Origin of the sequence: Chryseobacterium sp. 2987, from assembly GCF_031456375.1 — a bacterium.
In the GTDB taxonomy this organism is placed as follows: domain Bacteria; phylum Bacteroidota; class Bacteroidia; order Flavobacteriales; family Weeksellaceae; genus Chryseobacterium; species Chryseobacterium vaccae.
On the sequence record NZ_JAVDUN010000002.1, the window covers coordinates 1 to 230686 of the forward strand.

At 37.2% G+C, this 230686-nt stretch carries 201 protein-coding genes, 1 tRNA gene, 2 pseudogenes and 1 riboswitch (1 of these 205 cut by a window edge); of the genes and pseudogenes, 81 read left to right on the top strand and 123 right to left on the bottom strand.

Annotation, left to right across the window (positions count from 1 at the left end):
- A pseudogene (locus J2Y40_RS05065) lies at positions 1-914 on the bottom strand (T9SS C-terminal target domain-containing protein); the annotation flags it as partial.
- Positions 915-1254: 340 nt separating this feature from the next.
- Between J2Y40_RS05065 and J2Y40_RS05070 the strand changes: the two are divergent.
- Positions 1255-1635: a helix-turn-helix transcriptional regulator gene (locus J2Y40_RS05070; RefSeq protein ID WP_309997556.1), complete on the top strand. Its 381-nt coding sequence runs from the start codon at positions 1255-1257 to the stop codon at positions 1633-1635.
- A gap of 310 nt (positions 1636-1945) precedes the next feature.
- Positions 1946-6031 (top strand): hypothetical protein, encoded by a 4086-nt coding sequence (locus J2Y40_RS05075; RefSeq protein WP_309997558.1) that lies wholly within the window; start codon positions 1946-1948, stop codon positions 6029-6031.
- Positions 6032-6412: 381 nt separating this feature from the next.
- On the opposite strand, the gene J2Y40_RS05080 is transcribed toward J2Y40_RS05075, so the two are convergent.
- Positions 6413-7582, bottom strand: coding sequence for a hypothetical protein (locus J2Y40_RS05080; protein ID WP_309997560.1), 1170 nt, complete (start codon positions 7580-7582; stop codon positions 6413-6415).
- Between the two features lie 208 nt (positions 7583-7790).
- Positions 7791-8768, bottom strand: a complete 978-nt coding sequence (locus J2Y40_RS05085) for a toprim domain-containing protein (protein WP_309997562.1) — start codon at positions 8766-8768, stop codon at positions 7791-7793.
- Positions 8769-9369: 601 nt separating this feature from the next.
- Here J2Y40_RS05085 and J2Y40_RS05090 point away from each other — a divergent pair.
- The 6 genes from J2Y40_RS05090 to J2Y40_RS05115 all read left to right on the top strand — a co-directional run bounded on the left by J2Y40_RS05090 (position 9370) and on the right by J2Y40_RS05115 (position 14836).
- Positions 9370-10008, top strand: a complete 639-nt coding sequence (locus tag J2Y40_RS05090; RefSeq protein WP_309997563.1) for a hypothetical protein — start codon at positions 9370-9372, stop codon at positions 10006-10008.
- Between the two features lie 1344 nt (positions 10009-11352).
- Complete coding sequence (locus J2Y40_RS05095) at positions 11353-12183, top strand: AraC family transcriptional regulator (RefSeq protein ID WP_309997565.1); 831 nt, start codon at positions 11353-11355, stop codon at positions 12181-12183.
- An 83-nt stretch (positions 12184-12266) separates the two neighbouring features.
- On the top strand, positions 12267-12827 hold the full coding sequence (locus J2Y40_RS05100) for a DapH/DapD/GlmU-related protein (protein WP_309997567.1): 561 nt from the start codon (positions 12267-12269) through the stop codon (positions 12825-12827).
- Positions 12828-12839: 12 nt separating this feature from the next.
- Positions 12840-13904: an alpha/beta hydrolase gene (locus J2Y40_RS05105; protein WP_309997569.1), complete on the top strand. Its 1065-nt coding sequence runs from the start codon at positions 12840-12842 to the stop codon at positions 13902-13904.
- Between the two features lie 10 nt (positions 13905-13914).
- Positions 13915-14382 carry a cyclophilin-like fold protein gene (locus tag J2Y40_RS05110; RefSeq protein WP_309997571.1) on the top strand — a complete coding sequence of 156 codons (468 nt, stop codon included), beginning with the start codon at positions 13915-13917 and terminating at the stop codon, positions 14380-14382.
- Positions 14383-14563: 181 nt separating this feature from the next.
- On the top strand, positions 14564-14836 hold the full coding sequence (locus J2Y40_RS05115; protein ID WP_309997574.1) for a helix-turn-helix domain-containing protein: 273 nt from the start codon (positions 14564-14566) through the stop codon (positions 14834-14836).
- Positions 14837-15176: 340 nt separating this feature from the next.
- Here the strand turns inward: J2Y40_RS05115 and J2Y40_RS05120 are convergent, their stop codons facing one another.
- The 6 genes from J2Y40_RS05120 to holA form a co-directional block, all read right to left on the bottom strand.
- Complete coding sequence (locus J2Y40_RS05120; protein WP_309997575.1) at positions 15177-16556, bottom strand: site-specific integrase; 1380 nt, start codon at positions 16554-16556, stop codon at positions 15177-15179.
- 271 nt (positions 16557-16827) lie between these two features.
- Positions 16828-16912: transfer RNA gene (locus J2Y40_RS05125), tRNA-Ser, on the bottom strand.
- A 140-nt stretch (positions 16913-17052) separates the two neighbouring features.
- On the bottom strand, positions 17053-17265 hold the full coding sequence (locus J2Y40_RS05130; RefSeq protein ID WP_153391438.1) for a glyceraldehyde-3-phosphate dehydrogenase: 213 nt from the start codon (positions 17263-17265) through the stop codon (positions 17053-17055).
- Positions 17266-17658: 393 nt separating this feature from the next.
- Positions 17659-18600, bottom strand: a complete 942-nt coding sequence (gene trxB / locus J2Y40_RS05135; protein WP_153391436.1) for a thioredoxin-disulfide reductase — start codon at positions 18598-18600, stop codon at positions 17659-17661.
- A gap of 270 nt (positions 18601-18870) precedes the next feature.
- On the bottom strand, positions 18871-19764 hold the full coding sequence (locus J2Y40_RS05140; protein WP_309997578.1) for a hypothetical protein: 894 nt from the start codon (positions 19762-19764) through the stop codon (positions 18871-18873).
- 49 nt (positions 19765-19813) lie between these two features.
- Positions 19814-20851, bottom strand: coding sequence for a DNA polymerase III subunit delta (gene holA, locus J2Y40_RS05145; RefSeq protein WP_309997580.1), 1038 nt, complete (start codon positions 20849-20851; stop codon positions 19814-19816).
- A 7-nt stretch (positions 20852-20858) separates the two neighbouring features.
- Here holA and J2Y40_RS05150 point away from each other — a divergent pair, with 7 nt between their 5' ends.
- The 6 genes from J2Y40_RS05150 to J2Y40_RS05175 all read left to right on the top strand — a co-directional run bounded on the left by J2Y40_RS05150 (position 20859) and on the right by J2Y40_RS05175 (position 26041).
- Complete coding sequence (locus J2Y40_RS05150) at positions 20859-21290, top strand: type I restriction enzyme HsdR N-terminal domain-containing protein (protein WP_153391430.1); 432 nt, start codon at positions 20859-20861, stop codon at positions 21288-21290.
- 568 nt (positions 21291-21858) lie between these two features.
- Entirely contained in the window at positions 21859-22728 is an 870-nt protein-coding gene (locus J2Y40_RS05155) for a nucleoside hydrolase (protein WP_153391428.1), read from the top strand.
- A 198-nt stretch (positions 22729-22926) separates the two neighbouring features.
- Positions 22927-23538: an HAD family phosphatase gene (locus tag J2Y40_RS05160; protein ID WP_153391426.1), complete on the top strand. Its 612-nt coding sequence runs from the start codon at positions 22927-22929 to the stop codon at positions 23536-23538.
- Positions 23539-23618: 80 nt separating this feature from the next.
- On the top strand, positions 23619-24293 hold the full coding sequence (locus tag J2Y40_RS05165) for a hypothetical protein (protein ID WP_309997583.1): 675 nt from the start codon (positions 23619-23621) through the stop codon (positions 24291-24293).
- Positions 24294-24333: 40 nt separating this feature from the next.
- Positions 24334-25293, top strand: a complete 960-nt coding sequence (locus tag J2Y40_RS23970) for a thrombospondin type 3 repeat-containing protein (protein WP_153391423.1) — start codon at positions 24334-24336, stop codon at positions 25291-25293.
- Entirely contained in the window at positions 25253-26041 is a 789-nt protein-coding gene (locus J2Y40_RS05175; protein WP_309997585.1) for a dienelactone hydrolase family protein, read from the top strand. Before J2Y40_RS23970 ends, J2Y40_RS05175 begins: the two co-directional genes overlap by 41 nt.
- Before the next feature lie 61 nt (positions 26042-26102).
- On the opposite strand, the gene J2Y40_RS05180 is transcribed toward J2Y40_RS05175, so the two are convergent.
- The 7 genes from J2Y40_RS05180 to J2Y40_RS05210 all read right to left on the bottom strand — a co-directional run bounded on the left by J2Y40_RS05180 (position 26103) and on the right by J2Y40_RS05210 (position 29844).
- Positions 26103-26486, bottom strand: a complete 384-nt coding sequence (locus tag J2Y40_RS05180; protein ID WP_309997587.1) for a PEGA domain-containing protein — start codon at positions 26484-26486, stop codon at positions 26103-26105.
- A 155-nt stretch (positions 26487-26641) separates the two neighbouring features.
- Positions 26642-27004, bottom strand: coding sequence for a cupin domain-containing protein (locus J2Y40_RS05185; protein WP_153391419.1), 363 nt, complete (start codon positions 27002-27004; stop codon positions 26642-26644).
- Positions 27001-27528, bottom strand: a complete 528-nt coding sequence (locus tag J2Y40_RS05190) for a GNAT family N-acetyltransferase (protein WP_153391417.1) — start codon at positions 27526-27528, stop codon at positions 27001-27003. The genes J2Y40_RS05185 and J2Y40_RS05190 overlap by 4 nt, the downstream gene beginning before the upstream one ends.
- 3 nt (positions 27529-27531) lie before the next feature.
- The gene (locus J2Y40_RS05195; protein WP_153391415.1) at positions 27532-28137 is read right to left on the bottom strand and encodes a DUF2911 domain-containing protein; all 606 of its coding nucleotides are present in this window, start codon (positions 28135-28137) and stop codon (positions 27532-27534) included.
- A 29-nt stretch (positions 28138-28166) separates the two neighbouring features.
- The gene (locus tag J2Y40_RS05200) at positions 28167-28679 is read right to left on the bottom strand and encodes a methylated-DNA--[protein]-cysteine S-methyltransferase (RefSeq protein ID WP_309997590.1); all 513 of its coding nucleotides are present in this window, start codon (positions 28677-28679) and stop codon (positions 28167-28169) included.
- Positions 28680-28722: 43 nt separating this feature from the next.
- Positions 28723-29271: a DinB family protein gene (locus tag J2Y40_RS05205; RefSeq protein ID WP_153391411.1), complete on the bottom strand. Its 549-nt coding sequence runs from the start codon at positions 29269-29271 to the stop codon at positions 28723-28725.
- A gap of 54 nt (positions 29272-29325) precedes the next feature.
- Positions 29326-29844, bottom strand: a complete 519-nt coding sequence (locus J2Y40_RS05210) for a Crp/Fnr family transcriptional regulator (protein ID WP_153391410.1) — start codon at positions 29842-29844, stop codon at positions 29326-29328.
- A gap of 70 nt (positions 29845-29914) precedes the next feature.
- Between J2Y40_RS05210 and J2Y40_RS05215 the strand changes: the two genes are divergently transcribed.
- Genes J2Y40_RS05215 through J2Y40_RS05225 form a run of 3 tightly spaced genes read left to right on the top strand, consistent with a single transcriptional unit; the run spans position 29915 to position 32705 of the window.
- Positions 29915-30766 (top strand): hypothetical protein, encoded by an 852-nt coding sequence (locus J2Y40_RS05215; protein ID WP_153391408.1) that lies wholly within the window; start codon positions 29915-29917, stop codon positions 30764-30766.
- 3 nt (positions 30767-30769) lie between these two features.
- Entirely contained in the window at positions 30770-31816 is a 1047-nt protein-coding gene (locus J2Y40_RS05220; protein WP_309997595.1) for a hypothetical protein, read from the top strand.
- Positions 31817-31862: 46 nt separating this feature from the next.
- Positions 31863-32705 (top strand): GLPGLI family protein, encoded by an 843-nt coding sequence (locus J2Y40_RS05225; RefSeq protein ID WP_309997597.1) that lies wholly within the window; start codon positions 31863-31865, stop codon positions 32703-32705.
- Positions 32706-32942: 237 nt separating this feature from the next.
- On the opposite strand, the gene J2Y40_RS05230 is transcribed toward J2Y40_RS05225, so the two are convergent.
- The 3 genes from J2Y40_RS05230 to J2Y40_RS05240 form a co-directional block, all read right to left on the bottom strand.
- Positions 32943-33767: an acyl-CoA thioester hydrolase/BAAT C-terminal domain-containing protein gene (locus J2Y40_RS05230; RefSeq protein ID WP_309997599.1), complete on the bottom strand. Its 825-nt coding sequence runs from the start codon at positions 33765-33767 to the stop codon at positions 32943-32945.
- A gap of 61 nt (positions 33768-33828) precedes the next feature.
- Positions 33829-34404, bottom strand: a complete 576-nt coding sequence (locus tag J2Y40_RS05235) for a Crp/Fnr family transcriptional regulator (protein WP_153391400.1) — start codon at positions 34402-34404, stop codon at positions 33829-33831.
- Between the two features lie 13 nt (positions 34405-34417).
- Positions 34418-34915 carry a hypothetical protein gene (locus J2Y40_RS05240; RefSeq protein ID WP_153391398.1) on the bottom strand — a complete coding sequence of 166 codons (498 nt, stop codon included), beginning with the start codon at positions 34913-34915 and terminating at the stop codon, positions 34418-34420.
- A gap of 478 nt (positions 34916-35393) precedes the next feature.
- On the opposite strand from J2Y40_RS05240, the gene J2Y40_RS05245 reads away from it, so the two are divergent.
- From J2Y40_RS05245 to J2Y40_RS05255, 3 genes are all read left to right on the top strand, one after another.
- Complete coding sequence (locus tag J2Y40_RS05245; RefSeq protein ID WP_153391396.1) at positions 35394-36188, top strand: alpha/beta hydrolase; 795 nt, start codon at positions 35394-35396, stop codon at positions 36186-36188.
- 77 nt (positions 36189-36265) lie between these two features.
- Positions 36266-36781 (top strand): hypothetical protein, encoded by a 516-nt coding sequence (locus tag J2Y40_RS05250; RefSeq protein WP_309997601.1) that lies wholly within the window; start codon positions 36266-36268, stop codon positions 36779-36781.
- Between the two features lie 96 nt (positions 36782-36877).
- Positions 36878-38041: a helix-turn-helix domain-containing protein gene (locus J2Y40_RS05255; RefSeq protein ID WP_153391392.1), complete on the top strand. Its 1164-nt coding sequence runs from the start codon at positions 36878-36880 to the stop codon at positions 38039-38041.
- A gap of 313 nt (positions 38042-38354) precedes the next feature.
- On the opposite strand, the gene J2Y40_RS05260 is transcribed toward J2Y40_RS05255, so the two are convergent.
- The 6 genes from J2Y40_RS05260 to J2Y40_RS05285 all read right to left on the bottom strand — a co-directional run bounded on the left by J2Y40_RS05260 (position 38355) and on the right by J2Y40_RS05285 (position 45526).
- Positions 38355-38996 (bottom strand): hypothetical protein, encoded by a 642-nt coding sequence (locus J2Y40_RS05260; RefSeq protein ID WP_309997602.1) that lies wholly within the window; start codon positions 38994-38996, stop codon positions 38355-38357.
- A gap of 234 nt (positions 38997-39230) precedes the next feature.
- Positions 39231-39677 carry a hypothetical protein gene (locus J2Y40_RS05265; protein ID WP_153391388.1) on the bottom strand — a complete coding sequence of 149 codons (447 nt, stop codon included), beginning with the start codon at positions 39675-39677 and terminating at the stop codon, positions 39231-39233.
- A gap of 131 nt (positions 39678-39808) precedes the next feature.
- A complete protein-coding gene (carB, locus tag J2Y40_RS05270) occupies positions 39809-42991 on the bottom strand; it encodes a carbamoyl-phosphate synthase large subunit (RefSeq protein WP_153391386.1) in 3183 nt (1060 codons plus the stop codon).
- A 57-nt stretch (positions 42992-43048) separates the two neighbouring features.
- Positions 43049-43402 (bottom strand): four helix bundle protein, encoded by a 354-nt coding sequence (locus tag J2Y40_RS05275; protein ID WP_153391384.1) that lies wholly within the window; start codon positions 43400-43402, stop codon positions 43049-43051.
- Between the two features lie 41 nt (positions 43403-43443).
- A complete protein-coding gene (locus J2Y40_RS05280) occupies positions 43444-44517 on the bottom strand; it encodes a carbamoyl phosphate synthase small subunit (RefSeq protein WP_153391382.1) in 1074 nt (357 codons plus the stop codon).
- 118 nt (positions 44518-44635) lie between these two features.
- On the bottom strand, positions 44636-45526 hold the full coding sequence (locus tag J2Y40_RS05285; RefSeq protein WP_153391380.1) for an aspartate carbamoyltransferase catalytic subunit: 891 nt from the start codon (positions 45524-45526) through the stop codon (positions 44636-44638).
- A gap of 240 nt (positions 45527-45766) precedes the next feature.
- Here J2Y40_RS05285 and J2Y40_RS05290 point away from each other — a divergent pair, with 240 nt between their 5' ends.
- The gene (locus J2Y40_RS05290) at positions 45767-46228 is read left to right on the top strand and encodes an Lrp/AsnC family transcriptional regulator (RefSeq protein ID WP_153391378.1); all 462 of its coding nucleotides are present in this window, start codon (positions 45767-45769) and stop codon (positions 46226-46228) included.
- A gap of 267 nt (positions 46229-46495) precedes the next feature.
- Here the strand turns inward: J2Y40_RS05290 and J2Y40_RS05295 are convergent, their stop codons facing one another.
- Positions 46496-46684 carry a hypothetical protein gene (locus J2Y40_RS05295; RefSeq protein WP_309997603.1) on the bottom strand — a complete coding sequence of 63 codons (189 nt, stop codon included), beginning with the start codon at positions 46682-46684 and terminating at the stop codon, positions 46496-46498.
- Between the two features lie 300 nt (positions 46685-46984).
- Here J2Y40_RS05295 and J2Y40_RS05300 point away from each other — a divergent pair, with 300 nt between their 5' ends.
- From J2Y40_RS05300 to J2Y40_RS05310, 3 genes are read left to right on the top strand one after another with little or no spacing between them, the layout of a single operon-like run.
- On the top strand, positions 46985-47398 hold the full coding sequence (locus J2Y40_RS05300) for a hypothetical protein (RefSeq protein WP_309997604.1): 414 nt from the start codon (positions 46985-46987) through the stop codon (positions 47396-47398).
- A 28-nt stretch (positions 47399-47426) separates the two neighbouring features.
- A complete protein-coding gene (locus tag J2Y40_RS05305) occupies positions 47427-48353 on the top strand; it encodes an IS1595 family transposase (protein WP_309997605.1) in 927 nt (308 codons plus the stop codon).
- The gene (locus J2Y40_RS05310) at positions 48350-48595 is read left to right on the top strand and encodes a hypothetical protein (RefSeq protein WP_309997606.1); all 246 of its coding nucleotides are present in this window, start codon (positions 48350-48352) and stop codon (positions 48593-48595) included. The genes J2Y40_RS05305 and J2Y40_RS05310 overlap by 4 nt, the downstream gene beginning before the upstream one ends.
- A 23-nt stretch (positions 48596-48618) precedes the next feature.
- Here the strand turns inward: J2Y40_RS05310 and J2Y40_RS05315 are convergent, their stop codons facing one another.
- Positions 48619-48849 (bottom strand): hypothetical protein, encoded by a 231-nt coding sequence (locus tag J2Y40_RS05315; RefSeq protein WP_309997607.1) that lies wholly within the window; start codon positions 48847-48849, stop codon positions 48619-48621.
- On the opposite strand from J2Y40_RS05315, the gene J2Y40_RS05320 reads away from it, so the two are divergent.
- Complete coding sequence (locus J2Y40_RS05320; protein ID WP_108411476.1) at positions 48840-49064, top strand: hypothetical protein; 225 nt, start codon at positions 48840-48842, stop codon at positions 49062-49064. The genes J2Y40_RS05315 and J2Y40_RS05320 overlap by 10 nt on opposite strands.
- 336 nt (positions 49065-49400) lie before the next feature.
- Here J2Y40_RS05320 and argH read toward each other — a convergent pair whose 3' ends face one another.
- The 8 genes from argH to J2Y40_RS05360 all read right to left on the bottom strand — a co-directional run bounded on the left by argH (position 49401) and on the right by J2Y40_RS05360 (position 58236).
- Positions 49401-50705 (bottom strand): argininosuccinate lyase, encoded by a 1305-nt coding sequence (argH, locus tag J2Y40_RS05325; protein WP_153391376.1) that lies wholly within the window; start codon positions 50703-50705, stop codon positions 49401-49403.
- Positions 50706-50932: 227 nt separating this feature from the next.
- Positions 50933-52015, bottom strand: a complete 1083-nt coding sequence (locus tag J2Y40_RS05330; RefSeq protein ID WP_309997610.1) for a M20 family metallo-hydrolase — start codon at positions 52013-52015, stop codon at positions 50933-50935.
- Positions 51990-52781, bottom strand: a complete 792-nt coding sequence (argB, locus tag J2Y40_RS05335) for an acetylglutamate kinase (RefSeq protein WP_153391373.1) — start codon at positions 52779-52781, stop codon at positions 51990-51992. The genes J2Y40_RS05330 and argB overlap by 26 nt, the downstream gene beginning before the upstream one ends.
- 217 nt (positions 52782-52998) lie before the next feature.
- Positions 52999-53955 carry an acetylornithine carbamoyltransferase gene (locus J2Y40_RS05340; RefSeq protein WP_309997612.1) on the bottom strand — a complete coding sequence of 319 codons (957 nt, stop codon included), beginning with the start codon at positions 53953-53955 and terminating at the stop codon, positions 52999-53001.
- A 109-nt stretch (positions 53956-54064) separates the two neighbouring features.
- Positions 54065-55204, bottom strand: a complete 1140-nt coding sequence (locus J2Y40_RS05345) for an aminotransferase class III-fold pyridoxal phosphate-dependent enzyme (RefSeq protein WP_309997614.1) — start codon at positions 55202-55204, stop codon at positions 54065-54067.
- A 55-nt stretch (positions 55205-55259) separates the two neighbouring features.
- Positions 55260-56225 carry an N-acetyl-gamma-glutamyl-phosphate reductase gene (gene argC, locus J2Y40_RS05350; RefSeq protein ID WP_309997615.1) on the bottom strand — a complete coding sequence of 322 codons (966 nt, stop codon included), beginning with the start codon at positions 56223-56225 and terminating at the stop codon, positions 55260-55262.
- Between the two features lie 171 nt (positions 56226-56396).
- Positions 56397-57590, bottom strand: coding sequence for an argininosuccinate synthase (locus J2Y40_RS05355; RefSeq protein ID WP_153391365.1), 1194 nt, complete (start codon positions 57588-57590; stop codon positions 56397-56399).
- Positions 57562-58236 (bottom strand): GNAT family N-acetyltransferase, encoded by a 675-nt coding sequence (locus J2Y40_RS05360; protein ID WP_153391363.1) that lies wholly within the window; start codon positions 58234-58236, stop codon positions 57562-57564. Before J2Y40_RS05360 ends, J2Y40_RS05355 begins: the two co-directional genes overlap by 29 nt.
- Positions 58237-58396: 160 nt before the next feature.
- On the opposite strand from J2Y40_RS05360, the gene J2Y40_RS05365 reads away from it, so the two are divergent.
- The 13 genes and pseudogenes from J2Y40_RS05365 (at position 58397) to nhaA (ending at position 75094) form a co-directional block, all read left to right on the top strand.
- Positions 58397-58813, top strand: coding sequence for a helix-turn-helix domain-containing protein (locus J2Y40_RS05365; RefSeq protein ID WP_153391361.1), 417 nt, complete (start codon positions 58397-58399; stop codon positions 58811-58813).
- A gap of 170 nt (positions 58814-58983) precedes the next feature.
- Complete coding sequence (locus tag J2Y40_RS05370) at positions 58984-60363, top strand: porin (protein WP_309997620.1); 1380 nt, start codon at positions 58984-58986, stop codon at positions 60361-60363.
- A gap of 53 nt (positions 60364-60416) precedes the next feature.
- Positions 60417-61997, top strand: coding sequence for an MFS transporter (locus J2Y40_RS05375; RefSeq protein ID WP_309997622.1), 1581 nt, complete (start codon positions 60417-60419; stop codon positions 61995-61997).
- A 43-nt stretch (positions 61998-62040) separates the two neighbouring features.
- The gene (locus J2Y40_RS05380) at positions 62041-62268 is read left to right on the top strand and encodes a DUF6814 family protein (RefSeq protein ID WP_062697234.1); all 228 of its coding nucleotides are present in this window, start codon (positions 62041-62043) and stop codon (positions 62266-62268) included.
- A gap of 76 nt (positions 62269-62344) precedes the next feature.
- Positions 62345-62539, top strand: a complete 195-nt coding sequence (locus J2Y40_RS05385; RefSeq protein ID WP_153391356.1) for a hypothetical protein — start codon at positions 62345-62347, stop codon at positions 62537-62539.
- The gene (locus tag J2Y40_RS05390) at positions 62532-65216 is read left to right on the top strand and encodes an ATP-binding protein (protein WP_309998587.1); all 2685 of its coding nucleotides are present in this window, start codon (positions 62532-62534) and stop codon (positions 65214-65216) included. The genes J2Y40_RS05385 and J2Y40_RS05390 overlap by 8 nt, the downstream gene beginning before the upstream one ends.
- Positions 65217-65246: 30 nt before the next feature.
- Positions 65247-65609 (top strand): response regulator transcription factor, encoded by a 363-nt coding sequence (locus J2Y40_RS05395; protein ID WP_153391352.1) that lies wholly within the window; start codon positions 65247-65249, stop codon positions 65607-65609.
- Between the two features lie 60 nt (positions 65610-65669).
- Positions 65670-67556: an AMP-binding protein gene (locus tag J2Y40_RS05400; RefSeq protein ID WP_153391350.1), complete on the top strand. Its 1887-nt coding sequence runs from the start codon at positions 65670-65672 to the stop codon at positions 67554-67556.
- A gap of 54 nt (positions 67557-67610) precedes the next feature.
- A pseudogene (acs, locus tag J2Y40_RS05405) lies at positions 67611-69524 on the top strand (acetate--CoA ligase); the annotation flags it as partial.
- Between the two features lie 563 nt (positions 69525-70087).
- Positions 70088-71053 carry a hypothetical protein gene (locus tag J2Y40_RS05410; protein WP_309997628.1) on the top strand — a complete coding sequence of 322 codons (966 nt, stop codon included), beginning with the start codon at positions 70088-70090 and terminating at the stop codon, positions 71051-71053.
- 173 nt (positions 71054-71226) lie between these two features.
- Positions 71227-71592 carry a hypothetical protein gene (locus J2Y40_RS05415; RefSeq protein WP_153391344.1) on the top strand — a complete coding sequence of 122 codons (366 nt, stop codon included), beginning with the start codon at positions 71227-71229 and terminating at the stop codon, positions 71590-71592.
- 110 nt (positions 71593-71702) lie between these two features.
- Positions 71703-73913, top strand: a complete 2211-nt coding sequence (locus J2Y40_RS05420; RefSeq protein WP_309997631.1) for a RelA/SpoT family protein — start codon at positions 71703-71705, stop codon at positions 73911-73913.
- Between the two features lie 2 nt (positions 73914-73915).
- Positions 73916-75094 carry a Na+/H+ antiporter NhaA gene (gene nhaA, locus J2Y40_RS05425; RefSeq protein ID WP_153391340.1) on the top strand — a complete coding sequence of 393 codons (1179 nt, stop codon included), beginning with the start codon at positions 73916-73918 and terminating at the stop codon, positions 75092-75094.
- Here the strand turns inward: nhaA and J2Y40_RS05430 are convergent.
- On the bottom strand, positions 75091-76104 hold the full coding sequence (locus J2Y40_RS05430) for a YihY/virulence factor BrkB family protein (RefSeq protein ID WP_153391338.1): 1014 nt from the start codon (positions 76102-76104) through the stop codon (positions 75091-75093). The genes nhaA and J2Y40_RS05430 overlap by 4 nt on opposite strands.
- Before the next feature lie 748 nt (positions 76105-76852).
- Between J2Y40_RS05430 and J2Y40_RS05435 the strand changes: the two genes are divergently transcribed.
- A complete protein-coding gene (locus J2Y40_RS05435; RefSeq protein ID WP_153391336.1) occupies positions 76853-77326 on the top strand; it encodes a 23S rRNA (pseudouridine(1915)-N(3))-methyltransferase RlmH in 474 nt (157 codons plus the stop codon).
- A gap of 37 nt (positions 77327-77363) precedes the next feature.
- On the opposite strand, the gene J2Y40_RS05440 is transcribed toward J2Y40_RS05435, so the two are convergent.
- The 4 genes from J2Y40_RS05440 to J2Y40_RS05455 all read right to left on the bottom strand — a co-directional run bounded on the left by J2Y40_RS05440 (position 77364) and on the right by J2Y40_RS05455 (position 79629).
- Positions 77364-77816, bottom strand: a complete 453-nt coding sequence (locus tag J2Y40_RS05440) for a tRNA (cytidine(34)-2'-O)-methyltransferase (protein ID WP_153391334.1) — start codon at positions 77814-77816, stop codon at positions 77364-77366.
- Between the two features lie 92 nt (positions 77817-77908).
- Positions 77909-78721: a tetratricopeptide repeat protein gene (locus J2Y40_RS05445; RefSeq protein WP_309997635.1), complete on the bottom strand. Its 813-nt coding sequence runs from the start codon at positions 78719-78721 to the stop codon at positions 77909-77911.
- On the bottom strand, positions 78718-79284 hold the full coding sequence (locus J2Y40_RS05450) for a phosphatase PAP2 family protein (RefSeq protein ID WP_309997637.1): 567 nt from the start codon (positions 79282-79284) through the stop codon (positions 78718-78720). Before J2Y40_RS05450 ends, J2Y40_RS05445 begins: the two co-directional genes overlap by 4 nt.
- A 3-nt stretch (positions 79285-79287) precedes the next feature.
- A complete protein-coding gene (locus J2Y40_RS05455; RefSeq protein ID WP_153391328.1) occupies positions 79288-79629 on the bottom strand; it encodes a twin-arginine translocase TatA/TatE family subunit in 342 nt (113 codons plus the stop codon).
- A gap of 345 nt (positions 79630-79974) precedes the next feature.
- On the opposite strand from J2Y40_RS05455, the gene J2Y40_RS05460 reads away from it, so the two are divergent.
- Positions 79975-80919, top strand: coding sequence for a hypothetical protein (locus J2Y40_RS05460; RefSeq protein WP_153391326.1), 945 nt, complete (start codon positions 79975-79977; stop codon positions 80917-80919).
- A gap of 132 nt (positions 80920-81051) precedes the next feature.
- Here J2Y40_RS05460 and J2Y40_RS05465 read toward each other — a convergent pair whose 3' ends face one another.
- Both J2Y40_RS05465 and secD read right to left on the bottom strand, forming a co-directional pair.
- The gene (locus tag J2Y40_RS05465; protein WP_153391324.1) at positions 81052-82278 is read right to left on the bottom strand and encodes a TCR/Tet family MFS transporter; all 1227 of its coding nucleotides are present in this window, start codon (positions 82276-82278) and stop codon (positions 81052-81054) included.
- A gap of 281 nt (positions 82279-82559) precedes the next feature.
- Positions 82560-85454, bottom strand: coding sequence for a protein translocase subunit SecD (secD, locus tag J2Y40_RS05470; RefSeq protein WP_153391323.1), 2895 nt, complete (start codon positions 85452-85454; stop codon positions 82560-82562).
- Positions 85455-85672: 218 nt separating this feature from the next.
- Between secD and J2Y40_RS05475 the strand changes: the two genes are divergently transcribed.
- Positions 85673-87043, top strand: coding sequence for a PQQ-dependent sugar dehydrogenase (locus tag J2Y40_RS05475; protein ID WP_309997641.1), 1371 nt, complete (start codon positions 85673-85675; stop codon positions 87041-87043).
- A 139-nt stretch (positions 87044-87182) separates the two neighbouring features.
- Here J2Y40_RS05475 and J2Y40_RS05480 read toward each other — a convergent pair whose 3' ends face one another.
- From J2Y40_RS05480 to J2Y40_RS05495, 4 genes are all read right to left on the bottom strand, one after another.
- Entirely contained in the window at positions 87183-88391 is a 1209-nt protein-coding gene (locus J2Y40_RS05480; RefSeq protein ID WP_153391319.1) for a hypothetical protein, read from the bottom strand.
- A 5-nt stretch (positions 88392-88396) separates the two neighbouring features.
- A complete protein-coding gene (gene hemN, locus J2Y40_RS05485) occupies positions 88397-89755 on the bottom strand; it encodes an oxygen-independent coproporphyrinogen III oxidase (RefSeq protein ID WP_153391317.1) in 1359 nt (452 codons plus the stop codon).
- 272 nt (positions 89756-90027) lie between these two features.
- Complete coding sequence (locus J2Y40_RS05490) at positions 90028-91041, bottom strand: glycosyl hydrolase (protein ID WP_309997643.1); 1014 nt, start codon at positions 91039-91041, stop codon at positions 90028-90030.
- A 42-nt stretch (positions 91042-91083) separates the two neighbouring features.
- Positions 91084-92601: an amino acid permease gene (locus tag J2Y40_RS05495; protein ID WP_153391314.1), complete on the bottom strand. Its 1518-nt coding sequence runs from the start codon at positions 92599-92601 to the stop codon at positions 91084-91086.
- A gap of 164 nt (positions 92602-92765) precedes the next feature.
- Between J2Y40_RS05495 and pnuC the strand changes: the two genes are divergently transcribed.
- The 5 genes from pnuC to J2Y40_RS05520 all read left to right on the top strand — a co-directional run bounded on the left by pnuC (position 92766) and on the right by J2Y40_RS05520 (position 98816).
- Positions 92766-93443 carry a nicotinamide riboside transporter PnuC gene (pnuC, locus tag J2Y40_RS05500; RefSeq protein WP_153391312.1) on the top strand — a complete coding sequence of 226 codons (678 nt, stop codon included), beginning with the start codon at positions 92766-92768 and terminating at the stop codon, positions 93441-93443.
- Positions 93440-94129: a hypothetical protein gene (locus J2Y40_RS05505; protein WP_309997646.1), complete on the top strand. Its 690-nt coding sequence runs from the start codon at positions 93440-93442 to the stop codon at positions 94127-94129. Before pnuC ends, J2Y40_RS05505 begins: the two co-directional genes overlap by 4 nt.
- A gap of 93 nt (positions 94130-94222) precedes the next feature.
- Positions 94223-94990, top strand: coding sequence for a diaminopimelate epimerase (gene dapF, locus J2Y40_RS05510; RefSeq protein WP_309997648.1), 768 nt, complete (start codon positions 94223-94225; stop codon positions 94988-94990).
- A 33-nt stretch (positions 94991-95023) separates the two neighbouring features.
- The gene (gene mltG / locus J2Y40_RS05515; protein WP_153391306.1) at positions 95024-96049 is read left to right on the top strand and encodes an endolytic transglycosylase MltG; all 1026 of its coding nucleotides are present in this window, start codon (positions 95024-95026) and stop codon (positions 96047-96049) included.
- 169 nt (positions 96050-96218) lie between these two features.
- Positions 96219-98816, top strand: coding sequence for a TonB-dependent receptor domain-containing protein (locus J2Y40_RS05520; protein WP_153391304.1), 2598 nt, complete (start codon positions 96219-96221; stop codon positions 98814-98816).
- Positions 98817-98854: 38 nt separating this feature from the next.
- Here J2Y40_RS05520 and J2Y40_RS05525 read toward each other — a convergent pair whose 3' ends face one another.
- The 4 genes from J2Y40_RS05525 to J2Y40_RS05540 form a co-directional block, all read right to left on the bottom strand.
- A complete protein-coding gene (locus J2Y40_RS05525) occupies positions 98855-99307 on the bottom strand; it encodes an adenylyltransferase/cytidyltransferase family protein (protein ID WP_153391302.1) in 453 nt (150 codons plus the stop codon).
- A gap of 11 nt (positions 99308-99318) precedes the next feature.
- A complete protein-coding gene (locus J2Y40_RS05530) occupies positions 99319-100083 on the bottom strand; it encodes a methyltransferase domain-containing protein (protein ID WP_309997652.1) in 765 nt (254 codons plus the stop codon).
- A gap of 14 nt (positions 100084-100097) precedes the next feature.
- The gene (gene galE, locus J2Y40_RS05535) at positions 100098-101120 is read right to left on the bottom strand and encodes a UDP-glucose 4-epimerase GalE (RefSeq protein ID WP_153391298.1); all 1023 of its coding nucleotides are present in this window, start codon (positions 101118-101120) and stop codon (positions 100098-100100) included.
- 482 nt (positions 101121-101602) lie between these two features.
- A complete protein-coding gene (locus J2Y40_RS05540) occupies positions 101603-102727 on the bottom strand; it encodes a DegT/DnrJ/EryC1/StrS aminotransferase family protein (RefSeq protein WP_153391296.1) in 1125 nt (374 codons plus the stop codon).
- A gap of 86 nt (positions 102728-102813) precedes the next feature.
- Between J2Y40_RS05540 and J2Y40_RS05545 the strand changes: the two genes are divergently transcribed.
- Entirely contained in the window at positions 102814-104418 is a 1605-nt protein-coding gene (locus tag J2Y40_RS05545) for a S8 family peptidase (RefSeq protein ID WP_309997655.1), read from the top strand.
- Positions 104419-104505: 87 nt separating this feature from the next.
- On the opposite strand, the gene J2Y40_RS05550 is transcribed toward J2Y40_RS05545, so the two are convergent.
- Both J2Y40_RS05550 and J2Y40_RS05555 read right to left on the bottom strand, forming a co-directional pair.
- On the bottom strand, positions 104506-105012 hold the full coding sequence (locus tag J2Y40_RS05550; protein ID WP_309997657.1) for a hypothetical protein: 507 nt from the start codon (positions 105010-105012) through the stop codon (positions 104506-104508).
- Between the two features lie 27 nt (positions 105013-105039).
- Positions 105040-105513 (bottom strand): hypothetical protein, encoded by a 474-nt coding sequence (locus tag J2Y40_RS05555; RefSeq protein WP_309997659.1) that lies wholly within the window; start codon positions 105511-105513, stop codon positions 105040-105042.
- Between the two features lie 166 nt (positions 105514-105679).
- Here J2Y40_RS05555 and J2Y40_RS05560 point away from each other — a divergent pair, with 166 nt between their 5' ends.
- Positions 105680-105988 carry a hypothetical protein gene (locus tag J2Y40_RS05560; protein ID WP_309997661.1) on the top strand — a complete coding sequence of 103 codons (309 nt, stop codon included), beginning with the start codon at positions 105680-105682 and terminating at the stop codon, positions 105986-105988.
- Between the two features lie 88 nt (positions 105989-106076).
- On the opposite strand, the gene J2Y40_RS05565 is transcribed toward J2Y40_RS05560, so the two are convergent.
- Complete coding sequence (locus J2Y40_RS05565) at positions 106077-108611, bottom strand: phosphoenolpyruvate carboxylase (RefSeq protein WP_309997663.1); 2535 nt, start codon at positions 108609-108611, stop codon at positions 106077-106079.
- Positions 108612-108743: 132 nt separating this feature from the next.
- On the opposite strand from J2Y40_RS05565, the gene J2Y40_RS05570 reads away from it, so the two are divergent.
- The 7 genes from J2Y40_RS05570 (at position 108744) to J2Y40_RS05600 (ending at position 114261) form a co-directional block, all read left to right on the top strand.
- A complete protein-coding gene (locus tag J2Y40_RS05570; protein ID WP_309997665.1) occupies positions 108744-109514 on the top strand; it encodes a hypothetical protein in 771 nt (256 codons plus the stop codon).
- A gap of 178 nt (positions 109515-109692) precedes the next feature.
- Positions 109693-109971 (top strand): hypothetical protein, encoded by a 279-nt coding sequence (locus tag J2Y40_RS05575; protein ID WP_153391282.1) that lies wholly within the window; start codon positions 109693-109695, stop codon positions 109969-109971.
- Positions 109972-110267: 296 nt separating this feature from the next.
- The gene (locus J2Y40_RS05580) at positions 110268-110879 is read left to right on the top strand and encodes a hypothetical protein (RefSeq protein ID WP_153391280.1); all 612 of its coding nucleotides are present in this window, start codon (positions 110268-110270) and stop codon (positions 110877-110879) included.
- Between the two features lie 73 nt (positions 110880-110952).
- On the top strand, positions 110953-111369 hold the full coding sequence (locus tag J2Y40_RS05585) for a hypothetical protein (protein WP_309997667.1): 417 nt from the start codon (positions 110953-110955) through the stop codon (positions 111367-111369).
- A gap of 124 nt (positions 111370-111493) precedes the next feature.
- Positions 111494-112657, top strand: coding sequence for an iron-containing alcohol dehydrogenase (locus tag J2Y40_RS05590; RefSeq protein WP_153391277.1), 1164 nt, complete (start codon positions 111494-111496; stop codon positions 112655-112657).
- Positions 112658-113076: 419 nt separating this feature from the next.
- Positions 113077-113538, top strand: a complete 462-nt coding sequence (locus J2Y40_RS05595; RefSeq protein WP_153391275.1) for a lipocalin family protein — start codon at positions 113077-113079, stop codon at positions 113536-113538.
- A 66-nt stretch (positions 113539-113604) separates the two neighbouring features.
- Entirely contained in the window at positions 113605-114261 is a 657-nt protein-coding gene (locus J2Y40_RS05600) for a GDSL-type esterase/lipase family protein (RefSeq protein ID WP_153391273.1), read from the top strand.
- A 77-nt stretch (positions 114262-114338) separates the two neighbouring features.
- Here the strand turns inward: J2Y40_RS05600 and J2Y40_RS05605 are convergent, their stop codons facing one another.
- The 3 genes from J2Y40_RS05605 to J2Y40_RS05615 form a co-directional block, all read right to left on the bottom strand.
- Positions 114339-115691: a DEAD/DEAH box helicase gene (locus J2Y40_RS05605; protein WP_153391271.1), complete on the bottom strand. Its 1353-nt coding sequence runs from the start codon at positions 115689-115691 to the stop codon at positions 114339-114341.
- A 96-nt stretch (positions 115692-115787) separates the two neighbouring features.
- Entirely contained in the window at positions 115788-116291 is a 504-nt protein-coding gene (locus J2Y40_RS05610) for a hypothetical protein (RefSeq protein ID WP_231128601.1), read from the bottom strand.
- Between the two features lie 18 nt (positions 116292-116309).
- Positions 116310-118004: an AarF/UbiB family protein gene (locus J2Y40_RS05615; protein WP_309997670.1), complete on the bottom strand. Its 1695-nt coding sequence runs from the start codon at positions 118002-118004 to the stop codon at positions 116310-116312.
- 42 nt (positions 118005-118046) lie between these two features.
- On the opposite strand from J2Y40_RS05615, the gene J2Y40_RS05620 reads away from it, so the two are divergent.
- The 4 genes from J2Y40_RS05620 (at position 118047) to J2Y40_RS05635 (ending at position 121809) form a co-directional block, all read left to right on the top strand.
- Complete coding sequence (locus J2Y40_RS05620) at positions 118047-118859, top strand: tetratricopeptide repeat protein (protein ID WP_153391267.1); 813 nt, start codon at positions 118047-118049, stop codon at positions 118857-118859.
- Between the two features lie 127 nt (positions 118860-118986).
- A complete protein-coding gene (locus J2Y40_RS05625) occupies positions 118987-119151 on the top strand; it encodes a hypothetical protein (RefSeq protein WP_185113845.1) in 165 nt (54 codons plus the stop codon).
- 102 nt (positions 119152-119253) lie between these two features.
- Positions 119254-120066, top strand: a complete 813-nt coding sequence (locus J2Y40_RS05630; RefSeq protein ID WP_153391265.1) for an AraC family transcriptional regulator — start codon at positions 119254-119256, stop codon at positions 120064-120066.
- Between the two features lie 162 nt (positions 120067-120228).
- A complete protein-coding gene (locus J2Y40_RS05635; protein ID WP_309997674.1) occupies positions 120229-121809 on the top strand; it encodes an alpha/beta hydrolase-fold protein in 1581 nt (526 codons plus the stop codon).
- A gap of 315 nt (positions 121810-122124) precedes the next feature.
- On the opposite strand, the gene J2Y40_RS05640 is transcribed toward J2Y40_RS05635, so the two are convergent.
- From J2Y40_RS05640 to J2Y40_RS05715, 16 genes are all read right to left on the bottom strand, one after another.
- A complete protein-coding gene (locus J2Y40_RS05640; protein WP_309997675.1) occupies positions 122125-123627 on the bottom strand; it encodes a carbon-nitrogen hydrolase family protein in 1503 nt (500 codons plus the stop codon).
- 490 nt (positions 123628-124117) lie between these two features.
- Positions 124118-125665 carry a glutamine-hydrolyzing GMP synthase gene (gene guaA / locus J2Y40_RS05645; protein ID WP_409017684.1) on the bottom strand — a complete coding sequence of 516 codons (1548 nt, stop codon included), beginning with the start codon at positions 125663-125665 and terminating at the stop codon, positions 124118-124120.
- A 155-nt stretch (positions 125666-125820) separates the two neighbouring features.
- Positions 125821-127059, bottom strand: coding sequence for a phosphoribosylamine--glycine ligase (gene purD / locus J2Y40_RS05650; protein ID WP_153391257.1), 1239 nt, complete (start codon positions 127057-127059; stop codon positions 125821-125823).
- 89 nt (positions 127060-127148) lie between these two features.
- Complete coding sequence (purH, locus tag J2Y40_RS05655) at positions 127149-128666, bottom strand: bifunctional phosphoribosylaminoimidazolecarboxamide formyltransferase/IMP cyclohydrolase (protein WP_309997680.1); 1518 nt, start codon at positions 128664-128666, stop codon at positions 127149-127151.
- 224 nt (positions 128667-128890) lie between these two features.
- Entirely contained in the window at positions 128891-129457 is a 567-nt protein-coding gene (gene purN, locus J2Y40_RS05660; protein ID WP_309997682.1) for a phosphoribosylglycinamide formyltransferase, read from the bottom strand.
- Between the two features lie 75 nt (positions 129458-129532).
- The gene (gene purM / locus J2Y40_RS05665) at positions 129533-130525 is read right to left on the bottom strand and encodes a phosphoribosylformylglycinamidine cyclo-ligase (RefSeq protein WP_153391251.1); all 993 of its coding nucleotides are present in this window, start codon (positions 130523-130525) and stop codon (positions 129533-129535) included.
- 283 nt (positions 130526-130808) lie between these two features.
- The gene (locus J2Y40_RS05670; protein WP_153391249.1) at positions 130809-131360 is read right to left on the bottom strand and encodes an NADPH-dependent FMN reductase; all 552 of its coding nucleotides are present in this window, start codon (positions 131358-131360) and stop codon (positions 130809-130811) included.
- Between the two features lie 117 nt (positions 131361-131477).
- A complete protein-coding gene (locus tag J2Y40_RS05675; protein ID WP_153391247.1) occupies positions 131478-132206 on the bottom strand; it encodes a pirin family protein in 729 nt (242 codons plus the stop codon).
- A 345-nt stretch (positions 132207-132551) separates the two neighbouring features.
- Positions 132552-133955, bottom strand: coding sequence for an MFS transporter (locus J2Y40_RS05680; protein ID WP_153391245.1), 1404 nt, complete (start codon positions 133953-133955; stop codon positions 132552-132554).
- A 2-nt stretch (positions 133956-133957) separates the two neighbouring features.
- Positions 133958-134476, bottom strand: coding sequence for a nuclear transport factor 2 family protein (locus tag J2Y40_RS05685; protein ID WP_153391244.1), 519 nt, complete (start codon positions 134474-134476; stop codon positions 133958-133960).
- Between the two features lie 9 nt (positions 134477-134485).
- On the bottom strand, positions 134486-136345 hold the full coding sequence (locus tag J2Y40_RS05690) for a glycoside hydrolase family 13 protein (protein WP_153391242.1): 1860 nt from the start codon (positions 136343-136345) through the stop codon (positions 134486-134488).
- Between the two features lie 193 nt (positions 136346-136538).
- Positions 136539-137051 carry a hypothetical protein gene (locus J2Y40_RS05695; RefSeq protein ID WP_153391240.1) on the bottom strand — a complete coding sequence of 171 codons (513 nt, stop codon included), beginning with the start codon at positions 137049-137051 and terminating at the stop codon, positions 136539-136541.
- 86 nt (positions 137052-137137) lie between these two features.
- Positions 137138-139294 (bottom strand): glycoside hydrolase family 97 protein, encoded by a 2157-nt coding sequence (locus tag J2Y40_RS05700; RefSeq protein ID WP_153391238.1) that lies wholly within the window; start codon positions 139292-139294, stop codon positions 137138-137140.
- Positions 139295-139373: 79 nt separating this feature from the next.
- On the bottom strand, positions 139374-140480 hold the full coding sequence (locus J2Y40_RS05705; protein ID WP_153391236.1) for a SusE domain-containing protein: 1107 nt from the start codon (positions 140478-140480) through the stop codon (positions 139374-139376).
- Positions 140481-140495: 15 nt separating this feature from the next.
- Complete coding sequence (locus J2Y40_RS05710) at positions 140496-142109, bottom strand: RagB/SusD family nutrient uptake outer membrane protein (protein ID WP_309997688.1); 1614 nt, start codon at positions 142107-142109, stop codon at positions 140496-140498.
- Positions 142110-142121: 12 nt separating this feature from the next.
- Entirely contained in the window at positions 142122-144851 is a 2730-nt protein-coding gene (locus tag J2Y40_RS05715; protein WP_153391232.1) for a SusC/RagA family TonB-linked outer membrane protein, read from the bottom strand.
- 331 nt (positions 144852-145182) lie between these two features.
- Between J2Y40_RS05715 and metG the strand changes: the two genes are divergently transcribed.
- Entirely contained in the window at positions 145183-147219 is a 2037-nt protein-coding gene (gene metG / locus J2Y40_RS05720; protein WP_309997691.1) for a methionine--tRNA ligase, read from the top strand.
- Positions 147220-147302: 83 nt separating this feature from the next.
- On the opposite strand, the gene J2Y40_RS05725 is transcribed toward metG, so the two are convergent.
- From J2Y40_RS05725 to J2Y40_RS05755, 7 genes are all read right to left on the bottom strand, one after another.
- A complete protein-coding gene (locus tag J2Y40_RS05725; protein ID WP_153391229.1) occupies positions 147303-148007 on the bottom strand; it encodes a bifunctional 2-polyprenyl-6-hydroxyphenol methylase/3-demethylubiquinol 3-O-methyltransferase UbiG in 705 nt (234 codons plus the stop codon).
- 143 nt (positions 148008-148150) lie between these two features.
- On the bottom strand, positions 148151-149026 hold the full coding sequence (locus J2Y40_RS05730) for a siderophore-interacting protein (protein WP_394349955.1): 876 nt from the start codon (positions 149024-149026) through the stop codon (positions 148151-148153).
- A gap of 44 nt (positions 149027-149070) precedes the next feature.
- The gene (locus J2Y40_RS05735; protein ID WP_153391227.1) at positions 149071-151281 is read right to left on the bottom strand and encodes a TonB-dependent receptor; all 2211 of its coding nucleotides are present in this window, start codon (positions 151279-151281) and stop codon (positions 149071-149073) included.
- 326 nt (positions 151282-151607) lie between these two features.
- A complete protein-coding gene (locus tag J2Y40_RS05740) occupies positions 151608-153200 on the bottom strand; it encodes an MFS transporter (RefSeq protein WP_309997693.1) in 1593 nt (530 codons plus the stop codon).
- A gap of 102 nt (positions 153201-153302) precedes the next feature.
- Positions 153303-154421 (bottom strand): HlyD family secretion protein, encoded by a 1119-nt coding sequence (locus tag J2Y40_RS05745; RefSeq protein WP_153391223.1) that lies wholly within the window; start codon positions 154419-154421, stop codon positions 153303-153305.
- Between the two features lie 25 nt (positions 154422-154446).
- Positions 154447-155757 (bottom strand): TolC family protein, encoded by a 1311-nt coding sequence (locus J2Y40_RS05750; RefSeq protein ID WP_309997695.1) that lies wholly within the window; start codon positions 155755-155757, stop codon positions 154447-154449.
- Positions 155758-155846: 89 nt separating this feature from the next.
- The gene (locus tag J2Y40_RS05755; RefSeq protein ID WP_153391219.1) at positions 155847-156692 is read right to left on the bottom strand and encodes an AraC family transcriptional regulator; all 846 of its coding nucleotides are present in this window, start codon (positions 156690-156692) and stop codon (positions 155847-155849) included.
- Positions 156693-157020: 328 nt separating this feature from the next.
- Here J2Y40_RS05755 and J2Y40_RS05760 point away from each other — a divergent pair, with 328 nt between their 5' ends.
- On the top strand, positions 157021-157872 hold the full coding sequence (locus J2Y40_RS05760; RefSeq protein ID WP_153391217.1) for a DUF4349 domain-containing protein: 852 nt from the start codon (positions 157021-157023) through the stop codon (positions 157870-157872).
- 57 nt (positions 157873-157929) lie between these two features.
- Here J2Y40_RS05760 and J2Y40_RS05765 read toward each other — a convergent pair whose 3' ends face one another.
- From J2Y40_RS05765 to dnaA, 5 genes are all read right to left on the bottom strand, one after another.
- Positions 157930-158349, bottom strand: a complete 420-nt coding sequence (locus J2Y40_RS05765; RefSeq protein ID WP_153391215.1) for a hypothetical protein — start codon at positions 158347-158349, stop codon at positions 157930-157932.
- 21 nt (positions 158350-158370) lie between these two features.
- Positions 158371-158715: a hypothetical protein gene (locus tag J2Y40_RS05770; RefSeq protein WP_153391213.1), complete on the bottom strand. Its 345-nt coding sequence runs from the start codon at positions 158713-158715 to the stop codon at positions 158371-158373.
- 161 nt (positions 158716-158876) lie between these two features.
- The gene (locus J2Y40_RS05775; RefSeq protein ID WP_153391211.1) at positions 158877-159575 is read right to left on the bottom strand and encodes an SAM-dependent methyltransferase; all 699 of its coding nucleotides are present in this window, start codon (positions 159573-159575) and stop codon (positions 158877-158879) included.
- 84 nt (positions 159576-159659) lie between these two features.
- Complete coding sequence (locus tag J2Y40_RS05780) at positions 159660-160103, bottom strand: low molecular weight protein-tyrosine-phosphatase (protein WP_153391210.1); 444 nt, start codon at positions 160101-160103, stop codon at positions 159660-159662.
- Between the two features lie 116 nt (positions 160104-160219).
- Positions 160220-161674 carry a chromosomal replication initiator protein DnaA gene (gene dnaA / locus J2Y40_RS05785; RefSeq protein ID WP_062697090.1) on the bottom strand — a complete coding sequence of 485 codons (1455 nt, stop codon included), beginning with the start codon at positions 161672-161674 and terminating at the stop codon, positions 160220-160222.
- Between the two features lie 136 nt (positions 161675-161810).
- On the opposite strand from dnaA, the gene J2Y40_RS05790 reads away from it, so the two are divergent.
- The 4 genes from J2Y40_RS05790 to J2Y40_RS05805 all read left to right on the top strand — a co-directional run bounded on the left by J2Y40_RS05790 (position 161811) and on the right by J2Y40_RS05805 (position 166681).
- Complete coding sequence (locus J2Y40_RS05790; protein WP_153399714.1) at positions 161811-162218, top strand: thioesterase family protein; 408 nt, start codon at positions 161811-161813, stop codon at positions 162216-162218.
- A 155-nt stretch (positions 162219-162373) separates the two neighbouring features.
- Entirely contained in the window at positions 162374-163222 is an 849-nt protein-coding gene (gene pheA, locus J2Y40_RS05795) for a prephenate dehydratase (protein WP_153399712.1), read from the top strand.
- 418 nt (positions 163223-163640) lie between these two features.
- Complete coding sequence (locus J2Y40_RS05800) at positions 163641-164351, top strand: hypothetical protein (RefSeq protein WP_153399710.1); 711 nt, start codon at positions 163641-163643, stop codon at positions 164349-164351.
- Between the two features lie 113 nt (positions 164352-164464).
- Entirely contained in the window at positions 164465-166681 is a 2217-nt protein-coding gene (locus J2Y40_RS05805; RefSeq protein ID WP_309997710.1) for a DUF2339 domain-containing protein, read from the top strand.
- A gap of 19 nt (positions 166682-166700) precedes the next feature.
- On the opposite strand, the gene J2Y40_RS05810 is transcribed toward J2Y40_RS05805, so the two are convergent.
- Genes J2Y40_RS05810 through J2Y40_RS05885 form a run of 16 tightly spaced genes read right to left on the bottom strand, consistent with a single transcriptional unit; the run spans position 166701 to position 189712 of the window.
- On the bottom strand, positions 166701-167987 hold the full coding sequence (locus J2Y40_RS05810; RefSeq protein WP_153399706.1) for an ATP-binding protein: 1287 nt from the start codon (positions 167985-167987) through the stop codon (positions 166701-166703).
- Between the two features lie 53 nt (positions 167988-168040).
- Positions 168041-171196: a DUF4157 domain-containing protein gene (locus J2Y40_RS05815; protein WP_309997712.1), complete on the bottom strand. Its 3156-nt coding sequence runs from the start codon at positions 171194-171196 to the stop codon at positions 168041-168043.
- Between the two features lie 52 nt (positions 171197-171248).
- Positions 171249-172694 carry a contractile injection system tape measure protein gene (locus J2Y40_RS05820; protein WP_153399702.1) on the bottom strand — a complete coding sequence of 482 codons (1446 nt, stop codon included), beginning with the start codon at positions 172692-172694 and terminating at the stop codon, positions 171249-171251.
- 11 nt (positions 172695-172705) lie between these two features.
- Positions 172706-173332 carry a hypothetical protein gene (locus J2Y40_RS05825; RefSeq protein ID WP_153399700.1) on the bottom strand — a complete coding sequence of 209 codons (627 nt, stop codon included), beginning with the start codon at positions 173330-173332 and terminating at the stop codon, positions 172706-172708.
- Between the two features lie 24 nt (positions 173333-173356).
- The gene (locus tag J2Y40_RS05830; protein WP_309997715.1) at positions 173357-176335 is read right to left on the bottom strand and encodes a hypothetical protein; all 2979 of its coding nucleotides are present in this window, start codon (positions 176333-176335) and stop codon (positions 173357-173359) included.
- 11 nt (positions 176336-176346) lie between these two features.
- Positions 176347-179415 (bottom strand): hypothetical protein, encoded by a 3069-nt coding sequence (locus J2Y40_RS05835; RefSeq protein WP_309997717.1) that lies wholly within the window; start codon positions 179413-179415, stop codon positions 176347-176349.
- A gap of 2 nt (positions 179416-179417) precedes the next feature.
- Complete coding sequence (locus tag J2Y40_RS05840) at positions 179418-182744, bottom strand: hypothetical protein (protein ID WP_309997719.1); 3327 nt, start codon at positions 182742-182744, stop codon at positions 179418-179420.
- 4 nt (positions 182745-182748) lie between these two features.
- Positions 182749-183165 (bottom strand): GPW/gp25 family protein, encoded by a 417-nt coding sequence (locus J2Y40_RS05845; protein WP_153399693.1) that lies wholly within the window; start codon positions 183163-183165, stop codon positions 182749-182751.
- Positions 183166-183176: 11 nt separating this feature from the next.
- Positions 183177-183467 carry a PAAR domain-containing protein gene (locus tag J2Y40_RS05850; RefSeq protein ID WP_309997722.1) on the bottom strand — a complete coding sequence of 97 codons (291 nt, stop codon included), beginning with the start codon at positions 183465-183467 and terminating at the stop codon, positions 183177-183179.
- 1 nt (position 183468) lies between these two features.
- On the bottom strand, positions 183469-185139 hold the full coding sequence (locus J2Y40_RS05855) for a phage baseplate assembly protein V (RefSeq protein WP_309997724.1): 1671 nt from the start codon (positions 185137-185139) through the stop codon (positions 183469-183471).
- A 6-nt stretch (positions 185140-185145) separates the two neighbouring features.
- Positions 185146-185913, bottom strand: coding sequence for a hypothetical protein (locus tag J2Y40_RS05860; protein ID WP_309997726.1), 768 nt, complete (start codon positions 185911-185913; stop codon positions 185146-185148).
- Positions 185910-186083 (bottom strand): DUF5908 family protein, encoded by a 174-nt coding sequence (locus tag J2Y40_RS05865; protein WP_153399686.1) that lies wholly within the window; start codon positions 186081-186083, stop codon positions 185910-185912. The genes J2Y40_RS05860 and J2Y40_RS05865 overlap by 4 nt, the downstream gene beginning before the upstream one ends.
- Before the next feature lie 10 nt (positions 186084-186093).
- Positions 186094-186552 carry a phage tail protein gene (locus tag J2Y40_RS05870; RefSeq protein ID WP_153399684.1) on the bottom strand — a complete coding sequence of 153 codons (459 nt, stop codon included), beginning with the start codon at positions 186550-186552 and terminating at the stop codon, positions 186094-186096.
- 11 nt (positions 186553-186563) lie between these two features.
- A complete protein-coding gene (locus J2Y40_RS05875; RefSeq protein ID WP_309997729.1) occupies positions 186564-187001 on the bottom strand; it encodes a phage tail protein in 438 nt (145 codons plus the stop codon).
- Between the two features lie 24 nt (positions 187002-187025).
- Positions 187026-189029: a phage tail sheath C-terminal domain-containing protein gene (locus J2Y40_RS05880; RefSeq protein ID WP_309997731.1), complete on the bottom strand. Its 2004-nt coding sequence runs from the start codon at positions 189027-189029 to the stop codon at positions 187026-187028.
- 11 nt (positions 189030-189040) lie between these two features.
- On the bottom strand, positions 189041-189712 hold the full coding sequence (locus J2Y40_RS05885; protein ID WP_185152036.1) for a Pvc16 family protein: 672 nt from the start codon (positions 189710-189712) through the stop codon (positions 189041-189043).
- A 316-nt stretch (positions 189713-190028) separates the two neighbouring features.
- Here J2Y40_RS05885 and J2Y40_RS05890 point away from each other — a divergent pair, with 316 nt between their 5' ends.
- Positions 190029-190463 (top strand): hypothetical protein, encoded by a 435-nt coding sequence (locus J2Y40_RS05890; protein ID WP_153399678.1) that lies wholly within the window; start codon positions 190029-190031, stop codon positions 190461-190463.
- A gap of 50 nt (positions 190464-190513) precedes the next feature.
- Here the strand turns inward: J2Y40_RS05890 and J2Y40_RS05895 are convergent, their stop codons facing one another.
- A complete protein-coding gene (locus tag J2Y40_RS05895; RefSeq protein WP_153399676.1) occupies positions 190514-191791 on the bottom strand; it encodes a replication-associated recombination protein A in 1278 nt (425 codons plus the stop codon).
- A 103-nt stretch (positions 191792-191894) separates the two neighbouring features.
- Between J2Y40_RS05895 and yidD the strand changes: the two genes are divergently transcribed.
- Both yidD and lgt read left to right on the top strand, forming a co-directional pair.
- Positions 191895-192137 carry a membrane protein insertion efficiency factor YidD gene (yidD, locus tag J2Y40_RS05900; protein ID WP_062697076.1) on the top strand — a complete coding sequence of 81 codons (243 nt, stop codon included), beginning with the start codon at positions 191895-191897 and terminating at the stop codon, positions 192135-192137.
- A 427-nt stretch (positions 192138-192564) separates the two neighbouring features.
- The gene (lgt, locus tag J2Y40_RS05905) at positions 192565-193437 is read left to right on the top strand and encodes a prolipoprotein diacylglyceryl transferase (protein ID WP_394349984.1); all 873 of its coding nucleotides are present in this window, start codon (positions 192565-192567) and stop codon (positions 193435-193437) included.
- 99 nt (positions 193438-193536) lie between these two features.
- Here lgt and J2Y40_RS05910 read toward each other — a convergent pair whose 3' ends face one another.
- Entirely contained in the window at positions 193537-195051 is a 1515-nt protein-coding gene (locus J2Y40_RS05910; RefSeq protein WP_309997738.1) for an NAD(P)H-hydrate dehydratase, read from the bottom strand.
- Positions 195052-195287: 236 nt separating this feature from the next.
- On the opposite strand from J2Y40_RS05910, the gene mscL reads away from it, so the two are divergent.
- Complete coding sequence (gene mscL, locus J2Y40_RS05915; RefSeq protein ID WP_153399672.1) at positions 195288-195659, top strand: large conductance mechanosensitive channel protein MscL; 372 nt, start codon at positions 195288-195290, stop codon at positions 195657-195659.
- A gap of 112 nt (positions 195660-195771) precedes the next feature.
- On the opposite strand, the gene J2Y40_RS05920 is transcribed toward mscL, so the two are convergent.
- Positions 195772-196731: a D-2-hydroxyacid dehydrogenase gene (locus tag J2Y40_RS05920; protein ID WP_153399670.1), complete on the bottom strand. Its 960-nt coding sequence runs from the start codon at positions 196729-196731 to the stop codon at positions 195772-195774.
- A 99-nt stretch (positions 196732-196830) separates the two neighbouring features.
- A complete protein-coding gene (locus J2Y40_RS05925; protein WP_153399669.1) occupies positions 196831-197232 on the bottom strand; it encodes a phosphoheptose isomerase in 402 nt (133 codons plus the stop codon).
- Between the two features lie 520 nt (positions 197233-197752).
- Between J2Y40_RS05925 and idi the strand changes: the two genes are divergently transcribed.
- Genes idi through gcvT form a run of 3 tightly spaced genes read left to right on the top strand, consistent with a single transcriptional unit; the run spans position 197753 to position 199823 of the window.
- Positions 197753-198262, top strand: a complete 510-nt coding sequence (idi, locus tag J2Y40_RS05930) for an isopentenyl-diphosphate Delta-isomerase (protein ID WP_309997742.1) — start codon at positions 197753-197755, stop codon at positions 198260-198262.
- Positions 198263-198736 (top strand): hypothetical protein, encoded by a 474-nt coding sequence (locus J2Y40_RS05935; protein ID WP_153399667.1) that lies wholly within the window; start codon positions 198263-198265, stop codon positions 198734-198736.
- A gap of 10 nt (positions 198737-198746) precedes the next feature.
- A complete protein-coding gene (gene gcvT / locus J2Y40_RS05940) occupies positions 198747-199823 on the top strand; it encodes a glycine cleavage system aminomethyltransferase GcvT (RefSeq protein ID WP_309997744.1) in 1077 nt (358 codons plus the stop codon).
- Between the two features lie 359 nt (positions 199824-200182).
- Here the strand turns inward: gcvT and J2Y40_RS05945 are convergent, their stop codons facing one another.
- Entirely contained in the window at positions 200183-200371 is a 189-nt protein-coding gene (locus J2Y40_RS05945) for a hypothetical protein (protein WP_153399665.1), read from the bottom strand.
- Between the two features lie 124 nt (positions 200372-200495).
- Positions 200496-200852 carry an arsenate reductase family protein gene (locus J2Y40_RS05950; protein ID WP_153399664.1) on the bottom strand — a complete coding sequence of 119 codons (357 nt, stop codon included), beginning with the start codon at positions 200850-200852 and terminating at the stop codon, positions 200496-200498.
- A 119-nt stretch (positions 200853-200971) separates the two neighbouring features.
- Between J2Y40_RS05950 and J2Y40_RS05955 the strand changes: the two genes are divergently transcribed.
- The 5 genes from J2Y40_RS05955 to J2Y40_RS05975 all read left to right on the top strand — a co-directional run bounded on the left by J2Y40_RS05955 (position 200972) and on the right by J2Y40_RS05975 (position 205921).
- Positions 200972-201439, top strand: coding sequence for an acyl-CoA thioesterase (locus J2Y40_RS05955; RefSeq protein ID WP_153399660.1), 468 nt, complete (start codon positions 200972-200974; stop codon positions 201437-201439).
- Positions 201440-201510: 71 nt separating this feature from the next.
- Positions 201511-202350, top strand: a complete 840-nt coding sequence (locus J2Y40_RS05960; protein WP_153399656.1) for a GLPGLI family protein — start codon at positions 201511-201513, stop codon at positions 202348-202350.
- A 51-nt stretch (positions 202351-202401) separates the two neighbouring features.
- Positions 202402-202469, top strand: a riboswitch (Fluoride riboswitch).
- Between the two features lie 30 nt (positions 202470-202499).
- Positions 202500-203807, top strand: a complete 1308-nt coding sequence (locus tag J2Y40_RS05965) for a voltage-gated chloride channel family protein (protein WP_309997749.1) — start codon at positions 202500-202502, stop codon at positions 203805-203807.
- Between the two features lie 153 nt (positions 203808-203960).
- On the top strand, positions 203961-204836 hold the full coding sequence (locus tag J2Y40_RS05970; protein ID WP_309997751.1) for a LysR family transcriptional regulator: 876 nt from the start codon (positions 203961-203963) through the stop codon (positions 204834-204836).
- Between the two features lie 149 nt (positions 204837-204985).
- Positions 204986-205921, top strand: a complete 936-nt coding sequence (locus J2Y40_RS05975) for a putative sulfate exporter family transporter (protein ID WP_309997753.1) — start codon at positions 204986-204988, stop codon at positions 205919-205921.
- A 251-nt stretch (positions 205922-206172) separates the two neighbouring features.
- Here the strand turns inward: J2Y40_RS05975 and J2Y40_RS05980 are convergent, their stop codons facing one another.
- The 9 genes from J2Y40_RS05980 to J2Y40_RS06020 all read right to left on the bottom strand — a co-directional run bounded on the left by J2Y40_RS05980 (position 206173) and on the right by J2Y40_RS06020 (position 213493).
- Positions 206173-206352 (bottom strand): hypothetical protein, encoded by a 180-nt coding sequence (locus tag J2Y40_RS05980; RefSeq protein WP_153399650.1) that lies wholly within the window; start codon positions 206350-206352, stop codon positions 206173-206175.
- A 408-nt stretch (positions 206353-206760) separates the two neighbouring features.
- Positions 206761-206931: a bacteriocin gene (locus J2Y40_RS05985; RefSeq protein ID WP_153399649.1), complete on the bottom strand. Its 171-nt coding sequence runs from the start codon at positions 206929-206931 to the stop codon at positions 206761-206763.
- 629 nt (positions 206932-207560) lie between these two features.
- Positions 207561-208802, bottom strand: a complete 1242-nt coding sequence (locus J2Y40_RS05990) for an MFS transporter (protein ID WP_153399648.1) — start codon at positions 208800-208802, stop codon at positions 207561-207563.
- Between the two features lie 72 nt (positions 208803-208874).
- Positions 208875-210443 carry a ribonuclease Y gene (rny, locus tag J2Y40_RS05995; protein ID WP_153399646.1) on the bottom strand — a complete coding sequence of 523 codons (1569 nt, stop codon included), beginning with the start codon at positions 210441-210443 and terminating at the stop codon, positions 208875-208877.
- A gap of 229 nt (positions 210444-210672) precedes the next feature.
- Positions 210673-210960: a cell division protein ZapA gene (locus J2Y40_RS06000; protein ID WP_153399644.1), complete on the bottom strand. Its 288-nt coding sequence runs from the start codon at positions 210958-210960 to the stop codon at positions 210673-210675.
- Positions 210960-211262 carry a hypothetical protein gene (locus J2Y40_RS06005; RefSeq protein ID WP_062697042.1) on the bottom strand — a complete coding sequence of 101 codons (303 nt, stop codon included), beginning with the start codon at positions 211260-211262 and terminating at the stop codon, positions 210960-210962. The genes J2Y40_RS06000 and J2Y40_RS06005 overlap by 1 nt, the downstream gene beginning before the upstream one ends.
- A 140-nt stretch (positions 211263-211402) precedes the next feature.
- Positions 211403-212185: a porin family protein gene (locus J2Y40_RS06010; protein ID WP_153399643.1), complete on the bottom strand. Its 783-nt coding sequence runs from the start codon at positions 212183-212185 to the stop codon at positions 211403-211405.
- Positions 212186-212188: 3 nt separating this feature from the next.
- The gene (gene ubiE, locus J2Y40_RS06015) at positions 212189-212920 is read right to left on the bottom strand and encodes a bifunctional demethylmenaquinone methyltransferase/2-methoxy-6-polyprenyl-1,4-benzoquinol methylase UbiE (protein WP_062697040.1); all 732 of its coding nucleotides are present in this window, start codon (positions 212918-212920) and stop codon (positions 212189-212191) included.
- 3 nt (positions 212921-212923) lie between these two features.
- Positions 212924-213493 (bottom strand): hypothetical protein, encoded by a 570-nt coding sequence (locus tag J2Y40_RS06020; protein WP_153399641.1) that lies wholly within the window; start codon positions 213491-213493, stop codon positions 212924-212926.
- Positions 213494-213594: 101 nt separating this feature from the next.
- Here J2Y40_RS06020 and J2Y40_RS06025 point away from each other — a divergent pair, with 101 nt between their 5' ends.
- The gene (locus tag J2Y40_RS06025; RefSeq protein ID WP_153399640.1) at positions 213595-214662 is read left to right on the top strand and encodes a 3-oxoacyl-ACP synthase III family protein; all 1068 of its coding nucleotides are present in this window, start codon (positions 213595-213597) and stop codon (positions 214660-214662) included.
- A gap of 67 nt (positions 214663-214729) precedes the next feature.
- Positions 214730-215935 (top strand): metallophosphoesterase, encoded by a 1206-nt coding sequence (locus J2Y40_RS06030; RefSeq protein WP_153400043.1) that lies wholly within the window; start codon positions 214730-214732, stop codon positions 215933-215935.
- A 333-nt stretch (positions 215936-216268) separates the two neighbouring features.
- Here the strand turns inward: J2Y40_RS06030 and J2Y40_RS06035 are convergent, their stop codons facing one another.
- Both J2Y40_RS06035 and J2Y40_RS06040 read right to left on the bottom strand, forming a co-directional pair.
- Positions 216269-217021, bottom strand: a complete 753-nt coding sequence (locus tag J2Y40_RS06035) for a polysaccharide deacetylase family protein (RefSeq protein ID WP_309997760.1) — start codon at positions 217019-217021, stop codon at positions 216269-216271.
- Positions 217022-217105: 84 nt separating this feature from the next.
- Positions 217106-218071, bottom strand: coding sequence for an NAD-dependent epimerase/dehydratase family protein (locus J2Y40_RS06040; RefSeq protein ID WP_153399635.1), 966 nt, complete (start codon positions 218069-218071; stop codon positions 217106-217108).
- A 285-nt stretch (positions 218072-218356) separates the two neighbouring features.
- Between J2Y40_RS06040 and ggt the strand changes: the two genes are divergently transcribed.
- Entirely contained in the window at positions 218357-220045 is a 1689-nt protein-coding gene (ggt, locus tag J2Y40_RS06045) for a gamma-glutamyltransferase (protein ID WP_309997766.1), read from the top strand.
- Positions 220046-220416: 371 nt separating this feature from the next.
- The gene (locus J2Y40_RS06050; protein ID WP_153399632.1) at positions 220417-221697 is read left to right on the top strand and encodes a dicarboxylate/amino acid:cation symporter; all 1281 of its coding nucleotides are present in this window, start codon (positions 220417-220419) and stop codon (positions 221695-221697) included.
- 37 nt (positions 221698-221734) lie between these two features.
- Here the strand turns inward: J2Y40_RS06050 and J2Y40_RS06055 are convergent, their stop codons facing one another.
- The 6 genes from J2Y40_RS06055 to J2Y40_RS06080 all read right to left on the bottom strand — a co-directional run.
- Positions 221735-222625 (bottom strand): diacylglycerol/lipid kinase family protein, encoded by an 891-nt coding sequence (locus J2Y40_RS06055; protein WP_409017673.1) that lies wholly within the window; start codon positions 222623-222625, stop codon positions 221735-221737.
- A 5-nt stretch (positions 222626-222630) separates the two neighbouring features.
- Positions 222631-223458 carry an RsiV family protein gene (locus tag J2Y40_RS06060; RefSeq protein ID WP_153399631.1) on the bottom strand — a complete coding sequence of 276 codons (828 nt, stop codon included), beginning with the start codon at positions 223456-223458 and terminating at the stop codon, positions 222631-222633.
- Between the two features lie 90 nt (positions 223459-223548).
- Positions 223549-225483 (bottom strand): transglutaminase domain-containing protein, encoded by a 1935-nt coding sequence (locus tag J2Y40_RS06065; RefSeq protein WP_309997770.1) that lies wholly within the window; start codon positions 225481-225483, stop codon positions 223549-223551.
- Between the two features lie 9 nt (positions 225484-225492).
- Positions 225493-227385 (bottom strand): DUF3857 domain-containing protein, encoded by a 1893-nt coding sequence (locus J2Y40_RS06070; RefSeq protein ID WP_309997773.1) that lies wholly within the window; start codon positions 227383-227385, stop codon positions 225493-225495.
- A 127-nt stretch (positions 227386-227512) separates the two neighbouring features.
- Positions 227513-229447 carry a DNA topoisomerase (ATP-hydrolyzing) subunit B gene (gene gyrB / locus J2Y40_RS06075; RefSeq protein ID WP_153399628.1) on the bottom strand — a complete coding sequence of 645 codons (1935 nt, stop codon included), beginning with the start codon at positions 229445-229447 and terminating at the stop codon, positions 227513-227515.
- Between the two features lie 169 nt (positions 229448-229616).
- Positions 229617-230686, bottom strand: the 3' portion of a protein-coding gene (locus J2Y40_RS06080; protein WP_309997776.1) for a T9SS type A sorting domain-containing protein. Its footprint extends 328 nt past the window's final position; 1070 of the gene's 1398 nt are visible here — the last part of the coding sequence; the start codon falls outside the window, past its right edge; it ends in the stop codon at positions 229617-229619.

Genomic DNA, 230686 nt, shown 5'->3' on the forward strand with positions numbered 1-230686 from the left:
GCTACAAGCCAAAGATCGGTACCTTCTTCTATGCCTACGGTTTTGTTTCCTGATCTTTCAGACCTGGATTCTCCGCCAATAAGATAACCTGTGGACGTTAAAGCAAGAGTTCTTAAGTGGTCATCACCTTTTCCGCCATAGTTCTTTTCCCATTCTACTTTGCCGGTTTTATCAAGCTTCACCATCCAGTAATCACCTTCGCCGGAATTCTCGGTTTTTTTATTTCCTCCGATTGAACTCCTTGAATAGATCCCTAGTAAAGCGCCACCATCTTTCGTTGGAATCATTTTCTCTACTTCATCTAAACCTTTTCCACCTAAGATTACTTGTGAAAGTTCTTTTCCGCTTTTATCCAGTCGGATGATCCAGGCATCTTTAGAGCCGTAACCTTTGGAAGAGTTCTGAATGTTACCTGCTACAAAGAATCCCAAGTCTGTAGTCTGAACGACTGCTCTGGCTTCTTCATCGGAAGCGGTGCCTAAAGTTTTCTGCCATAATTCATCCCCGAATTCATTCAGTCTTACCAGCCAGATATCTGATCCGCCTTTGGATTCGTCTTTTTTATCCAGTCCTTTTCCTGAAAATGAGGTTCCTGAAATTAAAAATCCTCCTTCCTGGGTAGAAACGGAAGCAGAAAGATAGTCGTGATTTTGTCCCGAAAGGTATTTTTCCCAGACCTGTTCTCCCTGCTGGTTCAGCTTGACTAAATGGAAATCATAACCGTTGTTTTGGGGTTTTCCAGCTTCACTGCGGATGGAGCTTCCGGCGATAAGGTATTGCTGGTCGATGGTGGTGGTAATCTGGCTGAGGAAATTCTGCGTAGAGGATTTGATGTCTTTCTGCCACAGGATTTCCTGCGCCGACAAAGTAAAGACGCTACATACAGCCAGAGCGCCTGCATATATTTTTCTCATGTATTTTAAAGTTATTGTTAGTTTTTTGTCTCCCATATGTTAATTTAACATATTTTAAGATGTAGTATCACTTAAACGAGACTTAACATCTTTTATTTTGCTGATAATTTATTTTTCTCTCATAATATAGGTTGTTGTTTCTTAGACAAAACTATAGCTTCATAGCGACAGAACTTGTCGTATTATTTTTATTTAAATGACTAAATATTTTATTGAGAAAGATATTGCTAAGTTTGATAGGAAAAAAGAAGTTTGGTTATAAATTTAATAACTTACAGTTATGAATACATATAACTTTTCTATAATAAAAATCATTAGTTTTGTGTAAATAAATAATATTATGGTTTCATTGGGTACGAAATTGGCCAGACTTCGAAAAAAGAAAGGTTATACACAACAAGAAGTTGCTGATTTACTAAACATTTCACAGCCTGCATATCATAAATGGGAAACGGATCTGGCAAAGCCAGCCATAGAAAATCTACTAAAGATTTCTGAAGTATACGAGATTGACCTTAATGATCTGTTGGAAGAAGTACCAACTTTTAATATAACAAATAATGAGTGCAGCATCCAGAATATTGGCAATCCGAATTCTAATTTTTATGCAGAATCCCCTGAACTGATTAATGGGATTTTAAAGAATCAGGATGCTATTACCAATCTTCTTAATGTTCAAAATAAACTTATTGAGACTTTAATAGATAAAATTAAAGAATAGTTGTAGACGTTTATTTAATATTTGATAGACATTTTAAATAGGTAATAAAACATTCGATGTATTAAAATATTTTTTTTAATATAAGCTGAGTTTTAAAGATTGGCTGGATAAATACCTAGGTTAACATCTTCATTTTTCATGCATTTAGCTACTGATACATTTTAGTATATCATTACCTTTTAGTTTTTTCATAAGAACGATGTAGACCGATTTTTAGAGCCCATTTCTAATTATCAATTACGGTTTCCCATAATATTTCTGCATTTGTTTTTGGTATATTTGTGTATATAAGAAAATACAACTACATTAAATGTCTGCTATAGCCGCCTTACGGGGTTACAGAACCCAGTTTTTATATTCACTACATTATATTTTATCCACGCTTGAAAATGATTTGATTTACCGATTAGAGGGTGAAGAAGATTTAGACGTATTGGATAATCAGGGAGAGCTTCTTTATGCCATACAATTAAAGAACCTTGGTAAAACCATTACCTTATCGGATATTTTATCCGATAAGAAAACCTCATTCATAAAAAGGTTTTTGGAGCGGTATGTTTCAGCAGTTCCTGTATTGGTATCTTACAGTGAAGTAAGTGCTGATTTGAGGAACTGGAATCAACACTCAGGAGATATTTCTAAAAAAGAAAAAGAGGTTTTAAAAAAATATAAACTCTCCGGAGAAGAGTGGAAATTAGTCAAATCTAAAATACAGTTTAGGGAAATTTCCGAAGAAACAGTTGCCGAGGATGTTGAAAGAATGATGAAAGAACACTTCCCAGAAATAGATCCAGCTCCAACAGCCGGTTACTTATTGAACTGGCTCCAACTCATTGCAGAAAAGCAACAGCCTATTACCGCAAAAGATTTTTATAGCAAGATCCAGGACTTTGCAATCTATCTCACCGAAAGAATTGCGTTACATCATCAATATGGTTTGGTTTTAAAACCCTTGCATAAAGTTTCAACAAATGATATAAATCAGGAACTATTGGAAAAAGAGTTTTATAATGCAACATTGACAAGGTTTGAGCATATTTTATTGGGCCTTGATATTAACAGGGAAAGCTATTTGCAAAAAATAAAAGACAATTTAACCGGGAATAATATCGTAGTAGTTAAAGGTGCATCCGGGCAAGGGAAAACGGCTTTACTTTACAGCTATGTACATCATTATATTAATGATTGGCTTTCATTTGAATTGAATATTCAACAAGCCCCTGTGATTTCACAGCAATCAATTCAGGCCATTGCTGCCATCAGTAAGAAATTAGAGATACCTGTTGTTTTTGTTATCAATGTTAATCCCAACACAACTGATTGGCTTCAGATTGTAAAAGAATCTGTGCATTTCAATCATATTAAATTTTTGGTTGCCATAAGAAGTGAAGATTGGTACAGAGCAACAGCTATTGGTATAGAATTTCACCACCATGAAGTGGATTTATCTCTTTCGGAGGATGAAGCTAAAATGATTTATTCTAATTTAAACAAAAGAAATAAGATTTGCCATTTTACTGATTTTGAAGAAGCTTGGATACAAATGGGAGGGAATGTTCGCTTATTGGAATTTGTTTATTCCATTACCCAGGGAGATTCTTTATACAATAAATTAAAACATCAGGTTAGGCAAATTGTCAATGAGGGTTCTTACAACAGTAACCAGCAGATCGCGTTTTTAAGAATGGTGAGTTTGGCAGATTCACATGGAGCGAAAATTGATGTTTCCAAATTGGATAAAAATGTAGACTATCTGTTTATCCTTGAAAAATTAGAAAATGAATATTTAATCAGGCGGTCATCCGACCGGAAATATATACAAGGATTACATATCGTAAGGTCTGTCAAATTAGTTGAAATTCTTTTTGACGAGTTCACGAATAGTAAACTTGGATATGCTTATAAATCTATTCCTTTACTCGCAGAAGAAGACCTATATTTATTTCTCTTGCAATTATTTTATGAAAAAGTTTTTGATCCCCAACTTTTTATAGCGGATATATGCAAGCAGGTCGTTGTAAATAATTGGGCAGTATACACGGCAATTATTAAGACATTTATTTGGGCTGGCATTCGTGAGTACGTTGAACAAAATCGTACTATCATAGATGAATGTAGAGATCTTTGCAAAGGGGCGTGGGCAATGTTTGCAGGACCCAGTTTTGGGAGTAATTATGATCCAAGTAATATGCTTGACATGATAAATGTAAATGAAGAGTTTAGAGAAAAGATTAATGATATAAATATAAGATTACATCCAAAGCAGCAAATCTTCAATTTAGCATCAGCTATAATCAAAAAACTTCCTTTTCCAGATGCATCACCATTTACTACTTTTGAATGGAGATCTTATGGAGAAGCGCTATTTTGGTTAAGAAATATTCCCAATGATAAAGGCGCTGTGCCAGACATTTCAGAATGTCAATTTGAATCAGCATTTAAAATAATGGATAGCAAAAGTTTATCAAAATTGATGTTGGGAATGTATTCCTATTCACCAGTATTAAATGCGATCAGAGAAAAAAATGTTGATCTCTTTTTGCAAAGAATAAAAAAAGATTTTGACATTATCCATTTATCTGTGAATGACGGGCAGGTGGATGTACACTTTATCATTGATGTAATTAAGTACTATTTTAAAAGATTCACAAATGATTTTGTTGTCAATATACTAGATATTATCAGAACTGCCTTGCCTGATCAAAAACAGTTCAACTCCCAAGGGCATGGACATCGGTTTAAATTGCTTTCTATGAATTATGATGAAACGTACAAAACCATTTCTATTGAAAATATGCATTTGGAAGAATGGGTAAATATAAATTCATGTTTCATCAACCTTTATGATTATAAAAACAGGCCTACAGATTGGAGTGAGTATCGCATGATATTAAACCAGTGGGAAATGCTGGTTCGAGAAAAGATTAGTGAGTATAATAAGTCATTCAAACAGTTAAATAAGGGCAGTAAAAACTATACACCTGTTGTTCCTGTCATGCATAATGCATTATTTCAGTGGCCTGAAAAAATTTTAGAGCCACAATCCATTATTGATCCATTAGGAATATACAGAGCAAAAAAGAAACAACCAAGTGAAGAAAATGAGAAAGAAAAAAGTGAAAAAGAAGAAGTAACTCAAAAATTGAAATCTAAATATGAAGCGTTCTTTGGAAGCCTTTCCGATTTTAAGATCAGTTTTGAAATTTTTATGCAACAATCTGCTGAGACATTGTATTCAAAGATCAAATTGAGGACTGAAAAAGGACATATTCATAACGAACAAATAGAACGTTCGTCACAAACTAATTTATTTGATGCTATCAAAAAATTGAAGAAATACAATCTCATTTATGAAAGCACTTTTGGAAACATTGATTCTAATCACGATACACAAATAGAAATCAATGCATTTCTGACGGCGGCCACTTTCTGGAGAGATTTTGTAAATGACAGCGCAAATGGCGATCATTCATTCAAACGAATCCTGAAGCTAAAAGATGATTTTGAAAAAAAAATTATCAAAGCTTGTAAAGAAGCCTCTACCTCCAATATGTTTTCGTTGCAATACATAAATAACGATAAAACAGGAAAGAAGCCTGTTTTCATCATTGATAGCAATAGTCCTCTTTTGTCACTTACCGGATACGTAGAAATTTATGAGATCATTTACTCCATAATTGGAATGCCTGAAAATACAAGCCTAAAATATCTTATGTTACAAGTATGGTTTTCAAAAATTTATTTTATTCAAACAGTACGTGGAAAAAGTATAAGTCATCTGTGCAATGAAGTACAATTATACACAATCATGGAAAAGCCATTTGAAGAACAGGGCGTTGTTAATTCTATTCCAAAAATGATTGACCAAAATATCATAAAAAATCTTAGAATTGAAAGTTGGGCGTTTCTGTATCCGGAACTCAATGGAGTATTGAACGTTTCTGAAAGTTATAGCAGACTTGTATTTTTGGTGGATCATTTTCATGATCTGCGCCATTTTGATGAATTAAATCTGGATGAATTAGAAAATGAAGATTTAAAGCAGCATATAGAGCAAATTAGTTTGGAAATGCAGAATTCCTTGCAATCCGTGCTTGATGGACTGGTGCTTTGGCTAAATATGTTTCCTATAGATGAAAAAGCCTATTTAGAAAATGAAATGGAAAGAGGATTTTATCAAGCATTCTTCGATATTAAGGATAACATTTACCCACAATCCACTGTAGTTGGAGAAAAGACTAAGATTAGTATTGATATGCATTCCGCAGCCCAATGGAGAGAAAGATTAATAATCTGTACCCGGCATTGGGGAATTTTTTTGTTATTATTGAACGAAAAGATTATTAACTCCTATCAAAACGAAATCTCTGCTGATGCATTAAATAGTAATGCATAACTATGTGGGATTTTTCGTTTTTGATATTCCATACATTGCATCTTAAAATTATTTTTTGTAACAACAGAGTAAATCTACCGGCAGAAAGGCCGAACTTTATCAATCTGGTTTTTAGTGGAAGTTTTTGGAAGAGGAAACATAGAGTGTGTAAATTCATAATCTTCTCCTTTCATAATTATATAAAACCACACAATTGATTGTGTTTTTAACTCAATAATGAATACTGTTATAGTGCTAATTTGTTACAGCTTGGTATGTCATCATAACAAAAAAGGACAGTCTAAAAAAGACTGTCCTTCTAGGCCATGTTTTTCAATAAGTTTTATCCGTAAGCTATTGCTTAAAGTTAATTTAACAATAAATTTCATGAATCTAAAATAATCAGAAAATTCTTCTTTTCTTTTTCTTCTTTATCTGGATCGGGATCACTTCCTCCTCAGGATTATTTAGAGGTCCAGCTGCAAAGCTAAATAACATGGAAATATTTGTCGCTAGTTCAGCTACCTGAAATATAGCTTCAAAGGCAGAAAGTGGGATATGGTTTTTGATCAAAATATCGTTACAGATCGTATTCATCTCATTACGAAAATAATTGTTATCCGACCGATCAGCATGAGGATAGTCCAGCCAGTGCTGACGGATTGACTTTTCAAGCAGATTGACTACCGAATCAAGGTATTTTTTCTTTTCCAAAGCAAAAATATCGGGGTCGGTTAATAGCGTGGCATTTTTGCTTTTTAGGGTTGATATTTCTCTTTTCAGATCTTTTGTCTCAGATTGAAGCTCCGTAGTCCGTTTATTTAAGGCTTCAAGATCGTTGCTGTTTTTTAAAAGTTCAGCGTTATACAGCTTGAAAGCATTTCCATAATTTTGCGTTGTTTTATCAAGATTAATCCGCTGATTGCCGAAGAAATTAGATTCCTTTACAATAAGATCATTGAATTTACCAGAACCCAGTTCCTTTGTCATTTTCTGAACTTTGAGTTCAAGAGCTTTTAATTCCTCTTCCTTTTTCTGGATCTTAAACTCCACAGCTTCTAGTCTTCCTACTGAGCCTGCTTTACCTCTTTCCATGTTCAGGCATTCAGCGGCCAGATCCTGCATTTTGGAGTAATGGAATGACTGGTGTTTTAAAGTCTTTCCGGTTTTCAGGTCCTGCCAGTCGGCAACAAGGTGGGCATGATGGTTCGGTTTCCACTGCTTAGATTCCTTATCCCAGTGTCCTTCATCCTTATGGATGGCGATCTGAAAAATTCTGATCCCAAGTTCCTGCTGAAGTTTTTGTGCAAGGTCCTGGAGGTCTTTCATGATGGTGTCTTCTTTGATGACCACAACGGCTTCACGGATCGGCATAGCGTTACTCTGTAATTTTCTGCCTGATTTCTCTTTGCAGTAAGCTTCTATTTTTTGCTGTCTGTCCGCAATCTTATCTTCTTGCCAGTATTCGTTTTTTATGGTCAGGTCTTTGCGGATATAGTCAAATGTCTTTTTTCTGAAATTATGGATTTCAGAATCAGATTTCACGGCTTTAAAATTAATGGATGTTTTCATAAGCTGTCTGATTAATTTATTGTATATTTCGTATGATAACTTATGTTCATATTTGAATTCATTTCAGATATTATCTACTTTCAGTCCATAAATGGGCTGTTTTTTTGCCCCCGGCAGGGCGAAGCAGAAACTTTGTTACGACCGTAGGGAGTTTCAAAGTTGCGAATGAGCTCCTAACTTTTGCAGACAGTTTGTAAAAAGCACCGCCCTACATTCTCCTACGAACCCCTTTTTTTATCCTGTTTGTTTCTTCCCTGCATTCATCCTGTTGTTCTGCACAGCCTCTTTCGGATTGTTGGATATTCCCCGCTTTTGGGGCAGGGAGAGCCTGCCGCCGTCTCTTTTCCACGAGATACTGATTCAGGTCTTTGTGGGCTGAATAGATGTGGGAAAAGTCCTGTGCGTGGGGAAAGGCTTCCATAATCGTGTCCCTGCATTTTTTGCCTGCATTATCGTTGTCCAAAAACAGATTAATTTCGGGATAACGGACAAGTGCTACCATTGCCCTTTTGAGCAGTGCGATAGAATTGAGCACGAGCAGATCACCCTTGAAGTCTTTCTGCATTTCAGCAAAGGAGAGTGCATCCATAAAGCCCTCAAAAATGGCAACATTTGTATTTGTTTTTCCTTCCGCTGCGCTGTTGCCCGGAAATGAAAGGACAGAAATATCCTTCGTGTTCAAAGCCCCTTTGTAGAATGCATTCCGAAGTTCCCAACCTTCTGATCTATTCCTAAAACCTACTGCATAAAACTGTTTGTTTTCGATTGTAAACCATATTTCTTTTATCAGGGGATAGATCTTTGCTGAAAGCCCTCTTTCATGGAGGTACTGCATGAGATTGGAGTTCTGAATATCGGAAATACGGTCAATGCGATAATTGGGCTCAGGCCTCGATGTTTTTATTTGCGGTTGAAAAGAAGAAAAATTCTGATTGGATGCCCATTCAAGGACACCTTTCACGGATGTATTCAAATATTTCCGCATGAAATCGGTCGTAGTTCCGCCTATACCTTCGGAGAAGAGGTACCAGACGTTATTCTGCCTGTCAACCTTGAAAGATGCCTGTTTCTCGGCACCAAAAGGGCTGAGGTACCAGGCTTCTTTATCATTTTGTTTAACTGGAAGGTGTCCAAGAGCAGCGAGGACTTCTTCCAGCCCTATAGAGTTAAATTGCTTACAGTTCATAGTTCGGTATTTTAAAGTCCATAAAATACTGGGAACTATATATAGCACTCATAAACTGGCGCTCCGTGGCATTATTTTGCTCCTATTTTCCTAATCTTAGCTATCTGGTAACTCTTTAGATGCAGTTATATGCTCCAAAAAAACGCTAAACTGTAAAACTATAAAAGTATTTTACCTGAAAAGCATAAGGTTGGTAGGATTTTACCTGAGTAAAAGAACTACATATCTTACTGGTTATAAATATTGTAAGTTATAAAGTAGGTTATATTTACCATTTGCAATTTTATATTAAATGAAACTTTCTACATGGCTTTAGAACTATTTACCAAGAAACGAATGTGCTTATGAAACTTCACAAGTTACCATATATAGATACAGGAAAGGGCAGATCACCAAACATTTATTACAATTCTTTAAAATTTGCATCGTATAATATATCACATTTGTAAGAATTGAAAAATTTGTAAATCATTGATTTTTAATTTATTATAAAGCATTGTTCCCGATAATGATACAACATTAAGTGATTTATTGTATTGTTTTTTTTCTTGAAACAATATTTTGATGTATATTTTCAACTCACAAATAAAATTATAAACCTATGAAAAAATCGCTTTTAGCTGTAGTTCTATCAGGAACTCTATTTTTATCATCATGTGCAAATGATGAACAAAATTTAAATGATGCAGATGTAAAATCTAATGTTGAAAATACAGTCCAAATGAAAACTCTTGATTCTTTCACTTCTGACGAGAAAGTTATTGGGTTCTTTAAGAATGAGAAGAATTTCATGGAAAAAGCTCAAAACAGCGAAGATGTCTTTGCGTTAGATGCTGAAGAAACCTTAGATGATAAGCAGGACAAATTTTATACAGTATTCAATACATCAGAAACCGAGTTTCATAATTATGTACAGACCCAGAGACAATTAATACACTATATTGAAGAAGAATATCATTTAAGTGAATTAGAAGGAGCTGTAAGGGCAGAGCTTATAACGCAGGTAATCGAGCAAATTTATCCGGAAATTTCGGTGACTTTCTCAGATTGCAGAGGTGTTTATATAGCTAAATTAGCATTAAATGCATCTGTCGCTTATGGAGCACACGTAGCCTGCCTTACAGCAGATGTAACCATTGTTGTTGGAGCTCTCTGTCATTCAGCTGTTTTAGTTGGTCAAGCAGCCGCGAACTATATTGCTCTGGATGAGTATAGAACTTGCGTCAAAAACAATGGCTAACCATGGGAAATATATTATTATTTAGTGTTTAATAATGTAATTATTGTACTTTATTTAAATACTGAAGCTTTGAAATACAAAAAAGGTCGAAAAATCGACCTTTTTTGTATTTCAAATATTGGCTAGTAGTTCTCATTATTAATTAAAAAAAGCAGACTATTGCAAAACTTGGTTTAGGCTTTGAAGCATCTGTATAACCCATTCTCCTTTACAATATAGAGCTTTCGCACTATCTGCTTTATATTTTTAATTCTTTATCAATTCCTAAGAAAGTTCGGCTTATACGAAAAATACTGGTAGATATCCTGATAAATTAGTGATGGGTTGGAAGGTGTCCAAGAGCAGGAAGGACTTCTTCCAGCCCTATAGAATTAAATTGCTTGCAGTTCATAGTTCGGTATTTTAAAGTCCATAAAATACCGGAAACTATACATTGTGTTCATAAACTGGCGCTCCGTGGCATTATTTTGCCCCTATTTTCCTAGTTGAAGCTATTGTTCTAACTCTATATACTTCAAAAAACGCTAAACTGTAAAGCTGTATAACTGTAAAAGTATAAAAGTATTTTACCTGAAAAACATAAGGTTTGTAGGATTTTACCTAGGTAAAAGAGCTGTATAACTTATGGTCTATACATATTGTAAGTTATAAGGCAGGAGATATTTACCATTTGTAATTTTACATTAAATGAGACCTTTTGCATGGCTGTTAGAACTATTTACAAAGTAGGAATATGATAATGAAATTTCCCAAGTTATCGTTTATACCTATGGGAAAGCCCAGATCCCCGAACAGCAACCTAAGCCTGCTTCAAATAAAAACCTATAATTCATCATCCGAACAGAATGACACTAAAGGCCAAATACTTCCAGTCAACGCCATCTTAAATGTCCATATATAAATAATGTTGATTTTTGATGTACATCAAAAATCAACACATAGCCCCAACCAAAAGAGGTAATGATGACCTTTTCGAAAGATATAATGTTCAGAATCTATAATAATTTGTCTGTTGACAGAAAGGCTATTGAACAGGACATCCGGCAACTGAACAGAAAAATACATTTAAAAGATAGCTATCATTTTATTGGAAGTATTCCCTTTCACTGGAAAGGAGCAAGTTATCTTTTGAGCTACTCGAAATGATTTTCGCAGCTCAAAACAACTTGCTCCTGCCGAAGGTTGCCCCCCTCCAAAGTCGGTGCTTGTTCAAATCTAATAGCTAAGTCTGTTCTGAAATTTACAGGTGAGCTTTTCTGCAAAAAAAAAATGAACCTCACAACAAAGTTATTTTTGTGTAAAACTTATAATTTTGCATATTTAATAGTATTACCAATAAAAAATATGGACGAACAAGAAAATACGCTTCAGACCTTGAGCTATTCAGATATATTCCTTTCATGTTTTTCTGAGAGCGGTACTCACTGCGTTCATTCTAAACCCGAACATGTTCTGATTTATATATATTCGGGTGAACAACTGATTGTGGATCGAAATAAAAAGATAACAATTAAAGCCGGAGAATGTGCCTTTATCAGACGTGACCATCGTTTGACTATGTATAAGAATAGTAAGGGCAAAGAATTGTACAAAGGTATTTCACTTGTATTTCAGCGTAACGTATTACGTGAATTTTACAGTAAAATGGACAAATCCGAAATTCCTAAAGACCTTAAAATATCTGACAAAACTGTTTTTAAATTAAAACCAACACCTGCAATAGAAAGTTTATTCCAGTCACTTACGCCCTATTTTGATAGTAACGCAAAGCCAACTGAGGGAGTTGCCCATCTGAAACTCTTAGAGGGAATTTATGCCCTACTGAACAACAACGAATTGCTTTATCCTATACTTTTTGATTTTGCAGAACCGTGGAAAATCGACCTTTTGGAGTTTATGAACGATAATTATATGGACGACCTAACAATGGAGCAAATCTCATCATTTACGGGACGAAGTTTGGCAACGTTCAAAAGGGATTTCAAAAAGATAAGCAACCTTACCCCGCAAAAATGGCTAATAAAAAAGCGTTTGGAAATGGCTTATGTAAAACTGAAAGAAGAAAACAAAAAAGTAAAGGACGTTTGTACGGAAGTTGGCTTTAAAAACCTTTCTCATTTTTCGACTGCGTTTAAAAAACAATATGGGATACCCCCAAACGAAATTCATAATTGAGCTTCATAGCAAAATCATTTGAGCCTTACAGCAAAACTGTTGTAAGGCTTTGTTTTTAACTTTGCATTGTAAATATTAAGACAATGCAGACAACAGATATTTTTGAAAGATTACGAAAGGGAGAAGTCATTCTGCCCGGCGACCAACAAGCCTATAAAATGCGTGAGGCATCGTTCAATACGAAAAAATTACTCGTGCAGATGAACAATACCACAGACCTGAACGAAATCAGGGTATTGTTGAGCCAAATTACTGATAGCGAAATTGACGAGAGTGTTGCTATCTTCACGCCTTTATATATCAATTACGGAAAACATACCAAAATCGGGAAAAACGTATTTATCAACTTCGACTGTACTTTCTTGGATTTGGGAGGAATTACTATCGAGGATAATGTACAAATAGCACCGAAAGTGAGTTTGTTATCAGAGGGACATCCCTTAGAACCCGAAAACAGGCAAGCACTTATTCCTAAACCTATTCACATTAAAAGAAACGCTTGGATTGGTGCGGGAGCAACTATTCTGCAAGGGGTAACCATTGGTGAAAATGCGGTTGTCGCTGCGGGTGCAGTTGTTTCAAAAGATGTTCCTGATAATACGGTTGTAGGCGGTATTCCTGCGAAAATTATTAAAACAATTTAAAACAGAAATAGAATGAAAATATTATCAATTCTTGCAGCTACAATCTTAATGTTTTTAGGGCAAGCCTGCAATCAAAACAAAAGTAGAGATAATCAAAAATCAGAAAATATGAACGATACAGCAAAGGCAGAACATTATACATTTGAATTGAGCGATAAAGTAACACGGAAAAAAGTAACCTTTAAAAACCGTTACGGTATCATGCTAACCGGAGATTTGTATCTACCCAAAGGGCAAGGCAACGAGCCTTTGGCTGCTATTGCCATTAGCGGCCCTTTCGGGGCAGTAAAAGAACAATCTTCAGGATTGTATGCTAACCAAATGGCACAACGTGGTTTTGCTGCATTGGCGTTTGACCCATCATATACAGGTGAAAGCGGTGGAGAGCCTCGTGCGGTGGCATCGCCCGACATAAACACGGAAGATTTTAGTGCCGCAGTAGATTTTCTTGGCATACAGAAAAACATTGACCGAAAGAAAATCGGTATCATCGGGATTTGTGGCTTCGCAGGTTTTGCTTTAAATGCTACTGCCATCGACAAACGTGTAAAAGCTGTTGCTACGACAAGCATGTACGATATGACAAGAGTGATGTCGAAAGGTTATAATGATGCAGTTACTTTGGAACAACGCACCAAAACGTTAGAGCAATTAGGCGAGCAACGCTGGAAAGATGCAGAAGCAGGAACATTCGCAGCAGGAGCAATATTAAATCCTGAAAAACTGAAAGGTGATGAACCGCAATTTGTAAAAGACTATTACGATTATTACCGTACACCACGAGGGTATCACGAACGTTCCCTAAATTCAACAGGTGCTTGGAATGCAACTAATGCGTTATCGTTTATGAATATGCCGATTTTGACCTATATCAAAGAGATTTCGCCAAGACCAATGCTATTGATTGCGGGAGAAAAGGCACATTCCCGTTATTTCAGTGAAGATGTCTACAAGTTGGCAATGGAGCCGAAAGAATTAATGATTATTCCCAACGCTGTCCACACGGATTTATATGACAAAGTTGATGTCATTCCATTCAGTAAATTGGAAAGATTTTTTAAGGAATATTTAAAATAATAAGAAGAAGATGAAACGTACATTTTTAATGGCTTTGGCTTTTATATCTATTTTTATTAGTAGTTCATCATCTTGTACGAAAGAAGAGGGAAGTAATTCCCATACTGAAAATAATATGTCTATGGCAAACGGTAAAATCAAAATAACAGTTAATTCTAAAACCTTTACGGCTACACTTTTAGACAATAGTTCTGCAAAGGCATTTAAAGAAATGTTGCCATTAACGATCAGCATGATTGAACTAAATGGAAACGAAAAATACTTTGACCTTTTAGAAAGCCTTCCGACTAATTCGTCCAATCCAGGTTTAATAGAAATTGGAGACATCATGCTATATGGGTCAAAAACGTTTGTAGTGTTTTACAAAACTTTTTCTACAACTTATAGCTATTCAAGATTAGGGAAAATAGATGATGCAACTGCTCTAGCATCTGCGTTAGGCCAGGGAAATGTGACCATTAAGTTTGAAATAGAATAAATGTTAAAATGTAATAAGAGGTTGAACTCTATCATTTTGATTATTTGAATTCCCACAAATTTAAATAATTTATCGACTGCTCCAATTTGGCAAATTCCGGAAAAACAATACCAGTTAATGCCACTTTAGATATTAATCTGTAATAAAGCAAGAATTTTGAAGCATTTCAAAATTCTTAGATATGGATACAATAACAAAAAACGATCTTGAAACATTAAGAAGTCAGATTATTTCTGATATTGTTAGCTTGATAGACAATAAACTACAAAGAGAAGAGGAATCCGGAGAATTTGGATGGATGCGAAGCAAAGAGATCAGGAAAAAGCTGAAAATTTCTGCCGCTACACTTCAAAATCTCCGGATTACAGGAAAAATTAGATTTAGGAAAATATTGGGTTCCTATTACTATAATAATGCAGACCTATTAAATCTATTTAGTGATGAAAACGAATGATCTTCAAAGATGGTTCGATTTTCTCGACCATATCAATAGTGACCCGAAGTTGAACCCCTGGCATATTTCTCTATTGGTTGCCATAGCAAGACTTGCATGCAGACAAAATGAAAAATGGATTATTAGGGTTAGCAGAAGTAAATTAATGGCTCTTTCACATATTTATACACTCCCAAGCTACCACAAGTATTTTAAGCAGTTACAGGAACTTGGTTATATAAAATATACACCTTCCTATCATCCTGATTACCGCAGTACAGTAGAAATTTTACGGAAGCCCAAGAATAACTGTTAATAATAAGCCTCAACATTTTTAGTATTGTTGAGGCTTATTTTATTGTTAAATCATTGCCTTGGCTCTGGAAAGCATATTTTCAAGTACAAGAAATTTGTCAGCAAAAGATGCATTCTTATTATCATTCTGTACACCTTTTAAAAGATTGAATTCTTTTTCAAGTTTTTTCAAAAATTTCAGAAGGTCTATATTTGAATCTCCTTTTTTGCTGTTTAATTTTCTTTCGAGTTCCTTCATTTCTCGTGCGATAGACTGTTGCTCGGTAATAGCATAATCTTCGGTCTGTTTAACAGAATGATGTCCCAGCATTTCTTTTACCACATGGATTGATACACCATTATTTAAAGTAATCGTACTTGCAAAGGTTCTTCTGGCCTTGTGGGTATTGAGTATTGTGTGTACTTCACATATGTCTGCTATTTCTTTGAGGTATTCATTCATTTTCTGGTTTGACCTGCCGGGAAGAACAGTTCCCCGCTTGATGGATAAGGGATGATCTTTATATCTTGCCATAATTTCAAGAGCTTTGGGAAGCAGGGGTATATCCGTGTCAGATTTTGATTTCTGCCTGCTGGACATGATCCACATGCTTCCGTCATCAGCTTCTTTGATATCACTCCATTTCAGTTGGTAAGCGTCAATATAGCATAATCCTGTATAGCATTGAAAGACAAAAATGTCCCGAATTATACTGAGACGCTCAGAAGTAAAGACCTTATCCTCGATTCTTTGAAGTTCAGCTTTTGTTAAGGGTTTCTTTTTTACCTTGGTCTTCTTACTGACAAAAAGTTTAAAAGGATCTTTGGGAATGATTTCCTTTGCGACTGCTCTTAGAACAATTTTTTTAAAATTACTAATATACTTCAGAGAAGTATTATTCGAGCATTCTCTTACAGTCTTAAGATACATATCATAATCTTTTACGAATTCATAGTTCAGGGCACTGAATTCAAGGTCATCCTTGCCATATTTATATTGGATAAATTCCTGAATATGTGAACGTGCGGTAATATAGCGATCATGGGTACCTTTAGCATATTCCTCTGTGATAACCAGTTTGGCTATCTCATCATTATGTTCCTGAAATTCTTCAAGTACCTTGTTCCGGTGCTTTTCCTTTCCGTTGACAAAATTGATTAGGTCAGTGGAAGTGATTGGAGTACCACTGTTTAGCAGATCTGTTTTGTGATTATTAATTTTGGTCGTCAAAGATTCCAGAAAAAAATTAAGGGCTTTGGCGTCCTCTTTTGTTCCAGTGGCTTTTTCTTCCTTCTGATCCCATCTGTTTACATCCCATTTCCTTTTTGTGGAGGTTTCCTTGGGAATACCGTCTACGGTAATCCGAACATAGACCAGTCGAATGGTTCTGTTTTTGATTTTTGGGCTTTTCAAGAAGAAAGTGAGCCCATAGCTTTGCTCTAGCATAATTAAACATTTTAAAGATTATAAATGTCATACTAAAAGCTCTTTGAATCAAGATGTAAAAACTCATTACCGGTTAACAATCAAATAGTTGTGTTATATTTTGTGGCACTTTTTTATAAAATTCAAAAGTGCCACGAATCTGCCACAAACTTTTGGAGTATTTTTGAAAATTATGGCAGTTGCCATAAACAAAAAAATCCTGCAAATCGTTGATTTTGCAGGATTTAACTATTTTTTGATGCTTTTTGAAAACTTTCGTTTTCGCATGTTGCGGAGAGTGAGGGATTCGAACCCCCGGACCTGTTACAGTCAACAGTTTTCAAGACTGCCGCAATCGACCACTCTGCCAACTCTCCCTGAACTTCGGCTGTACCGTCGTTTTCAGTGGTGCAAATATAGAATGATTTTACTTTCCTGCAAAACTTTTGTGGGAGAAATTTCAGCAAAACTTAATAATAGACTTAAAATCAGGGAGATTTTTTTCAGAACACCAAACTTATTCCCTGTCTACGATTGAGATAAAGCTGTTTTTTAAAAGCTCAGATGGATATACAAACTGGTCTCCATCCTCTCCTTTTACAACAATTGCTCCCTGCTCATCGTTCAGACATTTGTCCAGCTGCGTTTTCATTTCATTCAGTGCTCCATTGGGAACTTCAATAATGTAGGTTCCTGTGATGTGTTTGATTTTGATAACCTTTCTTTCCATATTCTATTTTTGATTGGATGCTAAATTTAGGTATTATTTTTAGAAACGAACAGTATGCTTTGAAAATCATCTTCACAAACCAAATATTACCATATTGAAACCCTGTAGACTTCAGTATCCCCTTACTACTGCCCTGATTCTTTCTTTGAAATAGAAATAGTAAAATCAAATCATAGTACAATCTTCATGATCATCTGATTCATAATATTTTATATCTGCTTTTGAAAAGTTATTCATCGTGTAATAATTAGAACCACTACCAACAGCTTCTTATAAGTCATTTAGATACATAAAACAGTCTCATACATTATTAACTTAAATCTATTTTATCCTCTTCTAAAAAAAGACCGCCTTTTTCAAGACAGTCTTTCTATTATTTTAACAAGCTGAATTTTAGTGTAATTCTGCTAAATATTTCTCTGCATCCATGGCAGCCATACAACCGCTTCCTGCAGCTGTAATCGCCTGTCTGTAAATATGATCCTGAACATCTCCTGCGGCAAACACCCCCGGAAGATTAGTTCTGGAAGAACCTTTTTCCGTAACGATATATCCGTTTTCATCAAGATCAATCTGACCTGCGAAAATATCTGTATTCGGTTTGTGGCCAATAGCGATGAAAATTCCTTCAACATCAACTGTAGAAGTTTCCTGAGTTTGGTTGTTGATGATCACAGCTCTTTCTACTAAGCTGTTTTCGCCTTCTATTCCAATTAATTCATGGTGGAATTTTACTTCAATATTCGGAGTATTTTCTACCCTGTGAACCATTGCTTTTGAAGCTCTGAAAACATCTTTTCTCACCAATAGCGTTACCTTTCTGCATAGTTTTGCAAGATAAGTCGCTTCTTCAGCGGCTGTATCTCCAGCACCTACCACCACAACATCTTTTCCTCTGTAGAAGAATCCGTCACACGTAGCACACGCCGAAACACCACCTCCCGCGTATTTTTTCTCATCATCAAGACCCAAATACTTGGCTGTAGCTCCTGTAGAAATAATCACCGTTTTGGCAAAGATCTCTTTGTTTCCTGCATATAGTTTGTGAACACCGCCTTCTTCTTTAGAGAATTCAGCTTTGGTGATCATTTCATAATGAACTTTGGTTTCAAATCTTTCTGCCTGCTTCTGAAGATCCATCATCATTTCAGGCCCTGTAATCCCTGCCGGATACCCTGGAAAGTTATCCACTTCCGTAGTCGTTGTTAATTGCCCGCCCGGTTCCAAACCTGTATACAGTTCAGGTTTCAGGTCTGCTCTTGCCGCATAAATAGCCGCTGTAAAACCAGAAGGTCCGGATCCAACGATCACACAATCTAAAATATTTTGCTCCATAAATTTACTTGTTCAAAAGATTTAATTTTAAAGTCTGCTAATTTCGTAATTTTTAATGTTTTTTTAAAGTTATTTTAATGATACTTGTCAATAACAGATATGCGGATTGTCGATAAATGTTTTGTTTAATCCGTTTACGTTTATTTATTATTGACTGAAAGGTTCATTGAAAGAAACCGGGATATAATGTTTAAAGTTTGGGGTTCAAGGTTTAGAGTTCAAGGTTTAGAGTTTAAAAAGTATGTTATACTACTTCTAATTCCCCGGCTCTTACTTCTCCAGCAACCATTTTACCAATTCCCCACGCTCAACGATATTCCATGAATGGGGATGCTTCTTTCCGTTGGCCCGTATTCCCCGGTTCTGGGTTTCTATATATTCTGAGGTTCTGCTTCCTAGGTTGATTAGGGATTGATTTGCCTTCTTAAGCATAAAAGCATTAAGATTTTCAAACTTCCGGCCTCTGTGTTTCTGCTGCCATTCCAGATCAGGTTCACAATAAAATCGTGTTTTAATTCCTTTTAAATATTGAATATTCTCAGTTGAATTAACAGAAATCAGATAGGGAGAAACTTCCTTATACTTCTCCAGATTCTCATCCGGCTTACCCAACTCGCTTTCAAATAGTTCCACCAGGAATTCCCCTTCTTCTACCGCGGCGGGATCCACATTCGCAGCAACATCCCTTTCTGCATTATGATACAGCTTTTCAAGATCAACCGGAGAATCTACCACCAGAAGACCTTTGGGTTGTATAGAACTCTTGTTTTTAATCAGGTGGTCTGATAACAGAAGCGCTACATTCCCTCCACTGGAAAAACCACCAATAAATATATTGTTCTTTTCAATTTTATTTTTATCGAATATAGCTTCTAAAGCCGAGGTGTATTCTTTCTTTTCTGCTTCAGTTAAAAACAGCTTCCCATTGTAATTTAAAAGCAAAACACTGATTCCCTCCTTTTCAATATCTTTCAGAAACCCTGCTTCCGTTTTCGTATGCTCACTATCACAGGGAAAGCATGGAAATAAAACAAGAACCGCTTTCTGCTTCTGTGCTGTATGCAGTTCGTACTGATCTTCTTTCACCACTTTGCATGTAGTATTCTTTACAGCACATCCGGACAAAACTACCGATAAAACGATTAGAAAAATATTTTTCATCATGGATTGGTTTATCTGTTTGGATACAAAATTTCTGCTTTAATTACAATGCTCAAACCTTCATTTTAATCTTGTCTACATTAATAATCTTATACACCAGCTCCTTAATCAGTTCCGCTTCTCCCATATTCACAGCTCCAAGCCCCTTCCCTTTCATATCGAATTCTCTCAGGATAGAAATCACTCTTGTAGCATGTTTCAGAGGATAAAGGCGCGCACTTTCCGCATAATCTTTAACGAAATAAGGATTCACCCCCATTTGTGAAGCGATTACCTGGGGCGGCTGCCCGGCCATAGTCTGATAAATAATCACATTGGAAAAATAGCTGTACAGGCTGGCCAACATCATTACAAAAGGGTTATTCTTAGGATTTTTGCCCATAAAATGAGCAATTTTAAAGGCTGCATCTGCATTTTTGGTCCCCAAAGCTTTCTGAAGCTCGAAAACATTGTATTCCTTACTGATCCCGATATGGTTTTCCACCATGGTTCCGTCCAGCAGTTCCCCTTCTTTAAGAATCATTTTCAGCTTATTCAGCTCATTGGCTATTCTTGAAAGATCATTACCCAGGTATTCTGCAAGAAGATGGGAAATATTCGGGGCGGTCTTGATCTTCAGGCTGGTACATTCGTCAGCAATCCATTTTGCAAGGCCGCTGTCTTTCACCGATTCACTTAAGAAAAGAACTTTTGCCTTGTCCAGTGATTTTGTTGCTTTCTTCCTGCTGTCCAGCTTCTTATGTTTATGAGCAAAAACCAATACCGTAGAAGGCACGGGATTGTCCACATAGGTTTCCAGAATTCGGTTTTCCTCTTCATTGAATTTCAGGTCCTGCGCTTCTTTTACAATGATCACCTGCTTATCTCCCATCATCGGAAACTGTCTCGCCAGCGAAAGAACTTCCTGGTAAGAGGTATCTTTTCCGTACACCACCGTCTGGTTGAAAGCTTTTTCATCTTCCTCCAGAAAGTTGTGTTCAAGGGCTTTTACAGCAACATCAATAAAGTAAGGTTCTTCTCCGTGGAAAAAATAAATAGGTAAAACTTCTTTATTTTTAATATTTTTGAGGATTAAATCTAATTCTTTCATCTTATTAATGGAACTTCCAAAACTGAATTTTCAGGAAACTTTTGATTTTAAATTCAAGAAAGACAAAGATAAGTTTTTTATTTATGATCTGGTCCGCAAAACTTACCTTTTACTTACCCCTGAAGAATGGGTAAGGCAGCATTGGATCCATTATTATCTTACGGTAAAGGCCTACTCTGCCTCCGCACTTATCACGGAGAAAAAGATCGTTCTGAACGGACTTACCAAAAGAATTGACCTTTTAGTTACCGAAAAAACAGAACCCATAATCCTGATCGAATGCAAGGCTCCGCAAATTAAATTAACGGAAAAAACATTTGAGCAGACTGCAAGATATAACTCAATTATTGGGGCAAAGGAAATCATTCTTACCAATGGTCTTCAGCATATCAATGCCTATTATGAAAACGGGCAGTATATGTTTTATAAACCGGAGTAACTGCTCTTTCGTCCATGTATATTGTTGGCATACGCAAAGCCGCAAAATGATTTTTCATGCTGCATAAATAAGAGCGCTAGGATTTTATCTCCGATAAAATTTAATCCTGCATATTTGATGTAAAAACTTGCTGAAAATCTCTGATTTTCTTGCGTCCTGCAAACAGCATAATTGTTCAAAACCTTGCGCCCTTTAGCGTCTCCCAACCTATTCAAGAGCAATTTAAAACTTACCTACAAACATCTGTCAATCTGAGATAAATCCCTCTCAGATTCGGCAGATTTTATTAAATTTTGGCTAAAGCCGAATATTGAATAAATTCCAAACCAGAAGATGTTTTGTTTATATTATATTCCGTAGATTTTCATGAATAAATTTAGAAGTAAAAAATGCCTGCTGTCATCTGGAAAATGGCTTTCAGATGAACATATTACTACCGGAATGTTAAACTTTTCAAAAGTTATCTTCCGAAATTCAAGAAACAAAGCATAGCTGTCCTCCATAAAACATAATCTTTATTTTCTATATCTTTACAGTCAAAACTAATACACTAAACAAAAATTACTTCATGGCCCCTAAATTACCTTTCCATTTCGATATGGAAACTGCTGATCCTGATGATTCTATGACCCTAGCTATTTTAGCAACCCATCCGCTGGTTCACCTGGTCAGTGTTTCTGTACATCCGGGCGGAACAGACCAGATTGGTGCCGTACGTCATATTTTACGAATTCTTGACAGAGAAGATGTCCGCATCGGAGCAGGAACTCCCAAATCTACGGCCAGCCGCGTTTCCGGTTTTCACCGGGACTGGGTTGGAAATTTTGAACATTCAGAAGCAGATGATACTGCCGCCAATATCATGGCAGAAACACTCCGTCAGTTTCCCGATTGTACATTGTTAACCGGAGCAGCACTTACGAATCCACATGCTTTATTCGAAACCGGAGTTTTCTTCAACCGCTGGTTTTGTCAGGGAGGCTTTGCAGGAGACAATATTGTTCCTAAAGAATACCGCCTGGAGAAATTCGATGGGAAACGCACTTGTGCAACCTTTAATCTGAACGGTAACCCGCTTGCTGCTGAAGCGCTGTTTTCGATCCCGATGAGCGAAAGACGCATGATCAGTAAAAATGTATGTCATGGCGCTATATTCACGAAAGCTGATGCTGAATTACTTATCCCGTTTCGAAGCCACAACAAAGGTCTCAGCCTGTTTCTGGATGCCGTAGAACTCAAAGAAAAAGCGCTCCACGACACTGTAGCTGCTTTATTGGCCATTGATCCTTCTAAAGCACTTTGGGCAGAGGTGATTCCTTATAGAACAAAGGGTGAATGGGGCTGCCTGGAAGCAAAAAATTATCCGGAACAAAATGTATCATTAATCACCACTTATATTCCCGATTTAAAGGACCTTTGGATGGTGCTTAAACCTTAAACGAATTGTGAATTTATTGAGTTGAAAAATTTCTTCCTAAATCCAATCTTGCAGAAAATCCCTTTTGCCAATCCATTTTTCCAGTTTATCTTTGTTATGAGTTTCAGAATTGCAGTTCTTTTCTGTCACTCTAAACGGCTCATTTTCCCGGAACTTTTTTAGCTCAAAAATTTAAGCAGGCTCAACATTTGATTTATTATGAAAGTAAAAAATATTATATTCGATTTTGGTGGTGTTCTGATGGACTGGAACCCTAGGTATTTCTTCAAAACCTATTTCAATGATGATGAAAAAATGGAATATTTCCTTGAAAACATTGCACAGGATGAATGGAATATCGAACAGGACAGAGGAAGATCTTTGGAGGAAGGTACAGAAATTCAGATAAAAAAATTCCCGGAATGGGAAAAAGAGATCCGAGCCTATTATGATAACTGGACGGTAATGCTGAAAAGTGATATTCCCCAAAATGTAGAGATTCTCAGAAAACTGGCTCATACAGATTATCATCTTTTCGGACTAACGAACTGGTCGGAAGAGACCTTTCCCTACGCACTGGAAAACTATGATTTCTTCCAGCTGTTTGAGGGGAAAATTGTGGTTTCAGGAACTGAAAAACTAATTAAACCAGATCCGAAGATATGGCATGTTTTATTGGAAAGGTATAACATTCATGCACAAGAATCTGTTTTCATTGATGATAATCCTAAAAATATTGAAGCTGCTCAATCATTGGGCTTCCATACCATCCAGATCAATCCGGATACGGACCTCAGACAAGAGCTGGCTGGTTTGGGTGTACTATTCTGATTGTATTTCATTTCTAAACAAGACATTAATCCTCAATCTAAGTTATTTTCATTACTTTAGACTGAGGATTTTTTATAACCATGAAGAAAATTTTATTTTTACTGATACTCTCAGGAACTTCTTATCATGCCCAAAATATAGAAGGTAAAGAGACTTTCAAAAAACAGGACTGCAAAGAATTCTGGGAAAAAGCTCAGGCAAGATTTGAAAAATTTAAAACAGATTACAGGGATATTGAAAAAATATATACTAAAATCAATAAAACGGCCCTGGATAACCTCATCCAAAAAAGGTCTAAAAAAGATCTGAATGATAAAAACGCCTATATTTATATCAAATATTTGAATAATCAGGCGTATTTTGATGAGCATTCCTGTAATGACGGAAGCACTCCGGAATACAACTTTTTAATTACAAAATTCTGGAACAAAGAGGTTCTGGAATATGTCCGGAAAAAGTACGGTAAAGAAATTATTCTTTCAACAAAGTTTCCGAGGGAAGACTTTAAAGCTTTCCGCGATCCGGCTGTCATTGGTGATGAAACTTCTGATTATATCACCCAATATTACGACCCGGAACTCATGAAAATAAAAATCCCCGGCAGGCAAAAAAGTACGTTAGGGTTATCAATACCTGTTACAGTAGAATTTATTAGCCCTTACCTAATTAAGACGGGAAATCCTAAAACCGGAATTACAATAACCTATGAATATAAAAACAACCAATGGGAGCTGCTGAAAACTGAGACCCCATAACCCGATTTCGTTATTCAAACAAAGATTTATTATTTTGAATATGAGAAAATTTGTAATTTTATGGATATTAGCAGGAACTTTTTTTCAGGCACAGAATATAGAGAACCAAGAGGATTTCAAAAAATGCCGTAAAGAATTCAGTAAGAAAATATGTCTTTCGGATGAAGATCAGGACCATATTCTGTATTATCTGGACAAATGTCCTCAAGAAACTGGTCCTTCAGAAAATAACGGCTGCCCGTGGCAAGATGCGGATCAGGATGGTATACCAGATAAGGACGACAGGTGTCCTAATGTGTCCGGACCTTCTGAAAATAACGGCTGCCCGTGGACGGATATAGATGGTGACGGAATCCTGGATAAGGATGATGCCTGCCCTACCATTCCGGGAGTTCCTGAACGAAACGGATGTTCCCAACAGCTTTGTGAATTGGGCAAACTGTATCCTCCTGAAAAGATGAAGAACTTTGATGCTGCTTTAAATGGAGATATTGAACAGATCTACAATACCATCAACAAAAAGATTGTGGATGACATGATGAAAAAAAGATCCAAAAAAGAACTGATGGATAAGAATACTTTTCTTGATATTTACTATGCACAAAATATTCCCGAAGGCATAAAAGACGATTTTTTTGACCGTTATAAGGAATACAACTTTCTCGTGGGTAAATTCTGGAATAAAAGTTTTATTCAATATCTTTTAAAAAAATATAATAAAAATCTTTATTTTTCAACTGAAATACCCCGTGAAGATTTTGATATCTACCGTGAAATTATCGGTGAACCTACCTTTAGTTATATGATCAGATATTATGATCAGCAAGCAAAGAGAATCAAGATACCTGCGACAGGAAAAGGGAATCCATATATCCCTATACCTATAAACGTACATTTCAAAAATCCTTATAAAATTGAAGTTACAGATTACATAAATGGCATAAATAATAAGATAACTTATGAGTATAAAAACAATACATGGGAGTCTTACCAAAACTAGATTTTCCCTACGCTCAGCTTTAGCCACTACAATGATAGTAGCTTCAGGAACCCTTTTCGGCCAAAACCTTAAACCTGTATCTTATCAGGACGGCGGCCAAAAGCTTAATGGAATGATCACTTCCAATGCCGGAAAAAAACTGCCCGGCGTATTGATTCTCCCTGCCTGGAAAGGTATTGATCAGGAAGCAAAAACTGCTGCTGCTGAACTTGAAAAGCAAGGTTACATCGCTTTTATTGCTGATATTTACGGAGAAGGAAACATTCCGGCTGATAATGAAAGTGCTTCTAAGACCTCTGGGTATTATAAGAAAAATTACGATGCTTATCAGAAAAGAATTTCTCTGGCACTGGAGCAGCTTAAGAAAAATGGAGCTATTCCTGCAAAAATTGCTGTGATTGGCTATTGTTTCGGAGGAACGGGAGCTCTGGAATCTGCGCGGGGAAGCCTTCCTGTTGCAGGTGCTGTTTCCATCCATGGAAGTCTGGGTAAGGATCAGACGAGAAAAAATGGCCCCATCGGTGCTAAGATTCTTGTTGAAAACCCGGCTGATGATAAAGGGGTAACACCTGAAGATTACAATAACCTCATTAAAGAAATGAATGAGGGGAATGCCGACTGGCAGATCATCACATATGCCCACTCAAAGCATACTTTTACAGATCCAAAATCACCGGATTATAATGAAGTTATGGCCAAAAGAGCCTGGAATCATACGCTGATGTTTCTGAAGGAGATTCTGAAATAAGTTTCATTTCAGTGTAACAATGTACCAATAAGCGTTATCATTGGTACATTGTTATATTTTACTACTGCTGGTTTGCTTTCAGTTCAACATCATATTGCTTTGGAGAATACTTGGTCAGAGAACCTGTGGCCGCATCAATTCCAACACCGATGGCACCACCAAGAATGATATTCAGAAGGGTAACGGCATTAAAATTCTTTACCAGTTTTACCTCTTGGTTCTCAAAGCCTTCCTTTTCAAATGTAACGGTTTGCTTGCTTAACGCTCTCTCGATTTTAACAGTACACGGAGTGGTACATTTTTCAATTCCTTTATGGAATACTTTTGCTCCTTCAGGAGTAGAATTAAATGTTATTTTATCCTGGGTTCCCGTAAAAATTGTTGCACATGAAGTGGAAGAAAGCGAAATCCCTACCAGGGCGATAACTAATAATTTGATTTTCATAGTTTTTGAATAAATTAAAGGGTGCTAATCATTTTTTAGCGCCGCGAACTTACAAAAATCATTCAAATAAGGAGGTATAAAAATATTTCAATGCAGCAATAGCCAATGATTAAGCCATCATAAAGACATTGCTGCATTGTTACATTGCTACATTATTAAATCTCTTCTCTGTTGACCAGCTCTATAGAAAAAGCAGGAAGGCAAACTGCAAGGTATTCGCAGGCTTCAGAAAACGGGTTGCTGTAGCGTACTCTTGCTCCTTTTTCCACTAAAATACTTTGTCCTTTTTCAAGAACAACAATTTCACCATCTATTTCAAACTGTTTTTTTCCGGAAATAATGTAAGTGAATTCATCAAACTCAGGGGTTTGATGGGGCTCGCTCCAATCCGGAGGAGCTACCATGTGAGCAATAGAAACTCCGCTGTTTCCGGTTGAGTTTCCCCAGTGTTCTTCAATTAATTTTCCGTCTGTAGTAGGAACCACAAACGGAGATTTTTGGATTTTATATTTTTTCATATCCAGTTTTCTTTTTTTATTTCATATACAAAATTGGTTCTGGTGGGTTCGGCAAAATAGGCCACTTCTTCTTCAGCAATTTTTTCTCCTCCAAGTCTTTCTAAAGCCGTCTGTGAACGGAAGTTTTCTTTTCCGATATGGAAATGTACTTTATCTACAAACTGAAAGATATAATCCAGCATCAGCTTTTTTACCTGAGGATTGATTCCTTTCCCCCACGATTGTGTTCCGTAGAAAGTGTAGCCTATGAAAATATGACTGTCATTTTCATCAAAATCGTAGTACCGGCTGCTTCCCAATATATTTCCGGTAGCTTTTTCAACAATTTTAAAAGCTCCTTTACTTTCCATTGCTCCTTTGAAAAAACTTTCAAAGACTTCTCTTTTGTAGCGGTCTTTATTGGGATGCTGTTCCCATACTTTCGGATCGGAAGCCACTTCATATAAAGACTCAAAATCCCCTTGCTGTAAGGGGATTAATTGGTATTCCTGATTTTCCAATACAGGCTGTACAGAAAAATTCATAGTTTAGCTTTTTGTTTTTGCAGCGTCAGACTCAATTTTCTTAATTTCTTTCAGCTTATCTGAAATTTTGATCACAGCATCTGGTTTTGCTGGTTTTAAAGCAACCTCTGCCTGAGCCATATCCCATTTAATCACTAAGTTTCCTGAGTTTTCATCGGTAGGATTCAGGGTAATTTCAAACCATTCCTGCTTGTCTGCCAATTTATTTACCGGTACAGTAACATCTACCACATCCTGCTTAGGGTCGTAGGTATAAGCTCCCCACTGCTGGAAATCTTTATTTAAAATAACTTTCCATTCTTTTTCAGTAGGAACAATGAAAAGACCATATGTTCCTGCAGGAACCATTTTTCCTCCAAAGTTAACGGATTGTCCGAATGTAATTTTCGTAGAAGAGTTGGCTCCCGCTCTCCAAACCTGTCCGTAAGGAACAAGTTCTCCGAATATCTTACGCCCTTTCACTCCCGGTCTTCCATAATCGATAGAGATCTTAGACATTGAAAACTGCTGTTCTACTTTCTGGCGCGGGCTGGCTGCCGGCACAGAATAATCCTGCGCAAAACTGAATGTTGAAACTGATATGCAAAGTGCTGCTAATAATTTTTTCACGTGTAAAATTTTGCATAAAATTACAAAAATCAAAACAAAATAGCCTTTTCCAGCTCCAATAATTTTTGTTTTCTCCAGATTCCTCCGGCATAGCCCACCAGCTCACCGTTTGAACCAATAACGCGGTGGCAAGGGATCAGAATAGCGATTTTATTGATTCCGTTGGCGGTTCCTACAGCCCGGATAGCCTTAGGATTTCCTAAAAATTCAGACTGTTGCTTATAGGTTCTGATCTCTCCCATCGGGATCTCGCGGAGCAGCTGCCATACTTTTTCCTGAAACGCTGTCCCGGTAGTATAAAGAGGTACTTCAAAGTAATTTCTTTTTCCTTCAAAGTATTCTTTCAGTTCCTGTTCCAACTGTTGAAAATGAGAATGGTCTCCTTCTTTAATTTCAGCTTTTAAAATTGTTGATAAAGACGTAAACTGTTTCTCAATATTTTTCCGGTCGGTGAATTCAAGCAGGCAGATTCCCTGATCTACGGCACAGGCTGCCATTTCGCCCAATGGGGTCTGTATGATTTTTCGGTAGATGATTTCCATTGAATTAAAGGTAATCAATTTCCGGAATCTCCACATCAATTTATCAGATATTCTTCAGAACGTTTTCCGCCTGTACAAGATGTCTTAGATTATGATTGATGACAAACCTGAACGTATCGCCTAATTTCAATTTGATCCATTTCGAAATACTTATGCTTGTTTTGGTTCTGTTCAGGTCGATATTTTTTGCTTTTTCCAAAAGGTCCAGCAACTGATACTGCTGTCTGATAAATTCATCCACTGTATTTTTGTTCAACTGACTGTGGATAGGATTCATACTTTTTAAAGTTTTCATGGTATTTAATTTTTCTTTGGGAAGCATGCTGTTGGCAAAATAGTTTCCTAAAATTCCGGAAGTAAATACAGGCTGAGCAGAAGTTTTTGAGGCTGAGATCCGGCGGGTAATCTCAGGAATATAAAAGCTGCCGTAACGGTTGAGATGTTCCAGACATTCCAGAACGCTCCAGCTGTTTTCAGAAGTTCTGAAATTTAGATCATTTTCAGATTTATTTTTTATGTTTTCTGTAGTCTGAATGGCATTTCGGACGGTATTTTGAAGATCGAGGATCAGCTGGTCTGAAGAAATTTTCATTTTAATTTTTTTAGCAAATTTCCCAATTTATCTTTTCCTGAATCTTGACTGAACTCAAGATTTTTTTAATCTGGACAAAGTTTCCGGAGACATCCTGAGGTAGTTGGCAATATATTTATTCGGAATTTCCTGAAAGAGCTGCGGGCTTCTTTTCAAAACTCTTGCATACCGTTCCCGGGGAGAATTAATCAACAGGTCTTTTTCACGTTCGATCTGCTGAAGAACGAGGTCTTCAAGAACCAAAGTCCAGAATTTAAGATGTTCTTCATTGGCATCAATAAATTCGTAAAAATCTTTTTTTGAAGCGGTTTTTACTGTTGTTTTTTTGATGGCCTGAATATAAAATTCAGACGGTTTTCCAGATAAAAAAGAGTCTAATGAAACAATAATATTTCCGGTATACCCGAAACGGATGATGCGTTCTTCATTTTCATCGGTCATGAAAATCCGGATGCTTCCTTTTTCAACAAAATAAATCTGAGTATCTGTACTTCCCGAGATTTTCAGGAACTCATTTCTTCTGAATTCTTTCTTTTCCCAATGGAGCCCGCTGTTAAGCAATTTTTCTACCATAGCATTTTATTATTTGCCGTTCCAAAGATAATCGGTAATTTTAAATTTTTAAATAACTAATTACCTGATAATGCTCAAAAAAACAAGTCTTTTATTACTGCTCACTATCGGATTTTTTAATCTGAAAGCCCAGCAGACAGTTCCGTTCCGGATTACCAAACATCATAATATCATTGTAAAAGCGCTGGTTAACAAGAAGGACTCACTGGATCTGATGTTCCAGATTGCTATGAAAGATGCTTCTATTTCGCCGCAAAGACAACGTAAAGCGGATCATATTATCTTTAAAGATGAAATCAGTGATGATAATACGGTAGATATCGGGAAAATAAGCCTGGATAAAGTCCGTTTTTTCGATAATGAACTCACCGGTCATGAAGCAGACGGAAAGATAGGAACCGGACTATTTCAGGGAAAAGCTTTTAAAATTGACTATGACAACAATATGTTTGTTATTTACGATAAAAAGCCTGATCTGAAGGGATATCTGCCCATTATGCTATTTTATAATAATGATCAGTTCTCCATTACCGCAGACAATGTTATTGATGGCAAAAGACAGCAGGAAGCTTTATTTTTACTGCAATCGGGGTATTCCGGGGCATTGCTATACAGTAATGATTTCGCGGAGGAAAAAGAACTTGATAAAACCCTGAAAATAGCCGGGGAAAAGCAACTGAAAACCTCCAGTGGAGCAACTCTCACCACCAAACAGGGAGTGCTTCCTTTTTTTAAGCTTGGTAAATTTGTTCTGAAGGATGTGGCAGCCGGTTTTTTCACTGGGGAGCCTAAAATACAGACTAAAAATTACTTTGGGGCGGATATGCTGAGGAGATTCAACTGGATCTTTGATGCGGACAGAAAGACAGCTTATATCAAGCCAAGCAAATATTATTCAGAACCTTATTATAAACTTTATTAAAATATGTTATATCTAAAAAACAACGGAAGTTTTCCTTTGAAAAAGTTAATAAAAATTAATACTGCTGTTGCCCTACTTTCCTGCCAGCTCGTAATGTCCGGGTGTAAAAAAGAGGAGAAAAAGCCAGTTCCTGATGCAGCTGTTTCCAATATCTCTATAAAAAAAGCAGAAGACCAAATAGATTATAAGAATTTTAATCTGTTCGATGTCTACTCTATTGATCATAATGGCTTTCTGGATTCTTTTATTTCGGTTTCGGATATTTATAATGATCCTCATCCTGTTCCGGAAGATATGATCAAAAAACAGAAACAGATTTCTTTTGAAAAACTGAAATATCTTGAACTGGATGCCCGGTACAGAAAAAAAATGCTGGATGCCATTCATCTCACAGAAAATGATTTTCTGTTCATTTATAATTATGAATCCAACACCTTAGAAAAAATTCCCATCAAAACGTTAAAGGCCGTTGCCTATCTTGATCCCTATGTTTCAGAAGGCGATGAAATTGACGGTTATTCTTATATGTTGGGGTTCAAAGTAAATTCCCAGAAAAGTTCTGATGCATCTTATGGTGTGTACAATAATACGGTTGCTGCTTTCGGAAATCAAAATCCTTTTGTTGAGAATAAAATGAAACCAATTAAATGGGAAAAGGCAGGTCCGGAGATTTCGAAAAAACATTTTTCAGGAGGAAAACTGGAGTATGGAAAAACCTATCAGGCACAATATGATGATCTGACGTATTATCTTCAGGATTTCCTTCAGGAAAAGCAAATAGCCGAACGAAAACTGATTGTTTTTAACGGTAAAAAAGAAAAGATATTTGAAAAATCATTTGTGAATGAGGGTGAAGGAGAGGAATTTTATCCACTTAACGGTGTTGAAATGGATGTTGCGGATTATAACTCCCAATGGACAGGCTATCTTCTTAAGGGAAAACCTATAGTGGTATTCGGGTTCCTTTCTCAATCTTTTGGATGCCCGGTTATTACATTCCTTGATAAAAAGGAACCGGTAATGGAGATCAAATGTGATAACAGGCATTAAATAACTGGCCTTCCAATAGCCAGAAACACTTATTGAAAAAATTATTATGAAAAAAACGATAACTTTTGTCGCTCTTATTTTGTTTTCAGCCAACATTTTCTCACAAACCCACCGGTTTATTTATGATTTTAAATATAAAGTGGATACTCTGGATACGGAATATGACAAACAGGAAATGGCCCTGGACATTAATCCGGATGAAGTAAAGTTTTATGAATATCAATTTGCAGTAAACGATTCCCTCTCCAGGCTTCCGCAACATGAATACTCTCAATATACCAGCCAGTCTCAGCAGACACTCAAAAGGAAAATAAACACCAATAATAACCTCAACTATGTTCAGATTATGATGATGCCTTATTATTATGTTTATGAATCTAATGATCCTATCAAATGGAAGATAGAAAATGAAACCAAAACATTGGGAAGTTATAAAATTCAGAAGGCGACCACGTATTTCGGAGGCAGGAATTGGACTGCATGGTTTACTCCGGATATTCCGATTTCCGAAGGCCCCTATAAATTCAGGGGACTACCGGGTTTAATCCTTGCTGTTGAAGATTCACAGCAGCATTTTACCTATCAGCTGTCAAGAAATGTCAACTTTGATAAGACCTACGACACTTCAGGATTTCTTGAAAAACATTATAACCTGAATGCCCTGAAGATCAACTACAAAACATGGATCAAACTGAATCTGGAGTTTTACAATGATCCGTATGCCAGAATGAGAGCCGAGTTTAATCCGGATTGGTTTGTAAAGATTAACGACAGGAGAATTAAATCAAGAGAGGAGTTTTATGAACTCACCAAACCTACTCAGGATCAGATTCGAAGAGAGTACAACCCTATAGAAAGGGATAAGGCAATTCCTTACCCGAAAAAGTAAAAAGAATAAATGCCACTGCTGCACGAATCATTTTATCCGCGTATCAGTGGCAAAAATAAATTAGCGAGAATAAATATTTTCACATCACAGTAATTTTATAATTCATCACAAAGGCATACAACGGTTAATAAAATGCTCGTGCTTTTAGGATAAGCAAAGCCGCTTCGATTATTTTTAAAATACAAGGTTTTATTGGGGTTTGAGTAAGTTTTCATACAAAATTTTAATAAGCAGATCTTAAAAATAATGCTGAAGAAAATCAAAGACTTTATCAAAATGCTTATAGGGCTCTGTATGTCCGCCTTCTAATCTGAGATGTTCATAATGATACCTGAAATTCTTTTGTTTCAGTCTTTGAACCATAGCATCAGACATTTCGGATGAAGGGCATATTTCATCTTTTGTACCTGAGACCAGCAAAACCGGACCTCTGATATTTTCAACCTGAATAAGGGCTTTTTGTTCTGCATCATGATCCTGGAGCATCGCTTCAAATGCCTTTCTGATATTTCTCTGAATCATGAAAGGTACAGCTGCTTCGTTGATGGGAATAAAAGGCAGCTCTTTATCCTGAAAGGTCCAGGTGGAGGTAGAAAAATGATCGGTATTACCGGGAAAAACAGCATGGCTTGAAGAAAGTCCGATAACACAGGAAATATCCGGATAATAACTTCCTAATAACAACGCCAGATCTGCTCCTCTTGAACCGCCCATTATAGCTATTTTGTCTGTATGAATTTTATTTTTTGCAGACTGAATTACCTTATAAACATCTTCAATTTCAATTTTTTCAAGCAGACGGGGTGAGTTTTTTGATCCGAAATAAGCTACTGCCAGAAAAGCATAGTCTTTGCCCAGAAACTGATCTCTCACCGTTTTCCATCGATTGGAGGCCCATGCATTCCCGCCTTCGGAGCCACCTAATCCTACAACAAGACCACGAATCTTTTTTGAAGGAGTATATAAAACGGCATCGGTATTTTTTGATACAAGGGTGTCCTGTGCTTTTAATATACTGCTCACAAAAAACAGAATCAGTAATGTTTTGAATAGTAGTTTCATTGCTTTTTTTGACAAAACTATTTCAATGGTTCCAATTTATTTTTGCTCTAGATCAAAAAATCTATTTTTCTGCCCTGAGCCTGCTGAGTGTAGACTGGGTAATTCCCAGATAGGAAGCGGTCATTCCCAGTGGGATACGGTGATAAATTCCTTTGTAAATTCTGAGAAAATGTTCATATTTTTCTTTGGCGGTCGTAAATCTCTGTGAGGTAATACGTTCCATCAAATGACCGAATACACTTCCCATGGAAAGCCTGGCATATCGCTCCATTTCCGGAAAATGATCAAATAAATAGACAAGATCCTGCACATTCAGGCAGAAGGTTTCTGTTTTTTCAAGGCAGTCGATGTAATAAATATCTTTTGTTCTTTCTATGAAACTTTTCGGTGAATTGATCCATTCATTTTCACAGGAAAAGTATTCGCTGATTTCAATTCCGTCTTTCAGATAATAGGTCCTTGCCAGCCCGTTAACAATAAAATAGCTTTTGGTACAGATCTTATCGGCATCCTGCAGCAATTCTCCTTTTTCAAAGACCTGAAAAGACAGTCTTTCAAGGAGTTCTTTTTTGAAGGGCTCTCTGATAGGAATATATTGGCTGAAATGTTTCAGGATAGGGTTGAATTCGGAGAACATCGGATTTTCTTGTTTATATCATTGCAGAAGTTATCATCGCCATATAATAATTGGCACAGTGTAAGGAATTGAGCAATAAAATGTCTTTATAGGAAGATGCTTCAAATGCATCAGAGGTTGTGATCCTGTATTCGTAATTCATAGAGGTCCATTTCAGGTGTGGCTTCATGACCATAAGCTCTGTTCCTTCCTGATCTGTAAGGACAAACGATTCTTTAAAAACCCCTCTATACTTAAAAGCATAACTTTCTTTTACTCCATTAAAATAGGTCTGCACCACAATTTCCCCGTTCCAGTTTAATCTGAATTTCAACAGTACTTTTTCATTGTCTTTCAGCTCTATGGTTGTTCCCCAAAAACCTTTTGGTTCAATTTGGTAGGAAACCTCCGACGTCTGTATCTCAGCGTTAAAACTGAACCAGCCTTTATAAATAAGTTTTCCTATTGTGTGTCCTTCATCAGTGACTTCAAAAGTGAGAGAATTAATGGATTTTGCCTGATATTCTGCCATGGTAAGTTTTTAGTTTGTTGAATTTCCTGCCTGTTTCTGAATCGTATGGTCTGCTTTTATTTATAACGCTCTAATTTATAAATAATTCCGTAAAATTTAAATTGTTTTTTCACCAAAAAGCAAAACACTATTAACAAGAAAATCCTTTCCATTTTAATGCTCCTGTTTAGAAATAATTTCCGGACGGTTTGTATTTTATTATTTAATATTAGCAAGAATATCAAGTTTCAACACTCTTCCATAAAACACGAAATAACACACTGTTTTTGAGTATACTATAAATAAGTTTCATCTTATAAGGTGGAGCATCTGCATGAAATAACCCGGCTATTTTTGCATTATCAACCTCAAAGAAAGAAGTACAAATTAAAAAACAACTAAACCCCAACAAAATGAAGACCCATGAACCAACTTTTAAATACGAAGCTTACTTCGACCATCTGCTATACACTTCATACCTAATCGTAAAACCAACCAGATGAACAGATATATTACAGCATGTCTCGGCACCTTGTTATTTTTTTTAACGGCCTGCCGGGAGGATACATTCGATCAGGAATACGTGAGGGAATTTACGCTTAATTCTTCCATTAACGGAAGCAGCTATCCTATTAAGGTTGCCCTGCCTAAAAATTACTCTGCCTCGTCAAAATATAAAACCATTTATGTCCTGGATTCGAAATGGGATTTTGATATTGTGGCACGGGAGGTTCAGAAACAGTCTGAAAATTCTCAACGCAATGATATTCTGGTAGTAGGTATTGGCTGGGGTAACGACCGGCTGGATGATTATCTTCCGGTTCCCTTCAAGGATGGAAAGGGTCTGGCCAGTGAATTTGCCCGGGTTATTGATGAGGAGCTCATTCCAAAGGTGGAACAGGATTTTCATGCAGCAGTCTCACGGGAAGACCGTACTATATTGGGTCATTCTGCCGGAGGACTGTTTGGAGCTTACTGCTTCACTAATTATCCTGATATTTTCGGCACCTACCTTTGTCTGAGTCCTTCACTTTGGATAGGAGATCAAATTGTACTTAAAGAAGAAAAAAAAAACCGGACTGCAAATCAGACCCGAAATGGTAGGTTCTTTTTAGCTGTTGGTGAACTTGAAGAAGAGGTAATGCGTCCACCTGTAGAAGCATTCCGCCAGATTCTTCATCAGCACTACACCGGTTTTTCACAACAATATAATCTGGCTAAAGGGCTGAACCATATGAGTTCCAAAAAGCCCAATATCCGGAAAGCCATTGCTTTTTATTTCCAACAACTTTAATCTGTTTTATGCGTTTGACATTCATCTTCCTTTTTATGACTGCCTTTTATATACAGGCACAAGATAGTACAAAACACGTGGCATCCCTAGAAATTAAACCGGCCATTGGCGGCACAGGCAGCTCAATAAAGCCTACTGTATCAACAATGATTCTTTATCCGCTGAATCACAGGTTTTCTGTGGTTTCCCATTCTATGTTCAGTTTTTTATTGTTCAGGAATTCCCCCCAACAGTATATTAAAACCCATTATAATTATTCATTTTCACAAAAAATGGGCTTAGGCTACTCTCTGTATGGGAAAAAAGGGAAAAGCCGACATACGTTACTGGCCTTAGGAGGTATAAAGCATGTAGCCTTTAAAGAAACTATGGACAATCCGGAGCTGGAAAAGGTAACGGTAAGCACCCGAAATACAGTTCCGGATTACGGTCTTATGTATGAATTTTCTCTGGGAAAAAAGAGATGTACATTTGATACAAGACTCTATCTTCCGTTAAGCCCCATCCGCTATTATCCGCTGGGTACATTAACCAATCTTGCCTATCTGGAAATGGGTATAGGAATCAAGCTCTATAAAATAAAAAAAGAATAGATGAAATATAGCTCTTAATGAAAAATAAATAAAATCATTGCTCAAAAAAGGGAAATCCGAATCTGATATTTGTTATTTTTACTTTTTTGATTTATTATGACCATGGCGGAAGGCTGGCAACTTATTTACATAGGCGGGATTTCAATATCACTGTTTCTTTTTATCATGCTGATCAGTAAGCAGAAGAAAACTACGGCAGATAAGATTTTGAGTACCTGGTTTTTGTTTGCTTTGATTCATCTGATACTCATTGCAGGCTATGCTTCAGGGTTTATCTATAAAATTCCGGCACTGGTCGGATGGGAATTACCACTCCCCTTTCTGCATGGTCCTTTTTTATATCTCTATATTTTGTTTCTAAGCGGCCAGCAGCGCTATTATGGTTTCCGGTATTTACTTCATTTTATTCCGACACTATTGGCATCTCTTTTATTGGCATTTGTCATTCCGGCAGCACGATTGGATACCTCTGCACTATCTGCTTTTACTCCCTTGTTTAAGGGAATTGTGGGATGCATTATGATTTCAGGGGTTGTATATGTGACCTTATCACTCCGCCTCCTCTACAGACACCGGCACAATATTGTGGGGCAGTTCTCCAATACTGATAAAATCACGCTTAACTGGATGCGGTACCTTATTTCAGGGATGGGAATTATATGGATTGTTGTGATATTTATACAATCGGCCCAAGCTGTGTATATTGCTGTTGCATTGTTTATTTTCTTTATCGGTTATTTTGGCATCCGCCAGGCGGGCATTTTTTCTAATCCGGCATCAATGCATGAAGTTCTTCTTCCAATTGTACTTGAACCGGACAGTCAGCCGGAAGAACCTGAGACTATCACAAAAACGGCCGACCGGATAAAATACGAAAAGACAAAACTGGAAGAGACCAAAGCAGGTGAAATTCAAGCAGAACTGGCTGCATTAATGAAAGAACAGGAATGTTATAAAGATCCTGAACTCACTCTAGGAGATCTGGCTAAAATGCTGAATATTCTTCCCGGTACTCTTTCACAGGTTATTAATTCAAAGGAGGGGAAAAACTTTTATGAATATATCAATACGCTCCGGGTAGAAGCTTTTAAAGAGTTGCTGCTACAACCGGAAAGCAGACAGTATACTTTACTGGCACTGGCATTTGAATGCGGATTTAATTCCAAAACCAGCTTTAACCGGAATTTTAGGAAAATTACCCAAATGTCACCCAGCAGTTATGTAAAGCAGCAGCAAATAGAAATACAGTTGGGAGATTAACAGCCTGTTTAAATTTCTGAAATTGATTTTTTGTATATCATTCAAATTTTTATCTTAATCATATTCTTTGAGTATTTTTTGATTAAAAAGAAGATGTTCTTATAATGCGTTTTTCTCACGCAAAGGTCTTCATTTTTGAAGCTGCTGATTTTAAGGGAGCAAAGGTTAGAATCAACTTTGTTGATTCGTCGAAGCGTATGGATAAACATCCCGCTTCATCAGCGACGAAGTCGCATAACTTTGCCTACTTAAAGTAAAGCAGAATTACTCATAAACCTTTGCTGTGAGCTTGAAAAAATATAAAACAAACCTATTATTTTATCCTTTTCCAGTCTCTGTCATACAGCTTTTTGAGTTTATTTTTAATATCCTGCTGAAAGACTTCTTTAGGCGTTTCGGATTGATCTAATACAATTTCGAAAGTCATAACTTCATCTTTATCATCAAACAGTTTATTATTATTGCTGTCTTTTGTTACAGTCATGATCACTTTATTGGAAGACTGAATATATTTCCAGCTGTTCACATTACAATTCGCCGGTGAAATGGGTCTGAAATTTTTCCCGAACCGGTCTGAAACAAATAAATAAGCGGGGTCTTTTTCATTTAACAATTTATCCTTATTAAAATCAAGGTTTCTTATGGCATAAAAAATATGATTGGTCTTTTTGGAAACGTTAATTCCTTCTTCCGTACCATATTTGTAGTCATAATCCAGTATCAGAGTTTTCTTTTCTGTAAGCAGATGATATTCATTTGTGTTTGAATTAAGAAAGATGATGTTCCAATATCCATTATCCGGCATTTCCTTATAAGAGTACTTTCCGTTTTCTCTTGGGTTTTCCCCCATCTGTAATGGAAACATTAAAATACCTGTACTGTCAATTTCAATAAAAGAATTGGTCTGAATATTCAGATTTTCTATAGGAGAAGAGGTTTCTGCTTCTTCGCTCATACTTTGAGAAATTTCCGGATCTTTCTTACAGGAAAATAAGCATACGAGCATAATACAATTTTTTTCATGGAATATTTTATTAATTTTTAATTAGTTTTAATCGGGATAAGCGTTTCTTTATAGTTTGTCCCGTTTATATTTCCAAGCCGTTTGCCGTTTGTACCGGGCAGCATTGAAATTGAGTGTAATTTATTTTTGGAAAGTAATGTTTTAAGAAAATCTACTGAAAGCCTTTTATTGAATTTTATAAACATAATCATCTTTAATTTCTTCTGACTTTTCTCTTAGCTCTTTAATGTCAAAATTCTGCCCATCAATTTCAACACTCCTTATGCCTCTCACCCAGTAATAATTATGTGTTTTTTCGATCCTTACCGTTGAATGCGGGGGAATTTCAATGGTGATCAAAGAATCAGTAATACTTATTTTTTCCAAGGATCGCAGGTTTTTATTCCTTTTAAAAACTCTGGGTTTTACAATGTCTTCCTGATAATTGAAACTGAAATGTCCATAACCATCATTATTCAATGCATTGGTTATCTTTCTTGCATAATTGATTTTTACAACTTTGTTGGTCTGTGTCAGATTCTGGATATAAAAATCTGTTGGTATTGAGCACCCCAACAAAATAAAGATGAAAATAACTCCGTAGATGATTTTAAATTTCTTTAGAAGATGCATTGATTCTGATTTAAAGTTTTGTAAAATTACCTGATACTCTTTTATTCAAAAATATTTGCATCCGAATTTAATAAAAAAACCTCACAGATTATAAAAATCTATGAGGTTTACAATATTATTTTAAGTTCTGATTACATGGTTTCCATTTTGAAACTCATGCTTTCAATTACTTTTAAGATGGCTTCTACTGTATCCATTGAAGTCAGACAAGGTACTCCGTTTTCCACGCTCATTCTTCTGATCTGGAATCCGTCTCTTTCTGCCTGTTTTCCTTTGGTGGTTGTGTTCACTACATACTGAACTTTTCCTTTCTGGATCAGGTCGATCAGGTTCACATCTTCTTCTCCGATTTTGTATCCTATTTTACAAGGAATTCCTTTTTCTTCAAAGAATTTCGCGGTTCCTTCTGTAGCCCAGATTCTGAAACCTACTTCATGGAATCTTGCCGCAAGGTCAGCTGCTTCCTGCTTATGTTTATCTGCTACTGTGAAAAGGATTGAACCATGCATCGGAACTTTTCTTCCTGCTGCGATAAGTCCTTTGTACAGGGCTTTTTCCAAGGTCGTATCTTTCCCCATTACTTCTCCTGTAGACTTCATTTCAGGGCCTAAAGAGATGTCAACCTTCGTCAGTTTTGAGAAAGAGAATACCGGAACTTTTACAAATACTCCTTCTTTATTTGGAACCAGGCCGTCTTTGTAGCCCAGATCTGTTAATTTCTGTCCAAGAATGGCTTTTGTTGCCAGATTAGCCATCGGAACTTCTGTAATTTTGGAAAGGAAAGGAACGGTTCTTGAAGATCTTGGGTTTACTTCAATCACATAAACGTTTCCTTCGAAAAGAACATACTGGATATTCATTAATCCGATTACGTTCAGTCCTTTTGCCAGTCTTTTTGTATAATCTACCAGTGTTTCAACTTCGCTTTGTGAAATATTCTGCGGCGGATATACAGCGATAGAGTCTCCGGAGTGAACTCCTGCTCTTTCGATGTGCTCCATAATTCCGGGAATCACAACAGTTTCCCCGTCACAGATTGCATCTACTTCAATCTCTTTACCTACCATGTATTTGTCTACAAGGACAGGATGTTCAGGGCTTGCATCTACTGCATGCTCCATATAGTGTGCCAGCTCTGCTTCTGCGTATACGATCTCCATTGCTCTACCTCCAAGAACGTAGCTTGGACGTACTAATACCGGATAACCGATTTCATTCGCAATTTTAATCGCTTCTTCTTTTGAAGTTGATGTTTTTCCTAAAGGCTGAGGAATTCCCATTTCCTGAAGTGCCTTTTCAAATTTATCTCTGTTTTCAGCTCTGTCAAGGTCTTCCAGAGAAGTTCCCAGGATCTGTACTCCATGAGAGGCCAGTTTATCGGCAAGGTTAATCGCAGTCTGTCCTCCGAACTGTACTACTACTCCTTTAGGCTTTTCAAGATCGATGATATTCATTACATCTTCTTCTGTAAGCGGCTCGAAGTATAGTTTATCAGAGATTGAGAAGTCTGTGGAAACCGTTTCAGGATTGTTATTGATGATGATTGCTTCATAACCCATTTCTTTGATGGCCCAAACCGAGTGAACGGTTGCATAGTCGAATTCAACTCCCTGCCCGATTCTGATAGGTCCTGAACCCAGTACAATGATCTTCTCTTTATCTGAAACAACGCTTTCGTTTTCTTCTTCGTAAGTTCCGTAGAAATAAGGGGTTTCACTTTCAAATTCAGCGGCACAGGTGTCTACCATTTTGTAAACCGGCATCACTCCGTTTTCTTTTCTGAAGTTGAAAACCTCACGCTCTTTTACTTCCCAAAGAACTGCAATATTGATATCGGCAAATCCTAGTTTTTTAGCCTGAATTAAAGTTTCTTTATCAAATTTATTGTCTGCGATCACTTTTTCGAAGTCAACCAGTTTTTTCAGTTTCCAGATGAAGAACTTATCGATTTTACTCCATTCTACAATCTGTTCCCAGTCATATCCTCTTCTTAAAGCATCTCCGATGATGAATAATCTCTCATCGTCGCATACTCTGATTCTTCTTTCAATTTCTTCAGCTGTAAGAGCCTCTGCCTGCTTCGTTTTTAATCCTAAATGCTTGATTCCTGTTTCTAAGGAACGGATCGCTTTCTGTAAAGATTCTTCGAAGTTTCTTCCGATAGCCATTACTTCTCCTGTTGCTTTCATCTGAGTAGAAAGTCTTCTGTCCGCCGTTTCGAATTTATCGAATGGGAATCTTGGGAATTTTGTTACCACATAGTCAAGAGCAGGCTCGAAACAAGCGTATGTTTTTCCTGTTACCGGGTTCATGATCTCATCCAGCGTTAATCCTACCGCGATTTTCGCCGCAATCTTTGCAATCGGATACCCTGTTGCCTTACTTGCTAATGCTGATGAACGGGAAACTCTAGGGTTAACCTCAATGATATAATAGTCGAATGAATGCGGATCTAAAGCCAGCTGCACGTTACATCCTCCTTCAATTCCCAATGCTCTGATGATCTTTAAGGAAGCATTTCTCAATAACTGATACTCTCTGTCTGAAAGGGTCTGGGAAGGTGCTACTACGATTGAATCTCCCGTGTGAACTCCGACCGGATCAATATTTTCCATGTTACAAACTACAATTGCATTGTCGTTCGCATCACGCATTACTTCGTATTCTATTTCTTTGAAACCTGCAATTGATTTTTCAATAAGACACTGGGTAACAGGACTGTACTTCAGTCCTAATTCAGCAATCTCTTTCAATTCTACTTCGTTGGAAGCAATTCCTCCTCCGGTTCCTCCCATTGTGAAGGCCGGACGAACGATTACAGGATAACCGATATTGTCAGCGAATCCTAAAGCACCTTCTACCGTGTTAACGATGTCAGATTCCGGAACGGGCTCATTCAGTTCTCTCATCAGCTCACGGAAAAGGTCTCTATCTTCTGCTCTGTTGATTGCTGAAAGCTTTGTTCCCAGTACTTCTACTTTACATTCTTCAAGGATTCCGGACTTTTCCAGCTCTACCGCCATATTAAGACCCGTCTGTCCTCCAAGTGTCGGTAAAAGTGCATCAGGACGCTCTTTTCTGATAATGTGGCTTACAAACTGTAATGAAATCGGCTCGATATATACTTTATCAGCGATTTCCACATCTGTCATGATTGTTGCAGGGTTTGAATTGATCAGGATCACTTTGTAACCTTCTTCTTTCAAAGACAAACAAGCCTGCGTTCCTGCGTAATCAAATTCTGCTGCCTGACCAATAATGATAGGTCCTGAACCGATTACTAAAATTGTTTTTATATCTGTACGTTTTGCCATTTTCTAATTTAGATATGAGATGCCAGATGTCAAATTTCAGACTTTCCAGCGTTGTGTTTACTTTTTTAGATTAGATTTGAATGTATAAATCATTCTTTGAATTTCATTCAGATTTGATATTAGACTGTTGATTTTTTCTACATCAAGTAAATTTAATTCTCTAGTTAAGATTAACTGTGTCTGCAATTCAAAAGAGGAAGCATTTGCAATACCAAGAAAATGATAAAATTCCCGATCGTTATTTCTTCCTGCTCCTTCCGCAATATTTGATGGAATTGAAATTACTGACCTTTTTATTTGAGAAATCAAACCAAACTTTTCATCTTTAGGTAATTCTGAACAAATGATATAAACCTGTTTTGCAAGTTCAATTAATTTTTGCCAAAAAACTAATTTTTCAAAATTATGCATGATAGAGTCTGTTATCTGATGTCTAATATCTGAAGTCTTTCTTACTTTTTAAAGTCCTCCATCATTTGAATGAACTCATCAAACAGGTAATTCGCATCTTCCGGCCCCGGGCTTGCTTCAGGGTGATACTGAACTGAGAAGCATGGGTGGATCTTGTGTCTTAGCCCTTCGTTGGTTCTGTCGTTCAATGCGATGTGCGTTTCGATAAGGTCTGTTCCTTTCAAACTTTCCTGGTCTACTGCATAGCCATGGTTCTGGGAAGTAATTGCTACTTTGTTTTTCTCTAAATCCAGTACCGGGTGGTTTCCTCCTCTGTGTCCGAATTTCAGTTTGAAAGTTTTTGCTCCGCAGGCCAATCCGATCAGCTGGTGTCCTAAACAGATTCCGAAGATGGGAACTTTTCCTAATAATCCGCGGATCATATCCAGAGCATGTGGTACATCTTCCGGGTCACCAGGACCATTTGAAAGCATGATTCCGTCAGGGTTCATCAACAGGATCTCTTCAGCAGTAGTATCCTGGGAAACTACGATAATATCACAGTTTCTCTGAGATAATTCTCTGATAATTCCCAGTTTTGCTCCGAAATCCACCAAAACAACTTTGAAACCTCTGTTTGGATTGGCATAAGGTGTTTTTGTAGAAACCTCTTCCACCTGATTGATTGGGAAAGTAGTTGATTTCAATTCTGAAGCTACTGCATTTTCATCTGCATCAGCATTCACAATTTTTCCTTTTACTACTCCATGATTACGAAGAATTCTGGTTAACCTTCTTGTGTCGATTCCTGAAATTCCTGAAAGGTTTTTCTTCTTAAATAATTCATCTAAAGTAATCTGAGTACGGAAATTAGAAGGAAGATCACAAAGTTCTTTTACGATAAGTCCTTTAATAGCCGGCTCAATACTCTCATAATCATCACGGTTAATACCATAATTCCCGATAAGCGGATAGGTCATACAAACAATCTGACCGCAGTAAGACGGGTCAGAAATCAGTTCCTGATACCCTGTCATTCCGGTATTGAAAACTACTTCTCCGGCAGTTTCCAAATCTGCTCCGAAACCTTCTCCATGAAACACTTCACCGGACTCCAGTATTAATTTTTTCTTCATTTTTTTTATTTAGATTTTCTTTTTTTATTAACAGGCCGCCCCTACTGGGCTTATTCTTATTATTTTCCAAGGGTTTCACCCATGGCTATGATAAGTCGCCCCTTTGGGGCTCTTTCTTTTATTTAAAGGTATATCCTTTTTGCTCCAGAGCTTCTTTTAGGATTGCCATTCTTGCAAAAACTCCGTTTTGCATCTGTCTGAAGATTCTTGAACGTTTACATTCCACAAGATCGGTATCTATTTCAACACCTCTGTTGATGGGTGCCGGATGCATGATGATTGCACTATCTTTCATTGATTTTTCTCTTTCTTTGGTTAAGCCGTATCTTCTGTGATATTCGGAAGCGGAGAAACTCATTTTGGCATCGTGTCTTTCGTGCTGTATTCTTAAAAGCATGACAACATCTACTTCAGTAATCAGCTCATCTACCGCCAGATAGGTTCCGTTGATTAAGGCTCCTTCATCAAACCATTGTTCCGGTCCTGAGAAGTATACTTTTGCCCCTAACCTTCTTAAGGCTTCGGCATTGGAGTTGGCTACACGACTGTGCTTTACATCCCCTACGATCCCTACTTTCAGTCCTTCAAACTTTCCGAATTCCTGATAAATCGTCAGCAGATCCAGCATACACTGCGAAGGATGGTTTCCTGTTCCGTCTCCTCCATTGATTACCGGAATGCTGATGTTTTTCAGTTCGTCAAAATAACGGTCTTTTTTATCTCTGATCACCACCAGATTCACTCCGATACTTTCTATAGTCTTTACGGTATCATAAAGACTTTCCCCTTTATTTACAGAACTGTTGGAAGCATCAAAGGGAACTACCTGCAGTCCCAGTTTTCTTTCTGCCATATCAAAGCTTGTCTTTGTTCTTGTACTGTCTTCAAAGAAAAGATTTGAGCAAAAAACTTCTCCTTCAATTTTAGCAGTTTTTCCATTGGCAAAAGCCATTGCTTCGGCCAGTATACTGTTGATTCTCTCGGTGCTAAGTTCTGTAATCGTAAACATATTTCTTAATTTTTGAACATAAAAAAAGCGAAGACAAATCTTCGCTTAATAACAATAAATATCGTAAAGGGCGCTCTCGCCCGGTAATTCTAATGATATAAATACTTTTTTATTCATTAGGTGCAAAGATATAAAAAGTTCACGAATCTACAAAACCATTTTTTCAAAAAAATTAAACCGGTGGTTCTTTCCTTATTTTCATTTATAAATACTATTTTTGTTTCAACTCAAATTTATTTTATGGATTTAAAAGACAAAATGATTCTCAGCATCATCCAGGAAGACTCTACTTTATCTGTTAAGGAAATATCAGAAAGGATCGGTCTTACCTTCACTCCTACTTATGAACGAATCAAACAATTGGAGAAGCAGGGCATCATTGAGAAATATGTAGGTCTTTTAAACCGTGAAAAGCTGGGGCTTAATATTGTGGTGTATTGTAATGTCCGTTTAAAGGAACAATCCCAGAAAGTTCTGGAAACTTTTGAGAAGAACATTGGCAAACATGACGAAGTACAGGAGATCATCAGTCTTTCCGGCGAGTACGATTATATGCTTAAAATTATCGCTAAGGATATTAACTCATATAATGATTTCGCAGTTAATGTTATTTCGAATATCCCCAATATCGGACAATACCACAGCTCTATTGTGCTTCACGAGGTGAAAAAATCTACAAAGTTTAAGATTGATCTGGAATAGTTTGTCTTCATTTGATAATTTATTAAGGTAATTATATATTAGTTTACACAAACTATTTTTCAACGAAACAAACAACAAAGACTATCTAAAACAGATAGTCTTCTTTTTTTATTAATAATCTTAAAATTTAACGAAATGGAAAATCCAAAATTTGACAAAGAAAAGTTCAACGATGAAGTTGAACAAATAGTAAACCTTTTAAAAGGTAAAAGTTATACCGAAATCAAGTTTCTATTTAAGTATGTTATTATAAGAATTAAAGAACGTTTATTCATTAATTAGATTATAAAATTCCTCAATTGTCATGTCTAAATCAATTTCAGATTTATCTGTCATTTTTACAGTTATACAATCCTCACCTCCAATATGAGATTCTATAACAGATGAAATACAAGTGGTATTTATAATGCAATGTTTACCAGTCATGTCTTCAAGCTTAATTAATTTTGTGTTCATAGTATAATTTTGCCATAAATATACAAAGAAATCTATGGAAATTTCGTATATTTGAGGTCAAATTTTTCGAAAGACAAAAGCATTAGCTTTTATTCTGCCTGTAGGAATCTGGTAAATTCAAAATGAGGTGTAGAATAAGTAAGTTGATTGCTCATGCTCAATATGGGCATGGGTTCTCTTATTTATACCTCATGGTTTACCAGAACCTCTACAGATTAAATAAGAACTAACAGACCCATGCTTTTTTTATTTAATCACAAATTTTCTACATAGGGTTTGGGTAGATTTAAAATCTATCTTATGAAAAAGACTTTATTATTGCCTCTTCTGGCTATCTCATTGTTAACTTTAAATTGTTCTGGGAGTGATGATGATTCATCTAATAATCAGCAAACAACACCTGTACAAACACAGTATTTCAATCCCCCTACATGGATTAAGGGAAGCTGGAAAATTTCTAATACATCAACAACTTATTTCAAGTTCACCAATGATGACTTTATTCTGATAACACCTTACACCAGCTATAAAGCTATTTTAGAGCAAACAGCAGCTACGGGGCAACCTGCTAAGGTGGTAGAACAAACTTCTGACTATTATTATGAGTTTACAATAACAGCAGGAGCTTCCTCTGGGCAATACAAATTCAAGAAAATCAGTGATACAAAGATTCAATGGGTTGGTAGTACTCCTTTCTTTTTAGATAAAGAGTAAAAGTTTAACACACCAATAAATATTAATCATGTTTAATACCAACATAAAATCGGTTTTTGAACTTACTCAAATCTTTTCTACTGAGCAGGAGTGTATAGACTACTTAGAAATAATGAAATGGAGCAAAGTTCCTGTAAGTCCTTTTGATGAAACTTCAAAGGTATATAAGTGTAAGAATAACCAGTATAGATGTAAAAATACTGGCAAATACTTTAATGTCAAAACAGGAACATTGTTTGAAAACTCAAAAATCAGTCTTCGTAAATGGTTCATGTCTATATGGCTAGTGACTTCTCATAAGAAAGGAATTAGTTCTATACAGTTATCCAAAGATATTGGAGTGACTCAAAAGACTGCATGGTTCATGCTTCAAAGAATTAGAGCTTGTTTTGGTATTGAGAATGGCAATGAGCTAGAGGGTGTTGTTGAATGTGATGAAACATTTATTGGGGGAAAGAACAAGAATAGACACAAAGACAAAAAGGTTAAAAACTCTCAGGGACGTAGTTTTAAGGATAAAACACCAGTAATGGGAATGCTTCAAAGAGATGGTAAGATGAATGCCTTTGTTGTACCTGATACAAAGAGAAGTAGTATTCAGCCATTAGTTTGTAGATATGTAAATCCAGAAACTACAACCCTGATTTCTGATGAATGGTTAGGATATACAGGTTTAGATAAATACTATGACCATAGAATCATAGACCATTCTAAAAAAGAGTATGTAAGTTTGCAGGATAGTTCTGTACATACAAATAATATAGAAGGAAGTTGGAATATACTTAAAAAGAGTGTTTCAGGAATGTATAATCACGTTTCTAAAAAGCATCTCCAAAAATATGTTGATGAATTTGTGTATAGATTTAACCTGAGAAAGGTCTCAGACCAAGAAAAATTCAGATATTTGTTATCAAATTCAAATATCAGAACTAAGTACAAAGAATTATGTCAATGACAATAAGTGAACAGCTTAAACACGAACAAGTGAGACACACTATTATAGATGGTGAGGAGTATTTCTATGTAGATGATATTAAAGACAAATTCGGTTACTTAATACTGGATGCCAATAAAGTAATCTACATAGATGAAACACCATTAATAAAATCAGAGTTTATACAGAAACTATCAAAGTTTGACCAATTAATAAAACAAACCTTGATTTTTAAGCCTAAGAAAAAAGATAAAGAGAACTAATTTAGTTCTCTTTCTTTTTAGTATTACAGCATATTTAATTGATGCTTCCAATTTTGTTTATCTTTTATTAGGATGAAATTGGTGTTTTTCTCATCATATTCGATTAGTTCTTCTGTGACACCAGTTCCATCTGCTAAATATTGTTCAAGATTTTCAATCTTATAAAACTGACCAGCTTTGTTACAACAAGTAATAAACATGGGATAATCATTAAAGTATTTAACAACTAAATAATAATCACGATATGTATTCATATAAATTTTTCATTAAAAGTAATAAAATTACAGAACACCTGATAGAAAATAAACAGCTTGATGGTTGTAGTAAAAGAACAAATGTAAGTGCTTTTCATTTGCCTAAAATCTGCTCTCAACTCTCAGAGGAGGAAATAGAGGCTTTAAACAATGGAAAAGAGATAACAGTAACAATTCAAACTATAGAAACATTAACAATAAAAAAGTTTAAATAGTTTGTGTAAACTAATATATAATTACCTTTATTAATAATCGCAAGAATACACAAGGAGAAATATTGCTGAGCGTTTTTAAAATAAAGAAAGTTTTTTTACTTTGTTGAACTTTATACCTTGTGTTTTTATCTCAGTTCGCCTGCACTCAATCTAATTTCCATTCTTATCCTTTTTACAGATCTACAACATTTATTTAATTCAAATCTATTCTCACAATTTTAAAGATGCTTCGATTCCGCTCAGCATGACAGCCCTGCAGAACGTCGTTCGTAATCAGAAGTATCAACTGAGCGAAATCGAAGCTTTGATAAGATCTTTAACAAATGTTGTCTTAGATCAACCCAATAATTTATTTTTCAGCTTATTGAACTGGTATTCTATTTTATCGAGGCTGAGATTTCCGATACTTCCCTGGTGGGTATGATTCAACTCTCCTGCTTCAAAATCAAATTCATTGTTTTCAATCTCCTGTCCTACTTTGATGTAAGCATCCCGGAACGAACTTCCGTTTTTCACTTCTTCATTAATTTTCTCTACACTGAAAAGATATTTATATTTTTCGTCTTCCAGAATTCCATCTTTTACCTGAATATTCGGAAGGGTATAATTTAAAATTTCCAGACATTCTTTTAATGAATCAATAGCTGGAAAAAGAATCTCTTTTGTAAGCTGTACATCTCTGTGGTAGCCCGACGGAAGATTGTTGGTAAGTATAATCAGTTCATTCGGAAGCGACTGGATTCTGTTGCAACGGGCACGAACCAGCTCAAAAATGTCCGGATTTTTTTTATGCGGCATAATGCTGCTTCCTGTGGTAAATTCTTTCGGAAAGCTGATGAAATTGAAGTTCTGATTAAGATACAGACATACATCATACGCAAATTTCGAAAGCGTTCCAGCTAAGGCTGCCATGGACATGGCCAGTAATTTCTCAGATTTTCCACGCGTCATCTGGGCATATACTGAATTATAATTCATTGACTGAAATCCCAGATTATAGGTAGTGCTTTCACGGTCGATCGGAAATGAAGAGCCATATCCTGCTGCTGAACCCAAAGGATTTTTGTTGATGATATTTTTCACTGAAAACAGCAGTTCAACATCATCCAGCAACGCTTCAGCATAAGCCCCGAACCACAACCCGAAAGAAGACGGCATTGCAATCTGCAAATGTGTGTATCCGGGAAGCAATACATTTTTATGCTGATCTGCAAGTCCCGTAAGGATCTGAAAAAACTCATCTGTTAATACGGTAATCTCACGAATCTCGTCTAAAAGATAGAGTTTGATGTCTGTCAAAACCTGATCATTACGTGATCTTGCGGTATGGATCTTCTTTCCGGTATCGCCTAATTTTTCAATGAGTATCGCTTCGATCTGAGAATGAATATCTTCAGCTTGTTTATCGATCTCAAAATAATTGTTCTCAATATCATTCAGAATGGTTTCCAGAACGGAAAGCATCTGTTTTGATTCTTCACCGGAGATAATTCCGGTTTCTGCCAGCATTTTACAATGTGCCATTGAACCTTTAACGTCGTATTTTGCCAGACGTTCATCAAAGTCAAGATCTTTTCCGACTGTAAAATTGTTGACTAATATATTGGTAGCAAGGTTATCCTTTTGCCATATTTTTTTCATAGATAATTATTTAATATTGTTTCAGCAGCCCGACAGGAATCCTTAACTATACTGTTACCAGTAAAAAAACTATTAAAAAAACATCTCCACATTCAAAAGCTTTTGTTTTTAATTTTTCTTTTTGCATAAATCCTTATTAAAAACTCCACTTTAATTTCCTGCCGAGCGTAGCTAAAACATGTATTGTTGATGAGAAGCTTTAAACCTAAGCTATCACTTCTTCTTTTTTATAAAACTTTTTCCAGAATCCGGATATAGATTTCAATTCCTTCTTCTATTTCTCCTATATGGATGTACTCATCTGCTGTATGGGAGCGCCTGCTGTCTCCAGGTCCTATTTTTACCGATGTACAAGGAATGATCGCCTGATCCGAAGAGGTAGGTGAACCGTACGTGGTCCTTCCTATTTCCAATCCGGCCTGTACAAACGGGTGATCCATTTCAATCTTTGACGAGTTAAGCCTAAATGACCTTGCCCTGAGTTCTGACTTCATCTGTGACTGAATGATTTCAAATGCCTCTTTATTGGAATATTCATCGGTAACCCTTACATCCAGCGTGAAAGAACATGATTCCGGAACCACATTATGCTGTACGCCGGCATGAATTCCTGACAACGTTATTTTTACTTCACCCAGATAGTCTGAAATTTTAGGAAACCTGAAGTTTAAGATATGCTGAAGATCTTCCATGCATTTTACAATGGAATTATCATCGTTTGGATGAGCAGCATGAGAAGGAGTTCCTTTCATTTCCCCGTCAATAACCAAAAGTCCTTTTTCCGCGATCGCCAGATTCATCTGCGTGGGTTCACCTACAATAGCGAATTCCACATTGGGAAGCTGCGGAAACAGGGCTTCAATTCCATCAAATCCTGAAATCTCCTCCTCTGCTGTCAAAGCAATAACTAAATTATATTTTAAATCTTCTTTTTCATAAAAATGTAAAAAAACCTGAGCCATAGAAACCAAAGAGGCCCCCGCATCATTGCTCCCCAGTCCATACAGCTTTCCGTCTTTTTCTATTGGCAGAAACGGGTCCAGCGCATATGCTTTGTTGGGTTTTACCGTATCATGATGCGTATTGAGCAGAACAGATGGTTTGAATACATCAAAATTCTTATTCACCGCCCAGATATTGTTTTTAAAACGTTTTGTAGGGATCTGATGTTTTCTGAAGAAGTTTTCAATTTCTACCGATGTATTGAATTCATCTTTACTGAATGAAGGAATTTCAATCAGTTTTTTAAGCAGCCCTATAGCATTACTCAATAATTCTTCTTTATTATAAACAGATTTCAGTTCCTGCATGATGATTTTCTATATGATTTTTAAGTTCGGTTTCTTTGATCAGAAATACTTTATTTACATTGTTTTTTATAGCTCCCAAAGCATTTTCCAGTTTGGGAAGAATTCCTTTATGAAGTTTCCCCTGTTCTTTCAATGTCAAAAACTTCTCCTCAGAAACATTTCTGATAACGGAATCCGGATTATTAACATCTTCCAAAACCCCTTCTTTATCAAAACAATACAACAATTCAACTTCATATTTCTCCGATAAAGCCTGCGCCATTACAGAAGCAATGGTATCTGCATTGGTATTGAAAAGATTTCCTTTTTTATCATGGGTAATCGCAGAAAATACAGGAACAAGATCAAGCTTAATTAGTTTTGAAACCAGCTTCCTGTTCACACTCTTCTTATTAATATCTCCAACATATCCGAAATCAATTTCAGGATGTTCTCTTTTTTTGGCTTTAATTAAGTTTCCGTCTGCCCCCGAAAACCCTATGGCGTTACATTTTTTCTGCTGCAATTTTTCAACAATATTCTTATTGATTCCGCCCGCATACACCATCGTTACAATATCCAACGTCTCTTTATCTGTAATCCTTCTTCCATTAACCATCTTCTGTTCTACACCAAGCTTATCTGCCAGCGTTGTCGCCAGCTTACCTCCTCCATGAACAAGAATTTTCTTTTCTTTAATTTCGGAAAACTGCTCCAGGAAATGATTTAACAATTTTTCATCGTCAATCAGAGCGCCTCCTATTTTTATGATGTACAGCTTGTTCATTACAGATTGTGGTGTTTTTTGATATTTGTTTGATAATTTTATTTAATAGGATTTTACCCTATTCTTTGTTAAATGATTTTATATTTTATTTAATAGGATTGCATCCTATTCTTTGTTGAATCGTCCCTTCGGGACTTTAATCCGGATTTTATATTTCAATTTGACAGGATTCTATCCTGTCCTTTGTTGAATCATTCTTTTGGAACTCTTTTGGATATTATGATTTTATGTTGTCCAACATTTCGCTGAAGATGGCCTGAGCAGAGAATATCCGGTTTTTTGCCTGTTGATAGATAATGGAGTTTTTACCATCCATGACCTCGTCGCTGAGTTCTACATTTCTGCGGACGGGAAGGCAATGCATTACCTTTGCATCGTTGGTATTTTCCAGTTTTTCATTGGTCAGCATCCAGTTTTCTTTTACCTCAGGCATTGCTGCATAATCTTCAAAAGACGACCAGTTTTTCACATAAATAAAGTCTGCATCTTTCAGAGCTTCGTTCTGATCATGAATTACTTTTACATCTTTTGTAAAATTTTTATCCAAATCATAACCTTCCGGATTGGTGATCACAAAATCCACATCCATTTCCTGCATCCATTCTGCAAAAGAGTTTCCTACTGCGTGGGCAATCGGTTTGATGTGAGGTGCCCAGGTGAGAACCACTTTTGGTTTGCGTTCTTCTTTCCAGCTTTCAGTAATTGTAATACAATCTGCAAGGCTTTGTAAAGGGTGACGGGTTGCTGATTCCAGAGAAATAACGGGTACTTTTGCGTGCTGCTCAAACTGACTCAAAATACTTTCATTAACATCATCTTCCTTAACTTTCATTCCCGCAAAACAACGTACCGCGATGATGTCACAATATTGGTTTAAAACCTCAATAGCATCTTTGATATGTTCTACCGTATCTCCGTTCATTACGGCTCCATCGGCAAATTCAAGATTCCAGGCTTCCTGGGCTGCGTTTAAAGTCAATACATTTAGTCCTAAATTCTGGGCCGCTATCTGGCTGCTTAAGCGGGTTCTCAAACTTGAGTTCAAAAATACCAATCCAATTGTTTTTCCTTTTCCTTTTTCAGTTTCCGAAAGAGGATTTTCTTTAATTTCTAAAGCTTTTTTTATAATATCCTGTAAGCTTTCTACATCACTCACAGAGGTGAATTTTTTCATTTGTTAGTTTCTGTTTTTTTAATGGATAAATGGAATATCCATTTTAAAGATTTTGTTTACACATTAATTGTTGATCCGGCACATGAGTTTTAATATAAACTATTGTGGTTTAAATTTGCTCTAATACCATTTTCAAAGCATTGATGAAGAGATCCGTTTCTTCTTTCCTTATATTAAGTGCAGGAAGAATCCTCAATACATTTTTATCATTGGAGTTTCCTGTAAAAATATGATGGTCATACAGCAGGTTTTTCCTCACTTCTGAACAGTCTCTATCGAGCTCTATTCCTATCATCAGACCTTTCCTCCTGATAGATTGAATGTGTGGTAAATCTTTAATTTCATTTTCAATATACTCACCTATTTGCTGAGCATTTTTAATAAGATCTTCGTCTTTCATGACCTCCAGAACAGCAATTGCTGCAGCACAGGCCAGATGATTTCCACCAAATGTTGTCCCCAAAAGACCGTTACTTGCTTCAAATTTAGGATGAATCAACACTCCTCCAATCGGGAAGCCATTCCCCATTCCTTTTGCTGTTGTAATCATATCCGGTTCAACTCCAAATTCCTGATGGGCAAAGAAGTATCCGCTTCTTCCATATCCTGACTGTACTTCATCAAGAATAAGAGCAGCATTGTATTTATTACACAGCTCTTTAATTTTAAACAGAAATTCTGCTGTTGGAATCATGATTCCTCCTACTCCCTGAATGCCTTCAATAATCACGGAAGAAATTTCATTTCCGTGTATTTCAAAAGCTTCTTCAAGCTGCTTTATATCATTCCATTCTGATTTGATAAATTTTTCTGAAAAGTTGACCGGAGCCACAATTTTTGGATTATCCGTTACTGAAACCGCAGCAGAAGTTCTTCCATGAAACGATCCTGAAAAATAAAGCACTTTATCTTTCCCATTATGAAAAGAGGCCAGTTTTAAGGCATTTTCATTAGCTTCAGCGCCTGAATTACACAGGAATAAATTATAATTTTCATACCCTGAAAGTTCTCCCAATTTTTCAGCCAGTTCATTCTGCAAGTTATTCTGTACAGAGTTGGAATAAAATGAAATTTTCCCCAGCTGGTCTTTTAGTTTATTTTGATAATGGGGATGGTTATGCCCAATCGAGATTACAGCATGCCCACCATAGAAGTCAAGATATTTTTCTCCTTTATCATCCCAAAGAAAAGATCCCTGGGCTTTTACCGGATTTATATTAAATAATGGATATACGTTGAATAAATTCATTTTTGTTTTTTAATTAAGGTTTTAAAATTCATCATTAGCCTGTTGCCCATTCACTTTAAAACGCGATCGGCTTCAAATCCAGCCCCAGATTTTCTTCCCAGCCCATCGCAATATTCATATTCTGAACTGCCTGTCCGGAAGCCCCTTTTAACAAATTGTCAATCGCTGTGTGAATAACGGCTACATTTCCACTTTTCTCAATCTGGATCACACAGCGATTGGTGTTGACAACCTGCTTTAAATCAATTGCTTTTTCACTTACCTTTACAAAAGGCTCCTCTGCATAAAAGTCCCTATACAACTGACTGATATCTGAAAGTACTAAATCTGTTTTCACTGTAGAACTTGTAAAAATCCCTCTCGTAAAATCTCCTCTCCACGGAACAAAATTCAGGGTAACCTCTTTATGATTAAATGAGATCAACTGTTTTAAAACCTCATCCACATGTTGATGTGTGAGTGTTTTATATGCTGAAATATTATCATTCCTCCACGTAAAATGGGTTGTTGCCTGCAAAGACTGTCCGGCACCTGTGGAACCCGTAATTCCCGTTGTAAAAACCTCATCCAGCAATCCTTTTTCAGCCAAAGGCAGTAATGCCAACTGAATTGCCGTAGCAAAACATCCAGGATTCGAAATACTTTTGACTCCTTGAAGATTTTTTTTATTGATTTCAGGAAGTCCGTAGATAAAAGTTCTGTTTCCACATTCTCCATCCAAACGGAAATCGTTGCCCAGATCAATAACCAAAGTTTCTTCATTAACCGGATTCTGCTCCAGCCAATTCTGACTTTCCTTGTGAGGAAGACACAGAAAAAGAATATCTGTTTCCTCCGGCTGATCCGTCAGAATATCCTCGCAAACTGCCGTTAAATCCGGGTACAAATCTGAAATCTTTATTCCCGGATTGGAACGGCTATATAAAAAACTCAATGACACATGAGGATGAAAAGCCAGCAGACGTACCAATTCGCTTCCTGTGTAGCCGTTGGCGCCTACAATACCTACTGTTTTTTTCATGTTTAATGATGTTGTTGATAGCTGATAGGACTTCGTCCTATCCTTTATTAAATCATTCCTTCGGAACTCTTTTAACGGGCGTTCCTGATGGGTTGATTTTTATTGTTAATTTATGGGTTGATAGGACTTCATCCTATCCTTCGTTAAGTCGTTCCTTCGGAACTCCTATTATTATAATGTTGAATTGACCTGGTGGTATATATTCAGGGAATTGCTTACAATTTTGGTATATCCTTTTACATCTTCACCACTCCAGGCTCTGTTGGCTTCTCCATAACTTCCGAATTTATCAGACATCAGGTCATGACCGGACTCAATTCCATTTAAAATAAACCTGTAAGGATGAAGGGTTACAAATACTTTTCCGGTTACCATTTTTTGGGAATCCGCTAAAAAAGCTTCGATATTCCTCATCACAGGATCTAAGAAAAGCGCTTCATGAAGCCAGTTCCCATACCAATCTGAAAGCTGAGATTTCATCATCTGCTGATATTTTGAAAGGGTATGTTTTTCCAATAAATGATGGGCTTTGATAATTACAGATGCCGCTGCTGCTTCAAAACCTACTCTTCCTTTAATACCCACAATCGTATCTCCTACATGAATATCCCGGCCAATTCCATACACAGAAGCCAGTTCTTCTATTTTCTGAATTGCATAAACAGAATGTTTAAAAGTTTCTCCATTCACAGCAACCACTTCTCCGTTTTTAAATTCAATTTCAAGATCTGAAGGCTGAGTTTCTGTGATCTGCGAAGGAAATGCTTCTTCAGGAAGATAATTTCTGGAAGTTAATGTTTCTTTTCCTCCCACTGAAGTCCCCCAAAGCCCTTTATTCACAGAATATTGTGCTTTATGAAATTCCATTTCATAGCCGTGACTTTTTAAAAATTCAATTTCTTCTTCACGGGACAAAGACATATCACGGATTGGTGTAATGATTTCCACCTTCGGACACATCACCTGAAAGATCAGATCAAAACGAACCTGGTCATTACCGGCTCCTGTACTTCCATGAGCAATAGCATCAGCATTTATTTTAATCGCATATTTTGCAATCTCCTGTGCCTGAATGGTACGTTCAGCACTCACAGACAAAGGATACGTGTTATTTTTCAACACATTACCAAAGATCAGATATTTTACACAAGAATTATAATAATCCTCCTGAGCATCTACGCACCTGTACTCCTTTACCCCAAGATTCAGGGCTTTCTTCTCCAATTCTTTCTCTTCTTCTTTAGAAAAACCTCCGGTATTTACAGTAACTGCATACACATCATATCCCAGTGTTTCACTAAGATATTTTGCACAGTAAGAGGTATCTAAACCTCCGCTAAACGCTAAGATGACTTTCTTTTTCATCTGGATTCTTTTTATTATTTTTAATGGTCAGATGGAACTCATCAAGAGGATCTTCAACACCCGCTTGATGGATTTCATGATGATATTTATCTTCAGGCTGATCATCTGCAGCTTCCTTTATTTTGTTTTCAGGAACAAAAAGCATGGCTGTACAAAGACAGTTTTTGCGTTCCTTCATCATTAATATTTCATAATTCACACAGCTCTTACATCCGCTCCAGAACTCTTCATCCTGAGTAAGCTCTGAATAAATCACCGGCTTGTAACCCAGATCACTGTTAATCTTCATTACTGCAAGCCCTGTTGTCAGCCCGAATACTTTTGCATCCGGATATTTATCCCTAGATAGCTGGAAAACTTTTTGTTTGATTTGAGTAGCAACTCCTCCGTTCCTGAATTTTGGCGAAACGATAAGTCCTGAATTGGCTACAAATTTCCCGTGCGACCAGGTTTCTATGTAGCAGAAACCAACCCACTCTCCATTTTCAGTAGCTACAACAGCATTGCCTTCTGAAATTTTCTTACTCAAATATTCAAGGGAGCGCTTTGCAATCCCTGTTCCTCTACGCTGTGCAGAATCGTACATTTCCTGCTGTATTTCACTCACATACATTAGATGTGCGCATGAGGAAATTTCTATTTCCATTTATTTATCTAATTTTTTTGGCAAATTTAAAATATAATTTCTTCTAAATCCAAATTAAAAAGATATTTTTTTTATTTTTAGAAAATAAACAGGTAAAATTATCTTTATTAAAAATTATATATTTGCTAAATTATTATACATTTGCTAAAAAATTATAGTTATGGAAAATACATGTCCGAAATGCAATAGTTCCAAAATCGTAAAAAGTGGTATCATTAAGGAAAAACAACGCTTCCATTGTAAGGATTGCGGATATTACTTTACTGTTAAAAAACTGGGAAAACAAATCGACGATTATTATGTTACAAAAGCACTACAGCTCTATCTTGAAGGCCTAAGTTATCGTGAAATAGAAAGAATCATAGGGGTTTCTCATGTAACGATAAGCTCCTGGATTAAAAAATACAATATTACAAGACCTCCTCATTCAGAATTCCACCCCGTTTATAAAATACTGAAGCAAAATGAGCTGATAGAATATATAGCCCAGGAGGAAAATATCAAAAACTCAGGGATTATTATTACCCAGTTTGCGGACAAATATATGTTGATTAAGTGGGAAAGGTTTAAGAAGTAGATATTAGACAAAAGATGAATGGATAATGGATGATAGACTTTAAACCTTGTATTTTACGGATTGTATCTTAATAACTATACTATTACCATAAATATATATTAAATTTTCGTAAATAAATTATTAATTACAATTTGGCATCAATAAAAAAAAACGCCAAAAATTGATAATTTATGAATAAAATTCTCACATTCATAGGATTAGCCGTAATGAGTAGCTCTTTATACTCGCAGGGCTCTCCGGATTATGGCAGCGGATTAAAATTAAACCTCAACCAGGACGGAGATAAGTATATCAGATTTATTTTATGGGATCAGTTCTGGCTCAGGAATACCCAGATGAATCCAGGAAGTATGGTTGCCGGTGAACCTACAGACAATTCATGGAGCCTGGGAAACAGAAGATTACGTGCTCTAGCTTATGCTCAGATCTCTAAAAGATATATGATTCTGGCCCATTTCGGAATCAACAACCAGACCTTTATCAATGGCGGAGGATCAGGGACTTCAGGGACTGGAGGGTATGGAAACGGAAAAAAACCTCAGATGTTTTTCCATGATGCCTGGAATGAATATGCTGTTATTTTACCTGGAGAAGCAGGAAAATTCAGTTTATCTTTAGGGGCAGGACTTCATTACTACATGGGACTTTCCCGTATGACCATGGCTTCAACGCTTAATTTCCTAACCGTAGATTCTCCTATTTTCTCATGGCCTCTGATTGACAATTCAGATCAGTTTGCAAGACAGCTCGGAATGTTTGCTAAGGGAAAATACGGAAAACTGGAATACCGTTTCAGTTTAAACAAGCCTTTTGCCACCGATCTTGTACCGGTAAATGTAACTTATCCGTCGAAAGCTGCAGCTGTAGATAATAACGGAAATCCAAGCTTTTCAAAGGCAGGTTATGTTGAATACCAGTTCCTTGATGAAGAATCCAACACTCTTCCTTTCAAAGTTGGCTCTTACCTGGGAACCAAGAAAGTCTTCAATGTAGGAGCAGGATTTTATCACCAGGCAGACGGCACTAGAACTTCTGTAAATTCAAATATAGAAAAACATGACATTACTCTTTTCGCAGTAGACGCATTTGCTGATATTCCGCTGGGAGAAGCCAAAAACAAAATGGCCGTTTCTGCGTATGCCGGATATTACAATTATAATTTCGGCCCGAATTATATCAGAAATCTAGGAATCATGAATATTGCGGCAACAGATCCGAATTTCATCGGAAACAAAGCCATTGCAGGACCCGGAAATATACAGCCAACAATCGGAACAGGTAATATTATCTACGCACAGGCCGGCTTACTTTTACCCAATCAGGCAGAAAAACCTAAAGTCAGAATACAGCCTTTTGCAGCATATACCCATAAAAGCTTTGAAGCTTTTGACAAATCCTCTTCACAATTCGATATTGGTGCCAACTGGTTTATTGACGGGCATCATGCAAAAATCACCACCCAATATTCTACAAGACCGGTTTACACAAGCCCTACTGAAAGCCCTTCTTCTAAGGGAGAGTTCATTGTTCAGTTTCAAATTTACCTGTAACACTCAAGCTATCCCGATATCATTTATTTAATAACATCAAAAAATCAAGCAATATGAGCGAAAACCATCACGAAAACTACGAGAATATGACCGAAAGGCAAAAAAACCGCACCATCTGGAGCGTTATTACAGCCTCTTCTCTCGGCACTCTGATAGAATGGTATGATTTCTATATTTTTGGAAGCTTAGCCATTGTTCTGGCAACAAAATTCTTCCCTGCAGATAATCCTACCGCAGCATTTTTATCTACTCTGGCAACTTTTGCAGCAGGATTTGTGGTAAGACCTTTCGGAGCTTTGTTCTTCGGAAGATTGGGAGATATTATCGGACGAAAATATACTTTCCTGGTGACATTGCTGATCATGGGATTTTCAACTTTCCTGATCGGGTGTATTCCAAGTTATGAGACTATCGGGTTTTTAGCACCTGTTCTTGTTTTAATTTTAAGACTTCTTCAGGGACTTGCCCTTGGCGGTGAATATGGTGGTGCCGCGACTTATGTTGCCGAATATGCACAACCCCACAGAAGAGGCTACTGGACTTCCTGGATACAGACTACTGCAACGGCAGGACTTTTCATTTCCCTGATTGTGATTCTGCTTACCAAAACCTCGCTTTCGGCAGAAGAATTTGATCACTGGGGATGGAGGGTTCCTTTCTGGATTTCAATTCTTATGGTTGGGGTTTCTTATATCATCAGAAAAAACATGAAAGAATCTCCGCTTTTTGCGAAGGCTAAAAGCGAAGGAAAAACATCGAAAAATCCTTTAAAAGAGAGTTTCGGAAACAAGTATAATTTCAAATTCGTTCTTCTTGCCCTATTTGGAGCTGCTATGGGACAAGGGGTAATCTGGTACACCGGGCAGTTTTATGCGATGAGTTTCCTGCAGAAAGTAATGAATGTGGAATCTGCACAGGTTGACTCATTGATGGCAACAGCATTATTCCTGGGAACCCCCTTCTTTGTCTTCTTCGGATGGCTTTCTGATAAAATAGGAAGAAAAGCAGTAATGATGACGGGAATGCTGGTGGCCATATTAGCCTACCGCCCAATTTACGACAGTATGTTCAACAGTGTAAAGCTTGAAAGTAAAACGGTTGCCGCTAACGGCATCACAGAAAAAAGAACAGCTAAAATTCACGATAAAATTACCACAGACAGTCTCGTGACCTTCCATAAGAAAACCCTTTACACAGATGGAACTTTAATTAAAAAAGACAGTGTGGTTCACTGGTCGCCGACAGGTCCTGTAATGAAAGACGGAAAAGCGGAAGAACCTAAAGTATCACAGTCTCTGACATTGGCCGATAATACAAAATGGTATCTGATCTTCCTTGTATTTATCCAGGTGATATTTGTAACGATGGTTTACGGTCCAATCGCTGCTTTTCTTGTAGAGATGTTCCCGATAAGAATACGCTACACTTCTATGTCACTGCCTTACCATATAGGAAACGGGGTATTCGGAGGACTTCTTCCTGCTGTCGCCACTTATTTGGTAACTGTAGGCAAAGACGCAGGCCATCCGACGTGGTATCTTCAAGGGTTATGGTATCCGATAGGGGTTGCCGCCGTCTGCCTGATCATCGGATTATTTTATCTTAAAAATAAGAACAACAATATTCACGATTAGGTACTGAATCACTCAAATTTTTATTAATTTTAAATCTACTAAAATGAACGGACTAAAAAAAATATTAGGCATACTCTGGATCGCGATTGCACTGGTGGTGGGATATTTCGGAACCACGGTTTTAGGAATTCCCAAGATCACTTCGGGCAAGCAGGAAGATCTGGTATTCGGTATCATCATTTTATTCGTCCTGATGCCGATTATTTCCGGCGGACTGGCTGTTTTCGGCTATTATGCCCTGACCGGAGAATATTCTGACGAGAAACTTTAATTATAAAAATAAATGATAATTGATGAATGATAAGCATTAGACATCCGTTCATCAATTATCTTTATTCATGATCATTATGAAAAAAAGACACGAACAAAAACTGGTTATCCTAAGCATCGGGCTGATGATTGCTTTCAGCATTCCCTTTTCTCTGCTATTCAACAGTGAGAGGGAGGTTTTCGGGTATCCGATGATCCTTATTTACCTGTTCACAGTCTGGATGATTTCCATCATTATTTCTTTTGTAATTGTAAAAAGGTATGATGAGTAGTTTCGCATTATTTTTTGTGGTTTTGTTTTACCTCGCTCTTTTGTTCTTAGTTGCCCACCTGGCAGAGAAGAAGAAGAGCAAGCTTTGGATCAACAATCCTTACATTTATGCGCTGTCTCTTGCGGTGTACTGCACGGCATGGACGTACTACGGAAGCATTGGTGTTGCGGCTACCAGCGGACTTAATTATCTTCCGATTTATATTGGTCCTATTATGGTCATTCCGGCATGGATCTACATCAATACCCGGATCGTACGCATCGCAAGAATCAACAAAATAAGCAGCCTTGCAGATTTTATTTCTTTGAGATACGGCAACAGCAGAAGCTTCAGTGCTATTATTACAATAGTCTGCCTGCTCGCTATTGTTCCTTACATAGGGCTTCAGATCAAAGCCATTTCAGAAACCTTTCACCTGGTTACCGAAACATCGATATCCAATAACATTCTTACAGACAACGCAACATTTGTAGTCGTTCTCATCGCCTTATTTTCTTCTTATTACGGAACAAAATATGTGGATGCATCGGAAAAACGGCTAGGAATTATTTCAGCGATTGCCCTGGAGAGTTTTTTAAAACTTTTCTTCATTATTATCTTAGGTATTTTTGTTATCTATTTTGTATTTGACGGATTTTCTGACATTTACCAAAAGGCTAGCCAATTTGAAGATTTCAAAGAAAAAAACACCCTCAACGGTATTGAAGACGCTATGAACTGGATGGTATTGTGTATGATCTCTGCAACAGCCATCTGTATTTTACCGAGACAATTTCACACTGCCATTGTAGAGAACAGACAGGAAAAACATATTAAAACCGCTATCTGGTTTTTTCCTCTTTACCTTTTAATCTTCACTGTATTTATATTCCCGATCGCTTGGGGCGGAAGGCTTATTTTTGACGGCCAGAAAGTAAATCCGGAGTTCTACTCTATTCTGATTCCCCAGCATTTTGACAATACCCTGATTACGGTTTTTGTATTCCTGGGAGGACTGAGTTCGTGTATCTCCATGATCATTATTTCTGCGATCACCCTTTCGATTATGCTTTCCAACAACCTCATCATTCCTTACGGGCTGCTTGGAAAATTCAAGTCTGAAAATGAGGTTCAGAATACCCGAAATATTACCAATATCAGGAAGTTCAGTATTTTCGCACTAATCATTATGGCTTTTGTTTTCTATAAATATTTCATCCTGAGAACATCACTGGATTCTGTAGGTCTGATTTCTTTTGTAGTGATCGCCCAGCTTGCTCCTGCATTTTTTGGAGCTATTTTCTGGAGAAGAGGAAGCTACAAAGGGGCTGTCATAGGATTGCTTGCCGGACTTGCCGTATGTTACTTCGGATTGATCATTCCGCAGTATTATTTTTCTTACAATCAGGAATTTAAAGGTGTTTTGAGAGAGATGTATGATGCCTTTGGATTTTTCAGCATTCCTTACCTGAGCAGAATTTCTCAGATTTTCTTCTGGTCTTTACTGGTCAATACCGCTCTGTTTACCATTATTTCCGTGAGTGTTAAAGGAAATTACCGTGAGAGAAATTTTGCAGAACTGTATGTAGACATCGACAAATATATTCAGAACCATGAAAATGCCTTTATCTGGCGCGGAACTGCCTATGTTTCTGATATCAAGAATATTCTCGAAAGATTTTTAGGCAAGAATAAAACTGAACAGGCATTAAGAATCTTCAATTTAAAATATAATATTGACTCTCAGGCTGAAACCGCAGATTCAAGGTTTATCAAATTTTCAGAAAACCTTTTAGCCGGAAGAATAGGAACCGCTTCTGCCAAGATCCTGATTGAAGGAGTAACCAAAGAAGATAAAATTTCGTTAAAAGAGGTTTTAAATATTTTAGAGGAATCCAAAGAAAATATCACCCTCAATAAAAAACTTACGGAACAGTCTACAGAATTGCAGAAACTATCTGATGACCTCAGAAATGCCAACGAAAGCCTGATCATCAAAGACCGTCAGAAAGATGATTTTCTGGATTCCGTAGCGCATGAACTGAGAACACCGATCACCGCTATCCGTTCTGCAGGGGAGATTTTAGCTGATGATGATGATGATATTCCGCTGGAGATCAAAAAAGAGTTTTTAAATAATATTATAACAGAATCAGACAGGCTGAGCGAGATCATCAACGACATTCTTTATCTGGATAAACTTGAACATGGTGAAATTGCATTAAACATCAAGGAAAACAACATTCTTGAAACCTATAAAAAAGCAGTTAATCCCCTGCTCCATCTTATTCAGCAGAAAAATATCCATTTAAGTGAGGTCAATCTCCTGAATCAGTATATATTTGAGTATGACGAAGCAAGAATGATCCAACTTTTCCAGAATATTTTAGGAAATGCTCTGAAATTCACAGATGATCAGGGAACGATACAGACCAAGTTATCAGACAAAGACAATGAACTGATCATCAAAATTTTTAATACCGGAAGACATATTCCCGAAGAAGATCTGGAAATGATTTTTGATAAATTTTACCAGTCTAAAAACCAAAATATTATTAAACCTACCGGAAGCGGACTTGGATTGGCTATTTCCAAAAAGATAGTACAGGCCCACAAAGGAACCATAAAAGCTGAAAACAGCGGACTGGGCGTTACTTTCACCATCAATATACCTGAAAGAATACCCCAGGACAGTTAAAATGAAGTTGAACCCCTATAAAAATCTCCTATGAAAAAGATAATCATTGCAGATGATGAGCACAAAATATTAATGTCGCTGGAATACAGTTTTAAAAAGAACGGATATGACGTTTATATTGCCAGAGACGGAACCGAAGTTCTGGATTTTTTAAAAACCATGATCCCGGATGTTATCCTCCTCGATATCATGATGCCGAATCTGGATGGATACAGTACCCTGGAAATCATCAAACAGGACGAAAGACTTAAAAACACCAAAGTCCTTTTCCTCAGCGCCAAAAATAATCCGAAAGATATTGAGAAAGGCATTGAAATGGGAGCCGATGCTTATGTCACCAAGCCTTATTCTATCAAGAAGCTTATACAGCAGATCGAAGAAATGTTTGAATAAAAATAAGATTCAAAAACGAAAATTCAGAATAATCAGGAAAAAACGAAACACAGAATTGGCATGAATGCAGATCATTTATTTAAACAAAGCATAGACGATAAAGAGAATTTCTGGAAAGAACAGGCCCGGGAGATCCAATGGACTGAGTTCCCATCACAGATTCTTTCTCAGGATAAAAACAATTACCCGCAGTGGTTCGCAGACGGAAAACTCAACATGTGCCACCTGTGTATTGACCAGCATATTGAAGACGGTTTTGGAGAGCAAACCGCCATTGTATATGACTCTCCGGTAACCGGCCAGAAGAAAACCTATACATTCAGCCAGGCCAAAGAGGAAATCTCCAAATTTGCCGGAGGACTGGCTTCTTTAGGATTGCAGAAGGGAGATACTGCCGTGATCTATATGCCAATGATTCCGCAGACGCTATTTGCCATGCTGGCTTGTGCAAGAATCGGAGTGATTCACAATGTCGTTTTCGGAGGATTTGCCCCGCACGAGCTTGTAGTAAGAATAGACGACTGCAAGCCCAAAGCATTAATTACCGCTACCGCAGGAGTAGAAATCGCCAAAAGAATCCCTTATCTTCCCTTAGTAGAGAAAGCAATTGAACTGGCGCAGGATAAGGTGGATCACATTATTGTTTACAACAGAAAATTAGTGGATAACCGGCATGAAATGTTTGAAGGATTAATTGATTATGAGGAACTCGTTCACCAATCAGCTCCCGCAGACTGTGTACCGGTAGAATCCACTCACCCTTTATATCTTCTTTATACTTCTGGAACTACCGGCAAACCTAAAGGAATTGTCCGAGATACCGGAGGATATGCCACTGCCTTGAAATTCTCTATGAAATACATCTACGGTGTGGAACCCGGAGAAACCTATTGGGCAGCTTCCGATTTCGGATGGGCAGTTGGACATAGCTTCAGCATTTACGGACCTCTTATCAATAGAAATACTACCATTATTTTTGAAGGAAAACCTATCATGACACCTGATGCCGGAACTTTCTGGAGAATTATCTCGGAATATAAAGTATCAGCCATGTTTACCGCTCCTACCGCTATCAGAGCTATTAAAAAGGAAGACCCGGAAGGTGAACTGGTTAAAAAGTACGATCTGTCCTGCTTAAAAAAACAGTTTTTAGCCGGAGAACGATGTGATGTCGCTACCCTCGATTGGTTTGCAAAACATATCGGTGTACCTGCTATCGATCACTGGTGGCAGACAGAATCCGGATGGCCAATGCTTGGCTTAATGACTTTTGATGATCAGTACAAAATCAAAAGAGCTTCTGCCGGAAAGCCGATTCCCGGATATGACATCAAGATCTTTGACGATACCGGATTTGAACTTGATCCTCACCATGAAGGTTATCTCGTGATTAAACTTCCGCTTCCTCCTGGCGCCATGCTGGGAATCTGGAATGATTATGAACGCTTTCAGAATAGCTATCTATCACAGTACAATGGTTATTATTTTTCAGGTGACGGAGCGATCCGGGATGAAGACGGCTATATTTTCATCACCGGAAGAGTCGATGACGTGATTAATGTGGCCGGACACCGTCTTTCAACCTCAGAAATGGAGGAAATCGTTTCATCACATCCTGATGTAGCAGAATGCGCTGTAGTAGGAATAGATGACGATCTTAAGGGACAGATCCCTTTCGCCACGGTTGTTTTGAAAAATGGATCAAAGGTTTCCGAAGAACAGGTAGAAAAAGACATCATTCAGATGGTCCGTGAAAAGATTGGGGCTGTAGCATTTTTAAAAAATGCAATGGTTGTCAAACGATTACCCAAAACCCGTTCCGGAAAGATCCTGAGAAAACTGATCAGAACCCTGCTGGACGGAAAAGAATTCCAGATTCCGTCAACGATTGATGATGAAAAAATCATCGAGGAAATTCAGGAAAAAATCAAGGAATATAGGGGTTAAACGAAAAATTAAACATACATTTAATAGTAATAAAATTCAAATTTCAAAAAACGAAAGGATATGAGAAATTACTTAATAGAAGATCTGCCTCACTATTTTGAAGAGTACAAAAAGTCTATCAAAAATCCTAAAAAATTCTGGGACAAAGTTGCAGACCAGAATTTCGTGTGGTACCAGAGATGGAGTAAGGTCGTTAAGTACGATATGAACGAAGCTAAAATCACATGGTTTAAAAATGCAAAATTAAATATTACCAAGAACTGTCTGGACAGGCATCTTTCCATAAGAGGTGAAAAAACCGCTATCATCTGGGAGCCTAATGATCCGAAAGAGGAAGCTCAACATATCTCTTACAACGAATTATACACCCGTGTGAACAAAACCGCGAATGTTTTACGTGAAATGGGAATTGAAAAAGGAGACAGAGTATGCATTTACCTTCCTATGATCCCGGAATTGGCCATTACCATGTTGGCCTGCGCAAAATTAGGAGCTGTACATTCAGTGATTTTTGCAGGATTTTCCGCTTCAGCCGTATCATCCAGAGTGAATGACTGCGGTGCCAAAATGGTGATCACATCAGACGGAAGCTACAGAGGAAATAAAGTTCTGGACCTGAAAAGCATTGTAGATGAAGCCCTGGAAAAAACACCGAGCGTAGAATCTGTTCTTGTGGTGAAAAGAACCCACAACGAAATCAAAATGAAAGAAGACCGCGATTACTGCTTCACCGACCTGTATGAAAAAGCCTCCTCTGATTTTGTAACCGTAATCATGGATGCCGAAGACCCTCTTTTCATCCTTTACACCTCTGGGTCTACCGGAAAGCCAAAAGGAATGCTTCACACCTGTGCCGGCTATATGGTGTACACTGCTTACACCTTTAAAAACGTATTTAATTATAAAGAAAATGACATCTATTGGTGTACGGCAGACATTGGATGGATCACGGGACACTCCTATATCCTTTACGGACCACTTCTTAACGGTGCTACCACTGTAATTTTTGAAGGAGTACCTACTTACCCGGAACCGGATCGTTTTTGGGAAGTTATTGAAAAACATAAAGTCACCCAGTTCTACACTGCTCCTACCGCCATCCGTTCTTTAGCCAAAGAAAGCACAGAATGGGTAGACAAGCACGACCTGAGCACCCTGAAAGTTATAGGATCAGTTGGAGAGCCTATTAATGAAGAAGCCTGGCACTGGTTCAACGATCATGTCGGAAAGAAAAAGTGTCCTGTAGTAGATACCTGGTGGCAGACGGAAACCGGAGGAATCATGATCTCTCCTCTCCCATTTGTCACTCCTACAAAACCAACTTACGCCACCCTTCCACTTCCGGGAATTCAGCCGGTACTGATGGATGACAAACGCAATGAAATTACTGGAAATCAGGTTACCGGAAATCTATGCATCCGTTTTCCATGGCCGGGAATTGCCAGAACCATCTGGGGCGATCACCAAAGATATAAGGAAACCTATTTTACCGCATTTCCGGGCAAGTATTTCACAGGTGATGGTGCTTTAAGAGATGAAGTCGGATACTATAGAATTACCGGACGTGTAGATGACGTGATCATTGTTTCCGGGCATAATCTGGGAACCGCTCCTATTGAAGACAGCATCAATGAGCATCCGGCTGTTGCAGAATCTGCAATTGTAGGGTATCCTCACGATATTAAAGGAAATGCCCTGTACGGTTTTGTGATCTTAAAAGAAAGCGGAGAAGGCCGTGATAAGGAGAACCTTAAGAAGGAGATTAACCAATTAATCTCTGATCAGATCGGGCCTATTGCCAAGCTGGATAAAATACAGTTTGTTTCCGGACTTCCGAAAACGCGTTCAGGTAAGATTATGCGTAGAATCCTGAGAAAAATTGCGGAAGGAGATTTCAGCAACTTCGGGGATATTACCACTTTATTAAATCCTGAGATTGTGGAAGAGATTAAAAACGAAAGAATTTAATTTTTAAAATGATATTGAATGAAAACGGGCTCCGGTCCGTTTTTTTGTTTTTTACCATTTCCCACAGACTACTTTTTTATGATTGATTTATTTTTTATCGCTCGCAGATTGAGCAGATCTTTTGATTGATGTATTTTTTGTTGGAGTTTGCGCAAAGGCGCTATTTTTTACCTGCTTCATGGATATTAGGTCGCAAGATTTTATCTCCGATAAAATGCAATACCGTATAGCTTGCTGAAAATCTTCGATTTTCTTGCGCCTTAAAAGCAGCATAACAGACCAAAACCCTTGCGTCCTTTAGCGTTTTCCAACATTCATTTCAGTTTCCCACTGATTACACAGATTTTTTTAATTCAGCGTATTAGTTGATTGGAAAAATGGTATAGGTCTTGAAAACCAACAACGTTTGAATTTATTACGCAAACACCTGCTCATCTGCGATGAGAATTTTTACACTTTAAAAATCTGTAAAGCATTGATATTAAACTAACTTTTCAACAATATTTAAAAAAATAAATTGAATTTGTAAATAAAATCCAAACGATTCGTTAAAAATATTATTTTTGACAACCATGAAATATATCCTGACTACTGCTGCCGCTCTGACATTCCTACTTTCCTGCAATAAAGAGAAACAAACTGCGAAGAAAATTACAAAGATCTTTGAAGCTGATTATTGCTATAAGCAGATGATGATCAATGACAGTCTTCCTCCTAAAATATCCTATCTGAATACAACAGCCTTCAGAGAGAAAATAGAAAAAGAGAACCTGAAGCCATTTTATACTGCAGACCTTAATCATGACGGGATAGATGATTATGTGGTTAATATTCAACAGAAAAAGGAATATAGAGGCAAGGAAATAGCGATTAATGTTTTCCCTCTTAATCGTTGTGACGGAATGGGAAATATCGCCATAGCTCTGAGTCAAAAATCAGGAAAGTACAGAATATTCAATCCTTACAAGGAGATGAATGAAGAACCTATTGCCGCAAAGATTTCTCCGGACGGAAAGTTCATACATGTTTTAAGGGTTAAATATACCCCATCAAGAAATGTTGATTATAAAGAATTCTATGAAACGGATATTTTAACGGTTAAAAACAATGTTACTACGGAATATATCAAAACACCTCAAAAACATACCATTAATGAGGTTAAAATAGAGCTTCACGGACAATTTCTCATGACGCTGGATTTTAAAGAGAAAAAAATGTACCTGGACCATACCCGACTCAATAAACTGGATGCAGAAAAGACCTACTTCAAAAAAATGTCAAAAGAAGATGAAGAACAGCTTCTGATGCTTCTGAATGATATGGATTTTACCAATATTGACAATTCAGAAAACACTCCGGTTAAAAACGTTGGAAACTATTTCCTTGATATCAACTACGACCAGAACCAGAATAAAGAGATCTGGAACTATGGCAAAAACGGAGGACTGAGAACGATGAACTTTTATGACCAGATTATACTCTATATCTATCAGTTTGGATGGACGGAATACGAATATATGAATGATTAAAAGAAAATATTTCATCTGGAAGACTACAATTTAAACACCTGTTCAATAGATATTATCAAATATTTTAACATTATTTTATAGATAAAACAATAAATTTCAAATTTTATTGAAATTTAAACAACAATATCGGAAAATATTTATTACCTTTAAGTACAATTTAAAAACTATTGCTTATGTCAAATATATTAGCTGGGGTATTTGCACATCACAGCGATTACAAAAAGCTTGAAGCCGATCTGGAGAATTCAGGATTTGGAGATTCAGATTACATCATATACTTAAACAGCGGTTCTGAACACGCTCAATATCTGGCGAGTGTTGCGGTAAAAGATAATAACCAAACTGATAATGCCCGAAATGTTTTCAGCGAAAATTCAGTAATGAAAACTTATTTGCTCGAGAATATGAGTATTGAGCAGGCTAACTATGATCATATTAAAAGATTCATTGACGCCAGAAGCAGAGCCGAAATCCATAACAGCCCTGATGTGAAGATAAAGGCATCAAGCAGCGGCATGGACTCAGAAGTGAAATTCTGACACAAACATAAAACCTAATAACCGTAATCCGCAGAGCGTTCTGCGGATTTTTTATGTTTGAAAAGTTTAAAAAATTTCGTATTTTCGTTTAAATATAGGCATTAACACAAATGAGTTACGATTTAGAACAGGAAAACAAAGAGATCCTTGCCCGTTATAAGGATCTGATTTCTAACACATACAGAACACTGGATGAAGAAAATAATAAGCTCATCCGGAAGGCATTCGATATTGCGCTGGATGCCCACAAGGACCAAAGGAGAAAATCCGGGGAACCTTATATCTACCATCCTATTGCGGTTGCTAAAATTGTAGCGACTGAGATCGGTCTTGGAGCTACTTCCATTGCCTGTGCCCTTTTGCATGACGTTATTGAAGATTCAGACTACACCTATGAAGATCTGAAAAAAATTTTTGGAGAAAAGATCGCCAACATTGTGAACGGGCTCACGAAGATCTCCATTATGAATCATCAGAATATTTCTGTACAGTCTGAAAATTACAGAAAGCTGCTTCTGACGTTGTCTGAGGATTTCAGAGTGATCCTGATCAAAATTGCAGACCGCCTTCACAATATGCGTACGCTGGAAAGTATGGCTCCGGACAAGCAGAAAAAAATTGCTTCCGAAACGGTTTATATTTATGCTCCGATGGCACACCGCCTTGGATTGTACAACATAAAATCTGAGCTGGAAGATCTTTCTTTAAAGTATAACAGTCCTGAGGTTTACAATGAGATCACCGAAAAACTAGAACTTGCCAAAGAAAGCCGTGAACGCTATATTGAAGAATTTAAAACAGAAGTTTCAGAAAGATTAAAAGAAGAAGGATTAAACTTTACGATTAAAGGCCGTGCAAAAGCCATTTCCTCCATTTACAGGAAAATGCTGAAACAAGGCGTTTCTTTTGAGGAAGTCTTTGATAACTATGCCATAAGGATCATCTATAAATCGGATGCGAAAAATGAAAAGTTCCTGGCCTGGAAAATTTACTCTATTGTAACAGATGTCTACCACAGTAATCCTTCAAGGATGCGGGACTGGATTACACAGCCACGCTCTACAGGATATGAAAGTCTCCATTTAACAGTTCTCGGGCCGGACAAAAAATGGATCGAGGTTCAGATACGTTCTGAAAGAATGGACGAAATTGCTGAAAAAGGTGTTGCCGCCCATTATAAATACAAAGAAGGCTATAAACAAAGCACAGACGACCGGAATTTCGAAAAATGGGTGACCGAAATCCGTGAAGTTCTTGAACAGCAGCAGAACCTTTCCACATCTGAACTTTTAGATAATATTAAACTTAATTTATATGCGAAGGAAGTATTTGTATTTACCCCAAAAGGTGAGATCAAAATCCTTCCGACCAATGCAACAGCACTGGATTTTGCATTTGCAGTCCATTCCGACCTTGGAATGAAATGCCTGGGAGCCAAGATCAATGGAAAGCTGGTCCCTATTTCATACACCCTTCAAAACGGAGATCAGGTAGATATCCTTTCTTCCCAGAACCAGAAGCCTAAATCTGACTGGCTGGAATTTGTAGTCACTTCGAAGGCTAAGTCGAAGATCAAAAGCTACCTGAATTCCCAGAAAAACCAGTTGGTAGAGGACGGAAAAGAAATACTTCAACGAAAACTTCGTCACGCTAAAATTAACTTCAACGATGAAGAGATCAATAAACTTCAGAAGTTTTTCAATTTAAAATCATCTCAGGAACTGTTCCTTAAATTTCAGAGCAACGAGCTGGATGCAAGCAGTTTAAGAAAATATATTGAAAGTAAAAATGTATTCAATAATTTACTTTCAAGATTCAGAAAATCACCGTCCAAAAATCTATATTTCGAAGAACCGAAAGAACAGAATCTTGACATGATCGTTTTCGGGAAAGATGAAGAGAAGCTGAACTATAGCTATGCTAAATGTTGTACTGTAATTCCGGGAGATAAGATCTTCGGATTTATTACAATCTCCGACGGGATCAAGGTTCACAGTGATAACTGCCCGAATGCCATCAACCTGAGAGCCCAATATGATTACCGGGTGATCCCTGCCAAATGGGTGAATGCGGAAAGCTTTAAAAACAGGGTTAAGATCGAAATTGAAGGTCTTGACAGAATGGGTATGATTAATGATATTACCGCCGTAATCAGCGGAAGTATGGGAATGGACATGAAGAGTATGTCTATAGAATCCAACAACGGTGTTTTCACCGGAAATATTAACCTTGAGGTGAAGAACAAAGGACAGCTCGAGGAAACATTTAAAAAACTTAAAGACATCGACGGAGTTTCAAGAGTGAGACGACTACAATCTTAGACATGAATTTAACTCTCTATTTTAAAAAATTTTTCAGCAGCAACCAGTCATCAGGAATCATCCTTATTTTCTGTGTGCTCATTTCACTACTTATTGCCAATTCATCTGCAGGAGAAGCCTTTCAGCATTTCCTGGATAAGGAAGTCGGCACTCACCTTTTCCATCTGACCTACCCTGTCAGCATCTGGATCAATGACGGACTTATGGCTGTCTTTTTCCTTCTGGTAGGGCTTGAAATTAAGAGAGAACTGGTAGAAGGTGAACTTTCCTCCTTTAAAAATGCGTCGCTTCCTATTTTTGCAGCGGTGGGCGGAATGCTGGTTCCTGCAGTGATCTACAGTCTTTTCAACAGCGGAACAGAATATGGCAGCGGCTGGGGAATCCCTATGGCAACAGATATTGCTTTCTCTCTGGCCATTATTTCCATGTTGGGGAAAAAGATCCCGAACTCTATTAAAATATTTCTGGCAGCATTAGCCATTGTAGATGATTTAGGGGCTATTCTGGTGATTGCTATATTTTATACAGAACAGATTCACTGGACCTACCTTTTATTATCTTTCGGAACGGCAGCCCTTCTGTTTGTTCTTAATTTCCTGAAAGTTACCCGTCTTGTTTTTTATATCATCCCGGGGCTTTTTCTGTGGTATTTCCTTCATCATTCAGGAATTCATGCGACGATAGCGGGTGTTCTGCTGGCGTTTTCTATTCCAACAAACGCCTCGAATGTAGAAATATCACCATTGGAAAAACTTGAGCATAAACTTCATTTTCCGGTAAGCTTCCTGATTATGCCAATCTTTGCTTTAACCAATACCAATATTGCTTTCTCAAAAGAAATGGTGGAAGGAGTTACAAGTACATTAGGTCTGGGAATCATTTGTGGACTCGTATTAGGAAAATTACTTGGAATTAACCTCTTTTCCCTTATCGCCATCAAATTAAAACTGAGTTCACTGCCACAAAACAGTAACTGGTTACAAATGATTGGAGTAGGTTTGCTGGCAGGAATTGGATTTACCATGTCGATTTTCATTGCCCTTCTTTCCTTTAAAGACGATATTGCGATTCAGGATGAAGCCAAATTCGCCATTTTGATTGCATCTTTCTTAGCAGCTGTAACCGGCTTTGTGATTCTGAGCATGAGTTCTAAAAAAGATCCGGAAGCCATAGAAGATTAATATTCTTTCTTCTCTTCCAGTTTTCTGCGGTGTTCCTCGTCACTTTCCAGGTTGGGTTCAGTAACAGCAGCATGATAATGAACAGCTTCTTTCTGAATTTCATCGGAGAGCAGTTTTTCTATTCTCAATCTTCTGAGGGCCATATTCAATTCATTCCCGAACAGAAGCAGATACACGTTGACATTTACCCAGACCATTAGCAGAATCATACTTCCGATGGAGCCGTAAAGTACGTTATACCGGGCAATATCTTTTACATAGATGGCAAAGATATAAGTGGTCAGGACAAACAAAACGGTGGTTAAAATAGCTCCGGGAACAGCCTGCCTGAATCTTGCAATTTTAACTGTTCCCAGCCAGTAAAACAAGGTCAACAGGATAAAGTAAAACAGCGGAAAAGAAACAAATCCTATAATTTTGGTAAGGTTATTCACCAGCCACGAGATATCATAAGCAGGAGTGAAAGGTTTTATAACGACTTCCGCATAATACACCCCGAAAAGAGCCAGAAATACAATAACAATAAAGCCGATCGTGATAAAAAACGAAAGAATAAATTCTTTTACATCACTGAGTTTTTCCTCTGTATTTTCATTGAACCCGTTGATGAGGGAAAAAGTTCCGTTCGTTGCAAAGAGCAGAGCCAGCACAATGGTAAGGTTGCTGATTCCTTTCATATTCGGAATAATATTTTTCTCAATATATCCGCGTATATCTCCTTCCATATTGGATGGAAACACATTATGCATGAGTACTTCAAAAATATAGAACTGCAGCTTGTCATAATGCGGCATATAGGGTAATACAGACAGTAGGAAGAGAATAAACGGAAATAAACTGATGGTAAAACTCCAGGAAATCGCAGCGGCTTTTCTTCCGATCTTTCCTTTAAAAATCCCCGAAATATAAATCTGGAACATCTGCCACAACGATATTCCCAGAACAGGAATATGTATATTGTCAAAAAATTCCTGAATCTTCAGGACAAATCTTGGAACTTTTATACTCATCTATTTGTTTTAAGGTTCACTTTACAATAAAGCTGTTTAAACTTTTTTATTAAACCATAAAAGTCACAAAAGTTTTATTTTAAACACTTTAGTGATTTTTAAGTTTAAATACCTTTGCGTATAGAAGTTCACATAAGCCTTTAAAAATCTTTGATTTTTATTCTCTTGAGAACTTTTATCATATCTAATATCCGTGCAAATAGCTTTTGTGCCTTTGTGGTTAAGTTAAAACAGACTTAATCAATAAAAATCCGGGTTTCAACAGAATAAGCGGATATTATTTTAAAGATTTTCAATAAGTCTTCCCACAAATATAAACATTTTCTCCGTCCTTTATTCCCGGTTGGGATTGACCAATCTGTATTTATTTTTAAGAATAGATACACTCAAACGATTCTAAAGGAGAATATATTGTGTGAATGCCATTTAACCTCAGTTCAGGATAAGAATTTTTGATTTATAGAGCTGAGAAGCTGGGAGCTGGAAGAGGGCGGTTATGAAGGTCATCAATAATAGATTACCATCTTTTTTAGCTAATTTGATTTTACAGGGGTTTCACAGTATCTATAACTAAAAGTAACTTCCAGCCTCCTTCTTCCATCTTTCAACCTTTTATATTTAAAATTCAGATTATTTAAAGATTCAAAAATTAAAAGATTCTTAGAACCGGGAGAGTTTTCGCGATTAAAAGAAGCCGTCTTTTTTTCAGTTTTAAAAAATGGTATCTTTGCATTTTGAAACCTTTTATATGCGAATCGGCTTACTTTGTATCGGAAAAACAGACGATAAAGAAATCACTTCTCTGATCAGCTATTATCTTACCCGCCTTCCCAAACACTGGAATTTCGAGATTACTGAGATTCCTGATGTTAAAAATGCCAAAAACCTGTCTCCCGATCTTCTGAAAAAAGAAGAAACTAAACTTTTTCTCAATCATATTGATAAGACCGATCTGGTTATTATGCTTGATGAAAAGGGAAAACAATTTACGAGCCGTGAATTCGCCCAGAAAATTGATACCTGGATGAATTCTTCCGTTAAAAAAGTACATATTCTTATTGGAGGTGCCTATGGCTTTTCAGACGAAATGTACAACAGAGCTAATGAAAAGATGTCTTTGTCTAAAATGACCTTTACCCATCAGATGATCCGGCTTTTTATTGTAGAGCAGATTTACCGTGCAGATCAGATTCTGCAGGGAAAACCTTATCACAATGACTAAAATGATCCTTTTTAATTGTATTTGTTAAAGCTCAGTATCATTTCAAATTAATCTGTCTTTTTGCTTCTCCCACTACAAAAGCAACAGAATTGGCAATATTAAAACTTCTGATTAATTTTGACATCGGGATCGTTAAGTGATTGTCAAAACGGTCCAGAATTTCTTTGCTTAGCCCAACGCTTTCCTTTCCAAAAACCAGCCAGTCACCATCCTGAAAGTCATTTTCAAGATAAGATTTTTCTGCGTGTGAACTCATGAGGAAAACCCGTGAAAGGTCCGGAACATTTTTTACCCATTCTTCAATATCTGAATACTCAGTTACATCAAGATGAACCCAGTAATCCAAGCCGGAGCGCTTCAGGTTTTTATCATTAATCACAAATCCAAAAGGATGAATTAAATGTAATCTGCTTTCAGTACCTACACATAATCTTCCGATATTCCCTGTATTATTAGGAATTTCCGGTTCTACAAGAACAATATTTAACATTTAATCTTTTTTTATTGACTGCTCTATTTAGCTTTAGCGGCTAAAAAGTCTCTTCTATTTAAGGGTTATTAATAATAGTTTGGATATGATCTTTATTTCTTTGCGCATTTAGTATAATACTCTGCCAAAACAGCTTTTTCATATCCTAGGCTGACTGCTTTATCCAGATTATCACAAGCCTCTTTAGGTTTTGAAGTATCAAATAAGACAAGTGCTTTGCTTACATAAGACTGGGCAAATTTCGGATCTATAGAAATGGCTTTATTAGCATCTGCCAGACTTTCTTTATACTTTTTCATCTTGAAATAAGTATCTGCCCTGCCATTATACAAAAGGGATTCAGGTTTCTCGGAGATCAACTGGTTGTAATCTTTCAAAGCACCTTCAAAATCACCATTGTTTTTTTTAAGATTGGCCAGTCCTGTTTTTGCAAAAATATTATCAGGAGCAAAGGTTAAAATCTGTTTAAGATCATTAAGTGCAAGATCTTTTTTACCCTGACTGTCATAGATTTTGGAACGGGTGAGATAAAACTCAGGATTTTCAGGCTCTATTTTAAGTCCTGTAGCAATATATTCCAATGCTTTGGCTTTACTGCCTTTCTGGCTGTGCAGTGAAGCGAGGTTGGCATATACAGATCCAGACATCGGATTGGCTTTCAATGCAGATTCATAAGACCTGAAAGCAGCTGTTATTTTCCCCTGTCTTCTCTGCGCTGTTCCCAGATTGTTGTAGTATTCAGACTGAAATTTCTGGATCTGTTCTTTTTCTGCAAGTTTGGAATATTGTTCTTCAGCACATTTATAATCTGCTTTTTTAAAACATTCCTCAGCTGTTTTTTTATCCTGTCCGTAAAGATAGAATGAGGTGCACATCAGTGCAGCAAGTAATAAAGATTTTTTCATTCGGATATCGTTTGTTTGTTAATCACTTTTTTGGCGAGTGCACCAAATATCACTCCCAATAAAGATCCAACAAACGCCCCCACCAAAATATCTATCGGGAAATGCACTCCTAAATAAATCCGGCTGTAGGAAACTACTATAGCCCATACAAATATAGCATATGGAAACCAATTGAGTTTCTTTTTTAATAAAATACTTAAATAAGATGCCAAAAAGAAGGTATTGGAAGCATGGGCTGAGTAAAACCCGTACTGTCCTCCGCATTTCACAATCCTCATATAATGTTCCAGAGAAGGATCATGACACGGCCTAAGTCTTGCTACCCCATATTTGAAAACACTGGCAAGCTGATCAGAAACAATAGCGCCCAATGCGATGAATATCAGAACAAAAACTAAAGATTTTAGCTTGTAGTTTTTATATAAAAAATAAAGAAATATAATGTAGAGCGGTACCCAGATCCAGGTACTTGAAATCAGCATCCAAAGCTGATCAAAAGAAGGATCTCCCAAATTGTTAAGGAATAAGAAAACCTTTTTATCTTCCTGAATGATCTCCTCCATACATTATCTGCTTACCGGCCCTTCGTAGGTTTCATCATCGGCAGGCTTTGGTTTTGGAGGTTCATTATTAGATGTAGAAGACGGTTCTGTAAGAATATCCTTTTCAATATCTTTCATGGGATTGAAATCTTTGGCAGCGTCTTTTACCTTCTCAATTTCACGCTTAATCTCAGAAACAGGATTATCTGTTTCTTTCATGATCTCAGTTTTGATGTCTTCCACTGCACCACGCATTTTTCTTACACCTGCTCCCAAGTCACGTGCTATCTGAGGAAGTTTATCCGGGCCGAATAATACAACAATCGCCACCGCGATCAATGCCATTTCTCCAATGCTTAATTCCATGCTGTAAAATTACGAAAGTTTATACACTTATTTACGGTAAACCATAATTTTAAAAAAATTTTAAGATTTGAAAAGCTGGAAGATGTAAAAAGGAAACTGGAAGTTGGTTTAAGTTATTAGTATCAACAGTCGTTATGTAATTTCATTATCTTAAAAATATAAAAACAGATCAACACTTATTATTGATGACTTTCATAACTTCCTTCTTCCATCTCCCAGCTTCAAAATTATCTTAGAAATTCTTATCCTGAACTAAAGTTATATTAATGAAAATTAATTCAAAATGTAGAGAATTAAATAGTTTTTTCATTATCTTTATTACACACAAAATCAAATATATAATTTATGAAAAAACTACTTATTCCCTTCAGGGTTTTTACCATAGTATTGGTAATGGTCCTTACAGGCTGTCAGAACGAAAGCAGCGAAATAGTACAGGAAAATCCGGCTGTAAAAGTAACCACAGCAGATCTGAAAAAAGAAATGAGTACGGGATCTCAAACCATTTCTGAAAATGTTCAGGTACAATTGAATGATTCGAAGAAAAGCCTTGAAAAATACTTAAACAATGATCTTCAGATCACCGGAACAACTGTTTTAGGAAAACTCTCAACACAAAAAGGTCTCGAAATTTCTCAGAATTTAATTTCAGATAAGGATCAGTTTACTGCTGAAGGAAATATTCTTTATCCCGAGACCATGAAGATAGGAAAAATTGGAAGTCTGTATTCCGGGGACAATCTGACTGAAGCTCAGAAAGGATTAAAGGAAACAGCAGCAGAACAGATTAAAATAGGAACTGAAGTTATTGAAGTTTCCTGGAATTATAAAGGCGAAACATTCAATTCATTATGCTTTTATAACGAATCCGGCATCATCTGGGACAATGTATTTGCCGGCCTTATCATCATGGATAAAAGGGGAACTACAGAAATTTCCCCATCAGATAATCAGGCGAAAGTAGCGTCCAAATGGTATAAAGAATGGTGGACGGCAAGCTGGCTTTGGGGCTCTAAAAGAGGAGAAACAGGATACCAGATCACCATTTATTATTCCGGCTCAACTGTTTCTAATGTTGATGTGACAGACTGGGGCTATATCAGCTTAGGAAAAGCAAAAAGCGAAAGTAAAGTAACAAAAAGAACTGGGACATACGGGCAGTGCAGATTTGCTCTTGGACTATGTACTCCTACAGGTTCTTTAAGTTTTAATGCCAGTAATTTTTCGGTATCATTCTCAGGATTGGGAAGCAACTTAGTTCATAACGGAACAAAATCACTTTATCCATAGTTTATCAATTCATTATTATATTTTCATTAAAGACGGGGATGCTCAATTGAACTTCCCCGTTTTTATATCAGGATTTTAATAAGATCACTATATTAAAAAATCTTTTATTTACACTCTTTAACCAGCTCCGTTTTACAGCTTAATCTTTGGTTTTTTCTTAAAAGCATAATACGTAATAACCACACTTATTGCCATTAAAACAAAAGCCAACAGAAACGGTGCTCCCGCGAATTTAATCTGTGCATCATCTCTTGTAAAATAATGGAAGAGACTGGTCATTAGGACAGGTCCTATAATAGATGTTGCACTCATCAGACTTGTTAAAGCTCCCTGAAGTTCCCCTTGTTCGTGGGAAGAGACACTTTTTGAAATCATCGATTGAAGTGCGGGCCCGCAAATTCCTCCCAAACAGTAAGGGACAAGAATCACAAACATCATCCAGCCCTGAGTGGCAAAGGCAAATAAAAACATTCCTATAGCGTAGAGTATCAACCCGTAATAAATACTTTTCTGTTCTCCCAGCCTTGGCGTTGTCCATCGTATAAGAAGCCCCTGAACCAAACCAACCAGAAGGCCTACTACTCCTAATGAAATTCCTACCATTCTGGTATCCCATTTGAACTGGAACATGGTAAAGAAATTCCAGTTGCTCTGTACGGCATGCCCTGCGATATAAATTAAAATAAGCGCTACAATCAATCCTGAAATTTCCGGGTGTTTTCTTAAAAATTTAAATGAACCTATTGGATTAGCTCTTTTCCAGTCGAATTCTCGTCTTTTGTCTTTATCCAAACTTTCAGGTAGGATAAAGTATCCGTACAGGAAGTTCAGAAGGCAGAGAACTGCTGCTGCATAAAAAGGAACCCTCGCTCCGTAATGTCCTAAAAAGCCTCCCAATACAGGCCCTATAATAAACCCCAGTCCAAAGGCAGCTCCAATCAGTCCAAAATTCTTAGCCCTGTCCTCATCAGTAGAAACATCTGCAATATAAGCACTGGCCGTGGTAATACTGGCTCCCGTAATTCCTGCGATGACACGTCCCACAAACAGCCACCAGATGGTTGGAGCAAGTGCCAGGAAAATATAATCTACAGCAAATCCGAAAAGTGAGATCAGAATAACAGGTCTTCGCCCGTATTTATCACTAAGGTTACCCACAATTGGGGAAAATACAAACTGGGTAAAAGCATAGGCAAAACCAAGCCAGCCACTATATTTTGCAGCTTCACTGATATTGGCATGAATAAGCTCCTCAATCAGCTTTGGAACTACAGGAATAATAATTCCCCATCCTGTAATATCAATCAGTAAGGTTATAAATATAAAGCCAATGGCCGCTTTTTTCTTTGAATTTTCCATAATTTGCAAAATTAATCAAAACATGAAAAATAATGGTTCTAAATTAGTTGTATAACTGAAAATTTAATATTCAGCCTGAGTAATTGGCTTGAAGCTGGAAGAAAGAAGCTGGAAGTTACTTTCAGTTGTACTTGGTAACAATGCCATATAATTAAAACCGCTTTAAAATCCTGAACTGATATTATTCAAAATCTGATATTAACACTTCTGATGTTTACTTTTCAACCATAAAAAAGGCCGCTTCTTTCGAAACGGCCTTTACTTATTTATTGTAGTCTATATTACTTTGAAGCAAGTACTTCTTTGTTGGATGTTGACTTTCCATGTACATCTTCTTCTTTTCCTGTCTTAAGGAAATCATAAGCGATTGCAGATGCAATGAAGATGGATGAATATGTACCAAATCCGATACCGATAAGCATTGCGAACATAAATCCTCTCAGGTTATCACCACCGAAGATGAAGATCGCCAAGATCACAAGGATGGTTGTAAATGAGGTGTTAAATGTTCTACCTAACGTACTCGAGATAGAGTCATCAAATAATCCTGCCAATGTTAAAGATTTCTTCTCTCTTAAATATTCCCTGATTCTGTCAAAGATGATCACGGTATCGTTAATTGAGTACCCTAATACGGTAAGGATTGCTGCAATGAAATCCTGGTTGATCTCCATGTTAAACGGCATATATTTGTGAAGAAGCGAGTAAGCACCCAGAATAATTACCGCATCGTGGAACAATGCTGCCACCGCCCCAAGAGAGAACTGCCATTTTCTAAATCGTACAAGAATGTAGATGAAGATTCCGGCTAGAGCAGCTACAACTGCAAGGATACCGTGTGTTTTGATATCGTCTGCTACTGTAGGTCCTACTTTTTCAGAAGAAATAATTCCGGCATGATCTTTATCTGCAGATTTGAAATCTGTCAGGGTAATTCCAGCAGGAAGGTTTGATTTCAGTCCTTCATATAATTTTTGTTCAACAATCTGGTCAGCTTTTAAAGATTCATCTTCGATAAGGTAATCTGTAGAGATCTTTAACTGCTTATCATTTCCGAAAGTTTTAGCTTCTACGGAAGAATTTTTTCCGTCCTCAGTTTTGAAGATTTTTACCAGGTTTTCTTCAATATCATTAGCGTTAACTGTTTTATCAAACTTCACTACATAGTTTCTACCACCAGTGAAATCGATACCGAATTTAAATCCGTGAGTTACAATTGAAACAACACAAATAACCGTTAAAACAGCAGAGATAATATAAGCGTATTTTCTTTTTCCAATGAAATCGATCCAGGTATTTCTGAACAGGTTCTTTGTAGGAGCAGTCCAAACAGAAAGACCTTTTCCTTTATCCAGTCTGCTGAAGATCATTACTCTGGAAAGAAGTACTGATGTGAACAATGTCATTACAATACCAATCATCAATGTTAATGCAAAACCTTTGATAGGTCCTGTTCCGAAGAAGAATAACACAACGGCAGTCAATAATGTAGTCGTGTGACCATCAATAATCGCATTTAAAGCGTGTTTGAAACCATCTTTATAGGCTTCTAAGATGCTCTTTCCTGCAAATAGTTCTTCTTTAGTTCTTTCATAGATAATTACGTTGGTATCTACCGCCATGGCCATCGTAAGAACGATACCTGCAATACCAGGAAGGGTAAGCGTAAAGTCACCGGAATCCATAATTCCGAAGATATAGAATAAGTTGATGATCATTGCAATCACCGCATATACTCCGGCACCACCGTAATAGAAAATGATATAAACGATAATGATAAGGAATGCAATAGCAAATGAGATCATCCCTGCATTAATAGATTCCTGTCCTAAAGACGGACCTACCTGCGTAGCTTGAACCACTTTTGCACCAGCCGGTAATTTACCTGCTCCTAAAACGTCTACCAATTCTTTAGCTTCTTCCTGAGAGAAGTTACCAGAGATCTGAGTTCTTCCGTTTGGAATAGCCCCTACAACATTCGGAGCTGTATATACTCTGTTATCAAGAGTTACCGCTACAGGCTTCCCTACGTTTTTCTCTGTTAAAGTTTTCCATTCTTTAGCTCCTTTGGAATCCATCTGCATGTCTACCACTACTCTTCCAAGTTCGTCATAACTGATGCTGGCAGTCTCTACCGCACCGTCTACCGGAGCTTTTTGATTGATGTTACTTCTGATAGCATACAATACCAAATCATCAGGACTTGTAGCTTCAGGTTTGTAACCCCATATGAACTGTGTATATTTAATGTTAGCCGGACGTAAAGACTGAGCTACTTTGCTGTTTAATATTTTGTTTACAACAGCTGTATCAGATAGTTTTACGTTAGCTACCCCATTGCTTCTTAATTTGTCAAGCTGCAGAAGGTTCATGAAGTTAACATTCTTTTTAACTCCCATAGAATCTCCTTTTGCACTCACCATAGCTGTTAAATTCTGGAAATAAGGAGCGATTTCAGCAACCTGCTGTACTTCCCAGAACTGAAGTTTTGCTGAAGTCTGAAGCATCTTCTTTACTTTGTCGATGTCTTTCATACCCGGCATTTCTACTGAGATTCTGGCTGTACCAGGTACTCTCTGAACGTTAGGCTGGATAGCACCAAGCTTATCAATCCTTGTTCTGATTACCTCGAAAGCTGTACCTACAGAAAGATCAACTCTTCTTTTAATGATGCTTTTTACCTGATCATCAGAAGTATTGTATTTGATCTCAGACAGATTGGTGTTTCCAAAAAGTTCAGGATCAGCAAGTTTAAGGTTAGTTCCTTTTGCCTTGTTGATCACCTCAAACTGTTCGAAGAAATTGTCGATGTAAGGTTTTGTAGAATTTTTCTGAACCTCGTCAGTTTTGTTCAAAGCTTCAATAAGAACAGGATTGGTAGAATAATTGGTAAGATCATTCACCAGGTCTCTCTGGTTGATCTCCAATAGAACGTTGATCCCCCCTTTAAGGTCAAGACCAAGTTTCATTTCTTTGTCCTTTGCTTTTGAATAGTAAAGCTTTGTATAACCGAGATTAAGAGTATCTTCCTTGATCCGTTTGATCTCTTTCTCGTTCCCATTCGCAGCTTCAATCTGCGATTCAATTTTGCTGGCGTACCAGGTTGGCAACAGCTCGTTTAAGCATATCAGCCCTAGCACAATAGCAACAATTGTAATAAGTCCTTTTCCTTGCATTTTGTTATAACTACGTTAAATTAAGTCGGCAAATATAATGATTTTATTGATATTTTATGAATTTTTTAACAACAGAAATGGTTTATTTTCAGATATATCGGTGTTTTAATTTCTATTTAAGATTTAACAATTTTTTCACCGTATCATCATGAAATTTTCAAATTTTAATTGGTATAAAATTTTCATTCCTATATCAATACACTAAATATCAAAATATTATGAAAAAACTACTTTTTACGATGGGTATTTTTTCTTCTTTAATTATTAATTCTCAAAGTATTAATTTGGAAGAATTTGCATCTGGGCTTACCAGTCCCGTGGAAATTACCAACGCCGGAGACAGCCGTCTCTTCGTTGTACAACAGAATGGAATTATTAAGATCCTTCAGTCAAACGGCAGCGCTAATACAGCAGATTTCCTTAATATCAGCACCAAGGTTAACTTTAGCGGGGAAAGAGGTCTTCTGGGGCTTGCTTTTCATCCACAATATTCATCAAACGGATATTTTTTTGTCTATTATAACAATACCGCTGGAAATATAATTGTCGCCCGATATTCCGTAAACCCTACCAACCCTGATGTTGCCGATCCCGCTTCTGAAAAGATCCTTCTGAACATTCCCAAACCTTTCGACAATCATAATGGCGGGAGCATTCATTTTGCCCCTGACGGAAATCTCTGGATTGTTACCGGAGATGGAGGAAGCGGCGGAGATCCCAACAACAATTCCCAAAATAAAAACTCTCTCTTAGGAAAAATGTTGAGAATTGATGTGAATTCTACCGGCCCTTATAATATTCCTGCAGGAAATCCATTTGCCGGAGCTGGTGTAGACGGGGCTGATGAAATCTGGGCATACGGTCTCAGAAATGCATGGAAATGGTCTTTTGACCTCACTTCCGGAAATGTAATGATTGCCGATGTAGGCCAAGGCGCTATAGAAGAAATCAACAGGGTTCCGATCACACAGGCAGGTGTGAACTACGGCTGGCGATGCTACGAGGGCAATAATGCTTATAATACAGCTGGCTGTCCGGGAATGGCAACGATGACCTTTCCTGTTGCTGTTTATAATCACTCGGGAGGAAGGTGTTCCATTACCGGAGGCTATGTTTACAGAGGAAGCCAGTATCCTTCACTTCAGGGAAAATATTTCTTTGCAGACTACTGCTCTACTCAGATTGGTATCATGAGCACTGACAACTCCATTGTGTGGACCGCAGCAAGTTCTGGGAATAATTTTTCCACCTTCGGACAGGATTTTCAGAAAGAACTTTATGTAGCGGCCGTTACCAGCGGAAAAATCTTTAAAATCACAACAGGAACTTTAGCCATTGAAGAAACTGATAATTACAACCCTGTAAAAATTTATCCCAATCCTGCTTCTGAAAAAGTTTTCGTTGATGGTTTCAACGAAAAAAGACGTTCAGCAGATCTCATCAGCACCGAAGGAAGAATAGTTCTGGAGAATGCCAAAATTGAAAACGACGGCAGTATTAACATCACAGGGGTTCCCTCAGGGGCTTATTATCTGATCTTAAAATCCGGAGATATCAAATCTTACAGCCAGAAACTTATTGTTGAATGATTGATTAGGTGGGAAGATGGAGGCTGGGAAATGGAAGTTCCAAGAAGTCTGAAATATAAATTCCTGCATTATTATTCAGGAATTCCATAATCAACAGATAAAAATCCCCTACCTGATTATTTTTTAAAGCTGTAAAATTTCAGTCCCGGTTATATTTTTCCGGGGCTTTTTTATACAGATACCACACCATTGAAAAAATAGGAATAAGTATCAGGATTCTCACAGGAGTTGAAAACCTTTCCGTTTCATTTTCAAAAAGAAAATTGGGAAACATGGATACCAGAGCTATTGAGATTAAGAAAAAGACAATTTCAAATAAAGATAATTTATTGCCATGCTCATGTACCGGTTGAAATTTTCCACATAAAATCCAGAAGCCTGTAAAAAGGATAATAAACGGAAAGCTCCATATCCTGAATGTATCCCAGGCAATTGAATGCAAAACTAACGGTGATACCGATACCACGGCAAGGAGTAAAAGGATATAAATGTTTATTCTGCTGAACTTCTTATACACCATATACGCCATAAAAAGCAAAGGCACTCCATATTTGACGGTTCCTATGGAAAGAAAAACCCTCTTCAGAAAATAGGGAGCTTCACTTTTCAGATAACTTCCAAAACCTTCGGTATAAGCAGCTGCCACAGAATTAGCAACCCCTTTTTTAATTAATTCTGTATTCTTCAGATAGTTAAAGATAAGCTGACGGTTATCCTGCCCGTACAGTTCCTGATAAAGAGACACTGAAACGGTTGCAGCAACAGGTAGCAGTAAATAAAGTCCGATCTTTTTTAACAGACCTGAATTGAACGTCAGTTTGTTATCCTGAACTTCATTCACCAGCAATGCAAAAAGACAGACCGGGACCATCAGAACAAAAGAAACTTCATGGGCAACAATACAGAATACTGTAATCAATGAAGCCAGGATCATCTTTTTATGACCAATCAAATACACTGATAGTAAGGTCATCAGAAAAATAAGGTGATCAAAATAACCGATAAGATGCGCCGAAAGTATCATATACTGTGATAAAAAGAATATCACATAGAAAAGAACTTTCTCAATACTATAATTTTTCCAGGTATTTCTGACCGCAATACTCAATAGTGAGGCATATAACAAGAACAATATCACGGATGAGATAATCAGAATGTTGAATTCATTCTTCTCGAAAAAGAAACCAAACAGCTCTCCTATCAGACCTCTCTTGATGAATCCGAAACGGTAATCCATCAGCCAGTGTGCTATTGCCCATTTATTCGGAAGTCTTACCGTCTTAAAAAAACTGAAAGACAACGCAAACAGATATAAAAAAACAATAAGAAACTTCTGATTTCTGCTCATTAATTTTAGATGGTCATAGAGAAAATTCTGGTCTCCGGCTTATTTCGCATCATTCTAAGATCGAAAACCATCGCTACATTTCTTGTAAAAGCTCTTCCTTTTTCTGTAATTTTTATCTGATTGTTACTGATTTCCACCAATTCATCATTCTCCATTTCCTTCAGCATTTCCAGGGCATTATCCAATTCCGGGAAAGAGTTTCCGACATTAAAAGAAGTTTCAAGCTGGCACATCAGGTTAAGGATATGTCTTCTTACCGTAAGATCTTCTTCATTAAGGATATGGCCTTTTACCACAGGAATTTCACCTTCTTCCACGGTTTTCTGATATTCTTCCACCGTTTTTACATTCTGAGCAAATGCATACCATGAATCGGAGATGGCAGACATTCCTAATCCTACCATCAGCTGGGTATTGCTTGAGGTATAGCCCATAAAATTCCGGTGAAGTTTTTTATGGATCAGTGACTGGTACAGGTCATCATGTTCAAGGGAGAAATGGTCCATTCCCACTTCAATATAGCCCAGATCCTGAAGAAGTTTTTTACCATCTTCATACAGACGGCGTTTTTCTTCTCCACTTGGAAGGTCATTTTCATCAAAACCTCTCTGCCCTACTCCTTTCACCCATGGAACGTGAGCATAAGAATAAAAAGCCAATCGGTCCGGCTTCAGTTCCATTGTTTTTCGGATCGTATGCTCCATAGCCTCCCAGGTCTGATGGGGAAGTCCGAAAACAAGATCATGGCTGATTCCTCTGTAACCGATCTCTTTAGCCCATTCCGTAACATTTTTCACGTTTTCGAAAGGCTGGATTCTATTAATCGCTTTCTGTACTTTAGGATCATAATCCTGTACCCCGAAGCTTACCCTCCTAAATCCGAGATCATATAAGGTCTGAAGATGTTCTCTGGTTGTATTATTCGGATGTCCTTCAAAAGAAAACTCAGGATGTTCGGCAATATCTACGGTTTCAAAAATTCCTTCAAGCAATATTTTCAGATTCGCAGGAGAAAAAAATGTAGGTGTCCCCCCACCCAGGTGCAATTCTTTTAGTTTTGGCCTTTCTTTAAAAAGATCAAGATACAGTTTCCACTCTTTTAAAACACTTTCCAGATAGGGTGTTTCAACGCTATGCTGTTTGGTAATACGTTTGTGGCAGGCACAGAAGGTACATAATGCCTCACAAAAAGGTAAATGGATATAAATAGAAATTCCCTCCTCTGCATTGCTCTCATGAAAAGACCTGATGACACTTTCTTTCCATTTTTCAGGTGAAAATGTCGTTTCATCCCAATACGGAACGGTAGGGTAAGAAGTGTAACGAGGTCCGGGAATATTATATTTATCTATTAAAGAGTTCATCTTGAAAATTAAAATTTTATTGGAAGATGAAATTCAGCTTCATCAGATTCCATCCTGCAAAATTAACCATTACTGATGAATTTTAACCTATGAATTATATTAGGTTCTATTTTATAATGAATCTAAATACTCTCATAAAACCCTTCTGGCAGGCTAATAACAAACATTCCACCAAACCGGTTAATCATTCTGAAAAGAGGAAGTTATTTTCTATGATTACTATTTATAATTTCTTTAGAAAGAATCATCGTGAATTCAGGTTAAATCCCTGCTTAAAATTTCAACTTCATCAGCATAATCCTGCCATTCCCGGCAAATATGATGGAATTATCATCTACCCAGCTGCATACAAACAGTCCTTTTTCATCGGAAATCTTCTTCCATGTTTTCCCGAAGTCTGATGAATAACTGATATGCTGGTCTCCAACAGAGATGATTTCTTTTCCTTTTGATCCGGGCTTAATTTTCACACAGGTCGTATATCCTGCATTCTTCCCCGAAGCCTGAATCTTCCAGGTTTTTCCGGCATCATGGCTTGTCGCTATATTATTAACATTTTCAGTCTGCTTGGTATAATCTCCTCCTACAGCAACTCCAAACTGATCTTCAAAAAAATCGATTGAATACATTCCCTGTGCAGATTCTCCCTGTACAAAAGGGGTTTCAAAAACTTCTGCATTCTGATTTTTCAGATTTATTCTTAAAATCCTTGAAGCCTTCCCTCCTGTTGCAATCCATAGGAAATTTTTGGATGAAGCGATATTGGTGTTACTGGCAGCAAAGGCAGCTTCTCCAGCGTTCAGTTTCACATTATTTTTGAACATGCTCCACTTTCCGTTTCTGTATTCAGCAAGTTTCAGCATATTATCCGGATCTGAATCACTGAAAGTAAAAGCCAGTTGAGGATTTACAAAATGTAAAGCATCATAGAATGCCGTTTTTGTGGTATCCGTAAAGATAATCTGTGATTTAAGATCTTTTTTATCAATTTTAAAGAAGTAAGCCGGGCTTACAATATTGATTGCATAAAACGAATCTTTGTCCTGTGCCAGTGTTCTGAACTGAAGGTTTTTATCAGAAAGCTTAATCTGCTTCTGATTTTTATGATCCCTGAGATCTATATACCCGAATTTTGAATCCGTTCCGCTGTACCAGATTTTGTGATCATACAGTTCAAGTGCTCTTATACTGATTTTGTCTTCAAAAATTGTTTTAAAACTTTCAATCTGCTGGGCAAATGAACATATTCCCCAACACGATAATACAATGGAAAAAATCTTTTTCATAAGCATAAATAAAAAAACCGCCGAAGCGGTTTATGTGAATAATTAATCGATGTTTTTATACTTTTCAGGATTGTTAAGTTTACTGTTTGATTTTCCATAAAGGAAATAAATCAACCCTCCTAACAACAGCCATGCGGCGGAAAGCTCCAATGCATGAGCACTTAGACGCGAAATCAGAAATAAGTTAATAACCACTCCTAAAATCACTACGATCTGATAAGCCGGTACTTTAAAAGGTCTGATTAAATTAGGTTCTTTCTTTCTCATTACCCAAACAGCGATACAAACCAATGTAAACGCAAACAGGGTTCCAAAGCTTGTCATATCAGCCAATGTAGAAATTGGAGTAAATGCTGCAATAAGCGCCACTATAGTTCCTAATAGAATGATTCCTTTGTAAGGAGTTTTTGTTTTTGGGTGAAGCTCTCCAAAGAATCTAGGAATCAATCCGTCTTTTGCCATTCCAATGAAGATTCTGGACTGTCCCATCATCATTACCATTACTACAGAAATCAGTCCTACGGTAGCTGCAATGGTTACGATATTACTTGCCCAGTGTTTTCCTGCTATTTCAAAAGCGTAAGCCACTGGTGCTTTAATCGCATCCGGAAACTTTCCTTCAGGGTTAAAGTCTGTATAATGCATCATTCCTGTTAATACAAGAGATACACAGATATATAAAGCTGTACAGATTAATAATGAAGTGATAATAGCGAAAGGAACATCTTTTTTAGGATTAATCGCCTCTCCTGCCTGTGTAGAAACGGCATCAAAGCCAATATACGCAAAAAAGATAGCCGCTGCTCCGGAAATAATTCCCTGAATACCATAGGCTGAGACCATATCTCCTTCAGAGTTTTTGATTTTTATCTGATCGGGAATAAATGGCTTCCAGTTCTTCACTCCATCAGCTGCAGTATAAAGATCTGTGTTTGAAAAGATGATATAAACTCCGGCAATGATTACGAAAATAACAGCTGCTGTTTTCAATAATACAATCAGATTATTGGCTCCTGCTGCTTCTTTTGTCCCTTTTACCAGTAACGCGGTAATCAGTAAAACAAGAATGAATGCAGGAAGATTCATTGAAAACCCGTCTCCTGTATAACTGGCAGGATCAGAAGTAAGATAAGCGGGTAAATGTATCCCGAATATTTTCAAAAATTTGGTGAAATATCCTGACCAGCTCACGGAGACCGCCATACTTGCCATGGCATATTCCAGGATGAGACACCATCCCATAGCCCAGGCAAAAATTTCTCCTACCGTTCCATACGCATACGCATAGGCAGAACCTTCAACAGGAATAATAGACGCAAATTCTGCATAACATAATGCGGCGAAAACACAGGCTATACCTGCTATAATAAAAGAAATAGCCAATGCCGGCCCTGCGTGGTAATAAGCTCCGGTTCCGGTAAGAACAAAAATTCCACCGCCGATGATGGCACCTACTCCAATTGCTGTTAAACTCCATTTTCCAAGGACTTTCTTCAGCTCACTTTTCTGCATATCTGCCTCATAGGCACTTAGCGGCTTCTTAACCCAAATTTTAGACATGTTTTTTATTTATTAAGGATTTACGAAAATATAAAAATTTTACAAACCTTAACGTTTATTGATAAACTTTAATGATTTATTTTATAAAAAACCGCTTAAAAAACTGATTAGCACTTTATTTAAATTATTTCAGGAAGTGTTAATTTTTGTTTATTTTTGACCGCATGAATTTATATGATCTCTTTGTAAAGCCCTATGAAAATTATGATACTTTACAAATCATACTGGAAGCTTCAGGAACCGTTTTCGGTATTCTGAGCGTCTATTTCTCCATCAAAAAAAACATCTGGGTATACCCTACCGGTATTATTTCTACACTGATTTACGTATATATTCTTTTTAACTTCGGATTGCTGGGAGACTGTATGATTAATGTCTATTATACCGCCATGAGTATTTACGGCTGGATTTTATGGTCTAAAAACTCCGAAGATCACGTTCACGTGGAAGTTTCCTGGGCAACACAAAAGGAAAGAATGTTTGCAGGAATTCTTTTTGTCGTCAGCCTGGCATTGGTAACTCTTGTTTATTATTACAAACCTTATATTGACAATCATTTTTCTATGGAAGGAACCAGCCTGGGATTATATCATCTTGACTGGGCCAACTGGCTGGATGTAATCACAACTTCTATATTTTTGGTGGGAATGTGGTTTATGGCTAAACAGCGCATTGAAAACTGGTTTTTCTGGATCATCGGAGATTTTATTTGCATCCCTATGATGATTTTTAAGGAGCTTGGTATCACTTCGGTTCAATATTTGGTATTTACAATAATGGCTATCTTAGGATACCTTAACTGGAAAAAAAATTTAAAAGAAAAAGTACAATTAAAGTCATGAAAAATTTATTTAAAATAGCACTAAGTCTTACCATTATTGTTGGTTTATCATCATGTCTGGCCTATTCTGACGGGTATGCCAATAACGGATATGGAGACCCTTATTATAACAACGGATATTATTATGCTCCATCCGGATATTACGGCAATGGTGGTTATTATGGTAATGACGGCTATTATTACAGAAACGACATCAACTATTATTATGATAACGGAGCTCCTTATTATTACTACAATTACAACAACAGCAGAAGAAAAGTATATGTGGAAAGAAGAAATAATGGCGCGGTAACTTCACAAAGACCGAATAACGGGTTTAGAGGTGAGCCAACCGGAAGCGGTAATAACAACGGCATCAGAAACAGTAACACCGGAGGGTTCAGAAATTCTTCAGGTAATCAGAATAACAATAATTACCAGAACAATCAGGGAACCAGAAATACCGGGGGATTCAGAAACTCTTCAGGTACACAGAATAATAACAATTCCCAGAACAACCAGGGAACCAGAAATACCGGAGGATTCAGAAATACGCAACAGTATAATAATCAGAATCAAAACCAAAATCAAAACCAGAATGGAGGGTTCAGAAATGATTCCAGTGGCGGTTTCAGAAACAGTTCAGGTTCTCAGAATACAACTCCACCAAGCACAGGTACTACCAGACAGTCGGGCGGATTTAGATAAAACGATTATAAATAACACAACGGGCAGTTTTCACTGTCCGTTTTTCGTTTAAAATATATTAATTTTGCTCGTTAAATTTAGATTAAAAAGAATATGGAATTTTATAAATACCAAGGAACCGGAAATGATTTTGTGATGATAGACAACCGTGATCTGCAATTCCCTAAAAATAAAGATATCATTGAAAAGTTATGTGACCGACGTTTCGGAATTGGCGCAGACGGACTTATTCTCCTTGAAAATGATGATCAGTATGATTTCAAGATGGTTTATTATAATTCGGACGGCGGTGAAAGTACGATGTGTGGAAACGGCGGAAGATGCCTGGTTGCCTTTGCTTTTTTTCTTGACATTTTCGAAGATAAATGCAAGTTCATTGCAATAGATGGTGAACATGAAGCTGAAATCCACAACGGCATCATTAAATTAAAAATGATTGATGTAAACACAGTTTCCAATGATGGTGAAGATACGGTAATGAATACAGGATCTCCTCACTATGTAAAATATGTAGAGGATTTGGTTAATTACAATGTTTTTGCAGAAGGAAATGGTATCCGGAATTCAGAAAATTATAAAGAAAAAGGGATCAATGTGAATTTTGTAGAAAAAATTACGGATGATGAAATCTTCGTAAGAACCTATGAACGAGGCGTTGAGGATGAAACTTACAGCTGCGGAACAGGAGTTACGGCTTCGGCTTTAACTTTTCTGCAGAAAAACAATCTAATCTCTGTAAAAGTTAAAACTTTGGGTGGAAATCTTAAGGTACATGCTGAGAAAAATGGAAGTTCTTTCCAAAATATCTGGCTGGAAGGTCCCGCAAAGCAGGTTTTTAGAGGTAAAGTAGATCTTATTTAAAAACAAAAAACTTTTAATCAACATTTTATAATAATGAAAAAAACAGTTCTCATTATCGTTCTGCTGATATTGGCAGCAGCAGGATATTTTGGTTTGAGATTTTATAATACCTATTATGGAAACAACGTTGTGAAAGACGGCTATGTGCTGATTCCTCATAAAGCAAGTTTTAAGCAGGTGCTTGACTCTGTTGCTCCGTATGTAAAAAATAAAGAAGCTTTTGAAACGGTAGCCAAAGACAAAGGATTGGATAAATATTTTAAACCCGGCCGCTATCATTTTGAGGAAGGAGCAGGAAATACCAACCTTGTTAATATGATTAAAGCAGGAAATCAGACGGCCAACAGTTTCAGAATCGGAGATTTCGGAGACATGTACCAGATGATCGGAAAGGTAACGAAGAAAACAGAACTGGATTCTTTACATTTTGTAAATGACCTGAATGAAATTGCTGTTGAAAAAGGCTATAAAAATGCTGAAGATCTGAAGAAATATTTTTTCATTGATACCTATAATTTTTTCTGGACAGTAAGCCCAAGAGAATTCTTCAAGAAGTTTGATGAGCAATATCAGAATTTCTGGACCAGCGAAAGACAAAACAAAGAGCAACAGTCCGGATTGACAAGAGATCAGATTTATGCATTGGCATCCATTGTTTATAAGGAATCCGGAGGTAAAAAAGACGAAATGAAAACCATTGCAGGACTTTACCTGAACCGTTACCGAAAAGGGATGAAACTTCAGTCTGATCCAACTGTAATTTATGCGATTAACAAGCAGACGAATTTCAAGGAGCCGATTAAAAGAGTTCTGTATAAGCACTTATCTACTCCATCACCTTATAATACCTATGCGAATGCAGGAATTCCTCCGGGACCAATCTGCGTAGTGGATAAAAACTCTGTAGATGCGGTTTTAGAAGCAGAAAGCAATAATTATATTTTTATGTGTGCAGATCCTGCAAGATTCGGATATCACAAATTTACAGCAAGTGCTGAAGAACATGCGGTTAACGCAAAAGCCTATCAGGACTGGCTGAATTCAAAAAATATCAAATAGAAAATAATTTTAACTTTATTTTAACAACTCAATAACTAACATTTAGGACTTAAATAATACTTATACACTATAAATAATAAACAAATCGTAATATCATGAAATCAAATCCAATTAACGATTTCACAATATTAAGAGATATACTTTCACGATTTTACACAAAAACTAACTTATGAATCAGACGGAAATTGTCAGTATTTTCACCAAAAAAACTTTAGCGCTTACTTTTGTGCTTTCGGCTGCAGCTATGGCCTTTGCACAGGAAAAAGCAGGGGTTTCAGGAACGGTTGTCAACAAAAACAATCAGCCGGTTCCTTACGCTTCTGTGACGTTCAGCAACAAAGCTAACAAAACGTTAAGTGATGCAGTACTGACCGATGAAAAAGGACAGTATAAACTAGAGCTTGTCCCTGGAAATTATGATATTACAGTAGAAGCTATCGATTACAAGAAAAGCACAGTTAACAAAAGCATTACAGGCCCCGGAAATATCGGAGCTTTATCCATACAGCCGGAAGCTACGACTACACTGGATGGGAAAACACAGGAGATCCAGGGAGTTGTCATCACTGCAGCAGCTACAAAGGCTTATAAAGTAGAACTGGACAAGAAGACCTACGACCCATCTCAGGATATCGTAAGTAAAGGAGGGAATCTTCAGGATGTACTTTCCAACGTCCCTTCTGTTTCTGTAGATACCGATGGTACCGTTTCTATGAGAGGAAGTTCCAATGTGAAATTTTTGATCAATGGTAAGCCTTCTGCCCTTTTAGGAATTGATGACGGTGCTAATGCTCTTCAGAGTATTCCTGCTGATCAGATTGAAAGAATTGAAGTAATCACCAACCCTTCTTCTAAGTTTGAAGCCAGTGGAACTTCAGGTATTTTAAATATCATTCTTAAAAAGAATAAAAAAATAGGTTTCAACGGAAGCGTGATCGGAACTTTAGGTTATCTTCCGAGAACTGCGCTTAACACTAATTTAAGCTGGAGAAAAAATAACTGGACGTGGTTCCTGAACGGCGGCGGCGGTTATTCTGAAAACAAGAGTAAAAACGACACGGAAACCACTTACAACAATATTGTATTTCCTGATGTAGATCCAACAGCTAATCCGTTTGTGCAGCCAAGAGATGTACCGACTTACCAGCTTCAGAACTCAAGAAATAAAAGCTATAACAAAAATTATAACGCAAGTGCCGGTTTTGTATATGACATTTCAGATAAAACATCCCTTAACTTTTCGGGAGTTGTAAGAACATTTGAAAGTGATAACAGTGAACTTCTGGATACCTACAACAGCTTTTACAGGTACAATAAGACTCAGGGAGCATGGAACCTGCTTAACCCTTTCGGACAAAGAGATTCTGAAGGAAGAAGTACCAACCTTGCTTTTCAGGGAGATCTAGGATTGGATCATAAATTTGACGACAAAGGACAGAATTTATCCGTATCGTTAAGTGTACAGCGAAACAGAAGCGTTAACAATTCCAATATTCTTGAAACGGAAGATGCAGCTTTCGTTCAGCAGGATATTACCCGCAGATATTCTGTCAATAAAACCATTATCGGAAAGGCAGATTATGAGCTTCCTATTGGCGAGCAGTCTAAGCTTGAGGCTGGATACAGAATAGATGTGAATAACAATGATTATGACAATACAGTAAACAGTACTTCCAATAATCCGTTTATTCTTGATTATAACAATAACACGAATTATCGTGAAATGTTCAATGCCTTCTATTTACAGTTTAAAAGCAAGGTTGGAGAAAAGTTTGCTTATCAGTTAGGATTAAGAGATGAACTTTCGAATGTAAAGATTGATTATGTAAACCAGAATCCAGCCAAGCCTGCTTTGAATAAAACTAAAAATTACAACAACCTATTCCCGAGTATATTTTTAAGTTATGATATTTCAAAGAACAATCAGATTTTATTGAATTATTCACGTAGAATTGACAGGCCAAGATCGTTCTTTATGGTTCCTTTCCCGAACTACAGCAACAGTCAGAATGTTTTTGAAGGAAACATTGATCTGAATCCATCGTATGTAGATTCATATGAAGTAGGTTATAACATTACAAGAAAGAAATTTACCGTTAACCCTACCCTTTACTACAGACATGCAACGGATGATACTAAAATGCTTGTCTACAGACCAGATGAAAGCCAGAGTGTTTTCTATACCAAGCCGATTAACCTTGGAAATGATGACCGTTATGGTTTAGATCTGAATTTCACTTACGATCCTTTCTCATGGTTAAAAATTATGGGTAGTTTAGACATGTTCGGATATAAAACAACCGGTATTGCCTATTATGATACAAAAGATCCAGAAGGGAATACGAAAACAGGATCGATGAATTTCACTGGTGATGGTTTCTCTACAAGAGCCCGTCTTAATACCACGTTTAAGATTGATAAAACATTAAGTGTACAGCTTCAAGGGTTTTACAGAGGAGCTCAGAAAACAGCCAACCAGAACACAGAAGATATGTATGCGCTGAATCTGGGTGCTTCCAAAACGATCTGGAAAGGCGACGGAACCATCTCTTTCAATATTCAGGATATTTTCAATACCAGAAACAGAGAGGTGCTAAGCTTCAACAGCGATTATTCCCGCCGAAACTATATGCAATGGCAGCCGAGACAGTTCTCTATTGCTTTAACTTACCGTTTCAAACAAGGTGAAAAAATAGAACAGCCTAAGAAGAAAAAAGACATCAACGCCAATGAATCCGGCGACGACCAGCAAGGAGGTCCTATGTAATCATAAAAAATCCCGAAAATTAAATTTTCGGGATTTTTTTATTTTACAGTTTCAGTCTGTTCAAATTTTTCTTTTTCTGCCTCGTAAATTCTTCTTCTCAGGTCGCTTGTGGAAAATCTGTGATCTCTTTTATTGTAAAAGATTTCTATTCCTTTTTCCTCACAATACTGTTTACCTGTAAAGTCTCTGTCCATGTAGTCATCACCAATGATTCTTACATCAATTACAAAAGATTTCAGGATATCCAGCAGGTCTTCTTCAGTGTAATAAGGGATAATTTCGTCAACAGCATTCACTGCTTTTAACTGAATGTACCTTTCTACGATCGTCTGGCTTGGTCTGTTTTTATTCGGTCTGTCGTGGGACGGATCAATCTGGAGACCTACGATTAAATAATCACATACTGTTTTGGCTTCTTCAAGCATTTTAATATGCCCTGCGTGCAACAGGTCAAATGACGAAAAAGTAATGCCTATTCTTTGTGTCTTCATATTGTTTTAAATTAAAATTGCCCTGAAATAAACGTTCTTTTAAAAGGATAAAAGACCGGTGATTCAGGGAAAATATGTTGTAATTCGTTTTTATATTCTTTTTTAAATTCTTCTTTCAGCTCATCAGGAAGTTTCTCTATATACGGAATCATTGCTGTTCCTGAGGCCCAGGTAAATACAGCATCAGCATTTTCAAGAACATGAGGAAACACCTTTTCGAAAACTGTGATCTCTTTTCCTTTATTCTCGAATAAAATTTTAGCGTAATCTTCAATCTTTAAAACCGTATACTCTCTCTGCCATGAGCTATAAGCCGTTTTATAGGGTTCTTTTTCAGCTACCTTTCTCAACAGCTGATGAACGATATATTCATGATTGGAAGGAATCTGCACGGCAAGCTGTCCTCCTGCTTTTATTTTACTGATAATCCTTGGAAAAAGCTCTTTATGGTTGCTGCACCATTGAATGGCTGCATTGGAAATAATAAGATCGAAAGTATCGGGTAGACTCAGTTGGTCTTCAATTGACCTCTGCTCAAAATGAAGCCGGCTTGTTTTATAATGAGCTGCTTTTTCAAGCATTTCTGCAGAAGAATCAATTCCTACAACTTTAGAATCTTCCAAATAGTCCAACAGTTTAGAAGTCAGCTCTCCTGTTCCGCATCCCAGATCTATAACAGAAAGATCTGTTTTTGATTTCACGAGCTTCAGCAGGTCAAAAAAAGGGGCTGAACGCTCTTCTTTGAATTGGTCGTATATTTCGGGATTCCAAGCCATGATATAAGTGTTTTTTAGTTATTTCTGGACTGAAGGTATTTCTGCCATTCCCAGGTTGTTCTTAAAGACTCTTCCAGTGAAGTTTCGGACTTCCAGAGAAGATCTTTTTCAGCTTTGTCTGCATTGGCATACGCTATAGTAATATCTCCTTCTCTTCTCGGACAGATTTGGTAAGGAACTTCTACGTTGTTTGCTCTTTCAAAAGCCTTCACAATCTCCAATACAGAAGAGCCTTTTCCTGTTCCCAGATTATAAATATCAATCAACGTTTCATCATTAGCACTTTGCATCAGCTTTTTAAGTGCATTTACGTGAGCCTTTGCAAGATCAACGACGTAAATATAATCACGAACCGCTGTACCGTCTTCTGTATCATAATCATCACCCCAGATGCTTAGCTTTTCACGGATTCCGGCTGCGGTCTGTGTTACATAAGGGACCAGATTGTTCGGAACTCCGATAGGCAGCTCGCCTAATATGCCTGAAGGGTGTGCTCCAATTGGATTGAAATATCTTAGCAACGAGATTTTTCGGTGATAAGCTTTTGCAAAATCAATTAGGATTTCTTCTCCCATCTGCTTGGTCTTCCCATAGACACTTTCAGGAAGTTTTAATGGAGTGTTTTCATCGATCGGCATTTTTTCAGCCTGTCCGTACACCGTACATGAAGAACTGAAAATGAAGTTTGAAATCCCTCTCTCTTTAAACTCCTGAAGAATATTAATCAGGGAGAATAAATTATTTTCATAATAATCTACAGGTTTCAGCTGGCTCTCTCCTACTGCTTTTGAAGCAGCAAAATTGATACAGCCATCTATTTTATGAGCATCAAAAACCTGGGTAAGAAGCTCTCTGCGTCTTAAATCAAAGGGATAGAAAACAGGTTTTTTCCCTGTAATTTCTTCAATATTATTTAAAATAAACCTTTCCGAATTGGAAAGATCATCAACAATAACAACCTCAAAGCCATTATTGATCAGTTCTACTACTGTGTGGGAACCAATATATCCCAGTCCGCCTGTAACAAGTACCGCCATTTTTTAGTAATAATTTTTTTTATTCTTTATGTTGTCCTATAAGATCAATACCTTCATATTGCGTACCCTTATATTTAAATTTATTGATTAATATAATTAGAAATATAAAACTGCCAATAATTCCGGAGTATTAAATGATCTGATGATGAAACACTTTTATACACATCACCAAATTTCTGAAAAATCAATGATATTGAAAGGATGACAATGAGAAAGCCATAATATATGTTCAGAAACATTACGCTTTTTGAATATTTTATTAAAACCATTACGATCGTTGCACAAGCTAATAAAAGAATAAATCCTCCCAAAAACAATACAAAATAAGCAATGGACGAAGCATCATCTTTCTCATTTATGAAAAGGTTATAAGTATCAAAAGTTCCGAAACCAAACAATAATAATATTAAAAAATTAAATACTGTTACAGTAGCTGTTACTCCTCTATATCTGAATAACCTCCTTTTCATCATTTCATTGCACTATTTCATAAACTCAAGCACCGCATCTGTAATATACTTCAGCTGCTCTTCGTCTAATTCTGTATGCATCGGTAAAGAGATCACCTGATCCAAAAGCTTGTCTGTATTTACAAAATCGGCATCATTGCTTTCCTGATAATACGCTTTCTGCTTTCTTAATGCTACCGGATAGTAGATCATGGCAGGGATTTCTTTTTCAGTCAGAAACTTCTGAAGTTCGTTACGTTTTCCGTTCAGAATTCTCAACGTATACTGATGGAATACGTGGGTAGAGCTTTCTGATCTTTGCGGGGTAAGAATATTTTCATGTCCTGCAAAGGCTTCGTCATAATAATCTGCAGCTCTTCTTCTCGCCTCGTTGTAAGAATCCAGATGAGGAAGTTTCTTTCTTAAAACAGCTGCCTGAATGCTGTCTAATCTTGAGTTCACCCCAACCTCATCATGGTAATATCTTTCATACATTCCATGGTTTACAATTCCTCTTAAACGGTGTGCCAGTTCGTCGTTGTTGGTAAAGATCGCGCCTCCGTCTCCATAGCATCCTAAGTTTTTAGAAGGGAAGAATGAAGTTGTACCAACAGTCGCCATGGTTCCTGCATACTTTTCAGTACCATCTGAAAAAGTATATTGTGCACCGATCGCCTGTGCGTTGTCTTCAATTACATAAAGGTTATGCTCTTCAGCAATCTTTAAAATTTCTTCCATATTCGCGCACTGCCCGAAAATATGAACAGGAATGATTGCTTTTGTTCTTGGCGTGATCGCCTTTTTGATTTCCTCTGTTGAAATCGTGAATGTATCGTAATCTACATCTACCAAAACTGATTTCAGTTTCAGCAAATGAATAACTTCTACTGTTGCGGCAAAAGTAAAATCTGCAGTGATCACTTCGTCTCCTTCTTTCAGGTCCAAAGCCATCAATGCAATCTGCAAAGCATCTGTCCCGTTTGCACAAGGGATCACATGTTTTACGTCTAAATAAGATTCCAATTCATTCTGGAAAGACTTTACCTCAGGCCCGTTGATAAAAGCCGCTGAATCCATTACATTTAAAACCGCATTATCTACATCATTCTTTATTTTGTAATACTGACTTTGCAAGTCAACCATCTGAATTTTTTTCATAAACAAATATTTCTGTAAAAATAAGGAATTTAATATCCTATCAAAAATTTTATTGATTTTGTTTTATCTTTATAGAAAATAACTGCATGAAAAAACTTTTACTCTTTTGTCTTTTAACAGGTTATTCTTATGCAACGGCACAAACAGAACTTGTTTTTGTTCATTTTACCGATAAGCCTAACAAAGCTGCATTTTATGCCAATCCTCTTTCGGAGCTTACTCAAAAAGCCCTTACCAGGCGTACTGCACTGGGCATTCCGCTCAATGATCAGGATGCTCCTATTGAAGCTTCTTATCTACAGAATCTTCAGAACCTGGGCTTTACGGTTACGGATTATTCCAAGTGGCTGAACGGAGTGGCTGTGAATGCTACCTCATCACAGATAACGCTTCTTCAGGGGCAGCCTTATGTATCTTCAGTAGAACGTTTTGCCAGAAATAGCCCGGCCATTCCTAAAACAGCACCGGCCAGTAAATGGAATGATATTTCCGGAGCACAGAAGGAGCTTACTGTTTTTGATTATGGTTCCGGTTCTGACCAGATCGATCAGGTTAACATACGTCCTCTTCATCTTGCAGGATATACAGGAACGGGAATTTCCATTGCCGTTATTGATACCGGTTTTCCTTATGTAAATACGGGATCGGCTTTTGAACGTCTCCGGACCAATAACCGGATTAAAGAAGGTTATGATTTTGTAACCAAAACCGCTGATATTTATAATACTTCCCTCCATAATCACGGTTCTGTTGTTCTGGGAGCCATTGGCGGCTATATTCAGGATACTTTCGTAGGATCTGCTCCCGATGCTGATTTTTATCTTTACCGAAGTGAAAATGCAGTAGGCGAAGTTCCACTGGAAGAAATATACTGGATTGAAGCTGCTGAACAGGCAGACCGGAAAGGAGTAGATATTATCACAGCCTCTCTCGGATATAATGTTTTTGATGACCCGCGTTATAATTACCAATATACAGACATGAACGGGAGCACTTCTTTTATTGCAAGGGCTGCCGAAATAGCCGCAGATAAAGGAATATTTGTTCTTGTAGCCGCAGGGAATGCAGGGCAGCAGACCTGGCATTATCTGACGACACCTTCCGACAACGCTAAAGTATTCAGCATCGGGGCGGTAGACGGAACGGGAGTTTCTTCTGGATTTTCTTCTTATGGTCCGAATTCTCTGGGTGTAGTGAAGCCGGATGGAAGTGCAAGAGGAACAGGAACCACTACGGTTAATAATAATTCAACGGCAATCGTCAACGGGACTTCTATCGCCACGCCTATTGCTGCCGGCGGAGCAGCGTGTTTCATACAGGCTTTCCCATCGATGAACAGAGAGCAGATCAGGACAAAATTAAGACAGACGGCTTCCCTTTACCCGGCCCATACCGATCAGATGGGATACGGAATCCTCAATTTCGGGGGACTTTACAATACTGTCCTGAATACTTCTGAAATCGTAAAAAAAGAAAAGTTTGCCATTTTCCCGAATCCGGTTAAAAACATCTTAAATGTTGCTACCGATCATGAAGTGCAGTCACTGGAAGTTTATGACAATCTGGGAAGGCTGGTCAGAAAAAACATCGGAATAAAATCTGTAAAAGTTGAGGATTTTGTGAAAGGAACCTATTATCTGAAAATTCAGACTAAGGATAAAGTCTATTATGAGAAGTTCCTGAAGGAATAAACACTAATTGCTGTGATCTGATACACAAGCATAGCACCTTACATATCTCTCATCATTTGTATTGATGAGAGATTACAAACTTCAACATTATACTGCATCAACAATATATAATGCTTCCTTACTGAATTTCAAATAGATAACGGATAACTTTGTTCCTATAGGATAAAGGGAATATTCTTCAGGCTTAACCTTTAGTCTTATTTTATCATTTTCGGTTACTCCTGCAAAAGTTAAATATTCTCCATACTCTGTCGCATCCTTATTGATGACGATACTTAATAATTTATTTTTTCCAATCACCTTATCCTTTTTCCAGTTAGCTGTATCGTACCATACCACCAACAGAGCAATAAGATAACAAAACCCAAACAATACAAAACCAGCTGCCACAAATAAGAAATAGTCATAGTATTTGAATTGGGTCTGGCTGTCCCTCATGAGAAAAACAATAAATCCCATAACCAGTAATGTTGCAAAAGCTAAAATAACGGGAATTATTTTTCTAAAACCTTTTAACCCGGCTTCAATACGTTCTATTTCTTCAGTACTCAGCGGGATATTTTCCTGTAATTGTATTTTGAAATTATCAGTCATGACAATATTTTTTGATCAACACCGGATTCAACTGCTCTGTTTAATCTGCTGGCGGATATTCTTGTAGTTCTCCGTGAATAATTCCGGAGCTGCTTTCATTTCTAAAAGAGATAAAATACGGTTAAATTTTGGCTGAAGATAGAACCCTTTTTGCAGGTCAAACTTCTTATCTGAATAATATATGGTAGCTGTTGGAGTTTTATATTTTCCCAATCTGCGCATATCTATCATGGTAATATCTTCCCAGGTGAAATGATGGCTCTTCAGACCACCAATGAAACGGATGCCGGAATCAGAAATAATAAGTTGCAGCCGGGTATACATCAACATAGAAATAGCAATGAGAAAAATGAAAGGCATAACAAAAAAAATCTCCTGTGGCTGGTCTTTCACCGTAAATAAGCCTACCCCCATTAACAATACAGCAATGCTCAGAATATAACACACTATTTTCATCCATTGAGGTGCGGAAAAAATCTCTTCAGTCAGGATCTGTTTCATACTGTAATAATACCATTTTTTAGTGATCCAGTCTTTTATTTTTCTTTAATGAAAGTTTGCTGTATACCAATTTTCAGCAGCTTACCTTCAGAATACATAATGAATTCAATTGAAATATTCATTAAAGTTACTAAATTAGTCCATACAAAATAGTATACCCCTATTAATGAATATAATTGATGAGATGCTGTTACAGTATGAATTGAACGCTGAAAACTCAATTTTATCTAAACTTCCTGATTTCATGAACGAAGATGAGATCAGAGAGTACTGCTGGCTTATTTTACAAACCTATCCGGATCTGAAGAAAGAAAGGTGGCTTGTGGGAATTGAAGGTGGAGATTATATTTACAGCTTTGAAGGAAATTATGTCTTTATCTCTGATGATATCTGGAGTTTCAATCTGATCGCTAAAGAATCTGTATTGGAGAGATTAGCTACAAAAATACTCAGCCTGAAGGACAGCGGTTTTTAAAATTGATATATGTAGAACAAAATAGCCTCAGGATTTATACATTTTTAAATAAAAATGCCTCTCTGACGAAAGGCATTTCTGTATCGAATTACGCCGAATTCCGGCTTGCATTAATGTTCCCGAATAAGGATCTGGTAACCAGTTTTTCATAGGCTTCCTTATTGCCTTCCCCTTTCTGGATCTTCATCAGTGCATATTGCTGAATACTGAGCAGCGGGAGTACAATTTTTTCACGGATTTTCACCGATTTTCTGGAAAGCGGGTCTTCTTCCTGAAGCATTTTGAATCCGGTAAGCTCCAGCATAATATCTCTGGAAAGCGTATATTCATCAAACAAAACATTCCAGAATGCACCGAATTTCGGATTATTTTTGATGTAATATGTCAGTGGGAAATAGGATTTATTCATACTCATCATCGAATTCAGAACTAAAGTTTTAAAGAAATCGGAACCTTTATACAGTTCTCTGACTTCCTCAAACCTTCCCTGCTCTTTCATCTGCTGCATGGCAAAACCAAATCCGAAAAATCCGGGAACGTTCTGCTTCAACTGTGACCATGAGCCTACAAACGGAATGGCTCTCAAGTCTTCAAACTTCAGTTCACTGCCGTTTCCTCTTTTGGATGGGCGGCTTCCGATATTGGTCTTTCCGTAATATTCCAGGGTACTCATCTCCTGAAGATACGGTACAAACATAGGGTGCGCTTTCAGATCGGAATATTTTTTATAGCTGATGTCCGCCAGCTCAATGATAAGCTTTCTCTCTTTTTCCGTAAGATCCTTTTTGGAGTTTTTAAAGACATCGTTTTCTACTCCGGCGGTCAGAAGCTGTTCAAAATTGTATTTTGCCTGTTCTTTATTTCCGAAGATGCTGGTGATGGTCTGTCCCTGAATCGTCAGCTCTATTTTGTTGTTGGCAATGGTATTTCCCTGCGAAGCATAGAAATCGTGGGTTTTCCCTCCTCCTCTTGCAGGCGGACCTCCTCTGCCATCAAAGAATACCACCTTAATTCCATTCTGAACGGAAAGTTTCGTTAAAACTTCTTTGGCTTTGTAAATTTCCCAGTTGGCCTTCAGATAGCCTCCATCTTTGGTTCCGTCTGAAAAGCCGAGCATAATAGTCTGCTGATTGCCTCTTCTTTCAAGATGCTTTTTGTAAACAGGGTGCTGATAAAGTTCGTTCATCACCTGCTCTGCATTGGCAAGCCCTTCCATAGTTTCGAACAGCGGAACAATATCCATATGAATTTCTTCCTCTTTATACCCGCAGATTTTGAAAAATGCGTATACATTCATCACATCTTTTACAGCATCAGAATTGGAAATGATATAGCGGTTCATTCCTCTGTGGCCATTCAGATTCTGAATTTCTGCCACCTGTGAAACCGTCAATAAGGTATCTTTCACAATATCTTCATAATCATCCGGATTTACCTGCTCTGAAATCTCAATAAGTTTACTGAACTTTTCTGTCTCATCGCCCTGAATACCATTGTACACTTTTGCAAAAACCTCATCAATTACTTTCTGATGAATCCTGCTGTCCTGACGGATATCCAATGTGGCAAAATGAGTTCCGAAAATCATCACCCGGTCTCTGAAATTAACCAGCAGATCTAAAAACAGGGAATTGTGCTCATTGACTAGTATTTTCTCTGCTTCGTCAGCTCTTTTCAGAATATTGTCTGCGGTAATATCTTTTCCGTTAAAAATAGCATCATATAATTCATCATTCAGTTGCGACAGAACTTCTGAAACTCCTCTGAAGCTTAATCTTCTTCTGATAAATTTCAGATGGCTATAGTAAGACTTCAGAATCGCTGAACGGAGTTCTCCGGCTACTCTTTTGGTAACATCAGCCGTTACAAAAGGATTTCCGTCCCGGTCTCCGCCTGGCCAGAATCCAAGCTGTATAATATCTTCATGAAGATGGAAATGCCCGTTTCCGAATGTCTTTTTAATCTTGGTAAAGAGTTCCCCGATGGTATCGTAATACACATATCTCAAATAAGAGATGATGCTCAATGCTTCATCAATCGGGGTAGGTTTTTCTTTGTTAACAAAAGGAGTTTTTCCCAGCTGCTGCAACAGCATATCGATCTGAGTAACGGAATCGCTGGTGATCGCTCCTCTCAGATCCTGAATGATCCGCTGTACAGAACTCGGATAAAACTGAGTCGGGTGTGCTGTAAACACAACTTTTACGGTGAAATCCTTCAGTTTTTCACGTACTTTTTCAAGCTTATGATCCTGATAAGAGCGTTCAAACATATTGGTTACCGTTCCGTTATCACTTTCGGAGTGAAGGTTGGGAAATGCCGCATCTTCAATACTGTCAAAAAGAACTACCTGCCTTTCGATATACTGAATAATCTTGAAAAGCAGTTCCAGTTTCTGTTCTTCTGACTGGAGATCTGTATGGTTTTTAAAGAATTCTTCAACGATTTCTTCGGGGGTCTTTCCTGCTTCATAGCCATTCCGGCTTTCTTCGTAAAGGAACGGTAGGAGCATCCCGATATTCGTCATTTTATCATAGGGCAGGCTCATAAATAATGAATTGTAGATCTGGAATTTATTCTCCACGATCTGCCTGAATTTTTCTGCGCGTTGGTCGTGTATCATATTAACAAATGTAGTGGATTTGCTTTTAATTTACGCGTGTTTTTTTTTCAAAAAACAATTAATTTCTACCTGCCTACAGATCTTTTGGTTATTCTCTGGTAATCATTATTTTTGCAGAATAAAAACGAACTAATGATGAAAGACTTTATAAAACAAATACTGGTAATATCCTTTTCTTTTATTTTTTTATGTTTTAAAGCTCAACACACGGAACAAAACGTAAACAGCTGGATTGTATTTGTGAATCCTTCTGATTTTTCAAATTCTTTCAAAACTGAGCTATCAAAGCAGCTTAAAGAAAGTCTTTTCAGTTTGATTAATCTCGATAAAAACAGTGAAAACCCTGTAACTCTGGCCATCGGCCTGGAGAAAACAGAATATAAACTTCTAAATGGAGGTTTGTCCATCAATGCTACTATTATTACTAAAGAAGATGGTTCTTCTTATCCTGTAACAATAAACTGGAAATCTGATTCGTTCAGCGATGTAAAGAGAATTCAGAAAAGTGACATTTCCGGCAAGCAGGTTATTTTCAATTGGGGCGATGATTTTCCAAAGAAGGAATTGATTGAGATCATCACCCGTGAAAAGATATATGAAGTAACCAACGGATTGCATTATATCATTAATCCTATGTATTATCCGGACCTTTCTATTATTTTAAAAACAGAAAAAGAGCTTAGTCTCCCTGAAGCTAAAATCATCGAGAATATCTTTAAAGTAAGAAAGGATGTTTATGTTTCTGAATTATCTGATAATTTCATCATGTTGGATTTTCAGATTGACAGCCTAAATTTTACGGACAATATTTATAATAAGAACATGCTTTATTTAAAAGAATGTATTGATAAAATTTCAAAGCTGGATTTTGCAGGGAAAATTAAAAGTATAGAAATTAAATAAGGAAGTAATGAATATCACACAATTTTTAACAATAATTTCAGTAGTAACTTTAATGAACTCCTGTTCACCTCACAGGTCTATACCGAAAGATATAAAAAAGGAAATCAATACCATTGATCATAATAAGTTTAACACTGAGTTGGATCTTTTACAAGAATCAATGCTAACTTATATGGAGATGGGAAATCCTTCATATAAAAAGAAAGATGTTGAGGAATGTATTCATATTCTTAAGCTATATCTGAAGAATATATCAGCTTCAACATCCAAAAATGAAGGTATGAATCTTGTACAATCCACTATCGAAAAATTAAACAGTCTCAATGAGAGATGCAGTTCGACTTTAATAGAAACCAATGAAAGAGAAATCATCACAAATATCATTATTTCCGCAAGTGCAGACAAAGGTTACAACACTATAGACGAAGACATTACGGAACAATGGCGTAAATGGTAAACCAATACAATTAATTATGGGCTACATCAGGGCATATTACGAACAGATCCTGCCTCTTCAGGAATCAGAATGGGCTTTTATTGCATTGAATATTCTGACCTGTATTTTGTTATAAAACTTTTGCAAGATTTACAGCCGGAAATCATCTGAAGCCAATGACCAGAAAGCCGGTGGAATCGAAACTGAAGAGAATTATGAGTGGAACTACAAGTCCCGGTTATGCAATGAAGTTTTTGTAAACATCTTGTATTTCAACTTCAGCGGGCATTTCGTAAATTTGCAGGAAACCTCTCTTCATGAAAATGATCTTTGCTGTTTCTCTGCTGCTATCCAATCTGTTCTTTGCACAGGTTACAGTTCCTGATGATTTTAAAAAGATCCCGGATATCATGGATAATGCTGATCTCCTCTATCCTTTCATTATTCCAGACAAAAGTTATGAATACTGGCGGGTCCTCCGAAATGATCCCGATCCGGATAAAGCAATCATTTACGACAGTCAGATGCCTGAATCAATGACCATCAATGATCCTGCTCCTGAAAAAGGCTTTTTCCAGCAGTGCTTGGGAAATGCATGTTTTTCATACATTCTAGCCTGTAAAAACAGCCGTACCATCTACTTCTCCAATGAACAGCAGTTAAGAGATTTTATTGGAACGGTAGATAATCTTCCGGAAGCCCTCTTATTGGCCAAAACCTATGGTTTTTCGGTAGATTTCAGCAATACACTGAGCAGTTCTTATAAAATAGACAATCGTCATATTGATCTTTACGTTTCCAAACCGAAGAACTGTCCGGAAGTTAAAGAATCTTACCGGGTTAAAATCAATAGGAAAACAGGAAAGGCAGAGTTCAAAAGTAACGGAATTTATGGACCTGATAAAGAATGTATTTCTTCCAAAAACTGAGTTTGAACTTCATTTAAAAAGTTCTGATAATAATTTGTAACTTGGCGGTATATCTTAATTCTAACCTCTGAATATGAAACAACTGCTCCTTTTATTTTCAATTATTTTATTTCTCAGTTCCTGTGAAAAAGACTGCTACAATCCTCCGCAGCCTATAGTTTTTGAATTCGTTAACAAATCCGGGGAAAATCTTATAGAAAACGGAGAACTGACCAATATGACGGTTCAGGAAGATGCCGGAAACGGAAACTATATCGGAGTAGAGCTTACCAAAACCAGTGATCATAAAGTTATTTTAGAAAAGGTAGGTGCCTTTGACGGAGAAAAAAATTATAAATTCTATTCCAATGTCAATGTATTTGATTTTTCCATCAAATCATCAAAGTTTACAGCGGGATGTGAAGGATACCAGATCAAAAGTCTGGTTTTTAAGAATGTTATTAATGCAACTGATGAAAAGGGTTATTATAAAATCGTACTGAAAAATTAATTTCCTCCGTTTCACAAAAAAACTTCCATAGTTTTTATGAAAGGCCATGATAAGAATTTTAAAATTTCATTAACGCAGTTTTCATTAGTCTTTCCGTAAATTTGGATACAATAAATTTAGAACAATGCTTAATTTCGAGTTTAAAAATCCAACTAAAATACTTTTCGGGAAAGGAGAAATCGCTAAAATCTCCAAAGAAGTTCCTCAAGACGCCAGAATACTCATGATCTATGGAGGCGGAAGCATCAAAAATAACGGAGTGTATGATCAGGTAAAAGAGGCCTTGAAGGGCCATGAGCTGTATGAATTCGGAGGGGTTCCTGCCAATCCTGAATATGAGGTTCTGATGGATGCTTTACGTTTTATCAAAGAAAAAAACATCAACTTTTTATTGGCCGTTGGAGGCGGATCTGTCATCGACGGGACCAAGTTCCTTTCTGCTGCTGCCAACTACGACGGTGAACCTTGGGATATTCTGAGAAAATCCGTGAGAACTTTCGAAGGTGAAGGAATGCCTTTCGGAAGTATTCTTACCCTTCCTGCTACAGGTTCTGAAATGAACTCAGGCTACGTAATCTCAAGAAGAGAAACCGATGAAAAATTATCCTCTGGCGGACCGGGACTTTTCCCTCTGTTTTCTGTCTTGGATCCTGAAGTAATCAGAACCATTCCTAAAAACCAGATCGTAAACGGTATTACAGACGCTTATACCCACGTTCTTGAACAGTATATGACGGCTCCTTCTTCTGCAGACCTGCAGGAAAGAATTGCAGAAAGTATCCTGATCAGCCTTCAGGAAACAGCTCCCAAAGTACTGGCAGATGATTTCAACTATGATGCTGCCGGAAATTTCATGTGGTGCTGCACAATGGCTTTAAACGGGCTTATTCAGAAAGGAGTGATCACAGACTGGGCTGTACATGCTATGGGACATGAGCTTACAGCATACTTCGGAATTGATCACGCAAGGACATTAGCCGTTATTGCGCCTTCTCATTACCGATATAATTTTGAAACGAAAAAAGGTAAATTAGCCCAATACGCGGAAAGAGTTTGGGGAATTAAAGACGGAACCTTAGAAGAAAAAGCCGAACAGGGAATTAAAAAACTGGAAGAATTCTTCCACAGCCTGCATATTAAAACCAGACTTTCCGAATACACAGAAGATTATAACGGAACCGCCGAAAGAGTTGAGAAAGCCTTTACGGAAAGAAACTGGGTAGGATTGGGTGAACACAAAAAACTGACTCCTCAGGATGCTTATAAGATTGTAGAAATGAGCTATTAATTTATTAAATTTTGCGTTGGGCTAAAGCCTAAAATGTGATTAATAATACAAAGTGAGCGGACTTTAGTCCGCTCCTATTGAATATGGCAGTCTTGTCATTATAATACCTAAAAAGCGAGTTGAAATTCATCATTAATTTGTATTTTTAAACAATGGTGATACTTGGAAAGTATAATGAGAGAAGCAGGCGGGCTAAAGGCCTCCCAGTGATATTTATTTTTCAAGGCATACTGAGATTCACTTGTGTTAGATTTTATTTTTTTCGTCATTATTATTCTTTTCTGTGTGTTTCCGTGTTAAAAAACTCATATATTAAGCCAAGAATCGTTTTATTTATAAACATTTGTTTAAAAAAGCTTTATTTCATTATAGATATTTCAAATTTATTTATATTTTAGCATATTCTTAAATTTGTGAAAATGAAAAAACGACTACTTTTATTTGCCTTTTCAGCGCTGGCACTTACTTCCTGTAACGATGACAATATGGAAGCCTATGAACTGGAGATGATGAGCGGGGATTGGAAAGTCAGCAAAATAGAGATTATTTCTGGAAAGGATAATAAAACTGTTATTAAAACTGAAGTTCCTACAGGTTGTATGGCCAATAATACACTTTATTTCAGAAGTGATCACTACATCAGCTATACTGCTTATTCAGGGACGGGGCTTGAATGTACACCCAATGCAAAAAATGATGGAGAATTTACTTACAACCAGGAATCCAAACTCCTGAGTACCAAATTTAAAAATGACGATGAAAAATGGTACAGAGTAGAAGTACTAACCAGCCAGGACCTGAAAGTTGCACAGCTTTTTGGGGCCTCCGATCAAAATGATGACGAAGTAGACGATGTTACCTACATTACTTATAAAAGATAATAGACAAGCTCCCGGTTTTATCGGGAGTTTTTCATTATTTTTACCTGTATTTTAAAACTGATTATAATGAAGAAGATTCTTTCAGCATTTCTGCTGCTGTATTTTGCCCTTTTCTTTTCACAGGAAAAAAAGCCGATGTTCTGGCAGGACATTCAGAATTTCAAAAAAGCCGATCAGGAAAACCCACCTCCCAAAGATGCCATTCTTCTCATAGGAAGCTCATCTTTCACCAAATGGACTGATGTTGCTGATTATTTTCCAGACAAAACAATTATTAACCGAGGTTTCGGAGGCTCACGCCTGACTGATCTCAATGATTTTGCTGATGACCTTTTAGCACCTTATCAACCAAAACAGATCATCATTTATTGTGGTGAGAATGATTTTGCTGATAATCATAAGCTGAAAGCACAAAAAGTAGTCAACAGATATAAAGCTTTTTACAGGAAAATACGTGAGAGGTTTCCCAATATTGAAATCGATTATATTTCCATCAAGTACTCTCCAAGCAGAGAAAAGCTATGGCCTCAGATGAAAATAGCCAATAAAAAGATCGCCGCTTTTATGAAGAAAGAATCCAATGCTGAATTTATTGATGTTACCAAGGCTATGGAAGATTCTAACGGAAAGGTAAGAAAAGAGATCTTCGTGGAAGATATGCTTCATTTTAAGCCGGAAGGATACCAAATCTGGGCTAAGGAAATGAAACCTTATATGAAATAAATTAATAAAAACTCCAAAAATAGACTGCCCCCAAAAAGTGTCTAACTTTTTGGGGGCAGTTTAAAACGAAGCTTTTTTTATTTCTTTTTCTTAGATTTTGAAATCGCTTTTTGCTGAGCTCTGTTGGCCCCAAACTTTTTAGGTGCTTTTCTTTTGGATGGGCCTCCCCAGTTTTCTTTTGTATTTTTGGCTTTCTTTTCGTGAAATGCTCCACCTCCTTCATTCAGTTTTACAGAGGCTGGATTTTTCATCGCAACAACCTCTTCTTCAGAAGCTATTTTCTTAGGATTGATCTTTACTTCTTCAGGGAAATCATTAAACTGAAGATCTTTATCCATTAAAAGCTCTATATCAAGAATTAAAGGTTCTTCCTTTTTAGTCACAAAAGTAATAGCCTTTCCATCTTTATCCGCTCTACCCGTTCTACCAATTCTGTGAATATACTGTTCCGGAATATCCGGTGTTTCAAAATTGATCACATGGGTAATATCTGAAATATCAAGACCTCTTGCCATAACATCGGTGGTAATCAATCCTCTGACCTCTTCCTTTTCAAATCTTTTCATAGCCTTAAGCCTGTAGTTCTGGGATTTGTTAGAGTGGATCACATCAAACTGCTCCGGGAAAAGTTCATCAATTTTGGTAAATAGGAGATCGGCGTTCTTTTTATTATTATTAAAAATCAACACCTTAGACATTTCATCATTATTCTTCAGTAAATGTTCAAGAAGGTTAATCTTAGTATTGAAATTTTCAACTTTATAAGCAGACTGTTCGATCTTTTCAAGGGGTGTTCCTGATTTTGCCAATGAAATTTCCACCGGACTTGCGAAATACTGATCCAGCATCTCATCTACGGCTTCTGTCATCGTTGCAGAGAAAAGGATATTCTGTCTCTTCTCTTTCATCATTTCAAAAATATGGGTCAGCTGCGGTCTGAAACCTAAATTAAGCATTTCATCAAATTCATCAATGATCAGCTTCTGTACTTCTTTCAGGGAAATAGCGTTGTCTATGGAAAGATCCATCACCCTTCCCGGTGTTCCCACTAAAATATCACAACCGTCATTGAATAATAATTTCTGAGTATTGATATTTTTCCCGCCATATATTCCGATCACTCTTGCGGTAATGTTTTCTGTCAGTTTTTCAAGAATTTCAGTTACCTGAACCACTAATTCTCTTGTAGGAACAAGTACCAAAACAGTTGGATTTCCTGTTTTACTGTATTTCCATGTCTTAAGAACGGGTAAAAGGTAAGCTAATGTTTTTCCTGTTCCGGTCTGCGCAATTCCCATTACATCTCTTCCGGAAAGTATAGGCTTTAAGCTCTTCTCCTGAATAGGGGTAGGCTCAAATAATTCCAGATCCGCTAAAACATCAAGAATTTTAACCGGCAGGTCAAAATCTGCAAAAGTGAGTTTTTCCATGGTGCAAAGATAGGCATTTAATTAGAAGTCAGAAATCAGAGACAGGAAGTTCACCACAAGAGTCGGAAGCCATCCGCTAAATGGCAAAAACTCCTACTACAGTTTAACACTTTTACTGCTTATTTTAATATCATCGTCCTCGAATTTGCTTGAGGTAATAATTACATATCCTTTCTTCTTCGGATCTTTTTTAATCGGGAATTTGTCTTCCTCCCATTGGGAACAGTGTGTGGAAATAGAAGGTACCAAAGGTTTCCAGCCTGTTTTACTTAACGTATATACATAAAATGCATGCCAGCAGCTGGTACACCAGTTAGGATAAAAGCCCAGATCATCTTTACCGTCATTATTAAGGTCTCCCAAATTGTATAAGGTTCCACTATTCGCCGTTGCAATAACGAATGGTTTCATGTTTTTATCACTGAAATAAACAGTGGTCTCACACTTTCCTTCGCATTCGTCTCCACAATCGCTTACTTTTACATAGGCATATTCTTTTGTTCCGTTTCCGTCAAAATCACCCTGAAGCTTTTCTCCAACTTCCTGAGCCATGAATAATGAACTGCAAAACGTTAGGACGGTTAAAATAAATGTTTTCATATTTTTTATAAGTGATGGTTATTTCCTGGCTACTCTCAACAACAATATAATGACTAATAATACGGAAAAAATAAAACCCAATATCGCTATCAGAGACAGCTCTCCTATTCTGGGTCCTGTTTCGGAAACAAAAACAATCGCCGTAGCAATGATATTGGCCCCCAGGATCATGGCTAAAACCAGATTAACCACGCTTGATTTGATCAGCTGGTTGGTTTTTTCAATGTTTTTGATTTCAGTGGATACGGTGAATTTATTTTCATCCAGTTTCTGTAAAACAGAACGGAGTTCTTTCGGGATTTCATCTACATTATCGGTGAAATTCATCATCCTGTCCATTCCGGTTTTTAACAGATTTTTGGGACTGATCTTTTTGGTAAATATTTTCCGGCTGTACGGGTGAAGGCTTTTCACAATATCCAGATCGGGATTGATATTTCTTCCTACTCCTTCTATCAGACTGATCCCTTTAAACAACAGATAAAAATAATCCGGCATATACAACCTGTTATGAGCCAGGATATCTTTCATTTTATTAATGATTACCTGTACATCAATATTCTGCAGCGAAGAACTGTGGACAAAATTGAGAATATCTTCCACATCATTTTCAAATCTTCTCTCATCGGGAATTTCATAACTGACCGCCATTTTTTTGAGATAACGGACTATTTTGTGTGGATTTTTAGCCACAAAACTCACAATAAGGTTTTCAAGGATCTCCTTATCATTGGGCTGAATCTTTCCTACGGCACCAAAATCAATGAAGACTACTTTCCCGTTCTTTTTCACGAGGATATTTCCGGCATGGGGATCAGCATGGAAAAAACCATAATCCAGGATCTGGGAAACGAACAGTCTCAATCCTACTTCCGAAACTTTTACCGGATCAATACCATTAGCTAAAAGCACTGATTTATCGGTTACCTTAATCCCATCGATGAATTCCATACAAAGAATATTGTTGTTGGAAAATTCTTCATAGACTTTCGGAACATAGGTTTCTTTGTTGTTCTTAAAATTCAGACGGAACTGCAGGATATTGTTTTTCTCATTGATGAGGGAAACTTCTTCCAACAGGGATCTTTCGAAGGTGGAAATAGCCTGTTTCAGGTTAAGCTTCTCTCCTATTTCCGAATAGGCAGATACCAGTTTTTCCATATCTTTGATCAGCAACAGATCATCTTCAATAACAGATTGTACATCCGGTTTTTTGAGCTTTAAAATGACAGGACTGCCATCAAGCAGAACGGCTTTATACACCTGAGCTATGGAAGCTGTGGCTAAAGGATCTTTAGTGATTTCCAGAAAGTGATCTCTAACCGAAATATTGAATTCATTTTCCAATGCTTCTTCTACGTTCATATCCACTGTTTCCACTTTATCCTGAAGCTTCTGCAATTCCTGAATCAGTTCCGGAGGCAGCAAATCTTCCCGGTTGCTGAATGTCTGGCCAAGTTTTACAAACGTGGGACCCAGCTCTTCCAATACAAGCCTGATTCTTTCGTAGACCGTTCCTTTTGATATCACCTCATCAGGATCTGAAGAAATCTGCTCCTGTTTATTTCCTGTATTCATCCTTGCCAGCATATCTTTAAATCCATATTTACTCAATACGGAAATAAGCCTGGCCGACCTTTTCAGTTTTCTTTGCTGCTTGTCAAACATAAATTTTAAATAGTAGGTGCAATTTACGTCAAAAAGTATTCCCATTTTTTATTACATTCGAAGACAGAAAACTATAATACCTTAATTATGAGAAAAACAATACTATTATTATTCTCACTCTTTAATTTTCATATTCTTTTCGGGCAATCTAACTATGATCTGGGCTACAAAGAATATGACCAGCAAAATTTTCAAAAAGCTATTTCTTATTTTGATAAAGCGATCAGCGCCAGGGAAAATATTTTTGATTCTTATTTATACAGAGGAATGTCATATCTCTACTCCTATGATGGTAAAAAATCCAAAGAGGATTTTGATAAAGTTCTTGAGTTAGACCCACAAAACTCCAAAGTTTATGCTTTTTATGGAAAATATTACGCATTAACCAATCAGTTTGCAAAAGCGGTGGAGAGTTATACTATTGCATTGGAAAGAACTCCCACAGATTACAGGCTGTATAGTGAAAGAGGAGCTTCCAAAGCTGAACTTGGCATGTATCATGAAGCTCTGGCTGATGCTGATATTTCTGTACAAAAACAGCCTCAAAATTATAGAGGTTATTTGAACCGGGGCTATATCAAAATGCGTATGGATAAGTTTGCTGAAGCGATAGACGACCTCAACACGTCATTAAGTCTGGAAAAATCAAAAAAAGGTTATGAGTACAGAGGAACAGCCTATGCTTTATTAAGAAAACATGATGCCGCATTGCAGGATTTTGAAAAGGCTCTGGAATACAATCCTAATGACCCTCTTATCCTTTATTATCAAGGTGAAGTTTTATTATCCACAGGCCAAAAAGAAAAGGCTTGTAAAAGTCTGTTGAAAAGCAAGCAATTAGGAAATAATGGTATTGATGATGTTATTCTTAAAGCAAAATGTTCAGAAACACTCAAATAAAAATTTCAACACAAAACCAGTATTTTGCATAATTAAATTCAATCATATTAAGAAAAAGCATCATTTATAATAAATTTGATATATTTACATGTACAAATATTAAAACAAATCCATAAAATATTACAACATGAAAAATTTACGTAACAGCAAACTGTCAAGAGAACAATTAAAAACTATTTCAGGAAGCGGTATCATTATCGGAAACTGTTCTAATAAGTGCTGTCCTGATGACGGAAGACCAAGATGCCCGGGAATGATTTGTCCGGCTGTGGTGTGCCCTAAATATGTATAAAATTTGAGAATATTTTAAATACAGAGCAGACTTTGATCTGCTCTTTTTTATTGGTTTATTTTGTAAATTGCACATATTTCAGAATAAGAATGAAGCTTGCCTATGAGAGAAAGATTTGAAACATTCCAACCGAAAAACCCGACAATCAAAAAGTATATTGATTATTATTACCTGGACCTGAAACCGCATAACAGCATCCATACATTTCAGTGTTTTCCGCACTTTAACAATACCATTTCTTTTCATAAATCCCATATTCAAACAGAAAAAGGGGATGTTGCTTTTGATGAGGCCGCTCAGGCACTTCAGATCTTCACTCCTATTCGCGAAAAGGTTCTCAACGTTGTACAATATGGAGAAGTTTACAGAATCGTGATTGTATTTCATCCTTTGGGAGTTCAGCAATTTTACAGAAACCTATCTTTTACGAAGAGTCTTAACCACCTTGAGTTCTTAAGTCCGGACGAACTAAATAAAGTTTTTTCGACGACAGATACGCAACTGCTTACTCATTTACTGGATGCTTCTCTGAAAAAAAGATTCATTCCCTTCGAAAATTCTATTCTGGAAAAGTCCATTCAGTATATATTCAATCATTGTGAAAGTTTTACCGTGACTGAACTTTCTGACACCATAGGAATCAGCAGACAGCATCTGAACAGAAACTTTCAAGCTCATTTAGGCGTCTCGGTTAAAAAGTTTCATGAAATTGTTCTCTTCAGAAAAACAGTAAATGAAAAACTGTTTGAAAATCCGGACAGAAGTTTTACAGAACTGGCTTATGAATTTAATTTTAATGACCAGTCACATTTTAACAAGGCCTATAAAAACCTTACAGAAAACTCTCCAAAAAGTTTCTTTGACCAAGGAACCGTTTTAGGCAGCCAGGATACTTTCTGGCGTTTACTTCCCTGATGTGTTCCATTTTTACAATTTTCCTCGGCTTTTTATCTCTAGTTTTGCCTCATCAGATTTTAATGTATGAGGAATTATTTAACAATAGGTTTCATTTGGGCAGCATCTCTTATAAGTGGGCAGCAAAGTTATTCAGTCCTGACCCAAAAGGCATCGGACCTCATGGAGGAAACAGAAAACGGAGCCGATTATCAGAAGGCCTTCAACCTATATGAAGAGGCTTTCAGAATGTATCCCGACAGCATCGACGGAACGGGGCTTTATAATGCGTCTGTTTTAGCTTCAGAACTGAAAAACTATGATAAGGCTTTCCAATATCTTACTCCACTTATTAAAATAAAAGCTACAGAAAGCACTTATCCGGGATGGAGCTATATTGAAGATGAATCTTCAGAAAGTGACTATAAAAACCTGCTGGCTGATCCAAGATGGAAAGCCCTGAAGCAAAGTACAGTGCCTTATAAAGAAGAGTTTTACAATAATTTAAAGAAAATTCAGGACGAGTTTTTCCAGATGAAAGAATATTCTTTTAATGAGAAGGAAAATGCTGATGTATTGTACAATCATATAAAAAACTATGCTCCGTTTCTACCCAAAGCACAGCGGAATTATTCTGTTTCATTCAAAATAAATGATTCTGCCACAACTTCTTATCTTGTTCATTTACCGAAAGACTATAATCCGAAAAAAAAGTATCCACTTTTATTTTTTCTACATGGAGCCGTACGTTTCAGTAATTTAGCAGACTTTCAGATCCCTCAGCAAAATCTTGGAAGCTGGAACAGGTATTATACCAAGTATGCCGACTTAAATGATGTCATCCTGGTTTTCCCACAAGCCAGCAAAGCCTACAACTGGATGACCTCTGATGACGGTTTTTTCATGGTTCCCGAAATTCTGAAACAGATCAAAAGAACAATTAACGTTGATGACAACAAGGTTTTTATTTCAGGCCATTCCAATGGAGCAACCGGATCATTTTCCTATCTGATGAAGCAGCCTTCTCCGTTTACCGGCTTTTACGGCCTGAATACCTATCCTAAAGTTTTTACCGGCGGAACTTTTATCGAAAATATAAAAAACCGTTCGTTCATTAATTTTTCTACGGATCAGGATTACTATTATCCAACTAATGCTAATGACGATCTCACAAAAATGATGCATGGAATAAAGGCCGATTATAAGGAGTACCGTTATAATGGATTTCCGCATTCATTTCCTATGTACAATGCCTCCGAACCTGCTTATCAGATTATTTTTAATGATATGAAAAACCGGGAAAGAAATCCGTTTCCTAAAGAAATTTCGTGGGAATCTGATGATGAAAGATATGGAACTATTGACTGGTTATCCGATATAAAAAGGGATACACTACGATCTGCAGCTGTTTGGCATAAAAAACTGAACTTCAAAATCACAAAATGGCTGAAATATGATAAAAATGACAGTTTAGTTGTTGAAAATACAGATAAAAATGCTTTTGACTTTCCAAGAAAATCAGGAAAAATAAAGGCTGAATATGCTCAGAATGTTTTCCGGATAGAGACTTCCCGTATCGGATCTTTTTCTATTAATATTTCTCCGGAAATGATTGATGTTGATAAAAAGGTTAAAGTTTTTATCAATGAAAAATTATATTTCAATGAAAAAGTAAAATATGACCGTGAATTTATGCTGAAGAATTTTGAGAGAAACAGGGATCGTGAGCAGATCTGGATTAACTACATTAATTTTAAAGTCTAAAGTACCCATTAATATTTCTTCCTCTAATTTTCATTGTATAATGCAGTTAAGAATCTTACAAGTTGGGACGTTTTTTTTATTAATCGCAAAGGCAGACAAAGATAATTAACAGCTGTGTGTTTAAGATAAACAAAGCCGCTTCGCTTATTTTTGAAATACAAGATTTTATCTAGATCTACATTTTTGAGAACTGAAATTATACTGGCTAAAGGCGAAATAAATTAATAGGTTCGCTAGTGCAATTTAGGAAGCAGATTTATGCCATAACAAAAACCACCTCTGCCGGGGTGGTTTTAAGTAATATAATAATTGTTGTTATTTCAGATAGGTATCGTAAAGGTCTTTCCTTCTGTCTTTCATTACCTGAACGGAACCGTGGTGATGAAGGTCTTTCAGCAGATTGAGGTCTACATCCACAATCAGGGTCATTTCTGTATTGGGAGTTGCTTCTCCTTTCACGGCATTGGATGGAAACGCAAAATCAGACGGGGTAAATACGGCTGCCTGTCCAAACTGAATATCCATATTGTTCACCTTTGGAAGGTTTCCTACACAACCTGCAATGGCTACGTAACATTCATTTTCTATAGCTCTCGCTGCCGCACAGTGGCGGACTCTCATATAGGCGTTCTGTGTATCGGTAAGGTAAGGAACGAAAAGGATTTTCATTCCCTGATCTGCCAAAATCCTTGGCAATTCCGGAAATTCTACGTCATAACAGATGACCAATCCTATTTTTCCGCAGTCGGTATCAAATACTTTTATCTCACTGCCTCCTTTCATTCCGTAGTATCTCTTTTCATTCGGGGTGATATGAATTTTTCTGTATTCATCCATACGTCCGTCACGATGAAGAAGATAGCTTACATTATACAGTTCATTGTTTTCAAAAACAGGCATGCTACCGGAAATAATATTCACGTTATAGCTGATAGCCAGTTCTGAGATCTTTTCTTTTATCTGATCGGTAAGCTTGGCCAGTTCGATCATACTGTCTCTTTCTGAAAGTTTATTAAAGGGAGCCAGCAAAGGAGTATTGAACAATTCCGGAAACAGGACAAAGTCTGATTTGTAATCTCCCATTACATTCACGAAAAATTCTACCTGCTCATAAAACGCTTCAATATCTTTGAAATGCCTCATCTGCCACTGTACCAATCCCAAACGGATAATGCTGTCCTGCATGGTATTCGGGCGCTTGCTGTAATAAATATTATTCCACTGAAGAAGAACCGCATTTTCTCTTGATGCTTCATCTTCGGGAAGGTATTTTCTCAGAACCCTGATCGGCAGGAAATTATTGGAAAGCTGGAAAGACAATACGGGATCATAAATCTCTTTATCTCTTACCTTACGTATATATTCTCTTGGAGAAAATTCATGGCTGTATTTGTGGTAATTCGGGATTCTGCCTCCAAGGATAATGGATTTTAAGTTTAATAATTCGCAAAGCTCTTTCCGGGCATCATACAATCTCCTTCCGAGACGCAGTTCACGGAATTCAGGGTCTACAAACACTTCTATTCCGTACAGTACATTTCCGGTATCTGAATGGGTATTGAAGGTATAATTTCCTGTAATATCGCTGTAGGTATGATCGTCCCCGAATTCTTCATAGTTAACAATAATTGAAAGCGCCACGGCGGCCAGTTTTCCGTCTACCGTAATACAGATCTGCCCTTTCGGAAACATCCGGGTAAGCTTTTCAATGCTTTTTTTAGACCATATAGACTCCGACATCTGCGGGTAAGCCCTTTTCATCGTTTCTGCCAGTTCTTCATAATCCTGAACACTCAGGGGCCTTGTTTCTATTTGCATTTGATGTAATTTTACTTAAATTTAGGGAAAATATTTTATTTAAATCTTTATATAAAGGTACTTCTTCCATCATTTATATAAATTTAACTGCCATATTGTACATTTTATGATTCAGGCTCAAAAGCTGGAATCAACAAACGACCAGGATGAACATAAGCTTAGGATTATTTTTTTCTTATTATACTTTTTCTTGAAATCGAAGCTTCGACGTAGTCAAAAAAAGTATACAAAATTCAAGACCGGAATCATTCGCTAAAAATTGAGACTGCTTCCTGGGTCAATCCGGCAAACCTATTGCTCTTAGTTGAACTCTTTTGCTAAAATCATAAACTTAACAAAGTCTTATTTTAAAGTAAATGAGGATGTTCCATAATTATAAAATATATTATTCTCAAATTTTGTGACTGATTCTATTTTATTTATTTCAATAATATCCAATAAAAAATCCTACCCAAATGGGCAGGATTTATATTCTCAATTCAAGTTTAAATTATTCCCACTCAATGGTTGCTGGTGGTTTGCTTGAAATATCGTAAGCTACTCTGTTGATTCCTCTTACTTCGTTGATGATTCTGCTGGAAACGGTATCCAGGAACTCGTAAGGAAGTCTGCTCCACGTTGCCGTCATAAAGTCGATAGTGTTGGCTGAACGAACGACTGCGGTGTATTCGTAAGTTCTTTCGTCTCCCATAACTCCTACAGATTTTACGGGAAGAAGGACTACGAAAGCCTGGGATACTTTTTCATAAAGATCGTTTTTATACAGTTCTTCGATGAAAATATCGTCCGCTTCCTGAAGGATTCTTACTTTTTCTGCATCTACAGCTCCCAATACTCTGATTCCTAGTCCCGGACCAGGGAACGGGTGTCTGTATACCATATGGTGAGGAATGCCTAATTCTTCTCCAACTCTTCTTACTTCATCCTTGAAAAGCTCTCTTAATGGCTCTAACAACTCGAATTCCATATCTTCAGGAAGTCCTCCAACGTTGTGGTGAGACTTAATTACTGCAGATGGTCCGTTTACAGACTGGCTTTCGATTACATCAGGATAAATGGTTCCCTGAGCTAAGAATTTAGCGCCTTCAATTTTATGGGACTCTTCGTCAAATACGTGGATGAATTCGTTTCCGATGATCTTTCTTTTCGCCTCAGGATCATCTACTCCGGCTAATTTGGAAAGGAATCTTTCTTTAGCATCTACCATTTTAATGTTCATATGGAAATGCTCTCCATATTGATCCATTACTTTCTTCCCCTCATCTTTTCTCAATAATCCTGTATCTACGAAGATACAAGTCAATTGATCGCCAATTGCTTTATGGATCAAAACAGCTGCTACAGAAGAATCTACTCCTCCTGAAAGTCCAAGGATTACTTTGTTGTCTCCAACTTTCTCACGGATTTCTTCAACTGTTTTTTCGATATAATTGGTTAGTTTCCAGTTTTTTTCTGCATTACAGATTCCGAAAACGAAATTTTCCAACATTTTTCCGCCTTCTTCGGTATGGGAAACTTCCGGGTGGAACTGAACACAGTAAATTTTACTTTCTTCATTAGAGATGGAAGCAATTACTCCTGATTTTGCATTCAGTTCAAAGCCTGCCGGTAGTTCTCCTACTTCATCAAAGTGGCTCATCCATACTACAGAGTTTTGAGTGACTCCTTTCAGTAAAGAGCTTTCTTTAACGATCTCTAGGTTTGCTTTACCATATTCTCCTTTTTCTCCTTTGTTTACCTTACCTCCCAAAAGATGGGCAGTCATCTGCATTCCGTAGCAAATTCCAAGAACGGGAATTCCCTGTTCGTATAATGCTTTTTCTACCAGATGGGCATTTTCTGCGTTTACAGAGCTTGGTCCTCCGGAAAGAATGATTCCTTTAGGCTGTTTTGCTAAAATATCTTGTAAAGGTGTATTGTAAGGTAAGATTTCAGAGTATACTCCCATTTCACGGATTCTTCTTCCGATAAGCTGGTTGTACTGGGATCCGAAGTCTAAGATAATAATACCGTTGTTCATTTTTGATAATTGATAAATGATGATTAATTTAAAAGCTTTAAGCAATAGGCTTCAGGCTATAAGCTTTCCATACCGCAATAAGCATACTGCCTGTAGCCTAAAGCTTATTGCTTATTTAACTGTTTTACAAAAAAAGACTTGGAGGTGATCCAAATCTTTTTTCGTGATTTTTATTAAAACTTTCCGATGTCTTCTCTATAGAAACCGTAGTCGAAGTGTACGTGACCTGCGTCTTCGTAAACTTTCTTGCGGGCTTCATCGTAAGTAGCTCCTGTAGCTACAATGTTCAGCACTCTTCCACCGTTTGAAACTACTTTGTCTCCTCTTCTGATAGCTCCCGCATATAAAAGTTTGCTGTGTTTCATTTTATCTTCACCGGAGATTTCAAAACCGGTTTCGATGTTTCTTGGGTATCCTCCTGAACACATGACAAGACATACTGCTTTTTCGTCTTTGAATTTAAGCTCGATATCTTTTCCGTCCATACAATCCTGGATCACGTCCAAAAGATTGTTTTCCATAAGGGCCATCAGTACCTGAGTTTCTGGATCTCCAAATCTCATGTTGTATTCAAGAAGGTAAGTTCCGTTTTTGGTAACCATTAATCCGAAGAAAATGATTCCTTTGAAGCTGAAACCTTCTCCTTTAAGACCTTTAATGGTAGGTTCTAAAATATTTTTCTCGAAATCAGCGTAGTGTTCCTGCGTAAATTCCGGGCTTGGAGCTACTGATCCCATACCTCCTGTATTTGGACCTGTATCACCGTTTCCGGCTTTTTTATAATCTTTTGCTGCGATACACGGGAAAAGCTTTTCACCGTTTGAGAATGCAATGATGGAAGCTTCAAAACCTTGCAGATATTCTTCAATAACTAAACGGATTCCCGCGTCACCATAGATTCTTCTGATCATGAAGTCGTGGATGGTTGCTTCTGCTTCTTCCAGCGTATCACAGATCACCACTCCTTTTCCTCCTGCAAGACCGCTGGCCTTGATTACTAAAGGAAACTGCTGTTTCTGAACGTATTCTTTAGCATCGTTGTATGAATCAAATACTACAGCTTTAGCTGTTTTGATATCATAGGTCTGCATAAACTTCTTAGAGAAAGCTTTACTTCCTTCCAGACTCGCCACTTTTTGAGTCGGACCGAAAACTTTCAGATCGTGCTTTTTAAATTCATCCTTCAAACCTGCTACCAGAGGTGCTTCCGGACCTACAATCGTAAGATCTACCTTTTCTTTGATCGCGAAATCTCTAAGTTCTTTGATTTCTGATAAATGAACATTTTTCCCTATTACATCGGTAGTAGCATTCCCGTTGGCAAAAAACATTTTAGAAATTCTCGGGTCATTCTGAAGCTTTGCTGCTAGAGCAGATTCTCTACCGCCTTCACCTATGATTAATATTCTCATACTTTATTTATTATCTAGTCTTATTCTACAAATATATAATTTTGGATGCTATAAATACAATCTCTAATTATTTTTTAATTCTATTTTAATTAGTGAAAAAAGTGTCGGACTCCTGTGAACATCATCGGGATACCATGCTCATTGGCGGCCTCAATACTGTCCTGGTCTTTTACACTTCCACCCGGCTGGATGATTGCTTTGATACCCTCCTGTGCGCAGAAATCAACTACGTCACGGAAAGGGAAAAACGCATCGGAAGCTAATACAAGATCTCCGGAGAATTTCTCTTTTGCTCTTTCAATGGCCTGCTGTGTTGCCCAGATTCTGTTTACCTGTCCGCCACCGATCCCGAAAGCCTGGATTCCGTTGGAAACCACAATAGCATTTGATTTTACGTATTTTACTACTCTCTGGGAGAAAAGCAGTGCTTTTTTCTGTTCTTCCGTAGGCTGTACTTCTGTAACTACTTTGATGTCATCAGAGAAATGAGTGTCGTTATCCTGAACCAGGATTCCTCCATCCACTTTTACCCATGTCTGCTTATCGGAAACAGGGTTTGCGATCCTGATGATTCTAAGATTTTTCTTTTTTCTTAAAATTTCCAGTGCTTCTTCATCAAAGTTAGGAGCCATTACAATCTCAAGGAAGGTTTTATTTAATTCTTCAGCTGTAGCAGCATCAATTGTATAGTTCATTGCAACAATTCCGCCAAAGATGGAAACCGGGTCACATTCGAAAGTTTTCTGATAGGTTTCCAGTGCTGAAGTTCCGATGGCTACACCGCAAGGGGTTGAGTGTTTTACAGCGCAACACGCCATTTCTTCTTTAAATTCATTCACTACTTTCCAGCAAAGATCCATATCGCGAAGGTTGTTGAAAGAAAGTTCTTTTCCGCCAAGCTGTGTGAAATCTTTCATAGCACCGTTCTCGAAAGTAGAAACGTAGTAAGCTGCCGTCTGATGGGGGTTTTCGCCGTATCTAAGGTCTGCGACTTTTTTGTAGGAAGCATTTAAGTAAGCAGGATAGTCTTCTTCTAAAAGCATTCTTGAAATCGCTGCATCATAAGCAGAGGTAAGGTTGAATACTTTTCCTGCCAGCTTTTTACGGGTTTCAATATACGTATCTCCGTTCTGTTCCATTTCCAGTTTTACAGCCGTATAGTCTTCTACATCCGTGATTACGGTAACAGAGTCAAAATTCTTAGCAGCAGAACGAAGCATTGACGGACCGCCAATGTCGATAAATTCTACTTTCTCGTGTAAAGAAATGTCTTTGTTTACGTTTTCGAAGAAAGGGTAAAGGTTTACGATCACCATGTCAATCAGACCAATTCCGTGTTCCTGAACGGTTTTCATATGCTCTTCGTTGGCACGGACTGCTAAAAGTCCTCCATGAACTTTCGGGTGAAGGGTTTTCACTCTTCCGTCAAGCATTTCAGGGAAATTGGTTACCTCATCAATCTGAATGGGATTTAAGCCAGCGTCTTTCAAATGCTTGAATGTTCCTCCTGTGGAGATCAATTCATAATTCTGGGCTTCCAAAAACTGTGCAAATTCAATTAATCCGCTTTTGTCTGAGACACTGATTAAAACTCTCTTTTTACTCATTTTACTTTCGATTTTTTCATAGGATTTCACCCTATGCTTGTTTTCAACCGCCCTTTCGGGACTTTCAATTTTTACTTTTTACAGCTATTTCAAACTGTAGCCGGTTCTTTCACCTCCGGACTTATTTTTATTTTACTTAGATTCTTTTATTAATGTAACCATATATCAGTTGAACAATGTAACAATAAATGATTGGTAAACTGGTACATTGTTAGATTGTTACATTATTTGTTTTGCAGGACCTTATTAATGGCTAATGGAAATATCTCATATTCAACCTGGTGGACTTTCTGAGCTAATGTTTCCGGAGTATCTTCTGCTGTTACTTCAAATGATTTCTGAAGAATAGCTTCCCCTTCATCAATTCCCGAGGTTACAAAATGTACGGTAGCTCCACTTTCTTTTTCTCCTGCTTCAATAACGGCGTTGTGAACGTTCATTCCCCACATCCCTTTTCCTCCAAATTTCGGAAGCAATGCAGGATGGATATTAATAATTTTTCCGTTCCAGTTTTCACAGAACTCAGGTTTTAAAATGGATAAAAATCCTGCTAAAACGATCAGGTCTGTATCTGCCGGAATTACTTTCGCCAGTTCACTGCTGAAATTCTTTCCTCTTGGAACCAGTATATGGTCTATAGCATGATTCTTTGCTCTTTCCAGTCCGTAACATTTTCTGTCTGCAACAACCAAAGATACTTTTGCATTTTCTATTTCACCTGCTTCAATGGTATCAATGATTCTCTGAAGATTGGTTCCTGAGCCGGAAACGAGTACAACGATGTTTTTCATTATTCAGATGTTAGATGTCAGATTTAAGATTACAGACTTAGAGTCTGATGTATAGGATCTGAAATCTGATGTCATTTAAAATTTCAAATCAATTTTCTCTGCGCCTTCTGTGATCTCTCCGATTTCGTAAGCATCATCTAAAAGGTGAAGTACTTTTTCAGCGTGTTCAGCATCTACTACGATGATCATTCCTACTCCCATATTGAAGGTTCCGAACATTTCTTCACGGGCTACCCCGCCTCTTTTCTCCAGTTCAAGCATTACACTTGGAATTCTGATTTTGGAAGCATCAATGGAAGCACACAGACCTTCAGGAATAATTCTTGGAACGTTTTCGTAAAGTCCACCTCCTGTGATGTGGGCAATTCCGCTTACTTTTACTTCTTCAATTACTTTGTGAATGTCCTGGAAATAAAGTCTTGTTGGTACTAAAAGGGTTTCGTATAATGGTTTTCCTTCAAACTCCTCTTCGAAGTTCGGGAATACTTTTCTTACTAAAGAGAATCCATTGGAATGGAATCCTGAGCTTGGAAGGGCAATGATCTTATTTCCCGCTTTGATTTTGGAACCGTCGATGATCTCATCTTTTTCTACAATTCCTACGCAGAATCCTGCTACATCATAATCTCCCGGCTGGTACATTCCCGGCATTTCAGCAGTTTCCCCACCAATTAATGCACAGTTATTGTCTTTACAAGCTTTTACCATTCCTAAAACAATCTCAGCAGCAATTTCAGAATCTAATTTACCGCAAGCCAGATAATCTAAGAAGAACAATGGTTTTGCACCGTGGCACAGAATATCATTGGCACACATGGCAAAGCAGTCAACTCCAATAGAGTCATACTTTTTGGTATCCAAAGCTACTTTCAGCTTTGTTCCCACTCCGTCTGTTCCTGAAACCAGTACAGGATTTTTATATCCTCCGATCTCATAGAAAGCTCCAAAGCTTCCCAGATGGTTCAGTACATTGGAATTGTGGGTCTCGCCTACTGCTTTTTTGATCTTATCAACCGTTTTGTACCCTTCTTCTTTGTCTACTCCTGCTGATTTGTAAGTGTTGCTCATGTCTGCTTAGATTTTTAGATATCGGATTTCAGATTTCAGATGACTAATTATCCTGCATCTGATGTCTTACGTCTTCTTATCTTTTAATATTTCAATTACTTTTTATTTCAGATTTAGAAAATAAAAAAGCCGACAATCTTGGTAGATTATCGGCCGTTATTTTATCTCAGAATTTCAGAGCCCACAGTTTTCCCTTTCTTTGGAAAACATTCTTTAAAAGTGGTCTGAATTTTCATCTCTTTTCTTTTTGCAAAAATAGTAATTTTAAATGAATTTTCAAATTCTATTTTTCAAGGATGGTTTCAATGGCCGCAATCTTTGTGATTTTCTCCTTTAATTCAGTGTTTTTCTCTTCATTGGAAATTTTCTGTTCTGCTTTATCGAAGTTATCATTGAAAAAAGGAAGTGAAAAAGTTTCTACAATATTCCCTCCGTGGAAAGGGAAACGCTTCGTTGCTGCTTCCAAAACTCCGGCTCCACCTCTTCCGCCCGGGGATGTTGACATCAATAGCATCGGCACTTCATTCCATACGGTTCTGTCTTTAATTCTGGACACCCAGTCGAACACGTTTTTGAATGCTGTAGAGTATGTTCCGTTGTGCTCCGGCAATGCTACTAAAAGTAAATTAGCTCCGTCAATTTTCGATGCAAAATCATGAGCTTCCTGAGGTACACCACCCGCTAATTCTCTTTCATGCTTATAAATCGGCATTTCAAAAGGGTTAAGGTCTATTACTTCTACTTCTGCATTTTCAAACATGGATGCTGCATAGGCTACCAGCTGTCTGTTCATTGAAGCCTCTGAATTGCTTCCTGCTATTGCTAAAACTTTCATTATTGTCTATATTTTTAAGGTATGTATTATTGTATCGCAAATATCGCGAAGTTTTTATGATTATGGACCTTTTTCCAAGACAGATTTATCCTGGAAAAAGATCCGTAATTATTACGTTTATTTTAAGTAAGACGGCAGCTCCATCGGTACTTCCATCAACAGGATTTCAGTATCTTCCGTTGCTTCGATATTGAAACTCTGGGTATCCCAGATTCCAAGCCCGTCTCTTTCATTGAGAACCCTGTCTCCTACTTTGGCACTCCCTTTTAAAACGAAAGCATAAACCCCATTTCCTTTTTTGTTGAGCATATAGTTTTTACCGTTTCCTTTTTTAAAGTTGGCGATATTAAACCATGCATCCTGATGAATCCATACTCCGTCATCATTTTTATTAGGTGATAAGATTTGCTGGAATCCGTTGATCTTTTCTCCCTCTTTGATGCTTTTCTGGTCGTATCTAGGTTCCACGTTCAGTTCTTTCGGAAAAACCCAGATCTGTAAAAATTTCACCGGAACATCTTTATTTTTGTTGTATTCACTGTGCATTACTCCGGTTCCGGCACTCATCACCTGAATCTCGCCTTTTTTAATAACCGCCGTAGTTCCCATTGAATCTTTGTGTTCCAGATCTCCTTCCAGAGGAATTGAAATAATTTCCATATCCCTGTGAGGGTGTGTTCCGAATCCCATTCCTTGTGTAACGGTATCGTCATTCAATACTCTTAATACCCCAAAATTCATTCGGTCTTTGTTCTGATAGTTAGCAAAACTGAATGTGTGGTAACTGTTCAGCCATCCGTGGTCGGCATGGCCTCTTGAATCTGCTTTATGATATACTGTTTTCATTCTGTGATTATTTATGGTACAAATGTACGGGATATGGGAATTGAAAATTGTTGATGTAGGTTAAGAAAGGAGATGAAGGGGGGATGGGATTAAATTTGAGGCGGGCTGAAGCGCGCTTCTATTGAATAAAGTCTGCATTCTTTTAAATGATAGACGGTTTTTATAATGTCGTTTTTCAATTCAATCTGTTTTTTTTCCTGTTGATCTTCTTGTTCTTTTTTGGTTTAAATAAAACAAAGCGGGCTGAAGCCCGCTTCTATTGAATAAAGTCTACATTTTTTTAAATGGCAGGTGGTTTTTGTAATCCCATTTTTCAGTTTCATTATTTATTGAACCTGTGACTTCTTAAAAATGTACCTGTTGGATTTCTTCCTGTATTTCCTTTGGGGTTTCATCTTCTGATTTAACAAAAATCATAGTGACCAAGGCACCGATAAGCATGCATACCCCCCCTACAACAACATAATCCATTGCCTGTTTTCCAAAGATACCGCTTACAATAGGACCTCCCAATAATCCGTTGATGATCTGCGGTATAACGATAAAGAAGTTAAAGATCCCCATATAAACCCCCATTTTCTTTTGCGGAATCACTTCGATCAGCATCGCATAGGGCATCGCCAGGATACTTGCCCAGGCAAATCCTAATCCAATCATGGAGATCCACAGATGATCTACATTTTTAATGAAATACATTGAGATCAATCCTAATCCTCCGCATAATAAAGCTAAAGCATGGGTTTGTTTTTTACCAATCCATTTTGCGATAGGGGTCAGTAAAAATGCAAATGGAATAGCCCATAGATTGTACATCCCGAATAATTTTCCGGTAAGGTCTCCGGCATCATTGAATGCTTTGGAATGCGTATCTTCAGGAGAAAGCCCCAAATGATGGGTTGCCAGGGCACTCGTGGTAAATACCCACATGGTGAACAGGGCAAACCATGAGAAAAACTGAACGATCCCAAGCTTTTTCATCTGCGCAGGGATAGCTGCAAAATCCTTAAAGATATCTGAAAACTTAGAATGTACTTTCTCTGTTTCTGTACCTTCTTCTTCAAATTCTGCGAATTCCTGCGGAGAATATTCTCTGGTGGTGACAATGGTATACAGAATAGATATGAGAAGCAATACCGCCCCTACATAAAAGGAATAAATTACATTATCAGCGACAAAACCTTCGGGAGCTACATTGGAAACTCCAAGTTTAGTCAGCCAATCCGGCAGATAGGAACCGAGTACGGCACCAAATCCTATCAGAATAGTCTGCACCGAAAATCCAACAGTTCCCTGGTGTTTTGGCAGCATATCTCCTACCAACGCTCTGAAAGGTTCCATAGCAATATTGACGGAAGCATCCATCATGGCAAGGAAAACCACAGCCAGTAAAAGTGCACTGGCGGCAAACATAGTGGTTACAGATGCTGCATTGGGAAGCAATACCAATCCTATGGCGCAAAGAATGGCTCCAATTAAAAAGTAAGGTTTTCTTCTTCCCAGCGGGCTCCAGGTATTATCTCCCATATGCCCGATAATCGGCTGAACAATAAGGCCTGTAATTGGAGCTACCAGCCAGAACCATGATAATTCATGAACATCTGCTCCCAGATTGGCCAGAATACGGCTTGCATTACCGTTCTGCAGCCCGAATGCCATCTGGATTCCCAGAAATCCCATGCTCATATTGATGATCTGGAGCATGGAAAGATTGGGTTTTATTTTTTTTGAAACAGTATTAGAAGCCTTCATCTTTATTTCTTTAATTCTTGTATCAACAGATCTTCAATAGCTGTTTTTTCAGCAACTACTTTATCTACTACATCGTTTGGGACCGTCATGGAAAGTACATATTGCTTTACTTTCCAGCTGCCATTAATTTTTTCTACCACTCCAGATCCTCTGCAGATCTTCATCTGGGTATTGAGCAATTCATCAAACCATGCCAGCTTTCCGTCTTTGCTGAAATAGATGTTTCTTTTCAGAGCTGTAAAGTTCCAGGTTTTCTTTTTGTCAAAATAAGGTTTTGCCCAAACCATGAAGGCTTTTTTATCCCAGACTTCGGTAGCATCGGTTCCGATAAAGGTAGATTCATCGGCAAAATAATTGAAATAGGTGTTGAAATCAGATTTTGCAGCAGCGGTGTTAAAACCATCAAGCATCGTACTGATCTCTGATTTTTCTTTCTCAAATGTTTTACCAGATTGTGCCGAAAGCATCGAAAATCCAAATAAAAAAAGGATTAATGTATAAGCTGCTATTAATTTTTTCATAGGTATTATTTATTTTTCAAGTTCAATAATAAACGAAGTTCTGGCAGGAATTGTTGTGGTGTGCTTTAAACTCAGCTCCATTCCTGAAATAATTTCTTTCCCTTTGGAAAATCCTTTGAGGGACTCTTCAAAATATCTTAAGTCTACGACCTGTTCTTTTTTACTGTTATTGATCATAACCATTACGCTTTCCTTATCATTATATCTGAAATAGGTAAAAACGCCATCTTTAGGAACGTAATTTTTAGTTTTCCCGGTGTGGATGACTTCTTTTCCTTTTCTCCAGTTTAATAATTTCTGGGTAAACTGATAAAACTCTTTTTGTTCAGAGGTCTGTTCTGATGGATTGAACGCATTCTGCTTATCAGATTTCCAGCCACCCGGAAAGTCTCTGCGGATGTCAGCATCTCCTCCTTTTTTCTTGTTTCCGCGCATTCCTATTTCTGAGCCGTAATAGATCTGTGGAATTCCACGAGCGGTAGAAATCAGAGCCAGCGCCATCTTGTATATTTTAGGATCGCCTTTGAAAATCTCGTTCCAACGTTCGGTATCGTGGTTTTCAAAGAAGACTAAGATATTGTTGATATCAGGATATAAAAAATCGCTGGTAAAGGAATTGTAGAGCTTTATCATTCCGCTGTCCCAGCTTTCTTTTTCGTTAAAAGCTTTCGGCATATCACTAAAAAGCATAAAATCCATAACGGAAGGCAGATTGGAGTTGTACCCCGCCGCTTCTCCTGTTTTAGAATTCTTCTGCCATGCTGAGATCTGGCCAGCAGTGTAAAGCCATGATTCCCCTACAATGTTGAATTTAGGATATTCATCGGTAATTGCTTTTGCCCATGCAGCCATTGCTTCTTTATCGTTGTACGGATAGGTATCTACCCGGAAGCCTCCTAATTCAGCATATTCAATCCACCAGATGGCGTTCTGGGTTAAATATTTTAGTACCAAAGGATTTTTCTGGTTGAGATCCGGCATTGTTTTGTCAAACCAGCCGTCCAGAGCGTATTTTTTATCAATTTCTGATGCATTGGTATCAAACTGCGTAGTTGTTTTATAATTGGAACGTTTGAATCCGTTTTCTCCATCGGTAAACCAGTGGATCCAGTCTTTGGAAGGCATATCTTTGATCATCCAATGGGACACCCCCCAGTGATTGGTAACATAATCCATGACCAACATCATTTTCCTTTTATTCAGTTCACGGGAAAGTTCTCTGTATTCTTCGTTGGTCCCGAATCTTCCGTCTATTTTATACAGATCGGTCTGAGCGTATCCGTGGTAAGAATATACTTTTTCGTTATCTTCATTTACAGGAGTAAGCCATACTGCTGTAGCACCAAGATTTTGGATATAATCAATATTTTTGATGATCCCTTTTAAGTCGCCGCCATGTCTTCCGTTGGGAAGTTTCCGGTCTGCTTTTTCTGTCAGATCCGCTTGAAAATCATTTGTTTCATCACCATTAGCAAAACGGTCAGGCATGATAAGATACATTACATCTTTTGAGGTAAAGGATTCACGGTCTGCTGATCCGGGATTTCTCTGTTTGAGTTCATAAGTGTATGAACCCAGATTCTGTTTCCCGTTTTTGACATTGAGGGTGAATTTCGGAACATTAATTTCATTGGTATTGACGGTAACGAAGGCATAGTTAGGATTGTCAGTCTTCTGAATATCTTTCACCTGCACACCATCTGACAATTCAATCTGATGTTTAGCGATGTCTTTTCCATATACCAGGATCTGAAGTTCAGGATTTTTCATTCCTTTCCACCAGAAAGCAGGCTCTACTTTTTCAAGCGGTTTTTGTGAAAATGCTGCAACAGCAATGGTAAGTGCGGAAACAATGTATATTTTTTTCATAAGAGGATTCAATTTAATATTAATTTTTCTTTAAACAATAAGCCATTCAGGTTGTTGTATCATTTATATGGCCCGGCTGCACGAATTTTTATTTTCTCGCGGATCTGGCAGATTGAGAAGATTTATTTTCATATCCCTTATTTTGTATGACTCATCTGTAAAAGTTTAAACAACTTTATCATTAAATAAAAGATCAAAAGGAATAGCCTATTCCTACCCCAAATGAAAAAGCAAATTTCTTTTGCGGATTATCTTTAAAAACAATCATCGGATAAGCCTGACATATCAATCCTGTATCCAGCATAAGCCTGTATCCGAGACTTAAAGAAACATCCGACTGAAATTTCTTGTATACCACATTCGGATTTAATGAGGTATCAATAAAGTCTTCACTGAATAAAGCTGTATATCCCACACCCATTTGCAGAAAATGCTTTTCTCCATACAATACACTGAGCACAACAGGTACTGTAGTTACTCCCTTAAAATGTTCCCCATGCACGTCATGGCCGGGACTTCGTCCTATTCCTGCCCTTAAAGAGTAAAGAAGATTATTTCTTTCACTCAGATAGAATAATCTCTCATAATTAGCGGAAAACAGGGCTTCTGAATGCCCAGCCAATTCAAATGCAGCGATATTTTTTCTTTCCTGGCCAAAAACGGAACAACAGCTGAGCAAAAGGATCAGCAAAAGACTTTTTTTCATTCGGTTATTAGTAATTAAAATAAATACCCCGGCCCATTTCCCAATGTATAATGAGCCGGGGCATAACAAACATATGAATTTTAAATTTAATTTACAGGCTTAAGAGAGATTGCGAAACCTCCGCTTCTTGCCATTTTGAAATTAATTTTTGATTTGCTTGTGATCTGTTTTTTATAGATGTTATAGCTTTGAGGGTTGTCTATATAATCCGCATCTTTTCCATCTTCATAAATTGTAGCCTCATATTTTTTGCCCTTGTCAAGGAAAGAGAAATCTACCGTGTATTCACGTTTGTTCTCATCGGTAATCCCTCCTACAAACCAGTTTTCCGTTCCTTTGGCTTTTCTGGCGGTGATTACGTAATCTCCCGGCTCTGCAGATAAGATCTTGGTATCGTCCCAATCAGCAGCCACATCTTTGATAAACTGGAAGGCATCCATGTGCTTTTTATAGTTTTCAGGAAGGTCGGCAGCCATCTGAAGAGGCATATACATGGTTACATAAAGAGCAAGTTGTTTTACCAATGTTGTTTTTACGAAACGTTTATCTCCAGGGAAATAATAATCCAGTTTGGTCTGGAAAATTCCCGGGGTATAATCCATAGATCCTCCCATCCATCTTGTAAAGGGAAGAACGGTCTGGTGATCCGGCTTGTTTCCTCCGAATGCTTCATATTCTGTTCCTCTGGCTGCTTCTGCGGAAATATAGTTTGGATAGGTACGGCTTTCTCCTGTTGGACGTACGGATTCGTGAGAATTCACCATGATTTTGTACTCGTTTGCTTTTTCAGCAATTCTGTAGTAATGGTTGATCGTCCATTGTGAATAATGATGTTCTCCTCTTGGAATGATATCCCCTACGTATCCTGTTTTCACGGCATCATATCCGTATTTGTTCATTAACTGGAATGCTTTATCGGACCATCTTTCATAATTCGTTGCAGAACCTGAAGTTTCATGGTGCATGATCAGTTTAATTCCTTTGGAATGAGCATAATCGTTCAGCATTTTGATGTCGAAATCCGGGTAAGGGGTAATGAAATCAAAAACGAATTCTTTTGAATGTCCGAACCAGTCTTCCCATCCGATGTTCCAGCCTTCAATTAAAAGTCCCTGAAAACCATTTTCTGCTGCAAAATCAATATATTCCTTTACTTTGGTATTGTTAGCGGCGTGTTTTCCGTTCGGAGTAAGCTTTTTAAAGTCTGTTTTATCCAAATGAACGTTTTCTGCTGTAGAATAAGCCCACTGAGATTTACCAATAATCATTTCCCACCATACTCCCATGTATTTGGTAGGGTGAATGTAAGAGGTATCGGTATATTTGGTCGGCTCGTTCAGGTTGAAGATCATTTTGGAATCCATTACCTCTTCTGCTTTAGGGGAAACGATAATCGTTCTCCATGGGGTAACGGAAGGGGTCTGAATATATCCTTTTGCGCCTTGTCTGTCGGCAGTAAGATGGGTTTTGAATTTAAAATTCTGTGCATCTACTTCAAGGTGAGAAGCTGGATAATCCAATACAGCAGCTTCAGCAACGTTTAGATAAAGAGGTTCTTTGCCTTCTTTTTTAAGCATTAACGGAGACTGAACAGCATTTTTGACTAACTTCTGGGATGCATTGGCATCTGCCGCCTGAGCCCATTTTGAAGGAATTTCAGATACTTTTGTTTCCTGATACTGATATTCCTGAGAATCATAGTCAGCAACCATCCACCAGGCTTTCATATCTGTAGGGAAATCGATCTCGGAATCTTCTTCTCTGATCACGAAATAGTTCAGATTTTTCTGCTGCGGGAATTCATATCTGAATCCAAGCCCATCATTGAACAGTCTGAACTTTACTACAATGCTTCTGTCGGTAGACGTCTGATTCAACGTAACCGCCAGTTCATTGTAATGATTGATATAATTTTTCTTTTCTCCTAAAACCGGCTGCCAGGTTTCGTTTTTGGAGTCTCTTTTTTCATCTACCTTCGCAAAACCGTTATTCAGATCGAATTTTGCATCTTCCGGTTTGGCAATTTCAGAAGCGAATTTTATGGCTGTGTCTTTAAATAATCGTAATCCTAATTTAGAATCTTCTACTACTACAGCCCCGTTGTATTTCAGGTTATAGTAAGGCACTCCTTCTTTCAGCTGGAAATTCATTTCAAATTTTCCATCCGGAGATTTTAAAGATTGGGCTTTTACCCCTACAAACATCATGGAGAGCAAAAGAGCTCCAACAGTAATTTTCTTCATAATGACTATTTATAAACTTAAAAAAAATAAAGTGCTGCCGTGAAGACAGCACTTTACTATACTATTTCATCTTAAATTATTATAATGGCTGAATTTTGTAAACACCCAGCTTCACGTCTACAGTAATTTTATAATTTCCTCCTGTTCCGTCAAAAGTGATATTTCCATTACTTCCTTTTGGCGCAAGATATCCTGTATTTCCATCAGCTGAAATATTTCCCCAATCAAGATCTCCCCAGCTTTGCTGGCCTAAAAACTTAAATTGTGATCCGGCAGGAAGAGCAATGGTATGTTCAAATTTTCCATTTCCTAAATTGGTCATGGCAATAGCTCCTCCGGCATTCCATCCGTTTATTGTTCCTACCATATATAAATTGGCAGGATTCCAAGTATTAATTGCTGAAGGGGATACCGTAATAGATTTCTGAGCAGGATCTGCATCTATAACAACCTTATACATTCCTGTAGCTCCGGTAAACTGAATATTTTCAGCTGGTGCAGCAGCTAAATTTGAAGACCATGTTTTGAAATATTTATAGGTATCATTCATTCCAGCAGTGTCCATACTATAGTTCAATGGGTTCCAGTCCTGCTGTCCTAAAAATCTGAATGATTTACCATTCTCCAAATATGTATAGATGGTTGAAAAGTTCTCATTTTTATAAAGAAGCTGAGCTGTTGAAGCATTCCAGCCCACAGCAGAAGCTTCTCCTACCAGATAGAAAGACGGAAGTTCTACCAAATACGGTGTTACCGTCATCGAAACCGGTTCAGAATACAACGTAATATTCCCTATTTTAGATTTTAATCTTACTTCAATCTGATTAGCTACATTCGCAAGAAATCCTGCGTCCAGAATTATTTTATTTAAATCCCGTACAGTGTAGGTTACTTTAAGATCGGGAGCAGATACATCTACAGTTTTCACACTTTGAAAGTTTGTGCCTGCTTTAGCAAATTCAAGGGAATTATTAAAGGCAACCTGAATATTGAATTTAGGATTAACCCATTCAAATTTTACGGCCTTATCATTTTCATGATCTTTCTCAAGAACCAACACAGTTGCATCAGCTGTTAAAGAAGGCTTCGTACCTTCACCCAAAACAGCCTGGTCTTCATCTTTTTCGCAAGATACAGCGAAAACTCCTATAACAAGAGCTATGAATATTTTAAAGAAATTTTTCATTTTTGTTATTTTATATTAGTACCCAGGATTTTGAGATAAATTGCTATTTAGATTAAGATATTTATTTGGTATTGGGAAAAGCAATTTATTATTTGTTAAGTCAGACCCATTCATACCTCCTCCTTTCCATTGCCATGTATATCCTGAAAGGAATTTTCCAAATCGAATTAAGTCCTGGCGTCTGTAGCCTTCCCAATATAATTCTCTTGCTCTTTCATTCAATATAAAATCCGGTGTCAAGGCAGATTGCTGAACAGTTGGAGCTCCAGCTCTTGTTCTAAGTGCATTAATATAATTTAATGCAGTACCTACATTACCTTTTCCATTTACTACAGCAAGTTCCGCATACATCAGATAAGCATCTGCCATTCTGAATAGCGGGAAGTCGGAATCCACAAAGTTGGCATCACTTCCGTTGGATCCAGTTGAGGTTTTATTAGAAAATTTAATAAGTTTTGTCCCCTGATCAAATTTTAAATAATCTGTAATAGAGGCTGGATCATTGTTTCCAGGAACCTTCATAACTCTAGGGTCACTATTACCTACCGACTGCATAAACTCTTGTCTTACTCTATATCCCTGCCATCCAAAATCGATCCCCAGGGTTGCGCCAACTTCATTGGTACAGTTTGCATGAACAAGAAAAGTAGTTCCACCATAGGTTCTTGTTTTAACTCCATCAAAAGCTATAGGAAAAATAATTTCATCCTGTGCCCCATTGATATGGTTATCTGCTTTGAATAAGTTAGCATATGGGATCATAGCAATTTTATAAGTAGATCCGGTTACTTTTTCAACTTCTGCTAATGCTTCTGTACTTTTATCTGCACCTATGTAAACTTTTGCATTAAGATATAGCTTAGCTTTTAGCATCCAGACTGCTGCTTTATCAGCTCTTCCATATTCATTCATTCGGGGAGCTGGTAATTCTCCTTCAATTTCATTAAGTTCATTAATTACATAGTTGAACATGAAATCTCTTGACTGCATAACCGGCTTGGTGAGCAATGCATCATTTTCTGTAGCAAAAGGCATTTTCCCATAAATATCTATCGCATGATAATAGGATAAAGCTCTTAAAAATCTTGCTTCAGCTCTGAAGGTTTTGATTTGTGCTTTCAAATTATCTGCAACTCCTCTTGAGTTAAACTTTTCATCAGTAGTTTCTCTTAAATATTCATTCACTAATCCTATCTGAAAAAAGATTCTGGCAAAAAAGGCTTCATTAAAGACATTATCAGCATTCCATGTATTGAAGTTAAGATCTCTGATTGTTGGGTTATCACTTTCTCCCCAAGCAATAATTGCTTCATCCGTCGTTAATTCCTGCAGCTGCCAATATGCTCTTAAATATTGGGAAAACCCTTCATTTGGACCTCCATCATCTTCAGCTCCCAAGTCTGACTCTCCATTTCCCGCTTTTTGTCCGGTTACAGCCAATCCAGCATATATTTTTGCAAGAAATTGTTTGTAAGATGCAGGGTTAGCATAGAATTGCTCCGATGTATATAGCTCATCATCATTAACTTCAACATTAAGATCATTTAAACATGATGAGGTAGTAAAAAGAAAAATACCCGCAATGGCTATATTTCTTAATTTTATTATTTTTATTCTGTTAAGTTTCATTGTAAAAACGGATTAAAAGTTAGCATTAATACCTAAAGTGAACATTCTTGCTCTCGGATAAATTGAATTATCAATTCCATTATTGAATACCTCCGGATCTAAATTTTTGTATTTGGTAATAATAAGGACATTCTGTGCAGCTCCATACACTCTCAAAGAAGAATTTCCAATGAATTTATTGAATGTATACCCTAGTGTAACGTTATCAAGTTTTAAGAAACTACCGTTTTTAACATAGTAATCAGACATTTTGTTTGCTGTCAGGAAGTGTGTTGAACTAAAATCAACAGGAGCATTATTGATCGTATTATCTACCGTATTATTGATGTTACCCAAATGAGCTCTATCCGAAGAAATCTGGTCATAAACATAGTTTCCTATGCTGGCCCTCCATCCCATAGAGAAATCCCAGTTCTTACCGAAAGTAGCATTAGTCATTAGCCCCATTGTTACATCCGCCTGTGGTTTTTTATAGTTATACTTATCAGCAGAAGTAATTACTCCATCTCCATTTCTATCTACATAAGCTCCTTCAATTGGCCTTCCGTTACCATCATAAATCTGTTGGTATACCCAGAAAGCGTATGGGGAATATCCTTCTCTGAAAGTCTGAACAAATCCTCCTAAACCAACTCCTCCTTTATCAATCCCATTAACTTCAAGTTCTTTGATCTGAACTTTATTGTATGATACATTATAGTTAAAGTTCAATGTAAAGTTTTCATTTCTGATGGCTTTTACATCTAATCCCAGATCTATTCCTTTAGATTGAAGTTTACCTATGTTCTTAGGTCCAATAATTCTTAAATTCTCCAAAGGTCCCTCAGGAACAATTGATAACAGGTCTTTTGTATCTGCAAGATAAAAGTCTAAGGTACCTTTAATTCTGTTATTTAAAAATCCAAAATCTAATCCTAAGTTATATTTCAAACTTTCTTCCCATTTAAGGTTTTGATTGTATCCGTTTGCTTTTGCAATTTCATAGAACTGGTTCCCGAACTGATAGTAAAGGGTTGATGAGACATTGTATGTTTTAAAATAATCATATCTGTAGACGCCAATATCCTGCTGTCCTGTTTTTCCTACACTGGCTCGTAATTTTAAATCTGAAATAGAGCTGTTTCCTTTTAAGAAATTTTCTTCTGAAATTTTCCAGGCTGCAGCTACTCCACCAAAATCACCCCATCTGTTATCTTTACTGAATCGGGAAGATCCATCTTTTCTATAGTTGATGGTTAGCAAATATTTATTAGCAAATCCTAAGTTTAATCTTCCAAAGAAAGCCTGTAAATTTACATCCGGTTTAGAATCCGGATTATAAAAGTTGTTATCTGGATCCAATCCGTATAATAAAGTATTTCCTGATGCAGAACTTACTTTATGATAGTTTTGGTATTCATATCCGCCCATTGCTTCAAGATTAAACTTCCCGAAAGTCTTAGTATAATTCAACTGAATATTAGCATTTTTATTAAGAATACTTTCATCAGTGTAAGAATCCTCCCCATAAAACCCGAATACATTCTTAACAGAATAATATCCGTTTCTGGAATATTTGTTGGTTGTAATATGACCATCCAGTTCCTTACTATCCAATCCCGCATTTACAATCAATCTTAAATCGGGAAGGAAGTGGAATTTATAATCCATATTGATATTTCCGAAAAATCTTTTGAAGTTCTGAACATCACTTTTATTCCTAAGCATACTCACCGGGTTGGAAACTCCATAAGATTTAAGAACCTGTTGACCATTCTCCATATCATACCGGGTCCATTCGGTGTAACCTCCGAATGGTGAATTTGGATCGTATACTGGTTTTGTAGGATCAAAATACATTGCATTTTTTATGGCATCTTCATTTCCTTTATTCTGGAAAGTATAAGAATATGTTCCTGTAATATTGAACTTTAAATGATCATCAAAGAAGCTCGGACTTAGTGCAATGTTTGCTGTTGACCTTCTATACCTTGAAGTTATTAATAATCCTGAATTATCCATATTATCTACGGAAAAACGGGCAGGGACCTTACCAAATAAACTTCCTGAAACTGAAGCATTAATATCCGAAGTAACGGATGTTCTGAAAATCTCATTTTGCCAATCAGTATTTGCAGAACCTAAAAGGTTAGATTTTTCAGGAACATACTGGTTAATAATACTTCTGAATTCATCTCCAGAATATACTTTAATTTTTTTAGCCAGCGTATTTACTGTTGTAAAAGCATTTAATGAAACCCTAAGTTTTTTGCCACCTTTTTTTGTAGTGATGAGAATTACCCCATTAGATCCTCTGGATCCATAGATAGCTGTAGATGCAGCATCTTTCAGAATTGAAAATGATTCAATATCATTCGGGTTAATTGTTGATAAAGATACTCCATCCAATGGTAAGCCATCTACAACCAACAATGGGTCATTACTTGCGTTTAAGGATGATCCTCCCCTAATTCTTATGGTAGCTTCATTTCCGGGAGTTCCTGATTGTGTAATCACCAAACCTGAAGATCGTCCGTTAATAAGACCTTCAGCTGTAGTTACCGCTCCTTTATTGAAGTCTGCAGAAGACAAAGCTGTTATAGACCCTGTCAAATCTGTTTTCTTCTGCTTACCATATCCGATCAATACAACTTCTTCAATTTTTTTCTCCTTAGGCAGAGAGTCTTGTGCCTGCGCGTGCATTATTGTACTGGCCAATAAAAAAGCGGGCGCTATTTTTAATACCGTTGTAAAATTTCTCACAATATCGTTTTTTTTTAGTTTCGTTTTTCTAATAAGCCTGGCAAACCAGTCTTGCAATTTATAAAAAAAATAGAATTACCATAATTTTATGTGAATTTTAGATAATTTTATGTAAATTACCCGTCGTTTTCAAATTAAAAATCTGAATTTCATTTATTTATATCGTTCTATGCGTAGCATAACATATTTCGTTCATTAACAAAAAGTTAAACAATTGTTTAACTAAATGTAACATACTCCGCCTTCAAAACCTCAAAAAAAGGATTATTATAGAAGCTTCAACAGAATTCATGAGATAATCCTTATCTTTGCAGTTAAAATTTTACTATAAATGTCAAACAGGAAGATGATTACGGCAGCTTTGCCCTATGCAAACGGACCGGTTCATATAGGACATTTGGCAGGTGTATATATTCCTGCGGATGTCTACGCAAGATTTCAGAGAAGATCAGGAAAAGAGGTAGCGTTTATCTGCGGGTCGGATGAACACGGTATTCCTATTACCATCAGAGCCAAAAAAGAAGGAGTAACCCCTCAGGATATTGTAGACAAATATCATGAGATCATCAAAAAATCGTTTTCAGATCTTGGGATCTCATTTGATGAATATTCCAGAACAACGTCTAAAAAGCACTATGAAACCAGCCAAGATTTTTTCAAGGTGCTTTATGAAAAAGGCAAATTCACGGAAGAAATTTCTGAGCAGTATTTTGATGAGCAGGCAGGAGAATTCCTTGCAGACCGTTATATTGTAGGAACATGTCCGAACTGTGGTAATGAAAATGCCTATGGAGACCAGTGTGAAAAATGTGGTTCTACCCTTTCACCCTCAGAACTCATCAATCCGAAATCAATGTTAAGCGGAAACATCCCGGTTCTTAAAGAAACCAAGAACTGGTATCTTCCTTTAAATGAATATGAAGATTTCCTGAATGAATGGATTATTGAAGGCCACAAAGATGATTGGAAACCTAATGTTTACGGTCAGGTAAAATCATGGTTAAATGATGGTTTAAAGCCCCGTGCGATGACCAGAGACCTCAATTGGGGAGTTCCGGTACCGCTTCCGAATGCTGAAGGAAAAGTTCTTTATGTATGGTTTGATGCGCCTATCGGGTATATTTCATTCACCCAGGAATGGGCTGAAAAGAACGGAAAAGACTGGAAAGATTACTGGCAGAGTGAAAACAGTGACCTGGTTCACTTCATTGGAAAAGACAATATTGTTTTCCACTGCATCATCTTCCCTTCTATGATGAAGGCTCATGGTGATTACATTATGCCGAAAAATGTTCCTGCTTTTGAATTCCTAAATCTTGAGAACGATAAAATCTCCACATCAAGAAACTGGGCAGTATGGGCTCATGAATATGTAGAAGATTTCCCGGGACAGCAGGATGTGCTAAGGTATGCCCTTCTTTCATCAGCTCCTGAAACTAAAGATAATAACTTCACATGGAAAGATTTCCAGACGAAGAATAATTCTGAACTGGTAGGAATTTTCGGAAACTTTATTAACAGAGTTGCCGTTTTGATTCATAAATATTATGATGGAGTTGTTCCGCAAGGCGATATAAACAGTCCTGAATTACAGGAAATCAATAAAGCGGCCAGAGAGATTTCAGGATTCCTTGAAAACTATGAGTTCAGAAATGCATTATCTGCTTTAATGAATCTTGCCCGTTTCGGAAACCAGTACCTTCAGACTGAAGAACCATGGAAAACAATTAAGGATAGCCCTGAAAAGGCAGCACAATCTTTATTTGTCGGAGCACAAATCGCTGTTGCTTTGGCACAGTTATGTGAGCCGTTCATGCCTTTCAGCTCTGAAAAGCTATTAACGATGTTCAATGTTGAACAGGTTAGCTGGAGTGATGTTGAAAACAAATCTGTTTTAATAGAAACTGGCCACAAAATTAACGAAGCTTCTCTTCTTTTCTCAAAAATTGAAGACAATGTGATTGAAGCCCAGATCCAAAAGCTGGAACAAACGAAACAAAACAATAAAAAGACCAACCCTAACGCGAATCCTATGAAAGAAGAAATCACATTTGATGATTTTACCAAAATTGATCTGAGAACAGCAACCATCCTTGAAGCTGAAAAAGTAGAAAAAGCAGACAAACTTTTAAAACTGACGGTAGATACAGGTGTGGATGTAAGAACGGTAGTTTCCGGGATCGCGGAAAGCTTTACTCCTGAAGAAGTAATCGGGAAACAGGTGATGATTCTTCTGAACCTTGCTCCGAGAAAAATCAGAGGAATTGAGTCTCAGGGAATGTTGTTACTGACGACCAAACCGGATGGAAAGTTATCTTTTGTAACACCGGATGACAGCAATGTAGAGAACGGTATTGAAATAGGATAATCAATATTTAAGATAAAAAATAAAGACACATGAAATTTGATTTTCATGTGTCTTTTTTATGTATATCTGCTGAAAACAGTATTCTAATTTTTTGTCAGCTTTGCCAGATAAGAATCTTCATCTTTCAATACCTTTTCAATCCTAAAACCATTATGCTCAGCAGCATTTTTAAGGGTATTAAAATCAAGATACAACCAGGTGATCGGGTTTTCGGATTCTCCTTTGTAATGAACCGTATATCCTAATTCGCCATAATAACCTTCTGCCGGAATATATACTCCGCCATCTTCATCACGGTCAAACATATAAAGAATATCTGTGCTGTCAATCAGGATCTGCCCGTTTTCATTCAGTAGAGAATGGAGCTTCTGAAGATACGTGTCAATTTTTGCGAGACTTTCAAAAATTCCGGTTCCGTTCATCAGCATCAGAATTGTATCAAATGTTTCCCCGGAAAGCTCCACCATATTTTCACAAACCGCTTTTTTTATACCTCTCAGTTTACAAACTTCAATAGATTTTGGTGAAATATCCAATGCCAGCACATCAAGGTTTCTCAGATTCTGAAGATAAAGAGCGTGTGATCCTGCTCCAGCTCCAATATCCAGAACTTTTCCTTCCGCCAGCTTCAAAGCTTTCTGCTCAATGTCATTCATCACCTCAAAATCCCTGAAAAGATAAGCTACCGGGAGCTCATCCAGTTCCGAAATTGATGTTTCTGTCTGCAGATCCTCGGGATCTTCATTATGAAAATAATCCCAGACCGCTTTACCCATTAAATCTTTCATAGTCGTTTTCAAAGTGGCAAAGATACGGGTTTATTGGAAATGAGTAATTGATAAATAAGTAATGGGTAATGAGCAATTGGTCAGTTCTAATAATTTAACATCAGCAATTCACCATTCATTGCAAAGCAAAATTCACTATTCATCTATCCCATTGAATCTTTCTCCTTATGTCTGTCTTTCTCTGATTCATTTTCTGCAACGCCTGCTTTCCAGTAAGAATAAGCATTCAGTTCCTTTGCAGTCCAGTTTTTTTCTTTTCTGAGATAGGTACGGATTTCTTTAACACTTGAAAATTCCGTGGCTATGTATCCAAACTTTGTAGTTTCAGGAATGGCAATACTTTTTACGGTATCGGCCATCTGGCTGCTGCTATGAGGTTCTGTGTTGTGTAACCATATGAATTCAATATCGGCTTTTGTCTGAATGATCTGCTCATCCTCTTTTCCGTGAACTTCAAGGATACAGACGCCTTTCGCTGTTTCCGGCAGGGTGTTCAGAATAGCACTCAGAACAGGAATCGCTGTTGCGTCACCCACCAGAAGATACCATTCCGCTTTGGGGCAGAGCTCTTTTTCTTCTGTTCTCATCATGATTCCCAGCTTTGAGCCGGCTTCTGCCTCACGGGCCCATTTCGATGCAGGGCCGCCGTCGCCATGATCCACAAAATCAATGATCAGCTCATTTTTCTCGAGATCAATTCCGCTGTGGGTGTAGGTTCTCACTGCAGGAGCAACTTCTTTAGGCGGATAGACCCATTGTCTGCTCTCATCCAGTTCCGGGAAATGGATTTCGTTTAAACCAGCCGGCGGAACAGCAATCTTATTGTTATCACCAATCGTAGTATTCTTAAACAGATGGACATCCGGAGAATACAGATAAACCCTGATAAAATGGTCTGTGATATACTCTTTTCTGGTCATTTCTACAACAATGCGACCTGTTTGAATTTTAGCCATAACTGAAATTTTAAAAGTTAAAATCCGGTTTCCGATGATCACAGAAACCGGATTTGTATTCATATTTGATGAATTTAAATCAAGGCTAAGAAGCTTAATTTAAATTTCTAAAAATTAAAGGTATAGGAAAGGTTGAATGTTCTTCCTCTTCCTTTATAATTAAAAAGCTCAGGAAGTCCGTACGTAGAATACAACACCTGGGAACGCTTGCTCCATATCGTCTGATAATCTGTATTGAATACATTCTGGATTCCCAGATTGAATTTACCCCAAGGGAAACGGTATCCTACCATAAGGTCTGAAGTATTATAACCGTCAATTTCATTTTTCAGATCATCCGTCAGCTTGAAGTTTTGCAGCGACTGGAATCTGAATGACCAGTTTTTAACATTATAACCTATATAAGTGACCAGTTTTGAAGGGGAAGCATTATAAATTTCCTGCTTCTGCCATTCGCCCTGATTATCTACTTCCGATTTGATTAAAAGGCCGCTGGCCCCGAAATAAACTCCATTATTCATAGAATAGGAAACTTCTGCTTCTATTCCCATATTTCTCAGCTTAAGATCATTAACAAGGATCTGGAATGTCTTTCTGTCAACCGTCACTGTTTTATCAGAATTACTCAGGAAACCTGCGATCTGCCCTCTGAATCCGCCTTTGTTCATACGATACCCTACTTCAAACTGATTGGTTTTAATCGCCTGAAGAGGCTGTTGCTTTACATTGATACTGGAAACTACGTCCCAGTTGTTATTGACCAGTTTATACGTTCCGATTCCATAATACTTGGAAGGGTCTGCAAGGCTTACTCCCTGTGAAAATGTTCCCCATGCCTGGTGCTGCTCATTGAATTTATATAACAGACCTGCATTCGCCAGGGTTACATTATATGAACTCTCACCACCCGGAATGGCAGATGCTGAATTTCCGTAGCCCATAGCCACCTGAGTCTGCTGTACGGAACCTACGAAATCATCTACTTTTACTTTGATATTCTGGTAACGGATTCCCGCATTGATCTGAAGTTTTGGAAGGATATCATATTTTGCCTGAACATATCCTGCATAGCTCTGCGAATGATTGGTAGGATATCTTCCCAGACTGTATTTTGTTTCGTTGATTAAACCACCGCTCGACATGGTTTTGGCCAGATCATAAACAGATTGTGTTCCTTCGAATTTCTCCAGATCTACATCTACTCCATACGTTACGTTCAAGGTTCTCCAGGATTTTGACAATAATGCCTTGATCCCTGAATAATACGTATCCTGCTGTGAAGAAGACATATAGGCAATCGGCCCACTTTGAAGTGCTACTGTTCCCGGGAAAGGATAGAACCCAAGCTTCTCTCCTCTTGCCGCCAGCTGTACATAAAGATCCTGTCCACCTAAAATACCGTTAGCATTATAAGCCAAGGTTCCCATAAAACGTTCTGTTCCTACATTTTTGTCTGATGAAAAACCGTCACGCATTTCCAGTAAGGACGCATTTTTTGTGGTAAAAGCGCTCAGACTCTGTCCTAAATAAAGACTTCTGTCACCATTAAATTTAGAATTATAATACTGAAGTGACGCTGTAATTTTATGCTTGTTGTTAAATTTATAACCTCCTGTAGCAAGAATATCAATGGACTGGTTATACTGAAGATCGGTTTGCGTAATATCGGTAATCACCTGATTCTGGTCTGCTCCGTACACCCCTCCATTCTGCTGGTAAGCGATTCCCAGCCTTCCGAAAAGTTTCTCTCCTTTTCCTGCAATAGATTGTGCCGCACGGAAATCATGATCATCTTTCCCCATAAATCCGGTTCTTACCCCTACTTCCGTTTCTCCGCTAATTCCGTTTTTAGAGGGAGCTTTGGTGATGATATTGATAATTCCTCCTGTAGCATTTCCTCCATAGATAGAGCTTGCTCCGGAAAGAACTTCTATTCTTTCAATATTAAATGGGTCAATAGCGTCCAATTGTCTGCTGATTGCGCGGATACTGTTCAGGGAAACCCCGTCTATCATAACCAACGCAGAGCGTCCTCTCATATTCTGTCCGTAATTGGTTCTTCCCTGAGGACCAATATCCATACTCGGAATCAGGATAGAAAGCATTTCTTTGATAGGAACTCCGCTTTTGGCCTGCTCCTGAATTTTTTCTTTCTGTACCACCCAAACGGTTCCCGGAATATCAGAGATTTTTGTAGGTTTTCGGGAGGCTACAATCACCACATCATCAATACCTTTAGAGGCTATAGAGTCATTAACGGTCTGGGAAAACATCATTCCCGAAGCTAATAATCCTATTAACGCATACTGCTTTTTCATTCTTTTATTTCAAGTTTTATAATGCGTCAAATTTAATTTTTATTCTTTCTAAATAAAAACAATTCAGTATGAAATTTTTCATATTTTCCAGAGGGTATTGTTCATCCTTAGAGTCTGTTTAAAATTTATATGAAACATTAAAATCAGCAGTTTTAGAAATGAAAATTTTGTGTGGTAAAACTCAACTTCAATACATAATCCTTTTATATTTTCGCTCGCTGATCTGGCAGATTATGCAGATCTTAAAAATACCTCATTCATAAAAAACGTAAGATCCCGACTTTTGAACAAAGTCCGGGATCTTACTGGTGAAAAACAAGGTATTTTTAAACCGCAGGTCCTGCTGCGTCTTTTATTTCTTCTAACATTTTTTTTCTTTCTTTTAGTCTTCTTCTGGCAATGACAGATTTACCTCCGATAACTCTCACAAATCTCATATACTGGAAACGTTTTGCCCCGAAATGATGGGTAATTACATACAACAACACCCCAAAACCTGTCAGGATAATATATCCGAAGATCTTTTTAGTGGCAATAATAATGGCATTCAGCTGAATGCCCTTCATATTGGCTGCAACATTCTGAGGGGTCACCGTCATCCCATCCATATATACCGCGAGATCTCCTACAGCTGCCACCTGAAATCTGTACTGAAACCATGAATATAAGGTTGAAAAAATACCTACTGCCAGGAAAGTTCTCCAAACCAGCACCAATCCGATAGCGGCCAGCATTTCATCCATTTCAAGTTTATCCAACGTATAGAACCAAACGGAAATAAATAATGAGCACATTCCATAACCTTTTAAGAACATCGGAAGATACCAGTTGTCATAACTGAATTCCAATACCATAGAAAAGTACATAATTATAGCATATCCTATCATCGCAGCAAACCCTGAAAAAATGTACATTTTTAACGGTTTTTCTTTTTTGAACCAGAATATAGCAATTGCGCCTGCTAGAATAATGCCCGGAACCATCAGCATGCTGAGTCTGGCATTCGTGAGCTGATCATATCCTAAAACTCCTACCGCAAAAGTATTCTGAAGAGATGCCGTTCCTAAAAACATTCCCAGCCAGAACAACATAAATAAACCATGCTGTACATTATTTTTGGTGAATATTTTAAAGGACAGGTAAGGCCGTTTCAGCGTTGACTGACGGATGGCCAGCAATGCAAAACTTACAAAAGCAGCTATACTGGCATTAATGATATTTTTTGAATTCAGCCAGTCCTGCTGTCTCCCGAAAGAGTATACATAGGCCGAAAACATAAAGGTGGAGATGAACAGTAAAATACTCAGCCAGTCGATATAATGCAGAGGAACTTTCAATGCGAAATATTTATTATGCATAAAAACCCAGTGAATAAGTGCCAATATAAAGCATAAAACCGATGTCAGTAAATAAAACTGCTGCCAGTTATACAAAAGGGAGAATTCTGCGGCATAATAAACTGCTACCTGGTTCATGATCAGAACAAATGTATAGAATACTCCGTAAAACATTCCACGGTTTCCAATCATCATCATCAACGGCAGGAATAGTTCTATGGTGACCATCATCTTCATAAATCCAATCAGTAAAGACGTAAATACAAAGATCATAGGCTGTAAAGTCGTTGCATTGATATAGCTCATAAGCCCTAAAAGCACCAAGAGGAGCACCATTTTATCTCTCACCTTGAATCTCATCTTCATTCTGAGAACAATAGGCATACAGGCTCCCATACCGATTGTGGTCGCATAGTTGGCCCACATAAAATATTCTGTAAGAGCTCCGGTACCGCTCACCAGATAGCTGATATTCCCTGTGTACACACCGCCAAGAGGCATCACCACTGCAAGAAGCAGTACGATCAGCAGCAGCTGTACGGGTTTCGGTACCCAGTCGTTATATAGTCCTTTGTTGTACATACTTTTTAGATGATTGATTTCAGATATCAGATGACAGACTTTCAATATTCAGCGTTAGCATTTCGCACCGCATCATGTCTGGAATCTGATATCCTGCATCTTCTAGTCTTTATTAATATTTACGTTCATGTTCATCCCTGCGCTCAGTTTATCCAGATCTTCTTTTTTATTGGAAGACGTAAATTCTATTCTTACAGGAATTCTCTGCTGTACTTTGATGAAGTTTCCGGTAGAGTTATCAGTCGGAACGCTCGAATATCTGGATCCGGTAGCCGCTGAAACCGCAGTTACTATCCCTTCAAATTGTTTTCCGCCTAAAGCATCAGCAGTCATCATCATTTTCTCTCCGATTTTTATGTTCGGCATCTGTCTTTCAAGGAAATTAGCGGTTACCCATTTCTGACCGTTCAGAACGATCGTGGCTACCTGTTGGCCGGGTTGAATTAATTGTCCCTCGGCAATTGTTCTTCTTCCCATTACTCCGTCATAAGGAGCTGTAATGACGGTATAGGAAAGGTTGATTTTCGCCATATCCAAGGCTGATTTTGTTCTTTTGATCTCTGCATCATTAATCCCCAGACGGCTTTTTACCTCTGTTGTAGAAAGATTGGCAGACTGCTTTTGATTAACCAGCGTTTCGTAAGCTGCTTTCTGGGCATCATATTCTGTTTTTACCTGGTCATACTGCTGTCTTGTTACAGCCTCAGCAGCGAGAAGGTTTTTATATCGGTTCAGGTTCTGCTCTGCATTCCATAATCTTGCTTTTGCACCTGCAATATTGGATTCCATCACATTAACATTGTTAGAAACCGTATTAACGGATGAACTTGTTGCTGATCTTTGTGCCATTGCATTCTGGTAAGCTGCTTCTGCTTGCCCAAGCTGGGTCAGAATTTCGTTTTTGTCCAGAATAACCAGCGTATCACCTTTTTTTACTCTTTGATGTTCGATGAATTTTATTTCTTTGATATAAGCAGAAACTCTGGTATTGATAGGGTTTATAAACTCTTCCACCTGAGCTGCCTCTGTATAGGTTTTATCTCCAATGTGGAAATATTCACGTACCAGCCAGTACAACCCGAATCCTATCACCAGAAAAACGATAATATTCGAAATAATAGCGCGGATTTTATTGGTTTTATTCTTTTTCTTTTTATCGGAAGCAGCCGATTGTGCCGGAGCTGCCTGTGTATTTTGAGTAGTTTGTTCCTTGTTTTCCATTGTTTTGTTTTTCAGTTTTAAAAGATTAAAGTGTTCCCGAAGCTTTGATAAGATTATAATACTGATAAAGTACATTGATCTCTCCATTGGCATAATCCAGCTCAGACTGAAGTTTCTGGTTCTGGGCATCAATCATTTCGGCCTGTACTGCCAGCTGGTTCAGATATTTTGCTTCTGTAATCTTATAGTTTTCTTCTGCAAGTCTTTTAGAATCGTTAAGGATTTCCGCCTGCTGAATAGCTTCCTGGTATTTCACATAAGCTGCATTTATCGCCATATCCACATTCTGCTGTACCAGGGTCATTGCATCTCCGGCCTGGGTTTTCTGAAGCTCACCGAGTTTCACTTTTTCTTTTGTTCTGTAAAGGTTATCGATATTATAGCTTAAAGAAACTCCTGCCTGCCATCCTCCGGAATACATATCCAGAACTGGGTTTCTTGTGGTGATTGGACGTTGCAGCGTATAGCCTCCAAATCCGGCAAGGGTCGGCATTTGATCTGTTTTGATAATTTCAATATTTTTGCTGACAAGATCAATATTCTTTTGGGCAGATTTAAGCTGGGGATTGCTTTCATGGGCTAGATTCAGGTAGTAATCCATTCCTATTCCCGATTCTTTATCCGTTAAGCTTTCCACGGGGATGATCTCTGTGTCAGACGGAAGTCCTAATGCAATATTTAGATTATAATTCAGGATTTTTCTGTTATTGCCCAGCGTAAGGATTCCCTGATCAAGGTTTTTGATGGCCAATTCGCCACGGATCACCTCGTTTCGGGTTACCATTCCCTGCTGATAGAATTTCTGAATATTTTTGAGACGTTCCTGAGCCAGTTTTTTGTTGTTCTGAAATACGGATTCCTGGTTCATAATCTTATACACATCCAGATAATTGGAAATCACGAGAAATTTCACATCCTGTCTGTTTTTTTCCAGATCCAGTTCAGAAAGCTGCTCACGGAGACCTGCTACCTCAATAGATTTAGTTACCAATCCACCTTTAAAGATCAGCTGGGTAGCCTGTACCGCATAGGAACTTCCGTAGTGAGGCATCGGAACTTTGGTGGAATTTGAAAAGTCTTTATCAATAGCTACCGCATTTCCTAAATAGAACTGGCTCGTAGAAGCCGTAACGGTAGGAAGCTTTTGAAGCTTTGCCACATTAGTATTCTGTTTGGCAATGTCTATATTCTGAGCGGAAACTTTTAACTGCTGATGGTTTTGTACTGCCATTTCGGCGACTTCATCTGCCGTCATTTCCCGCGTCTGTTGTGAAAAAAACAGCACAGGGAATAGAGCTATCACGAATGATAGTGCCGTTTTTACATTCTTTGTCATTGTACCTTGTTTTACGGGAACAAAGTTACAGCAGTTCATAATTCAAACAAATGTTTGATTATTGGAAAAAGATGTTCAAATGTAAGATTTTAATTTTCAAACTGATGTCTGTACTGGCTTGGGCTCACTTCCATATGCTTTTTAAAAAAGTGCGAAAACGAGTACTGATCACTGAATCCGAGAATAGACGACACCTCAGAAACCGGTTTTTTGGAAGAGTTTAAAAGTACTTTCGCCTCATTCATTACGATCAAAGCAATGATCTGGCTTGCTGATTTTCCGGTAATGGATTTTACCACTGATGAAAGATGTCTGGTTGTAATCGACTGGCGCTCGGCATAGAATTCCACGGTTCTTTCGGTAAGATGATGTTCTGCAAGATCGGTAAGAAAAACAAAAACAATTTCCTCCTGCCTGGACATCTGGTTCATGGAATAGTTGTCTTCTTTAGAAATAATACCGGCCATCTGGTAGCAAAAAACAGAGAACAGATGTTCCACCATCTCTTTTTTATACAGCATTTCCGTTTCGGAATCTAAAATATATTTCAGGAAATTAACACTTTTCCAGACCACTTCCATTTCATCCTCCGGAAAAGGAACTCCTTTATTCATCTGCTGTCTGAAATAACGGTAGGTGATCAGTCTGTTGAATTTCAATGATAATGCCGAAATAAATTCTCTTTTATAGGAAACCATCCTGGACTGGAAATCATCACTCACGGAAACCATTTCATAAATAGTCTGTGGATCAGTTACCATAAACATATTCGCAGAAAGCTCCAGGTCACTGAAATGCTGACGTAGTTTTATAGATCCTGATTTGATAAAGATAAAGGCAGGATTTTCCGGACGGAAAGGCTTATCCGCAGAAATTCTCTCGAAAATATTATGCTGGGTAAAAATTTCAACCCCGAATTTTTCTAGTGCAGACATAGCACAAATGTAACCAATATATTGCAAACTTACCACGCAAAACGTAGGATCAACTCTATTGATTCCATGAAGCGGACATTTAGCAGCAAGCTTCATGAATGATGAAGTCGCGTTTCTTTAATCATTTAATCAGTAATGCCTATAAATCAGGTTTTGCGTTTACGAAAACAGTATTGGTGTGTTTTTTATTTTTCTCGTGGATTGCGCAGATTTTTTACCTCAACCACGCAATACATATTACGCAACAATTTCTATAAAAACAATAACATCTTACAATAAAAAAAAGCATTTAAGTATGATTTTTGTTAATATTCATAAAAACTTAACCATGAAAAAAATATTTTCAGCATTATCATTAAGTATTATATTAATGAGTTGCAGCCAATCTGATCCCCAAGCAGTCACAATGGCAGATCCTCCTCTGGAAAAAGAAATGACCAATCATCTTACTATTTCTGCGAAAACAGATTCAGACGAAAATATGCCTGCTCCACCATTAAGCCATCATAAAACAGATACGATCTCTAAAAAGATCATTAAAAACGGGAAAATGACCATTCAAGTAGGTGACCTGAAAAAAGCACAAAACCAAACTGCAGAGATCCTAAAGAAAAGTAACGCCTATATTCAACAGGAACAGTTTCGGAATACCGATACGGACGAAAACCTGTCTATGATGATCCGTGTTCCCCATCAGAATTTTGATAAGCTTATCAATTCTTTCTCGGACGGTGTGGGATCTATCCTGTCTAAAAATATTTCCTCCAATGATGTTACTGAGGAATATACTGATGTTTCAATAAAACTGGCCAATAAAAAAATCTATCTTGAAAAGTACCGTGATCTGCTCAGAAATGCATCCACTACAAAAGACATACTTGAAATTCAGGAGAAAATCCGTGGGCTGGAAGATGAAATTGATGTGGCTGAAGGCACACTGCGTTTTATTGACGACCGGGTCAATTACAGCACTTTGGAGCTCTCTCTGTATAAGGAAAAGGCAAGGAGCTCCACCACTTCAAAAATAGGATTTGGAAGCAGGTTTTCCGATTCTCTTACAGAAGGCTGGAACAGTTTTGTAGGCTTCCTCCTGGGGATTGTTTCTTTCTGGCCTTTCCTTTTGTTTATTCCTTTAGTAGTATTTCTCTGGAGAAAATGGAAAGCACGAAGAAAAAAATAAATCATGCAGATTCTGTTTTTAAAAAGCAGCAATAAAGATAAACTAACTTTAACGATATCATTCATTCATACTCCTGATGTGCTCACTGATTTTTATCCAGTTGATGCTGTCTGATACACGCAGTTCCTTATCAAAATGCTGTTTCCAGTTCTTGCCCAGTTTTTTCTCAAGACTTTTGAAATAGACTTCATTGGTACGGTCTGCTTCTTTTTGAATTTTCCGGGTGCTGTCGGTTATATCGCATCCGGTTTCTATCCTTTCGTAACATAGATCCCATTTTTTCACGAGACTGTCGATGGCATCATAAGCACCTGCCGGGGGAAGTTCTCCGGCCCTGATATCCTTCCAGCAAAGAGGTTCTGTTTTCTTTACATCATTGGATATTGCTGATTTTGTCTTTTTTGCGGCATCAGGACTGCAGGAAATCATGAAAAGTGCAACACTTAGCAGAATCATTGAAGTAGTCAGTTTTTCCATAGCAGAGATTGTTATATATTTTTATTGAATGAACTCCAACAGGCGTTTTCTTGTGATTACCTGATTCCCTTTATAAAACTCTTCATCATCCAGCCGAGCCAATGAAGCTGTGGACTGCATGGAAAGCCAGGAAACAAACAGATCCCTATTTTCAAATATTTTCGGGTTATTAAGATCACCATCATATATTTCTCCGTAGAAAAACCTTTGGTTTTCATCTGACTGCATTCCCATTCCGCAGTAATCACGGTGACGATAACCTAAAAAATGACCGTTCTGCAGCTGATCTGCAACATCATTGGCAATCAAAGTACCAAATGGTACAGCATCTTCTTCCTCTGTATGTAAATTTTGTACGTTATTCATGCTTTGAATGATTTGAGATTTGAGGTTTGAAATTTGAGCGTTAGCCTTTTAACTAAGTTTTTCAGATCACGATGCCAAAAAGTCAAAGATTTTCAACTTCATGCAACACATCAGATTATATCTCAAACCAAACTTTCATCTTATACTTCATACAGCATAAATCATTTTCCGAGAACAAAAACAGCCGGAACTTTATGCAGTTCTGGCAGGGCTTTCTTCCAGTTGGCTATGGTTTTGGTCTGAATAAATTCATGTTCAGGATCATTGATATTGGCTGCAATACAGAGTTTGGTATTGGGGGAAAGGAATTTTGTCAGGTCTTCAAAAAGCTGGTTATTTCTGTATGGGGTTTCCATAAAGATCTGCGAATACCCTGTTTTCTGCACCAGGCTTTCCAGATGAAGAATCTGTTTTTTCTTTTCACTTTTATCAATCGGCAGATAACCGTGGAAGGTAAATTCCTGCCCGTTGAATCCACTTGAAATCAGCGCAAGGATAATAGATGAAGGTCCGGAAATAGGAATTATTCTGATATTTTTCTCGTGGCACCATTTTACGATCAGGTTTCCCGGATCGGCAATACAAGGTAATCCGGCTTCGGAAAGTAACCCGAAATCCTGTCCTTTCAACATCAGATTTTGCGCTTCTTTAATATCTGCATTTTCGGTGTACTTATCCAGTAAAAACAGTTTCAGATCTGACTGTTTCTTTTCAGGAGCAAAGAATTTAACGACTTTTCTGGCTGTTTTTTCATTTTCTACAAAGAAATAATCGGTTTGCATGATATATTCTTTTATCACAGGTGAGAAATGAGTGATAGAAGTATTTTCCGAAAGGTAGGCTGGGAGTAAAAAAAGCATTTTATTGTTTTATAGTTCGTTTTTTAAGTGAGGGAATAAAAAAATAGTGGTTCAATATTAAGCAACAGATACAATTTCCCCCTTTTATTTCATCTGTTTTAAGATGGCGTCACATCCTTTATCCAAAAGCTGGAAAACGTTTTCAAAATCATCCATTCCGCCCCAGTAAGGATCTGGAACTTCTGCATTTTTGTGGTCACCTAAAGCTTCCAGAAACAGAGAAACTTTTTGGCGTTGCTCTTCATTTCCTGCTTTTGAAATTACGTCTTCATACACATCAATATCCATACAGTAGATCTTGTCAAAGTTTTCAAAATCTGCGTTGGTAATGGGCCTGGACTTCTGTTTTGAGATATCAATTCCATGACTGGCCGCTGTTTTAACAGCCCTTTTATCAGGATGCTCTCCTTCGTGAAGTGATATTGTTCCTGCGGAATCAATTACCCCATTCCCGAGCTTTTCTTTCATAATTCCTTCTGCCAAAGGACTTCTGCAGATATTCCCCAGGCAAACCATCAAAATATTCATATATTCTTTAATTAAAAAATGAAAAAGAAATTCTAAATTCCTCTTTTAACAAAACTAAATAAAAAATGAAGAATAAAACTATTCTTCATTTTTATTATTTTTAATTCAGTTATTTTTTACTGCTTGATTCTTTCTGTAAGATCTTTTACGTATTTCTTAACTTCTTTATCAATTTTTGATACATCCTTGATCGTGTCACAAGCATACATTACCGTTGAATGATCTTTTCCGCCCATTTCTTCTCCGATCTTAGTGAAAGTAGAATTGGTAAATTCTTTTGAGAAGTACATCGCCAGCTGTCTTGGCAAAGCAATCTCTCTTTTTCTTGTTTTAGAAAGAAGCTGTTCTTTTTTGATTCCGAAATAGTCACATACCACTTCCTGAATATAAGGAATGTTAATGACTTTCTTCTGATTAGCAGCGATTCTGTTGATTGTTTCTTTCAGCAATTCAAGACTCAGATCTCTCTTATATACTGTAGAATAAGCAATCACGGAATTGATTACCCCGATCAGCTCTCTTACATTTGTTTTTGCTTCAGCGGCAAGGAAATCAAGCATATCTCCCGGAAGAACGATTCCGTCTCTGCTTAATTTATCTTCAATGATCTGTCTTCTTGTAGACAAATCAGGAGATTTAATCTCTGCAGAAAGTCCCCATTTGAAACGGGAAACGATTCTGTCCTGAATATCCATGATATCAGCCGGAGCTTTATCTGAAGTAAGAATAATTTGTTTTCCGTTCTGGTGAAGGTGGTCAAATATATGGAAGAAGCTGTCCTGCGTGGCAGATTTACCGGACAGGAACTGGATATCGTCAATGATCAGAACATCTACCATCTGGTAGAAATTTGCAAATTCTGTCTGTTTATGTGCTTTGGCAGCAGAAATAAACTGCTGGATAAATTTTTCAGAAGACAGGTAAAGAACAACTTTATCCGGAAACTGATTTTTCACCTCAAGACCAACAGCCTGGCCTAAGTGGGTTTTCCCTACTCCATACCCTCCATAAAGAAATAATGGGTTGAAAGCAGTTGCTCCTGGTCTTTTAGCGATAGATCTTGCTACAGTAGCAGCAAATTTATTGCTTTCTCCTTCTACATAACTATCAAAAGAATAATCCGGTTTCAGATTAGAGTCTATATTTACTTTTCTTATTCCAGGGACCACAAAAGGGTTTACAATATTTGCTGAAAATCCTTGTGGCATTGTTTCCTGAGTTTTAGGAGTAGGAACGCTTTGTCCCTTGATGTTCATGGTAACTGGTTTTTCCTGACCTTTCGGTCTGTTTTCCATTACTGAATACCATAGTTTTACTCCTTTTCCAATATTTTTCTTCAGGGCAGCAGAAAGCAGGGACAGGTAATTGTCCTCAATGTATTCCTTGTAAAAATCACTCGGTACGATCAGTGTAAGGTTATTCGCCACCAATGAAATTGGCTGAACCTTATCAAATAACATATCGAAAGATTTTTCAAGTTTTTTCAGATCAGAATTATCTTCAGCAGCGTTTAAATTATCCCGCATAAACTGAAGGCATTTCTGCCATATCATCATTAAATTTTCATCCATTATTCTGCCCCGATTAATTCTTTGTTAGTACTGTTTTTAGAAGGAAGACAAAGGTCCAATTTTTTCTTTTTAAAAAAAAATATTGCGGGTATTGATTATTTAAAAATATATTTGTATGTATAATTTATTACTAAAAATGATACACACAACACACTCAATACGAGTACGTTACGGAGAAACAGACCCTATGAAATATGTCTACTACGGCAACTATGCGCAGTACTTTGAAATTGGAAGGGTAGAACTCTTCCGAAGCATAGGAATGTCATACGATGAAATTGAAAACCAAGGAATTTGGCTTCCTGTTTCAGAGTACAAAATTAAGTATTTGAGACCAGCTTTGTATGATCAAAAATTAGAAATTCATACTTATGTAAAAAAAATTCCCGGGGTAAGAATTGAATTTGAGTATGAAATTTACAATGAAGAGATGATAAAAATCACAGAAGCCTCCACTACTCTTTTCTTTCTGGATGCAAAAACAAATAAAATCATCAAGTGTCCGGATGCTTTAATGGAATTGATTGAGGCCAATTGGAAATAATTTACAGATCAAGGAAGATCAGGATAATTACAATATTGAAAAAAGGTATATCATCCTGGTCTTACATTTAAATTTACCTATTCAACATTGAACTCTTTTCTGAAATTAATTTGCACCTTTGCATTTGTATTTTTAATTATACCTTATATATTAATATGAAGATTGCATTTTTGGGGCCTCATGCAAGTTTTACACAGCTTGCAGCCACACAGCTTTTCCCGGATGAAGAATTACTTCCGCAGGCTAATATTTTAGACTGTTTTAGAGCGGTAGACCAGGGAGAAGTTTCAAAAGCTGTTGTACCATTGGAAAACTCTATTGAAGGAACTGTTTCCATGACGCTGGATTATTTATATAAAACACCTTCCATTAAAATAGAAGCAGAAGCGGTAATGCCTATTGCCCACCACCTGATGATTCATCCGGAGAACAGCATAGAGAATCTAGAAAAGATCCATTCCCACCCACAGGCTTTGGCCCAGAGCTTTCATTTTCTGGATACCTATTATAAAGATGTGACGCGGCAGGATTTTTCTTCTACAGCGGCGGCGGCAAAATATGTTTCCGAAAATAAAGATCTAAGGATTGCAGCTGTAGCCAATCAGTTTGCAGCCAATTTATACGGACTGAAAATCATTAACAGAAATATTCAGGATTTTGAACAGAATCATACCCGGTTTATTGTGATCTCCAAACAAGAGAACAACTATCAAAATGACAGATTACAAATTCTTGGAGAGAAATCCGGTATGCTGATCAATCTGCCTGAAGATCATCCGGGAGGACTTCATCAGGTTCTTTCTGTTTTTGCCTGGCGAAAAATGAACCTCAGCAAGATTGAATCCCGAACGTTAAAAACAGGGCTCGGTAATTACTTTTTCTTTATTAATGTAGAAGGCCGGTGGAACAGTATTCTACATGAGAATATTCTTCTGGAGCTTCAATCTATCAACGCTCAAGTTGATTTCCTTGGAAGTTATAATGAATACCTTTTAGAGAGCTAAAAATACACCTTAATTACTCCATCAACACTGCCTTCCGGCAGTGTTTTTTTTTGATTTTGGCACAATTCGGGCCCGGAAGTATCATTTTTGGGGAATTTTCATATGATTTTTTCACCTTTATCTATCTATAAAGCAAGGTCATTGTCCTTATATCCGCATTATTTTATCACAAAACAATGAAATTACTCCACTTTCCATTATTCCAGTTATCATAAACTAACCTCTGATTATCCTTAAGATACAGAGATTTTTATTTTTGAATAGAAATAAATAACTACTTTATGTGTAAAATTTTAACAATATATAAATATATGTTTAAAAAATTAATAGTATATTTAGCATACCTTTAAATATATCACAAAACATAGTGCATTTTTCACTCTATGTAAAAATGAAAACTAATTAAAAAAATTTGCTCATGAAAACTAAAATTTACAGCTTAGCTTTAGCGTTAACTGCTATCAGCGTATATTCCCAAGTTGGGATAAACACAGCTACTCCCTCTGCCACATTAGATGTTAACGGAACTGTAAAAGTAAGGGATATTCCCGCATCCGCTACTCTACCCGGCTACGACATTCTTGCTCTTAACCAGGGAAGTGCCCAGGTATCCAAAGTTGACCCGCAAGTCCTTTTTAACTCTATTTCCAACCCAACTGTATTTGCAGCAAAAAAAACCACAGGGTTCAGTCTTCTGAGTTTACAGATTTTCCCTACAGATTTCAAGGTAATCAACTTCTTAGCTGCAGAAAGAAATATAGGTAGCGGTACCTTATTCTCTGATACGGATTACTCCTATGTCATTCCTTCAACAGGGGTTTATCAGGTGGGATTTTCATTTCGTTACGGAGCTGGAGTACAGGCTGAAGTCCTTGGCACCACAGGTCCGGGAATTGGAATCCTGAGAACAAGAAGTGGTGTTGCCACTCTTATAGACAACCGTACATTCAATGGTATAACTATTCCGCTTGTACTCAGTTTGACCATTTCTGAAGCCGAAGTGTCATCTCTTTACAGCTTCCAAGCCAACGATAGAGTTTCCTTTGGCATTACAGGATCAGGTTTCGTGAGTGCCAACGTATTAGGAACAAGTGTCGGCAACTTTTATATCTATAAAGTATCAAATTAATCAACATACAATTTAATTACTCAACACGGTTAATCCATCACGTCCACAGTGATGGATTAATTTTTGGTATCAGGATCATAAACATTACCTTTATATCTGATAAAAGCTAAACGATGAGTGAAACAGTTCTCCTGACTATAATCATTATCGCCGGCATTTGTATTTTTGTCAGCCTGAGTTCCAGAATTAAAAAACTGGAGAATGAGGTTCGTGAGCTGAGTTCCAGACTTGGTAAACCATCCCAGCCAGCCGCTGATACTCAGAAACAGAATGTCACGACCGAAACTCCTCAGGTCAGGGAATATGAAACGCCCAAAAATACGGAATTACAAGAAATTAAAACAGAAGAAACTCCTTCCCTTCCGAGAAAAGACTGGACTGCTCCTGTTTTTGATTTTTTAAAACAAAATATCCTGACGATTCTCGGAATTTTCACTCTGGTTCTTGGTATTGGTTATTTTGTAAAATATGCTATTGACAAGAATTGGATTGGAGAGACTGCAAGAACTCTTATCGGATTTGGTGCAGGTGCAGGAATAATGCTCACCGGCCATTTACTCAAAAAGAACTACGCTGTTTTTGCTTCCATCATTACGGGTGGGGGAATTGCTGTTCTCTATTTCACAACAACGATTGCTTTCAGGGAATACCATCTCTTTTCACAGAATACGGCATTTATCATCACCTCACTGATCACCCTGCTGTCTATTCTGCTTTCCTATCGCTATAACAGCGAAATACTAATTATTTTTTCAATGATTGGCGGTTTTTCCGCTCCTTTAATGATCAGTACAGGCCAGAGCAACTACCCTTTCCTTTTTACGTATCTCAGTCTTTTGAATACAGGAATGCTTGCTGTGGTTTTTCTTAAGCACTGGAAAAGTGTAGGATGGACAGCTTATATTTTCACCAGTATCTATCTTTTTTATTGGACTACTGATCATCCTGAGCTGTTGAGCATTGTCTTTTATATGATCAGCTATATTATTTTTTACATTTTTGCCCTTCAGGAATATCTTAAGAAAAATACGCTGGCGGTGTCCGGAATACTGATGCTTGTTTTAATTAACTTTTCCAGTCTTACGGGTCTCATCTATATTTTTAATGAGTTACACTATGAACCTGCTATTATTTTCCCGATTGTTTTTGCTCTTTTAAATGGTATTTTGCTTTTCAGGGAATATGGAAAGAAAAGCTTTGGTACTGCTTATTCTGTTTTTGCAGGAATTACGATCAGTCTCATCACTCTGGCCATTGCTGTTCAATTTAAAACACATCTTATCACCAGTGTTTGGGCCATAGAAGCCACTTTACTGCTTTTTATCTGGAAAAAAACTGGGCACAGAATTTTCAAAACCTGCTTTTATATTCTGTTTCCTTTGGTGATTATCGCGCAGATCACGACCTGGTCAGCCTACTTTAATAACAGTACGATGAGCATTGTTTTCAATCCGGTATTTCTGACGAGTCTCGTCACTGTTACCTCAACCATCATCAATCTGTTTCTGCTAAAAAATACCCGCCAGGAAGGAAAACAGGCTGACCCTTTTTTCGAAAATGTTTTTGCACTGACAAGTTATGGTATTATCTATATTGCTCTTCTTCTCGAAATCACTTATCACATGTCTGATATGCCATGGGCTGCGATTACCAGCACCGGGCTTCTGTTCAGCATTTATTATATTTTCGTCTTATTGTTATTCAGAAAAAAACTGGATATTGACAAGGATATTCAGACCGGAATGATCTATCTGTTTCTTTTTCTTCTGGCTGCCCAAGCTTCTTTTTCTATGTCAGCGGTAGTAACTGCGGTTTTGCAAAAGAAACTTACTTACGGGTTTTATCTGATCCATTTCCTGCATTGGATCCCCTTGATTTATATCTACCGAAATGCTGCTCCTGAAACAGGTTTCTATAAAACAAAACTGTCTTACTGGGTTATTTCGGCCACTCTCGTTATTGCAGTAAGCTGCGGATTGTATCACATCTATATTTTGGGAACTGTGCGGGATCTTTCCCGTTCCTATGAAGCACAAGAACATTTCAGCATGCTCTATCTTCCCATTATCTGGACTATTCTTGCCTGTATTTTCATTTACACCGGTCTGAGAAGAAATAGTTCCGAATACAATAAAATCGGTTTTACTCTCATTGGAATCATGATTTTAAAACTTTACGGTCATGATGTCTGGGAAATGGACAATGTATCGAGAATTATAGCTTTTATCATCCTGGGGGTTCTCCTGCTTCTGGGGTCATTTACTTTCCAGAGGCTGAAAAATATTATTAAAAACATGGTTGACCAAAAAGATGATGACGTGAAAGAATAAATTGTGGGAAGTCATCGCCTTAATCGGATAAATGATTAAATGTTTTTTCTACTTTTTGAAATTCAATTTCAATCCCTTTTACCAGGAATACATTTTTAAGAACTGAATCATTCTGATCAATGGCTTGCAGGCAAGCATAAGCAATGGCAGAAACGATCTGAGCACCCGTTAATTCATACTTTTCTGCAATTTTATATACTATATCCGGGTCTTCCAAAGGAATATATGACGGGATGATTTTTCTCCATAATAAGGCTCTTTCTTCTATATCGGGTCTGCTGTATTGAATTAAGCAGTTAAATCTTCTGAGAAAAGCATCATCTATGTTATTTTTAAAATTGGTGGTGAGAATGATTAATCCGTTAAAGTTTTCCACTCTCTGGAGCAGGTAGCTCACCTCCTGATTGGCATACCGGTCATTGGAAGATTTGGTCTGGGTACGTTTTCCAAAGAGCGCATCTGCTTCATCAAAAATTAAAATCCAGTTTTTATTTTCTGCCTGTGTAAATATTTTTTCCAGATTTTTCTCTGTTTCTCCAATATATTTTGAAACAATCTGCGACAAATCTACCCGGTAAACTTCCCTGCCGAATTCTTTTCCCAATAAAGCAGCCGTTAATGTTTTCCCTGTTCCGGAAGGCCCGTAAAACAAAGCTCTGTATCCCGGAAGAATATGCTTACCCATTCCCCAGCTTTCTTTCAATATCTGATGATGTTTTACCCAGAGTCTCATCTGCTGAATCTGATCCTGTATTGAAGGACTAACTACAAGATCTTCCCATTCTAAGGAAGTAAACACCTCTTTCGCAGGAAAATCCGGACTGAATTTAGGTTTTAATTTTTCACCGTATAATAATAAATGGACTATTTCAGGTTTTAAAATAAGTCTTCCACTCATTAAAGGCTCACCTTCTTTTACAAAATCCAAGGCAAGGATCTGATCTTTGAAAAACCAATGAGAAGTTTCAAAAAACTGCTGAATTCTTAAACGCTGTTCAATATTATCATTCGCTAAAATATATTGTACTGTTTCTCCTGTTGGCATCATTCCTCTATGGTTTTCTAAGCGTATTCCTCCCAATTCGGGAAATTCCCCTCCTTCTGGATGAACTTCTTTAATGATGTCATCAAAAAAATGGGGCAATATGTGAGGAACCAATGCGATTAATAGGATCACAGCTTCTTCATGCATGATCTCTCTTTGCAAAACATCTGAAAATGAGTTCCCGAAATCATATTCTTCCTGAGCGTCTTCCAAAGAAAGAAGCTGTTGAATAATATAGGATTTTAATATTTTAAAAGGCATTTTTTTGTTGTTTGTTGGTGAGTTTCCAGCATTATATTATACAGGATTCAAGACTATTTCTTTTTTTCATCTCCTGTTTTACCTACCGTATCTTTGGTCATGCTTTCTGAATCCAGTTTAGGTTCGATGATCTTAAAATCATTAATAGACGGATATTTGAACGGTTCATTTGAAGCATACCTGATGGGCAGGCTTACTCCAACATTGAGACCCGGAGGTGAGTAAGAAAACTGTTTAAGCAGCCAGCTTTTTTCCCAGTGCCCAAGGTAGCCTCCTGCTACATTAGCTTCTACAACCCCTTCTATATTCAAGAGTAAAATTAGGGCTAAAAGGGCAGCCAGATTGGAATTTACAACAAATATTCCGTTAGCATACTCCAACGTTAGTGTTGAATTCACCCCGGCATTCAGCCTCATAATTCCTGTTAGTCTTATCCCCCCTTTAAGGTTAGCAATAAGCGCATCAAGCACAATACTCGCTTGAATAGAAGCTGAGAGTTCTGCAAATGCAGTAATATTCAAAGTAGTAGAAAATTTAAAGGACGGATTTTTATCATCTTCAAAAGGATTAAACTGGGCTTCCACTTCAATGTTTCTGAGTTCTGCTGGGCCTATTCCCGCTTTGAACATGGAAACGAGTTTTATTTCTAACTGTATGCCGATAGGTCCTGCTGAAACTCCTGGTAATGGAAAGCTTTTCGCTTGATTCAACAGTGTTTTTTCGAATTTTTTACCGGTAAATAAAGTGTAAGGTTTCAGTACTTTGATCTTTCCTTTTACCGTAAATTTGCCGTTTTCATCAAAAATAATTCCGGCTGTTCCTTCAATATCTTTTTTCAGCTGTACCGTAATATTTCCTTCTCCTGAAAGGTTACCGTTGGGGCTTAGTTTTACTTTGGCATTTCCTTTTATTTTTCCTTTAGTGACATCCAGGGTTCCATCTCCTGAAATTTTTCCGTCATCATATTTTATTTTAATATGCCCTTTAAATGATTTGTATGTAAAGCCTGACTCTCCGGTTCCGGTAAGTTTATTTTTATTTAAATCATAAAGAATATCTAAGGTTACATCATTTATTTTAGGAACAGAAATTGTTGTTTTTCCTTTGATTAACCAGTTATTATTGGCATACTGTACTTTTATGTTTGTATTTTTAGTACGCGGAATATCTAAATCTATATTTCCTGTGGCTTCCACTTTTCCGTCTCTGTAAGTGGCTTCAATGTTTCCTCCTTTTAAGAATTTATTGTTTTTTGAGGTTATTTTTGCATTGACACTGGCCAGCAAAGAATATTTGTTATCTATTTTTTTATATTCAATTTTTGTTTTGGCTTCGTCTACATTGGGGATAAAAAACTCGCCATCTCCTTTGGCAAAAAATCCTGAAGTATCTACCCCGGCATCTATTTTTCCTTTCATAAGAGGCTTTTTCTCGTTACCTACCGCAAATGAAATGCTTCCCTGAACCTGAAAATCGGGGAAAAGGTTCAATGAAATATTAGACTCTGTAACCTTTAAGCCTTTGATGGGAGATGTGATTTTGATGTCTTTGGCTATTTTAAACTCATCTTTAGAGAAATAAATATCCAGCTCTTTGATAAATTTAACGGTAGGGAATATTTTCGCTGTTCCGGAAATTTCTCCATTGGTTTCTTTTAATGAAGTGATTTTACCGGGGCTTAAATAGGGGTAATAAAATTTAATCGCACTAGTCTTTTTTTCTGCGGGTGAAAATTTTAAATTATTTTCTGCATCTGCCTTTAAATTAAAATTTTCTAAATTGCTCTGCATCTCAATAGGCAGTTTCCGGGTTCCCGTCTGAGGGTTAAAATTGCTTTCAAATTCTTTTCCTTTTTTACCTATATTTTTAATAAGAATAAGAGGAATAAACCTTGCAAAACTCTTGTTAATCGTAGAAGGTGTCAGTTCGTCAAATTTATCCTGTTTAAGCTTTTCATCTTCTACCTCTGCATCGGCAGGATTGGCTCCTGCTTTAAACTGTAATTTGCCTTTTTTAATCTCTTTCTTCCCTTTCAGGGCCTGCAGCTTAGTTTCCAGAGGAAATTCTATCCCGTTGATATCCGGAAAAGCGGTTCCTGTAAAAGCAACCGACTGAATGTTGACTTTCAGCTGCTGGGTTGATGTTTTATAATAATTGGCGGGTTTAGCACTTTTAAATTCTTCAGTAATCTTTCCGATTGTTTCATTGATTGCCCTCCCGGATTTCTGGTTAGGATCACTGGGCAAAATCTGCAGATTGTCTATACCATCACTTCCCGCTAGCTGTAATTCAATAATATGATCGATATTGTTTGTCCATTTTTTATAAATTTCAGCTCCATCGTTGATGTCTTTCTGATCTAAAGAAGTTTTTACAGAATAATACAATTTCTTCTGATCTTTATCAAGCTGGGTGGCGTCTATATTATCCCAGGTCACTTTAGTTTTCCATTTATTCACCAGGTCTTGGCGTCTTGTATCATGAAATGTTCTTTTATTATTGGCATTGCTTAAATCAACCACCGAAAAAAGCTGTCCGACATAGGCATCATATTTATCTTTTACATTGCCTTTGTCTCTTGGCAGATCAAAGTCTGTTACATTAATGTTGATCAACTCTCCTGCCGGCGCTTCTTTCACGGTTCCGTCTTCATTTTTTTCAATAGTGTATCTGTAAATCTTATTGTTTGCAGAATGATTCTGAATGACATGGATGATTTCATGGAGAAGAATTTTCTTTCCCTGAACGGTATTCATATTAAATTCTCCAACATTAAAAACAATATGATTTTTATAGGTAAATGCCCTCGCATTGATGCTTTCTGCTGCTATATTCGCTTTTCTGTCGGTATGGATTTTTATATCTGACCAATGATAAGAAAAATACCGTCCAACATAACGTATGGCTTCATCAGGTAAATTACTGCCTGATTCCTGCAAAACGTCTTCTACTAATTCAGGAGCATCAAAGTCATCATTTTCATCTTTGGTTTCGTCTTTGATTTTCCTGTTGATCCGGCTTTCATTATGGGATGAAAATAAATGAGAATTATTTTTTTCGAGTGAACTCAAAACAGAATCTGCTTCTTTTTCCTTAGGATCATTTTTAGAAGCAATTTTTAAGGGTGAGCTTTTCTTGGCAAAAAAAGAATTTTTCTTGCTGTTCTGAGTTTTCGGGCCTGTCTGTTTCTGTTTTTCAGCTTGTTCCATCTCAATTGATTTTCAGGTTATTTTCGTTTTCTCATTCCATTTTCACTGCTGGCTAGGAATTCCAGTAAACCATCAGAAATTCTTCCATCCAGGGGGTCCGGATCATCCCTGTTCCCCATGGTAAGCTGTCTAATAAAATATCTACTCCTTTTTCTTCTACCCAAAGCTCTGCAGAATGAGTTTCTGATACCGACAGCTTTCCGGCTCTCTGTAAAAAAGTTTCTCTGAGCGCTTCTGTTGATGTACCTTTCAGTACATTCCAATGCTCAATAACAGCGGATAATAAATCTTTACAGATTTCTTTCTCTTTCCTGCTGATCTTTTGTTTTGTATTGACCACGATTTCTATGGGAAAACCGCACATCAATTTGTTTAAAACCAGTTCATTTTCAAAGAAAACTTCCTGCCCCGTAACTAAATATTGGGTTAATAAAACGGCTTTGTGCTGGCTTTGTTTATTCTTCCAGACTTCTTCTTCACACAAATTCAGTTTTTGAAAAAGATTGGGAAGAAACGGATGCAGAATAACCAGTCCGGCATTGTCTATATAGATGCCGGAAGACGGTAAAACCAGTTTACCGGTTCCTGGCTCTTTATTGATTAAAACATCACGAACAGCTGCTTTGTTTTCCTTATCAACATTACCAGTACTTTTCTGTGTACCGGAATTTTGATTTTTATTCTGTTCTTTTTTCAAGCCTTTATTTTGTAATTTTTCATGCTGGTTGTCAATTCGTTCTTCTTTATTTTTCTTATTTTCTTCCGGATCCTTTTGATCTGATTTTTTATAACTTTCAGCACTCTCCCGCTCATTGGACGGAAAGTCTTTTTTCTTCGGGGTTTCAGAAAATAATTCCAAGCTTTCAATCCAGGCCTGAAGCTCTTCTACTGAAGAAAATTTCAATGGTGAACTAAAAAAAATGATTAAAGACTCAGTCATTGAATACTTTGAAATTTCAGTGCTTATTCTCTGTTTAAAAGAATCGTTCGTGTTAAAATAATACCTGATGATTGTATTTCTGTTTTCAAAGAAAAGTTCAATGATTTTTCTAATAAATTCTTTGGAAATTTCAACTGCCTCAACAATTTCATCTATATTTTTCGAGTATGAATTTTCTCTGATCATTCCTGTTTTTAAATAATCAAAAAATAGCGTCTCAGCATATTTTCCCTGTGATTCCCATCCGAAGTTTTCTAATTTTTCTTCTGATGCATTCAATTCCAAAACGGGGAAATGATCTTTGAGATATTCTTCAATCCGGGATAAAGTCTGGGCTACAAGTTCTTTTTCCCAGTCTTTTGGGGAAATTACCGGAAGATCTACTGATAAACACTCTATTTCCCATTCGTAATTTTCTATTGAATACCGGCTTAAAATGAGTTCCAGTTTCGGATAAAAATCTTTCTCCAACACATCAGATAAAGTATTTTGGACCTCTTTTCCTAATGATAAAGAGCTGCATTGAATATCTATTGTATGTTTTTGAAGAAGGTGCATAGTATTTAAAATTATTTTTTAATAAAAGCATCGAGTATATTTTCACCCTCATTGGCAACCCTGGTAGCATCTTTTTTATTTTTAGTATTTAAATACATATCATTTATAATCGTATTTTCTTTATAATTTAAAGCGATAGATGTTGAAACGAATGCATTATTGTCATTCAGTGACAGACCTATGACAACAAAATATCTTTTGATTTTATCAGTTTCAATAGTCAGGGCAATTGTAAAGGGAGTTTCGTCAATTTTTTCAAATACAACAATTGGAACTTTAAAAACTAAGAGATCATATCTTTTCTCTTTTCCTGAATACATATAAAGAGGTATAAAACCTGAAAGTAAATTATACTCTTCTTCTGTTAATTCAATTTTAATCTGGTTTCCTTCACCTTCCCGAACTTTATGAAAAATAAAATATAAACTACATGAATAATTTTTCACTCCCTTAAATGAATAAAAATATCGTGAAGTTTTAGTATCTATTATTGTATCCGGAGCTATTTCAAAACCCTCCAGATTATTTTCTGTATAATTCAATAAATCAGTAAGTACAGCCCGTACTTCTGCTGCGGTGTTGTTTCCTCCATCGGTAATTCCTGCTATTTTTGCTTCTACCTGCGCTCTTGTTGCCATGATCTTTGTTTTTAGTTGTGATTATTATTGTTGAGTATCAAAATCTTTATCATTAAAATCAGGGTAATTAAAATCTCCGACTTTCACGATGATTTGTTGTGTATTTGGGCAGATTCCGCCCAGCTGTTTAATATTTACGGTAAACATTTTCACTTTTTCGTTGAACGGGAAAGTGTGTGCCACTACTTTTTTATCGGTCGTTATTTTGTCTGACTGATCTCCAAAATCAATCTCATATTGCTTTTTATCCTCCTGGTCTGCATTGATCAGTTCAAAAGCTGCTGCATTCTGAGAATTTCTTACTGCATTCCAATTGGTTATATTTTTAGGTTCAGAAATTTCAATTTCTAAGGTGTTGCTCAGTTCCCCTTCACTTTCATATTGTAAGGTATATTTTCCTTCTTTTTTGATGGAAGTGTGGCCAGGCTTTAAAAAGTATTTATCACTTTTCTGAACTACCGCTCCTTTTCCCGTGCCTGAAAAAGTTCCGCCAGATTTTCCTTTTATGATAATTTCATATTCTTTATCGTCTGTGTTGCAGTATTGTAATGTCTTCAATGCAATAGATAGAGGTTCGGTTTTTTCAATTTTAATCTCAATGGCACTGCCTTCTCCACAGCAGAGATAAGGAAGGAAAAAATCTGCGATCACCAATTGCTGATTGGGAATATCTGAAGAGGTACCTACCTGAAACTGTATGGCATGAGACAGATTTTTCAATAAATAAGTCTTCATCTCTTTGGTGTAGGCCGGAGACATATTAAGGTCCGCCAGTTTCAGGATATTGGCTTTGATGTTTTCAGTTTCCTGTTTGCATTTATCGAGCTCTTCTATGGGTGGAGCAATAATCTGGGTGGTATAATCTTTAAAATTGATGCTCGCTTTAATTTCCTGTTTTATACTTACCGGAACCTGTGTAAAATTCTCCTGATAGCTGGTGAGCAAAGTCAGCAGCTGAGTGTAAGGCAGGATTGGTTTTACCGCTTTAAAAATGGTGGAATCTACATAGACAAGGATAAAGGTTCCGCCTTTGGTAACGCCGGCTTTATGCTCTATTCCCGGATGCTTCTGAATAAAAGTAGAGAAGAAAATATCTTTGTAAATCTTCTGCCATCGGATTTGGGCTTCCTCATAAATTACGGCAAACGGATCTTCTAAGAAGAGTTCATTAATATCATCAAATCTGTCAATCAGATCTTCGGCTGCCGTTGATAAAGTAGGTTTTGTAAACTGAATACACCATCTGTGAATGAGGAAAGTCTGGTTCAGCTGTTTGAAAACCTGATTAAAGCTAACAAAATTGGGAAGGAAATCTTTTAAATCATTCGGCAGCAGGTTTTTAATCTGGCTTAAAATGCTTTTTAAGTTATCAATGCTTTCTGCCGCCAATAATTTTTGCTTTACCAGGGTTACTTTATTATTCGTAATCCAGTTAACCACAAATTCTGTGATATTATATAATCTTTTTCTGGCCAGATCATAATCGGTCTCCAGATCATCCCATCTCCCTTCAAATTTTGAGATGTCCAGTATTTTCCCTGTAAAATCCGTAGCATTCAAAGCCGTGATTTTAAAGGGAAGGCTGTAGCTGTTCTTTAGAATATTCAGTTCTTCCGCCACATCGGTGTATTTTCTGCCCAGATGCCCTTCAATATTGAAAAAATTAAATTTTTCAAGATCATAAAGCAAAGGTTTTTTCACCGTATCCAAATGGGTATAATTGGTAGTTTCCGAATGATAGGAAAGAATTTCGTTATTTTTATTTTTAATTGTTTTTCCAGGACTCCATTTTCTGTTGAGTTCTAAAATATGGTCATAATAATAGGGAATTGATTTTTTGGAAAGCGGAATATCTCCATAAACAGAAGGCGTTACTTTGATTCCGTTATTCTGTATTTTCCAGAATCTGATCAAATGAACCAGCCTTTGAAACAACAGGGACAGCTCTTTTCTTTTCCGGATGTTTTTTAAAGACGTATTTTGGGTTGAGAAAAACGGAGTTCTGTAATTCAGGCCATTATTTTCCACCTGTCCTAATACAACATGGAAAGGAAACAGGGTTTCATCCACACAACACAGGGACGGGTTCTGCTCATTAAATCCTATGATTTCATTGTAGGCAGAAGCAATATCTGATATCCAATCCCATAAATACTGAACATTGATACTGTTTTTATGGGCATTAATAGTGGTTTCCAGAGTGGTTTTCGGATTATCCAGGATATTAAAATCAACGGTATTGCTGATTATTGCCTGGTATTTTTTGTAAGCCAGACTTATTTTATCTGAAATATTGCTTATTACGGAGTCAGACAGATTCTTTTTAAATTCATTTAAAACATCGGAACCTGTTACCAGCGGACTATAAGGAATATTATATCTCGGCAGTGAAATTTTCTCCAGATTCACAGCTCCCGGATATTCCGGAAACAGATAAGCGTTTAACTGATTCACTGAAACCAATAATGGTCTTATTTTAAATTCTATTCTTTTTCCCTTATCATCACAGTTGGTTGTCACACAATTCTTCTCGTCAATCAGTGAGGTTTCCAGAAGGAGAATAACTATTTTATCTTTGAAAAAATGATCCGGAATGGCTATCCTGTCTACTTCCAGTGTATTGGTAGGTAAAAGCTCTATGGAATTTTTTAATGGTTCATATTTCTGGGCGTGAGGTAAGGTAAGATCCAGATATTCTCCATCCTTAAATTTCGGTGCTAAAAAATCAGCAGATAGTTCTATGGGATGATAATAGCTGAAGGTTTTTTCTTCCCAATTGATCTGATACCCTAATGAAGTAATGGCTGTACCGCAGCTTATGGTGATCTGATTGGGCTGTGGCTGCGAAATTTCCAAACCACAGACAATGCCAATACCAATGCCCCCGACCCGGGTAAGCCGGTCTTGTTCTTCAAGGTAACTTATAGCGCGATTCAGGTGTTTCTGGCTTAAAACCTGGTCGGCTTCAAAAACAGGATATTTGGAAGGATTTTGAGTTTTCATGATAGTAAATTTTAAAGAGTTCCTAATGAGGTGTTACCTAATACAATCGGGTTGGTAGTTTCGCTGAGCTTACAGTCATATAAATTTCCTTCGGGATAAATGGTGTTGAGCTCACTGAGTCTTTTTATCAGCTCTTTATGATGCTGGCTAAAAATGAAAAAGTCTTTTTTAATTAAGGTTTTACTGCAGTATTTAAGCCTGAAATGTCTGTAGTTTTCTATCCAGTTCTTATACGCTTTCTGGAAATTCAGCATATCCTCATATCCTACCCAGCAAATTTTCAATAAAACATGAGCGGGAGCTTCCTGGCGGAAAATCTGTTCTGCATATCTTCTGAAAGTCATATTTTTAAATCTCGACAAATATCCCGGCAAAACGATGGTTGCTTTGAAGGAATAGGGATCGTTATTAGCTTCGTCTTTACAGTCATCTTTTAAGCAGACGGACAGTAGATCTTCTTCGTCATGATTAAATGGTGGAAAAGGTCTGAGTAAAATATGCTCCAGGCAGTAGAAGTTTTCATAGGCTTCATTCAGAGCCTGAATCAACTGATACAAAAATTTTGAGGCTTCGTCATAGCTTTTGAAGGTTTTATCTATGGTCGCTATTTTTTTAGGATCATTGCCTAAATAGATGAAAAAGCGGTCTTCTTTTTCTTTCTTTTTGGTGATTTTATTCGTAACAGTATACGTTCGTTTATCAATGAAATAAACCTCTGTATTCAATAAATTCTGCTGTGTCCATTTCCATTTTTCTTCTAAATCTACTGAAGGCTTAACAATTTCACAGACTACTGACTTCTGATCAATTTTCACAGGTAGTGTCCATTGGGTCTGAACCTCATCTTCTGTAGCAATATCTCTTAATCCGAGATTATTAATTCCCAGTAATCTTGCTGTCCTTTTTTCATAACCTCCTCTGTGGTCGCCTTTCCAAAAGTCCTGATAATTAAACTCATCGCCATTAATTTTCGCATTGAGATAATCGATTCCCAGCCCTCTTTCGGAGCTTATTTCTGCATAATTTTTTAAGAATGCTTCTTTATCCTGAATCAGGTCATGAGGCTGAAAAGACATTTCTCCCATTCCTCCAGAATCCTGACTTACTTTGTACATCATAAATACATAGTCATTAAAGCTTTCACTGAAACGTGCCATCAAATGATCTAAAGCCCGGTTTCGTCTGTCATTAAAAACCGTTTGTGATTCTTCCAGGGATATATCAAACTCAGATTCTCCGTTTAATAACGCGTTTTTAAAATCGGTTCTGTACACTTCTTTTGCATAGAAATCTTTTCCTGTTTTCGGGTTTTTATCCAGATAATTCGGGAAATAAGTATATGATATGGGATCTGTCCCTAAAATGTTCTTCGCCTGATACAGCTGGCTGAAAAAATCTGCCAGCAGCTGATCGTAAAAATGGAGATATGCCTTTAGCTGTTTCACCTGAGCTTTTCTTTTTTCGGGAGCTTTATCTGAAATTTCGTTAGCTCCCAAGCCGTAATTCACCGGAAATTCTTCCTGAATGCTGTAATATTCATTCAATTGGTAAAACTGTCCTTTGGGTACAGGCAAATCGCTCTGAACAGAATAGAGTTTGTAATTTCTGATCTGGGCTTTAAGCTGCTGTACTTTCTGGTCAACCATCATCTGACTGTTTTCGGATAAGAGAAAAGGAATATTTTTCTGAAACAGCAGTATTTTTGATTTTCCGGCAGAAAATAAAGGTTTCTCTTCTCCGGACAGATGAAGACACCATTTTTGGTTCATACTTCCGGTAATCGGCTGTCCCAAAGAATTATAAGCAGTCATCAGAAGGTTTTCCACAGAGGCTATACCTTTAATTTCCATGATAGCAGCAATAATGTCCGAAGCATGAATACTTCCCGGAAGCCGGGCTTTCCGAAGTTCATCATCATTAAGAAAACCGTGTTCTAATTTGGGACCTAAAAATATTTCAGTGGAAGATAATCCCTGCTCCATTAATTGTGAAAGCGTGTAAAAACGAACCGGAGGATTGAGGATCTTTTCAATCGCCATCTGGATCTGAGCCATTGCTTCTACGGCATTTGTTTCAGCTTCCAGTTCCACATCAACGCAGAAGCTTATTTCAACACTTTTGATGGTTTCAACACACAGGAAATCTTCTGTAAGATTTCGGTTTTGATGTAGTTTTTGCTGAATATTTCTAAAAGTTCTGTCAACGGTTGTTTTTTTGTCTTTCATCAAAGTAATGAACTCACAAATTGGCTTTTCTGTACTGAAATGGTCCTTTACCAACTGAAGTTCATTCAGATCAAAAGGTTCTATCGTAAATTTTAAAATATCATTGATCTGGGTTGTTCTTTCAACAGTAACAACGACAGTATTATTTTTTATTTCTACTTTTTTATTTTTTATTTTGAAGGGTTTATCCATTTTGCTCAGGAGGAATGCTTTAGGATCATTCCATGAAGAAAAATCAGGGGTAATGTTGACCTGCACCCAGCGTGAGGAACTTAAAAATGCAAACTTAAGTTCTGTGGTATTGAGATCTCCGAGAACCAGATCTTCATCCAGCTCCACTATGATTTTATTTAAACCTCTTACAGACAGCTGCTCCAGCGATTTATTGTTTTTATCCTTGGATTCAAAGCTTAATTTATCTGATAAAACATTGATATATACTTTTTGCTCCGCCGGATGAGGCAGATGATATCCCAATGTATCGGTTTCTTTTCGTGAGGCCAGATACCAGGCATTGGCAACTCCTTCAATATCAATCAGGAGCTTTCTGTAGTCCAGTTCCGTTAATGCCGCATTGGTCATTATTTCTCTTGCGGTAAAAAACGATCCGTTCAGGATTTGCCCACCGGAGCTGGTCAGAAGATCTTTCATATCAAAATCTGTTCTGTATCCTAATTCTGTGATCACATAAGAAAGCACCTCCAGAATGGTGACTCCCGGATCATGCGCGTTATAATCTGTCCAGAAAGTATTTCCCAGCTTTTCGATATGCTTTAATCCTTCTTTTCGCAGAAAATCATAATCCTGCGAAGGTTTCAGCACTCTTTCTGACGGTATGTAATATTCGGGATTCATGGTTAGCAGTTCTTTTGGAGTTCTTTAATTTCGTGGGAATCATTCGGAATGAACAAAGTATAGTCTGTCTGAGGAGCAATTTCCTTTACTTCTTCGAGTCTTTTTATTACTGTATTTTCTTCATCATCCAGAATAAGCTGATTGACCTTAAAATCAATAATATAGTCTACGAAGGACTGTTTATCAATCAACTGAATCAATGAAGACAATTCTATTTTCTTTGCGAAATCTATATCAAGATCACTGTACGCCCACGGACTGATATAGCGGTTAACTGTTTCTGCCAGCATTTTGGCATACAAACGGGTATCTGCACCCGGAATGTCTTTGTATTTTACGTTACAGCTGATCTGTATTTTTTCTAAAACGGGAGGTTTTACAGATAACCGCACATGAGGGGAACACCATTCTGTAATCCTGTTTTTAATGCGCTGTAAAGTGCTTAGGCTCAGTAATGGCTTCCATTCCCAAACGGTGGATGAACCGGGTGATTTGGCAACGGGAATCAGTGTTACATATCCTGCAGAAACATTGGAAACACTTTTGGAATCATATCGGTAATGATTCAGGCATTTTACTCTGTATACTTCCGGAAATTCCTGTAAAATAAGCCTTTCGTAATCCCAGGAAGTAATAGACCGTTGTTTATGTCGCAGCCTTTCACTGCTTCGTTGATAGAGCTGGTTGTCTTCTTCCTGCCTTTTTCCTCCAAAAGAAGGATATGGCTGTTTTACTTTTTTCACGGAAGAATCAGGCTGATAGAGTTTTGAAATGGTTTCTTTCGGAGTTATTTCAAGAAAACCGCTTCCATTATTTTCAAAATCAAATAAAACGGCTTTTAAGGCCTGTTCGTGTATGCCTGCAAAATGACAGATTCTGTCTAGTTCACTGACTGAAATCCGCAGCCAGAAAAGATGGCCTGGTAACACAACTGTTTTTGTATTGTCAAACTCAGGAATGGTGAGATTAATAATTCCGGATTGCAAAAGCCCAAGAGTCTCATCTCCTATATCGTGTGAATTTATTGATTTCCATTGATTTTCTGATAGGTATGCCCACGATATTCCTGCGGGTTCTTTTCTTGGGTTAGCTGTTCCTTCCGCCATTTGAAAAAGAAGGCTCAATCCGTTTCCTGGCTGTGCATTTTCAAATCCGATATAGATTTCTCCCTGGCCCGGTAAATCAGGGATAAAGGATAAGGAAGATTTTGGGTTTAATTTTTCATAGCCAAAAGGTAAAAGATGATAATATTCCAATACATTAAGATGATCATCTGAAGGGCTGAAACTATATGTTTCGGTGACTGAATAATCCATGTTCAGCGACTGAATAACAGGTACTGCCGGCAAAACAGGATTGGGTAATTTCGCAGCCGCTATATAATCCTGCATAAATTTTTCACCTTCATATTTAGTATCATCCAGCTGAATTCTTATATATCCCGAAATACTTTCTTTATCAGGAACCGTATCTTCTGAATATTCACTTACGGGACTGTTGTTGGTATAAATGGAATTGAAATTGGTCTGATCACTTTTAACAAACTGCCCATTTTTCATTACCAATAATTTAGAATGATGGATGAGGGAGATATACATAGAGTTGACAAAATCAGCTGCCTGAATGCCGGAATAGTTAAATGATGCCTGCATATTGGTATCTGCGAACGGCTGAATGGCTGATATTTTATTAAAAGTCTGGATATTGGTATTAAGTAAATTAGTGTTAAGTAAACTTGAGTTAAATAAAGTATAGGTAACGGAGCCAATAGACAAAGCAGATGACAGCGCATCCGATTCTATTGAAAACCGGGCAGCGGCTCTTTTTTTCATGAAAAATTCGTTGCATCCGATAATGAAGCCGTTTCCGTTTTTGGGAAAATCTCCAAAAGGCCTGAAAGGTTTATTAATATCTACAACTCCTGTATCGGTGGCAACAATTAAATTTTTAAGCCCGCTTACGCTGATTCCTATTTCAAGGGTTTTACAGTCAATTTTTTCGGTATTATTTATGGGAATTATTTTCAGAACCGGGTGTGATGTGGCTACAGCTTCTCCTGTATGAATTTCTTTATTAAACGGAACAATCGCTTTTTCTGAAGCAGGAATAGTAAGCTTAATGTACTCATCCTCAGTCAATTCTTTATTTTCCTTAGTAATTTCTATCCATTTTTTTTCGCCAGTGATCCAGAAGTCGAATGAATTGGGATCTAAGCTATGAGGGTTAAATTTTAAAATAATGGTTCTTGTTCCGCCTTTCATATAGAATAACGGGCTTGCCAGAAGAAGGCCGATTTCGGTTTTTTCTGAGGAAGATGGAAAAGCTGAGAATGGAATGTTAGCCGCGTTTAAGGGAAGCAAATCTGCCTTTTTCCAGGTATTCTGAACAAGATGATGACTTAGGAAATATTTAATTTTCACAGCATTAATCACCTGATCTGAAGTAGAAGCATAAAATTTATTTTTTCCCTGCGAATTTTTCCCTGCTGAAAAAATGGTATTCTTTGCTAAGAGGAAAGCTTCTTTATCGGCAGCAGGCTCTATCAGCAAATGAACAAAATCAGGCTGTGCCTTTTGTGGAAGCAGCTTTAAAATATCTTTGTAATAGAAGTCCAGATGTCTTTTGGTAAAGTCATTCAGGTGTTTTTTTGCAATGCCCAGAAGCTTTAAAAAGGCCAGAAATAAGGCATAATGCGGTGTATGGGAAGGGTAATTTTCCAATTGCTGTGCAAAGGCCTCTCCGGTGCTGTTTTTCCAGTACAGCAGCAAGCCGAAAAGCTGCTGAATATTTTTATCGAGCCGATAACTCTGCAGTAAGGTAAGTATTGAACCTGCTTCTGTGATTCTTAAAAGGATCTCATTCAGCTGCTTTTCGATATTTATTTTAGAGCTTACTAAAAATTCTTTTATTGAGATGCGGTCATCTATCCTGTTTACTTTATCGGTAAGACGGATAAAATCATCCTGGATTTTTTCAAAAATGTTCAGGATCCGTTTTTTCTGTTCTTTATCATCATTGATTAATGCAATGGATTTTTTTTCATTTTCATATTTTTTCTCATAGTCCTCTATATTCCATTTGAATATCTGTGCTAAAACCGCGGTAGATTCAACAGCAAAAAACGGTGACCAGTCACTTTGTTCGTTTTGGGAATCGGATTCATTGAAATAACTGAGGTAGTGAGACATTTTCTGAGCCAATACCACATAGTCTATTTCTTCTCTTTCGTCCAGAAGAAAATAAGAGGGCTGTAAGGCTGCTAAAAACCTTGCATTTTGGGTTGTTCCCATTCCCTGATGGATTGATATTTTTGAAGAACAGTTTTCCATGGCATCAGATTTTTATAAAAGTTCCTTCTTCCAGATAGTACGGGAACACATAATTAAGTCTTGAGTTGGTAGCGCGGATGGTGTATTCAACTTCAATTCTGATTATCCCCTGTGTAGCATTGGTTTCTGAACCAAAATAAATATCATTCAAATCTATTCTTGGCTCATATTTCAGAATGGCATGTTCAATAATGCCTTTAATTTTTGTGAGGAGCGTTACGGTTACATTTTCAAACAGAAGCGGTGTGAGATCGCAGCCAAAGTCTGACCGCATTATCCTTTCTGTAAGCTGTGTGCTCAGTAAAATCTGCAGACTTTCCTGAATATCTTTTTCACCGGAAACCGTTTCAACCGTTCCTGTGATGCTATTAAAAGCCGGAGGAAATCCCCATCCTTTTCCCAAAAAGTCATCTGTTTTCATGCTTATTTTTTTTAATCTCCTATAATTACTGTGGGACAGCCTAAAACAATGGCTCCTCCGTGTGCGGTAGAATCTCCCATTCTTGCGGCGGGAACTCCACCAATAAGTACAGTTGCCGAACCTTTTACGATGGTATCTGGCGGCCCTGTACAAACACAACTGTCTCCTACTACCGAAGCGGGCATTCCTCCGATTAATACAGTAGAATTTCCTCCCGGTAAAATGGGTCCCCCAACATGGGGCACTGTTCCTGTAGTCATCGGACATACATGCATGTCACTGGTTCTTGCTGCTGCGGGCATATTAATTGAGTTTTATGATTCCTCCTTTTACATCCATTGTGGCAGACGCAGAAAGCGCCGCTTTTGCCGAATCCATTTTGAAATCCATTTTTGCTTTAAGAATGATGTCTTTGCTGCTGTCTAATGTGATTCCGTCGGCATTCATCAGGATCTTATTTCCATTCTGGTCTTCCAATACAAAGCCTTTTTTATCATCGCTGATCAGGAGTTTGTTCCCTTTTTTTGTACTGAGTTCGATAGATTTTTTATCATCGTCCAGCTGTATGGTAGTCCCTTCTTTGGTGACCAGACCTTTTATGTAGTTTTCTTTCTGAATGGGAAACGGCATTTCAATCTTTAAGCTGTAAAGACTTCCCAGAATTACAGGGGTATCCGGATTATCTCCCAGGCATCCTACAATAACCTCATCATTTACATCGGGAATTAAAAAACTTCCCATTTTCTTTCCTGAAAATACACTGGCTAATCTTGCCCAGATCCCCTCTCCTTTTTCGGAGAGTGTGGGTATTCTTACTTTTATTCTGAACTGCCTATCAGGATCTTCTTCAATCTGAGTCACAACGCCAATCTGTAATCCGCTTACTGAATTGACTTGCCCGGTTTGTGCCTGTTGAGCCGGAACAGAGGGAAAGTTCGTTTCAATAAAAGACTGTTCTGTTTCTATTCCGAAAGTATATTCGGTTTTCCAGCTGCCATTTTCAAAGGTGTGGTGCTCTTTGCCAATCAGCAACTTCTTTTTATCAATTTCTTTATTCACCTTACTACAGCTCAGGAAATCTCCTGCTTTAGCCTCCAGATTTCCGAAAGTTAAAAGCTCACCCTGAATTACCGTATGGCTGCTTTTTTTAAGAAATGTATCTGCTATTCTTGTCACTGTAGCGGTTAAAAGCCGGCTTTCATTAAGGGTAAGGGTCTTTATATTTTTTTCAGCCTCCTGTTCTGTTTCAATTTTTTCCATAGCCTGAGAAGAAAGATCCCAATAGCCGATTGACACCTTGCTCAGTTTTTTAGTCTCATCTTCCCTGCACGAAAATGAGAATACATTGATTCCGTTTTCTGCACAATACTTTTCTTCGGAAGCAGGTTCTAAAATATCCAAAGCATTGAATTCCCCGTTTCTTACATTCACCATCAGACCAACTGAATCTAGAAATCCTACAAGATAATCCCAGGGAAGGGTATGCAGATTACGGGTGATCTTTTCATTTTCCCAGCTTTGCCCTTTTGACTGAAGTTTATTGGCAACATTGGCCTGACTTAAAAATTCGTCTAATTTTGTTTTGAAAGTTTCGGTACTGTTATCTGGTTTTTCAGAAGGTTCAGTCAGTTGATAAGCCTCGTCTTTACATTCTAATTTTATGGTAGTTCCACTTTCGCTGATTTTTCGTTCAACAGACTTAATAAATCCTTTGAACAGGGTCTCAGGTTTTTTATTCACCGTTACTTTCACTTCTATTTTCTGTCCTTTTTTAAGCTGATCTGTGGGTGATCCAGCTGGAGTTTCTACATCAGGATTTGGAGCTATAAAAGTAAATTTGGCAAAAGGGATTTTATTCAGTTCAAAGGCCACCTGTGCATCTTTCAATAGCGTGTCAAGGCCGTTATTTTTCCCATCTGTTAAAAATTCCAGTTTTAGCAGATCATCAGTCGGTATATAAGGTTGAACTGGCATATCATTTTATTTAATAGGCGGAAACGAAATGTTTTGCCCGGTTTCTATTTTTCTGAAGCTTAACAGCTTATTGACCTGAGCTACATCCACATAATATGAAGGATTTTCATAGATATTTTCTGCCATAAGCACCAGTTTGTCATTCATACTCACCGTTTTAAGATGGGTAAGATCCGGAGATGTTTTATTTTGCTCTGCAACCATGATCTGATGTGTTGCTGTTGCCTTAAAAACACATTTAACTTTAGCTCTGATCGGCCGTCCGTCTTTTCTGAAAAGCGTATATTCTATATCCATGCTCTTCATGCGGCACTGGAGTTTGAATGCTCCCCAAAGAAGCTGCAAATAAGCGGTCTGATGAGTTTTTCCGTTATATCCGATGGTAAGATTTTTAAATGCTTCCACATGCTCCTCCACCGATTTTACCTCTGCAAAAGGATTTACAATGGCGGGGGTAAGTGCATCCAGAACATCTCCTGCTTTATCCAGTAACGACATCTCTCCTTTGCCGTCTTTTATCTTTCCCGGCGGTACAACACCCGAACTGTCGAAAATAAAATCGAAAGTCACTTCTTCGCTCTGGCTTTTGCTGAAGCTGAGATTATTGGCTGAAGCTCCCATCGGCTGATCTTCGGAGAATGTAACATTGTTTTTGCGGGTATATTTCTCCGGATTGAGCTGTACGAAAATGTTTTTTTTGGGGGTGGTATATTTATTATCCTCGTAAACTTCGATCCGCATTTTGTCTATAATACCCAATGCTGCCTGTATCATCTTTCTTTTTTTTCTTTAAGTTTTTCCAGTACTTCACGGGTACACTCTTTAATGAGCTGCGATTTCAGTTCCTGCATCTTCAGAGGATCTGTCTGCTCAGAACGGGTAGAATTTACCGGCTCTTCTTCAATCTTCACTTTGATGTGTAATTCTTTAATCTGAATAGCCATTTTTCAAGTATTAAAAGCCTGGAACCGGCAGTTCTTTAAAAAAATTATATTTCAGTGTAATGGTTTCAATCACAATTTTATTCTGTTCTGCATCAAAATCACTGAATTCATAGCTCAACGGGATGGCATGGGATACATACCATACTTTCAGAGGATTTCCTTTTTCATTCAATAAGGAAACAACCAGGTTGGCGGGATAAAAAACAAAATCCTCCAATGCCTGATTACACCACATGGATAAGCCAGACATATCCGAAGTTAATCCTCTTTTCAGAACCAGATCCTGATATCCTGAACGCAGCGGCAAGCTGTGTTTGAATTTATTTTGTCCGCCCTCGGTATAAGGCTCCGTTTCCATCGTAACCTTCAATCCGTTTACACTTTGAAATTTTGTATCAATACTGAATTGCGGCAATAATTCAAAGATGACGGAAAAGTAAAAACCGGGAATGGGATTGCTGTCAGACATAATGTTTAGATTTATAGGTGCTCCATTGTAAATCCGTGATTGGCAATTTCTACAGAGTCTATGGCTGCTTCATTGGCATCAGATTTCATATCTGTACATTTTAAGGAAACGATAAAACAATCTTTTACTTTCCATACGACTTTAGGCTCGTGGTTTTCATTTAATAAAGAAATAGTGATGTTACGGCGTTCCACGGTATTTAATGCAACAGTATTGTACCAGTCATAAAATTCATTATCTCCTGCGAATATTCCTCTTTTGAGCGTAATATTACTGAGCTTAAGCATTCCCGGCATTTTCTTTTTAAAGAATTCAGGACTTGATCCTACCCGGTGTTCTATAATATCCATTTCTTTATTGAGTCCGGATACTTCTGTAAAAGCTATTTTACTGCCGCCCCATTCTACACTGAAGTGAAACTTTGGTAGCGGAAAATCTGTACTTGTCATGTTGTATAGTTTTAGAATTAATAATTAAGATTTTTGCTGCATCTGTTTGAATTCCAAAATGATAAATTCTGCAGGTCTTGAAGGGGCATATCCTATTTTTACGATCATTCTGCCTTCAAGGATATCCTGTGCAGACATTGTTTGGTTTAATCCAACTGCTACAAAGAAAGCGTGCTCCGGTTTTGCTCCGGCTAAAGCACCATCATTCCAGAGAGTGGTCAGGTAGTTCTCGATCATTCCCTTTACATTAACCCAGGTTTGAGCAACATTGGGCTCAAATACAAACTGCATACAGGCTTTTTTCGCTGATTCTTCAATCATATTGGCTAATCTTCTCACATTGATATAACGCCAGTCATTGCTGTTTCCGGCCAGCGTTCTCGCACCCCAGACCAGAGTTCCTCTTCCTGTAAATTTTCGGATCGCATTGATGGATTTTCCGGTTTCATGAATATTCATATCTTCCTGATCTTTGTCGTTAATATCATCCGTTAATCCAACGATTCCGTTTATACTTACATTGGCTGGAGCTTTCCATACTCCGCGGGTAGCATCAGTCTGAGCATAAATTCCTGCAATAGCTCCGGAAGGCGGAACGGTATTCATAAATTGGGATAATTTATCGGTAATTTGTTTGAATAACGGCAGCTGGGTGATCAGCTTCTTTTCTTCTTCCAGAATATAATTTGAAATTGCACTCAATACCGAATTCATCGTCTGAACAACATTTGACAGTATTTTATCTAATTCAGCCTGAATAATAGGAATGTTAATAATTTTCAAGCTGTTTGCTCCGTCTTTTATTTCATTGCCATCCTGATCAATTAACTTTATGTTCAGCTTGTCTTTGTAAGAATCAGCCATAGCTAAACTTCCCCATATTATGGTATCAAAAGAGGTGTTATTGACAAGCGTTTTTTCATCATTTGTCAGATTTCGGGTGACGTCTCCAAATGCAGTTCCTGCTTCAATATCTAGGCTTGGTAATGTCTGCACCAGCAGCGTATCATATTCTCCTTTAAAATCAAAGAGCTGCTGTGCATATTTTTTTAAATTAACAGAGACAATGTCTTTAAGATAACTCTTATAAGAGCCGTTGGTAACTGAATTTAATTCTTTGAAAACAGCCAACAGCTTCCATATTTTATCGATATAGGCGTTTGTGTTTAATGTTTTTTCGGGATCATTGTCTTCAAATTCAACAGTTGTCTTTTCTTTATCCAGGCTGCTCCATTTAAATTCGTAACTGTTATCATATATTTCCGAATACAATTCCTGAAAATCACTCAGTAGTTTTACAATCTTAGCATCATTTTTATAGATGTCTGAAAAGTTCACCTGCGCATTGATATAATGAAATCTGAACTGATACGGAAAATTACATTGCAGATACGGATAATAAGCTGCTCCGTATTTTAAGAACTGGTTTCCGACTTCATTTCTGAAATCTTCGCTGTCCTGAATTAAATCTGCCTCTTGTTTTACATCTATTATGCTGAACCTGTCCATAAGCTTATTGCATTGTTTTAATGCTTCTGCCTGAACCATTCCCAGTAAATTAGCTGTTGATAAACCCGCTGCATCAGGAAATAATAATAAAGTAGGTTCGTCTTTCTTTTCTAATAACTGCAGACCTGCAATAAATAAATCTTTTGTTCCGGCGCTTGTAAAATCCGGTTGATCATCATAGATTCCTATAGAAACGATATAGCAGACCCCGCCGCCGTTAGCATAAAAAAGCTGTAGACTGTTATAGAGCTTAAAGATGCTTTCTTCAACTTTGCAGGCATCCGTAGGCTGGTTGTTTGCGTCTAAAACGACAGTAATACTTTTGGGCTCAGGTGCTCCTCCAAAAATCTGTTCATACTCCAGCATCGAAGTAATCCTCACGGCATCTTTTTTCAGCGAGGCCTTTTCTGTAAATCCTACAAATGCAGGGATAGCGGTTGCCACATTGGCAATGGAAGGAGGAAATGCATCAATTTCATTGATATATACTCCCGGGGTTTTAATGGCACTAATATTCATGATGATTAATTTTATGTAGTTGGTATAATTTCGTTATTGGCATTTTTGGTGAAGACACCTGATTCGAGATGTCCGGCAGAGTCATGCGGATTGTTTTCCCAAAGTCTGACATCAGCTTTTTCAATGATTTTATCTGATGTAGTTTCTTCTGCCTGAATGGAAAGCATCTGTACCCGATACAGCACTGAAGGGATATATCTGGATCCAAGACAGGACCACATCTGATTGAGCTGATCCATCTTCAGGCTTACCATTTCAAATACAAGCTTATCATAAGAACCGGTTTCCGGTATATTTTCCAATAAATTGGGAGCCTGCCAGTAAAAAACATTTTTATTCTGAAAGTACCGGATCACGACTTCCAGCTTATCTATTCCTTCTGTGTATTTCGACTGGTCTATATTATAAGAGGCAAACAAGAGTGATAGAATTAAATTCTGAGTTGGATTTCTGTATTTTTCCATGCTGCCCCCCGGTGAAAGCTGGTTCTTGTATAAACTCTGATTTTTAAGGATCTTATCTTCTTCTATGTTGACGATTGATAAAATGATAGAAGATTTGGAAGAAAGAAATTCATCTCCATCGTTTAAAGTGGCTATATTGGCTAGTTCAACAATGGGGGTTCCTGTTATTTCTGCATTCACAGCAGCAACAAGTCTGGAAAGGAACTCTTTGATTTTCATGACGTTATTTATACTAACAAAGCTATATAACATCAATTAATAAAATCACAGGAAAAACACCCTATATATACAGGGAAAAAGCCCCAATTAAAAAAAACTGAAAATTATCAGGCTAAAGTCATCCTGTCCTGTTTGTAAATATATAGGGTATAACGATCGGACGCAAAAGCAGGCTATTGAAATATAATCTCTAAAAATTATATCCTCAATAAAAACATATATTTCTAAGTAATTATCGAAATATCACAAAAATACATTAACATTCTATAAAAAATAGTTATATTTATCCCGTTTTTAACAGTTATCCATTCTGATTATGAAAAAATTACTTTATTCTTTTTTATTGTTGTCTTCTGCAACTTTATTTGCCCAGACCAACTCTTCTGTAAAGTTCGCTGTTGCCAATGACGTTATCGGAACCGTAAAGATGTTTAATACAAGAAAAGAGGTGGTACAGAGTTCAGTAAATTATAAAAATGCTGCCAGCCTGCCTCAAAACCTGAAAAAATACAGCTTCATTGCTCAGAACGGGCTTTCTGAAGTTAAGTTTAAGAAAGGATATGAAGGTCTGGATCGGGTAACATTATCCCAGATGAACAGACAGTATAATCTGGCTCCGGAAACCCCGGTTTTCATTGAAGGAACAGAATTCCCTGATACCAGCATTGAAGTATATGCCGATATTGTTCAGGGGCAGTTTGACGTTAAAGATCATAACGGAAAAAAGACGTTATTCATCACCAATAAATAAATTTTCTTTTTTTATACATAAAGAAGGATACCTGCCGGCATCCTTCTTTTTTAATATTTATTCGTCCATTTTTTCTTTAACTCTTCGAAGATTTTTTTCTCGGTAGCATTATTTCCGGGTTCATAAAACCGGCTGTTTTTAATTTCTTCCGGAAGAAATTCCTGTTCTACGAAATTACCCTCGTACGAATGGGCATATTTATATTCTTTGCCATAGTCCAGATCCTTCATCAGTTTGGTTGGTGCATTTCGTAAATGCAGCGGCACGGGAAGATTTCCTGTCTGTTTCACAAGTGCCAGCGCATCATTAATGGCCATATAAGCCGAGTTACTCTTTGGAGAAACCGCCAGATAGACCGCTGTTTCGCTTAATATAATCCTTGCTTCCGGGTTTCCGATTACATTCACCGCCTGAAAACAGTTATTGGCAATAACCAGCGCATTAGGATTAGCCAGACCTACATCTTCTGCCGCCAGAATCAGCATCCGCCGTGCGATGAATTTGATATCTTCACCTCCTGCAATCATTCTGGCCAGCCAATACACCGCTCCGTTCGGGTCACCACCACGCATCGATTTGATAAAAGCAGAAATAATATCGTAATGCTGCTCTCCGTTTTTATCATACAGCGCCATCGTTTCCTGAAGTACTTCAAGAACGTCTGCATTAATAATTTCATTGGTATCCGAATTTTTATATTGATTCAAAACCAATTCCACAGAATTAATCAGCTTCCTGGCATCTCCTCCTGAATATTGGATGAAAGCTTCTTTTTCAAGAATTTTAAAGTCTGTTCCCTCATCTTTATTGTACCTCTCAGACGCGGTATCAATCAGTTCTTCAAGCTTTTCATAACTCAGTGCTTTCAGAATATACACCTGGCTTCTTGAAAGCAATGCGGAAACCACTTCAAAGCTGGGGTTTTCTGTAGTTGCTCCAATTAAAACGATCCATCCTTTTTCAACAGCATGTAATAATGAGTCCTGCTGGGATTTATTAAAGCGGTGAATCTCATCAATAAATAAGATAGGTGATTTTCCGGAAAACAGATTTTGTTTTTTGGCATCTTCAATCACATCCCGCACATCTTTCACTCCCGATGAAACGGCTGAAAGCTTATAAAATTTTCTTCCCGATTTTTCAGAAATAATTTCCGCCAGTGTTGTTTTCCCTGTTCCCGGCGGGCCCCAAAGGATCAGGGAGTTCAGTGTATTGTTTTCGATCATTTTCCTGATCGTGCCTTTTTCACCGGTAAGATGCTCCTGTCCTAAAACTTCATCTAATGTTTTAGGTCTTAATTTTTCGGCTAATGGTATATTCTGGCTCAAGATAATTTTATTTTTTTTTGAATAGAGAATCCGATTTTGGTTCTCCGAAACTTCTAACAAAATTAAACTAATTTTCATTTTTTTACCCTATTTTTGCATTGTTTTGAAACTTACATTCAATAAAATCATTACTTTTCCTTTGGTAATTTTGATAAAATTTTACCAATGGTTCATCTCGCCTCTGCTTCCCAAAAACTGCCGTTACGAGCCTACCTGTTCTCATTACATGGTAAAAGCTCTTCAGGTACACGGTATTTTTAAAGGATTCTGGCTGGGAGCGAAAAGAATTTCAAGATGTCATCCCTGGGGAGGCAGCGGCTACGATCCTGTTCCACCCAAAAAATAAGATTAATAAATCAACTATTAAATCAATAGAAATGAGTACTACTTTTTTCAGAATTTACCTCTTTATTTTTGCCTTTTTTACGCAAATTGCTTTTGCACAGGAATATCCGGGAGGCCTGTCTGACGGAACGTTAAAAGTAAATGAAAGCAGCATTCCGGTAAAGATTTTTTCTACAACAGAAAACGACGATCTTAGTGCTTTTCCGGAAAAACCAACCGATAAAAATGTTTTGGTTATTCTGAATGAGTCTAGTTTTGAACCGGCATATCTCAATTACAGCATGCTGACTCTGGTGAAATATAAAAGTGCTCATTATCAGTTTTTTGATAAAGATTTCAAACTGATTGAAGGTCAGGTTACCCAGGACAACATTAAACATTTTAAATACGCTGTAAAATCTGCAAAACCCATTACTGAATCTGATCATGTGGCCCTTGAAACATCTTTCAAAATCTGGGATCCATCAAAAGGAATCCAGATAGGATCTTTTACCCTGCATTTCTATAGCCTGATGTTTGTTTTTGCTTTCGGATTCGGGTATATCCTGATGACCAGAATCTTTAAGATTGACAACATCAACCAAAAATATCTGGAGCCTCTTTTTACCTGGACGCTGATTGGAACCATTCTCGGAGCAAGACTTGGTCACGTTATTTTCTATCAGCCGGAATTGTTCAAAGAAGATTTCTGGAGTGTGTTTTTACCTATAAGCACTAAAAACGGGATTAAGTTTACAGGATTTTCGGGATTAGCCAGCCACGGAGCTACGATTGCGCTGATCTTTACCACCTTATACTACTCATTCAGAGTCATCAAAAAAAATCCGTTCTGGGTATATGACAGACTGGGAATTGTAGTTGCTTTAGGCGGAGCATTTGTGAGACTGGGAAATTTTTTCAATTCCGAAATTGTTGGGAAACCGGCAGATCCCAATTCTCCGTTCGCTATTCTTTTCCCTCAGCAAAGTGATGAATACGGAGTTACTGTACCACGTTACCCGAGCCAGCTTTTTGAAGCATTCGGGTATATATGTCTATTCATTTTATTATGGATATTGTACAGAAAAACCAATAAAAAATACCAGCAGGGATGGTTGTTCGGACTGTTTTTCATTATTCTTTGGGCAGTAAGATTCTTTGTTGAATTCCTGAAAGAACCTCAAGGCGATGAGTTCATCCAATTGGGCGCACTTAATACAGGACAGGTACTTTCCATTCCATTTATGATTGCAGGGGTAATTATTATGATGGTTTCCAAGAAGTTCAAAATCACTCCGGCAGAGAACGAAAAACCGGAATAGTCTGAAAATAAAAAGAAATTATCTTCAATATAAAAGACCAGTTTGTATCATGCAGACTGGTCTTTTTGTATACTCTTACTTTCTGTATGTCTTTTCCTTCTACAATTTTACCTTCTTCCTATTCAACTCTGCAAAAACATTTCCCAATTCATTAATAACATCTGTTGGAAGCATTGATTCTTTAGCATATTTTTCCGCAGCCAGATCAGCTGCTTTTCCGTGAAGCCAAACTCCCAGCAAACAGGTTTCTTCTACTGAATATCCCTGAGCCAGCAGTGAGGTCAGAATCCCGGTAAGAATATCTCCGCTTCCGCCTTTGGCAAGTCCGGCATTTCCCGTGATATTATAAAACACTTTTCCTTCAGGAGTAACGATCTGGGTATGATGATCTTTTAAAACAATATAAATATTAAGTTCACCTGCTTTTTTACGGGCCAGTTCCAAACGCTCAAAGGAATTGGCTGTGCTTCCGAACAATCTTTCAAATTCTTTAGGATGTGGAGTGATAATCGATTTTCCTGGGATATATTTCAGGTTCTCCTGTTTATCTGAAAGCATATTCAATGCATCAGCATCTAACACTACGGGGTTATTGTATCCTTTTAAAAAGGCCAAAAGAGCTTTTCTGGTTTTCTCATGGATTCCTAATCCCGGCCCGATACCGTACATGCTATTTTCTTCATTATCAATATTTTCAATATATTCATCACCTCCTTTTATGAACATCGCTTCGGGACACGCTGTCTGCAAAATCATATATCCGCAGTCGGGTGCCAGCGTAAAGGTCAGTCCGGCACCTGTTTTCAACGCAGCTTTGGTGGATAATACTGCTGCACCTATTTTGCCATAACTTCCGCCAACAATGGTAACTTTTCCATAGGTTCCTTTATGGGAGAATTCTTCTCTAGGTTTAAAAATCCGGGAGATCACACGCTCATCAACAACATAATTTTCAGATTGTTCCTGTTTCTGAAATTCCGGACTTAGCCCGATCTCCAGAACAACTACTTTCCCTGTATATTTTCCTGTTTCCGGATGCAGAAAACTCTTCTTCCAGCATTGAAGACTTAATGTGTAATCAGCTTTAAAAACAACCGTATCATCTGTAAAAATAGTATCTGCTGACAAACCAGAAGGAATATCTACAGAAATCTTCACATTATCCTTTCCGTTAATTTCCGTAACCAGCTTTTTGTAAATTCCATCTAAAGGTCTGGACAGCCCCGTTCCAAAAAGAGCATCAACAATAACCGTTTCATTATCAAATGAGTATTCTTCCGTTCCATTAAGTTCCCGGACTGAAATCCCTGAGAAATCTTTCAGCCTTTGTAAGTTCACTGAAGCATCTTCAGAAAATTCAGCTTTAAGGTCTGGTACAAATACCTCAACATCAAATCCTTTGGTGTACAGAATGCGGGCTGCTGCAAACCCATCGCCTCCATTGTTTCCATGACCGCAAAAAAGGGCTAATCTGGTATAGTTTTTACAGTTTTCCGAGATCCATCCGGCCAGTGCCAAAGCTGCTCTTTCCATCAGTTTGAGAGAAGTAATTGATTCATGAGAAATGGTAAACCCATCCCATTGACGAATTTGTTCTGCAGTAAAGATTTTCATACGATAAGTTTTAGGCAAATTACAAAAGATTTTTCATTACAACCGATTTAAGAAATAACGTAAACATGATTTAATCATAAAACAAATTATTTAAATTAAATCTAACTTCATATAAAAATACAACTCATATCAATAATAAAATTCCGCATATTAGAGATAAAAAAACGATAAAAAGTGGTGTTTTTTACATTTTTTAATTATATTTTTGTGTGGATACTAATTAAAAAATATAAATTATGGGATTTGTTAAAGAATTTAGAGACTTTGCTTTTAAAGGCAATGTACTTGATCTGGCAGTCGGTGTGATCATTGGAGGTGCATTCGGAAAAATTGTTTCATCTTTAGTAGAGGATGTTATTACTCCTTTGTTACTGAATCCGGCTTTGAAGGCTGCAGGCGCCGAGAACATTTCAAAACTTTCATGGAATGGGGTTACGTATGGTAATTTTCTTTCTGCCGTTATCAGTTTCCTGTGTATCGCAATGGTACTTTTCTGGATCATAAAAGGAGCTAACAAAATCATCAAAAAAGAAGAGGCTGCTCCTGCCGGACCTACTGAAGACCAAAAACTACTGACGGAAATTAGAGATCTCCTGAAACAAAAATAATAAAGCTGTTTAAACTTTTAATGTCCTGCTAAAAAGTTTAAACAAGTTTAATGTATAAAAAAGAAAGACACTTCAGATTGAAGTGTCTTTCTTTTTTATGCTGTACTGCGTTTTATTGAATCTGCAAAATACTTGAAATTTGCTCCGCCAACGAAAGCCCTATTCTATCCTGAGCTTCCAGTGTTGATGCACCTGTATGGGGTGTCAGGGAGATTTTAGCATGATTTAAAATTTCTTTGGAAGGTACCGGTTCGTTAATGAAAACATCTAATCCTGCAAATTTTACTTTACCGGAATCTAATGCTTCAATTAAGGCCGTTTCATCAATCACTCCTCCTCTTGAACAGTTGACTACCGCTACTCCGTCTTTCATACTATCAAATTCATTTTTACCGATCATATATCCCTCTTTCTGAGCAGGCACATGAAGCGTAATGAAATCTGAGTGTTTTAAAACATCCTGAAGTGGTTCTGTTTCTATATCTACATTAATAAACTGATTGTTATAGAATTTTACTTTGATGCTGGCCTTTCCTACATTATTATCAGCTGCGATCACTCTCATCCCCAATCCTAATGCGATTCTGGCAACTTCCTGCCCAATTCGGCCCATTCCTATAATTCCGATGGTTTTCCCTCGCAATTCAATTCCCGCGGTGTATGCTTTTTTAAGAGCGGCAAATTCTGTATCTCCCACCTGAGGCATTTTACGGTTTGAATCCTGAAGAAATCTTGCTCCCGAAAACAAGTGCGCAAAAACAAGTTCTGCCACTGATTCTGAAGAAGCAGAAGGAGTGTTAATCACATGAATTCCCTTTTCTCTGGCATAATCCACATCGATATTATCCATTCCTACTCCTCCACGTCCAATGATCCCAAGAGAGGGACAGTTATCAATAATATCTTTTCTAACCTGGGTAGCACTCCTCACCAACAGGGTACGGATCTTATGTTCATTAATATAATCCACTAAAAACTCCTGAGGAACTTTTGTTGTAATCACCTCAAAACCCTTTTCAGTAAGTGCGTCAATTCCGGATTGATCGAGACCGTCGTTTGCTAAAACTTTCATAAATACAATATATATTAAAAACTGAAAGATTTAAAAATTATAGAATTTTCTGTGCGTACACTTCTTCTTATAATCTTTAAATCTTCGCATTATCGTTGATTAATCTTTGAAAACTTCTATGGTAACCTGCTTCTCTACAAGGTCTGTAAACTTGCCTTTGTATCTTGTAGCTCTTACCAGGTGATTGTCTATCCAGTGATAGTTTCCTCCTCTTGGTTTTCCGCAGAGTACGCTGTGGTATTTGAAACCGTGCTTATCTAGCCAGTCTATGGTAATTTGCTTCAGGTTTTCTGTTCTTGATGTGAAAAAACAGATCTGGTGCCCTTCATCATACCATTTGTTGATTGTTTCGAGTGCGTCAGGATAAGGCTCACAGGTAACCATTCTTTCCGGTTCTTCGTTGGGAACATCATCTGTAATGGTTCCGTCGATATCAATTAAGTAATTTTTCACCCCGTCCTTAAGAATCGGACTTACGTGCTCTATGTATTCTAATTCCATCACTTCTAATTAAGATGTAAAGTTAAGGCTTTTAAAACTAACAGAAGTATCAAATTGGGTTTATGTTAAAATTTTACTATAAAAACATATATTCAATGAATAATATAAATATTTTACTTCTCAATAAATCATTTTTATTAAAATTTTTCTTAATTATTATTTATTATGTTATTGGATTTATTTGATCCGAATGAATTTATGATATAAGTATTGCGACTTGTTTTGTATTAGACTTCAATGGTGAAACATGCGGGATGTTGGATTTTATTGATGTTGAATTTTTACGGATGGGTGTTTTTACGAATTTTGTTTTTTATGGGTGTTGGGCTAAAGCCCAACCCTATTGAATAAGGTGTAGGTTTGTCTGATTTTGTCATTTTTAATTTTATTGGGTAGAAATTAGATGAATAGAGTTTAAGCTTAATACGCTGGAAGGAGGAAGAAAGAGCCTGGCAACCATAAAATATGATGTTTTACCAAAAATTTCCAAAATACATTTATTAGGCTTACATTTGTAGAAATGGAAGAATTTGTAGTTTTAGTAAATCCTGAAGATGAAGTTCTGGGTTTGATGGAAAAGCAGCAGGCTCATGTCAACGGGCTTCTGCATCGTGCATTTTCTGTATTTCTTTTTAACAACAACGGGGAAATGCTTCTTCAGAAAAGAGCTTCCGGGAAATACCATTCTCCTAACCAATGGACTAATGCGGTATGCTCTCACCCCAGAAAAGAGGAAACTTATCTGGAAGGTGCCCAACGAAGATTAAAAGAAGAATTGGGAATTGAAACAGAACTTTCTGAAAAGTTTAATTTCATTTACAAGGCTGATGTAGGCGGAGGACTCTGGGAACATGAGCTGGATTATGTATTTACCGGGAATTACGAATCTGAATTCAATTTAAATAAAGAGGAAGTGGAAGAAGTAAGGTTTATTTCAATGGAAGATCTAGATCAAGAAATAGCCAATTCTCCTGAGCATTTTACAGAATGGTTCAAAATCATCCTTGAAGAATATAAACACCATTTTTAAATGATAAAAAAAGCACTTTTAGCATTCACTTTTTTATCAGGCAGCTTGTTGTTTGCTCAGAAATCAAAAGTGTATGACAGCCCTAATTACTCCATTAATGTTCCTGACGGATGGAAATCTACCAACGACAGCGATATTATCAATATTTTTCCTACGAGTGAGATTGGTGCTGTAACCATTTCAGAATACCACGATCTTGAAATTCCTAAAGCCGAAATGAAAAAATTCATACTGGCTTTATACAAATCCAATGAGGAGGAAAACAAAATCAAAGAAAATAAAGGCAAAAAGGGATATACAGAATATTTCTACGAGTATTTTGACGAAAAGGAAAAACTGTTCTGGGTTACCCGGGCTTTTCAGAAAGATAAAAGCATTTATCTGGTTTCCATCAACTGCGGGCAGAAATTCTGGAATGGAAATTATATGAGCCTTTTTAATGAAACTTTTAACAGCTTTAAAATAAAGAAATAAGAATTAAAATATGAAGAAAACAGCTTTATACGACAAGCACGCTTCTTTAGGCGCTAAAATCGTACCTTTTGCAGGTTTTGAAATGCCTGTACAATATTCAGGAGTAACGGAAGAGCACTTTGCGGTAAGAGAAAAAGCAGGATTGTTTGATGTTTCACACATGGGACAATTCTTCATTGAAGGACCGGGATCTAAAGACCTTTTACAATTGGTTACAACCAACAATGTAGACGCTCTGGAAAACGGAAAAGCACAATATTCATGCCTTCCGAATGAAAACGGAGGAATCGTGGATGATCTTATCGTTTATAAGATGGAGGACGACAAATATTTTGTTGTAGTAAACGCTTCCAATATCGATAAAGACTGGAATCATATTTCAAAATATAATACTTTTGGGGCTAAAATGACCAATGCATCTGATGATATGTCATTATTGGCTGTACAGGGACCTAAGGCTACTGAAATACTTCAGAAGCTTACTGAAACCAACCTTTCAGAGATTCCTTATTATAACTTCACTGTAGGAAGTGTTGCCGGAGTAAATAATCTGATCATTTCCAATACAGGATATACAGGAAGTGGTGGTTTTGAAATCTATTTCAACAATGAGGATGCCGTAAAACTTTGGGACGAAATCATGAAAGCCGGAAAAGCTGAAGGAATTATTCCTTGCGGACTGGCTGCCAGAGATACTTTAAGACTTGAAAAAGGATTCTGCCTTTACGGAAATGATATTGATGACACTACTTCTCCTATTGAAGCTGGTTTAGGATGGATCACAAAATTTGATAAAGACTTTGTGTCTAAAGATGTTTTCGCAAAACAGAAAGAAGAAGGGGTAACCAGAAAATTAGTAGGTTTTGAGCTTCAGGATAAAGGGGTTCCAAGACATGACTACCCTGTGGTAGATGCTGAAGGAAACGTGATTGGAAAAGTAACTTCCGGAACACAGTCTCCAATGAAAAAGATCGGTTTAGGTTTAGCTTATGTGGATAAGCCTCACTTCAAACTGGGTTCTGAAATTTTCATCCAGGTAAGAAATAAGAACATTCCCGCAAAAGTGGTAAAAGCTCCTTTTGTATAATTGTTCTGATATGATATTGAATAAGAGACTGTCTTCATGATGGTCTCTTTTTTTATATAAATGACTCAATATTCCTTTCAATAGATCTTTTAACCACAAACCAAAGGTTCGACGAAGTCAATGGTACAAAAGATTTTGGCACTCATGCTATTTTTAAGCTTAATATCTTTGAATTTATAAGTTCACAAAAGATAAACATCTGCTAAATTTGCGAGAGAAAAAACATCCGCAAACATCAGTGAAATTTGTGGAATCTGTGGGAAATTATTTTAAGTTCACTTAGACTTTAAAAATCTCCGGTTTTTATTAATCAACAAATAAAAAAGAGACTGTAAATTTTACAATCTCTGTATTTTTCATTATCTGCAATAACAACAGAGTGACCTGTCCGGGGTACACATATCCCCTCTTCCGGGATGATTTGAAACTACTCCTCCGGCTTCACCACAAAGCGTATAGCAGTTGACTACAATTACTTTTCCACCACCGCTAATTTCTTTTAATGCTGGCCGGCCTAGTTTTTGGGCTTTAAAAATGTTTTTATTCATACTACTATTTTTGGTATTTTAAATATATGAATAAAACTTTAAAATACTGATGAGTAGTATTTTAAATATAAAAAGTTTCGGCTCCGCTTTGCGGAGCCGAAACTTTTTATATACTGAACAAGAGCTATTCCTCTACTCCGAAGAATACTTTCAGGGCTTCAATATTTTTCTTATCATTTCCAACAAAAATTTCCTTTTCTGTAAGGAAAACCGGACGTTTCAAAAAGGTATAATGATCCAGAAGCAGTTCTTTAAAATCTTTCTCACCCAAAGATTTTACATCTAGTTCTCTTGCTTTAATCTGCGTAGATTTTTTGCTGAATAATGCTTCATATGATTTTGTCTTTTTATGCATTTCCGCAAGCTCTTCTTTGGTTATCGGTTCTTTCTTGATCTCACGAAGTTCCCAATCTGTAAGGTCAAATTGTGCTAAAATCTTTCTGCAGGTATCGCATGTATTAAGATAAAATACTTTCTTCATTGTTTTTTAATCTGTTATTGGTTAAATTTCGGTCTTTATTTGAAGTTTCGCTGCTCAAAAGTAGGATTTAATCTAAGATTCTGAAAATTATTAAATAACTTTATTCAAATTTTATAAAGATGGATAACAAACCTATTACTTTTCAGTTTATTTCGGAACCCTCAGATGTTAATTACGGGGGAAACGTACACGGTGGAAGTGTCATGAAGTGGATTGACCAGGCAGGTTATGCATGCGCCACGACATGGAGCGGAAACTATTCTGTGACGGTTTATGTAGGAGGAATCCGTTTTTACGAGCCCATCAAAATCGGAGAAGTCGTTAAAGTAGATGCACAGGTGATCTATACTGGATCATCAAGCATGCATATTGCCATCAATGTTTTTTCAAGAAATCTTAAACAACCTACTTTTGATAAAAAAACACACTGTATCATTGTTTTTGTAGCAGTAGATGAAAACGGTAAAAAACTGCCGGTACCCAAATGGGTTCCTGAAACGGAAGAACAAAAGCAGCAGGAACAGTATGCTAAACGGCTTATGGACCTGAGAACGCAGATAGAAGACGAAATGAAACCGTTTTTGTAAACAGTGTATGAAATTGAAGATAAAAATAGTTAGATAAACAGTTTAATGAAACCCCGCATTTTTTATAACCCATGAAAAATATTTTTACGATTACGGCTGTACTACTTATGGCTTTGGTTCAGGCCCAGACACATCGGTTTATTTATCAGTTACAGTATAAGATGGATTCTACAGAAAAGCATCATGAGAAGCAGAATATGATCCTTGATATTACTCCAAAAGAAGTAAAGTTCTATGGACAGGATCTGGCTATTACTGACTCTTTAAATAAAAAGTTCGGGATGAATTCCAGTTATACGGACATGTCCGGCCAGATCGTGAAAAGAAAGATCAATTCTTTTGAGCATGAAAATTACCTCAATATTAAACAAGGATATTATTCTTTCAAAACCAACGACAAAATAAATTGGATTATTTCTGACGATACCAAAAAGGTTGAAAACTATACTTTACAAAAAGCCGTTGCGAAATTCGGAGGCAGAAGCTGGACCGCGTGGTTCTGTAAAGACATTCCTTTCAATGAAGGACCTTTTAAGTTCCGGGGTCTGCCGGGACTGATCTTTGAACTGTCAGATGGTAAGGATAACTTTATTTATACTCTTGTTAAAAGTCAAAAACTATCGGAAGTTTATTCTACTCAGAATTTTGTAGAATCTAATTTCGGAAATAAGGCGGTTCCTATCAGTGAAAAGCAGAAATACAAGCTTACTATGGAGTTTTATAATGATCCGTTTGCTTTTGAACGAAATAATTTCAGTAAAACCAACACTGATCTGAAAATCAATATCAACGGAAAAGAAATCCGTACAGTTGATGAACTGAATACCCAAACGAAAAGCATGCAGGAGGTTATCAGAAAGTACAACAATCCTATTGAAATAGATAAAGCAATACACTATCCTATATACTAAACATAACGGTAAGATCTTTTATCTTGTAATCTTAATTCCTATATTTGCAGTATCAAAAAAGGAAATGGTGCTCTTCCTTACCCAACCGCTTTACAAAAGCTGATGACGCCTGATTAAGAGATTATTAACAATAACTTATCAGGATTATTATGTCAAAAAACCAACGAACATTTAACAGAAAAGCAATTTTTCATCTGCAATTTTTCTTCAGAAAATATCCTGCGCTGCCTTATCTTGCAAAATGGCTGTGTATTAGTATGATCCTTGGAGTTCTTGTGGGAACAGCATCTGCGGGATTTCTTCAATCTTTGGAATGGGCAACTCATTTCAGGGAAAATCACCTTTGGCTGATTGCTCTGCTTCCTGTAGCTGGTTTTTTAATCGGGCTTTTATATTATTATTTCGGAAAAGATGTTGAGGCCGGAAACAATTTGCTGATTGACAGCATCCATGATCCGAAAGAAACTATTCCGTTCAAAATGGCTCCTTTTGTTTATCTGGGGACTATTGCTACTCATTTTTTTGGAGGATCAGCAGGCCGTGAGGGAACTGCTCTTCAGATGGCCGGAGCCATAGCCGACCAGCTCAGTAAACCATTCAAACTGGATAAGAATGAACGAAAAATTCTGCTGATTGCTGCCATTGCTGCCGGTTTTGGATCTGTTTTCGGAACCCCTCTCGCCGGAGCGGTATTCGGGCTTGAAGTTTTCCTGATCGGAAGAATTCGGTATAATGCAATTTTTCCCGCTTTTGCTTCTGCTATTCTTGCTGATTGGGCCACCAGTCTCTGGAATATAAAACACACTCATTATCATATCGACATTATCCCCAAACTGGAATTTCTGCCTTTTCTATATAGTATTCTGGCTGGTATTATTTTTGGAATCTGCGCTGCTGCTTTCAGCAGGGTTATCCATTGGGCAGGTTTGGTTTTTAAATCAAAGATCACATATCCTCCATTTCGCCCTGTAATTGGAGGTATTATTATCGCTTTAACAGTATTCGCTATGGGAACTACAAGATATATTGGTCTTGGCGTTCCGGTTATTGTAGAATCTTTCGAAAAGCAGCTTCCCCTTTATGATTTTGCTTTAAAGATGATATTGACGATAATCACACTCTCTGCCGGATTCAAAGGTGGTGAAGTAACTCCCTTATTTTTTATCGGAGCCACTTTAGGAAGCGCTTTGTCTCTTTTTATTCCGCTGCCGTTTGGTCTGCTTGCCGGAATGGGGTTTGTTGCCGTTTTTGCCGGAGCAACTAATACTCCCTTGGCCTGTATGTTGATGGGAATCGAACTTTTCGGAGCTGAATCCGGAGTTTATATAGCGACTGCCTGTGTAGTATCTTACCTACTTTCCGGCCATAACAGTATTTATACGAAACAGAAGATTGGAGAAGCTAAGAACAGAAGGTATGCAGCTCAGGAAGATAAGTCTGTTTCGGAGTTTTTGTAAAAGTGGTAGAAATGTCAATGGTGAATTTTGCTGTGTAAGTCAATGGTGAATTGGGGCTGTGCGTAAAAATTCACGGCAAAGCCAATTCACCATTGACCATTTCCACGGTCTCTTTCCCGGAAAATCCTTAAGTTTGCCCCATAAATCCACAGGATGTTTGATTACAGATTAAAAGTTTTCTATACAACAGCTTCCAGACTGAGCTTTACCAAGGCTTCAGAAGAGCTGCATATTTCCCAGCCTGCCGTAACCAAACACATTAAAGAGATTGAAAGCCAGCTGGGAACAAAGCTGTTTGACCGAAAAGGGACTTCTATTCAGCTTACACAAGGTGGAAAAATTTTATTTGAATATGCTGAAAAGATCCGGAATATCTACCGCGACCTGGAATTTGAGATCAGCCAAATTAATGAACAGCACAAAGGAAAGCTCATTATTGGAGCCAGTACTACCGTTGCCCAGTATGTACTTCCTGAAATTCTTGCCAAATTCATTAGTTATTACAAAGATATTAAGATCGAATTGATCGCTCACAATACTGAAATTATTTCTGATCTTTTAAAGGAAGGTAAAATAGATCTTGGTATCATTGAAGGAGAATCTCAGTCTTCTTTTTTTGATTACCAACCGTTTAAAGCTGACGAAATTGTGCTGGCTGCAAAATCTGATCATCCTTTAGCCCATAAGACATTAAGCCTGAAGGATCTTTACAGCCTGGATCTTATTTTCCGGGAACAGGGCTCGGGAACGCAGGAGTTTATTCAAAACCGATTAAAGGAAAAAGATGTTGATATTGAAGAACTTCATACGGTTATTCAGCTGGGAAGCAGTGAAAGCATCAAAAATTACCTTCTTCATTCAGACTCTATGGCATTCCTGTCTATCAGCACCATCATCAATGAACTGAAAAACAAAACCCTTACAGTAGTTGATATTAAAAACTTCAGCATCGAAAGAAATTTCCATTTCATCCTTCCCAAAGGGGAACAATCAGAATTAATTAAATTGTTTTTGAGATTTACCAGCTAATTAAAACACACAACATAACTTCGTCTAACAAAAACATCTTTCACCTTTCACCTTTAGTTATAATAAAAAGTTATCCATTATAACAAAATACGATTTACTTTGTAATATTAAATTACGGAATTTTGGGATCTGATTTCAAAACTTGTTATATGAAAGATTTCATCCAAAACAACGCGTTACGTAAAATAATTTTTATCATTTTTGCTGTTTTTTGTCTCACACCATGGGTTTCTTCACCGATCGCTTTAGCATCCGGGTTTGTTTTAGTTGTTCTTATTGGAAATCCATTTGAGAAGCATCTTCATCAATATATTCATTTGCTTCTTCAGGTTTCCATTGTCGGCTTGGGTTTCGGACTTAAACTTGATGAAGCTTTACAAGCCGGAAAATCTGGTTTTCTTTTAACTGTAATGAGTATTATAACCGTTATGGTACTGGGATATTTTCTGGGACGGGTATTTAAGCTGGAGAAGAAACTTTCTTATCTGATTTCCGCCGGAACAGCAATCTGCGGAGGAAGTGCCATTGCAGCCGTCTCTCCTATCATAAAACCAGATAGCAAAGAAATATCGTTGGGGCTTGCCATCATTTTTACTTTAAATTCTATCGCTTTATTTATCTATCCCGTTATCGGGCATATGCTTGATCTTTCACAGGAGCAGTTTGGATTGTGGTGTGCAGTAGGAATTCATGATACCAGCTCTGTAGTGGGTGCTGCCGGAAAATACGGATTTGAAGCCTTAAAAACTGCTACAACGGTAAAGCTGGCCCGTGCGCTATGGATTATTCCGGTCTCTGTGATTACCATGTTTATTTTCAAAAACAATAAGTCTAAAATTAAAATTCCATGGTTTATCGGATGGTTTGTTCTTGCTATTCTTCTGAATACTTATTTTCCTGTCTTTGAACGTTTTAGCAGCAGTGTAACTTCACTCGCCAAATCCGGACTGAATCTGACTTTATTTTTTATTGGTTCTACTCTTTCGATACAGACTTTAAAAACGATTGGAATTAAACCATTGGCAATGGCTGTTATCTTATGGATCGTAATCAGCATAGGAAGTTTGCTTTATATTATTTTTTAGTGGAATGCATGGGAAAGTATCTCTATTCCGGATAAATAATCAACTTATAATTAATTCAAATTGCACCTATTTTTTTGGAACGCAAACATTTATAATACTGCTTATTTCAGGAGGCAAAGGTAGGAATTAACTCAGTTGATTCGATGAAGCGGACTTATTATTGTAAGCTTAAAGCACAAAAACCTTCCGGAAATCCGAAAGGCTTTTGCATATTAAATGTGGAAATGTTTATTTCTTAACTGAAATCATTCTTACATTGCTGCCTCGCCACAGTTATATCCTTGTGTACAGGCGATATACTGCACGCAGTACCATGGTCCGGTTACAGAACCTGAGCAACTGCATCCGCAAAGAGATAAATCAGGTTTTCCGCTTATTCCTCCTGCAATGTTTTTAAGATCTGTTTTTGTTAGTTTTTTAGCATTTTTCATAATGGTTGTGATTTAGTTTTGAGATTTAATAATATAGTTTAGTTACCTTCCAAAGTTAAACAAATATTAATTATTCGCAACATAATTTATTATAAAATTTAATAAAAGCTTGATATCATTAGTATTATTGATATAATAAAGAGTTTCTGATCCGGTATATTTATTAAACAATTTTATTACCTGATGCTTTCAACAGCCTTGATATCTGAAAATAGCAGTGTATTATAATGGTTCAAGAAAATGATAATGGACTTCTTTTTTAAAGCTCTTAAAAGTGTTTATATTTATTTTTATTTTAAAATGAAAGTTAAAAGTTATTGTTTTGCCCTGTAAAGAAAAGCCCGGACAGCTTTAAAAATAAAACCTTCCAATTTCTTGAAAGGTTTTACTGTATGAAATGTTTTTATATCAGCAAGTCATTACCTGAAGACATCTTTTATACTTTATGCAGTAGGTTGGCCCTGTTACCGCTCCTGTGCAGCTGCAGCCACATTTTGAAAGATCGGGAGTCGCTACTCCGCCAACTCCTCCTACAATGTTTTTAAGATCTGTTTTTGTTAGTTTTTTAGCGTTTTTCATAATGATTGTGATTTAGGTTGGAGATTAATAATATAATTCAGTTGTCTTTCAAAGTTAAACAAATATTAATCACATGCAACATAATTCAGTGTAAATCTCAATAATATACTGATTTTAAACTTATACAGCTTTAAATTCCGATTTTCACAACAAACCGTGACGCGCACAAAAGATTAAAATAAAATAGCCTCCCGGAAATTCCGAAAGGCTATTTGCAAATAAAATTTGATAATACTATTCCATCTGGATAGCTTTCAATCGCTACATGAGAATAATGATTAGAAGTCTAGTGGGCAACTCACATAGTCAGCACAATATTCCGGACCACCTACAACTCCTCCACAAACGCAATAACACTTAGATAAATCTGGAGTTCCACTTGCTCCTCCTTTAATGTTTTTCAAATCTGCTGCTTTTAGTTTCTTCGCATTTTTCATAATAATTTTGCTTTAAGATTAATATTTGTTTTTTATTACATTTCAAAACTAAATAATCATAAACACAAAACAATAAAATTCGCATTGATTAAACCAATAATAAGCATTCACAATAACCATATGTTTAATTTATTACACAAATTATAAAAAATTATAACAAATTTTAAAAATATAGCTTTTAAACTGAATAAATTATTCTATAAATTCTAGATTTTTATTATGTGTCTCAGAAATTGTCAATGAAGAATAAAATGCAAGTCCAAAAACAACAACTCCTACTATAGCCGCACTTATTATTACCGTAAAATTATTCTTTAAAAGATCAAAGGCCAGAATCATTACCGGCACCAAGCCTCTTACCATATTAGGCACGGTTGTGGTTGCTGTATTTCTGATATTGGTTCCGAACTGTTCTGCCGCCAGAGTAACGAACATCGCCCAATACCCGGTTCCTAATCCCAGCCATACGCAGAAGATATAATATTTGGTTTCTGTCTCAGTATTTCCAAACAGCATGATCCCTACTCCAACCACCGTGAAAAGCAGCATATAAAATATGGCCATTTTACGTGATTTCAAGGCATGAGAGATAAAGCCGCTCATCAGATCGCCAACAGAAATCCCAACATAAGCCCACATAATTGCTTTTCCGGGGCTAATATCTTTTATTCCGAACTCAGGAGCAAACTGATTGGCTAAAACAGCAAGAATACCTATACAGTACCAGGTAGGCAACCCTATTGCTATGCATTTCAGGTACCTGATCAGACGGTCTTTATGGGTAAAAAAAGAAAGAAAATTTCCTTTCGAGACATTTTTATGTTCAATATTCTTATAAATTCCTGATTCTGAAACACTGATCCTTAACAGCAGCAGCAAAATTCCCATGATACCACCGATAATGTAGGAAATATTCCACCCTCCGGCCAGTTCTACAGTCAATTGAGCCACTACTGCCCCCATGAGACCAAAACCAGCCACAACTGAGGTACCAATTGCTCTGAGATTCTTCGGCAGGCTTTCAGAAACAAGGGTAATTCCCGCTCCCAGCTCTCCAGCCAGTCCGATACCCGCAATAAACCTTAACCCGGCATATTGATACACCAAATGCTCTTTAGGAAAGTAAGGTAGAAATCCACAGGCTATATTCGCCAGGGAATAGACCAAAATAGAACCAAAAAGCACAGAAAGCCTTCCTTTTTTATCTCCAAAAATTCCCCAGAAAACCCCTCCGATAAGAAGCCCTACCATTTGACAGTTCAGGATAAAAGTTCCATCGGTATCCGGATTAAGACCCAGTGCTTTTAAACTGGGAATTCTCACAATCCCGAATAGCAGCAGGTCATAAATATCTACGAAATATCCCAAAGCAGAAATAATGACGGGAATAGAAAAAATGTATTTCAGTTTTGAAGACAAAGACAGTTCTTGCATTTTTAAGTTTTGATAAAAATAAAAAACCTTTCAATTTCTTGAAAGGTTTTTATAAAATATCTTGATCTGTTATTATCTTGCAATATTCACAGCTCTTGTTTCTCTGATTACGGTTACTTTCACCTGTCCAGGGTAAGTAAGTTCGTTCTGGATCTTTTCTGAGATATCGTAAGATAACTGAGAAGCTACTTCATCGTTCACTTTTCCGCTTTCTACCATTACTCTCAGTTCTCTACCTGCCTGGATTGCATAAGCGCTGGATACACCGTCAAAGCTTAATGCTGCAGACTCAAGGTCTTTCAGTCTCTGGATATAAGATTCCAATACCTGTCTTCTTGCTCCCGGTCTTGCTCCTGAAATCGCATCAGCTACCTGGATGATTGGTGATAACAGAGATTTCATTTCAATTTCATCGTGGTGAGCTCCGATTGCGTTGACAACCTCTGGATTTTCTCCGTATTTCTCAGCCCACTGCATTCCTAATAAAGCATGCGGTAATTCAGATTCCTGCTCAGGAACTTTACCAATATCATGTAAAAGACCTGCTCTTTTGGCTAATTTTACGTTTAGTCCTAGTTCAGCAGCCATAGTTGCAGCAATATTCGCTACTTCTCTTGAGTGCTGAAGTAAGTTTTGTCCGTAAGAAGAACGGTATTTCATTCTACCTACAATCTTGATCAATTCAGGATGTAATCCATGGATTCCCAAATCAATAATGGTTCTTTTTCCTACTTCAATAATTTCTTCCTCGATTTGTTTTCTTGTTTTTTCCACCACTTCTTCAATTCTTGCCGGGTGGATTCTTCCATCCGTTACCAGTCTGTGAAGGGATAATCTTGCAATCTCTCTTCTTACCGGATCGAAACATGAAAGAAGGATGGCTTCAGGGGTATCATCAACAATAATTTCTACACCTGTTACTGCTTCTAAAGCTCGGATATTTCTACCTTCTCTACCGATAATTCTACCTTTTACTTCATCAGATTCAATGTTGAAAACAGATACTGAATTTTCGATAGCCTGCTCGGTTCCGATTCTCTGAATCGTCTGGATAACAATTTTTCTGGCTTCGTTCTTGGCGTTCATCTGAGCTTCCTCCATGATTCCCTGAACGTGTGCCTGAGCTCTTGTTTTAGCCTCAGCTTTCATGGTTTCTACCAATTCTGCTTTAGCTTCTTCTGCGGTGTAATTGGATATTTTTTCAAGGATTTCCACTTTTTTAGCGGTTGCTATATCCAGTTCCTGCTGTTTTCTGTCTAAGATTTCATTTTTCTTAGCATAATCTGCGATCTGCTTGTCAAGGTCTTTTTCAAGTTTTCCTGTCTTGCTTAATTCGTCATTCAGCTTGTGCTCTTTGTCTTTAGTCCTTTTTTCTACTTCCTGCATTTTCTTTTCGCGGGACTGGATGTCTGCATCATGCTGTGATTTCAGTTCCAAGAATTTTTCTTTGGCCTGAAGATTCTTTTCTTTCTTTATGGATTCAGCTTGAACGTTTGCTTTTTCTATAAGGTTTTCGGCATTTTTCTTTGCATCATCTATAATAAATTTTGCCTTAGTATTCAGTGAGCTTCTAGAGAAAAACATCCCTAGTACTGCCCCGATAACTAAGCAAATAACGCCGGCTATAATGGCTGCTGTCATAATATATATTGAGTTTTAATTGTCTTCATATCTAAATAAAAAAAGCCCACAATAATCCAGAGATTGAGAGTAAACTCCTAATCAACACGATTTGAACTGATTTCTGCTGTCTGTAATCCGGACGAACCGGCACGCCATTCAGCGGACATTTGTTCGGTAATTGTTTAGCGTTGAGTTTACCTTTAATGTGTTAGAATTATTGTAGGCAGTCTTTTCCAGGAAAAAAAATCTATTTCCCGATTTCATCCAACGACTGATTAATCTTTATTAATCTTTCATTGGTAGAATTTATATTTTTATCGTAGTTAAGAGATACCACTTCGGCATTGGTTCCTAATTTAAGGGCGCACATAGCCAGAGCATCCTGTTTATCTCTTACATCGAAATTCTGTTCAAAATCTTTAATCATATTTTCAATCTGCTTCCCTACCTTACGCAAAGTTTCTTCCTCTGCGGCCGGTACGTTCAGCGGATACACTCTTCCTGCAATGTTTACGGTTATTCTTCTTACCTCCATTATAATCCACTGTTTTGAAGCTGTGCAATACAGAAATCTATTTCCTTCACCAGTCTGTTGATATGATTTTTCATCAGCCTGTTATGTTCCGGATTTCCTGATATTGCTGAATAAAGTTTTATATTTTTTTGTTCTTCTGCTAATACCTGATTTTTCCTCCTCTCCTCGTCGTATCTCTTTTTCAGTTCTTCATGCTCAGTATTTAATTCTGATAATTTTTCAGCAAGATTTTTATAATTCTTTTGTAAATTCAAAATCTTTTTTTCTAATTCTGAAAAATTGTTTTCTAAATCTTGAAGCATTTCAGGTTTTGTATATTCTAACTAATAGCAAAAATAACAAAATATTAACAGTAACAAAAATAAATGTCCCAATATTTTGATCTGTTCACAAAAAAGGAGATGCAGAAGCATCTCCTTATATATTTTTTATAAAGTATTTTTTACTCAAACTTCAACACGAACATTATTGCTCTTGTCTGAAGAGTAGACATTGCAGTAGCCCAGTATGGAGGTGTATTGGCATTATCCGCCACTTTCTCGTTATTCATAAAGAATGTTCCTCTCACGGCAGGAGTCAGTTTAAATTTATTAAAATAGAACTGAATTCCCATTTCAGCAGACCATGCAAAGTTATGCGTGGTTGATCTGAATACCTGCTGCATATTGTCATCTTCCGAAGTAGAGTTAGACTGAAGGTTTACAATATAGTTAACCCCCGCAGCGATATAAGGTCTTGAGTTATACCATCTCTGACCGTGAAGCTCCAATAGTACAGGAACGTCTACCAAAGTAGATTTAATCTCTCTTGTTTTGTCTTTATCCGTTAAAGGAAAAGGCATAAACGCAGGGTTTGTTAAAGTTCCAGCTGCATACTGGTCATTAGACTGCGTTTCAAAGATCAACTGCCTCTGAGCAAATTGTAAGCCTGGTTCTAATCTTAAATCCAAATAATCGTTCAGTCTCCATTTGGCGATAAGACCCGCACCGAAACTGTAACTTTCTTTAGATGTAACAAGATTCTGATTCCCATTCATACCATATCTTGGGTGAAGAACGATACGGTAGTCCAGTCTGTTGCCATTCAAGTAAAAACCCCAACTGAATTTCTGTTCGTCAAAGTCTTCCAACTTATCCATTCTGTTTCGGGTTCTGAATTGCGCATCTGCGAAAACAGCGATATTTACTGAGGCTAAAACCAGTGCTCTTAATAAAAATTTATTCATAGGTTACTTTGTTGCTTTATAAATTGTGGCTATACCTAAACTTAGTTTTTTATATTCTACTTTCTTAAATCCTGTATCTAAAAGAATTTGTTTCATCTTCTCCCCGAAAGGAAAAGCATTTACAGAATCCGGAAGGTATGTATATGCCCTATTATCTTTGGAAACCAATCTGCCAATGGCAGGTAATATATTTTTGAAATAAAACATATAAAATGGTCCTAAGAACCCCTCAACCTTTGAAAACTCCAGTATATAAACACTCTTGTTATCTTTAACTACTCTTCTTAATTCTGCCAAACCTTTGGTAAGGTTTTCAAAATTCCTCACTCCAAATGCAACGGAAACAGCATCGAATCTATTGTCCTCGAAAGGTAAATTTTCCGCATCTCCTTTTTGCATGGAAATTTTGCCGTCTAATTTAAGTTTTTTTATTTTAATAACGCCAACATTTAGCATTTGTTGTGATAAATCCAAACCAATTACTTTTGCACCGGTTCCTTTTTCGATGGTGATCGCCAGATCTCCCGTTCCTGTAGCCACATCCAGCACTTCCTGGGGACTGTCATTTTTCATCATTTTCACCAATGTATTTCTCCACAAAACATCAATTTTCATAGATAAAACATGATTCAGAAGGTCATACTTCGGTGCAATATTGTCGAACATATCCTCTACCTGGCTCTTCTTTGTAGCCTCGGAATTATAGGGAGTAACTTTGGTAATATCTTTTGTCAAAACTTAAAACTTGTAATATTCTTTATAATAATTAAGGTAATCCTGTTTTCTGAAGATTTTCGATCTGGATTCCACTTTCTGGATATTTTTGATCAGTTTATCATAATCTTCGTCCACATTGTAATAAAAATCATCCGTAAACAGCCTGTTAAAATGCTTAGCTCCTCCGAAATACTCTTTACCATCAATGGTTGTCTTGCCCAACTGCATAAGCAGTGAATCCTTTTTAAGGTTATATCCGTAATACTGATCATTGACGTAATAATCCTGGTGCGCAATATTAAGCAGACCACGAATTTTATTCACTTCAAATGCGGAATCATAGAGCATTTTTTTATTCTGGTCAAAAACTTTGATAGAGTTTTTTCCTTTATTCAGATCAACATGCACAGACTGCCCGGCAGAGATAATACCTTCGGAACCGTTATTGATTTTAAAATAATACGTATTGGGGGTAGGATTATCTACGACATAATAATTCTTCTTAGCTAAAAAAAGGAAGTAGATCCCAAAGGCAACGATAAACGCCACAGCTGCAATAAGTAAGCCTTTTAAGGACGGATTGTTTTTCATAGATTGTAAAGTACAATTTTTGCAAATTTAATAATATTTTTAATTCTCCGTTATTAATATTAATTATTAACTTTGCATCTTTAAAAAAATCATATAAACGAATGCCGAATACGATCATTATTGGTTCCGGATCCTATATTCCTAACAGAGTTATTGGTAGAGACTATTTCATGGATTCTGAGTTCTATACGGAAGACGGGGTGAAGATTGAAAAGCCTGCGGAAGAAACTATTGCCAAGTTTGTAGAAATCACAGAAATAGAAAACAGAAGATTTATTGAGGACGATCTTTCCAACTCACAAATCGGTTATGAAGCTGCTAAACTCGCTATTGAAAACGCAAAAATAGATGGTGAAGAACTCGATTATATCATTTATGCAAGTAATTTTGGGGAAGTAACTCAAAACGGATATGCAGATTTTATGCCGACAATGGCAGCAAGAGTGAAGAACAAGCTAGGCATCAAAAACAGAAAATGCGTTACCTATGATATGCTTTTCGGATGCCCGGGATGGGTGGAAGCAATGATTTTAGCAGATAATTTAATCAAAGCTAAAACAGCAAAAACCATCCTTGTCATTGGAGGTGAAACATTAAGCAGAGTAACTGATCCGTACGACAGAAACAGAATGATCTTTGCAGACGGTGCAGGTGCTGTAGTAGTAAAAGCTACTGATGACGAAAATGTAGGAATCATTTCTCACAACACAATCTGTGATAATGGTATTGAACTGAATTACCTGGCCAACGGACCATCTATCAACAAAGACGCTGATCAGAACCGCATTTTCGTAAGAATGCAGGGAAGAAAAATTTATGAATATGCTCTTAAAAATGTTCCTGTAGCCATCAAAGAAACCATTGATGAAGCCGGACTTTCTATTGAAGACATCGATAAAATCCTGATCCACCAGGCTAATGCCAAAATGGATTACGCCATGATTGAAAGGCTTCACAAGCTTTATGACATCAAAGATTACGACCATTCAATCTCTCCTATGACAATCCAAGACCTTGGAAATACGTCAGTTGCAACAATTCCCACCATGTATGATTTAATAATTAAAGGAAAAATGGAGGGTCAATCGTTTAAAGATAATGGTAACATTGTGATGACTTCGGTAGGCGCCGGAATGAACATCAATGCTATCGTTTACAGATTTCCTTAATACTAATTTTAATTAAAAAATATAAAAGCACAAAAGGAAGTCTTCTTTTGTGCTTTTTTTAGATCTGATCATGAAAAATTTTTTAATTGTTGCCGGTATCTTCTTTATTTTGGAAGTTTATATTTATCAGGCAATAAGAACCTTAACCGATAATTTCTGGGTACGGCTCGGATATTGGGTCGTGTCTTTAGCTGTTTACGGATTTTTCGCCTACGAAATTTCTCATTTCCAAAAGGCAGACAGAACTTCCCTGAGAGCCCAGATCGCCATCTCTCTATTCCTGATCTTTATTCTTCCGAAAATTTTCATTGTCCTGTTTTTGCTGATTGATGATATTTTCAGAACCGGAAGCTATTTAGTAGGCCTAACACAGCCTAAAGAAAACTTTTTCCCTGAGAGAAGAAAATTCCTGAGCCTGGTAGGACTAGGTCTCGGAGGTGTACTTTCAGCACTTTTTATTGATGGAATTACTTTCGGGAAATACAGACATAAGGTAAGAAAAATCAAAGTGAAAATCCCGGGATTGGGCAAAAGTTTCAAAGGATACAAAGTCATTCAGATCTCTGACGTTCACAGCGGAAGCTTTCCAGATCCAAGCAAACTGCAACATGCTGTAGACCTGATCAATGAACAGAAACCTGATCTTGTTCTTTTTACCGGAGATATGGTCAATAATGTAGCCGATGAGTTCAAACCTTTCATTCCGTTATTTTCAAAAATCAAAGCCAAAGACGGAAAGTTGGCCGTATTAGGAAATCATGATTATGGTGATTATGTAACCTGGACCTCTCTGGATGCTAAAAAGAAAAATCTCGATACTCTTATCGATTATGAAAAACAGGCTGGATTTGATATGCTGAGAAACGAAAACAGAATCATTGAAAGAAATGGTGAAAAACTATACATCCTCGGGGTTGAAAACTGGGGATTAAAACCTTTCCCTCAATTCGGAAAAATTGACGAGGCCTTAAAAGGAGTTCCGGAATCCGCTCCGAAGATCCTTATGAGCCATGATCCTACCCATTTTGATTACGTCGTGAAAAAACACCCCGGAAACATTTATTTAACTCTTTCCGGACACACCCACGGAATGCAGTTCGGACTTGATCTGAAAAATGTAAAATGGTCTCCGGTACAATACCGTTACCCCAAATGGGCAGATTTATATGAAAGTGAAGGAAAAATGCTTTACGTTAACAGAGGATTCGGAGTCCTTGGCTATCCGGGAAGAGTAGGTGTTTTGCCGGAAATTACACTTTTTGAGCTGAGCTAGCAGGATACTGATGTAAGGTTTTAAAAAAAAAGAGGGGGGCTAAACAGAGTAATTAGATAGCTTTTTATCTCTTGCTCTCCTACTTACTTCAGGACCCCTTATTAATTTCAAAAAACAGATATAAAAAGCCTTAAATTCAATTATGTACAGCTTCTGAGCTCTGAAAGCAAACATGAATTAAAAACCACCAAGTGATAAAAAAAATCATTTAAAATAATTTATAATAATCATTTTTTACATCAAAATACAACAAGCAGTAAAGCTGTGCCTTGGAATTAGCCGAAATAATCTCCAGCTCTTTCTGAGCTATCTTTATAATTACTGATTGTATTACTAAAATATATAATCTTTCATCCGGGAAGTAGCCAGCTCTTTCTCGTTGATCCAGGTAAGGAGGGCATCTAGTTTGTCCTCCATTTTTTTGCCCGAAAACAAGCTCCTGTAAAACGGGATATCAAACCGATATTTATTAAAATCGGTAAACTGCCAGGAATTAAGATAGATCAGAACAAAATCATCCTTCTTCAGCGTTTCAAATACCATGTTCTGATAATACTTCATTGGCAGGATTTGAAACACAAAATCATTATACGGCAGCTGGCTGTAAGGAGAGATACTTTCCGGAACGATGCTCAGTCCGTCTTCTTCCGTGATCTCGGTATCCCTTTCCAGTCTTTTGAACGGAAAAAGAATATCCGCATTGTCGATATTGGAAATATAATTAAATTCCAGAGATTTCAGATTCTCCTGAGATTCTTTATGATCTTTCTGCCGGATTCCCCGGATCTGCTTTTCCAGAAGTTCCTGAATACTTTTTTTCACCTCTTCAATTTCCTGAAGATTGGAGCCCTTGTTATAAAAAGCAATTTCATGCCCTTGGGATGAAATTGCTTTGATTAGATTTTTAAGTTTTTCTGCAATAGAAATCTCTATAAAAAAACTTGCTTTTACGTCATGAATATCTAAAATTCTTAACAGTGCTTTGGTATTGTCTTCTGTAATTTTCAATCTTTCTTCATCGGAGATCTGAGCCTCTTTTTTCACAGAAGCTTCAATATTCAGGATGTTAAAAGTTAACAATATCATATTAATTAAATTTTAGATATATTTTATAATTAATTAAAAATCAGATGTTAAATAAGTTTTTAATTAAATTTTAACTTTAAGCAATTAATTCTTAGCTAATTTTACTTTAAGATTTTTAATCATGTCCTTCGTCATCTCAGAAATTCCGAAATCGTAGGTTAATCCCCAGTCTTTTTTAGCCACAGAATCATCGATGGAAGCCGGCCATGAATCTGCAATTGCCTGTCTGAAATCCGGGTTGTAATCGATCGTAAATTCCGGTATTTCTTTTTGGATTTCCTCCGCCAGTTCTTTCGGAGTAAATGACATTCCTCCCAGGTTGTATGATGAACGAACGGTTAAACTTTCTTTCGGGGCTTCCATTAATTTCAGGGTTGCATTGATGGCATCATCCATATACAACATTGGCATTCCTGTATTCTCAGAAATGAAACTTGTATAATTTCCATCTTCTATGGCTTTGTAAAAAATCTCCACAGCATAATCCGTAGTTCCTCCCCCAGCAGGAGTTTTCCATGAAATCAATCCCGGATACCTGATACTTCTTACATCTACTCCATGCTTATCGAAATAGTATTCGCACCACTTCTCTCCTGCCATTTTAGAGATTCCGTACACGGTAGTCGGATTAAGAACAACATCCTGCCCTACATCATGCTTTGGAATTCCTTTTCCGAACACAGCGATTGAACTTGGCCAGAAGATCTTTTTAATAAGTCCTTCTTTCGCCATTTCACAAAAGTGAAGAAGAGGTTCCAGATTTAGTTTCCATGCAAAAATAGGCTGCTTTTCAGAGGTCCCGGATAAAAGCGAAGCCAGGTGATACACTGTTGTGATATCATAATCTTTAATAACCTGTCTTACTAACTGGGTATTGGTAACATCCATTCTCTCGTAATGAGCCGCAGAAGTAATTCCTTCCTGCCATCTGTCCAGTCCTGAAGCAACCACATTGTCTGCTCCGTGAATTTCAACAAGTCTGTTGGTAAGTTCGGTGCCTATTTGTCCCAAGGCTCCCGTGATCAGTATTCTTTCCGTATAGGATTCCATTTTTCAGATTTTTTTAGAATTGTACAAAAGTAAAAAAATCATGCTTATCATAATAAAAAAGGTGACTTTAAAAACGGGCTCTATAACAGCTATTGAAAAAAATCATCATAAGAATTCAGATTTCCGGGAAACCACTCATAATTAACTTTCAGTAAAAAATCGTCAATAAGATCAGGTTTCACATCTCTTTTGTTTACCACACCTGTCAATCCGGAATACCTCATAGGTTTAAAAGGCCGCTCTTTACATTGAAAAAATATCTACTTTTGTTATAAAGAAAATCCTATGAAGAAGTTTTTTATTGCTGCGGTATTGCTGGCCGGTCAATTGTACTGGGCCCAGTTCACTGATATCAGCATTGTAAAAGAGGTAAAAGTAAAGAACAAAGGTGTTGTGGTATCTGCCCATCCTCTAGCCAGTGAAGCAGGCGCAAAAGTTCTTAAAATGGGTGGAAATGCCTATGATGCTGTTGTAGCTGCACAATACGCTTTAGCCGTTGTATATCCCCAGGCCGGAAATATCGGCGGAGGCGGATTTTTAGTCGGGGTGAAAAACAATGGGGAGAAATTTACTTTGGATTATAGGGAAACTGCCCCAAAAAAGGCTTCCAGAGACATGTACATCGATAAAAAAGGAAAAGCAGATACGGATCTTTCTCAAAACGGAAGACTGGCAGTAGGCATTCCGGGAAGCGTTGCCGGCTTTTTCGCTACTTTAAAACATTGCAAACTGCCCATGGAAAAGATCATCCAGCCAGCCATTGATCTGGCGGAACAGGGGTTTGCCATCACGGAGCAGGAAGCCGATATGCTCAATAACAACAGGGAATATTTCAAAAAACACAATACATCTTCCATCGTTTTTATAAAAGACAATCCATGGAAAGCAGGCGATCTTCTGATTCAGAAAGAACTTGCCGAAACCTTGAAACTAATCCAGAAGCAGGGAGCTAAAGGTTTCTATGAAGGAAAAACCGCTGAACTTCTGGTTGCTGAAATGAAAAGAGGCAACGGAATTATTACGCTGGAAGATCTTAAAAACTATAAAGTTGCAGAAAGAAAAGCTTTAGAATTTGATTATAAAGGCAATAATGTGGTTTCCATGCCTTTGCCTTCAAGCGGGGGTGTTCTTCTCGCTCAAATGCTCAGAATGGCCAGCTTTGAAAACCTTGAAAAATACCAGCAGAACTCTACAAAAGCAGTTCAGATCATGACTGAAGCAGAAAGAAGAGCTTTTGCAGACCGCGCAGAATACATGGGTGATCCAGACTTTATCCAGGATAAGACTGCCTATCTGATCTCTGATAATTATTTAAAAAGCCGATGGAAAAGTTTCAGTTTCAACAAAGCAACTCAGAGTTCTGAAGTTGGAAAAATTATTCCTCAGCCGAAAGAATCTACCCAGACTACCCATATTTCTGTTCTGGATAAAGACGGAAATGCAGCTTCTGTAACCACAACACTTAACGGTTATTACGGAAGCAAAGTCGTAGTTTCGGGAGCAGGATTTTTCTTAAATAATGAAATGGACGATTTCTCCATCAAACCCGGCGTACCGAATATGTTCGGAGCAGTAGGCGGAGAAGCTAATTCAATTCAACCCAATAAAAGGATGCTTTCTTCCATGACTCCAACCATTCTTCTGAAAAACGGGAAACCTTATATGGTTGTAGGAACTCCGGGAGGAACAACAATCCCTACCTCTGTGTACCAGTCAATTGTCAACGTCGTTGATTTTAAACTCAATGCCAATATCTCTGTCAATGCTCCTAAATTTCATCATCAATGGCTTCCGGAAACGATAAAAGTGGAAAATAATTTCCCCGAAAGTACCATTGCTGAACTGCAAAGTAAGAACTATGTGATTGAAAAGGTAAAGCAAATCGGAAAAACAGAAATGATTGTCCTTGATGACAACGGAAATATTCATGCTGTGGCAGATGGCCGTGGTGATGACTCTGTTGCTGTTGAATAACCAGTATCTGAATATAATTTTATAAAAATATCCCGGGTAGTATGATCCGGGATATTTTTTGTTCACATTTTATTTGAAAGGTTAAAGTTTCCGCGATCTGGGGACAGACAAAAAAAGAGTTAGCAGAAATTTAAAAATTATTGTTTTTTCCCATTATACTTTTTCTTGAAAATCGAAGATTCTACGTAGTCAAAAAAGTATACAAAATTCAAGACTGAAATCATCCGTTAAAGGCATAAAAATCTTTCTGGTTAACCATTATCCTGTATTTTTATTTGTTGGTTTAGGCTAAGACCTGCAATTATTAATGACTTTCGTCATGTTTTAAGATAAAAATTCTTAATTTTCGTGCATTGAAAACAAGCCAATCTTTGAAAGCGAAAAAATTCCATCAACAGCTTTACTTCCAGGTGATTATCGCTATTGCAGCGGGTATTCTTCTAGGAAATTATTATCCTGAACTGGGTGAAAAAATGAAACCTCTGGGCGACGGATTCATTAAACTTGTCAAAATGATTATCGCACCGGTGATTTTCATAACCCTTACCCTGGGAATTGCTCATATGACTGACCTTAAAAAAGTTGGAAGGATTGCCGTAAAGGCCATGATTTATTTCTTTACATTTTCCACTCTAGCCTTGATTATCGGATTGATTGTAGGAAACCTTCTTCAGCCGGGACACGGATTAAATATCGATCCTTCTTCTCTTTCAGGAGATGTTTCTCAATATCAACAGAAAGCTCATGAATCTACTTTTACAGGATTCATTATGAATATTATTCCTGAAACGCTTTTCAGTCCTCTGGTAGGTGAAAATATTCTTCAGGTACTTTTAGTAGCTATATTAATGGGAGTAGCACTTGTTTTAACAAAGGAAAAAAGCCAGAAAGTGACAGATTTTCTTCAGGATCTTTCAACACCGGTCTTTAAGATCGTTCATATGCTGATGAAACTGGCTCCCATCGGGGCTTTCGGTGCCATGGCATTTACGATTGGAAAATACGGCCTTCATTCTGTTTTGAATCTGATATTCCTGGTCGCTACATTTTATATTACTTCTTTTCTGTTTGTTGTTTTGGTCTTAGGAGCCGTTGCATGGTATAACGGATTCAATATTTTCAAACTAATGTTCTATCTGAAAGAGGAGCTTCTTCTTGTTTTAGGAACCAGCTCTTCTGAATCCGCACTTCCGGGTATTATGGAAAAGCTTGAGAAAGCAGGCTGTTCCAGAGCCATTGTAGGACTGGTAGTTCCAACCGGTTATTCTTTTAATCTGGATGGGACCAATATTTATATGACACTTGCATCTTTATTCATCGCACAGGCTCTGAATATTGATCTTCCGATTGAAAAACAGCTGATGCTACTTCTGGTAGCCATGTTGAGTTCGAAAGGAGCTGCAGGTGTTACAGGAGCGGGATTTGTTACTTTAGCAGCTACCCTTGCTGTTGTTCCTGAAATCCCGATTGCGGGAATGACCCTGATTCTGGGAATTGATAAGTTTATGAGCGAATGCAGAGCCCTGACCAATGTCATCGGAAATTCTGTTGCTACCGTAGTGGTTGCCAACTGGGAGAAACAATTGGATAAAAAACAGCTGCAATACTGTCTGAAGCATCCGGCTGAGATTGAGAAAAAGCTGGAAATTTGATGGGATCTTAATTTATCACTATTTTTTAAGCAAAGGATTAAACCAGGATATTCAGGCTGGCAGGCAGCACTTTTACATGGACAGGGGATTTTATTTTGTTGAATTCTCCATCGAGATGCCAGTTTTTGGTATTTACCTTAAATGATATTTCAGAAACGGGAAGATAGGTTACATATTCATCATCTTTCAGTCGTTTAGTAAACATTCTGAAGGCAAAAAGAGCGGAATAAGTAAGCGGAAATTTTTTCACCAAAACCATATCAACAAGTCCGTCACTTTTACTTGCATTCGGGGCAATATAGGCATTGTTTCCGAACTGGCGGGTGTTGGCAATATTCAGCATCAGGTATTTTCCGTTATATTTCTGGTATTCTTCATCAAAAAACTTAACCTTGATTGGTTTATAGTTAAAGAAAGTTTTAAGGGAAACTTTAATGTAATTTTTAAAACCGCGGCTTGTTTTTTCAAACTCTTTGACTACTTTACCGTCAAAACCTGTTCCTGAAACATTGATTGAAAGCCTTTCATTGACCATAAAGGTATCAATCTTTTTGGATTTTCCGGCTTTGATTTTTTCTAAAAGTTCATCCAGATTTTTGTTAAACCGGGTTTCATTGGAAAAGCCATTTCCGGATCCGGCTGGAAAAATGGCCAGAATCTTTTCTGTATTGATCAGGTTTTTGGCAACGGTAGAAATAGTTCCGTCCCCTCCGATCGCTACAAATATATCCACCTCATCAAAGTGGGTTCTGATGAAATCATCTGTCCCCGGAATAGACTCAGAGACATAGTACAAGGGATTATCGACCTTTTTTTTAAGTTCATTAAGAAACGGCTGATAATTTTTTTTAGCCGAAAAGGGGTTGATGATAAACGCTGCTTTTTCCATTACCGCAAAAATAGAAAATGCTTCCTGATCGGGAAGCATTTTATTTATTTTATTTTCATTCTTTCTTTGAATTCAGAATTCAGGGTACCCACCAGCTCGTTCCAGGAAACAGGAATGATGATATCTCCTGCTGCAAAAGCGGCAATTTCATAAGGGCTGTAATGAAAATATAGGTTTTTCTGGTCAAAATAGAAATTATCTGTTACAGGAATGGCTTCCACTAATAGCATTTCAGAGTTTTTAACTTCTCCTTTTTCGTCTGTAGCTCCATTAGGGATTGTATTGACATTCTTCATCAGAATAGCTTCCAGCTTGGCTTTAGGCATAGAAGTGATCTCTTTAAGCATAAGCCTTTTATTTTTTTTAAGGTCAAAAACCCTCTCTGAAAAACCATAGTTATCATGAGCTCCGCCTGTATATGAACTTTGGGCATATTTAATATGCATGTAATCATTCATGTTAGAAACCAAGTTCATCCGGGATTCGGAATACCAGTTTTGGGCAGAAGAAATATCCGAAAGCACATCTTTACTTTCTTTTTTCACAGAATTGAAATAGTTATTTTTTTCGTTGTTCAGATATAGTTCCAGTCCTTGTTTAGAGAAATCTCTGATTCCTTTATGATCAAAATAAATACTATCTAAAAGTGTTTTCTCCTTCAGTTCCGGGAAAACAAGGAACTTGGAAGAGAACGCTACTGATAGGGAATCACTGATCTTTACAGAATCAGATACACTCACTGAATCAATTTTTAAACTTACAGGTTTCAGGCTTTCTGTTTTATCTGCCGGAATTTCTCCTTTTTCTTCTTTTTTACACGCAGAAAAGGCCAGCAAAGACAAAACAGCCAGAACAGCAATACTTTTTTTCATAACTCCAATTTCCGATAGGAATGCAAAAACCATTCAAAAAGATGAATGGTTTTGAAAAAGTCTCTATTTTTTTTATTTCAGATCTGAATACTAAGATTTTTTAATCAGGCTGATCACCTGATTTTCACTTTTTGAAGCAGTGTTCCAGATTTGTTTAAATGCAGGATAATATTCTTTAGGATAATCCGGGCTTGCAATTTTGATGACTGAAGTCACCTCCAGCTTATTCCCTTTCAAATCGGCAGTATAGCTATACTCTATTTCTTTATCATCTGTAACAATCTTTTTGCTCTTTGGCATTTCTTCAATAGTATACCCTTCCGGAATTTCCAAAGTGATTTTTTTTATTTTGGCAAAAGCAGATATTAAATCAATAGGATATTTTCTTGCTTCTGTCTGATCAAATTCATTGGAAGTTTTTCCCAGGAAAAGCATAGGATTGATGATCATTTTTTTTCCTATTTTGTCTATCAGGTTCTCAGAGGTGAATTTCATCGTGCTTTCAAATTCTCCCTTATCCAAAACTTTACAGTTGATATCTGTAAAATCTATTGAGAAATTTTCTTTGTACTGCTTTTTATATTTTTCAGCATTTTCATCATAACTTTCCTTAGCAAACATTCCATAAGTTCCGGTATCTTTATCAGTATAAGTTCCTGAAATACTGCCATCATCATTAATCTTGGCATTAGCCATAAGATAATTGAGACTCGCTGTAGCATTTGACACCTGCATCTGCCGTGCTTTATCTTTTGCCATCAAAATTCCGTACTCATTCCAGTCTCTGGGAGGAAGATTATTCATTGAAGACTGCTTTGACGTAGCATCATACAGGTTATAACCTTCTTTATTGCTTACTGCAGCCAGCACAAAGTTGACACTCATAAGACTTGGAGATGCCAGGTTAATCAACCCGTTATCTACTGTAGAAATAAGAAGCGGATCTGCTTTAATACCTGCTTCCCTAAGCATCATCACCAGGAACAGATTGATTTCGGCTGCATTTCCTGTTTTGGTCTCTATTAATTTTTTCAATCCCTCCTCTGTATAAATTCCTCTGTCATTATTCCAGGTAAAGGTATTTTTTACATAATCGAAAATCGCATTTGCTTTTTCTTCATCTGTTTTTAATCCGGCAATATGAGCAGGCATATTTTCTTTTGCCAATCTTGTCTTTTTTAATTCTCCACCAAAATCATCGTCACTATAGAGCTTTTCTTTAATTTCTTCCCAGGATGAGGAGTATAATTTCAACTGTCCGATATTGGTAGAATGAAGTTCTGCGCTTATTTTAGTACGGTAATTCCTGTCATTCTTCACAAACTTCTCCGTTTTAAACCCTTTTAAGTTTTCAAAACCTAATCTGTAAGTCTTATACTCCATACCATTCATCAGTTTATCTTCAACCATTCTGTATTTTGGCATTAAAGATCCTGTATAATTCACATTATATGAAATATTGACCGGGCTGTCCAAGACATATTCTGTATATAGTGAAGGAGTATCGCTTTCTATCAAGGTTTGTGGTATTGAATACAAGAAAGGCGATAAAACCTCATACTGATATTCTATTATAGAACCGTTCTTCACATTAGGAAATGCAAATTTTGTGACAGTGGTATATTTACTTTCTTTACTTTTATACTTTGAGCTTTTATCCACTTTGATAGAAACGGGATTGCCATTTTCAAGGTTATAGGTAAAGGCTTTTATTTTATTCAGGGTTTCTCTGGCACTAGAGTTTTGATACAATGGTATTTCAAGGTTAAGCCAGTCCTCGGCCTTATCTTTATCATAGATTTTCACTCTACAGACCACATTTTTGTGGAATTCTCCTTTAGTTCCGTCAATATAATAATGAACTGATCTGTATAAAATTTCAGCCGGAGCATTCTCATCCAAAGCAGATTTTGTTTTACTCAGGTCCTCATTGTTAAATTTAGGAGGATCCAGGAATTGGCGTTTCTGACCGCTGACTAATGCCAAATTGCAATAGCAAAAGGCCAATAATAAGACTTTCTTCATGGGTATGTTTTATATTTTTGTTACTAAAATTTTTGAATTGTCTCCGTTGACGATTTTCTTTCTAAAGTTCATATACTCATTATACTTTTCCTTCGGGAATAAGCCTTTGTTCATTTTAATAAGTCTGGTGACTTTTACTTCATTATCACTTTTGGCAATATTCAATTTATAAGTTCCAAATTCAGAATTAATCTGTACAGTATCAGGAATCTCATCTACTTTATAGTTTTTTGGAATAGCAAAGCTGATCTCATATTGATCTTCATAGGACTGTCCTACTTCAAACGGAAGCTCTCTTTTTTCATCGGCTTTGTAGTTGTAATTGCTGAAAATAGGTACCGCTCTGAAAATCAATCCGCTTCCTACATTTTTAGAATAATTTCCTGCTTTAAAATCTAAATCAAACTTGATAGAGGCATTATCTTTATCATTGACAAAATTTTTCACCTCAACTTTTTCAAAATTTAAGACATCAAATCTGTCTTTCACGGTTTCTATTTTCTCCTTCGGGGACCGATAGGCGTAGGACAGGTTAAAGTCATACTGACTTCCGGTGTAAGCGAATTGAGCCTCACCATTAATACTATTATCTTCGTTAAGACTGATTTTAATTTTCTGTTTTTCAGTATTCTGCTCGGCTGTATAGGAAGGAGTATTGATGAGTTCTATTCCTTTTTTTGTTACGGCCAGAACATTTCTATCTGTTGTGCTATAACTCAAATGGTTGAAAGCAATCTGCTGGGAGGTATTTTCAAGCCAGATATTTCCTTTTTCAGTCGGAACCATAAGAATAGCATGATTTCCTCCCATTGCAGGGAAATCAGGATCGAAGGAGATCTGTGACGAACCGGAGTTAATTACACAATAATTGGAAGGAATTCCTGCCTCATTCAGCAAGGTTTTCATATAATTGGTAAGGCCTTTACAGTCTCCATAACCTTTCTTCTGAACTTCATCAGGAAGCATCGGAAGCCATCCGCCAATCCCAAGTCCTACAAATATATAGCGGGTTTTCGATTGCATATGCTGGAAAAGCTTCTTCACTTTTTCCTCAGTAGAACCTGTCAGCTTCAAAGCTTCAACCTCAGCTTTAATGGCAGGAGTAGCTATAGAAACCGGTTCAACAAGATTATTATAATACCAGGTTCCGAAATCGGTCCAGTTATTTAAAGTTCCCTGTTTTCCCTCTAGATTGAATTTAGAAAGCGCAAAACTTACTTTGGGTAAAATTTTCACAGGCTGGGGCAACATCGGCACATTATCGATAGCCGGAACATTTTTATAGGAGTAAATCTTTTCACTTCCATTATCATTATATGAAACGGATGTATAGTCATATTTTGACGGATAGGTTTTAGTTCTCAGCTCAATGCCTGATTTATTGATGATTTTAAACTGGCTCTCTTCCAAAGAGGTATTGGTTGAAGAAAATGGCATAAAATCAGGAATAAAAATAGTATTCTCTAATTCAGTCTTATAAGAGAAATCAATCGTATACGGATATTGAGCCGGAGTATACGACAAAACTAAAACTCTGCTGTCTGAATAAAATACTCCCTGTCCGTTATTTGCAAAATCTCCGAAATCAGATTTTGAAAAGCTTTTTACTTTCTTTCCACTCTCGTCATACACTGTAACTTTTACTTCGGAAATATTATCTCCTTTTTTATAGGGAATATATGCTGTAGCTTTGGAATCTCCTTCTTTGTTCAGAACAGTTGTTACAGTATTGTTGGTATACTGTATTTCATCAATTTTATTGATCTGAATGGTTGTGAAATCCTTTCTGATGACAACATCGGCATTCTTCTTTAAATTTTCGGGGATTGCAGAAACCGGATAGGTCTGGGCGAAATATATTGAGGCTGTGGATAATGCCCCCAAGATCAAAAATTTCATCATAGTTATTAAAATTGTGCAAAAATAGTAAATTCTTAATAACTGTTAATTTTTTTATTTTAATCGGGAATAATATTTATAAAAAAAAGACTTCATTTCTGAAGCCTTTTTAATTTATATTTTTCAACGATTACGCGTCAATCTTAGCATATTTTGCATTTTTCTCAATAAATTCTCTTCTTGGTGGAACTTCATCCCCCATCAGCATAGAGAAAATACTGTCTGCTTCTACTGCATTATCAATGGTTACCTGCTTTAAGATTCTGTGTTCAGGGTTCAGGGTTGTTTCCCAAAGCTGTTCAGGATTCATTTCTCCAAGCCCCTTGTAACGCTGTACTTCTACTCCTTTTCCATCCGGAGACATCTCCAAAGTAAATTCTTCACGCTCTTTTTCGTTGTAAGCATATATTTTCTTGTTTCCTTTCTTCAATAGATATAAAGGCGGCTGGGCAATATAAATATATCCGTTTTCAATAAGCTCTTTCATGTATCTGAAGAAGAACGTAAGAATCAGGGTAGAGATGTGAGATCCATCGATATCGGCATCGGTCATGATGACAATTTTGTGGTATCTCAATTTAACCATATTCAATGCTTTGCTGTCTTCTTCTGTTCCTACAGAAACGCCAAGCGCGGTATAAATATTTTTGATTTCTTCGTTATCATATACTTTATGAAGCATAGATTTTTCTACATTCAGGATCTTACCTCTCAAAGGCAGGATCGCCTGAAAATGTCGGTCTCTTCCTTGTTTTGCAGTTCCACCTGCGGAATCTCCCTCTACTAAGAATAGTTCAGATTCAGCCGGGTCTTTGGATGAACAGTCAGAAAGTTTTCCCGGAAGTCCGGAACCTCCCATCGGAGATTTTCTCTGAACCATTTCACGGGCTTTTTTCGCAGCCTGTCTTGCTTTTGCAGCCAAAACAACCTTCTGTACGATTAATTTTGCTTCATTAGGATTTTCTTCAAGGAAGTTGGTCAACATTTCTCCAACAATCTTATCTACCGCTCCTGAAACTTCAGAGTTTCCAAGTTTAGTTTTGGTCTGTCCCTCAAACTGAGGTTCCATTACTTTTACAGAAACTACTGCTGTTAAACCTTCACGGAAGTCATCTCCGGTAATGTCTACTTTTTCTTTCTGTGGAATTCCCAGATCATCAGCATATTTTTTAAGGGTCCTCGTCAAAGCACGTCTGAAACCTGCCAGGTGAGTTCCTCCTTCATGAGTGTTGATATTGTTCACGTAAGAATGCAGGTTCTCATTGAAAGAAGTGTTGTAACGCATCGCTACTTCTACCGGAATATCATCTCTTTCGCCTTCCATGAAGATTACATTCTCCATGATTGACTCTCTGTTTCCGTCGATGTAGGCTACAAACTCTTTTAAACCACCTTCAGAATGAAAAATCTCTGATCTGAAAGAACCGTCTTCCAAAGTTTCTCTTTCATCGGTAAGGGTAATGGTAATTCCTTTATTAAGGTAAGAAAGTTCTCTTAAACGGTTGGCTAAAGTATCATAGTTGTAAACTAATTCTGTAAAAATAGTATCATCAGGCTGGAAAAACTGTTTTGTTCCTCTTTTGTCACTGTTTCCTATTTCTTCAACTTCGGTTTGTGCTTTTCCTTTGGAATATATCTGCTGATAAACATTTCCGTCTCTGTAAACGGTAGTGATCATTTCGTTGGAAAGTGCATTCACACACGATACCCCTACTCCGTGAAGACCTCCTGAAACCTTGTAAGAATCTTTATCAAACTTTCCTCCGGCCCCGATTTTTGTCATTACAACTTCAAGAGCTGATTTCTGCTCTTTTTCGTGGAAATCCACAGGAATACCTCTACCGTTATCGCTTACTTCAATTCCGTTTCTTTCTTTAATAGCAACAAAGATCGTATCACAGTATCCTGCCAACGCTTCGTCAATAGAGTTATCTACTACTTCATAAACCAAATGATGGAGACCTCTTGTCCCTACATCACCAATGTACATTGAAGGACGCATACGAACGTGCTCCATTCCTTCCAATGCCTGAATACTACTAGCTGTATATTGTTTCTGACTCATATTAAATTATTAAATCCTGCCAAATGCAAAGACCTACAAATATCGTGATTTTTTTCGAGGTATGAAAGTTAAAAAATGTCAAAAAAGTATTGTTATCAGCATAAAAAAAGCAGACCTGAGCCTGCTTGTGTTTTTAGAGTAATTCACAAAAATCATTACCATTTAAGAATCAATTTTTTATTGCCTGTCTGGAAATAATTTTATTGGATTCTGTTATGAATTTAATCAGATAAATCCCTGTGTTCAGTTGAGTGGTATTAATACGATCCTGTCCTTTTTCTTTCAACATTAAACGGCCATTTCCATCATAAATTTCTATTTGTTTTATCTTTTCTTTTGAATTCAGAATAATCTCGCTACTGAATGGATTGTTAAAATGAATCTGGTTATAGTCTGTAATCCTTTCTTTAAGATTTAATGTTCCTCCGCTGATAATATATCGGCTTACGGAAGTCTGAGTAAACAGATATAAGTAATTACCTTTTACTTCAACGCTTATATTATTGCTATTTCCTGGGATATCAGATTCAAAAATATCAGATCCGTTAATTTTAATAAGGTTTCCTGCGGCTGCATAACATGAAAATCCTACTTTAGCATCAGTATCATCTCCTTGCTGCTGTCTTACTGTTAAAGGAAGAAAAACATTGTTATTGTAGTCATCCATTCCCATTGTTAATCCATAATAAAGAACTTTGTTATTGAATGTCTGAGGAAGACTCACAATTCCTGAGTTTCCAAAAGCATTATCAATATTTCCGTCATTTTTAGTCTTGGAAAGTGCGTAATCAAAACTGCTTCCATTCTTAAAAAGAAGTGTAAAAATTTCAAAATTATTAGTCACCGCTTCCGGATCAAAGGGAACATATCCCGATTGGTTGGAGTATACCGAATATCCATTGTTTCCATACGATACATCCAGAGCTCCTGTATTTACATTAATTTTTCTCCTTCCTCCTGAGTTTTCAAAAAAATAAGTACTGTTGATTCCCTCATTAAGAACAGAGGAAGATGGTGAAGCTGCTGTAATATTTACGGTTCCGTTATTACCATATGAGATATCAACAGCTCCATTAGCGTTAAACCTTGTAAAGCTATCCTGATTTCGTACTAAGATTTTACCATCAGAAAGATAAGATGCTGTTGAATAGTTGGTCGCAGAAAAGTTACTACCGATCAGCAACTCTCCATTATTACCAAATGAAGGATCAGCACTTCCATTGATTGAATACTTATATA

Excerpts from the sequence above, each read along its gene's own strand:
- J2Y40_RS05580 (WP_153391280.1), top strand. The coding sequence starts at position 110,268 with ATGAAAATGATCTTTGCTGTTTCTCTGCTGCTATCCAATCTGTTCTTT.
- J2Y40_RS05880 (WP_309997731.1), bottom strand. The coding sequence starts at position 189,029 with ATGAATATTAGTGCCATTAAAACCCCGGGAGTATATATCAATGAAATT.
- J2Y40_RS05875 (WP_309997729.1), bottom strand. The coding sequence starts at position 187,001 with ATGACAAGTACAGATTTTCCGCTACCAAAGTTTCACTTCAGTGTAGAA.
- J2Y40_RS05110 (WP_309997571.1), top strand. The coding sequence starts at position 13,915 with ATGAAACGTACATTTTTAATGGCTTTGGCTTTTATATCTATTTTTATT.
- gcvT (WP_309997744.1), top strand. The coding sequence starts at position 198,747 with ATGAAGAAAACAGCTTTATACGACAAGCACGCTTCTTTAGGCGCTAAA.
- J2Y40_RS05200 (WP_309997590.1), bottom strand. The coding sequence starts at position 28,679 with ATGGAAATCATCTACCGAAAAATCATACAGACCCCATTGGGCGAAATG.
- J2Y40_RS06020 (WP_153399641.1), bottom strand. The coding sequence starts at position 213,493 with ATGAAAAACAATCCGTCCTTAAAAGGCTTACTTATTGCAGCTGTGGCG.
- J2Y40_RS05630 (WP_153391265.1), top strand. The coding sequence starts at position 119,254 with ATGAGAGAAAGATTTGAAACATTCCAACCGAAAAACCCGACAATCAAA.
- J2Y40_RS05990 (WP_153399648.1), bottom strand. The coding sequence starts at position 208,802 with ATGCAAGAACTGTCTTTGTCTTCAAAACTGAAATACATTTTTTCTATT.
- J2Y40_RS05530 (WP_309997652.1), bottom strand. The coding sequence starts at position 100,083 with ATGGCTTGGAATCCCGAAATATACGACCAATTCAAAGAAGAGCGTTCA.
- J2Y40_RS05560 (WP_309997661.1), top strand. The coding sequence starts at position 105,680 with ATGAATATAATTGATGAGATGCTGTTACAGTATGAATTGAACGCTGAA.
- J2Y40_RS05780 (WP_153391210.1), bottom strand. The coding sequence starts at position 160,103 with ATGAATATTTTGATGGTTTGCCTGGGGAATATCTGCAGAAGTCCTTTG.
- J2Y40_RS05210 (WP_153391410.1), bottom strand. The coding sequence starts at position 29,844 with ATGGTAGAAAAATTGCTTAACAGCGGGCTCCATTGGGAAAAGAAAGAA.
- J2Y40_RS05105 (WP_309997569.1), top strand. The coding sequence starts at position 12,840 with ATGAAAATATTATCAATTCTTGCAGCTACAATCTTAATGTTTTTAGGG.
- J2Y40_RS05365 (WP_153391361.1), top strand. The coding sequence starts at position 58,397 with ATGGAAAATACATGTCCGAAATGCAATAGTTCCAAAATCGTAAAAAGT.
- J2Y40_RS05160 (WP_153391426.1), top strand. The coding sequence starts at position 22,927 with ATGAAAGTAAAAAATATTATATTCGATTTTGGTGGTGTTCTGATGGAC.
- J2Y40_RS05080 (WP_309997560.1), bottom strand. The coding sequence starts at position 7,582 with ATGAAAACATCCATTAATTTTAAAGCCGTGAAATCTGATTCTGAAATC.
- J2Y40_RS05220 (WP_309997595.1), top strand. The coding sequence starts at position 30,770 with ATGTTATATCTAAAAAACAACGGAAGTTTTCCTTTGAAAAAGTTAATA.
- purH (WP_309997680.1), bottom strand. The coding sequence starts at position 128,666 with ATGAGTAAAAAGAGAGTTTTAATCAGTGTCTCAGACAAAAGCGGATTA.
- J2Y40_RS05255 (WP_153391392.1), top strand. The coding sequence starts at position 36,878 with ATGACCATGGCGGAAGGCTGGCAACTTATTTACATAGGCGGGATTTCA.
- J2Y40_RS05590 (WP_153391277.1), top strand. The coding sequence starts at position 111,494 with ATGCTTAATTTCGAGTTTAAAAATCCAACTAAAATACTTTTCGGGAAA.
- J2Y40_RS05735 (WP_153391227.1), bottom strand. The coding sequence starts at position 151,281 with ATGAAAAAGCAGTATGCGTTAATAGGATTATTAGCTTCGGGAATGATG.
- J2Y40_RS05380 (WP_062697234.1), top strand. The coding sequence starts at position 62,041 with ATGAACGGACTAAAAAAAATATTAGGCATACTCTGGATCGCGATTGCA.
- J2Y40_RS05460 (WP_153391326.1), top strand. The coding sequence starts at position 79,975 with ATGAAAAAACTACTTATTCCCTTCAGGGTTTTTACCATAGTATTGGTA.
- J2Y40_RS05670 (WP_153391249.1), bottom strand. The coding sequence starts at position 131,360 with ATGAAAGTTTTAGCAATAGCAGGAAGCAATTCAGAGGCTTCAATGAAC.
- argH (WP_153391376.1), bottom strand. The coding sequence starts at position 50,705 with ATGAAAAAAATATGGCAAAAGGATAACCTTGCTACCAATATATTAGTC.
- J2Y40_RS05140 (WP_309997578.1), bottom strand. The coding sequence starts at position 19,764 with ATGATGAAAAATATTTTTCTAATCGTTTTATCGGTAGTTTTGTCCGGA.
- rny (WP_153399646.1), bottom strand. The coding sequence starts at position 210,443 with ATGACAGCAGCCATTATAGCCGGCGTTATTTGCTTAGTTATCGGGGCA.
- J2Y40_RS05475 (WP_309997641.1), top strand. The coding sequence starts at position 85,673 with ATGAAAAAACTACTTTTTACGATGGGTATTTTTTCTTCTTTAATTATT.
- pheA (WP_153399712.1), top strand. The coding sequence starts at position 162,374 with ATGAAGATTGCATTTTTGGGGCCTCATGCAAGTTTTACACAGCTTGCA.
- J2Y40_RS05455 (WP_153391328.1), bottom strand. The coding sequence starts at position 79,629 with ATGGAATTAAGCATTGGAGAAATGGCATTGATCGCGGTGGCGATTGTT.
- J2Y40_RS05855 (WP_309997724.1), bottom strand. The coding sequence starts at position 185,139 with ATGCCAGTTCAACCTTATATACCGACTGATGATCTGCTAAAACTGGAA.
- J2Y40_RS05100 (WP_309997567.1), top strand. The coding sequence starts at position 12,267 with ATGCAGACAACAGATATTTTTGAAAGATTACGAAAGGGAGAAGTCATT.
- J2Y40_RS05755 (WP_153391219.1), bottom strand. The coding sequence starts at position 156,692 with ATGTCTGCACTAGAAAAATTCGGGGTTGAAATTTTTACCCAGCATAAT.
- J2Y40_RS05355 (WP_153391365.1), bottom strand. The coding sequence starts at position 57,590 with ATGAAAAAGAAAGTCATCTTAGCGTTTAGCGGAGGTTTAGATACCTCT.
- J2Y40_RS05975 (WP_309997753.1), top strand. The coding sequence starts at position 204,986 with ATGAAAGATTTCATCCAAAACAACGCGTTACGTAAAATAATTTTTATC.
- J2Y40_RS05935 (WP_153399667.1), top strand. The coding sequence starts at position 198,263 with ATGATAAAAAAAGCACTTTTAGCATTCACTTTTTTATCAGGCAGCTTG.
- J2Y40_RS05700 (WP_153391238.1), bottom strand. The coding sequence starts at position 139,294 with ATGAAGAAAATTACTGTTGGAGCTCTTTTGCTCTCCATGATGTTTGTA.
- J2Y40_RS05525 (WP_153391302.1), bottom strand. The coding sequence starts at position 99,307 with ATGAAGACACAAAGAATAGGCATTACTTTTTCGTCATTTGACCTGTTG.
- J2Y40_RS06055 (WP_409017673.1), bottom strand. The coding sequence starts at position 222,625 with ATGCTTCCCGATCAGGAAGCATTTTCTATTTTTGCGGTAATGGAAAAA.
- J2Y40_RS05840 (WP_309997719.1), bottom strand. The coding sequence starts at position 182,744 with ATGGAAAACTGTTCTTCAAAAATATCAATCCATCAGGGAATGGGAACA.
- J2Y40_RS05550 (WP_309997657.1), bottom strand. The coding sequence starts at position 105,012 with ATGACTGATAATTTCAAAATACAATTACAGGAAAATATCCCGCTGAGT.
- J2Y40_RS06070 (WP_309997773.1), bottom strand. The coding sequence starts at position 227,385 with ATGATGAAATTTTTGATCTTGGGGGCATTATCCACAGCCTCAATATAT.
- J2Y40_RS05265 (WP_153391388.1), bottom strand. The coding sequence starts at position 39,677 with ATGCATCTTCTAAAGAAATTTAAAATCATCTACGGAGTTATTTTCATC.
- J2Y40_RS05600 (WP_153391273.1), top strand. The coding sequence starts at position 113,605 with ATGAAGAAGATTCTTTCAGCATTTCTGCTGCTGTATTTTGCCCTTTTC.
- J2Y40_RS05495 (WP_153391314.1), bottom strand. The coding sequence starts at position 92,601 with ATGTCTAAAATTTGGGTTAAGAAGCCGCTAAGTGCCTATGAGGCAGAT.
- J2Y40_RS05095 (WP_309997565.1), top strand. The coding sequence starts at position 11,353 with ATGGACGAACAAGAAAATACGCTTCAGACCTTGAGCTATTCAGATATA.
- J2Y40_RS06040 (WP_153399635.1), bottom strand. The coding sequence starts at position 218,071 with ATGGAATCCTATACGGAAAGAATACTGATCACGGGAGCCTTGGGACAA.
- argB (WP_153391373.1), bottom strand. The coding sequence starts at position 52,781 with ATGAACAAGCTGTACATCATAAAAATAGGAGGCGCTCTGATTGACGAT.
- J2Y40_RS05395 (WP_153391352.1), top strand. The coding sequence starts at position 65,247 with ATGAAAAAGATAATCATTGCAGATGATGAGCACAAAATATTAATGTCG.
- J2Y40_RS05340 (WP_309997612.1), bottom strand. The coding sequence starts at position 53,955 with ATGAAAAAATTCACCTCTGTGAGTGATGTAGAAAGCTTACAGGATATT.
- J2Y40_RS05285 (WP_153391380.1), bottom strand. The coding sequence starts at position 45,526 with ATGTTTACGATTACAGAACTTAGCACCGAGAGAATCAACAGTATACTG.
- J2Y40_RS06060 (WP_153399631.1), bottom strand. The coding sequence starts at position 223,458 with ATGAAAAAAAGTATTGCTGTTCTGGCTGTTTTGTCTTTGCTGGCCTTT.
- secD (WP_153391323.1), bottom strand. The coding sequence starts at position 85,454 with ATGCAAGGAAAAGGACTTATTACAATTGTTGCTATTGTGCTAGGGCTG.
- J2Y40_RS05575 (WP_153391282.1), top strand. The coding sequence starts at position 109,693 with ATGGGAAATCCTTCATATAAAAAGAAAGATGTTGAGGAATGTATTCAT.
- trxB (WP_153391436.1), bottom strand. The coding sequence starts at position 18,600 with ATGGAGCAAAATATTTTAGATTGTGTGATCGTTGGATCCGGACCTTCT.
- J2Y40_RS05420 (WP_309997631.1), top strand. The coding sequence starts at position 71,703 with ATGAGTTACGATTTAGAACAGGAAAACAAAGAGATCCTTGCCCGTTAT.
- J2Y40_RS05765 (WP_153391215.1), bottom strand. The coding sequence starts at position 158,349 with ATGGAAAAACTGACTACTTCAATGATTCTGCTAAGTGTTGCACTTTTC.
- J2Y40_RS05565 (WP_309997663.1), bottom strand. The coding sequence starts at position 108,611 with ATGATACACGACCAACGCGCAGAAAAATTCAGGCAGATCGTGGAGAAT.
- J2Y40_RS05835 (WP_309997717.1), bottom strand. The coding sequence starts at position 179,415 with ATGAATCCCGAATATTACATACCGTCAGAAAGAGTGCTGAAACCTTCG.
- J2Y40_RS05725 (WP_153391229.1), bottom strand. The coding sequence starts at position 148,007 with ATGAAAGATTTAATGGGTAAAGCGGTCTGGGATTATTTTCATAATGAA.
- J2Y40_RS05400 (WP_153391350.1), top strand. The coding sequence starts at position 65,670 with ATGAATGCAGATCATTTATTTAAACAAAGCATAGACGATAAAGAGAAT.
- J2Y40_RS05945 (WP_153399665.1), bottom strand. The coding sequence starts at position 200,371 with ATGAATAAAAACATTTTTAAAGCCCAAAAACTAGGCCGGCCAGCATTA.
- J2Y40_RS05680 (WP_153391245.1), bottom strand. The coding sequence starts at position 133,955 with ATGAAGGCTTCTAATACTGTTTCAAAAAAAATAAAACCCAATCTTTCC.
- J2Y40_RS05520 (WP_153391304.1), top strand. The coding sequence starts at position 96,219 with ATGAATCAGACGGAAATTGTCAGTATTTTCACCAAAAAAACTTTAGCG.
- J2Y40_RS05390 (WP_309998587.1), top strand. The coding sequence starts at position 62,532 with ATGAGTAGTTTCGCATTATTTTTTGTGGTTTTGTTTTACCTCGCTCTT.
- J2Y40_RS05790 (WP_153399714.1), top strand. The coding sequence starts at position 161,811 with ATGATACACACAACACACTCAATACGAGTACGTTACGGAGAAACAGAC.
- purN (WP_309997682.1), bottom strand. The coding sequence starts at position 129,457 with ATGAAAAACATCGTTGTACTCGTTTCCGGCTCAGGAACCAATCTTCAG.
- J2Y40_RS05545 (WP_309997655.1), top strand. The coding sequence starts at position 102,814 with ATGAAAAAACTTTTACTCTTTTGTCTTTTAACAGGTTATTCTTATGCA.
- J2Y40_RS05555 (WP_309997659.1), bottom strand. The coding sequence starts at position 105,513 with ATGAAACAGATCCTGACTGAAGAGATTTTTTCCGCACCTCAATGGATG.
- J2Y40_RS05605 (WP_153391271.1), bottom strand. The coding sequence starts at position 115,691 with ATGGAAAAACTCACTTTTGCAGATTTTGACCTGCCGGTTAAAATTCTT.
- J2Y40_RS05450 (WP_309997637.1), bottom strand. The coding sequence starts at position 79,284 with ATGGAGGAGATCATTCAGGAAGATAAAAAGGTTTTCTTATTCCTTAAC.
- J2Y40_RS05925 (WP_153399669.1), bottom strand. The coding sequence starts at position 197,232 with ATGGAATTAGAATACATAGAGCACGTAAGTCCGATTCTTAAGGACGGG.
- J2Y40_RS05640 (WP_309997675.1), bottom strand. The coding sequence starts at position 123,627 with ATGCAAATAGAAACAAGGCCCCTGAGTGTTCAGGATTATGAAGAACTG.
- J2Y40_RS05540 (WP_153391296.1), bottom strand. The coding sequence starts at position 102,727 with ATGAAAAAAATTCAGATGGTTGACTTGCAAAGTCAGTATTACAAAATA.
- J2Y40_RS05315 (WP_309997607.1), bottom strand. The coding sequence starts at position 48,849 with ATGAATACATATCGTGATTATTATTTAGTTGTTAAATACTTTAATGAT.
- J2Y40_RS05635 (WP_309997674.1), top strand. The coding sequence starts at position 120,229 with ATGGAGGAAACAGAAAACGGAGCCGATTATCAGAAGGCCTTCAACCTA.
- J2Y40_RS05505 (WP_309997646.1), top strand. The coding sequence starts at position 93,440 with ATGAAAAATTTATTTAAAATAGCACTAAGTCTTACCATTATTGTTGGT.
- argC (WP_309997615.1), bottom strand. The coding sequence starts at position 56,225 with ATGAAAAAAACAGTAGGTATTGTAGGCGCCAACGGCTACACAGGAAGC.
- J2Y40_RS05950 (WP_153399664.1), bottom strand. The coding sequence starts at position 200,852 with ATGAAGAAAGTATTTTATCTTAATACATGCGATACCTGCAGAAAGATT.
- J2Y40_RS05850 (WP_309997722.1), bottom strand. The coding sequence starts at position 183,467 with ATGCCCGCAGCAGCAAGAACCAGTGACATGCATGTATGTCCGATGACT.
- J2Y40_RS05090 (WP_309997563.1), top strand. The coding sequence starts at position 9,370 with ATGAAAAAATCGCTTTTAGCTGTAGTTCTATCAGGAACTCTATTTTTA.
- J2Y40_RS05130 (WP_153391438.1), bottom strand. The coding sequence starts at position 17,265 with ATGGAAAGAAAGGTTATCAAAATCAAACACATCACAGGAACCTACATT.
- J2Y40_RS06000 (WP_153399644.1), bottom strand. The coding sequence starts at position 210,960 with ATGGAGGTAAGAAGAATAACCGTAAACATTGCAGGAAGAGTGTATCCG.
- J2Y40_RS05290 (WP_153391378.1), top strand. The coding sequence starts at position 45,767 with ATGGATTTAAAAGACAAAATGATTCTCAGCATCATCCAGGAAGACTCT.
- J2Y40_RS05445 (WP_309997635.1), bottom strand. The coding sequence starts at position 78,721 with ATGAAAAAATCTTTATTACTTGCTGCACTGATGTGCACCTCATTCTAT.
- J2Y40_RS05190 (WP_153391417.1), bottom strand. The coding sequence starts at position 27,528 with ATGAATTTTTCTGTACAGCCTGTATTGGAAAATCAGGAATACCAATTA.
- carB (WP_153391386.1), bottom strand. The coding sequence starts at position 42,991 with ATGGCAAAACGTACAGATATAAAAACAATTTTAGTAATCGGTTCAGGA.
- J2Y40_RS05890 (WP_153399678.1), top strand. The coding sequence starts at position 190,029 with ATGAAAAAATTACTTTATTCTTTTTTATTGTTGTCTTCTGCAACTTTA.
- J2Y40_RS05710 (WP_309997688.1), bottom strand. The coding sequence starts at position 142,109 with ATGAAACTTAACAGAATAAAAATAATAAAATTAAGAAATATAGCCATT.
- J2Y40_RS05225 (WP_309997597.1), top strand. The coding sequence starts at position 31,863 with ATGAAAAAAACGATAACTTTTGTCGCTCTTATTTTGTTTTCAGCCAAC.
- J2Y40_RS05085 (WP_309997562.1), bottom strand. The coding sequence starts at position 8,768 with ATGAACTGTAAGCAATTTAACTCTATAGGGCTGGAAGAAGTCCTCGCT.
- J2Y40_RS05970 (WP_309997751.1), top strand. The coding sequence starts at position 203,961 with ATGTTTGATTACAGATTAAAAGTTTTCTATACAACAGCTTCCAGACTG.
- holA (WP_309997580.1), bottom strand. The coding sequence starts at position 20,851 with ATGAAAGAATTAGATTTAATCCTCAAAAATATTAAAAATAAAGAAGTT.
- dapF (WP_309997648.1), top strand. The coding sequence starts at position 94,223 with ATGGAATTTTATAAATACCAAGGAACCGGAAATGATTTTGTGATGATA.
- mscL (WP_153399672.1), top strand. The coding sequence starts at position 195,288 with ATGGGATTTGTTAAAGAATTTAGAGACTTTGCTTTTAAAGGCAATGTA.
- J2Y40_RS05620 (WP_153391267.1), top strand. The coding sequence starts at position 118,047 with ATGAGAAAAACAATACTATTATTATTCTCACTCTTTAATTTTCATATT.
- J2Y40_RS05760 (WP_153391217.1), top strand. The coding sequence starts at position 157,021 with ATGAAAAAAATATTTTCAGCATTATCATTAAGTATTATATTAATGAGT.
- J2Y40_RS05240 (WP_153391398.1), bottom strand. The coding sequence starts at position 34,915 with ATGGCAGAATATCAGGCAAAATCCATTAATTCTCTCACTTTTGAAGTC.
- J2Y40_RS05885 (WP_185152036.1), bottom strand. The coding sequence starts at position 189,712 with ATGAAAATCAAAGAGTTCCTTTCCAGACTTGTTGCTGCTGTGAATGCA.
- J2Y40_RS05740 (WP_309997693.1), bottom strand. The coding sequence starts at position 153,200 with ATGTACAACAAAGGACTATATAACGACTGGGTACCGAAACCCGTACAG.
- J2Y40_RS05295 (WP_309997603.1), bottom strand. The coding sequence starts at position 46,684 with ATGAACACAAAATTAATTAAGCTTGAAGACATGACTGGTAAACATTGC.
- J2Y40_RS05810 (WP_153399706.1), bottom strand. The coding sequence starts at position 167,987 with ATGCCTTTTAAAATATTAAAATCCTATATTATTCAACAGCTTCTTTCT.
- metG (WP_309997691.1), top strand. The coding sequence starts at position 145,183 with ATGTCAAACAGGAAGATGATTACGGCAGCTTTGCCCTATGCAAACGGA.
- idi (WP_309997742.1), top strand. The coding sequence starts at position 197,753 with ATGGAAGAATTTGTAGTTTTAGTAAATCCTGAAGATGAAGTTCTGGGT.
- J2Y40_RS05685 (WP_153391244.1), bottom strand. The coding sequence starts at position 134,476 with ATGAAAAAATTAATAGCAGCTTATACATTAATCCTTTTTTTATTTGGA.
- J2Y40_RS05155 (WP_153391428.1), top strand. The coding sequence starts at position 21,859 with ATGGCCCCTAAATTACCTTTCCATTTCGATATGGAAACTGCTGATCCT.
- J2Y40_RS05275 (WP_153391384.1), bottom strand. The coding sequence starts at position 43,402 with ATGCATAATTTTGAAAAATTAGTTTTTTGGCAAAAATTAATTGAACTT.
- J2Y40_RS05310 (WP_309997606.1), top strand. The coding sequence starts at position 48,350 with ATGACAATAAGTGAACAGCTTAAACACGAACAAGTGAGACACACTATT.
- J2Y40_RS05070 (WP_309997556.1), top strand. The coding sequence starts at position 1,255 with ATGGTTTCATTGGGTACGAAATTGGCCAGACTTCGAAAAAAGAAAGGT.
- J2Y40_RS05175 (WP_309997585.1), top strand. The coding sequence starts at position 25,253 with ATGAGTATAAAAACAATACATGGGAGTCTTACCAAAACTAGATTTTCC.
- J2Y40_RS05610 (WP_231128601.1), bottom strand. The coding sequence starts at position 116,291 with ATGAAAACATTTATTTTAACCGTCCTAACGTTTTGCAGTTCATTATTC.
- J2Y40_RS05860 (WP_309997726.1), bottom strand. The coding sequence starts at position 185,913 with ATGATACAGGCAGCATTGGGTATTATAGACAAAATGCGGATCGAAGTT.
- J2Y40_RS05965 (WP_309997749.1), top strand. The coding sequence starts at position 202,500 with ATGTCAAAAAACCAACGAACATTTAACAGAAAAGCAATTTTTCATCTG.
- J2Y40_RS05865 (WP_153399686.1), bottom strand. The coding sequence starts at position 186,083 with ATGGCTATTCAGATTAAAGAATTACACATCAAAGTGAAGATTGAAGAA.
- nhaA (WP_153391340.1), top strand. The coding sequence starts at position 73,916 with ATGAATTTAACTCTCTATTTTAAAAAATTTTTCAGCAGCAACCAGTCA.
- J2Y40_RS05625 (WP_185113845.1), top strand. The coding sequence starts at position 118,987 with ATGAAAAATTTACGTAACAGCAAACTGTCAAGAGAACAATTAAAAACT.
- gyrB (WP_153399628.1), bottom strand. The coding sequence starts at position 229,447 with ATGAGTCAGAAACAATATACAGCTAGTAGTATTCAGGCATTGGAAGGA.
- J2Y40_RS05205 (WP_153391411.1), bottom strand. The coding sequence starts at position 29,271 with ATGAAAATTTCTTCAGACCAGCTGATCCTCGATCTTCAAAATACCGTC.
- hemN (WP_153391317.1), bottom strand. The coding sequence starts at position 89,755 with ATGAACTCTTTAATAGATAAATATAATATTCCCGGACCTCGTTACACT.
- J2Y40_RS05750 (WP_309997695.1), bottom strand. The coding sequence starts at position 155,757 with ATGACAAAGAATGTAAAAACGGCACTATCATTCGTGATAGCTCTATTC.
- J2Y40_RS05415 (WP_153391344.1), top strand. The coding sequence starts at position 71,227 with ATGTCAAATATATTAGCTGGGGTATTTGCACATCACAGCGATTACAAA.
- J2Y40_RS05695 (WP_153391240.1), bottom strand. The coding sequence starts at position 137,051 with ATGAAAAAAAGTCTTTTGCTGATCCTTTTGCTCAGCTGTTGTTCCGTT.
- J2Y40_RS23970 (WP_153391423.1), top strand. The coding sequence starts at position 24,334 with ATGAGAAAATTTGTAATTTTATGGATATTAGCAGGAACTTTTTTTCAG.
- J2Y40_RS05320 (WP_108411476.1), top strand. The coding sequence starts at position 48,840 with ATGTATTCATATAAATTTTTCATTAAAAGTAATAAAATTACAGAACAC.
- J2Y40_RS05115 (WP_309997574.1), top strand. The coding sequence starts at position 14,564 with ATGGATACAATAACAAAAAACGATCTTGAAACATTAAGAAGTCAGATT.
- J2Y40_RS05435 (WP_153391336.1), top strand. The coding sequence starts at position 76,853 with ATGCGAATCGGCTTACTTTGTATCGGAAAAACAGACGATAAAGAAATC.
- J2Y40_RS05730 (WP_394349955.1), bottom strand. The coding sequence starts at position 149,026 with ATGAATACAAATCCGGTTTCTGTGATCATCGGAAACCGGATTTTAACT.
- J2Y40_RS05260 (WP_309997602.1), bottom strand. The coding sequence starts at position 38,996 with ATGAGCGAAGAAGCAGAAACCTCTTCTCCTATAGAAAATCTGAATATT.
- J2Y40_RS05910 (WP_309997738.1), bottom strand. The coding sequence starts at position 195,051 with ATGAAAATCTTTACTGCAGAACAAATTCGTCAATGGGATGGGTTTACC.
- J2Y40_RS05215 (WP_153391408.1), top strand. The coding sequence starts at position 29,915 with ATGCTCAAAAAAACAAGTCTTTTATTACTGCTCACTATCGGATTTTTT.
- J2Y40_RS05955 (WP_153399660.1), top strand. The coding sequence starts at position 200,972 with ATGGATAACAAACCTATTACTTTTCAGTTTATTTCGGAACCCTCAGAT.
- galE (WP_153391298.1), bottom strand. The coding sequence starts at position 101,120 with ATGGCGGTACTTGTTACAGGCGGACTGGGATATATTGGTTCCCACACA.
- J2Y40_RS05615 (WP_309997670.1), bottom strand. The coding sequence starts at position 118,004 with ATGGGAATACTTTTTGACGTAAATTGCACCTACTATTTAAAATTTATG.
- J2Y40_RS05230 (WP_309997599.1), bottom strand. The coding sequence starts at position 33,767 with ATGAAACTACTATTCAAAACATTACTGATTCTGTTTTTTGTGAGCAGT.
- J2Y40_RS05980 (WP_153399650.1), bottom strand. The coding sequence starts at position 206,352 with ATGAAAAATGCTAAAAAACTAACAAAAACAGATCTTAAAAACATTGCA.
- J2Y40_RS05185 (WP_153391419.1), bottom strand. The coding sequence starts at position 27,004 with ATGAAAAAATATAAAATCCAAAAATCTCCGTTTGTGGTTCCTACTACA.
- J2Y40_RS05330 (WP_309997610.1), bottom strand. The coding sequence starts at position 52,015 with ATGCAGGAACTGAAATCTGTTTATAATAAAGAAGAATTATTGAGTAAT.
- J2Y40_RS05360 (WP_153391363.1), bottom strand. The coding sequence starts at position 58,236 with ATGGAAATAGAAATTTCCTCATGCGCACATCTAATGTATGTGAGTGAA.
- J2Y40_RS05370 (WP_309997620.1), top strand. The coding sequence starts at position 58,984 with ATGAATAAAATTCTCACATTCATAGGATTAGCCGTAATGAGTAGCTCT.
- J2Y40_RS05830 (WP_309997715.1), bottom strand. The coding sequence starts at position 176,335 with ATGAAAACTCAAAATCCTTCCAAATATCCTGTTTTTGAAGCCGACCAG.
- J2Y40_RS05800 (WP_153399710.1), top strand. The coding sequence starts at position 163,641 with ATGAAAACTAAAATTTACAGCTTAGCTTTAGCGTTAACTGCTATCAGC.
- J2Y40_RS05490 (WP_309997643.1), bottom strand. The coding sequence starts at position 91,041 with ATGAAAAAGATTTTTTCCATTGTATTATCGTGTTGGGGAATATGTTCA.
- J2Y40_RS05690 (WP_153391242.1), bottom strand. The coding sequence starts at position 136,345 with ATGAAAAAAATATACATTGTTTCCGCACTTACCATTGCTGTTGCAGCA.
- J2Y40_RS05775 (WP_153391211.1), bottom strand. The coding sequence starts at position 159,575 with ATGCTTTTTTTACTCCCAGCCTACCTTTCGGAAAATACTTCTATCACT.
- J2Y40_RS05245 (WP_153391396.1), top strand. The coding sequence starts at position 35,394 with ATGAACAGATATATTACAGCATGTCTCGGCACCTTGTTATTTTTTTTA.
- J2Y40_RS05870 (WP_153399684.1), bottom strand. The coding sequence starts at position 186,552 with ATGTCTGACAGCAATCCCATTCCCGGTTTTTACTTTTCCGTCATCTTT.
- J2Y40_RS05770 (WP_153391213.1), bottom strand. The coding sequence starts at position 158,715 with ATGAATAACGTACAAAATTTACATACAGAGGAAGAAGATGCTGTACCA.
- J2Y40_RS05440 (WP_153391334.1), bottom strand. The coding sequence starts at position 77,816 with ATGTTAAATATTGTTCTTGTAGAACCGGAAATTCCTAATAATACAGGG.
- J2Y40_RS05805 (WP_309997710.1), top strand. The coding sequence starts at position 164,465 with ATGAGTGAAACAGTTCTCCTGACTATAATCATTATCGCCGGCATTTGT.
- J2Y40_RS05570 (WP_309997665.1), top strand. The coding sequence starts at position 108,744 with ATGATGAAAGACTTTATAAAACAAATACTGGTAATATCCTTTTCTTTT.
- J2Y40_RS05595 (WP_153391275.1), top strand. The coding sequence starts at position 113,077 with ATGAAAAAACGACTACTTTTATTTGCCTTTTCAGCGCTGGCACTTACT.
- J2Y40_RS05300 (WP_309997604.1), top strand. The coding sequence starts at position 46,985 with ATGAAAAAGACTTTATTATTGCCTCTTCTGGCTATCTCATTGTTAACT.
- ggt (WP_309997766.1), top strand. The coding sequence starts at position 218,357 with ATGAAGAAGTTTTTTATTGCTGCGGTATTGCTGGCCGGTCAATTGTAC.
- J2Y40_RS05845 (WP_153399693.1), bottom strand. The coding sequence starts at position 183,165 with ATGAAAACAGATGACTTTTTGGGAAAAGGATGGGGATTTCCTCCGGCT.
- J2Y40_RS05465 (WP_153391324.1), bottom strand. The coding sequence starts at position 82,278 with ATGGAAAATTCAAAGAAAAAAGCGGCCATTGGCTTTATATTTATAACC.
- J2Y40_RS05815 (WP_309997712.1), bottom strand. The coding sequence starts at position 171,196 with ATGGAACAAGCTGAAAAACAGAAACAGACAGGCCCGAAAACTCAGAAC.
- J2Y40_RS05960 (WP_153399656.1), top strand. The coding sequence starts at position 201,511 with ATGAAAAATATTTTTACGATTACGGCTGTACTACTTATGGCTTTGGTT.
- J2Y40_RS06025 (WP_153399640.1), top strand. The coding sequence starts at position 213,595 with ATGCCGAATACGATCATTATTGGTTCCGGATCCTATATTCCTAACAGA.
- J2Y40_RS05345 (WP_309997614.1), bottom strand. The coding sequence starts at position 55,204 with ATGAATTTATTCAACGTATATCCATTATTTAATATAAATCCGGTAAAA.
- J2Y40_RS05675 (WP_153391247.1), bottom strand. The coding sequence starts at position 132,206 with ATGAAAACAGTATATCATAAAGCAGATTCAAGAGGCCATGCCGACCAC.
- mltG (WP_153391306.1), top strand. The coding sequence starts at position 95,024 with ATGAAAAAAACAGTTCTCATTATCGTTCTGCTGATATTGGCAGCAGCA.
- purD (WP_153391257.1), bottom strand. The coding sequence starts at position 127,059 with ATGAGAATATTAATCATAGGTGAAGGCGGTAGAGAATCTGCTCTAGCA.
- J2Y40_RS05120 (WP_309997575.1), bottom strand. The coding sequence starts at position 16,556 with ATGCTAGAGCAAAGCTATGGGCTCACTTTCTTCTTGAAAAGCCCAAAA.
- J2Y40_RS05705 (WP_153391236.1), bottom strand. The coding sequence starts at position 140,480 with ATGAAAAATTTCTTTAAAATATTCATAGCTCTTGTTATAGGAGTTTTC.
- J2Y40_RS06065 (WP_309997770.1), bottom strand. The coding sequence starts at position 225,483 with ATGAAGAAAGTCTTATTATTGGCCTTTTGCTATTGCAATTTGGCATTA.
- J2Y40_RS05280 (WP_153391382.1), bottom strand. The coding sequence starts at position 44,517 with ATGAAGAAAAAATTAATACTGGAGTCCGGTGAAGTGTTTCATGGAGAA.
- J2Y40_RS05585 (WP_309997667.1), top strand. The coding sequence starts at position 110,953 with ATGAAACAACTGCTCCTTTTATTTTCAATTATTTTATTTCTCAGTTCC.
- J2Y40_RS05165 (WP_309997583.1), top strand. The coding sequence starts at position 23,619 with ATGAAGAAAATTTTATTTTTACTGATACTCTCAGGAACTTCTTATCAT.
- J2Y40_RS05375 (WP_309997622.1), top strand. The coding sequence starts at position 60,417 with ATGAGCGAAAACCATCACGAAAACTACGAGAATATGACCGAAAGGCAA.
- J2Y40_RS05745 (WP_153391223.1), bottom strand. The coding sequence starts at position 154,421 with ATGGAAAACAAGGAACAAACTACTCAAAATACACAGGCAGCTCCGGCA.
- J2Y40_RS05385 (WP_153391356.1), top strand. The coding sequence starts at position 62,345 with ATGAAAAAAAGACACGAACAAAAACTGGTTATCCTAAGCATCGGGCTG.
- J2Y40_RS05820 (WP_153399702.1), bottom strand. The coding sequence starts at position 172,694 with ATGCACCTTCTTCAAAAACATACAATAGATATTCAATGCAGCTCTTTA.
- J2Y40_RS05480 (WP_153391319.1), bottom strand. The coding sequence starts at position 88,391 with ATGAGCAGAAATCAGAAGTTTCTTATTGTTTTTTTATATCTGTTTGCG.
- J2Y40_RS05235 (WP_153391400.1), bottom strand. The coding sequence starts at position 34,404 with ATGTTCTCCGAATTCAACCCTATCCTGAAACATTTCAGCCAATATATT.
- dnaA (WP_062697090.1), bottom strand. The coding sequence starts at position 161,674 with ATGGATGAAAATTTAATGATGATATGGCAGAAATGCCTTCAGTTTATG.
- J2Y40_RS06005 (WP_062697042.1), bottom strand. The coding sequence starts at position 211,262 with ATGCTTCAAGATTTAGAAAACAATTTTTCAGAATTAGAAAAAAAGATT.
- J2Y40_RS05920 (WP_153399670.1), bottom strand. The coding sequence starts at position 196,731 with ATGAAAGTTTTAGCAAACGACGGTCTCGATCAATCCGGAATTGACGCA.
- J2Y40_RS05825 (WP_153399700.1), bottom strand. The coding sequence starts at position 173,332 with ATGGCAACAAGAGCGCAGGTAGAAGCAAAAATAGCAGGAATTACCGAT.
- J2Y40_RS05305 (WP_309997605.1), top strand. The coding sequence starts at position 47,427 with ATGTTTAATACCAACATAAAATCGGTTTTTGAACTTACTCAAATCTTT.
- J2Y40_RS05430 (WP_153391338.1), bottom strand. The coding sequence starts at position 76,104 with ATGAGTATAAAAGTTCCAAGATTTGTCCTGAAGATTCAGGAATTTTTT.
- J2Y40_RS05075 (WP_309997558.1), top strand. The coding sequence starts at position 1,946 with ATGTCTGCTATAGCCGCCTTACGGGGTTACAGAACCCAGTTTTTATAT.
- pnuC (WP_153391312.1), top strand. The coding sequence starts at position 92,766 with ATGAATTTATATGATCTCTTTGTAAAGCCCTATGAAAATTATGATACT.
- J2Y40_RS05180 (WP_309997587.1), bottom strand. The coding sequence starts at position 26,486 with ATGAAAATCAAATTATTAGTTATCGCCCTGGTAGGGATTTCGCTTTCT.
- J2Y40_RS05150 (WP_153391430.1), top strand. The coding sequence starts at position 20,859 with ATGGAACTTCCAAAACTGAATTTTCAGGAAACTTTTGATTTTAAATTC.
- J2Y40_RS06010 (WP_153399643.1), bottom strand. The coding sequence starts at position 212,185 with ATGAATAAATTTTTATTAAGAGCACTGGTTTTAGCCTCAGTAAATATC.
- purM (WP_153391251.1), bottom strand. The coding sequence starts at position 130,525 with ATGAGCAACACTTACAAATCAGCAGGAGTAGACAAAGAAGAAGGGTAC.
- J2Y40_RS05985 (WP_153399649.1), bottom strand. The coding sequence starts at position 206,931 with ATGAAAAACGCTAAAAAACTAACAAAAACAGATCTTAAAAACATTGTA.
- J2Y40_RS06035 (WP_309997760.1), bottom strand. The coding sequence starts at position 217,021 with ATGATATTGTTAACTTTTAACATCCTGAATATTGAAGCTTCTGTGAAA.